Raw genomic sequence first — 230,686 nt, 5'->3', positions numbered from 1 at the left:
TCAGCCTTCCGCCAATTGTGTATGATACATGGTAATAACTTAAGAGTTCAGGCATCACGGATCCGATTGAAATAGCAGTCAATCCGGTAAGAAAATACAGGGCACAGGAGGCAAAGGTAAATTGGCGCATAGCAAGCGCTCCTTTCAAAATAAAGATTAATAAATAGAAATGTCACAGTCTTCTTAAGTCAACCAGAACATTGTAGCAGGAACAATTCGGTAAGAGAAGCTTTTTAACTCATTTTTTTTGCTTTTTTTACACTTTGTTTTCAAAGCTTTTTTTATGTAAAGCTGGGCAAGAAGTTTCTCTATAAACGTATGGAATATTAATGCAGCGAAACATGAATAATAATGTATGAAATGGATCAGATTCGGTGTGTCTGATTCTCCTTAACGATTTTATACGTGAAGTGGCGCACTTGATAACGGATTGATATAATCAAAGAAGGAAAACAAATTTTAGGAGGATTCGAATCATGGGGCAGACGATCGCGTTCCATAAAGCTGATCAACTAAAAGCGAAGCCTGATGCCAGCGGGTTAGGTTTTGGCAAGCATTTTACTGATTACATGTTTGAAATGGACTATTCTTTGGATGAAGGCTGGCATGATCCGAGGATTGTTCCCTACGGACCGATTACTCTTGATCCGGCAGCAACGATTTTTCATTATGGACAGGAAGTCTTTGAAGGCTTAAAAGCTTACCGAACTGAAGACAAGCGTATCCTGCTGTTCCGTCCGGACAAGAACATGGAACGAATGAATCAGTCCTGTGCACGGCTGAACATTCCGGAAATTGATGAGGAATTTGTGATTAAAGCAATTAAGAAACTGGTTGCCATTGAAGAGGCATGGATTCCATCTCAGCCGGGACAATCGCTGTACATTCGTCCGTTCATTATTGGTACGGATTCAGCACTTGGTGTGCATCCTTCAGCGACCTACAAGCTGCTGATCATTCTGTCCCCTGTCGGCTCCTATTTCGGCAATTCAATGAGTCCTGTGAAAATCTATGTTGAAGACGAATATGTCCGCGCTGTTAAGGGCGGTGTCGGCTATGCGAAAACTGCGGGCAACTATGCTGCCAGCCTCAAGGCTCAGACTAAGTCGGAAGAAATGGGCTTTGATCAAGTGCTGTGGCTCGATGGTGTGGAGCACAAATACATCGAAGAAGTCGGCAGCATGAATATCTTCTTCAAATTTGACGACGAAGTATGGACCCCGGCACTGAACGGCAGTATTCTCCCCGGCGTTACGCGTGCTTCGGTGATCGAAATGCTCCAGCATTGGGGCGTAACCGTCAAAGAAAAGAAAATTTCTGTAAATAAGCTGTTCAAGAAAGCGGAAAAACAGAAGCTTAAAGAAGTATTCGGCACGGGAACGGCAGCTGTTATTTCTCCAGTCGGATTTCTGAAATGGGAAGACCATGTGATTAAGGTTGCCAACGGGAAAACAGGCAAGCTGTCTCAGAAATTGTACGACACACTCACAGGCATCCAGACCGGTAAGATCGAAGACAAGCTGGGTTGGACTCAAGAAGTTAAGGTTGATCATGAAGAAGCAACTGAAAAAGTCCAACCGAAAGCGGAAGAAGCACCAGAAGCCGTAAAAACGGAAGATAAGCCAAAAGAAGCAAAAGCAGAAGAAAAACCAAAGGAAAAAAAAGCAGTGGTTACTGATTAACGGTCATGGGAACCCAAGCCTTCGCGTGCATGCAAACGCGCGGGCTTTTTCTCTATTAACGGGAGTGTGAGAGATTTGGCATCAATGGAAAACTTGATTAACAGACGGGTTCGTGCTATTCAGATCAGTGGTATCCGACAATTTTTTAATAAAGTGAAGGACTACCCCGGAGCGGTATCACTGACAATTGGTCAGCCGGATTTTGCCACACCGGAACATGTGAAGGAAGCAGGAAAGACTGCAATTGATCAGAACAAGACAACGTATACGGCGAATGCGGGTCTGTTTGAGCTAAGACAAGCTATTTCCGGGTATGTTGCGGAAAAATATGATCTGCATTATGACCCTGCTTCTGAGATCATCACAACGGTTGGCGCGAGCGAGGCCATTGACCTTGCGTTTCGCACTTTATTGGAACCAGGTGACGAGGTCATTCTTCCGGGACCGGCATATCCGGGCTATGCAGCACCGATCACACTTGCCGGCGGCATTCCAGTTTACATTGACACGCGAGAGACGGATTTTAAAATGACTGCGCAACAAATTGCCGAACATCTGACTGAGCGAACGAAGGCAGTTATTCTTCCATATCCGTCTAATCCGACCGGATGTGTGCTCAGCGAGGCGGAGGTCGCGGCTATCGCCGAGGTGTTAAAAGATAAATCCGTTTTTGTCGTGTCGGATGAGATTTATAGTGAACTGACCTATGGACAAAGGCATACTTCAATTGCAACGTTCCCAGGCATGAAAGAAAAGACATTGGTGATTAACGGTCTGTCAAAATCACATGCAATGACGGGGTGGCGTATGGGCTATATTTTGGCTGATAATCCGATTGCCAATGAACTGATCAAAGTCCATCAATACGGCATTTCCTGCATTACAAGCATTACTCAGTATGCGGCGATTGAGGCGTTGACGGTCGGCAAGGATGACGCCGAGCCGATGCGGCAAGCGTATAAGGAACGGCTGGACTATGTGATTGGCCGACTTGAGGCTATGGGATTTGACGTTGTGCGTCCCGCAGGTGCTTTTTACGTATTTCCTTCAATTAAAAAGTTCGGCTTGTCCTCAGAGGACTTTGCCCTGCAGCTGCTTGATAAAGAACGGCTGGCAGCTGTTCCCGGCAGCGCATTTTCTTCATATGGTGAGGGCTACCTGCGACTCTCTTACGCCTATTCAATGGACGTTTTGAAGGATGGCTTGGATCGCTTGGAACGTTTTGTTGCGCGGTTTTAAATAAAAGGACACCAAAAAAGAGAATCGGAGCTTGCTCCGATTCTCTTTTTTAATCAATGGAAAGATTATGTCCGGTTTTTGGTGACTTCGGTCCGTGAATTTTGAGAATGCCGTTGGTGTAGGAAGCCTGTGTTTGTGCTCGGTTGATGGCATACGGCAAAGTCACCACGCGTTCAGCATGATCGAAGCGGCGCTCATGACTGTACGCGCCGGTTTCCTGATGCTGCGATTCCATTTCCACATCATTTTCCACAGCAATTTTCACCTTATCGCCAAGCAGCTCGATATGAATGTTGTCACGATCTGCACCGGGCAGTTCAGCTTCAACGATCCATTCATCTTTTGTATCATAGAGCCTGACCGGAAACCCGGTAAATGAATGATTGCTGAAAAAATCGTCGATTGATTTCAACACATCGCCGAACGGATTACTTTGAAAAAACGCATCGAGATCATTCATCAGATTTCTTCTTTTTGGCTGCTGCGGTTCTCTAGGGTCTTTGTTATCCACTATGATCCCTCCTCCTGAATGCTTATCTAACATCAGCATATGAATTAGGATGCTTTTTGTTTCATGGTTTTAAAGGCACCAGATCGAATGCTCAGCGTGCGATTTGGAAATAATGGGTGAGCAGAGGGGGAGAAAACGATGGCAAAAAAAGATAAGGTTTTGCTGGTCATTGATATGATTAATCCGCTTCAATTCAGCAAGGCAGGATTGCTGCTAAACGGTATGAAGCATATGATTGACCCTCTGGTGGAACTGATCACGCGGGCACGCCATGAAGGCATCCCGATCATTTACGTCAATGATAATTCGGGCAGATGGGAATCTGATCGTGATTATCTGATTCGTGAGGCATTAAAGGGAACGGGAGCGTCAGTTGTTCGACGCATCCTTCCTGATCCTTCCGACTATTTCATTATTAAACCCAAGCATTCCGGATTTTTTGCTACACCACTCCATGCACTGCTGCATGATCTGGGTGCGGAGACGCTGATCCTTACCGGTGTGGCAGGCAATATCTGTGTGCTTTTTACGGCGAACGATGCATACATGCGTGATTATAAGCTGATCGTTCCACAGGATTGCTGCGCATCGAATGTTCAAGAGGACAATGAGTATGCGCTGCGCATGATGAATCAGGTGCTTGGCGCGGATACACGCGCACAAACGGATATTGAGCTGTGATGATCCGATTCCTATTTCTCCTTTAATTTTGTGATAAGATAAAACTAGTTTATTAAGGACGAAAAGGTGGTTTCATCGATGATCGACGCGGCTCATCAAGCGCTGAAAAAATATTTTGGCTACGACCAATTTCGGAAGGGCCAAGATCAAATCATTTCTCGGTTAATGGATGGTCGGGATACGGTCGGCATTATGCCGACGGGCGGCGGAAAATCGCTTTGCTACCAAATCCCCGCACTGCTTTTCTCTGGAGTGACACTGGTGATCTCGCCGCTGATTTCCTTGATGAAAGACCAAGTTGACGCGCTTGGCAACGCCGGGATTCACGCAACCTACATAAATAGTTCGCTAAGCTTTGCAGAAGGAAAGTCGAGGCTTGCAGCTGCAGCGAACGGAGACTATAAATTAGTTTACATTGCACCGGAGCGCTTAGAGGTTCCGGATTTTGTCCGTGCTCTGGAACGTATGCATGTTTCGCTCGTGGCCATTGATGAAGCGCATTGCATTTCACAGTGGGGTCATGATTTTCGTCCCAGTTATCGGTCTATACCCGTAATGATTACTCGATTTGAGCAAAGACCTACGGTTGTCGCCCTTACAGCGACGGCAACACCGAACGTCACATCGGATATTTGTCAGTTGCTCGGTATTGAGCCGAACGGGGTCATTGCGACCGGCTTTGCTCGTGATAATTTGAATTTTCAGGTGATCCGCGGTCAGAATGCGGATACCTTTTTGCTTGACTATTTGAAGAAGAATCAAGATCAGCCGGGAATTGTTTATGCGGCGACGCGCAAGGAAGTGGATCGGCTTTATGCGCGACTCGAGCAGAAGGGGCTTGCTGTCGGACGCTATCATGCCGGTCTTTCCGAACAGGAGCGTGCTTCAAGTCAGGAGCGGTTCCTTTATGATGACTTGACGGTGCTTGTCGCAACCAATGCGTTTGGAATGGGTATTAATAAATCAAATGTACGGTTTGTCATTCACTACAATATGCCGCGAAACATTGAAGCCTATTATCAGGAAGCCGGGCGTGCGGGGCGCGATGGAGAAAAAAGTGACTGCATTCTTTTGTTTGCGCCGCAAGATATCCGGTTGCAGAAGTTTTTTATCGATCAATCTGAGATGGACGATACGCTGAAGCAAGCAGAGTACCACAAACTAGATCAGATGATTGGCTATTGTCATACCGAGACCTGTCTGCAGGGCTATATTTTGCGCTATTTCGGCGAGCAGAATCCTGAGCCGTGCGCCCATTGCGGCAACTGTCTCGATACACGTGAAAAATCAGATGTAACGGTTGATGCACAGAAGGTACTCTCGTGTGTCAAGCGTCTGCGTGAACGCTATGGGAAAATGATGGTTGCCAAGGTGCTTGCCGGCGCATCAGATCAAAAACTGCTCTCTTTTCGGCTTGACCGGTTGCCCACATACGGCATTATGAAGGACCGAACGCAAAAGCAGATCAGTGAATTTATCGACTTCCTGACAGCCGAGCAATACCTTGTGCAGCAGGGCGGCGCTTTTCCCGTTCTCGCTTTAAGTGAGCGGTCGCTGCCGGTGCTCAAGGGAGAGGAAAAGGTCCTCAAAAAAGGACGTGTTCGCGCAGAACGATTGGCTGTAGACGATGCACTCTTCGAATCGTTGAAGCAGGTCCGTAAAACGCTTGCTCAGAAAGAGTTTGTTCCTCCATACATCATTTTTTCAGATCAGTCCCTGCGTGAGATGAGTGCGCGACTGCCGGCGACTGACCATGACTTCCTGATGATCAAGGGGGTCGGTCAGCAAAAATTAGAAAAATACGGACAAGCCTTCATGGAAGCAATTGCCGAGTATCAGACCGAACATTCTGAGGAGAAGGACCCGGTATGAGAAAATGCAATGCGCTTCCTAGGTTGAAAATAGTATCGGATACAGGTACAATGAGTCCTGTTGTTAACAAATCTCCTCACAAGATCACGAGGGGGTAGAGGCGCGGCAGTTAAGATAAGCGCATCTGAGGCGAAGAGAAGCCGGACGGTGCGCGTAAGGAACTGTTGCCGAAGTACATTCGGTTTCTCTTGCCGAGTGTGCTGGGTCCGTTTTCGAAAGGGGCGGGACTGTCACATGTTTTTTAGGCATGTGGTGTGCTATCGGTGGAAGATGTGCGAGGAGTAAATGGATCAATAAGCCTGTATTTTAAACAGATCTTATTCTTTTTTACTATAAAAGTTTCCCGTCCGCCGAAGGCATGATCTTGCCTTGGCGGGCGTTTTTAGTAACCATGAATTATATTCTTCACATATCTCCCCGAAATACAGAGAGGGAGAGAGAAAAAGTGCAGCAGAAGAGAAATAATCAATTAAGGCGCGGGTTAAAATCACGTCATTTGACGATGATCGCGCTTGGGGGAGCAATCGGAACAGGGCTTTTCCTCGCCAGTGGAAACGCAATCTATACGGCCGGTCCGGGCGGTGCGCTGCTCGCGTATGGATTAACAGGCATCATGGTTTATTTCCTGATGACCAGTCTTGGTGAACTGGCGACCTATATGCCGACAAGCGGATCGTTCAGCACCTACGCGACGCGCTTTGTCGATCCGTCGTTCGGTTTCGCACTTGGCTGGAATTATTGGTACAATTGGGCGATTACCATTGCGAGCGAATTGTCCGCCGCAACACTGATCATGAAATTCTGGTTTCCCAACAGTTCGTCGATGCTTTGGAGCGGTCTATTTCTGCTTGTTATCTTCTTACTTAATGCTTTAACGGTTAAGGGCTACGGTGAGTCGGAATATTGGTTTGCATTTATTAAAGTCGCAACAGTCATCCTTTTTATTGTTGTCGGGTTGCTGATGATTTTCCGTGTTCTTGGCGGCGGTGTGCCCGGATTTCATAACTTTGCCGTTGGTGACGCGCCGTTTCATGGTGGATTTCTGGCGACATTCGGTGTATTCCTCGCAGCCGGATACTCTTTTCAAGGAACGGAGCTGCTTGGTGTGAGTGCCGGTGAAAGCGAGCATCCGGAAAAAAGTGTTCCGAAAGCAATGAACACGATTTTCTGGCGGATACTCCTATTTTATATTCTAGCAATCTTCGTTATTGCCATGATCATTCCTTATACGAGTCATAATTTGTCTGCGACTGATCAGGTTATGGTCAGTCCCTTCACGCTTGTGTTTCAGAGAGCGGGGCTTGCGATTGCCGCGTCGGTGATGAATGCCGTTATTTTAACGGCGGTGCTGTCGGCAGGAAATTCCGGACTGTATGCATCGACGCGTATGCTCTATGCACTCGCTCGAAAAGGAAAAGCACCGAAATTCCTTGGCTATGTGACAACGCACGGTATTCCCATCTGGTCGCTTGTCGTTACAGCCGCGTTCGGTCTGCTTGCTTTCTTTGCCTCCGGATTCGGTGACGGTATTGTTTATAACTGGCTACTTAGCGCATCGGGCATGTGTGGTTTTATTGCATGGCTCGGCATTGCGATCAGTCACTATCGTTTCCGTCGTGCTTATGTTGCACAAGGAGGAAAAGTGAGTGACCTTCCTTATCGGGCAAAGTGGTTCCCGTTTGGTCCGTTGTTCGCTTTTGCGGTATGCATGGTGGTCGTGATCGGACAAAGCATCGGCGCATTTTCCGGCGGACGGATTGATTGGGGCGGAATTGTTGCCGCCTACATCGGTATTCCGATTTTTCTTGCTGTTTGGCTGATTGCCAAATGGAGGATGAAGTCAAAATTGATTCCGCTTGATCAATGCGATCTGTCGCGTCATTCGGATGATACCGATGAAATTTATGAAAAGTGATATTTAAAGTGATCGGCCATCATGCAAATACTGGGAAAAGCATTTGTTCGTGTTAAAATAGAGACAAGTCTAGCAAATGATTCAGAGAAGAGGAAAAAACATGCATGTACTACTGCAAATACATGGCCTCGTTTGGGGGCTTGTCGTGATTCTTTTTATCCTAAGCTATCTTCTCACGGAGCAAAAAGTGTGGAGTATGATCCTGAGGACGGCTTACCTGGTTATGATTATAACCGGGGTAGTCATGCTCTTCTTAATCCATTTCCCACTGGTGCCGACGATTAAAGGCGTGCTTTCCTTCGCCTTAATCGGACTCATGGAAGTGGCGATGGGTAAACGTAAGAAAAAAGAATCATCCTGGATCTTTCTTGTTTTGATTGCCGTGCTTCTGATCCTGATTTTGCTGATGGGTTATCATGTGATTTGAAAAAAGAACTTTTCCCGATGAATGCTGGGAAAAGTTCTTTTCATTTATTGGTTAATTTTGCACAGGGGTTTCATTGAGAATTCCGGAAGCTTTGATCCGTATGACGGCTTCCTTCAGGCGCTCCTCGGATTCGAGCAGTCCGGCTCGGACGAATTGATCGCCATGGGTACCAAATCCGGCACCCGGTGCCACCGCAACATGAGCACGTTCAAGCAGAGCGTCGGCAAAGGTTTCGGAGGTATAACCGCTTGGAACCTTGAACCAGCAGAAGAACGAGCCTTGCGGTGCGATAACATCCCAGCCGATCGCGCGTATGCCGGAGACGAGTACGTTGCGACGATGCTCGTACAGCGCGCATAATTCTTGAACGGATTGCTGCGGCCCGAGCAGAGCAGCTGCGGCTGCATCTTGAATGGCGCTCGGCACGTCCGAATGATCAATGTCATGGAACTGACTGAGAGCTCGAATAATTGAGGCATTGCCGACCGCGAACCCGATGCGGAATCCGGCCATATTATAGGTTTTCGACAACGTGTACACTTCAATGCCTTGTTCCTTTGCACCAGGAGTTTGCAGAAAGCTGAGCGGGCGCTTACCGTCAAAGCCGAATGCTGCATACGCGAAATCATGAACAACCGGAATATGATGCGCTTGTGAAAAAGCAACGGTATCCGCAAAAAATTCTTTTGTAGCCATTGCTCCGGTAGGATTGTTCGGATAGTTCAGCATCAGAAGCCTTGACTTTTGCAGAATGCTTTCAGGAATCGTTTGGTAGTTTGGTAAAAATCCGTCTTCAGCATGAACCGGTATGCCATAGGTTTCAGCGCCGGCCAAGTGTGGGCAAACAAAATAGAGCGGATAGCCGGGATCGGTTGTCAACATGACGTCGCCCGGATTCAGCATCGCTTGCGGAAGTGCCGAAATAGCGACGGTTGCGCCGTCAAACACGGTTACTTCCGTCTCCGGATCAACGGAAACACCGTATTCACGCATATAAAATTCACTGATGGCCTCTTTGAGTGTTGCTGTACCGCCCGCAGGAGGATATCCTTGATTTTCATGAAGCTGAGCAGCTTTATTCATTGCCTGAATAATTGGTTTGGGGGTCGGTTGATCAGGACTTCCGGTATGAAGATGAATGACATCAATGCCTTGCTTGACCACCGAATTGATCCGATGATCAATGCTTGTAAAGTAATTGGCGGGAAGTGCTTGAACCTGCCGGGATGGGATGAATTCAGCCATAAATAACCCTCTTTTCCTTACATTCTTTCTATACACTATGACCTATTAAGTAAAATCGTTCGCTGCGAATTGAGCAAACCATGATGCGGTCTATCAATCTTTCAGGCACGCAACGTATCCTATCATAACCTTTTTTTCTCTTCTTATCTACCTGCCGGAACCGTTCCGAACATGCTGAATAAACTAGTGTGAAATGCCTATGCATCTGCAGAATGAATAGGCCTGCAAATGACGGGAGCGGGAAGGGTGGAACTATGTTTGTCTATACAGTGAGAGCTGGTGACTCATTATTTGGAATCAGCCAAAAATTTGATATTCCTGTGAATACATTAAGAGCAGTAAACGGACTGACGGCGACGAATATCGTCACCGGTCAGTCGCTGCTCGTGACAAGTGATGTTTATACAGTACAGCCGGGCGACAGTCTTTGGACGATTTCACGCATGGCGTATGTTCCGTTAAGCGCGGTGCGTCAAGCGAATCCAGGAATTAATCCTGATCGCTTAAGCCCCGGTCAGAAAATTAATCTTCCGGCGATTGAACGCCGTGTGGCGACCCATTTCAGCTACACGCAGCTTCGGACACCGGCAATTGATCAAGCGGTAATTGCGGATAATGCACCATATCTAACCTATATTGGTTTGTTCGAAACCCATTTTAATTGGAACAGCGATTTGAGTCCGCTCAATGACAATGCAGCCGTACTTGCGTCTTGGCGCGGACGGGTGACACCGGTCATTACCGTTACCAATTTGACCGAGACAGGATTTAATTCAGCTCTTGTTCAACGCGTTCTGAACACACCGGATGTTCAGCAGCGCTTGATTGACAACATGATTAATTATGCCACGTCTGATGGGTACGGCGGCATCAATGTGGATTTTGAAGGTGTTCTTCCGGCTGACCGGAACGCTTTTGTTATGTTTCTCCAAGCGCTGCAGCAGCGTACGCAGGCGGCCGGGCTGAATCTCAGTATTGCGGTTCCGGCCAAAACTGATGATACGGTGCCGTGGGTGCGCGGCTATGACTATGCGGCAATCGGAGCCATTGTCGATCAATTTTTCATCATGGCTTATGACTGGCATTATGCAGGCAGCGAGCCGGGACCGACCGCACCGATTCAAGATGTCATCGCTACGGTCAATTATGCGGCCAGTGTGATGGATCGCAATAAGATCATCATGGGTACGCCGTTTTATGGCTATGACTGGCCGATTCCTTTTTCCAGCCAAAATCCGGGCAGAGCCATTACGTATCAAGCAGCGGTGAATCTTGCCATGAGTGAGCAAGTGCCGATCAACTATTCGACAGCAGATCAGGCAGCATACTTCTACTATACAGATGACAGCGGTCAAAATCGCGTTGTCTGGTTTGAAGATGTACGCAGCTTATTTGAAAAAGCGCAGATTGTTTATAATTCTCGAATCGGCGGTATTGGCACCTGGCAGCTCAATTTTGCGATGCCGCAGTATCCATGGGTATTCACCCACTTTTTCCAGATTCGCAAGGTTTAATTGGCTTGCATATCACGTGAAAACGCACGTCTTTCATGCTATGGTTAATCCTAGGTAAACACATAGGAAAGCGAGTGGGATGAATGGCAGTGAAGACGATTGGATTTGTTGGAACCGGAGTCATGGGCAAGGGTATGATTCGCAATCTGATGAAGGCAGGGTTTGCGCTTCAGGTCTATAATCGAACGAAAAGTAAAGCAGATGATCTTGTTTCGGAGGGAGCTGTTTGGAAATCGAGCCCTGCGGAAGCGGCCAAAGGAGCTGACGCAATCATTACGATAGTCGGTTATCCAAAGGATGTCGCTTCCGTTTATTTTGATAACGGGATCATTGATCATGCTGAAAAAGGTGCCTATTTAATTGACATGACAACCTCGTCGCCTCAGCTTGCGGAAAAAATTTATAAGGCAGCCGCGGAAAAAGGTCTGCACGCACTTGACGCCCCGGTTTCCGGCGGCGATGTCGGTGCAAAGAACGGTACGTTGTCGATTATGATCGGCGGAGATTCGGAAGATGCTGAGACACTGGCACCGGTTTTTCAAGCCATGGGTCAAAAAATTGTCTACCAGGGAAAAGCAGGCTCGGGTCAGCATACGAAAATGGCGAATCAGATTGCAATCGCCTCAAACATGATCGGCGTTGCGGAAGCATTAGCCTATGCAAAGCATGCCGGACTTGATACCGATACGGTGATGGAGAGCATCGAAACAGGCGCAGCCGGCAGCTGGTCACTGACCAATCTCGGCCGACGAATGCTGAAAGGCGATTTTGAACCGGGCTTCTATATCAAGCACTTGATCAAGGACGAGCGAATCGCGCTCGAATCCGCCGAAGCGATGGGCATGGATGCACCGGGACTTGCATTGTCCAAGAAGATCTACGATGAGCTCGCCGAACAAGGCGAAGAAAACAGCGGAACACAAGCAATCTACAAAAAATATTGGAATCAATAAATAGTGATAAGGAAAGACTGCGGCTGATGTCGCAGCCTTTTTTGCAAGATAAGAAAGTATAGAGCGACCGAGCAAGGTCGTGCCTTATAGCGGGTGAGAATCCCGTCGGAAAAGAGTTAGCCACTCATCCGTAGCGAGTCTTGGAGAACTAAGGGCAACGTTAGTTTTAAGCGTAGACAGCGAGTCAGTGGGCCGTAAGCCATGTGGTTGAAGGGAATGAGCCTCGAAAACTTATGAAAACGGGAACGCCGATGGCGTTATACTTCCAGAAGGCAACACTCCAATCATCGATAGGGTAAGAGGATTGGGGGTTCCCCGGGGTCTGAGACCATGGCACGCTGAGCATTGATAAGGGACGGCAACTCGGGAGATCCCAGCGGATCTTTCGAATGAAAGTATAGTGAACCAAGCAATCAAATGTGAGGACGCTAAATGTCTACTGGGAAGTCGGAGGAAACACATAGTACTAATGACGCTGGGTAATGCCAGTCGAGGAAAGGTGTTTCTCTTGTTCATGAATCTTATCGGGGACACATCGGCACACACGGAGGTGCAGTAAAGATGAACACAAAACAGGTAAGAATAGCAGAATTAGCGAAGGCGAATCCGGGGATGGCGTTCACGTCACTGGCGCACTTAATGGATGAAGAGGAATTGAGACAGTGTCATCGGGAGTTACAAGGCAACAAAGCAACAGGCATTGACCAAGTAACAAAAGTTGCCTATCAAGAAAACGTGGCGGATAACCTCTCCCACCTAGTCATGCGACTGAAGCAGAAAAGCTATCGGCCGCTTCCGGTGCGTCGCGTGTACATTGATAAGCCGGGTTCAACGAAGAAAAGACCGTTGGGCATTCCGGCTTATGAAGATAAAATTGTACAGCGAGGACTTGCGAAAATCCTTAATGCCATCTATGAACAGGATTTTCTTGACTGTTCCTTTGGCTTTCGTCCAAATAGAAGTTGTCATGATGCGCTCAAAGTGCTCAATGTCTCCATCGAAAAACGGTATACAAACTACATCGTTGATGTAGACATCAAAGGTTTCTTTGATCATGTTGATCACCAATGGATGATGCGTTTCTTAAATCATCGCATTAATGATCCAAGTCTACTCAGACTCATTGCGCGTTTTCTGAAGGCTGGATACATGGAGAAGGGGACGTGGTACGCAAGCGAACAAGGGACGCCGCAAGGTGGACTGATCTCGCCGATTCTAGCCAACATCTATCTTCACTATGTGATTGATCTATGGTTTATGAAAGTGGTGAAGAAGCAGTGTCAGGGACAGGCCTACTTGGTGCGCTACGCTGATGACTTTGTCTGTTGCTTTCAGTACAAACAGGAAGCGGAGCAATTCTATAGTGAACTCAAGCAGCGAATCGGTAAATTTAATTTGACGCTAGCAGAGGAAAAAGCGAGGATCATTCCTTTTGGACGTTTTGCTTGGGAAAATGCCAGACGAATTGAAAACAGGAAGCCAAAGACCTTTGACTTCCTGGGGTTCACCCACTACTGTGGGTGGAGTAAAAGTGGACACTTTCGAGTAAAACGAAAAAGCAGTCGAAAGAAAGTCTGCGCCAAGCTCAAAGCCCACGGGCAGTGGCTTAAAGCTCATCGAACGAAAGAGATAGACTCCATCATGGATCGGATCAAGCGCTCGCTGATCGGCTATTACAACTACTATTGTGTCACCGACAACATTCCAAGTGTGAATGCGTTTCGATTACAGGTGATTCGGCTGTTGTATAAATGGTTAAACAGAAGAAGCCAAAAACGATCTTATACATGGGAAAAGTTCAATCAATTTCTAAAACGATGCCCATTGCCTCAACCACGAATCAAGGTCAATATCTATCAACTTCGCCCAGAACTTAGCTATATTCTGTGAACCATGAACAAGAAGAGCCGTGTGCGTAAATAGCGCACGCACGGTTCTGTGAGGGGGACAGAGGATGTGAATCACTGCCCTACTCGACAGATTTTACCCCATTTTTAAACGAATAAACCAGTGCCTTGACCGAGAATCAAAGCGGAGGTGCGGCGCGCCTGCGGGATCAGGTGCCAGCGAGACCTCGCAGATTTCTGCTTGTCTGAGGAAGCTCGCGGTGCGCCCGCGATCGTGCTCTGTTGATGCGAGCAACCGAAGCGATGAGGTAAGCGTCCAATCTGATAAATAGGAGGAAAAATTACCCTTATTTAGAAAATGAACGAAAAAATAGCTTAAATAGGCGGAAAAATTCCGCTTATCGAATTGAAAAACATGAAAATGGAGGGTTTTGCTTTGCATAAGCGGAAAAATTACCCTTATTCACCGGCGAAACAAGCTCCATGGTGCATATAACCGGAAAATCTCCGCTTATTTTACTCGTTACCTAATGAAGGATCAGGATAATGAAACAGAAGTGAGATGAATGGGAGCATTTTTTATACTAGTAGCTGTGATAAAAACTCAACTATAAAAAACGGAAATGTTCGATGAAAATTTCACACCACTAATTAATAGAAACCTCTCTGAGCCGCAAATGAGACGAGTCATTGGACAGATGCTAGAATAAGAAAAGAATCGTTGTTGAGAGGACTGAACTCATGAAAAGTTTTATAGTAATTGGCGCTGTATTAGCCTTCCTGTCTGTAGCATTTGGCGCATTCGGGGCTCATATATTGAAAACGCGGCTCACCGAACAAGATTTGGCGGTATTTCAAACGGGTGTTCATTATCAGATGTACCATGCGCTGGGACTGATTGTGATCGGCATCCTCGCACTGACCGTATTCAGCGGGCAGAGCACGTTGCTTTCTTGGTCCGGATGGTTGATGGCAGTCGGTGTTCTGCTTTTTTCCGGCAGCTTGTATGCGCTGACGTTGAGCGGTGTTCGCATGCTTGGAGCCATTACACCGATCGGCGGCGTTGCCTTTCTCGCAAGCTGGCTGCTTGTTGTTATGGCCGCATTGCGCGCGTAATGGCACACAGTATTATTTAATTCGAACGATACTGGAGGCTTTTGCAATGGATTGGAGAGAAAATAGGGTTGAGTCTGCTCTAAACGGGACAAATCCAATGGTTCTAGCAAAAATGAAGAGCGGCTTTGCAGTTATCGGAGATACACAATTTTTACCCGGCTATTGTGTCTTACTGCCCAAAAAAGAAGTATTGAGCCTCAATGATCTGACAATTGATGAGCGGTCGCAGTTTCTCACAGACATGAGTTTAGTAGGAGACGCGATTATGAACGTGTGCCATCCTCTAAGAATCAATTATGATATCTTGGGGAATACAGACGCGTTCTTACATGCACATATTTTTCCAAGATATGAATGGGAAAAAGATGAGAGAAGAAAAATGCCTGTTTGGCTGTATGACTCATCAAATTGGTACGACGAAGAAAAGCATTTTAATGAGCATAAGCACGGCAAATTAAAAGAAGAACTGGCAAATTATTTGAAACATATATACGAAAAATAGCAGATTCGTAGTTGGCAGCTACGGAATCACTTGGACACAAAATGGAGCATCTCCTTGGGCGGAGGTGCTCCGTTTTTGTTAGAAAATTATCTTCCGGTCGGAGATTGCGGACCATAAGGATATTCATAGCTGAGCGGCCCGGTAAACTCGAAATAGTTGACGAAAACCATGGGAATTAGGTAACGGACGCGTGTTTCCTCATCTTCAATGATCACATGATCGCGCCCAGCGGCCTCGACCGTACCGGTAAATGATTTGGCATTCCATTGGCTGTTGCCTTCAAAGGTACAGTAAACCGTCGCTGTTTTGCCGAGATTCAGCCTTAAAATGTTTTCGATGTAGGATTGCTCAACGAACGGCAACGGCAGAACTTGCGGTACTGCAGGCGCAACTGGCTGACCGGTTTGCGGTACGGGTATTGTGTATGCAGGATACGGATAAGGAACCGTTTGCGCAGCAGGCGGGACTCCGGGAGCCTGTGTCAGCTGCCCTTGGAATGGAAAGGTACCGCTCGGTTGCTGTTGCGGTGCCACTTGCTGTCTTGAAGTGTCCCAGCCCGGCTGCGCGCCGGGATCAGGACTGAATGATGCACCATAAGGCCAGCTGTCTGGCGGAAATTGAACACCCATAAGTAAAGTCACTCCTTAGCAATAAAATGATCAATAAACACTTGGGCAGACGGATTCGCTTGGGGCAAAGAAGCAATGTGCTTTAAATCGTCCGGTGTTCCATTGATTGTACCATTGGGCGGGACAAGCGCCCGAAGGCTGGAAAAACCAAAGCGAATTGGATGCGGGATGAAAACGTTCACCATTAAGCGTGCGCTGGGCAAGGCGTTTGTCCACGCTACGCGCCGCTTGATAAAAGTAGCCCTTTTGTGTCGCTTCAAATCCACCGGGACTTTGGAAAACCATCTGTTGGATCGTCCTCAATCCCTCAAAGTCAAGGCAGTTTCCGAGCACGCGATTCACGCCGACGTTGCCGACCATCAGCATGCCGAGCTGACCGTCGCCTTCAGCCTCCGCACGCATCAGCCGGGCGAGCAGTGAAACATCATTAGCAGTGTGTTGAACCACGGCCATAGCCGTAAATACCTCCTTTGTGAAAGGAAAATACAACTTATTTTCAATAGGTATGAGCTCTCGGATATTCGTACCTTAAAGCCTATGCCAGGCAGCGCAAATAATGACAATGGATACCGGAAAATCGAATCGTAAATAAAAAAAGACCTGTTTTCAGGTCTTTCGATAAAGTGAAACAATTATAATGAAAACTTTTGATTAAAAAGTTCTTGTGATAGTTGCGTGCCAACGAAAAACGGCCCGAAGTCGCCAAATCGGGCGCTCGCTTCATCAAAGCGCATTTCGTAGACAATCTTTTTGAATTGCAGGGGATCATCTGAAAAAAGTGTGACGCCCCATTCCCAATCATCGAATCCAACGGAACCAGTGATAATCTGGTGAATTTTTCCTGCATATTTGCGGCCGATCTGGCCATGGCTTTTCATCATTTCCCGTCGTTCTTCCATCGGAAGCATGTACCAATTGTCGCCGTGCTCGCGCTTTTTATCCATCGGGTAGAAGCAGAAGTAATCGGTTTTCGGTAAAATTGGTTTTAAACGCTGCTGTACACGCGGATTGGCGTAGGGATCACCGCCGGATTTGCCTAGATAGTTGCTCAATTCAACAACAGAAACAAAGGAATAGGCAGGGTTTGCAACCTCGCCCAGCTTGGATTTATCGAATTCAGTTTCCAAATCGCTAAGCTCGTCCATGGTCGGACGAAGCGAAATCATGACGAAGTCCGCTTTCTGTCCGAGTACCGAATACATGGCGAAGCTGCCGCCGCGTGCATCTTCATTCAGTTCCGCTTGGGTCAGAAACTGATTGAATTCCATCAAAGTCTGCTGCCGTTCCCACTCGGATTTCGTTTTCCATTCCTGCCAGTCAATGGTTCGAAAATCATGAAGGCAGTACCATCCATCCAGCGTTTGGGCTGCTTCAGACATAGTGAACACCTCTTTTTTATTCTAAAAAAATAATAGATCAGCTCATGTGTCGCATGAGAAAAACCTATGGCAAGTTGCCATCATGGCTTGACTGGTTTTTCTTTCGCTTAACTTAATATAGCATAGATAAAGTAAGCAAGGAGTGCATGAAAATAACTTTCCCAATGTAGGATAAGCCTAATTGGTTTATACTTATTATAGATCAAATTTAATGAGGGGGCGGATTGACAAATGGCGGATTTATTTGAACGATTGAAGCCTGAGATAAAGAAGGGCAAACCATCCATAATTTTTCCTGAAAGTGAAGATGAACGGATTGTCGAAGCGGTACAAACCCTAGCGGAAGAAGAATTGATCGTGCCGATTCTCATTGGAAAAGTCGAGGATGCTTCCAATGCCTTAAAAGAGCTTGCTGATGAGAAAAAGGTTGTGTTCATGCATCCTGAGACGGACGAGAATTTACAGGCGATGATTGAAGCGTTGGTTGCGCGCAGAAAAGGAAAAACCGATGCTGCAAAGGCAGCGGATTGGTTAAAAGATCCATGCTATTACGGTACAATGCTTGTTTATATGGGCAAAGCGGACGGGTTGGTCAGCGGTGCGGCCCATTCAACAGCGGAAACCGTGCGCCCTGCATTGCAGATTATCAAGTCCCAGCCGGGAAAGAAACGCATTTCGGGATCTTTTATTCTCGTTAAAGGGGATAAAGAATTTGTTTTCGCTGATTGCGGTATTAATATCTCGCCGGACAGTGAAACCTTGGCGGAGATTGCGGTTGAATCTGCGGAGACAGCAAAAATGTTCGGCATTGATCCGAAAATAGCCATGCTTAGTTTCTCGACAAAGGGATCAGCGAAGGATCCGTCGATCGATAAAGTAACAGAGGCAGTAAAACTTGTTAAGGAACGGGAGCCGGAATTACTTGTGGACGGAGAACTGCAATTTGACGCTGCTTATGTGCCGGAAGTTGCTGCGAAAAAGGCACCGGGGTCACCAATTGCCGGCAAGGCAAACGTATTTGTTTTCCCAAATATTGATGCGGGGAACATCGGGTACAAAATGGTGCAGCGGCTCGGAGGCTATGTAGCAATCGGACCGATCCTGCAAGGCCTGAACAAGCCGGTGAACGATTTGTCGCGCGGCTGCTCTGCCGATGATGTCTACAAGCTGGCGCTGATTACGGCAAAACAAGCGTTAAGTGCTGCTCAGCCACAGAACGCGTAATAATCCAATCTGATTTTAATCTAATAAGGAGCACGGCCGATGCTTATTGCGGTTCGTGCTCTTTTTATACCTTGTCAGAAATTTATTTTCAAAAGGACTATCAATAAATCCTAAATCTGGAAGCTGGACATTTTTCCAAAAAGAACATTTGTAAAATAAAAATCGGAAGACATACATATTCTCCCGATTTTTGTGTACCTGTTTACTTAATAATAAATCTGTTTAGCATCTGAGGGCAAATCGTGCACGTGTTTCAAATAGGCGGAGACACGTTGGTCATCAGCAGTTGCATAGATATAACCGAAATGGTCGGCAACTTGCTTTGCCAAAATGCGAAACAGATTGCCCATTTGAAACAGCGACTGCCAAATGTGCTCGGGCTCAGCGTCCGGATAGGTGAGCAGATAGCTTTGCCATACTGATTTTTCAACATAGCGGGACAAGTACTTACCGCATTTTCCGGCACTCACTGTAAAATTAGTGCGTACACCTGCGTGCCAACCGAGCATTTTGAGCAACATCTCGCGGACATAGTGTTCGAGCATGGTCTTGGCATACGGTATTTCCCCGCGCCATAATCCTTTAGCCACATAAGGCGACACCCACCAGAATTCGTTACAGCAATCGACGAACTGTTTTGCGCTCGGTGGAATCATTCGATAATCCCGATCATCTGATGAAGGAACAGATGCAAATTGTCTATCTTTATCAAGCAGGATGATGCTCAGGCTGTCTCCATTTACCCATTCCTTTGCTCTTTCCAAGGTCATCAGCGTTAAATCAATCCGATTTCCGTCATCAAACAACATTAAATAGGCGAATTTATCCTTAGCAATATCGCCGAGTCCATTTCCAATATCCATCAGGTCAGGCATTTGCATGATGATTCGCTTGCCGAATTGATCAACCCAATGATGGTTTGCCGTAAATGAAGGAACATCGCGGACCACATAGACTATATCGTAATCTTGAAAACAATCGCGCGGTGCATCAGGATTGGTTCGTGATCCGTTCATAATCACAGCGCGAATTCGTTCATCTGCCTTTGCCTTATCTAAAATCAATGCCTTCATTTCTTGCTCATTTCTCATTTTTATTATCCTCCATTAATTTTTAATCCTGTAAAAGCAGGAATGGTGGAGGAGGTCGCGCACAAGTCTAAAACCGATTCAATCATATTTTCATAAGTCATTCCCCATTTTCTAAGTGATCGTTACCATTATTCCTAGGTTCGTTACTAGTTTTTATGACTTTGTTACAAGTTCGATGATTGGTTACAACTTTTCCTTGATTCGTTACAAGATTTCATAACTTCGTTACAACTCTTGGCTGTTCGCTCTTCGTCTTTCGTTTAAGAGTGGCAAGTGCGACTCCACCGAGAATTAAGATGCTGCCAATGGCGAAATTGATTGACAGTTTTTCGCCGAGAATGAGCCAGCCAAGCAGAGTGCCGACAATCGGCTGGAAGAACAGAAAGAGTGAACCGGCACCGGCATCAATCATGGTCAGTCCTTTATTCCAAAGAAAAAATGCCCCGGCTGTCGACACAATGCCAAGATAGAGTATGCCTGCGATGACCGGTCCATTGGCAAAATGAATGGTACCCATTGACCAATCTCGGATCATAAATGGTGTCGTGAAAATCAGTGCAAAGAAAATCGAGTAGGTCGTAATCACAAGCGATGATAGTTCTTCAGCCGCCTTCTTGACGTATACGGAAAGCAGCGCCCAGGTGATCGCGGCGATGACTAAAGTGATGCAGCCCCAAAAGTAATTACCGAGCTTGTCGGGTAATCCGATGGTCAGGATGACGCCGCTGGTCGCGACGACAAGCGACATGATTTTCCGAATGGAAAAGGCTTCTTTCAATACAAAACGTGCGAACACGACGACAAAGGCTGGTGTCGCTGAGGTGATCATTGCACCGGTGTGAGCATCGGAAAGCTTCGTGCCGATAAATTGGCAGGCGATTGAGATAAAATAGCCGATAAAGCCGATCCAAATCAGCATCCACCATTGCCCTTTGCTCAGACGGAGTCGTTTGCCGGTTTTCTTTTGCTGAATCCACAGAAGGATAAACAAAAGCATTGATCCAAGCAGGTAGCGCAGCCATACAAGTGCAAGCGGAGTGACGAACTGTAAAACATATTTACTCACTACATACATGCAGCCCCAAATTGCTGCCGCAAGCGCCAGATAAATAGCACCGATCATTGATGATTTCATGGTTTATAGCCCTTCTTTTATGGGATTTTTTTGTAAGTGAAGTATCCCGAGGAAGGGGTAAGAGGCAGATCATTCGCCGGTACCCTTGCTCAGGAGCGAAGGGCAGGTTGATCATTTTCAAAAAGATCAAGATAATAGCGCATGACGGAATCCTCCTTGACAGACTTTTAAGACTATTATAAACGAACTGTGTGAAAATCTATAGATTGATTAATCATATAAAAGTATAAATTGATTAGGACTACATGTTGGTCATGTACGAATAGATTAAAAGCCATCGCGTCAAATTTCTGCGCGATGGCCATCATACAGATGTTATTCAAATAAATGCTGAGCGAAATATTCGTTTTTCTTAATACCGGCTGGAATAGCGAAAAGGCCGGTTGCGACATGATCGGTGTATTCGTTGAGTGCGTCGCTTTTCCCGAGTACACGGAGCATCGGGATAAAGCTGTCTTGCGGTTTGTTTTGAAAAGCGATAAACAGCAAGCCCGCATCAAGATTTCCTGTTGTCGGCTGGATACCGTTTGTATAAGAATAAGCGCGTCGAAAAATCTGTTTGCCGGTTCCATGTGCCAGCCGAACATGTGAATTTACCGGCTGCTTGCTCATAATCACCGGTTCTTTCTCATGAGTTCGTCCGAAGGCTGCGCCGGAATCTTTTTTTCGACCAAAAACATTTTCCTGATCGCTGTATGAGTCACGATCCCAAGTCTCGATAATCATCTTGATCTTACGATAGCCGAGATAGGTACCGCCACGCATCCATTTTGGTTCATCATTGCCGGCCCAGATGACTTTTTCCTGATCGACGGCATCGGTTACATTAGCCGTGCCGTCTTTAAAGCCAAATAGGTTACGCGGCGTTTTTCCCTTTGCTCCATTCAGAAAACCGGATTCCATCCAGCGGATATTCGCTGTTCCAAGTGCTTCCTTGATCAGATTGCGCAGAGCATGAAAAGCGACTTGCTGGATGTCGGCACATACCTGGACGCAAATGTCGCCATTTGAGATGGATGGATCGAGCGTTTCGTGAGCGATTTTCGGCATCTCTGTCAGCTGCTTCGGCATTTGATTCGCCAATCCGAAGCGGTCCTTTCCACCTTTGATAAAAAAGGAGTGACCGAGACCAAAGGTGATGGTCAGATTGGCGGCGCCAAGATCACGCGCCTCATTCGTATCGTTCGGCGGCAGTTCCTTGTTGCTGCTGTTGATTTCCCTCTTGCCCTGCGTCAGCGTTGCGGCAAGCTGTGTCCAGGAGATAAAGAGTGCCATGATCTTCGCTACGTCATGAATCGACGGATCAATGTCGAATGCCGCAAGATAACCGTAGCTTTGATGTACGGTTGTAACACCAGCTTGATGTGCTCCGAAAAAGGGAACTTTGGATTGATTCGCAGGCTCCGCTGCTGTTTTGCCACCAAGCAGTTCAAGTGCCGTGCCCAATCCGCTTGCACCAAGGGCAATTCCGCCGCCGGCAAGTGCCGTCATTTTTAACATTTCCCGCCTGGAGTATCCCTTTTTTTGCTGCGGGGTACCAAGTTCATCGTTATCCATTCGGGATCGACCTCTTTCTTAATTAGAAAATTTTCGCCGTTTGAGCCATCAGCTTCGAGAGTTTGCTGAGCTCGTTGCTGATTTCTCGGATTTGTTCTTTGCTGAGCTTTGTGTAATCTTCGTATTCCGTATCGGACTTTTTGTATTTCAGCATTTGCTTATCAAATGCCTGGAATTGTTTATCGATTTGGTTTGCCAGGTCCTTATGTCCCTGATTCAGGGCAGGAATGGCCGCTTGATAAACGGCTTCGGAGCCGTCAACGTTTGCTTGCAGGTCGACTAAATCGGTGTGAGAATAACGTTCTTCTTCACCGGTAATTTTGCTTGTTGCGGCTTCTTCAAGCAGTTCCATAGCCCCGGCAACCATTGCTTTAGGGGTTAATTTAAATGTCTTTGACTTTTTCTGCAGATCAAGAACATCGGCCATTAATTTATCGGCATATTTGCCCTGACCCTTGAGGCTGTTCTTTTCCCACAATGCGCGTTCGATTTCGTGGAAGCCGGTCCATTTAGAGAGATCATCAACATCATTAACGCATGCGTCAATTGCGGGATCCAAATCGCCGAAGCTTTCAGCAATCGGTTCGGCACGTTCATAGTAAATACGTGGTTCAGCGTAAAGCTTCTTTGCTTTTTCAATATCGCCGTCTTTAACAGCTTTCACAAAAGGCTTAGTTGTTTTCACAAGCATGTCGATTTGTTCATCGGCATATTTGAGATAATCATCCACGGCTTGATCCATCTGTTTCGATGGTTTTGATTTGGTTTCCTTGGCAGTAAGCAGATCATTTAATTGCTCAGTCAGCGCGCTGCTGTTCTCCTTTATCTGTGCAACATCAGGATCAGCAAGATTGGATTGTGCGTAAATCGGCTGTTGATAGCGTTCGATTTTCGCGTATTGAAGCGGGAATCGGTCACGTACGTTATTTTCATAGGAAAGCCATTGTGTATTAATTTGCTTGCCATATTTTTTAATTTCATCTGTATCGTTCTTTTTCAAAGCGGTCTGGAGCTTGCTGTTCAGTTGTTTCATTTTGTTCGTGCCCTGCTTGACCGGGTCACTTGTTGTCTGCGATGTTTTCGTACTGCCTGACTGTTGCGAACTGCTGCATGCAGTGATGACCGGAAGAAGCAAGATTGCCATTAATAGTAGAAAGACAATTTTCTTTTGATGTTTCATAATGATTATTAAGCCTCCTTGGCATGTGTTTGTGTTTTATGTGATAACGCTGTCTGCTGTTCTTTAAGTATGATGAAGATGAAGAGCAGTAAGCATATAGCCTGCGGAACTGTGCTGTACCATGATGGGAAAATACTCAGGCTGTTGATTGACGGCAGGGCCTCTGAAACCGTTGAGGGGAGGACGCCTGCCATTTGAAGACTGTGAATACCTGATCCCATAAATTTGAAGCATAAGTAAAAGATGACAAAACTTGAAATCATGAAAAACGGACGGAGCGGCAGCAGAACGCCAAGCTTCAGCATGAGAAAGCCGATGACAACGAGTACGCCGAAACCGACGGCAATACCTGTTGCCAATTGCGTGTACGGCATGCGTCCGGCCATTCCGATTAAGAAGATGACCGTCTCCATTCCTTCGCGAAGTACGGCGATAAATGCAAGCACGGCGAAGGAAATCATTTTTCGCTTACTGATCGCCTGACTTGTTTTGGATTTGATAAACGCGTTCCAGCGTTTAATGTCCGCATTCCGGTGCAGCCAATAGCCTACATAAAGCAGCATCAGACTTGCGACCACTCCGGACCAACCGTTGATCAATGAATTGTTGTTTCCAAAGGCAGCGACTGAGAGCAGAAAGGAAACGAGCGCGCCGACCGCAAGACATACGATCACAGCGAGGCTTGTTCCGCTCCAGATCCACACCTTTGCCGGCTTTGAATTTGCTTTGCGCGCAAAGGTCAGCAGTGCACCGATTACCAGCAGTGCCTCAAGACCTTCGCGAATCGGAATCAGAGCAGCATCCCACATTCCATAGTTTGCTGATGCGAGCGGCTTCAAACTTGTGATCATTTCATCGACCAGCGGCAGCGCTTTTGTTCGTGTTTTTGAATCAGCGAGGTACGCATCCATCATAACTAAATCTTTCTCAGATTCGGTATAGATGCTTTGCGATTGGCTGACAACATCGCCTTCAACGGACAGCCAATCCTGTTGAAGCTGCTTGACCTGAGATGCGGCGGTGACCCAATCCTTCTGACTCATCGACTGTTTCGCGTTGCCAAGCTCGGTTATGTAAGAAGACAGAGAGTGATGTCCCGACTTGGCGGCTCCGCCGTACAAACCGCTTTGATAGTCTTGGAGTGTCTGTCGAAGTGCGCCGACACTTTTTATCGCTTCTGTTCGATCACCATTGAGCAGATCCAACGACGCAGAGCTTATATCCTGGCTTAATTGGATCGAGGCGTCAAGAGAACTCTTCGAAACGGCAGTTTTATTGTTCTGCCACCATTTTTTAAAGGATGAAAAATCTGCTTCTGCCGATTTATTGTTCTGCAATGCAGTGATTGCATGATTTAGATCCTTGAGCGCTGGAGAAACATCAATTGCCTTTTCTGCATGTGCTGGTAGCGGATACATCGACAGCATCGCGATCAAGCAAATCAGTGTAAATGCTCCGATGCACCGACCGAATTTCATAGTGAAGCACCTCCAAGACGGTAATGATAATCATTTTCAATTAAACAAGTATAGTTTAGTAGCCCAGAGACATACTGTCAATATAAATTTAAATAAAATGATCAATATTGTGACAAATAGTATAGATTAATAATATGCATGTTAATTGGCTGGCTATTCATGTGGGAAATCAGAATCAGAAGGTGTCAATTGATGATGCAGGATCGGTTAGGCAAATCGAGGCATATTCACACAAATGTTGCGTGCTTGCATCGACTATTGATTTCATAAGAAAAAACCGGGCAAAAAACGCCCGGTCCATACTTCCGCAGGATGCGGTGGCTTTCCCGTTGCATACAGGACATATGCATATTTAGCGAAAGCTCCTTCATCACTTTTCTGTTTCATTATCCTGATCCTTCATTAGGTAACGAGTAAAATAAGCGGACATTTTCCGCTTATTTGCACCATGGAGCTTGTTTCGCCGGTGAATAAGGGTAATTTTTCCGCTTATGCAAAGCAAAACCCTCCATTTTCATGTTTTTCAATTCGATAAGGGTAATTTTTCCGCCTATTTAAGCTATTTTTTCGTTCATTTTCTAAATAAGGGTAATTTCTCCTTCTATTTATCAGATTGGACGCTTACCTCATCGCCCAACTGATAAGAGCAGATTGGGAATCAGCAGCTTATGAGGCTTATCGTCGTACCAGCGGTGTTTTCTTTTCTAGTAAGAAAAAACCGGGCAAAAAGCACCCGGTCCTTACTTTCACAGGACATATGCATATTTAGCGAAAGCTTCTTAAACCTATCCGGATTTTGAATCTGCTGCGAATGCTCGCTTACCGCGGGCGTCCCACATCCTTCGTGTTTGGTTCCCAATCCTTTGTTTTGCAAAAATCATAAGCTTTTCTTTACTCATGTAAAAAAAACGCCGCAGCTATGCGGCGATTCCTTCATTTCTTAATAAATCCTTCTTCAACTAAATATTCTACTGCTTCTTTATAGGTACGGAACGTTCCATCGAGCTGGTCGCCTGCATAGACGTTCCAAAGCTCGTTGTCATAAATGATTTCAAGCTCTTGGCGTCCGCTTGGCGTCACCCATCGTTCGTGATCATTGCCGTCTGCTGTTTCTTTTTCATAAACACCTTCAGGAGAAAGGGCAAAGATTGCTTTTTTCAGCAGTGTGCGAAGCTCCTCTTCGGAGAAGTCGCGAATGTTGACCATGCCTTTCGGATCAGCCTCGTAGCCTTCAATGCCCTTTGCATATACATAGCCGTTGCCATTCGGATGCAAATGGTACACGATGGTTTTTTTATCTGCAGCACTTCCCGGATATTGAAAATTCACACGTCCCAGTGAGACAGATTTGCACTCTAGTTCAGGAAACGATTCGAAAATCGATAATTTTTGATTGTAATCAAGTAGCAAAGATTTCTTCAACTCCATTTATTCAAATTTGTCGGTTCATTATAGCATACACAGGTCTTTAAAGATAATGGCGTAAATACGGTTTAACAAATCTTTGATGATCTAATTGAACTAGTGTGCTATATTACTAGTACAATGAGAATCGAGGGGATGCAAGATGAACGCGCGCAAGGAAGAACGAAAAAAAGTGAAAAAATACTTTCGTCACTTGGCGATTACGCTTCTGTTTCAGGCGGGAACGCTGTGGGGTGTTGTTGGTATTTATCTAATTGCTTTGATTGTACAAACGATGTTTCTTCATCCTCATTTAACGGAACAGCAGCTTGAAGCGCAGGTAGTAACACCTTTGAGTGAGAGCGGATGGCCGATGATTGTGGCAGTTTTGATTGCCTTTATCCCATTATTGATTTATCGGAGCAAGAAATTCTTTACTTATGATCTGAGAACGACGAAGCGAAAGATGACGGTGAAGGTATTTGTTCTTGGGCTGTTCGCAGTGCTTGGGGTGAATACCATGATTACACCGGTGATGTATCCTGTGGAGTGGATGCTCAATCTTTTCGGATACACGGCTGAACCGTCAAGAGAGATCTTGGAAGGTTCCAGGACAACAAGTATGTTCATATATACATGCTTGATCGGGCCGATCTTTGAAGAATTTATCTATAGAGGCGCGGTGATGCGCAGCTTGGAGCGGTTCGGTTCTGTTTTTGCGATTACGATTTCTGCGCTGTTATTCGGTATGATGCACGGGAATATCATCCAGATTCCTATGGCCTTCTCGGTAGGAATCGTCCTTGGCTACTTAGCCAAAACCTATGGTATCTGGTTGACCGTACTGATTCACATTGCTAATAATCTGTTCAGTGAATTGTACAGCGCACTTCCTTCAGCCGTGTGGTCAACTGTTTTTGACTTAATTATGTCTGCTGTTTTAATGAGCACAATCGGTATCTTCCTTTATAAAAATAAGCATCACTTAAAAAAATGGTTAAGCGACATACGTCAAAAGCAACCGGAAAAACGGTTGTGGCTATACTTTTTTACGTCTATTCCAGTGATCCTGCTGCTTCTTACTAATTTTGTGGTGACTATTCTCGGCATTGAAAAACTGTAAATATACACCATCGGAGCTTGATAATACTATTGATCTAGTGTACTATTAAACTAACACAGCGATATAAAAACGGGGGAAAGAGCTATGGCAATTTGGTTTACATTATTTAAAAAGGAATTACGGCTGGGCTGGATGGCATTCATGATTTTTCTAATTCTGCAGCTCTTATTAATGGGACTGGGTATTTTTCTGAATATGCGTTTCGGTGATCATTCGAACGCAGCTCCAATGATTATCGGCATGATGCTGACCATTTGTCTGCTTTTCTATGTTCCGGTCTATCTGCTCTTTAATGCGATACAAGAGCGCAAGACATTTCATCTCTGGATGCAGAATCCGCTGCCCGCATGGTCGATGCTGCTGGCAAAGTTGGCGGGGGCATTGGTCTATTTTATTGTGACCACGGCAGTGGTTGGCGGCTATACATGGGCGAGCATCGCGCTTGCTCAAAGCAAAAATTTGCCGCCGCAGCTTTCTTTATTCCGCGTGGCTGTTCTGGCCGCATTGGTTCTGCTTTGGTGCGGAATCGGAGGCGGTGTGACTTTCCTGTTCCTTTGGACGGCTCGGCGCACGATGCGTTCACGGATTGGGAAGTGGTCATGGCTCGTACTGATTGTTGGGATTGGCATCTATAGTTACGTCGATAACAAACTGACACAATCAGGAATTTTCGATTTTCTCACCAACTGGGGTCATATACCAGACGCTTCTTTAATTCGCTTCGTTTTTCCTCAAAAGGCTGGATTGGACGGCGGAACATCGGGCCTTTTCAGTGACTTTTCACTAGGTTCAGATACCCTTTATTTAGGAAGCATCGTCTTCGATCTGCTGATTACGCTGATTGTTTTTCTCATTACGTCATGGCTTACGGATCACGAGTTGGAAGCATCATAAGTGAACAGGAATATAGAGATCAACTTTAAGGAGGCAAGCGAGCATGGCACAATCATTCAATACATCAGTTCCCATCTACCTGCAATTATGCGAGCGGATTAAAAATAAGATCATCCGTGGAGAAATCGGAATGGGCGAGCGCTTGCCGTCCGTGCGCGATACGGCTATTGATTCTAGTGTGAATCCAAATACGGTGCAGCGAACTTATAGAGAATTAGAAGAAAGCGGAATCGTAGAGAAAAAAAGAGGCCAGGGGACTTTTGTGACCGAGGATCCGGCCATTCTTCAAAAAATGCGTGAGGAATTAAAGATCAGTCATATTAATCTTTTTGTTTCTGAAATGCGTGAAATGGGTTATTCAGACAAGGAAATGCTAGCTGGATTGAAGGATTATTTAGTTACAAAGGAGGAAAAAGAATGATTCAGTTAGAAGGAGTAGTGAAGCGCTATTTAACGAAAAAAGCACTGGACGGCATCAGTCTTCAAATTGAACCCGGACATATTGTCGGTCTGATCGGATCAAATGGGAGCGGTAAGTCGACAACATTGAAACTGATCGCGGGGCTTCTTCAGCCGACGCACGGTACAGTTCTGGTTGACGGTGAAGTCTCAAACCGCAGAATCTGCCGGAAGGTCGCGTATTTGTCCGAGCTTGACGCGTATTACTCTTTTTTTACAGTAGCTCAAACCGTCGACTTCTATGCTCGGACCTTCAGCGATTTTAACCGTGAGAAGGCTGAAGAAATGCTCGATTTTATGAAGCTTGACCGCAATCAAAAGGTCAAGCATCTTTCGAAAGGAAATCGCGGCCGGTTAAAAATTGTTGTGACGCTTGCCCGTGAAGTTCCGTTCATTCTTATGGACGAACCGCTTTCCGGACTGGATCCGATGGTGCGAAGCTCAATCATTAAAGGTTTGATTTCATTTATTGATTTGGAAAAGCAGACCGTAATTTTAACGACACATGAATTGCAGGAAATTGAACCGCTGCTTGACACTGTTGTTCTAATCAAGAACGGAGTGATCCTTGAGCAGAAAAGCGTCGAAGACATTCGTTGTAATGAAAATTTGAGCCTAGTGGATTGGATGGTGGAAAAGTATGAGCAGTAATGCCGAAGTAAACAAACCGGCTGTGCGGCTGGAGCATGTCAGCAAGCGGATCGGCCGGAAGACGATTATTGATGATTTGAGTTTTGATATTTACAGCGGCGAGGTATTTGGATTTCTCGGACCCAATGGAGCAGGGAAAACAACAACCATTCGAATGATTGTTGGCCTGATGCGGATGACCCGAGGCAATATTTACATACAGGGACACAGTATCAAAGGCGATTTTAAAAAAGCAATCCGTCAGGTCGGCGCGATTGTGGAAAATCCGGAGATGTACAAGTTCCTTACGGGTTATCAAAATCTGGTGCATTATGCACGCATGATTCCCGGTATCAGCAAGGATCGGATTATGGAAGTTGTGAAACTGGTCGAACTGCAGGATCGAATTCACGAAAAGGTAAAACGCTATTCACTTGGAATGCGCCAGCGGCTCGGTGTTGCCCAGGCACTGCTGCACCACCCGTCGGTATTAATTTTAGATGAACCGACAAACGGGCTTGATCCTCAAGGAATCCATGATTTGCGCAACTATATGCATAAGCTTTCGCGTGAGGAAAATGTGGCGGTTATCGTATCGAGTCACTTGCTCGCGGAAATGCAGCTGATGTGTGATCGAATCGGTATTCTGCAAAAGGGCAAGCTGATCGGCGTTGAGACAGTCAGTGAATTTATCGAAAAAGGTGCCGCTAAAGTACGGATACAAGTCGATGACAGCAGGCTTGCTGCACAAATTTTAAAGGATAAACTTGCAATCGATGCGGAAGCTCCCGATGAAACAACCATTGAGGTTCCGGTTGACCATGAAAAAATCCCGGTGGTCATTGACACCTTAGTCATCTCGAAAATCAAGATTTACAGTGTTAGAACCGTCGCCAAATCACTGGAAGACAGATTCCTGGAAGTAACAGGGGGGAAGAGCGTTGAGTAACTTTTTTGGATTGCTTCAAAATGAAAATATGAAAATTTACCGCAGAAGTTCTGCAAAAGTCATGATCATCATTATGTTGGGACTGATCCTTGCTGCAGGTTTGATTATCAAATTTTCCGGCGATCAGCCTAAAGATGATCCGCACTGGAAACAAACATTGGTTCAAGAAAATAAAGAACTGAACAAGCAAATGGCATCCGTTAAGGGAAACAAACAGGCGACGGATTACTTCAAGAAGTCGATCGCTATTAATGAATACCGTGTTAATCATAACCTGAAACCGGAGCAAGGCGAAACATTGTGGAAGTTCGTTGAAGATGCCGCAGGGAACCTGATCCTTGTCATTAGCATTTTTACCATTATCGTGGTGTCGACCTCCATTGCCAGTGAATTTGATACCGGAACGATTAAACTGCTTCTAATCCGTCCCATTTACCGTACTCAAATTCTGCTTTCCAAATATATTTCCGCACTGCTATTCACGGTGGTTTGCCTGATCACACTCTTTATTGCCTCATGGCTGCTTGGAGGTATCCTGTTCGGATTTGGCGGGGCGAGCGAAGCTCATCTGGTTTATGACAACGGAACAGTCTACCAGTCCAGTTGGACACTCGCTATTTGGAAGGACTACCTGCTCAATTGCGTATCCCTGTTCATGATGGTCACCTTTGCCGGACTGATTGCTGCCGCATTCAGAAACGGAGGCCTTGCGATCGGTTTGTCGATTTTCACATTGATGGCTTCATCCATTGTTGTTACTTTACTACAAAAATTTGACTGGGTGAAATATGTCTTGTTTGCCAATACGGATTTAACGCAATATACAACCGGAACACCGCTACGTGAGGAAATGACTCTTGGCTTTTCACTTGCAGTCCTAGCTGTATATTATGTGATCTTTGTGCTTATCGGGTGGGCTTTCTACACGCGGCGCGATATTAAAGCATAATTGTAATAAATCACAGGAGGGGGACCGGGCGCTTTTTGCCCGGTTTTTCTTATGGGAAAATTTTCATGAGTGGTGAAATTCTCTCATGCTCCCCCTTTCGTTAATAAAATATTCATAATGAGAATGTAAGCTTTAAGTATGCTAAAGAAAAGGCTTGCGAAAGATTCAAGGAGGAGAACGAATCATGAAGAATATCTTTTCTTTTAAAGTCTATGCTGCCGCATTTCGCGTTAAGCAAATGATTCGGTTTTACAAACACTGTGAAAAGTTAGGTCAAGATGTATACATTTATGGAAAAAACCAAGTCAAGCAAATACACAAGATGTCGGATTGGCTAACAGTTTTGATCGAGAATTTGTCTCTTGGCGAAGAATGTCTGGTTGTTGTGGAAGGCAGCAGAGTCAGTCAATTGAGAAACTCATTTTCAATGGCCTGAACCGTTCGTAAAAAGTAAAAAATAAGCAGCCGGCTCTGATTGGAGCATCGGCTGCTTATTTTTAGATTCAACTGTGAATAACAACTTTTGTATTGTATGGGATATGCTCATAAATCCATTTTGCGTCGGGGACAGTCAGATGAATGCATCCGTGCGAATCTTTCTCGCCCAATCTCTGTGCATCCGCTGTCAGTATACGCTTGTTTTCATCCATCGGCACACTGTGGAACAAGAATTCACCATGGTTTTTCCATGAGACCCAATACTTCGCGCCTTCTTTGTACTTTGGTGAATAGAACCATTTGCCGCGCTCAGCCTGAATGTAGTAAGTGCCCGTCGGAGTCGTCATATCCGGTTCGGTGTCTTTTCCCGTTGAAGCAATCATCGTGTACAAGGTTTGCGAACCTTTCTTTATATACACTCTTTGATTTTTTATCGAAACATCAATCCAAACGGGTTCATTTTGTGTCAGAACGGGATAACTTCCGCCTGAGGGCTTGTCCCAATTGACTGGGATCGCTTCTTGCTTGGATGTTTGGCCATTTTCTTGCTCTGAACGGCCGACATTAACTTTATCTGTATGACCCGAAGCACTGTTTGCCTGAAAAGAGGGCATATAGGAAGTTAACGTCAAGGACAGAAACAGAGCAGCAATGATGCCACATCCCTTAATCAACACGTTCATCGTTACCCTCTTTCTTCTTCAATCATGTTGTTCTGCCAGTAATATTTTTCGAAGGGTGTTGCCCTAGGTGGGGCAATTCATTCAATTTGCACCAAGGATTTTTTCGTTTCTGCGAATCATGCGATCATAGTATTGCCCAAAATAGCGAATTTCTTCATCTGAAAGTGAAGCAGATGAGCGAATCGGCGCAATCGATTGCAAGGTTCGGAGGCAGGCACCTGCAATCTCCGGTGTGGTGCATGACTTCCCTGTTATTTCTTCAAGGGAGGCCATCACGTCCGGATCGATGTCCGGATAAGCAAAACGTGTTGTTGCCTTTTTCAATCCATGCAGGTAAAAGTCGCGAATGATGCGTGCACGAGCAGATCCGCTGCCGGAGACGCAGAGATAGATTTGCACAGCGACGCCTTGTTTGACACGACGCTGCGAAATGCCTGCAAATTTTTTGCCGCGAACGCTGAGATCATATCTTCCGGGGCAATAGGATCGGGTGATCTCACCGCTTTCGAAAGAAATGCCGAGTGGCGACAACATTTTTCGGATGAAATCAACCATCGCTTGAAATGCGTCATCTATAGAAAGTGAGTGTTCCTTTTCAGAAAAGATCAGAGAAAGATTAAGGACTCCTTCATCAAGAACGACAGCGAGACCGCCGGAATTACGCACGATATAGGTAAATCCATAATCGCGCAGAACTGTCAATCCGTCCTGGATGTGCGGGAGTTTCGTGTCCTGAATGCCAAGCATCACCGTTTGATGATGTACCCACAGTCTGGCGGTACACGGTGACTCGCCTGAACCCACTGCTTCGCAGATTGCATCATCAATAGCGAATGACTGCCTGCCGTCGAATCCGCTGCCAAGCGTTGATTGATCAATCACACGCCAAAGTGGCTGGTCAAGTAGCGACACAAGGAAAACCTCCTTCGAAACTGCAATATCTACGTCTATTATAGCAGGCATTGAGGAAACTGCTGATTAAGAAATGCTGTGCGAGTTGCATGTGCATTGACTTTAATCAGGTTTCCGGATAAGGTTCATGAAAACTTTAATTAACGATGATAAAAATAGTGTTTCCATGTATCTGGTGGCACCTTTCTTGTTTCAATTGACAAGGTATAATTAAAAAATAGCGGACGGTGAAAAGGATGGATGAAATGGATCTTGTAACACGTACGGCAAATTATATACAAGAAAAATTGTCTGGTGAGGGCAGCGGTCATGACTGGTGGCATATACATCGCGTTTACGAGACGAGTATACAAATTATGGAAAGTGAAGCTGTGAAGAACATTAGAGCGGATGTCGTCGCACTTGCTGCTTTACTTCATGATATTGCGGATTGGAAGTTCAATGGCGGTGATGATGGGGCGGGACCGCTCGCAGCAGCAGAGTGGCTTCATTCACAAAATGCTGACGCCTCCGTCATTGAAGCAGTATGCACCATCATTCGTGAGCTTTCATTCAAGGGTGCCGGTGTGCGGACGCCGATGTCGAGCATGGAGGGTAAAATTGTACAAGATGCTGATCGGCTTGATGCGATTGGAGCAGTCGGCATCGCTCGTGCCTTTGCCTATGGCGGTTATAAAAAGAGAGAAATGTTCAATCCGACTATTCTGCCGGTCTTGCACCAAACGGCGGAACACTATAAGGCGCAGCAGTCGACAACGGTTAATCACTTTTATGAAAAACTGCTGCTCCTGCGGGATCGTATGAACACAGAAACCGGGAAAAAACTTGCAGAGCAGCGCCATCTTTTTATGATCCAATTTCTGAATCGTTTTTTTGAAGAGTCTCATGAAACAAATGCAAAGCACGCGCAAATACTTCACACAATGCTTGATAATGGAGGAAGAGCAGATGAATGAGGAGCAGATTCGGATTTTCGATGAACAGGGAACACCGATTGGAATAAAATCGCGTGATGAAGCCCATAGAAAAGGTTATTGGCATGAGACCTTTCATTGCTGGTTTGTGGAAAAAAGTGACTCGGGCAGCATGATTTACTTGCAGCAGCGTTGCCATGAGAAAAAGGATTTTCCCGACTTATACGACATCACAGCAGCCGGGCATATCAAGGCGGATGAAACAGTTTCGGATGCCATTCGCGAGATTCATGAAGAACTCGGTGTGCCGGTTCAAATGGAAGCACTGATGCCGCTCGGCGTGATTCGAGATGAAATTGTGCGAGGTGATTTTATTGATCGCGAACGGTGTCATGTCTTTCTATGTGCCAATTACTATAAAATGAGTGCATTCAAGCTTCAAAAGGAAGAGGTTGCCGGAATGTATAAAGCCGCTTATCCGGATTTTGCAGCATTTGTCCAAGGCACAATACAAGAATTGAATCTAGCAGGTTTTGACGAGTCGAATGGAGCACGCATTTGGCGGGAACAAATCATAGATCGGGAGCAGTGCGTGCCTCACAGTTCAAACTATTACAATAGCTTGATAAATAAGCTGAGTCAGCTTCCGCTTTTTCAGTGAAACGAGTCCGAAACTCGCAAAAAAGATACTTTATCTTCTTGTCAATCCGGCAAAGCAAATCTATAATCAAGAAGTTGCAAACTTGGCAGAGTTCGAAACCCTCCTCTGCCGTACCAAAAAAACTACGGGAGTGATCAAAATGAATCAACAGCAATTGAAAGTGAACATTCCTTTCAAACTCGTTTTCTTATCAATGGTCTTTATGACCTGCCTCATTGCCGCAAATTTAGTTGCGTCAAAGCTTTTCTCCATCGGCGGTTACTCCATGACGTCGGGCATCATCATTTATCCACTCACTTTTCTTGTACTGGACAGTATTACCGAATGCTGGGGCAAACCGGTCGCCCAGAAGATCGTATGGATCGGTTTGCTCGCAAATGTTCTGTTTACCCTGCTTCTTCAGGCAGCGATTCATTTACCTGCGGCGCCTTTTTGGAAGGGGCAGGAGGCTTTTGCCGGAACACTCGGCGCGATGCCGCGTATCGTTGCCGCCTCTCTTTGCGGGTACAGCCTATCCCAAACACTTGATATCGCTTTATTCGTCGGACTAAAGAAACGGACGAAGGGAAAGATGCTCTGGCTGCGCAGTCTGGCAAGTACAGCAATCAGCCAGCTTGCTGATTCGACAGTATTCATGTTTGTCGGATTTGCAGGCATTCTGCCGGTAAGTGCCATCTTGACAACAATTGGCACTGAATATGTACTTAAATTTTCCTATGCGGTCATCGGAGTGCCGGTGATCTATTTGATCGTGCACTGGATTCGCATGCAGAAGAACGTTCGAGTGAACACAATACTAAATCAGGACTAAGAGGTGTTTGTGATGAGCGATCGAAAAAATGAAGGATTAACCCTGCTTGGGAATAAAGGGACTACCTACACGTTTGATTATGATCCGAACCTGCTGGAGACGTTTCAAAATCAGCACCCGGAGCGTGACTATTTTGTTAAATTTAACTTTCCGGAGTTTACGAGTCTTTGCCCAATCACCCATCAACCGGATTTCGCAACACTGCATATCAGTTATGTCCCTGCGGAACGCATGGTTGAGAGCAAATCGCTTAAACTCTATTTATTCAGCTTTCGTAATCATGGCGATTTTCACGAGGATTGTGTCAATAACATAGCAGATGATCTGATTCAGCTTATGGATCCGAAGTACTTAGAGGTCTGGGGAAAATTTCTGCCTCGCGGTGGCATCAGCATTGATCCGTACGTTAATTACGGTAAAAAAGGCACACGCTGGGAGCAGGTCGCTTTTGACAGACTGAGCAAGCATGATCTGTATCCGGAACACATTGATAATCGCTAAGGACAGCTTAATATGAAGGAGCAATCAGTTGTGAAAAAAGCAGTTATTGTACTCAGTGGCGGGCTCGACAGCACAACCTGTATGAGCATTGCCAAAAGCGAGGGCTATGTTCTCTGCCCGATCACATTCCGCTATGGTCAGCGCCATCAGCGCGAAGTTGAGCAGGCGAAGAAAATTGCTGCGTTCTACGAGGTTGGGGAACATCGTATTGTCGATCTCGACTTTTTCAAACAGCTTGGCGGTAGTGCTTTGACCGATGTCTCGATTGATGTTCCTGAAGAAGGAACGGAGAAGGGGATACCGGTGACCTATGTCCCTGCACGAAATATGATTTTCTTATCACTTGCGACGGCTTATGCCGAGGTCATCGGTGCGGAAACAATTTTCACCGGTGTCTCCTCGGTTGACTACAGCGGATATCCGGATTGCCGGCCTGAATTTATTCAAAGTATGAATCAGACGATTAATCTGGCGACAAAAACAGGTGTCAGTGCGCATCATTTGACGATCAAAACACCATTGATGCACCTGACAAAAGCAGAAACCGTCCGTTTAGGAATGGATCTCGGTGCACCGTACCAACTGACGACCTCCTGCTACAATGGCGGGGAGGAAGCATGCGGGACATGTGACAGCTGCCGGTTGCGGATCAAAGGTTTTAAAGAAGCAGGATTGATTGATCCGATTCCTTATCAAATTGCAATTGACTGGACGAAATAACATAGAAATGGTGGGGAGCAGAAGCAGATTCTGCTCTTTTTTTACAAGGTAAAGTTTAGCGCTTTGTCCTGTTCGCACGATGATAGGGTCATAAGAAGCTGCTTTCCAATCCGGACTTATCGGTTTGGGCGATCAGGTTAAGCGTCAAATCCGATAAATAGACGGAAAAATTACCCTTATTTAGAAAACGAACGGAAAAAGACCTTAAATAGATGGAGAAATTCCTCTTATCGAATCGAAAAACGTGAAAATGGAGGGTTTTGCTTTGCATAAGCGGAAAAATTACCCTTATTTTCCGGCGGAACACGCACGATGATGCAAATAACCGGAATATCTCCGCTTATTTCCTCGTTACTTAATTAAGGAACAGAATGCTTAATGAAACAGAGGTGATGATGCAGGAACTTTCGCTACATACATAGGTCCTGTATGCAACGCGAAAGCCACCGCATCCTGCGGAAGTAAGAACTAGGCGCTTTTTTCCCTGTTTTCCTTATAGATAATCGCGACCATGCCGCAATGATTTGCCCGGTCACAAAATTCGATTCTTAAATGTGCTGCCGGTCACAACTATTTATTCGTAAATGAATTAAAATGTAAGGCAAACATTTGTCCGCACAATGCGGTTGGATGCGACAGCTGCATGGATGTAATCATTGACATAATGATGGAATTATTGAAAATGTGTTGTATCTTTAGTGCAGAAAATTGAGTATAGAGGGGGGCTCGCGCGTATGATTCGGCGACTCACAGAGAAAGACAGAGAGCTAGTTATAACATTCGCTGGTAATCGGCCGGCAGAAAACTTATTTATACTTGGAGATATTGAAGCCTTCGGTATGGAAGGCGATGCAATCACTTTGTGGGGCGATTTTAATGAACAGGGGGAACTGATTAGCATTTTGCTGCGTTATCTAGGTAATTTTATCCCCTATGCGCGTGATCCTGAACTTTTGGATGGCCGAGAGTGGGCAAAAGTGATCGTGGAGAGCGGCCAATTGAAGAACTTTTCCGGACTGCAGAATTTAGTTGAAAAAATCATGCCGCATATTGACGTGCCGATTTTAAAAAAACAGTTATGCCATTATGCGAAACGGGATACCCGGCTTCCAATTGATAAGACGCTCATACGCAAAGATGTGAAGATGCTTTTCCCTGAAGAAGCTGAGAAAGTCGTTGCGCTTCGAAATTCAATATTTACAAACTATTCCGAGACGCCATCAACATTGCAGAAGAATATGGACAAGGGTATTTCACGAACTTATTATATTGAAAGAAATAATGAGCCGGTCAGCAGTGTTTCAACAGTGGCCGAGACAGCGGGTGCGGCGATGATCGTTGGCGTCTGCACGAAAAAGGAGTATGAACATCAAGGCTTTGCAACAAGCTGTCTGATTAAAACGATCAGCGCACTTACTGCAGAACATAAACAGCCCTGCCTGTTTTACGATAATCCGGCGGCAGGACGAATTTATGAAAGGCTTGGTTTTATACCAATTGAAAAATGGATGATGATCAAGTATTGATCTATGTGCACTGTTAAAGCTGTTCGGCAAACTGCCGACAGCCTTTTTAATTTCAGTCAAAATTAAATGATTCACTAATAAAAATATGTTCATAGTGTTGTAATTGATAATGAATATCGTTATCATAAAAAAAGTACATGAGCATTTGTTAAGTGAAAGGATTATTTACATAGAAGAAGCAGTAAACAGCAACATTGATCCGCTAAGGAAGAACATGCCCGCTGTTAAAAATCACCATGCCTACGAATGAATACGAAGCAAACAAAAGCTGACGCTATTCAGGTCCGGCAATAAACACGCAGATTAATTTAAATTAACGCCAGTGGAGGGAGCGAGACTTGATGGGGCTGCTGAGAACGGAAAAATTGGATATTGCTTACGGGGAGAAGAAGATTGTTGATCAGATGAATCTTGACATTCCATTTGGCAAAATCACGGCGCTGGTTGGTGCGAACGGTTCGGGAAAATCAACAATTCTTCGCACAATGGCACGATTAATGCGTCCGTCAGGCGGCAGCGTTTTCTTAGATGGAAAAAATATTCACAAACAGCCGACCAAGCAAGTTGCCAAACAACTGGCAATCCTGCCGCAACATCCGCTGACGCCTGAGGGTGTAACGGTTAGCGAATTAGTAGCTTACGGACGCTACCCCCATCAGCAGGGAATGCGACGAATCGATGATACGGATCGTCAGGTGATCGACTGGGCGGTTGAGGCCACAGGACTTTCTGAACTCGCGGACCAGGAGGTCGATAACCTGTCAGGCGGTCAAAGGCAGCGCGCATGGATCGCCATGGCTCTGGCACAGGAAACCAGCTGGCTTTTCCTGGATGAGCCGACGACTTTTCTCGATATGACCTATCAGCTTGATGTTTTAAAACTGATTTCAAAGCTTAATCGTGAGGAAGGCCGGTCGGTAGTCATGGTCGTTCACGATTTAAATCATGCGGCGCGCTTTGCAGATTACATGATTGCCATTAAATCCGGAACTGTCGTCTGTGAAGGTGAGCCGCGAACAATAATAACCGAGTCTATGCTTGAACATGTCTTTGGCGTCAAAGCAGACATTATTATTGATCAGAGAACCAATCTGCCACTTTGCATTCCCTATGATACTGTTCATAATCATTCAAATAAAGGAGTTTATCAATGATCGATTTATATGATGTAACCATTATCGGTGGGGGACCGGCCGGTCTTTATACCGCCTTCTACAGCGGCATGCGGTCACTCAAGACAAAACTTATTGAAGCTAGGAATGACTTGGGCGGCGTGGTCACACATTTTTATCCTGAAAAGACGATCTATGATCTCGGCGGCATTCCCGGAATTAAAGGAGAAGCATTGGTGAGTCAGCTGCAAACACAGGCCGAAACATTCCAACCGAGAATCGTCAAAAATCAGACCATTGCACGAATGGAGAAACAAACGGACGGAACGTTTAAGCTGACCAGTACAAACGGCGATCTTCATTATACACGCAGGATCATTCTGGCAGTCGGAAGCGGGACATTTGAAGTGAATAAACTTCAATTAGAGGAAGCTGCTGATTACGAAGAAACCAGTCTGTTTTATGCAGTACGTCATCCACAGCAATTTACCGGGGAAAATGTTGTCATCTCAGGCGGAGGCAACGGGGCACTTGACTGGGCGGCAGAGCTCGCACCGATATGTAAACAGGTCACTGTTGTGTACCGAGGCGAAAAGTTCACACATGCACTTGAGCACAATATTGAACGAATGAATCAATACGCGGTTCAAGTGAACTTTGCCTGTGAAGTAACAGGACTTTCCGGTGAAAACGGCCAATTACGAAGAATAACAGTGCGTGATGCGGCAGATCAAACGCAACAAATCGAAGCAGATGCGTTGATTGTGAACCACGGTTTTCAATTCGGTCTTGGAGAGCTTGAACAATGGGGCATGGCTATTGAAAATAACGGAATTCTGGTTGATCAGCGAATGGAAACCTCGATTAAAGGCATTTTTGCGATCGGCAATGCCGCTTTATATCCGCAGAAGCTATACTTAATAGCAGCCGGATTTGTGGAAGGTCCGACAGCAGTCAACAGTGTGAAGCATGACCTGGATCCTGACGCGCCTTCGCAGGCGATGGTCAGCACCCACCATCATTTTTTCACTGAAAAGGCATAAATCAATCACATGGTTAGTTCAGATCATCGGGAGACCGGTGATTTTTTTAATTGGTACTTGTGGACTGTTTTTCTCGGAAACTGCTTGTTCAAGAATCTGTTGAAAATGATAATAAAAAAATAATTTTCATGAAAATTAATTTGACACGAAAGCGTTTTTATTTTACACTGAACTCGCTCAATTAATCACCTGAACAGCCATTTGGGCACATTTATTGATTCATGAACTTCTATTTAAAACAAAGATGATATGAGCGGATCTTTTTTTATCACTCATTAATGAAAACGGTTAATAGGGGGCCTCTTAAATGGGTAAGAAGGATTACAGCCAATTAGCGATGGATATTGTCGCTAATGTCGGGGGCAAGGAGAACGTTAAGTCCTTGATCCATTGTGCGACACGGCTGCGTTTTAGGCTTAACGATCAAAGCAAGGCCAATAAGGAAATCCTTGAAGATCTGCCCAATGTACTCACAGCAGTCAGTGCCGGCGGCCAGTATCAGGTTGTTATTGGCGACGAAGTAGTGCCTGTCTATGAAGCGATCATGGAAAAATACGGTTTTAGTGCGGTGGACAGTAAATCTTCCGCGGATCAATCCGACGACGAAGAGCCTGCTCAATCGGAAAACTGGTTTGAGCGTTTTGTTGCTGTTATTTCCGGTATTTTTACACCATTTATTTCCGTTCTCGCAGGTGTCGGCGTATTGAAGGGTGTCGCGATTCTCATTGCGACATTTCATTGGCTTCCGGCAAACTCACCGATTTTTCTTATCATCAACACATTAGCAAGCGGCGTGTTCACCTTGCTGCCGATTTTTATTGCGATCACTGCTGCAGATAAGTTCAACACAAATAGATATATTGCCGTTGCTCTTGCGGCCGCGATGATTTATCCGCTTACGGACAGTCAAATTCCTAAGGTGGCTCATCTATGGGACTACGCGGTTAACTTTAAGACTTATGGCGGAGCAGTTATTCCGACGATTCTTGCCATTTGGCTGGAAAGTCATGTTGAGCGCTGGTTTAAAAAACATTTGCCTGCAGTGATGCAGCTCGTCTTCGTTCCTTTTCTCACGTTGATTGTTGCCGGCCTGCTGACATTCTTAGTGATCGGCCCGCTCGGGACAGCTCTTGGAACGGGTTTAGCATACGGCTATAAATTTCTATATGAATTAAGCCCGCTGATTGCAGGAGGCATTTTAGGCGCAACCTTCCAAATCTTTGTTATTTTCGGCTTGCACTGGGGCATTTTGCCGATATCGATGATCAATGTTCAAACGTATGGTTACGATACGCTGCTTGCAGTTATGCTGGTTGCCGTCGCCGGACAGTTCGGTGCGGTTGCCGGATCGATCTTTAAGGCGAAAAAAATGAAGAACAGAGAAATTGCCATTTCGGCCGCAATCAGCGGATTTTTCGGAATTACTGAACCGGCCATCTACGGCATTAACTTAAAATATAAAAAAGGCTTTATTTTCGGGCTTGTCGGCGGTGCGCTTGGCGGTGCCGTAGTCAGTGCGGCCGGTGTGAAATGTTTTAGCTATACACCGATTATGAACATTTTTGAGATGCCGCTTTTCATTGGTAAAAATTCGAGTATTGTTTGGGCAAGCATCGGCTTTGTTGTTGCTCTGCTCAGTTCATTTCTGCTTGTCCTCATCTTTGGATTTAACGAGAACAACACGGAGAAATTATTTGCGAAGGTGACTTCCGGAAAGAAGAGTCTTACTGAGAAAAAAACGGCTAAACTCGGATTGGACGATCAGGATGAGGCGGCTGCTGCCGTTGAATCAGCAGGTCCAGAGATCGATACATCAAAATTAACCTTAGTTGATACGGTCTTCAGTCCAATTGTGGGTCAACCGGTACCGATTGCGAAGGTCAATGATCCGGTTTTCAGTTCCGGAGCGATGGGTGCGGGAATCGGAGTGATTCCGGCAAACGGCACATGCGTATCTCCGGTCGACGGTGAAGTGACCGTGGCGTTTCCAACAGGGCACGCTTACGGAATTAAAGCCGAATCTGGTGCAGAGCTTCTGATCCACATTGGCATTAATACGGTTGAACTCAAAGGTGAACATTTTGCTCCAAAGGTTGAAGCTGGGGCAAAGGTAAAAAAAGGCGATGTTCTGGTAGTCTTTGATCCGGACAAAATTAAAGAAGCCGGTTATGATACGACGACCATGATCTTGGTTACCAATACAAATGAGTATGAAGCTGTTGTCCCTGAAACGAGAAAACCAGCGTCTTCAGAAGAAGCGCTGATTCGGATCTATAAATAAGTAATAAAAGCAAACAAAACCCGTGAGCCAAATCGGTTCACGGGTTTTGTATTCCATTTATTTTCAAGCCGGATCCGGTGCTTGTCCGGATTTTAAAGCCTCATCTTTAGCCGTTTTTCCTGCCCAATAAGAGGCAAGCATGGGCCCGGCAATATTTTGCCAAACACTGAACAGAGTGCCGGGCACGGCTGCAGCCGGAGAGAAGAAGAGCAGAGCAAGCGAAAGACCGAGTGCGGAATTTTGAGTAGAAACCTCAAAGGTAATCGCCTGGTTTTTGACCTGGTTGACGCCGAACAGTTTGCCGACAAGAAAGCCGAGCGCTGTGCCAAGCACATTAATGAGTATAACAACCGGGATCAGGACGAGCATTTCCGGTGCAAACAGACGCGCACTGTTTGCCGCTACAACACCACCAATGATCAGAAGAATGGCTGATGTTGAGACAAGCGGAAGAGCGGCAGTTGCTTTTGCAATTCTTTCTCCCAGAAAGGCATTTACGGCAAGGCCGAGAACGACCGGCAGAACAACAACTTCAAGCACGTTAATAAACAATGAGAGAACAGGGATGCTCACCCAATGTCCTGCTAGTAAGAGCAGAAGAACAGGGAGCAGTACCGGAGCGATGAATGTTGTCATTGTACCGATTGAAACACCAAGTGCGACATCTCCTTTGGATAGGTAGCACATGACATTCGCAGCCGTTCCGCTTGGACAGCAGCCGACGAGAATAACTCCGGCTGCGACCGCATCGGGCAGCTGAAAAAGGGCGCAAACAGCAAATGAGCAGACAGGCATGATCAGATAGTGAGCGATGATGCCAAGAGTTACTTCTTTCGGCGCCTTGAACACGCCTGAGAAATCGGATCGTTTAAGTGTCATACCCATCCCGAACATGACAACACCAAGCAAGTAAGGAACATAAGGAACGACCCATGCGGCAAGACTTGGGTGAAAATAGGCAATGGTGGCAGCGGCGAGAACAAACCATATAAATTGAGCGCTTAAAAAGGCGCCGATTCTAGAGATTGTCTTCAATGAAAATACATCCCTTCTGTTTTCGTCTGTTTTTGGTCACTCAGAAACTTACGTACCAAGAATTGCTTTTTTCCGTCAAAATCGTCCCCAGACACTCCTTTCCCTTTGCTAAAAAAGTCCCCGTTTGCTGTGAACGGGGACTTTTTCCGAACCCCTTATTGCGATGAAAACCCAGTCATACGTAATTTAGTCAACGAATGCCTTGATTCTTAGGGAATCAAACAATTTTGGCTTGTATCTGATTGGGCGGATCCGGTAAAACTTTTAAAGAATAAATTTGGTGCTAGGAATATAGCATTTGCGAAAGACAAAGTCAACGCAATTTAGCATATTCTGAACAAACTGTCTTTATCCTTGCTAGGCCATCAAAATTATAGGGCGTTTCACTACACCGATTATTGTGTTGTGACAGCATCAACCTTTGGTGCTGTCTTCTCAGCCTTTTGTTTTCCGGCCCAATAAGAAGCGAGCAGAGAACCGGACATGTTGTGCCAGATACTGAACAGTGTTGCAGGTATTGCGGCGGCAGGCGAGAAGAACGCCATGGCAAGAGCGACACCAAGTGCTGAATTCTGCATACCGACTTCAAATGTAATTGCCCGGCTCTTCGGGTGATTCATGCCGAGCAGGCGGCTGAAGAAGAAGCCTAATGCGTAGCCAAGCAGATTATGAAGCATGACAACAGGTATAATGATTAATGTACCGGCGGTCAGCAAATCGCCGTTTTTATTTGAAGCTGCAACCACACCGCCTGCGATCAGAATAATAGCAACCGTTGATACGAGCGGTAACGCTTCTGTTACCTTGTGTACCTTTTTGCCAAAGAAGGTATTGACAAGAACGCCGAGAACGATCGGCACGATGACGATTTCAACGACGCTTATGAAAAGCGAGGTGGTCGGGATTTTAACCCAATGTCCTGCAAGCAGCCAAAGAATAAAAGGCAGCATGACCGGCGCGATTAATGTGGACACTGCACCAATTGAGACACCAAGCGCGACATCACCCTTTGCAAGGAAACACATAACGTTGGACGCCGTTCCGCTTGGACAGCAGCCGACAAGGATTACGCCGACAGCGACCGCGGGCGGCAGTTGAAATGCAAAGCAAAGTGCAAAGGCAATGAGCGGCATGATTAAGTAGTGTGCACAGACACCGATGATGACATCCTTTGGACGCTTAAATACAGCGGCAAAATCGGATTTCTTCAGAGTCATGCCCATCCCGAACATGATGATGCCGAGTAGGTAATTGACATATGGGAGCACCCATGTGATGACGCCTGGCTGAAAATAGCTGACAGCTGCGGCAGCTAATACGAATAGTGAAAAATATTTACCTAAAAATTGTCCTGTAGCGACAATAGCCTTCATTATTAAAACATCCTCTCTGTTTTCGTGCATCCTTTATATTTTTTAGCTGATAATCCTCTGTTTTTTTTTAAGATTATCGCTTCTGTTTATTTGACCGGTTGTTTTTCTTTTTCTGTTGTACCGGCTTCAGACCAAGCTTCAGGCAGTCGCATCACGCCGCCGGTATGCGCAGAGGTGACGAGTGCAGCGTAACGTGCAAGATAACCGGAACGGACCTTAGGAACAAACGGCTTTAATGTTTGGCGACGCTCTGCCAGTTCTTCATCGGTCACATCAAGATGTACCGTGCGGTTGGTCAGATCGATCGTAATGGTGTCGCCGTCCTTGACAAGAGCAATTGGCCCGCCGGATGCAGCTTCCGGAGATACATGCCCGACGGAAATACCGCGCGTTGCACCGGAAAAACGTCCGTCGGTTAGTAAAGCGACATCTTTTCCAAGACCGCGTCCGACAATTGATGAGGTCGGTGCCAGCATCTCAGGCATGCCCGGACCGCCTTTTGGTCCTTCATAACGGATGACGACAACATGACCTTTGCGCACGGTGTGGTTGTCAATCGCTTCGACGGCCTCATCGTGGGAATTAAAGCAGATTGCTTTTCCTGTGAACGTTTTTACAGAAGGGTCAACACCGCCGACTTTGATCACGGCGCCTTTTGGCGCGACATTGCCAAAGAGAACGGACAGGCCGCCGTTTTTGCTGTAGGCATCTTCCAGCGGATGAATGACCTTAGGATTCTTGATTTTTGCCTCAGCCACATTTTCTCTGAGCGTTTGACCGGATACTGTGATGCGGTCGGGATGGATAACATGGCCCATATCAACCAGTGTCTTGATGATAGCCGAGATGCCTCCGGCTTCATGCACATCCTGCATTGAGAACGCTGAGCTCGGGGCAATTTTCGCCAAGTACGGAACCTTTTTTGCAACCTCGTTGATTCGATTGAGGTCATAATCGATACCTGATTCAGAGGCTACGGCAAGCATGTGGAGGACGGTATTTGTCGATCCGCCCATAGCCATATCAAGGGCAAAAGCATCGTCGATTGCTTCCGGGGTAATGATGTCACGCGGACGAATGTCTTTTTTTATGAGCTCCATGAGCTTGGACGCGGATTGACGAATTAAGTCGCGCCTTTCCTCAGAAACGGCGAGAGCGGTTCCGTTGCCGGGAAGCGCGACGCCGACCATTTCCATCAGGCAGTTCATGGAATTGGCCGTAAACATGCCGGCGCACGATCCGCAGGTCGGACAGGCAGAGGCTTCGATATCTAAGAATTGATCCTTTGTTATCTGTCCCTCTTTAAATGCGCCAACGCTTTCGAAGACCGAGGATAAAGTCAGTGCCTTGCCTTGAGCAGACAGTCCCGCCTTCATGGGCCCGCCGGAACAGAAAATTGATGGTACATTGGTGCGAACAGCCGCCAGCATCATGCCTGGTGTGATTTTGTCACAGTTAGGGATGTAGAACACACCGTCAAACCAGTGAGCGTTGATCATTGTTTCTGCCGCATCTGCAATTAGTTCGCGACTGGGGAGCGAGTAGCGCATGCCGATATGGCCCATGGCGATGCCGTCATCGACACCGATGGTATTAAATTCAAATGGAATTCCGCCTGCTTCTCGAATGGCTTCTTTTGCTACATCGGCAAGTTCGCGAAGATGGACATGCCCCGGAACGATATCCACATAGGAATTGCATACCGCAATAAAGGGTTTGTGCATATCCTCTTCATTCCTTACGACGCCTGTAGCCCTGAGCAGGCTTCTTGCAGGAGCACGATCCACGCCTTTCTTGATTTCATCGCTTCTCAATCTCTCTCATCCTTTCTGTTTTTGAAAATTGCCGAATAAAAAACTCCCATTCAAGATGAATGGGAGTTCTGTCCGACTCCCACCTACGCCAAGGAGGACCCGGACAATCGATTGAATTTTTTCAACGATTGCCAAGGCCCTAGGTAATAATCAAGACTCGTAGGTAGGATAGAAATGACATAGTGATCAACCTCTTAAATATTAAGAAATTTTGTACAACAAAATATAACACTAGCGAAATGATCCGTCAACATCATTTTTGTTGAAACTGCTTTTCATATGCAAGGGGAATTCGGACAATAATTGTTGAAAGGATGAACGGGATAGGTGCTGATGGAGGAACGAAACTGATCAAAATAGATGCAATTTTTTTGCAGGTAAGGCACATCTTAGACGAATTAATTTTTCACTTTCGTTGTTTCAAATTCTATTTACTTTTATACTGGAAAGATATAAGCAGTACTGATGAGCATATAATCTGTTCGGGCAAAATGGTGGACGGTGGGAGGCTGTTTCTTGAAACTAATCGTTAATCTAATAAAATTATTTGCTGGCCTTTTTTTATTCGCACTTGGGGCGGTATGTACCATTAACGCTAATTTAGGTCTGCAGCCATGGGACGTGCTCCATCAAGGACTTTCAAGAACCTTTCCCATAACAATCGGCTTGGCCAATATTTTCGTAGCCTTTATTATTGTCATCTTGAACAGAATACTCGGAGAAAAAATCGGTTTCGGTACATTGGCGAACATGCTGTTCATCGGATTATTTATGGATATGCTGATGCTCGGCCACCTCGTTCCAACTGCCTCTCATTTTGTCGAGCAGCTGTTGATGGTTCTTATCGGTTTGGCCATTATCAGCTTAGGAACCTATTTGTACATAAGCGCAGGGTTTGGTGCTGGGCCAAGAGATGGTCTTATGGTTGTTGTGGCTCGCAAAACACATCAATCCGTGCGTTTGATTCGAACGGTGAATGAAGGGGTGGCGCTGATTATCGGCTGGCTGCTTGGCGGTTCTGTTGGTATCGGTACAGTGGTCATGGTGTCACTGATCGGTATTTTTGTACAGGCGACCTTCAAGCTCTTCCGATTTGACGTGAAAAATGTTCATCATATCTATTTGGATCGCCACATGTTCACCAGAATTTTCAGCAAAAAAGAACCGATGAATGGAGGAACAAATCAACATGGTCTTTGATACACACAATCATACCCGTTTTTCATTTGACGCGGAAATGGATATTGAGGAAGCGCTCAAGAAAGCTTCCCGCTATGCTATGAATTTGGTAGTTACAGAACACTATGATTTAAATGAACGCCAGGATGATGGCACTCCGGTTGATTTTGAGATTAAGCAATATTTCGATACCTACTCCGCTTACAGAGGCGAGCATCTTCTACTGGGCATTGAGCTTGGTTTGGACAATCGTCCCGACTATGTCGCACGCAATCGTGCAATTATCGAAGCTCATCCGTTTGATATGGTTATCGGGTCCGTGCATAATCTGCAGGACTTTGACCTTTATACGGACCGCGCGAAGAATTTTCTAAGCAAACAGGACTTCTTTACGCAGTATCTGATCTATGCCGAGCACACGATCCATCGCAATCCATATATCGATACATTTGCTCATATTGATTACCCGTGCCGCTACCTGAATTATTCCGACAATGTGCTTCGTTATGAAGATTTCCCGCTTTTAATCGATAATTTTCTCAGCACGCTGATTGAAAACGATATTTGTCTTGAAATCAATCTTCGTCTGATTGATCAGAGCGGTTTTCGTGAGGGGCTCGAAAGCATCGTCCGCCGCTATCGAGAATTAGGTGGCCAGTATGTAACCATTGGCGGCGACAACCATTCTCCGGACACCATTGGCATCAAGTACCCGCTTGGCGCAGCGATGGCAAAAGAATATAGTCTGACCCCTGTTTATTTTAAAAACAGGAAACGAATGGTCGATGAACCGATGAGCTGATTATGAAGTGCTTCGGTGAATACTCTGTTTTCATTTTCTGTCCAATCAAGTTATAATGATCGCAGTACATCGTGATTGACTGGGACGAGGATCCTGTCTGCACGAGCTGCAAATAGGACGTGATGGTGTTGACCCGCTCATTTCAGAAATTGAATGAAGAAAAGGTGTTTAAGGATCCCGTACATCGCTATATTCATGTTCGTGATCGATTGATTTGGGATCTGATCGGAACACCGGAATTTCAACGCTTAAGGCGAATTCGACAGCTCGGTACGACATTTCTGACGTTTCACGGAGCAGAACACAGTCGTTTCGGTCATTCACTGGGCGTTTATGAAATTGCGAGACGTGTCATCGATATTTTTAAATACAGGAATCATTGGGATGATTCGGAGACGATGATCGCTCTTTGCGCGGCGCTTCTTCATGATGTGGGCCATGGGCCTTTTTCCCATTCCTTTGAGAAAGTGTTTGGAACGAACCATGAAGAATACACGCAAAAAATAATCCTGGGCGATACGGAAATACATCGTTTGCTAGAAGAGCAGGGCGAAGGCTTTGCTGAAAAAGTTGCCGATGTGATTGGCAAAACGTATCCCAATCGACTCGTTGTCAGTTTGATTTCCAGTCAGATTGATGCTGACCGTATGGACTATCTGCTTCGTGATGCCTATTTCACCGGTGTGAGCTACGGCCATTTTGACATGGAACGTATTTGGCGCGTGATGCGCACGCAGGATGACCAAATTGTTTTTAAATTTTCGGGGATGCATGCAGTAGAAGATTATATCATGAGTCGTTACCAGATGTATTGGCAGGTCTATTTCCATCCGGTGACGCGCAGCGCAGAAGTTATTCTCACACAAATTCTCCACCGAGCAAAAGTGCTGTATCATGAGGGATTTCGTTTTAAATATGCGCCGTATCCGTTGATAAAGATCTTTAAAGGGGAAATGACGCTCAAAGACTATCTGAAACTGGATGAGTCTGTGATCCTTTACTTTTTTCAGGCTTGGCAGGAGGAGAAAGATCCGATTCTCAGCGATTTGTGCTTCCGTTTCATGAATCGCCGATTGTTTAAATATGTAGAGTTTACACCTTCATTGATCGAATCTAAGGATCAGCTTGCAGGAGCTTTTCGAGACGCAGGAATTGATCCAGACTACTATTTGGAGATTGATTCATCGTCGAATTCACCTTATGATCTCTATCGGCCGGGTGAAGAAGGGGAGCGTCAGCCGATTCAATTGCTCATGCCGGACGGAACACTTCATGAACTGTCTCAAGAATCCGATGTTGTCGGATCAATTACCGGCAAGCGGCGTACCGACGTCAAATTGTATTATCCGAAGGATCGAGTGTTTGATTTGCCGGAGCACTCGCCATATAGAGAACGGATACAAGAAATTTTAGGCATCTAAGAAGCTGCATACAAGGTCATGTGTTAAAAAAAGAGATCATGTTACATGGGGGAAAATGAAACATGTTGGAAGACCACGCAAAAATTGCTGCATTAATTAATCAAACAGGTGGAATCTCCGGACGTAAAAAACTTCAAAAAGCGGTCTATATCTTTCAAAGGCTTGGCTATCCTTTTCAGCAGATTTTTCACTTTCACTTCAGCGGACCTTATTCAGAAGAATTGTCGATTCAGCTTGAGGAATTATGTGATTTCGGATTTTTAATCGAAGATCGAGAGGATCGTAACGAAGAGGAAGAGACGTGCTTTTATCGGCTCTCAGAAGCCGGTGAAGGGTTTTTGACTCATTATAAAAATGTTCTGCCGACTGTGCGCAGGCTCACGGAGCAAGTCATGAACCAAAATACTTGGTTCCTTGAAGCGGTTGCCATTCTGCTTTACTTCGATTATCTGCCTCGAATTGAGGCTATCGAAAAAGCAAAGGCATTGAATAATGAATCAGTGGGGGAAAATTTGGAGCATGTGCTTGCCTTCATTGATGAACTTCACATGCTCCAATCTATTGAAATGCCCGTTTCACAATAAAACGGCGACAACTTTTGCTTGGCATGAAAATACAGAGAAAAAAGAAACTCGATTAAATACAGGCGGATGGCAAAAAGCCATCCGCCTGTTTAGGTTAATTCAGTTCGTCGAGTTGATTCAGTAGCTGCTTGAGTGCTTTAAGATCCTCTACATTCAGTGTAATACCTTTGCCCATTTTCTCTCCGTCCGGAGCCCAATCGCGCAAGTCGTATTTTGGTGCGCGTCCGTTCCAACTGATCATGTTCAGCTGTTTCGACCAACCGCTTGATGATTCGGTCAATTGTCCGATCTTCTTAACGATTTCAAACTGGATGCTGCTCATTTCCATATCCCCCAACGCGTAATGGTTCAATCAGGCAGACAGAGTGCTGCTGTTATAAAAGAATAAAATGCTCATGAAACCAAGACCCGCCGCTTAAAAGTTCATTGCTGTCGGCGATAATATGCGGCTCGCCCTCTTCGTCTTGCGTGATCAAATGGCCTTCGTTGTCTTGCTCAGCCATGTAAAAATTATTTACCTTAAAAAGCAGCCGTGTTTCAAAAAAATCAATGGGTACTTCAACCGTTTCTCCATACACACTTTTGATGCATCTCACCAAGATCATGCTTTACGAATCCTCCAGAAAACAAACATAGCTATGCCCGATAAGCTGGCAAACATACTGCGGCAAAACGCCTGAGTATGAGAAGGCTTCTCCGCATTCCGGGACACTCCTTCATTTAGAATAAGGGTTGTATCCGTATTTGGCAATGACTGAGATATCTGATCGTAAATGAGTTCGTGTGAGTTATCGGCATGAACGTGAAGGATTCAAGTATGCGTCTTTCATGCGCTTAGCCCAGCTCATGGGTGCCGACGAATCGTTCGCACATTCAGAACGAACGCGTGCTGCATAACTCAGCTGTTCATTGTTCCAGCGGGCTTCTGCATCGTGAAGTGCTTTTGCATAAACGGGCAATAAGCTGTGTTCATTGATGAACGTTCGCAATGCGTCAAACACGGCGTCCATTCTGCTGGCAAATTGACCGGAAACGTGGATGTGTGCTGCTTCATCCGATAACGCTTCCGCATCTTTTTGATCGGCTATAGTAAATGCGTCATAGTCAAGATGCGCACACCAAAGCAAATAAAGATGCATTAAATAAAGATCGTTTGGATTAATGCCTGTTCGATAAAGAGGGTTGAGATCAGCAATCCGTAACTCGACACGGCTGGCGTTTGGGCGGTTCGTAAGATCTTCAAAGCCATCTCCTTTAATCCGGACGAGTTGATAGAGTTCGCGAGGACTTTCAATCAGCCCTTGTTCAACAGCAGACCGGAGTGATTGAATGTATGCCTCCGGACTTGAATAATCAGGGTACACAGGATCAATATTTTTGTAGCCGTGTGCGCTTAGTCTCACCGATCGGTAACAGACAGACCCAATTTGTTCTGGGCTCGCCGCAAGCAGATGGACGAGAAAATAGCGATGACGGAGCGCTGCGGCGACAAGATTAAGATAGAAACGGCTGCGAGCGTCCGGACCTGCAAATAGATGTTCCGGAAAAGAAAAATTAAAATGAATACCGCAATAGAGTTGTTTCTTGCGTCCGTATTTCTTTGAAAGATAGATCCGATAGTCTGTTTTATCCTTGCCTTCCGATCCGAAATCAGCGATCGGAATCTGCTCTTCGGGTGGAAGCTGGGAAGGGGGAGCGCTCAGCGGCCAAAGCAGCTCATCACCAATACCTGCATAGACCGTTTTGGTCAATCGTTCTTCAAGGGCGAGCATTTCCTCAATGGACGATGCAACCGGCGTGACTAATTCAATTTGACTCTCTGAAAAATCAGTTGTGATCTCAGAATTGGTCAGCTTGCTGCCGAACACATGCGGATGCGGGGTCAGCGCAAGTGAGCCGCTTTTATCAATTCTCAAGTTCTCGCGCTCCAAGCCGAATTGTCCGCAGGCAGATAATTGAGCAATAGCGAATGGCCTTTTCATGCGCATAGTATTCCCTCTCATTCTTTAGTAAGCCTTTATGGTGTTATACTACTTTCGAGTCTATAGGATGCGGCATCATGATTCAATAATTTCGATTGGTGCGCCGCTACCTTTCTCAACACCCAGTTTATAATATATCTTAAATAATGCTTCAGCAGTGAAAAAGGTGTCCGGTCATGGTGCATTTCGCTCAGTGAGCGCTGAGGACACCAATATGATAAAATAACCTCAGTGAGATTAATCACGTTTAGAAAGGGTGAACCATTTGGATATTTTTCATCAAGATGGTAAAAAATCAGGCTTTAATATAATTAAAGGCGATTCAACGAAGGGACACGGCGGTTTTGGTGCCGGATTAATTAACTTGGATAATATGTCTCCCGTTATCGTTGATGTCGAAGCAGGTACGGCCCAAGTTGATATTGGAGCGCTTCATGCCCGCAGTGATATTGAGCGGAGAATCCGTTTTTCAGCAAATAAAGAAGATCTTCAAGGCGGCGGGAAAAAGTACTGGCTCGTCTGGGTGAACACGGAAGTGACAAAAGACGGACCACGCTATTCAGGCGCCGCAGCTGCCGAAATGATCATTCACCGCGAAATTAAGCGCGGATATAAAGTACTCGCCGATCATGTGAATAAAATGGATAAAGCGCTCAAAGGCAAAGTTGTCCTTGATGAGATGGATGCTCAATCGAAAAAAGTACTCCGTGACTTTTTAATCAGTGTCGCGCCGAAGCAATGGGAACAGGCAAATCCTGAACTGAAAGCTCAGCTTAATGCCGAATAACGGCTGTCAAGATTAAAAATGCTGAATCAGCAGAATCCCAACGATCATCAACACGAGACCGGCGGCACGAGGTCCGTTCAACCGGTGCACAGCGACGCCGAACCAGCCGAAGTGGTCGACGATCATGGCGAGAATCATTTGTCCGCAAAGTACCGACACCACAGTTAATGCGGAGCCGAGTACCGGAAGCAGCAGAATATTGGATGTGACAAAGACGACGCCGAGCATGCCGCCCGTCCATATCCATTTCGGTGCACGCGGGATCATTTTCAGATCTACTTTTATCCTGTGATCGACGAGCAGCGTGAGCAATGCCAGAATACATGTCCCAATCGTGAATGAAATAAGCGAGGCAATAAATGGCGATTGAACGGCATAGCGGACCTGTGTATTTACTGATGTCTGAACAGGGGATGCCATTCCCGCAACTACTCCCCATAGGAGAAATAAGATACCAAGCAAATAGTTTCTTTGCTTCATGCTGTCTCCATTATCTTGCAGGCGACTCATCGTACTTGAATTGTTTTGTTGTTTCATGATGCTGTCTCCTTAGAATTTCTTGATTAAAAACACGCCGACGAACATACAGGCAATACCGATCAGGCGCGGAATATTCAATTCGTGCACAGGCACGTTGAACCAGCCGAATTGATCAATGGCGATCGCCATAATCATTTGCCCCACCAATGTAGCGACTACAGTCAAGGCTGCGCCAAGCCGTGGAAGCAGCAGGATATTTGTTGTCAAATAGAAGACGCCCAGTATGCCGCCCCCAATCCAGATCCACCACGGGTGAGTGAGGAAAGACTTCGCAGCGAAGGTCAGACGATGATCGATAGCAAGTGATAGGATCACTAAAGTCAGTGTCCCGGTGAAAAAAGAAATAAACGAAGCGAGAAATGGCGAACCGGCTTCTTTGCCAAGCCGAGAATTAATTGACGTCTGGACGGGTATAATGCCACCGGCAATTAAACCGCCAATTAAAAATAAAATGATCATTGTTGTGACCTCTCATCTTTTGCTTAATGGTCTAAGTATAAGAGAAGATCTTCGCAATTGAGAAATAAAATGAATTATGATTGGAAAAAAATTTTCAAATTCAAACAGAAACAGACCTTCTCGCGATTGAACGAAAAGGTCTGTTGGTTTATCGGAACCGTTTACTTGCCAGTGAACTGAAATAATTTCAAAGCTCGCATGACCGTGTTTATTTCCACCAATGAAACAAGCGGTCTAGAAAGCTGCGCTGCTTCTTCTGTTTTTGTTCAGGTTTTGATTTCGCCTGACCGCAATAGGCAGTGGGCTCGGTTCCTTTTATAAAATAGGTTGGCCGCCCGGTACAGCCCTTGCCGGCACGCAGCCCGCTTTTCGGATCAATGCTGACACTTACAACGCCTTTGGGCGGTCTGAACGAGTTCTTCGGCTTTCCCTCAAGCGCCGTCTCCATAAAGTGGCTCCAAATCGTTTTCGCATAGCCTGTGTCCGGGTATGTACTGATTGTTTCGCCTTGATCATAGCCGACCCACACGGTGGAGACCAGATCCGGTGTAAATCCTGCCATCCAGCTGTCCGTAGATGTCGAACCGGTTTTCGCGGCCATTTTATGGGTCAGCCATCCGGATACTTGGCTCCCGGTTACATGTGTGTACCCATTTAAACGACGATCAAAAATGCCGGTCATCATCTGGGACAGAACGAATGTGGTTTGCCGATTGAGTACCTGCTTTTTTGATGGCTCAGATTCATACAGGGTTCGTCCTTTGGCATCGGTCACCTTTGTAATGAACGAAGGCTTCACACGTGCGCCTTGATTTGCGAGCGTTGCATAGCCGCGGGCGAGTTCCAGGACACTGACCGGTTTTGAACCGAGCGCAAGTGACGGGATCGGTGCGAGTGCACTTGTAATGCCTGCCTCGCGAGCAGCCGCAACCATTTTTTGCATGCCAATGGCTAAATGGGTCTTAACGGCGAAGACATTGTCGGAAAGGGCAAGTGCTTGTTCCATCGTAATCGGCTTGTTGGCGTAATAACCGCCGAAATTATTCGGTGCGTAGCTCGCATGTCCGTTGTCAAAGGTGAACGCTGTCGGCGCGCTTTTTAAACGAGTTGCAGGCGTAAAGCCGTTGCGTAAAGCCGCGTAATACAGAAAAGGCTTGAATGCCGATCCGGGTGCGCGTTTTGCATTCGTTGCCCGGTTATAAGGACTGTTTTGATAGTTGCGCCCACCGACCATTGCCACAACTCCTCCGGTTTTAGGGTCCAATGCGACGAGAGCCGTTTGAAGTTTGGATTTGTCCGGAATGGTGTGATTGACCCAGAACTCGGCTGTTGCTTGTGTTTCGTTATCCAATGTTGTGTAGACCTTGAGGCCTCCGGATGCCAGCTCTTTTCGACTGATGTGAAGCTGCTCGGTCAGCTCATGCCGTACTGCATCCTGAAAATAGGGTGCTTTCTCCACGGTCTTCGCTTTTTTCTTCTGCGCAAGCTGCAGTGGCGATCGGAAGGCAATTTCCGCTCTCTTTTTTGTCAAGTATCCGGCCTTTACCATTGCATTTAAGACGACCTTTTGCCGACTTTTCGCCTGATTATAATTCTGAAACGGTGAATAAAGACTGGGACCATTCGGAATACCCGCAAGCATACTCGATTCGGCAAGGGACAGATCCTTTGCGCTTTTATTAAAATAGATCTGCGAGGCGGCTTCAATTCCGTAAGCACCGTGCCCATAATAGATCGTGTTTAAGTAGCCCTCCAAAATGTCTTTTTTCGATTCATTCATTTCCAGACGAACCGTGTAGAACATTTCGGAGAATTTACGCAGCCATGTTTTATCATTGGTTAAAAAAACATTTTTCGCATACTGCATCGTGATTGTACTTGCCCCTTGTGCTTTGCTGAAACTGCGCATGTCAATGAAAATGGATTGAGCGATTCGCCGGATATCGAATCCATGATGGCGGAAAAAACGCCGGTCCTCAATAGCGAGTGTCGCTAGTTTAATCGATGGGGCCATCTTGTCATTGTCGATCCATTCCTTATTGGTCGTATCCCATTTTCCAATATATTGGCCGCTATGGTCATAGAAAACAGCGGGACGGGCAACGGGAATGTCCATGGGCCCGGCAATCTTGGCAGATATGAGCAGCCCGACGAAACCAATCAGCAGGAGCAAGGGACAAAGTGCTGCGATTAAGAACGTCCATCGCGTAATCACATGCTTTCTTTTTCGGATCCTCATGTCAAAGTGCATCGATCAGTACCTCCTCAATCCGAAAAAGCAGGCAGCCTTGAGGTGCCGTGCGTGCTTTCAATTTTTAGTACTCATTATGGAAAAAGCGGCTGTATTCTAAACATTGAGTGGCATAAAGTGCAAATTAGAGTATAAATACAAGAAAAAAATAGAATCCTGGGAAAAATAGCGGGTTAACCTTGCTCACAGATAGTCAATCTTTTATAGTAGTATAAGTATGGAGACGAGCACGGATGAAGGAAGGCGGCCGCATGAAGACGCGCAATGCTGAAATCGTTTTTACAAGCCGGATGAGTGATCCGGGCGAATCGAACCGTCAGCAGAAAACGACCACAGTGGTTCGGGGAAAGGTTGGGGAAAGCGGATCCAGCCTTTATCTTGTCTTCAGTGCCAAGATCGCGGACGTTGGCCAGGCCGACTATACCATTCGAGTCAGCGGCAGCGAAGCGTTGATCTTGCGCAAAGGTGCTTTGCCGATGAGGCAGCCGCTCATGGTCGGGCAAACCATAGCAGGTACATACGACACGGAATATGGCCGCATGGAAACAAAGGCTGCCGCCGAAACCATTGATTCCATCACTGACTCTTCGGGTGATTCGGGATCAGTACGGATTGTCTATGCATTGAGCATTCAAGGACAATCGGTTGGGAGAATGACGCTCGACTATCATTATAGGGCCAGCTTATAAACGCGAGGGCAATTTCTTTTTTTGCCCTGTGCAACTATAGAAAACAATGCAAGTGATGCATCAGACGCAATTTTGGAGGTTATAGAGAATGACGATCGTGGAACAAGTCAAGAATCAGTTAAAGGAAGAAATTATAGAAGCAGTGGTCAAGGCGGGGCTTGCTGCACAAGAGCAGGTACCGGATGTTGTGCTTGAGGCACCGAAAGACAAAGCTCATGGGGACTTCGCAACGAATATGGCGATGCAGCTAGCGCGGATTGCGAAAAAGGCGCCGAGAAAGATTGCCGAAGAATTAATTGCAAGTTTTGATAAGAAAAAGGGACATATCCGCAAAATTGAAATTGCAGGACCGGGTTTCATCAACTTCTTCCTTGATAATCAATACTTGACGGATTTAATTCCAACAATTATTGAAGAAGGCGATGCGTACGGTGCATCGAATACCGGTGCAGGAAAGAAGATTCTTGTCGAATTTGTTTCTGCCAATCCGACCGGAAGTCTTCATCTGGGACATGGGCGAGGTGCGGCAGTCGGCGATGCGTTATGCAAGCTGCTGAACAAGGCCGGATATCAAGCGGTACCGGAATATTACATCAACGACGGCGGCAACCAAATCACAAATTTGGCGGTCTCACTTGAAGCGCGGTATCTCCAGCAATTGGGGCAGAGTGCAGAAATCCCGGAAAACGGTTATCACGGTAAAGACATTATTGACTTGGCGAAACGGCTCGTCGAAGAATACGGCGATTCATTATCAGCAAAACCGGAGGAAGAGCGCATGCGTTTCTTCCGCAACTTCGGCGTCGAACATCTTATGGGCGGAATCAAAAAGGATCTTGCAGATTTCCGTGTCCATTTTGATAAATGGTTTTCTGAACGTTCTTTGTATGAGGATAATAAAGTTGAAGCTGTGCTCGATTATTTGAAAAATAAGGGCGAAACTTATGAAAAGGACGGCGCTTTGTGGCTGAAAACCACTGAATACGGTGATGACAAGGATCGCGTACTCGTCAAATCGGACGGCAGCTATACTTACTTTACACCGGACATTGCCTACCATAAAGATAAGCTTGATCGCGGCTTTGAACAGCTGATTGATGTACTCGGTGCAGATCACCATGGTTATGTGCCGCGTCTGAAGGCAGCCATTCAATCGCTTGGCTACAACCCGGATCAATTAACCGTCCAGATCATTCAGCTTGTGAATTTATTTAAGGACGGAGAAAAGGTCAAAATGAGCAAGCGTACAGGCAAAGCAGTGACGATGCGCGAACTGATGGAGGATGTCGGTGTCGATGCCGCACGCTACTTCTTTGCTATGCGCAGCTCGGACAGCCATCTTGATTTCGATCTTGATTTGGCTATTTCTCATTCAAATGAAAATCCGGTTTACTATGTGCAGTACGCCTATGCACGCATCACGAGTATGCTGAAACGTGCGGAAGACTTTGAGCATGACAATGTCGCAGAACTTGACTTGAATCTGCTCTCAGGTGAAAAAGAAATTGATCTGTTGAAGAAACTTGGCGATTTCCCTGCGGTTGTTGCGGACAGTGCGCAAAAATTGTCAATCCAGCATATTCCTGCCTACTTATTTGAACTTGCTTCATATCTGCACAGCTTCTACAATGCAGAGAAGGTGCTCGATGAAAATAATGTGCCGCTCAGCAAGGCTAGAGTTGCTTTAATGAAAGCCGTTCGCACGACATTGAAGAACGGAATGGAATTGATCGGTGTACATGCTCCGGAAAAAATGTAATGACGAAATAGAGAAAACAGCCTCCCGTTTTAATCGGGGGGCTGTTTTTTCTCACATAAATTAAGAAAGTATAGAGCGACCGAGCAAGGTCGTGCCTTATAGCGGGTGGGAAGCCCGTCGGAAAAAGAGCTAGCCACTCATCCGTAGCGAGTCTTGGAGAACGAAAGGCAACTTTGGTTTTTAAGCGTAGACAGCGAGCCAGTGGGCCGTAAGCCAAGTGGTTGAAGGGATTGAGCCTCGAAAACTTATGAAATGGGAATGCCGATGGCGTTATACTTCCAGAAGGCAACACGCCAGACATCGTTAAGGCAAGAGGTCTGGGGGTTCCCCGGGGTCAGAGACCATGGCACGCTGAGCATCAATAAGGTACGGCAACTCGGGAGATCCCAGCGGGTCTTTCGAAAGAAAGTATAGCGAACCAAGCAATCAAATGTAAGGACGTTAAATGTCTGCTGGGAAGTCGGAGGAAGCACATAGTACCCATGATATCGGGTAATGCCGGTTGAGGGAAGGTGTTTTCCCTTGTTTATGAATCTTATCTGGGACACATCGGCACACACAGAGGTGACAGTAGAGATGACTACAAAACAGGTAAGAATAGCAGAGCTAGCGAAGGAAAATCCGAAGATGGCCTTCACCTCTCTGGCTCATTTATTGAGCGTAGAGGAATTGAGGGTCTGTCACCGGGAACTGCAGGGAAACAAAGCAGCGGGCATCGATCAGATGACGAAGGCAAGCTATCAAGAACATCTTGATGAACACCTTGCCGATCTGGATAAGCGCCTGAAGCAGAAAAGCTATCGGCCGCTCCCTGTCCGGCGGACATATATTGATAAACCGGGAACAAAGAAGAAACGCCCACTGGGCATCCCTGCCTATGAGGATAAAATTGTTCAGCGGGGTCTGGCGAAGATCCTTAATGCCATCTATGAGCAAGACTTTCTTAACTGTTCCTTCGGTTTCCGCCCAAATAGGAACTGCCATGATGCACTTAAAGTCCTGAATGTCTTCATTGAAAAGAAGTACACGAACTACATTGTTGATGTGGACATCAGGGGCTTTTTCGATCATGTCGACCATCAATGGATGATGCGTTTTCTCAAGCTACGGATCAAGGATCCAAGCTTTCTGAGGCTCATTGCCCGTTTTCTAAAAGCGGGTTACATGGAGAAGGAAACTTGGCACGCAAGCGAACAAGGGACGCCGCAAGGCGGACTGATCTCGCCGATCCTAGCTAACGTCTATCTGCACTATGTGATTGACCTATGGTTTACGAAAGCGGTGAAGAAACAGTGCCAGGGACAGGCTTATCTGGTGCGCTATGCCGATGACTTTGTCTGTTGTTTTCAGTATAAACAGGAAGCCCAACGATTCTATTGCGATCTGAAGCGGCGCCTAGAAAAATTTAACTTGGCGCTTGCGGAGGAGAAAGCGAGGATCATCCCTTTCGGACGATTCGCTCAGGAAAATGCCAAGAGAAATGGAAACAGGAAGCCAAAGACTTTTGACTTCCTGGGATTCACCCACTATTGTGGGCAAAGTAAAAGCGGACATTTTCGAGTCAAGAGGAAAAGCAGCCGAAAGAAAGTGGGTGCCAAACTCAAAGCCTATTCGCAGTGGCTGAAAGGCCATCGGACCCAAGAGATTGACTTCATCATGGATCGGCTCAAGAGGTCATTGACCGGCTATTACAACTACTATTGTATCACCGATAACAGTCTAAGCGTGAGCGCTTTTCGATTGCAGGTGATTCGGTTGTTGTATAAATGGTTAAACAGAAGGAGCCAGAAACGATCGTTCACATGGGAAAAATTTAATCAATTTCTCAAACGCTTCCCTCTGCCGCAACCGCGAATCAAGGTCAATATTTATCAACTTCGGTCGGAGCTGAGCTACATTCTGTGAACCATGAACAAGAAGAGCCGTGTGCGTAAATAGCGCACGCACGGTTCCGTGAGGGGACAGAAGATGTGAATCGCTGTCCTACTCGACTGATTCTGACCCGTATTCAAACTAATCACCAGTGTCTTGGACGAGAATCAAAGCGGAGGTGCGAGACGCCAGCGGTCGCGCTCAGTTGATGCGAGAAACCGAAGCGATGATTCCCCAATGTAGTTCACAAAAAGAAGCTGAGCCAGCCGCTGCAATATGAGGAAAGTTTAGCGAGCGGGGATCGTTTTCTTATTTGTTCGTAGGTAACGGCAATCGATTTATCTTCTATTTCTTTTTCAACATTATGGAGTACATGATGGACGAGACTGGGATCATCTGTAAATCCGGAAAGTTCACCATTCCAAAAAAGACTTCTCCGATCGAAATTGGCAGTACCCAAATAGCAGCGATTACGATCAATGACAAAGAGCTTTGAATGGTAAAAGCCTTGATAAAAATGGTAAAGTTTAGCGCCTCTTTGAACAAGTGGTTCAAGATATAGAAATGAAGCTGGTTGAACAAGCGGGTGATCTTTTTTCTGTGGCAATAAAATCGTCACTGCTACGCCATTTTTCATCCGATCAAGGAGCACATTGAGCAGTCTTTTGCTTGGCACAAAATAAGGAGATGCGATAAGAATGGATGTATGAGCACTCCCTAGCTCTTTTGCAAAGCAATCTTCTAGCTGTTTGCCGTCCGTTCCAATTAAAGTCAAGGGACTGGGTCCTTTAGTGACGTTTGGAAAATAAGCATCATTGTTTTGAAGATCTTTCTTTGATGCTTGTGTCCAGTCTTCAATAAACAAGCGCTGAAGGACAGAAACGCTTTCGCCTTCTATTTTCAGGTGATTATCATGCCATGGTCCCATTTTCGGATTACGTCCGATATAATCGCGACTGACATTAAAACCGCCAAAATAGCCGATCTTTCCGTCAATGATCATCAATTTTCGGTGATTGCGGCGATTCAAGAAGTAAAAAGTAAAAGGGAACACTGGCTTTTCTGAGAAGGCAAGCTGCACACCTGCATGAGCCAGCTCAGCTCTTTTTTTTCGTAGCGCGAAGCTGCTCAGTGCGTCGACAAGTAACCGCACTTCGACGCCTTCTTCAGCCTTCTTCTTTAAAAGCTCAAGCCATTCGTTGCCCACTTCATCGGCGATAAATATAAAAAAGGAGAGATGAATGTGGTGCTTGGCACTTTCAATACTTTGCTTCATTTCTCTAAAGAGTTCGTGACCATTTGTGAAATAACGGAATTGGTTGAAGCCTGCAATCGGCTTACGTTCGGAAATCAATGGCCTTTTTACTTTTAATCCTATGCGTATATCAACCAAAATAGCGGCAGAAATGAGAACAACAAGTACAAGAATGATGATGAGCATTGCCGATAAAAAATACATGCAGGATCCCCCGATCAAATGAGACGCGAATTGGCGTCGGTCTTAACTTATAATATATCCCAAATTTGCCGATGTATCGGATGGATTCTCTATTTAGGAGGATTTGTTGCAAACAGATGATAAAATGGAGAATACACAATGAATTTTATGCCAAGACTTGATTTTAATCGGGGAACAGACTATTGTATTTATTGTATAACTTTATAATGAGTCTCAGTGTGCGTTTTGCTAAAGCGCCTCACCAAATAGATTTTTTTGGACAGAGATTTGCGGAATCTTTTTAAGCATGCGGATGTTGTGTTATCGACGAGTATTGATACAAGGAAAGGATGTTTCCATTGACAGAACACGTGGTTGAAAAAGCAAAGGTTGATCAGTTCTATAATATATTGGCACAAGGCAAAGAACCGAAAACCTTCTATGAACTGACCGACTTGGTTTATAAAAAAGGCGAAATTGAGGCGGATGGCGGCGAGTCACTCGCACGTCTCTACACAACTCTGATTCTCGACGGTCGTTTTCTGAGTGTTGGTCACAATCTATGGGCACTTCGCAATTGGTATCCATTGGAACAGCGTGAAGATGATATTGCGAAAACGCTTGGCGACAGCCATCATGAAAAGCATAAGGTAGCAGAAGACGGCTTTGACGATTATGATGATGAAGATGACGAGGATGATTTGGATGTGGACGACACAGACGATGATTCCGATGATGACGACGATTATGAAGACGACGATGTAAAGCGCATTAAGAAGAACGCAATTATTGACGAAGACGATGAATAATTGACTGCTTTTTAACACCGCCGGATGCAGGTCATTTTTTCCTGCAACGTACCCTTGATTCGACCGATTAAGTTTGTTAGAATTGCAAAGGGCGACAAATAGAATCGAATTTTAAAGCAAAAGCGAGCCCTCCGAAAGGGGAGCGTACCGCTTTTGCTTTTTTACAAAAAAAGGCAAGAAAAACCGGTCGAAAATGGTCGAATGTGATCGTAATGAAGACCCCTTGCCGTAATGACTCATCGCTTTACGAGCCACTGAACTTTACCAAGCTTTTTATTGATAAGGGGGAAATCATCAAGGATGACGAAATACATTTTTGTGACCGGAGGCGTTGTTTCGTCTCTCGGAAAAGGAATTACAGCAGCCTCGCTTGGGCGCCTTTTGAAAAATCGCGGACTGAGTGTGACCATTCAGAAATTTGATCCATATATTAACGTGGATCCCGGCACAATGAGCCCGTATCAGCATGGTGAAGTGTTTGTTACTGATGACGGAGCTGAAACAGATCTGGACCTTGGACACTATGAACGGTTCATTGATATCAATTTAAATAAAAACAGCAACGTCACGACAGGAAAGATTTACTCGACGGTTTTAAAAAGAGAGCGGCGAGGCGATTATTTGGGCGGAACGGTTCAAGTCATTCCGCATATTACAAATGAAATTAAAGATCGCGTTTTCCGTGCGGGCAAAACGACAGGAGCCGATGTGGTTATTACTGAAATCGGCGGTACGGTCGGTGACATTGAAAGTTTGCCGTTCCTTGAGGCGATCCGGCAAATCAAGAGCAACGTCGGTGTGGATAATGTTCTCTATATTCACTGCACCCTGATCCCTTATCTAAAGGCAGCCGGCGAGATGAAAACAAAGCCGACACAGCATAGCGTGAAAGAGCTGCGCAGTCTCGGTATTCAGCCGAATGTGATCGTCGTTCGAACTGAACTGCCGATCTCAGAAGAGATGAAGGCGAAGCTCGCACTGTTCTGCGATATTGACAAAGATGCGGTCATTGAAGCAAGGGATGCAGAAACACTTTATCAGGTGCCTTTGCAGTTGCAGGATCAGCACTTGGACGATATCGTCTGCGAGAAATTGCAATTGCCGAACGGCGAAGCGGATATGAGTCAGTGGCATGATCTTGTGGACAAGGTCCTTCATCCGAAAAAACATGTGAAAATCGGATTGGTCGGCAAATATGTAGAGCTTCAGGATGCATATATTTCGGTCGTCGAGGCGCTTAAACACGGCGGCTACAGCTTCGGTACTGAAGTGAAGGTTCAATACATTAATTCCGAAGATTTGCTGCCGGACAATGTAGAGGAACAATTGAAGGATTGCCAAGGCATTATCGTGCCTGGCGGATTCGGTGATCGCGGCATTGAAGGAAAAATTTTGGCGATTCAATACGCACGTGAACACAAGGTTCCGTTCTTCGGAATCTGCCTCGGCATGCAGCTGGCAACCATTGAATTTGCCCGTCATGTTCTGAAATTAAGCGGTGCTGATTCTGCAGAATTCAATCAGGATGCCGAGGAGGCAATCATTGATCTTCTGCCGGAACAAAAGGATATCGAGGATATGGGCGGCACGCTGCGTCTAGGTCTTTATCCATGCAAAATTGTCAAGGATACAAAGGTTTATACGGCTTACAATAAAGAAATCATTTATCAGCGTCATCGCCATCGTTATGAGTTTAATAACCAATACCGTGAACAAATGGCGGAACAAGGCATGGTATTCTCCGGACTCAGCCCGGATAACCATCTTGTTGAAATGATCGAACTGAAGGATCATCCGTGGTTTGTCGCGTGTCAATTCCATCCGGAATTCAAATCGCGTCCGACCCGTCCGGAACCGCTGTTCCATGACTTTATCAAGGCTTCTTTGGAAAATGAAAAATAACATAAGATAAAATGAAAAATTGGCTGCCCCGTAAAAAACGGGGCAGCTTTTTTACATAAATGCAGTTGCAATCCGCTTCAATGTGGTCGAAACGGATCAAGACTAATTAAAAGAAGGAAAAAGCAGTTTCATAAAGAAATGATATATAAAACCGTTAATGAAATGAATGAACGAAGGAGGGCATTGTAATGAGTAAACAAGACGCAGTATACGCTTCAAAAAATGTAAATGAAATTATGGTTGTTGATGATCAGCCAGGCATTCGAATGCTCCTGCGAGAAGTATTTAAGCAAACGGACTACCAAATTGTGACTGCGGCGAATGGCGAACAGGCACTGGAACTACTGAAAAAAGAGGATTTGCAGCTGGTTTTGCTGGACATGAAAATTCCGAGGATGAATGGCCTGGAAATTTTGCACAAAATAAAGGATCTAAAACCGGAAGTGAAAGTAATCATTATGACTGCTTATGGCGAAAATACGATGGTTCAGGAGGCATTGAGGAGCGGTGCAGTCGCCCATTTTACCAAACCGTTTGATCTCCATGAACTTATCGCTACGGTTGAAAAAGAATGTCCAAATCGCAATTAGGGAGTCTGAAGCAGGCAAGCCCTCAAGACAGTCGTACACACAGACATAAATGATTGGTTATGCTATAATGCTAACAGAATCGTTTATTTCGAACGGCATCCTCATCATTGTTCACTTTATTTTTTATTAAATAAAGATCATTTCTTTCACTCTGTACATATAATGATTTTGTCCGTTTGTTTTCACGCATAAGTTTCCAATAGGCACTTTTTAAAATGATGTAAAAGGAAAAGGAAGTATTCTGACCATGGATAAATTACTTATTGAAGGCGGCACACGTTTAAATGGAACCGTTCAAATAAGCGGTGCAAAAAATAGTGCTGTCGCATTAATTCCGGCCACCATTCTTGCTGATTCACCGGTCACTATTGACCAGCTTCCCGATATTTCTGATGTGCGCACGCTATGCAAGCTCTTGCGTGAGATTGGCGGAACGGTATCCTTTGAAGACCATACGTTTACTGTCGATCCGAGGAAGATGGTGGACATGCCGTTGCCGAACGGCTCGGTAAAACGATTACGTGCTTCTTACTATTTGATGGGAGCCATGCTCGGCAGATTTCACAAAGCGGTGATCGGTCTTCCCGGCGGATGCAATTTGGGTCCGCGTCCTATTGATCAGCATATTAAAGGATTTGAAGCGCTCGGAGCGAAGGTAACAAACGAACGCGGTGCTATTTATTTGCGTGCAGAATCCTTACATGGTGCGCGTATCTACCTTGATGTTGTCAGTGTCGGTGCGACGATCAATATTATGCTGGCCGCAGTCAAGGCTGAAGGGCAGACGATCATTGAGAATGCGGCAAAAGAACCGGAAATTATTGATGTAGCAACGCTTCTGACCAGCATGGGTGCAAAAATCAAAGGGGCAGGCACAGATGTGATTCGTGTTGAAGGCGTGCAGGAACTGCATGGATGTAGGCATATGATCATTCCGGATCGCATTGAAGCAGGGACATTCATGATTATCGGTGCTGCAGGGGCCGATCATTTGTTGATCGATAATGTTATCCCTCAGCATGTTGAATCACTCACGGCGAAACTGAGAGAAATGGGCGTTGAGGTTCAAGTTGGAGAGGATCAAATTCTGATTTCGAGGAGCGAGAGTCGCCTGAAGAATGCAGATGTCAAAACGCTGGTCTATCCCGGCTTTCCTACGGATCTGCAACAGCCCCTGACCAGCTTGCTGACCCAGGCGGCAGGAACCAGCATTATTACGGATACAATCTATGGTGCGCGGTTCAAACACATCGACGAATTACGGCGAATGGGTGCCAATGTTAAGGTGGAAGGGCGCTCGGCCATTTTGAGCGGTCCGTCGGATCTCGAGGGTGCTAAGGTACGCGCTACCGACTTGAGAGCAGGCGCATCTCTGGTCATTGCCGGACTAATGGCTAAAGGAATTACGGAGATTGTCGGCGTGGAGCATATTGATCGGGGCTACGATCACATTGTGGAGAAATTGCGCAGCATTGGTGCAAATATTTGGCGGGAGCCTCTGCTCGAAGCCGAGGCGAGAGAAAGTCTTAAGGAACAAGAATAACCGTGAACAAAAGGATCCGCACGGGAAGCTTTATACGTTTGCCTTGCGGGTTTCTTTTTTACATAAATAGGAACCAGTAGATGCTCAGCGGTACAATTGTAAGTTTAGGCCTATCTCATTTTAAAAAAACTCGGATTTGTCACTTTTTTTCGTTAGCCTCTAATGAAATGCACGACTAATGGTTGATAAAAAGGGTATAATATGTTAATAATGAGATAGAATATTTTTATAATAATTTATAACGGTAATAAAAAAATATTGTTTCCAGTTTTTTTGAAAAATTACACTATTTTAAGGAAACTGTGCTATTGTTCGCGAAGGATTGAAATCGCTCAACTGGCTGTGTCAAGCTGTTTCATACTAAATTCCTCCCCCCCTCTAGATGCACAGTTCTGTGCAATTTTCGGATTAATTCTTTTTTAAGAAAGATCATTTATGATTAACGCAAGATAGAGCTCTGCGTTTGATATAGCGAGGATAAATTTTAAAAAAGCGTGGTGTGAGAATGCCGATTACATTAGCAGAATTAGAAAATATGAAACTCAAAGAATTATATGAGCATGCGAAAGAGTTTAAAGTATCTTATTATAGTAAATTGAATAAGAGAGAATTGATTTTCTCGATTTTAAAAAAACAGGCAGAAAAAGACGGTTTGTCTCTCATGGAGGGTGTTCTTGAAATTATTCCCACTGAGGGTTTCGGCTTTTTGCGTCCGATTAATTACTCGCCAAGCTCTGAGGATATTTACATTTCAGCTTCGCAAATCAGACGTTTTGATTTGCGTAATGGAGATAAAGTCACAGGCAAGGTACGTCCTCCAAAAGAAAATGAACGCTATTTCGGATTGTTGAGGGTTGAAGCAGTTAATGGAGAAAATCCGGATACCGCGAAGGAACGTGTGCACTTCCCAGCATTGACACCGCTCTATCCGAATCGGCATATGGTGCTTGAGACAACAGAGGAAGACTTTTCAACGCGCATCATCGATATGATTTCCCCGGTCGGCTTTGGGCAACGAGGAATGATTGTCGCACCGCCGAAAGCCGGCAAGACAACATTGCTCAAATCAATTGCGAACAGTATTACTGTCAATTACCCGGAAGTCGAACTCATTGTTCTGCTCGTTGATGAACGTCCGGAAGAAGTAACGGATATTGAACGTTCTGTAAAAGGCGATGTGGTCAGCTCAACCTTTGACGAAGTGCCGGAAAACCATGTGAAGGTATCAGAGCTTGTTCTTGAACGGGCAATGCGGTTGGTGGAACATAAACGAGATGTGGTTATCTTGATGGACAGTCTGACCCGTCTCGCCCGTGCGTATAACCTAGTTATTCCGCCAAGCGGCCGAACACTTTCCGGTGGTATTGATCCGGCTGCTTTCCACAAACCAAAGAAATTTTTCGGTGCTGCGCGGAACATTGAAGAAGGCGGGAGCCTGACCATTCTGGCTACTGCGTTAGTCGACACAGGATCGCGTATGGATGATGTTATTTATGAGGAATTTAAAGGGACGGGCAACATGGAGCTGCATCTTGATCGGCGTCTTGCCGAACGAAGAATTTTCCCGGCTATTGATATTCGTCGTTCCAGTACACGTAAAGAAGAGCTGCTTGTTGATCGCGATCATTTGGATAAACTTTGGACGATGCGCAAAACAATGGATGAATCCTCCGATTTTGTGGAACATTTTTACAAGAGAATCCGTGAAACGAAATCAAATCAGGAATTCTTCGATATTTTCGATAAAGAGAAAAAAGGCAGTCTGCAGTCTAAATAAGGACATTTGTTTAGACTGGATCCTCTGAATTGTTGTTGAAACCCCATTTGGAGCATCACTCTCTTGCAAGAATTCGGCTTGCAAACACTGCATACGCCTGTTATAATACTCGTTGTGCATTATGCTATTGAACGCAATAAGACTCTGGTTTGAAAGAATAATCAGGGCGCAAAGGAGATGAATGAGATGAAAGCAGGCATCCATCCTGACTATCACAAGGTTGTATTTATGGACGCAAGTACTGGTTTTAAATTTTTGAGCGGTTCAACGAAGAAATCGAATCAAACGGTTAAATGGGAAGACGGAAACGAATACCCATTGATTACTGTCGAAATCAGTTCCGATTCGCATCCATTCTACACTGGCCGTCAGAAATTCGCTGACAAAGGCGGACGTGTCGATCGGTTTAAACAGAAATATAATCTTAAATAAGATTCGTTTGAAGTCCAGAGAGAAAACGGCATGTTCCGATGCGATGCAAATGGTGCGGAATTGGCCGTTTTTGTTTTTTTGGACAAGTTAATCATACATGATCAGCGGCAGGCAGGGTTATTCTGCCTGCTTTTTTCATTAATGAACAATAGGAATTATGAAAGGACGAACAAGGCATGGCTCAACTTTTCTTTAAATACGGTGCAATGAACAGTGGAAAATCAATTGAAATTATCAAGGTTGCCCATAACTATGAGGAACAAGGCAAATCCGTCTTGTTGTTTACTTCCGGAGTTGATAATCGTGATGAGGTGGGATCAATCTCAAGCCGAATCGGCTTTAAAAGACGTGCAATCCCCATTTTTAATACCACGAATGTTTTTACTGAAGTGAGCGACTATCAGTCGCGTCCTCACTGTGTACTTATTGACGAGGTCCAGTTTTTGTCTAAGGAGCATGTGCTTCAGCTTGCAAAAATTGTTGATCAATTACATATCCCGGTGATGGGCTTCGGACTCAAAAACGATTTCCGTAATGAATTGTTTGAAGGCAGCAAATACATGTTGCTTTACGCGGATAAAATAGAAGAGATGAAAACGATTTGCTGGTTCTGTGAACGAAAGGCGACCATGAATCTTCGTATTGACGGAGAAGGGAAGCCTGTTTATACAGGAGATCAGATCCAGATCGGCGGTAATGAAAGCTACTATCCGGTTTGCCGCCATTGCTACAGCCATCCTCCGATCATATGATCCGAACCCTTTGCCGATTCCAATGATCTGACGTTTATCAGGCGCAGTCCTTTTTGGTTTGTTTAAAGGGAATGTTAATGGATCCGTACAGTCGACTTGTGATCCATCACTGAAACTCAGGTATTATGATAATATAATAAGGGAAAGAAAAACGGACGGATATGAGCGACGCATAAATGGCGGGGTGGATGAAATGTTTGAACGGTTACAGTCCATGGAAGACCGATATGAAAAGTTAAATCAGCTGCTGGCTGATCCGAATGTAATCGGTGATCCAGCTAAATTACGCAAGTATTCTAAGGAGCAGTCGGATTTACAAGACATTGTTACGGTCTATCATAAATATAAAGCTACGATTGCGGAGCTGGCGGATGCTAAATCGATGCTTGAAGAGCAATTGGATGAGAGCATGAAAGGCATGGTTCACGATGAGATCAGCCGTCTTGAACAGGATCAGGAACATCTTCAGGAAGAGTTAAAACAGAAGCTCATTCCCAAGGATCCCAATGATGACCGAAATGTTATTCTTGAAATACGTGCTGCTGCTGGAGGCGATGAGGCTGCACTTTTTGCCGGTGACTTGTTCCGAATGTACTCACGTTATGCCGAACAGCAAGGCTGGAAAACCGAGGTCATTGATGCTAGTCCAAATGAAATTGGCGGGTATAAAGAAATTGTATGTATGATCTCGGGAAAAGGAGCTTTTTCGAAACTGAAGTATGAGAATGGAGCGCAGCGCGTGCAGCGCGTTCCGGAAACTGAATCGGGTGGACGAATTCATACGTCGACGGCGACAGTAGCCGTTTTACCGGAAGCTCAAGAGGTCGAAGTTGAATTGAATGATAAGGATATTCGCGTTGATCGATTTGCTTCAAGCGGGCCGGGCGGGCAAAGTGTCAACACAACGATGTCGGCAATCCGTCTGACACATATACCAACCGGTATTGTTGTCTCTTGTCAGGAGGAACGGTCTCAGATTAAAAATAAAGAAAAAGCAATGAAAGTGCTGCGCGCACGTGTTTATGACAAGTATCAAAAAGAAGCACAGGCGGAATACGATTCAACAAGAAGGTCTGCTGTCGGAACCGGGGATCGTTCGGAACGGATTCGTACCTACAATTTTTCACAGAATCGTGTGACGGATCACCGCATCGGTTTGACGATCCATCAGCTGGACCAAGTGTTAAACGGCAAACTCGATGATATCATTCATGCGCTGATCTTGAATGATCAGGAAAAGAAAATGGAACAGGCGGATGCCGGGTGACTGAAAAAAGATACGAACTGCTGAAGTGGGCATCCTCTTATTTGAATGCACACCACCGAGATGAAAATATAGGAGAAATACTGCTCTGCGCACGCCTTGGTCTTTCAAGAACGGACCTTATTGCGGATGCAAGGGAAAATGTCGCTAACGAGGATGCAGCGTGGATCCGAAGCAGGGTCGAAGATCATGTGCTGCATGGGACCCCCGTCCAATACATGATTGGATCAGCGCCTTTCTATGGCCGAACATTTAAAGTCACACCGGATGTGCTGATTCCACGCCAGGAGACTGAGGAACTGATTTGGCGTGTCGGCCAATGGGCGAATCGCTATGCAGCAGATTTGAGACAGCCGTCCGTTTGTGATATCGGTACCGGAAGCGGTGCAATTGCGATTACGCTGGCACTTGAGCATCCGGATTGGCATGTTTCTGCCGTTGATATTTCAGAGAAGGCTTTGAATGTTGCAAGAGAAAATGCGGCTGCGCTAGGCGCACATGTAGAGTTCAGACACGGAAATCTGCTTAGTCCGTTGCAGGGGGAATCATTCGATTTTCTGGTTTCTAATCCGCCGTATATTACTCAGCAGGAAATGAGTGAACTGGATGACACTGTAGGGGACTATGAACCGCATTTAGCGTTGTTCGGCGGGGAAGACGGCTTAGATTTTTACCGGCAAATTATTGATGCACTGCCCTCGGTTTTCGGACATGCCCATACTTTTATCACGGCCTTTGAAATTGGTGCCACTCAAGGTCAGGCTGTCGCTGATCTGATTCGTCATAAATTTTCTGATCAAATTGAGGCACTGTCAGTAGAAAAGGATATTGCCGGATGTGAACGCAATGTCATGGCAGCCCTGAAAAATTTGTCGCATGAATAAATTGAGTACCTGTGTTTAAATTCCCATTTCCGTGTCCACACTGTTTGGTGAGGAGGCGGGAAACGTGAAAAAATCATTTGGCTTCATGCTCTTATTAACTATTAATCTAGTACTTGTATTCTTTTTCTGGCAATACAGCACAACGAAAGCAGATCAAAAAGGGCCGATTCCGCAAAATGCGATTCGACTGCGTATTCTTGCAAATAGCGACTCTCCGGCAGATCAGGCAGTAAAGCGCCAGGTTCGCGATGCAGTAAATAAAAACATTACGCAGTGGGTTCAGGATCTAAAAACATCGAATCAAGCAAAACAAGTCATTCGTGCACATATGCCGGAGCTGAGGGCTACGGTTGAACGGACGCTGAAACAAGCACATGCGGACAGCACTTATAAAATAAAATTAGGCCAGGCTGATTTTCCTACGAAAATGTATGGCAACTTTGTCTATCCGGCAGGGAAATATGATGCCCTAGTTGTAACCTTGGGTGATGGCAAGGGGGCTAACTGGTGGTGTGTGCTCTTCCCGCCGCTCTGCTTCTTAGATTTTTCAAACAGTGAAGCGGTCGCAAATCCTAAAGCTGCTGCTCAGGAAAAAGCAAGTACGCAAAGTACTTCGGAACCTGCAAAAGAATCAAAAGCGCAGCTGGCGAAGCAGCCTGAACAGAGCAAAGATTCGGTTACCGCATCTCCAGAAATGCAGTCAAAGCAAAGTGAAGATCCGGCAGCCGAAACTCCTGAAAAACAAGCGGATCAAGTTGAAGTACACTCGTTTGTTGTTGATTTTTTCGCCAAGGTTTGGCATTCAATTGCTGGGTAAAAGCATTAGCATTGCACACGGCCTGTTCGAATGGTATGGTGTATACGGAAACAACGTAAGGTCGGAGATACTCCGGCCTTATTTGACGCAGAAAAGAAAGTAGTTTGATAGAGCATAGCTAATGGAAAAAGGGGAAACGAATATGATAGAAACGCAAGTGTGGCGAGTAGATCCCAATGCTCCTGATCTTGAACATACACCTCAGATCAAAGCGGCAGCGGAAAAACTTGTCCAAGGTGAAATCGTTGCCTTTCCGACTGAGACCGTTTATGGGCTTGGCGGGAATGCAAAATTACGGGATTCCGTACACAAAATCTATGAAGCAAAAGGGAGACCGAGTGATAATCCGCTAATTGTGCATGTAGCTAATCTGGAACAGGTGCGCGCTATATGTACCGAAATTCATCCAATTGCCAAAAAATTAATTGATACGTTTTGGCCGGGGCCGCTGACGCTGGTATTGCCATCGCGGGGAGAGGTTTCTAATGCGGTTACGGCAGGTTTATCAACAGTCGCAGTACGTATGCCAAGCCATCCGGTCGCACGTGCATTGATTCTTGCCTCCGACTTGCCGATTGCTGCGCCGTCGGCCAATAGTTCCGGAAGACCGAGTCCGACTCGAGCAGATCATGTGTTTCACGACTTAGATGGGAAAATTGCAGGTATCCTGGACGGAGGAGAGACAGGTGTTGGAGTTGAATCTACGGTTGTCGACTGTACAACAACCCCGGTTACAATTCTTCGCCCAGGCGGTATATCAAAAGAACAATTAATAGAAGTAGTTGGCGCGGTGGCAGATGATCCCGGTCTGACTCGGTCAGACCAGACACCTAAGGCACCCGGCATGAAATATAAACACTATGCTCCGGAAGCAGTTATGTATTTGGTACCGGCAGGCAAGGACAGAATTCATGAACTCATTGCTGCAGAAAAAAACAGCGGCCGTACGATCGGTGTACTGACAACCGAGGAGAATAGGGACAGCTACTCTGAGGCAGAGACTGTTCTTGTTTGCGGCAAACGGAGCGAGCCGGAAACAGTGGCGCATCATTTGTTTGACGTACTGCGCAGCTTTGACCAAAAAAATGTTGATGTCATCTATAGTGAAACATTTTCAGAAGCCGGAATCGGCAAAGCAATTATGAATCGGCTGTCTAAGGCAGCAGGTGGCAGGGTCATCGATTGATCGGTTCAAAATGAGAAAACTGTTATGGTTATAAATATGAAAAAGAGCAGGATATTGAGTCTTGCTCTTTTTTGTTGTTGACTTTAATTTTGGCAACTTGCTTTAACTTTTTACGGTTTCACTTTTACGTTTTATACTCCGCAGTCCATGTTTGGCTGTACATTCTCTTATCGTTTTTTCCTAAATCAAGGGGATTCGAGATTCTATTTTTTTAGGGACATGCATAGAGTGTTCGTATGGACAAGAGGGGGGAACGGACATGGCTGCGAATCTGATCAATCAGGGATTGGCGTTGTGCGTAATGTCTGTTGCATTAGGCATGGATGCTTTTTCTGTTTGTGTAGGCATGGGCATGACGGTATTCCGATTAAGAAAGGCAGCTTGGGCCGGCATTTGGATTGGTCTTTTTCATATGCTCATGCCGCTCATAGGCATGACACTGGGCCGATTACTTTCTGCTCGATTTGGAGCAATCACAGAAATGGCAGGCGGCTTGCTTTTGCTGTTGATTGGTCTTCAAATGATCCTTTCTTTGGCAAGAAGAAATGAAACACAATCAGGATTCGCCTATACATCAGATGCCAGCCTGCTTCTGTTTGCGCTGAGCGTCAGCATCGACAGTTTTTCGGTAGGGTTGAGCATGGGATTATTCGGAGCTGAGGTACTTGCGGCAGTTATTATGTTCGGTTTAACGAGCATGGCTATGGCATGGACTGGCTTTTATATTGGGCGAAAAACCGGAAAATATTTTGGACGATATGGCGAAGCACTCGGAGGCATTATCCTATTTGTTCTCGGACTGAAACTTCTTTTGCATTTCCATATTTAATACCAGCAACTTTCCCTTGAATTCGTCAATTTATTTCCCAGGCAATCACATCAACACTGAACGATGTCGAACATTGCGTATCATTTACTGATCAACAGTGCAACCTGCTATAATAACGAGTGTTAATGGATGATAAATAGTTCCTTGTAGAGGAAGGTTTAAAAGATGAAAGTAATCGACGAGTCAATTAGTGAAGCGGTGACTCAGGCACTTGCCGATTTGGAAGCGGCGATGCCTTTTAGTGAACGGACACTGTTGGTTATCGGATGCAGTACAAGCGAGGTTGCAGGAAAACATATTGGTACAGCGGGATCTTTGGAAGTGGCAGCTTCACTATTTCTTGCTGTTCAAAAATGTCATAATCGAACAGGGGCTCGTTTCGCTTTTCAATGCTGTGAGCATCTCAATCGCGCACTGGTCATTGATCAAGAGGTTGCGCGGCAGCGCTTTTATGACGAAGTGACTGTTCGGCCGATTCGCCATGCCGGAGGATCAATGGCTACCTATGCATTTGAGCACATGACGAATCCTGTGATGGTCGAATTCATTCGTGCGGATGGAGGCCTTGATATCGGTGATACACTGATCGGTATGCATCTGAAGCACGTTGCTGTTCCTGTGCGCAGTCAGCGAAACGAAATAGGACATGCCCATCTTGTTATGGCACGGACACGCCCCAAGTTAATCGGCGGTGAACGTGCTGTCTATCCGGAAAAAATTCGGTGAGTCGGCTCAATATGAATGAACGGTAACTAATGAGGACGGTTGTTTACCGCCTTTTTTCTTTGTTTCCGTCATACGGCTGAAGTCTTAATAGCATTTTTTTACTGATCTTTAATAACAATCATGCTTTTCCAAAATTTTGTAAATTATGGGTGAACTAGTCTCAGGATACTGCTGAAAATATCAGTTGTGATCAGGAAAAGACCCAAACAGAAAGCATGCGGAAATCATAACCAAAATGGCCGTGGATCTGATTTTATTCACTGTTAAAGGATAAAATGTGATAAACTTTACTTGAATTAGACTCGAGAGGAGTGGCACACCTTCATGAAGGGTATTAAAGCGAACGATCCTGAACTGTATCAAGCAATTGAGAAAGAATTAGGTAGACAGAGGAACAAAATTGAACTGATTGCATCGGAAAATTTTGTCAGTACATCGGTGCTTGAAGCGGCGGGCTCAGTTCTAACCAATAAATATGCGGAAGGCTATCCGGGACATCGCTACTATGGCGGCTGTGAGTATGTCGATATCGTCGAAGATCTTGCTCGAAGTCGGGCACTTAAGCTGTTCGGCGGCGATCATGTGAATGTGCAGCCTCATTCAGGTGCTCAAGCGAACATGGCTGTATATGAAACCATATTAAAACCTGGCGATACAGTGTTGGGCATGAGATTGGCACATGGCGGGCATCTGACACATGGCAGCCCGGTCAACTTCAGCGGGCAGCTCTATAACTTTGTGGATTATGGTGTGACAAAGGAAACACAAACGATTGATTATGACGAAGTCGCTCGTCAGGCAAAAGAACATAAACCGAAACTTATTGTGGCCGGAGCAAGTGCTTATCCGCGCATCATCGACTTTAAAAAGTTCCGCGAGATTGCTGACAGTATTGGAGCGTATCTCATGGTTGATATGGCACATATTGCGGGACTTGTTGCCGCCGGACTTCATCCGAGCCCAGTACCTTATGCGGATTTCGTTACGACAACCACACATAAGACGTTGCGCGGCCCGCGCGGCGGCATGATTATTTGTAAGCAAGAGTTTGCGAAAAAACTCGATAAAGCGATCTTCCCGGGAATTCAAGGCGGCCCGCTGATGCATATTATTGCTGCAAAGGCAGTTGCCTTAGGTGAAGCACTTAAACCTGAATTTAAAATTTACGCAGCCCAGATCATTGCGAACAGCAAGGCGTTTGCAGCGACTCTTCAGGAACAGGGTATCGATCTTGTTTCAGGAGGAACGGACAATCATCTTGTACTTGCCGATGTGCGCAACCTTGGCATTACAGGAAAGAAAGCGGAAGCTGTTCTTGACGCTGTTGGAATCACAACGAATAAGAATGCGATTCCGTTTGATCCGGAAAAGCCGTTTGTGACGAGCGGGGTACGTATGGGCACGCCGGCGGTAACAACACGAGGATTTAAAGAAGAGGATATGAAAGAAGTCGCTTTAATCATTGCGCTGGCACTCAAGAATCCAGACGATGAACAGACTTTGGAAGAAGCAGCACAGCGTGTGCACGCACTGACTGAGAAACATCCGTTGTATCCTCAAGGAACCGGCGCTTTTGCCTGATTGCTAAAACGGACTGCTTTGGGAGAATTTATTTCTCCCTTTTAATATGATTAAAATTTCCGGTTATCCGCTGAAGATGATCGAGGACGGAGGAATAAAATGGGTAAATTGGTAGTACTTAATCATCCATTAATTCAACATAAATTGACGATGATACGAGATCATAAAACAGGCACTAAGGCTTTCCGCGAATTGGTGGACGAGGTTGCTACTTTGATGGCCTTTGAAATTACTCGCGATCTTGCTTTGGAAGAAGTGGATGTACAGACGCCGGTCGCAAAAGCAAAAGCGTATAAAATTGCCGGGAAGAAACTAGGTATCATTCCAATTCTTCGTGCGGGCTTGGGCATGGTTAATGGAGTTCTGAATTTAATTCCTGCCGCTAAAGTGGGTCATGTTGGGCTCTATCGCGATCCCGAAACGCTGAAACCTGTTGAATATTATGTTAAACTGCCTGCCGATATTTCGGAGCGCGATTTAATTATTGTAGATCCAATGCTGGCAACCGGCGGTTCAGCAGCGGCGGCGATTACTTCACTAAAGGAGCGCGGCGGAGTCAACATTAAGCTGATGTGCTTGATCGGAGCTCCGGAGGGTGTTAAAGAAGTGCAAAAAGAACATCCTGATGTAGACATTTATCTCGCAGCTCTTGATGAAAAATTGAATGAGCATGGCTACATTGTCCCAGGTCTGGGGGATGCCGGGGATCGGTTGTTTGGTACAAAATAATGGTCAAATCGTGTGCCATCCATGAAAAACATTTTCTTTTCCTGACATAATATGTGAGGAATATTTTCATTGTTGGTGATTTGTCACATTTTTATTGTGCTGACTAAGGAAAAAGTGATTAGAATTCTAGATATAAAGAATATATATCAAAAAAGCAATAATAATTTAATATGCCAACCGCAATGATTAAAGTCACAATTGTTTCGCTAATTATTGCATAAAGATAGCGCTTTCGTTAAAATATTAAAGAAAAGTCATTTTAATGAACAGTTTCTAAAGATGATTATATAAGGAATTTCTTCGACAATAGGCAAAAGAGCCTGTGAACGATTTATGTCTGACTACAGTTTTGGCCGACCATTTTCGAAAACTTTATAATGTATTTTTCTCTCGGTTAAGCCATGTCTGAACAGAACAGCTGAATCATCACTGCTGAGGAGGCCTTATGAAGCAGAATAAAAAACCGAATTCGTTGCAGATTGCTGCAACGGTAAGTGCGATGGGATTTGAGGTTTTCGCTTTTATCATCATTGGAGCGCTGGGCGGGGACTATCTTGATGGACGATATGGAACGGGACATCTGTGGCTGCCCATTTGTGCAGTTGCCGGTTTCTTTCTGGGACTGTTCAGCTGCTTCTATACCTTGAAATCCTTAATGAAGGAATGACAAGCGATGAAACCGGTCATGGAATGGTTTTCACGTGTTTTAATGATTGTTGCGATTATCTATACAAGTGTATTTGGGTTAATCTGGTTTTTGATACCGGCGAGAGCGCTGGCCAGCGGCTTTCTCCTCGGCGGATTAATCAGTTTATATAATGTTTTTCATTTGTCGTTTCGCTTAAGGATAGCCGGACTTCGGGTTCAATCAGGTGCCCGCCATTTAGCGGGATTACATATGACCGTACGCATAGCAACCATTGTTTTTGGTGTGCTGATGGTTTATCGTTTTCCAACCCGTATTGATTATCGATCTTTTGTGCTGTCGCTGTTGTTTGGCTATCTAATGCTTGTGACGGTGATGAGTTATTATTATTTGAAAGGCAATGGCACGACTTCTTCGGATGAAGGGGGGGAGACTCATGGATCTGACTCCGAAAGTGAAATTTCTCGGAATGACATTTGATGTCACGTTGATGATTGGATCAGTGGTTTCCGCACTAATCGTCATGCTGATTGTATTCTTGTTAAGTCGTCGGCTTACCGTACGTCCGAATGGACGACAAAATGTGATGGAGTACATCATTGATTTTATCAGCGGCATTACGGGTATGATGCTTGAAAAGAAAGAATCAGCCAAATATTTAAGCTTTGCACTGACCACCTTTCTTTTCATTTTAATTGCCAATTTGCTTGGCGTTATCGTCATTGTATCTGGAACAGCCAGCGGGCCAATTCCGTCACTAGGTATTACGGCTAGCGGCTTGGAAATGGCGAAGAACTCGGTCAGCTGGTTCAAATCACCGACGTCTGACATCAATGTTACGGTAGCAATGGCTGCTGCAATCTTTCTCTATTCGCATTTCGCAGGTATTGCCAAAAGTCCGCTTGGCTATCTGCAGCACTATGTAAAACCGTTTTGGTGGATGCTTCCGATTCACATTATTGACGAAGTATCGAAACCGGCAACACACGCATTACGACTTTGGGCGAATATTTTCGCTGGTGAAGTGCTCATTATCATTCTTCGCGAAGGCGCCTTTTATTTCACCGGAGTGCCGCTCTTTGTTTGGATGGCTTTCTCCATTTTCGTCGGATGCATCCAGGCGTATATTTTTACAGTGCTGGCAATGGTGTATATCGCTCAAAAGGTGGGAGAGGAATAATGCCTGTTTCTAAATGGGACGCTCTTCCGCAAGCGATGGTAAAAAACATAGACAAATTAGGAGGAATCTTGTTATGAGTTTAGCAGTTCTAGCTGGTGGTATCATGATCGCATTCGGTGCGCTTGCAGCAGGTATTGGCAACGGTGTACTTTTCAGCCGCTATTTGGAAGGAATTGCCCGTCAGCCGGAAGCTCAAGGTACTTTATTCGGACAATCAATGATCGCTCTTGGTCTTGTTGAAGCATTACCTGTCATTTCAATCGCTTTTGGTATTTTGGTGCTTTTCGGTATCATCGGATGATCCAGCCGAATTTTTCGGCAATGAATCATTGAGAAAATCTTTAGATCGAAAGGAGTGGCAAGAGCTGTGCTGTCATTTTCTTTAGGAAGTATCATTTTCCAATTAGTCGTCATGATCTTGTTGATGATCTTCGTCGCAGTTGTCGGCGTACGACCGGTTGTAGCGATTATGGAAAAGCGAAAAAAATACATTAACAGTCAAATTGACGACGCTGAAAAGAAAAGTCAGGATGCTGAATCCTATTTGGCTGAACAGAAATCGGAAATCGAACGGATTCGCAATGAAGCCCATGGCATTCTTGAACAAGCAAAGAGTCAGGCAAGTGCTGAAGCGAAAGCAATTATTGAAGCAGCGAAAAACCGTTCGGATCTGATGATTAAAGACGCGAATGAAGAAATTGGCCTTGAGAAAGAGAAGGCAATTGCCGCAATCCGCGATGAAGTCGCCGACCTGTCGGTTCTGCTCGCATCTAAGGTGCTTGAAAAGGAAATTAATCCTAAGGATTATTCAAATGAGATTGACCAGTTGATTAAACAAGTGGGGAATCAGCGATGAGCGAAATCGTAGCGAACCGTTATGCTAAGGCGCTTTTCGAGGTTGCAGAGGAGCGAGACTCCATCGATGCGATTGAGTCTCAACTGCATAGTGTGGCCGAGGGTCTTTATGAACATGAAGATCTGCGTCGAGTTCTGATGCATCCTCAAGTAAGCAGTGACAATAAAAAAGAACTTGTAAACAAGCTGTTTGAAAAACAGGCAGGTGTTGAAGTCCTTAATCTGCTGAAATTGCTCATCGACCGCAAGCGTGAAGCCATAATCGATGAAGTGCTTGAAGCCTACACGCACATGGCGAACAAAAAACGCGGTATACTCGACGTAACGATCACAACCGCTGCTGCTTTGGACGAGCAAGAAAAGAAAGATCTTGCTGAACGTCTGGGCAAGGCGCTTGACAAGAAGTTGAGCATCCACGCTAATGTTGACAAGGCAATTATTGGAGGTATCCTGCTTCGTATCGGCGATCGCCTTTTCGACGGATCAATCGCAGGTAAGCTTGCAGGCTTCAAACAGGAGATTAAAGTAGGGAGACAGGGGTGAAAATATCGTGAGCATTAAAGCGGAAGAAATCAGCTCATTGATTAAACAGCAGATTGAAAATTATCAATCCACTGTTGAAGTGAGCGAAGTCGGTACTGTCATCACTGTCGGCGACGGAATCGCCCGCGTCCACGGTCTTGACAGTGTTATGTCGGGCGAGCTTGTCGAATTTTCCAACGGCGTCCTCGGCATGGCCCAAAACCTTGAAGAGGACAACGTCGGTATCGTCATTCTCGGCCCTTTTACAGATATTCATGAAGGTGACCCGGTAAAACGAACTGGACGCATCATGCAAGTGCCTGTAGGCGAAGCACTGCTTGGTCGTGTAGTCAATCCGCTGGGACAGCCGATTGATGGAAAGGGACCGATTGTAACAGATAAATCGCGTCCGGTTGAAAAGAAAGCACCAGGCGTTATGGATCGAAAATCAGTGTTCGAACCGATGCAAACCGGCATTAAAGCAATTGATGCAATGATTCCGATTGGCCGCGGCCAGCGTGAATTGATTATCGGCGATCGCCAGACCGGTAAAACATCAATTGCGATCGACACGATTATTAGCCAAAAAGATCAAGACGTTATCAGTATTTACGTTGCAATCGGTCAAAAAGAGTCAACGGTTGCGGGTGTTGTAAACACGTTAAAAGAATACGGTTGTATGGATAAGACGATTGTCGTCTCTGCCGGAGCATCCGAGCCGGCTCCGTTACTTTATTTGGCTCCATATGCCGGAGTTACAATGGGCGAAGAGTTCATGTACAACGGTAAACATGTGTTGATTATTTACGATGATTTGTCCAAACAGGCAGCGGCATACCGTGAACTTTCCTTGCTGCTTCGCCGTCCGCCGGGTCGTGAAGCATTCCCGGGCGACGTTTTCTACCTGCACTCGAGACTGCTGGAACGTGCGGCAAAATTGAGTGACGAATTAGGTGGCGGTTCAATTACCGCGTTGCCGATTATTGAAACGCAGGCCGGGGATATTTCAGCCTACATTCCAACCAACGTTATTTCGATTACTGACGGACAAATTTTCCTTGAATCGAATCTTTTCTATTCAGGTATTCGTCCTGCAGTTGATGCCGGTACTTCCGTATCCCGTGTTGGTGGTGCTGCACAGATCAAAGCAATGAAGAAAGTTGCCGGTACCTTGAAGCTTGATTTGGCTTCGTATCGTGAACTTGAAGCATTTTCGCAATTTGGATCTGATCTTGACAAGGCTACGAAAGCGAAGCTGGATCGTGGTGCTCGTACGGTTGAAATTCTTAAACAGGATCTTCACAAACCGTACCCAGTCGAAAAACAAGTTGCAATTCTGTATGCTTTGACGAAAGGCTATGTTGATGATATCGCGATTGCTGACGTTAAACGTTTTGAAAAAGAACTGCTTGCCTATCTTGAACAAAACGGCAACGGCATTCTTGATAAAATTCGTGAAACAAAGCAGCTTCCGGATGATCAGGCATTTGCTGATGCGATTACCGCATTCAAAAAGACTTTTGTTCCTTCTAAGGCCGAATAAGCCCATAGGAATATCGCATATACACTATTTTGAAAGACGCACATTCTTCTGAAGATTGGCCTGATCCGATTGGTTATGGATGCTACATAATTAAGATCAGACGGGCTTTCAAGGGTGGTGAACGAACATGCCTTCAATGCGTGATATAAAAGAAAAAATCGCTTCTACAAAACAGATGCGAAAAATTACCAAAGCAATGCAAATGGTTGCGGCAGCAAAATTGAATCGCGCGCAGGCAACAGCACAGGACTATTCGGCATATGCGGATAAACTGCGCGAAGTTGTGGCAAGTATCGCGAGCACCTTGCCGAAAGGCGGAAACAGCAAGCATCCGATGCTTGCCAGCAGGCCGGTAAAGAAAACCGCGTATCTGGTCATTACTGAAAACCGAGGACTTGCAGGCGCTTATGACAGTACCGTATTAAAATATACGCAAAATTTAATTCGGGAAAAACATGAGTCCAAAGATGAATATTTAATCCTTGTGACTGGCAAAGTGGGATTGAATTTCTTTGAAAAGCGCGGCTATCCTGTCGCTCTTAGCAAAACAGATGTTCCGGATACAATTGCTTTCGATGATGTATTGGATTTCGCTAAGCAGGCAATCAGCTTATACGACACCAAAAAAATTGATGAACTGCACTTGATTTATAATCACTTTGTCAATGCAATCTCGCAAACCTTGGTGGATAAACAGCTGTTGCCGTTGACGGATCTTGAAAGCAAACCGAAGGAAAAGGTCCGTTATGTCTATGAACCAGATGAAGATGAAGTGCTTGAGAGCTTGTTGCCTCTTTATGCAGAAGGTCAAATCTATGGTGCTTTGCTTGACGCAAAGGCAGCAGAACAGGCAGCCCGCATGACTGCGATGAGAAGCGCTTCGGATAACGCAAGCGATATTATCGATCATTTGTCTCTTTCTTATAACCGTGCGCGTCAGGCCGCCATTACTCAGGAAATTACTGAAATTGTCGGCGGCGCAGCCGCTCTCGAATAACCGATTGTTAGAAAATGCTGATAGGAGGTAGTTTCATGAACAAAGGGTATGTAACTCAGGTCATGGGCGCCGTTGTTGATGTTAAGTTTGAACGCGGCCATCTTCCTGAAATATACAACGCTCTGACCGTAAATTATAAAGCTCAGTCCTCCAATGAAGCGGACATTCATCTGACTCTTGAGGTCGCGCTACACCTCGGCGACGACTCCGTGCGCACGATCGCTATGGACTCAACCGACGGACTTGTCCGGGGCTTGGAAGTAGAAGATACCGGTGCACCAATTTCGGTGCCTGTTGGTGAAGCAACACTTGGACGTGTATTCAACGTACTTGGAGAAGCTATTGATGGCAAACCGGTTGCTCCTGAAGTTGAAAAACACGCGATCCACAGAGATCCACCGAAATTCGCGGAGCTATCAACGAAAACGGAGGTTCTTGAAACAGGTATCAAGGTTATTGATCTTCTGACTCCTTATATTAAGGGTGGAAAGATCGGCCTGTTCGGCGGCGCCGGCGTAGGTAAGACCGTCCTGATTCAGGAACTGATCCACAACATCGCTGAGGAACATGGTGGTGTGTCTGTGTTTGCGGGTGTAGGCGAACGAACACGTGAAGGCAACGACCTTTACTATGAAATGACGGACTCAGGAGTTATCAAGAAGACCGCCATGGTGTTCGGCCAGATGAACGAGCCGCCGGGTGCGCGTATGCGCGTGGCACTTTCCGGACTGACAATGGCTGAATATTTCCGTGATGTGGACGGACAGGACGTTCTGCTCTTTATTGATAATATTTTCCGCTTTACACAAGCGGGCTCTGAAGTGTCCGCGTTGCTCGGCCGTCTGCCGTCAGCCGTTGGTTATCAGCCGACACTGGCAACAGAAATGGGTCGTCTACAGGAGCGAATCACGTCTACGAAAAAGGGATCTGTTACATCGATCCAGGCTGTTTATGTGCCTGCCGACGATTATACTGACCCGGCTCCGGCGACAACATTCTCTCACTTGGACGCGACGACTAACCTTGAGCGTTCATTGACTCAGATCGGTATTTACCCTGCTGTTGATCCGCTTGCTTCGACTTCACGTGCTCTCTCTCCTGATATTATTGGTGAAGAACACTACGAAGTTGCAGAAAGAGTTCAGATGACGCTTCAAAAATATCGTGAATTACAGGATATCATTGCCATCCTTGGTATGGATGAACTTTCTGATGAAGATAAACTGACGGTTAGCCGTGCTCGCCGTATCCAGTTCTTCTTAGGCCAGAATTTCCACGTTGCCGAACAATTTACAGGCGTTCCGGGATCCTATGTTTCTGTTGAAGAAACGATTAAAGGATTCAAGGGTATTCTTGACGGTAAGTATGACGATGTTCCTGAAGAAGCATTCCGTAACACAGGAACGATTGACGATGTACTGGAGAGAGCAAAGCAACTGGTTTAATGAGCGGCGCATGAACCGCTTAGACCTAATGAAGGGGGCTGGCTGATGAGTACGGTGCATACGGATATTGTCACACCTGCAGGCAAAGTATATGAGGGAGACGTCCATATGGTATGTGTACGCTCCAAGAGCGGAGAATTGGGCATTCTGCCGCATCACTTGCCGATTGTTGCTCCACTAGACATTGCACTTGTCCGATTGAAACATGAAGACGAAAAAATTGTTGACTATGTGGCTGTTCATGGCGGTTTCATTCAAGTGGGCCGAACAAGCATTACGATTTTATCGGAGGCTGCTGAGAAGAAAGCCGATATTGATGTTGAACGCGCTAAGAGAGCGAAAGCGGAGGCTGAAAAGCAGCTGAGCACGCTTCATGAAACTTCTGAAGGCTATGCAGAGGCAATGCTGAAGCTGAAGCGTTCAGAACTTCGATTAAACACAGCGGCTATAGCTGATGCAGTTCCAGAAGCGTAATAGTAAGTAAACTATTTATCGACCGTTCCAAATAGGAACGGTCTTTTTTCACAAGATAAGAAAATATAAGATTTTGCCCCGCTGGTACGACGATAAGGTTATACGTCGCTGATGCCCAATCCGCATTTATCGGATGGGCGATCAGGTAAGCGCCCAATTCTGATAAATAGGCGGAAAAATTACCCTTATTACCGGCGAAACAAGTGCCATGATGCATATAACCGGAAAAGTTCCGCTTATTTTACTCGTTACTTAATGAAGATCAGAATGAGGCGAGATGTAAGAACTTTCGTATGTTAGGACCGGACGTTTTTTGCCCGGTTTTTTTTATTTCTAAAAATCGTCATGTTCAAAAAATGTTCAGATTATTTCAGTATACTTTTTAAATGCGTAAATAAGTAAAAGGCAGGATGTTCTGCTTATGTTATTATTCACGGAAAAAAATTATGAAAAAAAGTGGTTATTTTTCATAATCCGCGATAAAATGATCACAGGCAACTAATTGTTATAGTTACATTAAAAATACATTACTGTTTTATTACAAACAAGGAGATGGATACATTACTTCTTAATGCTCTACGAATTATTTCTTGTTAGGCAAAAAGGGCTTAAGATAAAAGAGCGGTACATAAAAACTATGGAACGGCTCGACCGTTCGTAAACGCGATCAGAAAACAAACAGGCGGTGGCATTTATTGATCATTAATTCGGGTTTTCAGGCAATGATCAACATTTTCGTTCATATTTCCTTTTTAGCGCTTACTTGGTGGGCGCTGCAAAGCGTAAAATTAGAAGCTGCGTTTCGTCATCCAAAGAGCATACAAGCGAGAGCTTTTTATGTCATTCTGGCTATAGCTATCAGCTATCCGGTAGCGAAGTTTTTTCTCGATTATGTGGTTTGGTCTCTGATGCTGCCACAGATTTACGAATGATCTTCAATAGCGCAAATGAGGTCTGTTTTTGACGAAAAGTTCCACGTATTTCTCCCTCTTGGTTTAGGCAATACTGAAAACAAGAGAGGGGCGGACGGAAATGAAACGGAGTTTATATCTTATTTGCATTTTTTTTGCAGCATTCCAATTGTTTACAGGACTAAATCAAAACCAAGCTTCTGCAGAGCATGTGACTGATCAATTTGATGAACTTAATCAAATCGGACTTTTTGCCCATACGCTTAAAGATAACCAGGCACATGTATCGAGCTGGTCGGTGTATGCACGTGAGATCCAATCATCGGGTGTTACGCGTAAGAATTTTGATAGGACAGCGAATCAGGTCAAAAAGAAGTTCAGCGACTATGAGTGGCGATCCTTGGAGCCAAATGAAGGTGCAATCGGCTGGGAGGGTACAAAAAAGATACACTCTGGGAACGTGCAAATGAGCATAAATTATATGGCTTATCCGCGTGGGAAACATTTCCAGACCGTCACACTATATCGTGTAAACGGCGAATCCTTTAAGCAGATTCAATGGTCCCAAAACAAAAAGTATATTCGTGCGGAAATGAAAAGAATTTTCAACGGAGAAGAGCACATATACACTTGTGTAAAAGCTTATCACAGTGCTAAAATGAAACTTGCCTTAATTGACGAAGGAATGCGATATCTGAAGCTTTTTTCGGCGACTCCTGTTGAACGACTCCAAGAAAAAACCTTTGTATCAATTTCCGCATATACTAAGACATGGAACAATGCCATTTATACAGCGAACAAAAAGATGAATATTCAGGCAGCCTTGAGAAATGATGGGGACCGGACCATTATTGTCCTTGGCTCACCGATCATTACGGTGGAATACTAACGGGTGTGAAGCCTCGTATGCCTCCGTTGTGGTTTAACTTAGCAAAAAACGCGGCACGGAAGAATGTTCCGGATCGAGCGAAGAGATAAATGGACGCGGAGGGGAAAAGTTTGGAAAAAATTATCGTTCATGGAGGGAAACGGCTTTCGGGCTCTGTGAAGATTGAAGGTGCAAAGAACGCTGTTCTTCCTGTTATTGCCGCATCAATGCTTGCCTCTGAAGGTACGAGCAAAATATATAATGTACCGGAATTGGCAGATGTATACACGATTAACGAAGTCTTGCGTTATTTAAATACATCGGTGAATTATGAAAATAAAACCATCATGGTTAATGCGGTGGCCGATTTGTTTACGGAGGCGCCATTTGAATACGTTAGGAAAATGCGTGCGTCCTTTTTAGTCATGGGCCCGCTCTTGGCTCGTGTCGGGCATGCGAAGATTGCGCTTCCCGGCGGCTGTGCGATTGGATCCCGTCCTATCGATCAGCATCTTAAGGGTTTCGAAGCAATGGGTGCAAAAGTCACGATCGGCAATGGATCCATTGAAGCAAGTGTCGATGGAAAATTGAAGGGGACAGTCATTTATTTAGATTTTCCGAGCGTTGGCGCAACGGAAAATATAATCATGGCTGCTTCGCTTGCTGAAGGCGAGACCGTACTTGAAAATGCGGCTTGTGAACCGGAGATCGTAAACTTGGCGCAATATCTCAATGCGATGGGTGCAAAGATCAGTGGTGCCGGAACCGGCAGAATCACAATTGAAGGTGTTGAAAAGTTGCACGGTGCGGAACACTCCATCCTTCCCGATCGGATTGAAGCAGGAACCTATATGATTGCTGCAGCCATTACGGGAGGTAATGTGCTGATTGAAGATGCGGATATTGAAGATCTTCGCCCCTTAATTGCCAAAATGCGTGATATGGGTGTCATCATTGAAGAAGAAGCAGACGGAGTTCGTGTCATCGGAACCGATCACATGCAAGCGGTCGATGTTAAGACAATGCCGCATCCCGGCTTCCCAACAGATCTTCAGGCACAAATGATGGCACTATTGCTTAAAGCCAAGGGTACCTCTGTCATTACGGAGACAGTATTTGAAAATCGTTTCATGCATGTTGAAGAATTTCGCAGAATGAACGCGATGATCAAAATTGACGGACGTTCAGCAATTATCAGCGGACCATGTGACTTGCAAGGCGCAGAAGTGGCTGCTACAGATCTTCGAGCGGGGGCTGCACTTGTTATTGCCGGACTCGTGGCTAAGGGGTATACGAAAATCAACCGTCTGCATCATATTGATCGCGGTTATGTAGATCTTGCAGGCAAATTGCGGGCGCTCGGTGCTGATATTGAACGCGTGAGCAGCAACGAGGAGGAACAACCTGTTGCCGCTGCTGATGATCTGCGCGGTGCTTTGAGCATCAATCCTAAGTTCGCCTAATTTAATAATAAGACTTTACCTATAACTCGGTCCGTTGACCGAGTTATTTTAATTTGTAATTAAATGTATCATTTTAAATCTTCTGATAAATAAAGTGATACAAAAGTCTTTAAAAAAATTATATGCCCATTGGCCAAATCTATGCAAAAAAACAGCCTGTTCTATTTAAAAGATGAGAAACATAAACTTTATTATCTCATTCTCTTGGAGGCAATTGTCCAATGAAGAAAGCCGCCGTGCTCCTCCTTATCTTTGCACTTGTTATTATCATCATCCCCGCAGCAGTTGTTATTCCGTTCACACAGAAGGCTGTGGGCGAACTACAGCATCAAAGCACCAAACGTACCAAAATCGCGGCGCAGCAAAATGTGATTCAGGTCTCCGTTGACCGATCCAATACAAAACAGACGGATCAAGTAGCTTTGAATGACTACTTGATTGGTGTTGTCGGATCGGAAATGCCGGCCAAATTTCGTATTGAAGCCCTAAAAGCTCAAGCGATCGCAGCGCGAACGTATATTATGGCACGGATTATTGACAATCCGGATGTTCACGTTACAGATACGGTACAAAATCAAGTGTACCATAGCAGTCAGGAATTGAAGCAAATTTGGGGCAAGGACTACGAATGGAAACTGAAAAAAGTAAAAAAAGCAGTTGAACAGACACAGAATCAAGTGATCACATATAATGGAAAGCTGATCTCCCCGGTGTTCTTCTCCACGAGCAACGGACAAACAGAAAATGCTGATCATTATTGGAAAAATGATGTTCCCTACCTTCGATCAGTTGCCAGCCCATGGGATAAACTGTCGCCAAAGTACAGAAATGAAAAAATACTGACCACCCGATCCGTTGAGCAGGCGCTTGGCATCACCCTAGGCAGCAATCAAGGCCCTCTAGGAAAGGTCATCAGCAAGACAGATACCGACCATGTTGCACGCATTGAAATAGCAGGCAAAACGTTTACCGGGAGACAGGTTCGGGAAAGCCTAAACCTAAGCTCCACTGATTTTCAACTAACCCAAAATGGCGATCAAATTAAAGCGGTCACCATTGGCAGCGGGCATGACGTCGGCATGAGTCAATATGGAGCCGAAGGAATGGCTCGAGAAGGAAAGACAGCCAAACAAATTCTTACCTATTTCTACCAAGGCACACAGATCAGCAAGATGACGGTAAAATCGAAAGCGCAGCAACAGATCGCAAAAAAGTAACTTAATTTTTCAGGCGCTTGAAATCAAGTGCCTTTTTCTTTTCCAATAAATATAAAGCTCACAAATGCTTTGTCCGTCACTTCCTGCCTTTAGAGCACATAACAAAAAGATTTGCTTGACCAGAAGTTCACCTAGTATAGATTTTCAACAGGGTTATTCTTAGAAAATAGCAATTTATTGATGCATTTTTTTGTTAATTTCATAATTTTTCAATGAAATGGACATAAAATCGTATTTTACATGTATAGATCGGCCGCATTCTGATCAGAATGTTGCTGAGGTGATACAATTTGACAGATAACAAGGATCAGAAGAAGTCGCAGGAAAAAGAGCTGTCCGGTCTGCGAAAACTAGCAAAACGGCGCTGGTTCTATCCCGCTTTATATTTATGCGCCGCGTCGCTTATCCTTACCGGGGTGCTGCTTTTTCAAATGAATGGTGCCAATAAGGCGAGCGAAGATGAGAACCGCACAGTATTTAATCAAGATCAACCGACGCCTCATGCACAGAATGCCGGTGATGAAGTTTTTGAATGGCCAGCGAAGGCCGACGATACAACAGTTGTCCAGCCTTTCTATGACGTTAAAGGAACCGAACAAGAACAGCAAGCCGCTCTCGTAAACTATAACAATTCGTATGTCCAAAATACAGGCATCAACATTGGCGCGAATAATGAAAAATCGTTTACAGTAACTGCGGCGATGGGCGGAAAAGTCACGGAGGCAGCGAAGGATGACACACTTGGCTACAAAGTCACATTGAAGCACAAAGACGGTGTTGAAACGATGTACCAAAGTCTTGGATCAGTAGATGTTGCTGTTGGTCAGGAAGTTGCACAGGGTGAGAAAATCGGTACTGCAGGAACGGAAGCATTGAACAAAGCAATGGGCGTTCACCTGCATTTCGAAATTCGTAAGAATGGAATTCCGGTCAGCCCGGAAAACTATATGAACAAAAGCGCTTCCGATGTGAAGGCTGTGTCAGTCGGTGCACAAATGACGACCACCAATCCTTCCGCATCTGAGAAAGTGAAAGATGAAGGAAGCACGGAAACGCCGAAACAAGAGAGTGAAAAGTCAAAGGATCAAAGCAAATCGAACACAAAATTACAAAGCGATTCAAGCAAAGGGTCATCAATTGACAAAAGCTCACTAAACTCACAAAACTGAAGAAAATACGAAAACGGCTCCTGATTGGGGTCGTTTTTTTATGCAAAATAAACAGAAGATAAGTTAAATGATTGATAAAATAAGAGAATCTACAAGCGCCGCATATACAGAATTAACAAAGCTGGAGTAAAATAAAAAGAATATCATTCGGATAAGGAGGCGTAGCATTGATGTTTGATTACCACTTCTCACCATTTTCTCAGCCACGAAATTCAGTATTTGCAAAACGAGGGATGGTGGCGACTGCGCAGCCTTTGGCTGCACAGGCAGGACTCGATATTCTGAAAAAAGGCGGGAACGCAATTGATGCAGCTATTGCCACTGCCGCCTGCCTGACTGTTGTTGAGCCAACATCAAACGGAATCGGCAGCGATGCCTTTGCGATTATTTGGACAAAGGGAAAGCTTCACGGATTGAATGCCAGCGGAACTGCTCCGGACAGTATTTCGATTGAAGCGATTCATGCTCGTGGGTTTGATGCGATACCGGCACATGGCCTGGAGCCGGTCATGGTCCCAGGAGCTCCTGCCGCTTGGGCGGAGTGTTCCAGACGTTTTGGACGCCTTTCTTTGAAAGAAACATTGCAGCCTGCGATTGACTACGCAGAACAGGGGTTCCCTATTTCTCCAATTGTTGCAAAAAATTGGCGGATTGCCTTTGATAAATATAAGAAGACATTCCAAAATACGATGTTTGCGCCGTGGTTTGACACCTTTGCTCCTGACGGACAAGTGCCGGAAGCAGGCGATGTCTGGCGATCCGCGGATCATGCGCGAAGCTTAAGGGCGATTGCCGATTCTAATGCGGAAGACTTTTATAAAGGAGATCTGGCAGATCAAATCGACAGCTTTTCACGCGCACATGAAGGGTTTATCCGCAAAAGCGATCTTGCACGATACCGGCCGCAGTGGGTAGAGCCGATTTCGGTTAACTATCATGGGTATGATATATGGGAACTTCCTCCTAACGGTCAGGGATTGGTCGCATTGCTTGGCCTGAATATTTTAAAACAGTTTGATTTAAAAAATGAGGACTTAATTAGTAAATATCATAAACAAATTGAAGCGCTCAAGCTTGCCTTTTCCGACGGCAAAGCGTATATCACAGATCCGCGCGAAATGAGTGATGAAGCAATGCAGCTGCTTTCTGAACCATACAGCGCACTGCGAGCAAAACAAATTGGACAGATGGCAATGACCCCTGAACCGGGCAAATTGCCTAAAGGCGGAACCGTGTATCTTGCGGCAGCGGATGAAGAAGGAAACATGGTTTCTTTTATTCAAAGCAACTTTATGGGATTTGGTTCAGGCATTGTCATTCCGGGTACAGGAATTTCGCTGCAGAATCGCGGGTATACATTCTCTCTGAATCCTAAAGATGCGAACAGTCTCGCTCCCGGAAAGAAAACATACCACACCATTATTCCAGGTTTCCTGACTCAGAATGGAACGCCTGTCGGTCCGTTTGGCGTGATGGGCGGGTATATGCAGCCGCAAGGCCATCTGCAGGTGATCAGCCGATTGATCGATGAGCATCTGCATCCGCAAGCTGCGCTTGATGCGCCCAGATGGCAGTGGATTGAAAATAAGACTGTGCTTGTCGAACCGGAATTTCCAAATGCTCTGGCACAGGCATTGGCACGTCGCGGACATGATATTAGCGTAGCACTGGACACAGGTTCCTTCGGCCGCGGGCAAATCATTTGGCGCGATCCAAATACCGGGATATTAGCCGGAGGCACAGAATCACGAGCAGATGGAATGGTTGCAGCATGGTAATGGGGCAAAGTAGAGGATACATAATGAATGAAGTTAGGAGTTTTTTTTAATGAACCAGGAAGGCGAAAACAGATCGATTCAGAAATCCTCTTTAGCAATTCATTGGGATTTATTTGTAGCATTTTTCCGCTCCGGAATTGTCAGTTTCGGAGGCGGACCATCGGGTATCCCACTCATTGAAGCAGAGGTAGTTAAAAGATATCATTGGATGAGCTTAGAGGAATTCGGCGATATGGTTGCTTTGGCAAATGCACTTCCCGGGCCGATAAACACGAAGCTCGCCGGATATGTCGGTTGGCGCGTTAAGGGACTTTCGGGGCTGCTCGTCGCGCTTGCGGCAGTGGTTCTGCCTACGGTGATCCTAATGATTGCATTACTGGGTGTACTTGCGAGATTTCAAGACCAGCGATGGGTACGTGGCATGACACAAGCAGTATTGCCCGTGGTCGGAGTACTCATGGCACAGCTTACTTGGAGCTTTATGAAAAATGCCAAAAAAGGTCTGGGATGGATTATCAGCTTAATATTGGTCGGGCTGAGCTTCGTTTTGATGGAAGTCCTGCATGTTCATCCGGCAATCTTGATCGCATTGACACTGCTGCTTGTCCTGCTTAAGCCTTCAAAAAAAGCGGGTGAACGCAAATGATTTTATGGAAGATGTTTCTTGCATTCTTTATTCCGGGAATTCTGGGTTACGGCGGCGGACCGGCTTCCATTCCGCTTGTTGAAAACGAAGTTGTCGGTCATTACCATTGGATGACGGTAACTGAGTTCAGTAATATCCTAGCCTTTGGAAACGCGCTGCCCGGCCCGATTGCTACAAAAATGGCCGGCTATATAGGCTATGATGTTGCCGGAATAGTCGGTGCGCTTGTTGCCATGTTCGCAACCGTTGCTCCGTCATTGATTCTGCTTATTGCGCTTCTTAAGCTGCTTGAGCGATTCAAGGATTCTCCAAAGGTAAAGTGGCTGACCCTATTGATTCGTCCGATTATCGTGGTCATGCTCGGTATGATGGCCTACAATTTCTTCGCAACCTCTTTTCAGTCGTCAGGCTGGCTGCCGATGGTTCTGATCGCTGCGGCAAGCTTCGTGCTCATGCAGCGGTTCCGAATTCATCCTGCTTTTGTGATTGCCGGTGCGCTCATCATTGGCGCAGCCTTTATGGGGTAAAAAACTAATAGTGAGGAATTTCATTAGCTAACAAGATTAAACCAATGTGTTTGATCTTTTTAGGGGAAAATGAGAGCGGTTCTCATATTTTTTCATACTTCCTGAGGCTTAGTTCTACTCTATACTTAAGTCCGTATGCGATCACGGTTTTTTCGAGTATGCTGTGATAAAAGGAGGCAGTTAGCTAATGTCCGTTCTTGTTATCTATGCTCATCCGGATCCGAAAAGCTTTAATCACGCGATTTATGAGCAGGTTGTTCGCGGGCTGAAGGACAAAGGGCAATCTTATGATGTTATTGATCTGTACAATGAAGGCTTTGATCCGGTGCTCGTACATAATCAGGATAAAAAGCGATCGGAAATGAAGGATGATCCGGAATTAGCAACGTATCGCCGTTTGATCAAAGAAGCTGATCACCTGATTTTTATCTATCCAATCTGGTGGTTTGGTATGCCGGCCATACTGAAAGGGTTTATTGATCGCGTGTTTGCGTCAGGCTTTGCTTACACATACAAAAAGAACATTCCGACCGGATTGTTGAAGGGAAAATCGGCAACGGTGTTCTATACACTTGATTCTCCTGGGTTTTATGAACGATTGGTTCGTCATCATTTAGAATGGCAAGCGATTAAAGGCCCGATTCTCCATTTTTGTGGAATTCGTCCGGTGCGCCGATTTGTCTTTTTCGGTGTGCGAACGAGCAGTGAGCAGAAAAGAAAGAAATGGCTGGAAAAGATTTATCAGGTCAGTCGAGAATAATCAATTGACTGATCCCCCTCGATAAGAAAAACCAGGCAAAAGGCGCTCGATTCTTGAACCATGCTGAATTTTGACTACGCTCGGGTTGCTCGTTTGCCGCGGGCGATCTCCTCGAACATACTTGTGTCGCGGAGACTCCTATGGCTCGCGATCAACAGAGACGCTCCGCAGGCGTCTCACACCTGCACGGTTCATTCACAATCATATTACTTTCTTTACTTGTCAAAAAAAGAGGCTTCCCAGCACACGCGGGAAACCTCTTTTTAATGATGAAAAATGATTAAGCTAATTCTTTGTTCTTCGTCTCTTTACCGAGGAAGAGCACGGCCAAAATGGCAACAATAATGGAGATGCAGAAGATCGTGAAGATACCGCCAATGGATACCTTTTGCACAAGCAGATAGCCGACCAGAAGTGGTCCGAAAATGCCGCCGATTCGTCCAAAGGCTGCCGCCATACCTGTTCCGGTACCTCGGATGACGGTCGGATATTGTTCAGGAGAATAGGCATACAGCGCGCCCCATGCACCGAGGTTAAAGAACGAAAGCAGGATGCCGGAAGTCAGAATGACAGGCAATGTCGTCGCGTAGCCAAAGAAGTAAGCGAATACCGCAGTGCCTAGCAAATACACGATCAGCACCCACTTGCGGCCCCATTTTTCAATCAGCCATGCAGCAGTGAAATAGCCCGGAAGCTGGGCGAGTGTCATGATCAGTACGTAGCCGAAGCTTTTGACCATGCTGAATCCTTTTAGTGCGACTACGCCAGGAAGCCAGAGAAACATGCCGTAATATGAGAAAACAACGCAAAACCAAAGAATCCAAAGCATTACGGTTTGGCGGACATATTTTTTCGACCAGACCTCAACGATGTTATGCAGTACAGAAGGTTTTTCATGCAGATTTTTCGCTACATAGTTTGCTGAATCGTGAATATTCCAGCGAAGATAAATGGCGTAGAATGCCGGAAGAGCTCCGATCAATAACGCGATACGCCAGCCGAAATGCGGAATAATGAAGTATGCAATCAGTGCAGCGATAATCCAGCCGCCAGCCCAAAAGCTCTCAAGCAAGACGACAATGCGGCCGCGTTTTTCCTTAGCAACACTTTCGGAAACAAGGGTTGAAGCGACAGGCAACTCGCCGCCAAGGCCCATGCCGATGAAGAAACGAAGAACAAGAAAAATGGTGATTCCTGTAGCCAGTGCCGAGAGGCCGGCACCGACTGAGAACAAAAGCAAGGTTAAGATTAGAACATTCTTTCTTCCGATCCGGTCAGCCATTAATCCGAAAATAAGTGCGCCGACTGCCATACCGATTGAACTGATACTGCCGATCCAGCCCATTTGAACCGAATCTAATTTCCAATCCGCTGCCAAAGCTGCAATGATAAATGACAGCATACCGACGTCCATCGCATCAAATAACCAGGCGAGACCGGCGACGCCGAGCAACTTCTTTTCCGAGGGGTGATTCGTGAGTGACATAATATCCTCCTAATTAATGAGTGCGGCTCTTATAGTTGTAAAACAGAGCTTGTTCATCTTTTATTATTCAAATCTGTCCCCATTATAATGACTAAGTTTACAGGTGTAAAGACACTTGTTGGAAACAGTTGCCTTATCGGAACCGGAAATCATTGGAATAGATAAGCTTTTTCATCAAGCAAAAGTATAAGGCGTACGTGCTGAGTTTAAAGATAGCTATCTTGTTCCCTGGTTGCAGAACAAGAAAAAAATCTTCCAAACATTAGATGCACGCTAAAATAACAGAAGAGTAAAGCAATGCATTTAAAATAAATTGGCTCTAGAAACTAGGGATACTAAAAGCCGCACTGGCACCGGCCGGAATGAGATAGAAAATAACCGCTGAAATCCTGCCTGCCTTGTCAAAGACAAATATCCGTCGAATGCTTTCCAATTTTATACAGGTTAGAAATCTTGATGTTGTAAGAAACATATGAAAGTTGACGAGAACAATCATTGTAAACCACACAGGCAGCACTCTGAAAAAATTAAAAAGGATCAGAGGAGAAAAGATGAACAGGCTGTCGAACAAAATATCCCAAACACTTCCTAACGCGGATTCCACTTTTAAGCCTTGTGCAACTGCTCCGTCATATAGTATCTCCTATGCTATCTTTTAATAATCAGGGGTGTCAGCCACCATCCAAGACCTAAAATGACAACGATTCCTGACAGCAGCACAAAGGGTTCCATATACATACCGACCATATAGACAATGGTCACAATCCCTGTCACGTATAATGCACCTAATAAAAGCCAAGTCGGGAAGCCATGAATAATTGCTAATCCAACAGTGATTAAACCAATCCTCCGACTAAGAAAGACATGAAATTACGATTCATCAAATTAAGAGGAAATTGAGCAGATCCCCAAATGCTCACAATGACGCCCAACGCAACAAGCACATAACCCAAAATGGTTAATCCTGACATACTGTTTCTCCCTTCTTTAATCAAATTTTCCTGAAACGTTTTATCGCCTTTGATCAACTATCTAGTGATAGATTAAAGATGTCCGAGAGTTTTAAAATTTTCTCAATGTCGGGATAACTTTTCCCTGTTTCCCATTTTGAAATGACTTGTCGAGAAATATCCAATTTTTCTGCCAACTCATCTTGTGACATGTTTAATCGTTCACGTGTTTCCTTAATCCTGTTTCCTAAATCCATAATGATGCTCCTTTCCATAGTAGGTAGTTTGTAGTCTAGTCTCGGATGCTGATCAAAGATATATATAGATGCTTGACTGCAACGATCAGTTGCACCCTAGTTTTGTCCTGTTATTTCTGTAGATGATGCCCGATTTTTCACTGTTGATCCTGCTTGGTACACGATGTCCTGCAGGAATAGACTGTTCTATCTAAATGATCATTCAACGAACATACGTGCTATAATTTATTTATAAAAAGTACGAGATCATTCATAAAAGGAGTAAATGGAGGAATAATACATGAATCTGAAAGAAGTGCAGGATTGGGAGAAAAAGTTCTATGAAGGGCGGGGTTGGAAGGACCTGCCCCCATACATACGCGTGGGTTTTCTTATTGAAGAAATAGGTGAAGTATCTCAAGCCGTCCGTGCTTATGAGATTGGGCGCGACCATCCGAATGAGCGTTCAATGACGAAAGAAGAAATCAGGCAGAATCTTTCGGAAGAACTTGGTGATGTGCTCTCTAATGTGGCCATTCTTGCTGATTTGTATCATCTGAATTTGGAAGACATTGTAATGGCGCATCGCAGCAAGCTCACCAAGCGGTATCAAGAACAAGGGTGAACTAAATAGGGATTGAGATCCCGACCTTCTGGAACTATTGTAGACTTACTTTCTTGTCCGAAGACGCAAAGAGAGGTACCGAGGCTTGTCCCAAGCCATGGCTTTTTGTGCGAGCCAGTGACACCGGAGTCAGTCGTTTCTCACACTCGTGCAGCTTTTTTGGATGATTTTTTATCAAAGCGAATACTGACTCAACTCGGCAATGAATAGCCGAGTTTTCAGAAGATGAGAAAGTTTAGCATTTTGGCCTGTTGATACGATACGACAACAAGGTCATAAGATTCAGTTGGACGATCAGGTAAGCGCCCAATCTGCGAAAATAACCGGAAAAATTCCGCTTAATTCTAAAATGAATGAAAAAATCACTTAAATAGACGGAGAAATTCCCCCTATCGAATCGAAAAGACGTGAAAATGGAGGCATTTTCTTTGAATAAGCGGAAAAGTTACCCTTATTTACCCGTGAAACAAGCGCTATGATCCATATAACCGGAAAAATTCCGCTTATTTTACGTTACTTAATAAAGGACCAAAGTGATTTATGAAATAGAAATGTCTGTTCAAGGTTGATGATTCAAAACTGCATTTGGAGCGAAAGCCATCACGTCCTGTGAAAGTATGTCCTGTATGCAAAGTGAAAGTCATCAATCCTGTGGCAAGCAGGATACTAGGCCGTCCATGGATTACGACGGCAACTCCGCCCTCGCTGGAGGATTGGCGAAGCCGAGTTTTCTTAAGTTGTCTCCTATAATAAAAACAACGTTCATTAATCATTGCAAATTTCGGGTATTGGTCTACTGTGTGGTGTTAAACGGATAATCATGCTTTTTAATAAACTGATTCATAATGGAAAATCAAGTGAGGAAAGAGGGAAACGGCTGAATCAAGGACAGAGATTCACAATGTATAGGAAAATACGGAAAAAGTTTCCTTTATGGGAAAATTGGTTTGGTTCATCTCAAAATCGAAGGGTGCGTCCATTGTTTATGGCGATCCGACCGATCGAGGCGACAAGCAGGTGGTATCTTTTTCCGGCGTTCGCATTATCGGTGGAGGCGGCTATGCGTCGGTGAAGCCACTGGGAATCTATGAAATCGACAAACAAAAAACGACGTTCAAGCCGGTTTATGATCTTAATTTTCTCGTGCTTATTCTCTCCATACTTACATTCGGACTGAAACTGATCAACAAAAATTCAAAAGAGCGCTAACAAAAAGAGGCTTGAAAGTGCAGCTTTCAAGCCTCTTTCGAACATAATCAATAACCAACTTCAACTGAAGCGTTAACAATATACATTAAATCGTTCTTATCGTTTTGTTCTTTTAAGAAGATGCCGCTCGGAGCCGCCATTCCTCCGTCCATGACCTCGATGTGAACCGTTCCATACGGAATTTCTGCTTTTATTTTTTTGAAATCTAAGCTTTCCTTATCTTTTGGAACAGCCAGTCGAATGGTAACCTTCATGTTGTTCAAATCGTTTTCCGGAAGAAATCGGGTGATACCAGGCATTGAATTTCTATGGATCGCATCGCGTACAGCCCGAACTGCGGCTGTTGTGACATCTTGCCCGTGCACGTCAGTACCGAATCCTGTTTCAATGAATAAAAGGTGATCCATAATTTTACCCCCATAACCAAATTTTCAATCCTATTATAACAAAGTTAAAAAAGAGGTCGCAGTTAAAGTGCTTGAAAATAAAAATGTCTATGTAAGAAAATCCGACAAAAAGTCCATTTTTTTTCGTATAAGAATTAAAATGAATGTGAAATATTATTTGTTGATATCTGTTCAGTTTTGGAATAAAGCAAGGATTAATGGAGAAATGGCATGAATCATGAAATTTTTATCATTAAAAGTCTGGTAAAGGCGAACGATAATTGCAGCAAGCAACAAAATTTACGCTTTTTCCCCATTTTTTATTCCCTTTTTGGCACATATAAGCTATAGTAAAGTCTGTGAGTTAAATTCAAAAGATTTAGCGGGGGGTTTTTAAGTGTTTAAAAAGAGAATAGCAGTGCTCGTAGCCTTTGTTGTTGTTCTGGCTTCCGTTCTTGCGGGATGCGGCAACAGCAAATCAAGCGGAGGCAGCGCAACGAAGAAGGCGGCTTTCAAAGCAGGTATGGTTACGGACACAGGCGGCGTTGATGACAAGTCTTTCAATCAGTCTGCTTGGGAAGGCTTGAAAAGCTTTGCAAAGGACAACGGTCTTAAAGAAGGATCAGGTGTTAAATATCTGCAGTCAACACAGGCATCGGATTATTCACCGAACCTGAACACAATGATCCATCAGAACTATAATATCGTTTATGGTATCGGCTTCTTGATGCAAAGTGATATCCAGAAAATTGCACAGCAAAATCCGAAAGCGCACCTTGGCATTATTGATGCCGTTGCTGTTGATAAGAACAATAAACCTCTGAAAAATGTAGCAAACATCACTTTCAAAGAACAACAAGGCTCGTTCTTGGTTGGTGTCGTAGCAGGTTTGACAACGAAAACGAATAAAGTCGGTTTTGTCGGCGGCGTTAACTCTGCGTTGCTTAAGAAATTCGAAAACGGCTTCAAAGCCGGTGTGAAGACGGTAAATCCGAAAGCAGAAATTTACGCTCAGTATGCAGGAGCATTTGATGCACCTGATAAGGGACGTGCAATCGCTCAAACGATGTATACAAAAGGCGCTGACATTATTTATGCATCCGCAGGCAATACAGGTAACGGTGTATTTACGGAAGCGAAGAACCGCACGAAGAATGGCAAGAAGGTATGGGTTATCGGTGTTGACAAAGATCAGCATGATCAAGGTATGCCGGAAAATGTAACTCTGACTTCCATGGTTAAACGCGTTGACCAAGCAATTTATAATGTAACGAAACAAACAAAGGCAGGTAAATTCCCTGGCGGTAAAGTACTTGAATTCGGCCTTAAAGAAAACGGCGTCGGTATCGCACCAACGACGGATAATGTTTCGAAGAAAGCACTTAGTGCTGTTAATGATTATAAAAAGAAAATCATTGATGGATCCCTCACGGTTCCGACAACAGACAAGGAATATAAGGAATACCTTGCAAACTTGAAGTAATTATTTGATCTATTGCTGATGGATGAGGCGGTACCTGCCTCATCCATCAATTATAATTAAGGAAAATATGATTTGGACATATAAAAGCCTGTTTTAGAACAAGCTTTTTTTATATAATAAGTGAGTAAAAAAATTTTAAAAGACGAGCGGAAGTTAGCATAAGCGGTCGAAGCTTGTTGAAGTTCAGCCAGTATCAAAGACTTGGCTTCACCAAGTTTTTCTTTATACAAAGAGGATTGTATAAAAGAAAAAAGATTAGCGGTGACTAGTATAAGAAAAACTAAGGTTCAGCCGGCGTCAGGGACTTGGCTTCACCAAGTTTTTCTTTACATATTCAGAGATGGGGGACTTAAGGCATGTCCTATGCAATTGAAATGAGGAATATCAGGAAAGAATTTCCCGGTATTGTGGCCAATGACGATATCACCCTTCAGGTACAAGAAGGAGAAATTCATGCGCTGTTTGGAGAAAACGGAGCCGGCAAGTCGACGCTGATGAATGTTCTGTTCGGGTTATATCAGCCTGACCAAGGGGAAATTTATGTTCATGGGAAAAAGGAGTTCATTAACGATCCCAATGATGCAGCTCGGCTCGGCATAGGCATGGTTCATCAGCACTTTATGCTAATTGACAAGTTTACTGTTGCTGAAAATATTATCCTGGGCAGAGAACCTAAGAAGCATGGGGCTCTCGATATGGCAAAGGCTGTAAAGATCGTCAAGGAACTTTCTGAAAGATACGGATTGGATGTTGACCCAAATAAGAAAGTTGAAGACATTACGGTCGGCATGCAGCAACGTGTTGAAATTTTGAAGACCCTGTACAGAGGGTCGGACATACTAATTTTTGACGAACCGACTGCTGTGTTGACGCCACTTGAAATTAAAGAACTGATCGAAATTATGAAGCGGCTAGTGGGTGAGGGCAAGTCCATCATCTTAATCACACACAAACTAAAGGAAATATTTGAATCCTGTGATCGATGCACGGTTATTCGCCGAGGAAAGAATATTGATACGGTAGCCATTTCTGACACCAATCCGAGCGATTTGGCCAGCATGATGGTTGGACGAAAGGTCAATATTCAGGTGAATAATGCTCCTTATGATCCGAAAGAAAAAGTTCTGGAAATTGAACATCTCAATGTACTTGATTCGCGCAAGGTTGATGTAATCAAGGATCTGAATCTGACTGTTCACGGAGGAGAAATTCTTGGCATTGCAGGTGTGGACGGTAATGGACAGACTGAGTTGATTGAGGCGATTGCGGGCCTGAGAAAGGTTAAAGACGGCAGCATTAAAATCAACAATGACGATGTGACCAATCAAAAAACGAGAAAAATTATCGAAGCTGGCTTGGGTTATATTCCTGAGGATCGACAGAAGCACGGACTTGTGTTGGACTTCTCGGTTGGTGAGAATATGGTGCTGCAAACGTACTATAAGAAACCATATGCTCAAGCAGGTATTTTGCATAATAAAGTGATCACGAAAAAAGCGAAACAATTAATTCAAGAATTTGATGTTCGGACTCCGAGCGAGAAGACACTTGCCCGTTCATTGTCCGGAGGCAATCAGCAAAAGGTGATCGTCGCTAGAGAGGTAGACCGGAGTCCGCAATTACTAATTGCGGCTCAGCCTACCCGTGGCTTGGATATCGGTGCTATTGAATTCATTCACGGCAAGCTGATAGAAGAAAAGAAAAAAGGCAAAGCCGTTTTGCTTGTATCCTTTGAATTAGACGAAATTCTGCGCCTTAGTGATCGAATCGCGGTTATTTATGAAGGACACATTATTGATATTGTTAATCCGAAAGAAACAGATGAGAATGAGCTCGGCTTGCTAATGGCCGGGAGAAAGAAAGGAGGAAGCGAGGCGTGAGCAACTTATTGAAGAAGGTCAATTGGATGACACTCCTTATTCCTGTCGTGTCTGTTATTCTCGGGCTGCTTTGCGGAGCTGTGATCATGTTGATCATTGGCTATAATCCCGTGCTTGCTTACCAATCAATCATTGAATCTATTTTCCTCCAGCCTTATTACGGGGGAGAAACTATTCGGGCAATGATCCCTCTCGTGCTTGCCGGAATTGCCGTTGCCTTTGCCTTTCGCACTGGTCTCTTCAACATTGGCGTTGAAGGACAGCTGCTCGTCGGCTGGTTTGCTTCAGTTGCCTGTGCTATTTGCTTCGGCCATCTTCCGAAAGTTATTTTGCTTCCAATGTCGATCATCGCCGGCGGTGCCGCGGGGGCATTGTGGGGCTTTATTCCCGGAATTCTTAAAGCACGATTTAAAGTACATGAAGTTATTTCAACAATTATGATGAATTATATTGCATTATATACGACGGCGTATTTAATTAAAAATTTCTTATATACAGAAGGTGAACGCACACCGACGATTCCGGCTGCGGCTTCCCTTGCCTCGACGTTTCTTGCTAATCTGACTCAAGGATCACGGCTGCATTGGGGGTTTGTCGTTGCCATCATCGCTGTGTTTGCGATGTGGTTCATTTTGTGGAAAACAACAAAGGGGTATGAGCTGCGTGCCGTCGGCTTCAGTCCGGATGCTTCGAAATACGCGGGAATGAATGTTAGTCGAAACATTATGCTGTCGCTAACTATATCAGGCATTTTCGCTGGACTGGGCGGTGCTATGGAAGGCCTTGGCACGTATCAATATATGACCATTAATTCTGCGTTTACAGGTATTGGGTTTAATGGTATCGCCGTAGCACTGCTTGGTCTGAATACACCGGTTGGTGTCGTACTTTCCGGAGCGCTGTTCGCCGGACTTCAAACCGGCGGCTTGACGATGCAGTCGGATGCCGGAGTTCCTGTTGAACTGATCCAGATTATCATCGCTTTGATTATTTTCTTTGTCGGCTCCGGTTATGTGATCAAGTGGGCGTTCGGCCGTCTATCGAGAAAGGGGCATAAATAATAATGAGTTTTTTTGAAGTATTGACGATTATTATTCCTTCGACACTGCTTACGGCTGCCCCGCTGATTTTTACGTCATTGGGCGGCGTTTTCTCTGAACGTTCCGGAGTTGTCAATATCGGATTGGAAGGCTTGATGGCAGTCGGGGCCTTCACAGCTGCTATCTCTACTTTAGGTTTGGAGCATGCAGGATTGGGAGATGCTTCGCCGTGGATTGCGATCATCATTGCAGCCATTGCAGGAGGAATTTTTTCGTTGATCCATGCAGTTGTTTCCATTTCATTCCGTGCGGATCAGACGGTCAGCGGTGTGGCACTTAACTTTCTGGCTGCCGGACTTACAATTTTTCTTGTGAAAATGATCTATGACGGAAAGGGACAAACACCATATATTACACACAATATTGATAAAATCAGCATTCCCGGCTTGGCCAAGATTCCATTTATCGGACCGGTCTTTTTTCAGCAAGTGACCTACACGTCTTATTTGGCGATCCTTGTTTCGGTTTTGGTTTGGTTTATCATCTTTAAGACACCATTCGGCTTGCGTCTGCGATCTGTCGGCGAACATCCGGCAGCGGCGGACACCCTAGGTATTAATGTAAGCAAAATGCGTTATATAGGTGTTGCACTGAGCGGTGTGTTCGGTGGTATCGGTGGTGCCGTATATCTTGTGACGATCACGTCCAACTACAATGTGACAACGATTGCCGGACAAGGGTTCTTAGCGCTGGCTGCTCTTGTTTTTGGTAAATGGCATCCGATTGGGGCCATGGGTGCGTCCATGTTCTTCGGGTTTGCACAAGCACTCAGCATAACCGGTCAGCAGATCCCATATTTGGATCACTTGCCTTCGGTGGTCATGCTGACGGCACCATATGTTCTGACATTGATTGTACTTACCGGATTCGTGGGTCGCGCCGAAGCACCGAAGGCGGACGGCGTTCCATATATAAAAGGGCAGAGATAATCTGCTGGTCATCAAAGCAAAAAGAGAGACAGTCTCATCGGTCGTTTTTCGACCATGCGGCTGCCTCTTTAATATCTTTTACAGGTAAAGAACGTTTAGCACTTTGCCTTGCTGCTGGTACGACGATAAGGTCATAAGAAGCAGATTCACAATTCGCACTTAATGGTGAGCGATCAGGTTAAGTCCCCATCTGATAAATAGACGGAAAAACTCCGCTTATTTTACCCTTTACTTAAGAAGGACCGGAAGGATTAATGAACCAGAAGTGAGATGAATGGGGATTAGCGGGTGACCGGCTATAGATATGTACACCGGATGCATGCAAACAATGATGACCGATTACGACCGGTGCACAGTCGAGAATCACGCAGTCAAAATTGGCATAAAAATGGTCATCGACATGAATGTTATACCCATAATTGCAATGAAAGGTTGGTTCAATATAAATTCTGTCGCCCGTCGTTCCAAAAAGTTCCTTAAGAAGCACAATTCGCCGTTCACGTTCTGTAACGAGCGATGAATTAAATGTACAGACACGTTCTCGGGCACACACGCAGTCTGCAACCAATTCCGGATCGCAGGAATCGTATAGCGTCCCCGTGATTTTTTTTCTGTTTTCTGTTTTCTGATGCATAGGAGGTTCCTCCTTGCTTTTTTTGTTTCGATTATCACAAATAATGCTGCTCTATGAATAATTGTACAGAAAGATTCGAAAACGCACGACACGGGAAATAATTTTTCGTTATAATAAAGACTAAGACCAATAAAACGTGCAGCAAAAAGTTCCTTATGTCACTGCATCGTTGAAAATCAGAAGAACAATTTGGAGGTTTGATCATGACGACAATTTGCCTGGTCAGGCATGGAGAAACCGACTGGAATGCAATGGGAAAGCTGCAAGGACGCGAAGACATACCGCTTAATGAACGAGGGAGAAAGCAGGCTGAAATGGTTGGGAAATTTCTGCAGTCAGCCAAGTTTTCGGCTGTTGTGACGAGTCCATTGCTCCGTGCGAAGCAAACTGCCGAGATTATAAATAACTTTACGGGGAAATTGCCTCTTATTGAAAATGCAGATTTCATTGAAAAAGCGTATGGAAAGGCATCCGGTATGACGATCCTTGAACGTGACGAACACTTTCCGGATGGTGTCATTCCCGGAATGGAATCTATAGAGATGGTCAGAAAACGTGTCATTCGCGGGCTATCCACGGTTAAACAGAGCTTTCCTGATCAGCCTGTGCTGCTTGTCGCACATGGCGGTCTGATCAATGTTATTCTGGCTCTGCTGTCCGGCGGAGAAATCGGGACTGGAAAAACAAAGCTGTTTAACACGTGTATTAGTCATATCGCTACTGCCGGCAATTCATGGAAAATCATTGATTATAACCGCATCGAACATCTGAGCAAGTTCGGCAAGGTGACCAGCATTTGACTTTTACTGCACAAAAAAGAGAGCGAGTACATCGCTCTCAAGGGTTGCTGAATGAAGTTAAAGCGGGTGATGGGAATCGAACCCACGACGAGAGCTTGGGAAGCTCTAATTTTACCATTAAACTACACCCGCAAAAGCGCTTTAAAGACCATAACTAATCTTATAAGAATGGATTCTTTTTGTCAATGTTCATGATTCACTTGCATCGAGCGATTTTCTTGAGATAATGGCACTAAGGTCCACTTGAAAATAATACAGTCATCATCCAATTTTGATATTAAAAAAGATAAATCAAGACAAACAACAAGGAGTGGCAAAAGTGAAGGCAATTTTAACAGTAATCGGCAAGGATAACGTAGGTATTATTGCCGGCGTCAGCGGTAAGCTTGCTGAACTTCATGTGAATATTCTCGATGTTTCACAAACCATTATGAACGGCTATTTTACCATGATGATGATTCTTGATTTAACTGAGGCGGAGAGCAGCTTCGGCGATATGAAAAAGTCACTTGCTGATAAAGGAACAGAGCTTGGCGTTCAGATCAAAATTCAGCGTGAAGAAATTTTTACATCAATGCACAGTCTATAAGCTGGAGGATATCGAAAAATAATGGAAACGAAACAAATACTTGAAACCATTCGGATGATTGAAGAAGAAAAATTGGATATCCGGACGATCACGATGGGCATTTCGCTTTTGGACTGCATTGATGGCGATGGAGCGAAAGCCAGAGCAAAAATCTACGACAAGATTACACGACAGGCGGAAAAACTGGTAGAAACAGGAGAAGCAATCTCCGATGAGTTTGGCATCCCGATTATTCACAAGCGTATTTCTGTTACACCTATTTCACTTGTGGCAGGGGCCACGCAGGATGAGAATTATACGGCTTTTGCTCAAACTTTGGACAAGGCGGCAAAGACGACAGGCGTTAATTTTGTCGGTGGATTCAGTGCGCTTGTTCAGAAGGGTTACACGTCGGGCGATCGCAAATTAATTCGATCTATTCCTGAGGCACTTGCAACCACCGATTTTGTCTGCTCGTCAGTTAATGTCGGATCAACGCGCTCCGGTATCAATATGGATGCGGTGAAACAAATGGGCGGCATCGTCAAGGAAACGGCTGAACGTACAAAGGATCAGCAAGGTCTGGGCTGCGCAAAGCTGGTTATCTTTGCGAATGCCGTCGAAGATAATCCATTCATGGCAGGAGCTTTTCATGGAGTCGGCGAAGAGGACTGTGTTCTTAATGTCGGTGTGAGCGGCCCTGGTGTTGTGAAACGGGCACTTGAGAAGGTGAAAGGTCAGCCATTTGATGTCGTATCTGAAACGATTAAAAAAATTGCGTTCAAGATTACACGGATGGGCCAGTTGGTCGGGCATGAGGCGTCGACTCGACTCGGTGTACCCTTCGGTATTGTCGATTTGTCTTTGGCCCCGACACCGGCAGTCGGTGATTCAGTTGCTCATATTCTTGAAGAAATGGGACTGGAGTCGGTTGGTACGCATGGAACTACAGCTGCATTGGCGTTGTTGAATGATGCAGTAAAAAAAGGCGGCGTTATGGCGTGCAGTCACGTCGGCGGTTTGAGCGGCGCATTCATTCCTGTCTCTGAAGATGCCGGAATGATACACGCTGTTGAACGAGGTGCTCTCAATTTAGAGAAACTTGAAGCCATGACGGCTGTTTGTTCTGTTGGGCTTGATATGATTGCAATTCCCGGAGATACACCGGCAGAAACGATTTCTGCGATGATCGCCGATGAAGCAGCGATTGGTGTCATTAACAATAAAACGACGGCGGTCCGTGTGATTCCAGCTCTCGGTAAATCGGTTGGCGATACGGTCGAATTTGGCGGTTTGCTCGGATATGCTCCTGTTATGGATGTTAACCGCAATTCTTCAGCTGATTTTATCGCACGAGGCGGCAGAATTCCGGCTCCGATCCATTCCTTTAAAAATTAAAGCTTCGCTGAAGTTTGTGTTCATAAACGCCAGCAAAATAAGAAAAGAACGGAACCCTTTTTACTTAGGGTTCCGTTCTTTTTTAGTGATTAGCGGTTGTTATGATTTTGATCTTTATTCTGATCAAAGTTTTCAGCATAATTTTTCGAATCCGCATGGTCACCGGTACGTTGTGCACGTTCTCTTTCTTCTACAGAATGTTCATCAAGCGGTTCGGCAAATTCTTCATTAAATTGCTTTGCAGCTTTTTTACCTTTTTCATCTTTAAAACTCACGATGCTCACAGCTTTCTTTTTGGTTTTTGACGTTTCCGTCAAGAAGTAGTGTGAACGTATTTTAAATAATTATGCCTTTCATCATTTAAGTCAGTTCCAGCAGGCACGAAGCGAATAAAAGGATATAAAGACAGTGAATACCATATCCTAAAGCAATTACAGATAAAGGAGAGGGTAACATGAAAAGCGGCCGTTTAGATGGAGTAAATTTGCAAAAAGAAATTGTCAGCAAGGATACTTATGAAAAGAAGTTAGCCAAGTACCAATTGAAGTTGTTGTCGATGCAGCATCTGCTGCTCGAACATAATTTAGGTGTGATTTTTGTCTTCGAAGGCTGGGACGCAGCAGGGAAAGGCGGTGCGATTAAACGAGCGGTGGCGAATCTTGATCCGCGAGGGGTTCGTGTCTGGCCAATTGCGGCACCCGCGCCTCATGAGAAACGGTACCATTACATGCAGCGCTTCTGGAGAAAGATTCCTCAATATGGTCAGATCGCGATTTTTGATCGATCCTGGTACGGTCGTGTTCTCGTCGAGCGCGTTGAACAGTTGGCAGAACCTAAAGAATGGAAACGTGCTTTTCAAGAAATTAACGAATTTGAAAAAGAATTGACGAATGATCGCTACATGATCGATAAATTCTGGCTGCACATTGATAAAGCGGAACAATACAAACGTTTTAAAAAACGTGAATCTGATCCGCTAAAAAAGTGGAAAATCACGGATGAGGATTGGCGAAATCGTGAAAAATGGGAGCACTATGTGACTGCAGCCGAAGAAATGTTTGATAAAACTGATACAGCCGCGGCGCATTGGCATATTATCCCTGCCAATAGCAAATGGTATGCCCGCATTGCCATTCTAAAGCAAATGACTCGATCAATTGAGAATCACTTGAAAGCAAATGGTTTTGATCTCTCAGAACTTCCTGATGTTTCAAAAATAATCAAAGATCAAACAAAATAGTTTCCAGTCACGGTACGGCATGCTTTTGCAGTTTGTCTTTTTTAAGTTATACTTTTGAGTAGAGGGTGTTGTTTGCAAGAAAAAATTGTTTTTGCACGGCACGACGGACAGGCGGGGGAGGGAACGTTTTGAGTATTTTGCAAAAGCATGCAATCATTGACATCGGATCGAATTCCATTCGACTTGTAATTATTGGCGTTGATCAGGATTATTTTTCTAAAGAACTGCTGAATTTTAAAACCGTCGCACGATTAAGCAACTACATAGATGAAAATGATCAATTAAGCAATAAAGGCGTGTCCATCCTTTTGGACGTGCTAAAAAGATTTCAGTTTATCATTGAACATGAACAAGGGGTCAGCGTTGTTGACGCTTTTGCCACGGCTGCTATGCGTAAAGCGAGAAATCGTGAAGAAGTGCTGAAGTGTGTTTACGATGAAACCGGGCTCAATGTTCGACTTCTTTCAGGGATGAAGGAAGCCTATTACGGCTATTTCGCAGTCGTTAATTCAACTTATGTAGAGAACGGGATCACGATTGATATTGGTGGAGGCAGTACGGAGGTTACCATGTTCAGGAGACGCCGGCTGATCCATTCTCACTCCTTTTCATTTGGTGCTGTCACTCTGTACCAGACCTTCTACAAAGACAATGATCCATATGCAGGAGACCGACTAGAGGCTTATATAAAGAAAGAATTCGCATCGCTTGAGTGGTTGTGCGGCAATGAGCTTCCTATTATTGGTATAGGGGGAACCGCCAGAAATTTAGCGCGTATTGACCAGATCCAGGAACATTACCCATTGGTGGGGCTCCATCAATATACAATTCCGCGTGAGCGTCTAAATCAGTTGAAAGAGAAATTGGCTTCGATGACACTTGAGGAACGTGAGAGTATGGACGGACTCTCAAAAGACCGGTCGGATATTATTTTGCCTGCATCGGCGGTTATTAATCTGCTTGTGAAACTGAATCGCGGAGACAGGTTTATGTTGAGCGGAGAGGGGTTGCGCGAAGGCGTATTCTATGAATGGGTGCTCAAACAAAGGAATGAAGAGCGTATCCCGTATGTTTTGAATGAAAGCCTGCGGCAGCTGCGGCGCAATTTTAATTTGGACAGCCGTCATACTGCGTATGTGAAGAAATTAGCGTTTCAAATCTTGGATGGCATATTGGATTTATTCAAAGGAGACGATTCAGAGGAACGCATTGCCTGGTTGCTTTCGCATAGCGCGGATCTTGCTTATTTAGGGGAATTTATAAATAATGAATCCAGCAGTGCACAAACCTTTTATTTACTGACTAATATGAACATTAATGGGATCAGCCACCGCGACCGCCTGGCTGTAGCGCTGATCGCTTCGTTTAAGAATCGGTCGAATCTCAGCGACTTTGCCAAGTCGTTCCAGCAAATGGCAACCAAAGAAGACATGAAACTGTATGAGACACTCGGCGCTGTGTTGCGTCTCGCACATGATTTCGATCGTACAAAATTGCATGTCGTCAATCGATTAACGCTCAAACAGACGAAGAAAAAGCAGCTTCAGTTGACTGCCTATTATCATGATGATGCCTATTTTGAAGAACAAGCTGCACAAAGACATAAAAAACATCTTGAGCGGGCATTAAAGACGTCAGTGATGATTCAATTCAAAAATGCGGATGAATAGGGCTTGTCAAGCTTTTCAATAAGGTGGAAAATGGTAGACAAAAGAAGACAATGAGAAGGGGTTTTTTATGGCTATTTTAGTATTGGGCGGCGCCGGATACATTGGTTCGCACGCGGTTTATCAACTCATCGATGCCGGCGAGGATGTGGTTGTTGTCGACAACTTGCAGACCGGTCATAAGGATGCACTTCATCCGAACGCAAAATTTTATCAAGGAGATATTCGCGACAAGACGTTCTTGGATTCTGTATTTAAGAAAGAAAATATTAAAGGCGTCATTCATTTTGCCGCCAATTCTTTAGTCGGCGAATCGGTTGAGAAGCCGCTGAAGTATTTCAATAATAATGTCTACGGGATGCAAATTCTTTTGGAAGTTATGAACGATAATAACGTGAAACACATCGTATTTTCTTCAACTGCGGCAACATACGGCGAACCGGAAGTTGTTCCGATTACCGAAGACATGCCGACGCAGCCGACCAATCCATACGGCGAAACCAAGCTTACAATGGAAAAGATGATGAAATGGTGTGATCGTGCGTATGGCATGCGATTTGTTGCCCTTCGTTACTTCAATGTTGCCGGCGCAAGTAAAGGCGGATCAATTGGGGAGGATCACCATCCGGAAACACACTTAATTCCGATTGTTCTCCAGGTTGCTGCCGGTGAGCGTGACCATATCTCCATTTTCGGCGATGATTATGCAACCAAAGATGGGACCTGCGTCCGTGATTATGTGCACATTGAGGATCTGATCGCCGCACATCGCCTGGCACTTCGCTATCTGTTTGACGGCGGCAAGAGTGATGTATTCAACCTTGGCTCAAGTGAAGGATTTTCGGTTAAGGAAATTATTGAGGCGGCAAGAAAAGTTACCGGAGAGGCTATTCCTGCTGAACTGGCTCCAAGACGTGCGGGAGATCCGAGCACGCTGATCGCTTCCCCTGAAAAGGCAAAGCGTGTGCTTGGTTGGAACCCGAAACACACGAACATTCCTGAAATACTTGCCGATGCCTGGGCTTGGCACAGCAGCCACCCAAAAGGTTACGCGACAACCGTTGAATCGGCTAAGTAATTAAGAATAGCAGCTTGTTTGTGGAACTATATGGAACTTAACGACAAAGTTTTGACACATTCGCGATTTCGCGGTACAATCGTATCACTAACCAATTGAATACTTCTTATCCAGAGCGGCGGAGGGACTGGCCCGATGAAACCCGGCAACCAAATGAAAATTTAGGTGCCAATTCCTGCAGAATCCATTTGGATTTTGAGAGATAAGAGAAGATATGAACGGATCAGGCTTCTCTCTTCTCGAGGGAAGCCTTTATTAGTTCCGAGCTCTTCATAAATTAGGAAAACTGGATGATTGGAAAAGCCTTCGGTTAGAAATCAGAGTATTCTTATATACAAACAGGAGGAAGCAAACATTGAAAAAGATTACTGCAGTTATCTCAGCGTTTTTAGCATTTTCTTTAATTTTTGTTTTGGCCGCTTGCGGCAATAGTTCTTCAAAGGAATTGAGTGAAAAGGAAATTACGGTCGGTGTGACCGGCGGTCCTCACCAACAAGTAATGGAACAAGTCGTTAAGTTGGCGAAAAAAGACGGATTGACAATTAAATTGAAAGTATTCAACGATTACAATCAGCCGAATATTGCACTGAACGATAAAGATCTGGATGCGAACAGCTACCAGACGCTCCCATTCCTCAAGGATCAGATTAAAAATAAAAACTATAAAATTACTGATGTGTTCAAAACCGTGGCCTTTCCAATGGGGATCTACTCGAAAAAAATTAAAAGTCTTAAAGATTTGAAAGACGGCGACAAGATTGCAGTACCGAATGACCCGGCTAACGAGCTCCGCGCTTTGCAATTATTTGAGAAGGCCGGCGTTATTAAACTGAAGAAGGGTGCTGGGATTACATCAACGAAACGCGACGTGGTCAGCAATCCCAAACATCTGAAGATTATCGAATTGGATGCCGCACAGCTTCCGGCACAACTTGGTGAAGTTACTGCATCCGCAATTAATACCAACTTTGCGATGGGCGCAGGTCTTACAGTGTTGAAGGATTCTATTTTCCATGAACCGCTTGAAAACAACCCGTACCCTAACTATTTTGTTGTCCGTACCGATAATAAGAATGATAAAGTAGTCAAGCAGCTGAAGAAATACTATCAATCGAAGGAAGTCAAAGCATACATTAAGAAACAGTTTGGCGGTTCCGTAGTTCCTGCTTGGTAAGGAGGAAGCATCTTGATTAAATTACAGCATGTGTCAAAAACGTTTCGTGTTGGAAAGAACAAGATTGAGGCCTTGAAGGACGTTTCCCTTGAGGTAAACAAAGGTGAAATTTTTGGTGTTATCGGTTTCAGCGGTGCCGGAAAGAGTACACTGATCCGTTGTGTAAACCTGCTTGAGCGGCCAACAAACGGGCAGGTGTTTGTCGATGATCAGGATGTTTTGGAGCTGAATAAAAAAGGCTTGCGGCAATTAAGACGTAAAATCGGTATGATTTTTCAAGGTTACAATTTGCTTGAGACAGCGAATGTCTATGACAATGTTGCAACGCCGCTAAAATTGGAAGGCGTGCCGAAAGAAGAAATTAAGAAGCGCACCGAAAAGTACTTAGAGATTGTCGGATTGTCAGATCGGCAGAGTGCTTTTCCGAGCCAATTATCCGGAGGCCAAAAACAGCGTGTGGCCATTGCCCGCGCGCTCGCTCATGAACCGGAAGTGCTGCTCAGCGATGAGGCAACGAGTGCACTGGATCCGAATACAACCGAGGCAATTCTTGAATTATTGCTCAAGGTCAATAAGGAACTGGGCATTACTATTTTCCTGATCACTCATGAGCTGAACGTTATTCAGCGTATTTGTGATCGTGTGGCCGTTATGGAAGACGGCAGAATTGTGGAACAAGGTTCGGTTGTCGATGTGTTTACGCAACCGCAGCAGCCGATGACCAAGCAATTCATCAGCACGGAATCCAAGTTTCAGATTCCGGACTCGGTGAAGAACGATTTACTTAAATCGGGCCGATTGGTCAAACTGACCTTCTTAGGAGAATCATCGAAGGATCCGGTACTAGCGACACTTGCTAAGCAGTATGATGTCTTGCCAAGTATTATTGCCGGCGGCATTGATCAATTGAAGAATCAGTCGGTCGGCAAGCTGCTCGTCCATTTGAAAGGCGATAAGGCAAAAATTGAGACGGCGATCGGCTTTCTTCGGGATCAGGATGTTCTTGTGGAAGAGGTGAAGGACTAATGGCAGACTTTATCAATGAATGGGGCAGCGCAATTTGGGAAGGGTTCATCCAGACCACACAGATGACGCTGATTTCACTCGCCTTTTCAATTCTGATCGGGCTGCCGCTTGGCGTGCTGCTTGTTCTGACACGGAAAGGCGGACAATGGGACAATGTTGCGGTTTTCACGATCGTGAACTCATTAATTAACGTCATTCGATCGATTCCGTTCATTATCCTGCTCTTCTTCCTGCTTCCGTTTACGAAGACATTGGTTGGTACGACGATTGGTGTGAAAGGTGTTATTGTTCCGCTCGTCGTTGCATGTGCACCGTACATTGCTCGACTTTTGGAAACAGCAATGCTTGAGGTCAGCAAAGGCATCATTGAAGCGTATCAGTCCATGGGTATTTCCACCCCGAAAATTATCTGGCATGTCATTATTCGTGAAGCACGTTCATCGATCATTCTCGGTCTAACGATTGCGGTGATCGGATTGATCGGCGAAACAGCGATGGCCGGATTTGTCGGTGCCGGAGGACTTGGTGACTTGGCGTACCAGTTCGGCTATGTGCGATTCCAACCGGATGTAATGTACGCGGTTATTATTATCTTGATTGTCATTGTTCAGATTATCCAATCACTGGGTAATGTCATTGCGAGAAAATTGAAGAAAAATTAATAAAGCGGTCGGCACAAACGATTTTTGTTCATCCCGTTTGACTGCCGCTTTTTCTTTATCTATAATGTTAAATATAATTAACATTATGTATAGATGATTAAACATTGGATGTGCTGAACGCCATGCATTTAGTAAATCGAGTCAAGGAATTGAGAGCGCGATATAACTGGACACAATCGGAACTGGGCGAGAGAGTCGGTGTGACGAGGCAAACGATTGCCTCCATTGAAAAAGGGGATTACGTCCCTTCGCTCCTTCTCGGTCTGCAGCTCTGTGATGTATTTAGGTTGCGCATGGAGGATGTTTTTGAACTGGAGAAAGGAGCGGATAAAGAATGAAACGTTTGTGGTTTTCTCTAATGATGTCGATCTGCACCATTATCGCATTCGGACTGGCAATGATTCCATTAATTCAACTGACAAACGGACTGGCGGATTTGATTCGTAATGATGCAAGCGGTTTTTCAGTAGAAATAAAAGTGGTTTGGTTTCTTCCGGTGGTTCTATTAGCGATCATCGAAGCAATCGATTGTTTATGGAATAAACGAAAAAACAAATCATCATTTTGGATCTATCCGCTCGTTAATCCATCAGATGATGAACGTGAGCGAGCCATCACAGCTAAAGCTTCACATGACGCTTTTTTCACGATTTGGGCGGTGGCACCAATTTGTGCGGGCTTGATGTGCTTCTATCCATTGTTCACAGATGTTTTTTCGATTTATCCGATGGTTGTCGTGCTTATCATTCCCTTTGTTCAGGTAACTGTGTACTATCTGAAAATCAGAAGAATATATATGTGATCCATTATTGATAGGGAGGTTGTGATCTTTTGAATCGTGAAAAAATTGACTGGCTCATTACAACGGTACTTCAGTGGACACTGAATCTTGTTCTTCTTGCACTTGCTGCTGTTTTATGTGTCGCATTGATCAAGGAAACGTATCAATTTTTTACCTATCTTTTTTTAAGTGAGAACGCCTCCTACTATCATCTATTAGAAGGTATTCTCGTATTTTTCCTATACTTTGAATTTATCGCGTTAATCATCAAATATTTTCAAGCACATTATCATTTTCCGCTGCGCTATTTCATCTATATTGGTGTAACGGCAATTGTCCGATTAATCATCGTTAGTCACGACCATCCGCATTCCGTTCTGCTGTATGCAATTGCCATTCTGGTGCTGGTCGGCGCGCTGTATATTGCCAATACGAAAATGCTCAGACGGGAGTGAAAATGACGTCTCTATACGGATCACTTCAAAAATAATGCATTATTCAATGGCCATATCAATGCATGTCTGCTGGCTATTGAAATTCTCAGATACTTAAGGTATGGTTTTGTTGAGAGACTATAAACGGAATATCTGTGAATAGCCAATATACGTAACGATAAGGAGTAGACAAAATGGGAAAAGTGCTTGTTTTCGGGCATAAAAGTCCTGATACCGATGCGATTTGCTCGGCAATCGCATTCGCTGATCTGAAGAATAAACTTGGTGAAGATGTAGAAGCAGTTCGTCTGGGTGATTTGAATGGTGAGACGGAGTATGTGCTGAAGCATTTTCAAATTGAAGCACCGCGTCTGGTAAAGACCGTTGCCAATGAAGTACCGGCCGTTTATCTGGTTGACCATAATGAGCGGGCACAAAGTGCTGACGACATCGAAAAAGTTGACGTTCTCTCTGTTGTCGATCATCACAGAATCGCTAATTTCGAAACGAAAACGCCGCTTTATTATCGGGCAGAACCAGTAGGCTGCACAGCGACGATCATCAACAAGTTGTACAAGGAAGCCGGAGTACCTGTATCCAAAACGATTGCCGGAATCATGTTGTCGTCAATCATTTCTGATACACTGTTGTTCAAATCGCCGACCTGCACAGAAGAAGATGTGAAAGCGGCAAAGGAGCTTGAAACGATTTCCGGTGTTGATACTCAGGCCTATGGATTGGACATGCTTAAAGCAGGAACCAACATTGCTGACAAATCAGCTGAAGAGTTGATTTCCATTGATGTGAAGCCGTTTGAAATGGGCAAATATGCTGTGAAAATCGCTCAGGTCAACGTTGTGGATACAAATGATGCACTTTCTCGTCAGGCGGAGCTCGAAGCTGCAATCAACAAGGAAATTGATACGAATAATCTTGATTTGTTCGTACTTGCAGTGACCAATATTCTGACCAGTGATTCCGAAGCACTGATCCTTGGAAAAGCAGCAACGGCAGCTGAGGCAGCCTTCAAGGTAACCTTGGACAATAATGTAGCTACACTTAAAGGTGTTGTTTCACGCAAGAAACAAATTGTACCTGTACTCACCGAAGAACTGACAAAATAATTTGATTCAAATTAATTGGCAAAGAGCTGTCCTCTTTGCTTATTTACAAGATAAGAAAGTATAGGATTTTGCCCCATATTTAAACGAATAAGCCAGTGTCTTGGACGAGAATCAAAGCGGAGGTGCGAATGCGCCTGCGGGTGCGGCCCTGTTGATCGCGTGCCGGCGAGAGAGAACCCGTAGATTTCTGCTTGTCTGAGGCTCGCGGTGCGCCCGCGGTCGTGCTCTGTTGGTGCGAGTAACCGAAGCGATGATTCAACACTGTAAAGACACAAACCAATGCTAAAAAAGGAGCTTTCGCAAGTGTAAAGGAGCTTTCGCTAAATACGCATACGTCCTGTATGCAACGCGAAAGCCATCACATCCTGTGAAAGTACGTCCTGCATGCAACGCGAAAGCCATCACATCCTGTGAAAGTAAGGACCGGGCGCTTTTTGCCCGGTTTTTCTTACAAGAAAAGAAAGTATGTCGTTCTGCCTTGCTGGTATAATGATCAGCGTTATAAGATTCGGGTGTGCGATCAGGCAAGCGCCCAATCTGAGAAATAGACGGAAAAATTCCGCTTAAATTGAAAATGAATGGTAAAATCGCTTAAATAGACGGAGAAATTACCCTTATTGAATCGAAAAACGTAAAAATAGAGGTTTTTTCTCTGAATAAGCGGAAAAATTACCCTTATTTACAGGCAAAACAAGCACCATGGTGTATATAACCGGAAAATCTCCGCTTATTTTACTTGTTACTTAATGAAGGACCGGGCGCTTTTGCCCGGTTTTTCTTAGCAGGGGAAGCAGCGTGAGCGCCGCTTCCCCCGTATTTGTGCTTGGAGGCGATTGATGCTCAATACGTTTTTCATGCATGGGTGAGATGAATCACGTATAATTGAGAGAAATAGTTCACACAAAGGGGTTTACGATTCATGCATAATGCAGTCATCAGTACTTTGTTGAATCATCGTTCCATTCGCAAGTTCAAAACACAGCCATTGTCGGAAGAACAAATAAAGTTGCTTGTTTCATGCGCACAGGCGGCATCTACGTCAAGTTTTACACAATCCTTTTCCATTATTGGCGTTGAGGATCCGGAAATCAAGAAACAGCTGCGCGCCATCTCCGGAGATCAGCCGTATGTTGAAGAAAATGGTTATTTCTTTGTCTTTGTTGCAGACCAGTATCGTAACAAAAAGATTGGTGATCAGAACGGAGCGGATACTTCGGTATTGGACACAACGCAAAGACTCACAGTTGCGCTTGGTGACGCTGCTTTTGCCGCTCAGAATATGGCTGTAGCCGCCGAATCCATGGGACTTGGAATCTGCTATATCGGAAGTATTCAGCGCGACATCGAGAAGACTGCGGAACTTTTGCATCTTCCGGACTATACGTTTCCGGTATTCGGCCTTGCGGTAGGCTATCCCGATCAGAATCCGGAAAAGCGGCCGCGGCTTCCGTTTGAAAACATCTTCCATAGAAATGTATATGAAGAGAAGGGAAACGAAGACGCATTAAACCAGTATGATCAAAAAGTCGCTGATTACTACCACACGCGGACAGGCGGCCGCCGTGACGAAACATGGACAGAACAAATCACGCATGGTTTGTCAGTGCCGCCACGTCTCGCTCTGAAGCCGTTTTTGGATAAGCATCATTTGGGCAGGCGCTGAGTGATGAGCGGTCAATCGTGGATGGCGATTGTCTTAAGAATCGTCGCAATGACAGGTGTTCAGTTTATCTCTTTGATCGGAGCACTTTTCATCGGCGGTTTTATTCTCGGATTTCTTGAGAGACAGGCAAATGGACGGGTGATCCATGCGTTCGGCATAAAGGGCATCTATTATACTGCCTGGTTGGGCACGCCGATTCATGAACTGAGTCATGCCGTTATGTGCTTGATCTTTCGTCATCGTGTGACTGAAGTCAAATTGTTGCAGGCGGTGGATACCGATGGAACGATGGGCTACGTGCGTCATGCATATAATCCAAACAGCCTTTACCAAAGGATTGGTAATCTTTTTATTGGTGTAGCACCGCTGATCGGCGGCAGCTTGATCATCGCGCTTTGCGCGAAATGGATGACTTATGATTCATCGCTCGCCTTCTTTGATTGGTCTCAGGCTCCGCAACAGTTCTCGTTCTTTGATTTGCCTTCATGGACAGCGCTGGGAAAAGCAATTCTTCAAATCTTTCAGAGCCTGTTTGCTGTGTCTAATTACAGTCATCCTGCTTTCTGGCTGTTTGTTTTAATCGCACTATGTATCTCATCGCGTATGTCGCTGAGCAACGAAGACATCCGTGGTGCCGGGAGCGGGGCAGGCGCTCTTTTTGGACTTCTGCTTGTGGCAAATGCGCTCAGCGTACTGCTTGATCCGGCACTGCATATGCAGATTACCTGTTGGATCGGACGTTTTAATTTTTTACTTATGGTCATGTTAAGCTTGTCCGTATTTTTCTCATTGCTTGTCTTATTAATCAGTCATTTGCTGTTTCTTACGGTTGGACGCAGGTGATTTCTAGAAAATAAAAAGCTGTTTTTAGTAAAGGGGGCTGTACAGTGATCTATAACGGATACATCGGTACCTATACAAAAGGAAAAAGCGAGGGCATTTATTCATTTGCTCTTGATACGACGCGCAAGAAACTTGTTGACTTGCATGCAGTCGCGAACCTCGGCAATCCAACCTATCTTGCGATTAGCAGCAATAACAATCATCTTTACTCCGTAGTGAAAAGAGGATCGGAGGGTGGAATTGCTGCTTTTACCATTGACACTTCGGGGGCACTTGAACCCCTCGGTCAAAGCCTGAAGACGGGCGCTTCTCCTTGTTATGTGAGTGTCGATCGGGAAGACAGGCGTATTTTGGATGGTAATTATCACGAGGGTACGGCGTGTGTATATGCACCTGATCCAAATCGAGGTGTTCGGTTAAAGGCGGAGATGAAGCACGAAGGATCAGGAGCAGATCCTGTTCGTCAGGAGGCGCCGCATATTCATTTTGCGAAATTTACCCCTGATAATCGTTTTGCGGTTACAGTAGATTTGGGGATTGACGCGCTGACAACCTACCATCTGACTGAGGATAGATGGATCAAGCAGAGTGAACTGAACTTTACGCCGGGCACCGGACCGCGTCATTTGGTGTTTCACCCGAATGCACCTTATGCTTATGTGATGACGGAGCTGAGTTCCGAAGTGATTGCGCTGCATTTTGACGAGAAGAACGGTAACTTTTCCATCATGCAGACAGTAAGCGCACTGCCTGCTGATTTTAAGGGACACAGTCAAGGTGCAGCAATTAAGATCAGTGCTGATGGGCGTTTTGTTTATGTGTCAAATCGCGGGCACAACAGTATTGCAGTATTCCAAATTGATGAGGAAAGCGGAAGAATTGCACTGATCGAGCATGCGGATACGATCGGAGACTGGCCGCGGGATTTTGAAATCGATCCAAGCGGACAATTTCTTGTTGTCGCGAACCAGAATTCCGAGGATCTCGTCTTGTTTGAGCGGGATATGGTATCTGGCCATCTGAGCTTACTCGATGCAAAACTCTCGGTTCCGTATCCGGTATGTATTAAATTTATGCATGTGTAAGACTTATTGAAGCGTGTCCAATTCTTCGTTAACTTTTTGTTCTATTTTTTCAAGACAGGCATCGATGGTGTTCGCAAAAACGCGTTGCCCATTAACCATTGCGAACGGTTTTAAACTGCACATGCCGCATACGTTCAGGCAATCGTAGTTCATCACTGCGACTTCCGGGTGGCGGGCTATTTTTTCTAAGTGCTGAACGGTCAGCGATCCATAGTCGCATACTTCAACAGTGACAAGGCCTAAGCCTAAACCTTCGTTCATGATCAAACCTCCTTGCGCAAGCATTACTTCTATTTTAGCGATGTTTGGTATCCGAAATCAAGGAACGTGCCATAACGCAGAAATTCCGAAGTGAACGAAATCACTTCGGAATTTTCATTAATGTACAGCTTCGGTGTCGAGTGTCTTATTATAAACGTCGGAGACAAAATCCCAGTTAATGACATTGAAGAAATTCTTAACATATTCTGGACGCCTATTCTGGTACTTCAGATAATAGGCATGCTCCCAGACATCAAGGCCAAGCAAGGGAGTTGCACCGTCCATGAGCGGACTGTCCTGATTCGGTGTATTGGTTACCTTCAAAACATTTTGCTTCGTGACCATCAACCAGGCCCAACCGGAACCGAATTGGCCGGTGGCTGCATTAGTGAAGGCTTCTTTGAATTTTTCAAAGCCGCCGAGCTGTTTATCAATTGCCTCAGCTAGCGCGCCGGTCGGTTTATTCGATCCTCCGGGAATAAGGACCTTCCAGAAAAAGCAATGGTTGTAGTGACCACCGCCATTGTTTCGGACTGCGGTTCGAATATCCTCCGGAACCTTATCCAAGTGAGCGATCAGGTCGGTCAGCGAGTTGTCTTTTAATTCCGGGTGCTTATCAAGGGCAGCGTTCAGGTTCGTGACGTAGGTCTGATGATGTTTGTCGTGGTGAATCATCATCGTTTCTTTGTCAATGTAAGGTTCCAGAGCGTCAGGAGCAAATTCGAGTGCGGGCAGTTCAAAATGACTCATAAACATCCTCCTTTTTACCAAATCGTTTGCCAACCCCAATTCTATTGAATCAATAATCGGCATTCTAAGCAATTAATGTGCCTCGAAACCTGCACTTCTATGTATCGATGACTATATGGATAAAAAAATGCGGATCCAATTGGACCTGCAACAAATTTCCGATCATTAAACACGTATGCCCGCACGCTTCATCAGTCGCTCGATTGCGATCTCAGCTTCACTTAAAACAAACGTTTGATCAATGGTTTTCATCTGTCGATTTTCCATAACAACGCGACCGTCAATGATCGTGGTTTCAACATCCGAGCTCTTGGCTGAATAGACAATTCGTGAAATCGGATCGGTGCCGAACATCGGGTTGCAATGGAAGTTATTGAGATTCAGTATGGCTAAATCGGCTTTTTTTCCGACTTCGAGGCTGCCGATCTCATGTTCCATGCCGACTGCTTTAGCCCCTTCAATCGTTGCCATGCGAAAAATGTGTTTGGCATTCATTGCCGTCGGTCCGTTTGCCGGTTTGTGAATGAGTGCAGCGAGCCGCATTTCCTGGAACATATCCAGATTGTTGTTGCACGGCGCGCCGTCTGCACCAAGACCGAGATTAATGCCTAGATCGGCCATTTGCGGCACTTGAGCAATCCCTGAAGCAAGCTTGAGATTGGAACCCGGGCAATGGCTGACATGAATGCCTCGTTTATGAATGATTTCTTTTTCTTTTTCGCTGAGCCAAATGCAATGGGCGAGGATCAGGCGTTTGCCGGCAAGCCCAATATGGTCAAGATAGACGATGTTGCGCATGCCGGTATCGTGCTCAACAATAGCAATTTCACCGCGATTTTCCGATGCATGTGTGTGAACAAAAACATTATAATGATCGGCGAGATCACGTACTTGGGTGAGCAGTGATTCAGTACATGAGATGACAAAACGCGGCGCGAATGCGTAACGGATTCGTCCGTTGTCATGACCGTTCCATTTTTCAAGCAGATCGACACTTTCGCGAATGGAATCATCCGTTTTCTCCTGGAGGCCAAGTGGCACGTCGCTGCCTTTATCCATCATGACTTTTCCGGACAGCGCACGTATCCCGCTTTCAGCAATTGCCTGAAATGCTTCGCCCGTATGATGTACGGTTTCCATATCGACAATGGTTGTCGATCCTCCAGAGATCAGTTCACCGATGCCGAGCAGTGCAGACAGATAAATTGATTCCTTATCATGCGCGGCTTCGAGCGGCCAAATACGTTCCCGAAGCCAGTCCATGAGTTCCAAATCATCTGCTTTTCCACGAAATAAGGTCTGGCAAAGGTGAATATGGGTTTGAATGAATCCGGGAATAATTGTTCTGCCGGTTCCGTCTATGACGCGATCATTCGGTTTGGGCTTTACAATTGTACCCACGGACTGGATGCGATCGGCTTCAATGACAAGGTCTCCATGAGTGATCGTTTCCTTTTGATCCATAGTGACAATTTCGGCATTTTTAATAATTGTTCGTTTCATTTCAGCCATCTCCAATTTGAAGTGTAGAAAACATTAGAAAACTTGCCGATTGGCAAGCCTTGGCGTAGACAGAGGCTTAGTTGCGACGGCCATGGACGGCCCAGTGTCCGGCTTGCCACAGGACGTGGCGTTATGCCGGACCACTTATACTATCTACCTCATCTTTTATATATAATTATTTTCTGATAGTAAAAAAAAGGCTACGAAAAATATGCGAACATATTCTTCGTAGCCGGGAATTTACGGTTCCCAGGTAGAAACCCTTAAACCGTATTATTAAGGATATACGAAAACAGAAAGGATGAAGTTTACGTAGTTAATAATAAGCGAATATGGAGAGATCGTCAATTATAATGTCAGCAAATCTAACAATCGGTATTCTTTAATACAGTAAATCTGACAAGTGATGAAGGAATTAGAATAATTAAAAAAGAACGATGGTTTTTCCAAGGATGTGCCTGACATTATTGCTGTACTGCAATAAAGAAATAAAACTGGATATTCATGAACAATAGAATATTCAGATACATGACATAGGAATTTATAAAGTACACAGCGCTCAATTTATATTATGATAGAAATAGATGTTTTTCATGTAAGGTTTTATTCCGTCACATGTGCTAAATTGTACTCAGCCTAACAAGGAGGGTTTAACTTGTCTGTATTGCATAAATTTCTTGATGAGAATATGGTTCAGGATTCATTTGAAGATACTGCTCTTTTGGAGAAGTACTGGTCTTCAGATTGGGGAAACCCGAATGCGGTTGGAAAGGTAAGAAAGGTATTTGTTCACCGTCCGGGAAATGAGGTCCATGAATTAAATAAAGCGAAGTTCGAACCGGAAGCCGGAGCGAGGATTCTTCGCGACACAAGTGGAAACATTGTCAGTTACAGCTTAAGCAAGGAGCCGTTGGATCTGGTGAAAATGCAGGAGCAGCACGATCGGATGACTAATATTTTGAAGCGGGAGGGTGTTGAGATTATTCCGCTTATTGAGGACGATCAACTGCTAACCAATAATCTATTTGCACGTGATGTCGGCATGGTGATTCCCGGCGGTCTGATTTTGGCGCGTTTCGCGTTGAAATTCAGATACGGAGAAACGCGTCGTACACTCCAGACAGCTGCTGAAATCGGTATGCCGGTGTTGGCATCTATTCAAGGCAAAGGCTTTGTGGAAGGCGGCAGCTTTATGGTATTCGACCGAAAAACGGCGATGGTCGGGCGCTCTATCCGCGTGAATCAGGCAGGTATCGATCAGCTGCGTGCCATTCTTTCTTGGCAGGGCATGGATCTTGTGGTTGTCGATCTGCCGTCCAGCATGATCCATCTTGACGAAGTATTCAATATGGTTGATGTCGATAAGGCACTTGTTGATCCGACGAATCTGCCGCATTGGTTCCTGCAGGATTTGCAACAACGCGGTGTCAAACTGATTTATACAGATCCGCTCGATCCGCCAATGACAACGAATTGTTTGTGCCTTGAGCCGGGAAAAGTTCTGTTTACGTCTCTTGGTGTCCGTACCATTGAGGCACTTGAAAAAGCCGGCGTTGAAGTCATTGCAATTCCTGTTGATGAATTGAATAAAATGGGCGGAGGTATCCACTGTTCCTCACTCGTGCTTCAGCGTGATCCGGTGGAATAATTCAGTAGAGAAGGTGGATTCTAAATGTATGAGGTCATTAAAAATTTGCCGGAAGAAGAGCAGATTGAAAAAATAGCGAGAGACCTTGTCAGCGTGAAAAGTGTCAACGGCACAGATGGAGAGTTTGCAATGGCAAAGGAACTGGAAACGATTCTCCGATCCTTTCCCTATTTCAAACAGCATCCAGAGAATGTCTGGACACAGGCATTGGAAGATGACAAGCTGGGCAGAAAGAATGTCTTTGCATTCCTTGAAGCCCCAATTGAAAAGAAACAGACCATCATTTATCATGGTCATATGGATACGGTCGGCATTGACGACTTTGGCTCCCTTGAAGCGCATGCGCTGGATCCTGATTACCTTCAGCACTATTTTTCCAAATATGAAAAAGACAGTGATGTGCAAAAAGATGCTGTCTCCGGAGACTGGCTTTTCGGCAGGGGTATGCTGGATATGAAAAGCGGCGACGCCGTCCATCTGAGTAATCTTCTCTATTATTCAGAACATCCGGATCAATTGAAGGGCAATCTTCTGGTGATGTTCAACCCGGTCGAAGAGAATGACCATGAGGGTGTTATGGAAGCAACGCGAGAGCTGATCCGCCTGCAGAAGGAACGGGGGCTTGAGTTTTTGCTGGCCATTAATGGTGACTTCAACAGTCCGCTCTATAAAGGTGATTCGCGGCGCTATATCTATACAGGTTCGGCAGGCAAGCTGCTTGGGTGCTTCTATATCCGCGGAAGAGAAACTCATGTCGGTGAGACACTTTCGGGCATTGATCCGACACTGATCGCGAGCAAGGTCAACAATGCGTTGAACAATAATATGGATTGCGCCGAGCAGATTTCTGATGAGGTCATTCTTCCTCCGTCTTGTCTTTTTTTAAGAGACAGAAAAGCATTCTATAATGTGCAAACGGCAGGAACAACGCATCTGTATTTTAACTATTTTCTCTATGAACGCACGCCGAAAGAAGTGCTTGCTCAATTGAAAATAGTCGCGAAAGAGGCTTGTGACGATCTTGCGTCATTTCTTCAGAAACAATATACTATATTCTCGAAGAACTGCGGGCTTGAAGGACAAGCACCGGAATGGTCGACTGATGTACTGAGCTATGAAGAATTCGTCGAAGAGCTCGCTCAGAAGGGGGTTCCGGTTGATGAAATCACGGATCAAGTCGTTCAGGCGAATCCGGACGAAGATTTTCGGCAGGTCAGTTTCAAGGTGATTGAGGCACTTGAAAATCGTTCCGGAGACAAACGTCCTAAGGTGATTATCTTTTTTGCTCCGCCGTACTGCCCGCATAATTATCTGCGCGATGAGGTTGCGGCAGAGAAACGTTGCGATGAAATCCTTGATCAGGTTCTGCACCAAGCTGAGAACGAGACCGGCGAGCAATTTGCCAAGAAACGCTTTTTCCCTTATCTCGCCGACAGCAGCTACCTTGCGATGAGTGAGACGGCGGAAGAAACGGCAGCGATCATTGGAAACTTCCCTGCATGGGGCAAAACCTACAGTGTACCGCTCGACCAGATTCGCGAGCTGAACATCCCCGTTCTTGACATGGGCGTCTATGGTAAACGGGCGCATACATGGATGGAACGTGTCTACAAGCCCTATTCATATGGTGTGCTTCCGAAGCTGATCCGTTCAATGACCGAACAAGTTTTTGCAGATTAAAGAAAACGTTTTTAATTCCTTAACAAGGGAATCAACAATAAAAAAAGAGGCGAATGATTAATGATGAAAAAAATGGGTTTAGTTATGATGGCTCTGCTGCTGATTGTACTCTCAGCGTGCAGCAGTTCAGGAAGCAGTGATTCAAGCAAAAAGAAAACAATTGTCATGGGCACGAGCGCCGATTATCCGCCGTTTGAATCGGTAGATACGGCAAATGGAAACAAGATTGTCGGCTTTGATCTTGATTTGGCAAAGTATATTGCTGATCAACTTGGCTACAAGTTGGAAATCAAAAATCAAGATTTCAATGGTTTGATTGCTGCGTTGAATAGTAAAAAAGTCGATTTTGTTATGGCGGGTATGGTGAATACACCGGAACGAAGAAAAAATGTTGAATTCTCTCAAACCTATTTTAATGATTACCAAGTTATCCTCTCCAAAAAAGGTGCTAAAATCAATAGTGTAGAAGACCTTAAAGGCAAGAAGGTCGGTGTCCAGCTTGGTACGACTCAAGAGACACTCGCTGTTAAATTAAATAAAACAATCCCTATGAATATTCAGAGATGGGACAAGCTGAATGAAATGGTTGAAGCAATGCGTGCAGGTAAACTTGATGCAATCATTACGGTAAGTTCAGTTGCTTATGGTTATACAAGCAAAGACAAAAATATGCATCAATTTAAGGCAATTGTGGACGGAAAACCTGAATCGGATCCAATCAGTGCAGCATTTCCAAAGAAAAGTAAGCTAGCTGCTGAATTTGATAAAGCGATTACTAAGGCTAAGAAAAATGGAAAACTTGATGAACTTGTTAATAAGTGGATAAAAAATCAGTAATCGAATTGTTTTATCCAAGGGGTGGAAAAGGACAGAATGAATGAATTAATCAGTGGCTTTAAACAAGTAGTTCCTTCAATCCCGTATATCGTCAGCGGTATCTGGGTTTCATTAGGAATTGCCGCTGGTGCAGCCATTCTTGGCTTTATCGGTGGTATCCTGCTTTCCTTGTGTAAGATTGGTCGAATCAAATTGTTGCGTGGACTAGCAAATATGTATACTTCTGTTTTTCGAGGAACTCCGCTAATCCTTCAGTTGGCCATTGCATATTTTGGCATTCCACAAATTTTTAATATGGGCGATGTTAATCCTCTGACATGTGCAATTTTGACTTTTGGTCTGAATTCGGCAGCTTATATGTCTGAAATCATTCGCGGAGGAATAAATGCTGTCGACAAAGGTCAGCTGGAGGCGGCGAAAGCATTAGGTGTATCCTATTGGCCAACAATGAAGGATATTATATTGCCTCAAGCAATTAAAAATATTTTGCCGGCAATCATGAACGAATTTATCACGTTGACAAAGGATACAGCCTTAGTATCGACAATAACTGTAACCGAACTAATGCGTCGTTCACAAATTGTTGCAGCTAACATTTACAACTATTTTCCGCCAATGCTTATTTCACTAGTCATGTATTATATTATCGTAATGATCTTGACCTATCTTGGTCGTCGACTTGAAAGGAGGATGCGCCGCAGTGATTGATGCAGAACATATTTATAAAAATTTTGGCGATATACATGTGTTGAAGGATGTTACCTTGCAAGTTAACAAAGGTGAAGTAGTCGTCATCATTGGACCATCCGGCTCCGGAAAATCAACCTTTCTGCGCTGTATCAATCTTCTTGAGCATCCGACCTCGGGTAAGGTCATGGTTGATGAGGACAATTTGACTACGATGAAACCTAAGCAGGTGATCAAAGTACGGGAAAAAGTTGGTATGGTTTTTCAGCACTTTTATCTTTTTCCACATAAAACCGTACTTGAGAACTTGATTTACGCACCGATGAAAGTTAAAGGACTCTCAAAAGATGATGCGGTCAAGAGAGCAGAAGAGCTACTTAATAAAGTTGGGCTGCTTGAGAAAAAGAACCAGTATCCGAACAAACTTTCAGGCGGGCAAAAGCAACGGGTTGCCATTGCGCGCTCGCTTGCAATGGAACCAGACTATATGCTGTTTGATGAACCGACCTCGGCACTTGATCCGGAAATGGTCAAAGAAGTGCTCGATGTTATTCAGTCACTCGCTGAATCCGGAATGACGATGATTATCGTTACGCATGAGATGGGGTTTGCCAAACAGGTGGCCAACAAAGTCGTCTTCATGGATGATGGCAGGATTCTGGAATCCAACACGCCTGAAGCCTTTTTCAGCCATCCAAGCACAGAGCGTGCTCAGGATTTTTTGGAAAAGATTCTTTAATGGATGGTATTCCAGTTCTGTTCAATTAAACGGATTAAGTGCATGGTTTTCTGATCACGCAGCTTGTGCGTTGCAATCACAAGAGAGGTTTGAATTTCAATCGGTTTCTTGTTTAAAGGTATTTCATACAACTGGCGTGAAGCCAGTTCTTTTTTAACAAGATTGCGACTGATTAACCCAACGCCGATGTCATTCATAACAGCACTCTTGACCGCTTCCAGGCTGCTGGATTCAATGATTTTAGTCGGATGGATGCCGTTTTCCTGCATATAGCTGTTCATTTGTTCTTCAAACGGGCCGGCAATTTCATATTTGATGAACGGATAGCGTTCAAGGAGTTCGCGGTCGGCATACTGTTCAGCCAATGTTTGCGATGCGATCAGAATTAAATCTTCCTTCTCTGAGATTTTGACATTTGTGATGCCTGCTTTCATATAAGATCCTGAGATGACGCCGATATCGAAGCTGTTGCTGTTAATGCCTGCGATCACTTTGTCACTCGTGCATGACACGAGTTTGATTCCGATTTCGGGATAAGCATCAAGAAACTGCCGGATAATCGGTGGAAAGTAATGCGTGCAGAAGGTTTCCGATGCTGCAATGGTGAGCTTGTTTGCTGTCTGATTTTCTTCGTGCAAAGCAGCATCCATTTGATCCAGGATGGGGAAGAGCTGGTCCGTATAGTGTTTTACGATTTCTCCATGAGCAGTAAGAAAGGTTTGCTTGCCGATTCGGAAGAAGAGTGAATGACCGATTTCTTTCTCAAGCGCGCGGACTTGTGCCGTGACGGTCGGCTGGGAGAAATTCAGTTGTTTGGCGGCTTGTGTGAAATTCAGCAGCTCTGCTGCCACCTGAAAAGTTTTTAATTGTCTGAGTTCCATCGTTCATTCCTCCAGTGAGTGATCGAACAAGCACGAATTTTGACGCAGTAAAAGTAAATAAACGATTGTTTAAACTCATTATATAATATTGTGTGACATAGCGGCCTTTTGATGAGGATCTTCTAAATTTTTATTAAAAAGAGGTATAAGTAAAATGCCGGAAAAAAGCATGTATGAAAAATCATTAGATCTGTTTCCGCCGATTGCGTTGCGTGCAACGCAGCTTGGCGTTGTCAAAGGCGAAGGTGCCTACGTGTGGGATGAGAACGGGAAGAAGTATTTGGACTTTGCCAGCGGTGTTGCGGTTGTTAATTGCGGCCACAACCATCCCTATGTTGTACAGAAGGCTAAGGAGCAGATGGATCAACTGATTCATGGCGGTCATAATGTTGTTTATTATCCTTCTTATATTAAACTGGCTGAGAAAATTCTCGGTCATGTTGGCTCAGATTATAAAATCTATTTTTCGAACAGCGGGGCAGAGGCTAATGAGGCGGCGATTAAGCTTGCTAAGCAAGTCACCCACCGTCCCGGCATTATTACGTTTAAGCACAGCTTCCACGGACGGACACTTGCGACAACGACGCTGACAGCTTCAAATGCGAAATATCGTCGCAACTATGAAGGGCTGCTGCCGAGTGTTTATTATGCGGACTATCCCTATGCAACACGATCCGGTCTGACTGAAGAACAGGAAGTGGCGCGCTGCCTGAACTCACTTAAAGAAATATTCCATGATTTGATTGAACCGGAACAGGTGGCCTGCATGATTATGGAACCGATTCAAGGTGAGGGCGGCTACATTGTTCCGCCGAAGTCGTTCCTGCAAGCGATTCGCAAAATTTGCGATGAACATGGTATCTTGCTTGTGTTCGATGAGGTTCAGACCGGATTCGGGCGCACGGGTAAAATTTTTGCCTATGAAAACTTTGACGTGAAGCCGGATATTATGTCACTGGCAAAAGCGATTGCCAACGGTTTCCCGCTTAGCGCCTTGGTAGCAAAACGCGAGCTCATGGATCAATGGCCGGCTGGGACGCATGGCGGGACCTTCGGCGGCAACCCGGTCGCGTGCGCGGCCGGTGTCGCAGTCTTTGAATTGCTTGAAGGAGGACTTGTCGATAATGCAGTTGAAGTCGGCTCCTACTTTAAAGGGAAACTGCTTGAATTTGCGAAACAGCATGACGAAGTGCTTGAGGTCAGAGGACTCGGCCTGATGATCGGCATTGAGTTTGTTGATCATGACGGAAAACCTAATGGCGACCTCGTTGCTGCGATTCGGGCCAATGCGTTGAAAAAAGGCTTAATTCTGCTTAACTGCGGCGTCGATCATAATGTGATTCGCTTTATTCCACCGCTGATTGTGACCAAGGAACAAATTGACGATGCCTTCGCGATTTTCAGTGAAAGTTTCGAAGCGGCGCTTGCAGAGGCTGCCCAGAAAAATTAAAGAATAATGGATTAAACATAAAAAAGCGGAATCCCCATTTGTTGGGATTCCGCTTTTATTACTTTCGTGTAAAGAACTGGATGATAAACAGGATGGCTGCGGCGACAAGGAGCAGGTAAATGATTGCTCCACCGACTTTAAGCAGCAGGAGTACGAGCCAGATGAGAAACAGAATGACGATCAGCGACCATATAAGGCTGAGCATGTTTATTCCTCCCTTTTAGATTAGTATGAGCAAAAGAATTGTGATTCATCACATGAAAATCGAAAAGACACTGATCATGAGAATGCCGATTACGGAAAGCATGCAGCCCATGACGGTATAGGTTTTTAACGTGTCCTTGATGTTCAGATCAAAGTACTCCTTGAACAGCCAGAATCCGGGGTCGTTGACGTGTCCGCCGAATACACTGCCGGCACCGGTGGCAAGAACAATGAGGGTGGGACTGACTCCGGTTGCTCCGACCAATGGGGCAGCAACCCCGGCGGCAGTAAGAGCAGCAACTGTGCTGGAACCGATGCAGACACGAATCAGCACGGTAACCACCCATGCCAGAACGAGCGGCGACAGAGGAGAACCCTTGAAGAGATGGGCGACATAATCACCGACGCCGCCTGTAATCATGACTTCTTTAAGCGCGCCACCGGCTCCGATAATCAGGAGCAGCATTGAAATTTGTCGGATCGCTTTTGTAATTGTCTTTTCCACATCTTCCATAGTGCGCTTTTGCCGGATGCCCATGGCATAGAGTGCAAACAGGACGCTGATCATCATCGCACCAGGCGGGGATCCGATTAGTTGAATGATTTGATCAAGAAGCTTTGGAAATGAGATCAAATCGGTGACCAGTGTTGCTGAAATCATCAACAGGACAGGAAGGAGACAGGTGAAGATACTGAGTGATAAAGACGGTACTTGATCATCATCAAAATGTCTTTTCTTATCAAGCAGTTCCTCGTTTCCGGAATGTGTGTAAACTTTAGGCATCAAACGGAAAAGCAGCCGATTCAATAAGGTGCCCCCGACAATGACGGCCGGGATGGCGATGCACAGGCCAACAAGGAGCACATAGGCCGTATTGGCATGATAGCTTTGAACAAGAGCGGTTGGTGCCGGATGCGGAGGCAAAAATCCATGAGTTGCCATCAAAGCGGCAATCATTGGCATGCCCACATAGAGCAGTGGTACGCCTAGAGCAAGTCCGATTTCAAAAACGATTGGAAGCAGAAGAACTAGGCCAACCTCGAAGAATAAGGCAATACCAATGATGAATGAAGCAAAGATTACTGCTAACTGAATACGCTTTTTACCGAACTTTTTCGCAAGCGAGATCGCGATTCGGTGCGCACCGCCTGCATCGGCAACAAGTTTGCCAAGGATGGCGCCGAGCCCGAAGATTAAAATGAGATCGCCGAGCTGCTCGCCAATGCCTTTTTCGATAACAGAAATAATCTTTGTAAGTGGCAAGCCTAATCCAAGTGCAACAAGAAAGGAAACAATGAGCAGTGAGATAAACGTATTGAGATTAAACTTCATAATGAGTATGAGTAATACAATTACGCCTAAGGCGACTATAAGTAATGGCAGAAAAATCACTTCTTTTTAAATTTTTTTGGTCATTTTTTCAGTCATTCATGTGAATGAGCTTTTGATGAACCTGATGTAAAAGCCGAAGTTATTTTAATGACGCGGTGATTGTAAATGGATTGAGAAATTAATTTTCATAGCAAAACGAATTTATCCTGATCACGAGAGTTCCAATCCCTGCTCCTTATGTTCTCTATACCCGCATTTCAGCAAGACAAAACATGTCCGTAAAAAAACTGAAAGGATGCGCTGCGCAGCAAGAAACGATAGAATGAATGAAGAGATTGCGCGGAGGTGATATCAGTTGAACATAAAAACGATTATGCTTGACTTAGACGGGACGACTCTGACACCGGATAATCAAGTGACTCCTGAATTGAACGGTTACCTTAAGAAACTCAGTGCGCACGGCAAGAATGTATTCGTCGTCACGGGACGTTCGGAGGTTGATGCGCTTAATGTACTGCCCGATGATTTTCCGGCAGCCGGAATGGTTGCTGCAAATGGAATGACTGTATTCGCGGGAACGGCAAAAATTTTTCAAAGCGTCCTGCCAAAAGCACTTGTCGAGCACATGCTTCATTACTCGGAACAGCATAAGATGTACTATCAGCTGCATCCGGTCAGCGGAAGAAGAACGATTCTAAGCCGAGATAGGCACTATATAATCAATGAAATTAATGATAAAAGGCCGGAGTCGGTATCGGTTAACGAGTGGCTGTCGCGAAGGCAAGCGGTGCTTGAGGACATGGTTTGGAAGGAGACGCTGACTGACGACGAATTGGCACAGATCGTCAAGATGTATTTTTTCAGCGAAGATGTAGCGAAAATGGATGCGTGGAAGAATGATTTGCGCCAACTGCAGGAAAAATTCGCGTTTGACTATTTTTCTTCGTCACATAACAATGTTGAATTAGTAGGAAAGAATATTTCAAAAGCGAGCGGAATTCGAATCTTACTGGATCATTATCATCTGTCTCCCGACAATGCGCTTGCGGTTGGTGATGGAGAAAATGATTTGCCAATGTTTCAACTAGCAGGCCACTCTGCCGCTATGAAGAATGCCCCGGAGCATGTAAAGGAACAGGCAGAATGGGTGACTGACGCCTCATATGCTGAAAATGGGCTCTATAAATTTCTGTATCATACGTTTCATTAGGAAGGTTAGGAATGACGATCACCGTGTCGTCATTTTTTTGTTCCAAATTTTAAGATTTTGTCTCGCGGGTATGACTATATGGTCATAAGAGGTTGATTGCCAACCCGCACATATCGGTTGAGCGATCAGGTTAAGCACCCAATTTGATAAATAGACGGAAAAATTCCGCTTCATTAGAAAATGAATGAAAAAATTGCTTAAATAGACGGATAAATGCCCCTTATCAAATTAAAAGACGTGAAAATGGAGGGTTTTGCTTTGCATAACCGGAAAAATTACCCTTATGTACCCGCAAAACATCCTCCATGATGCATATAACTGGAAAATCTCCGCTTATTTTATAAGAGGCAATGCGAAGACAACCGCATCCTGAGACCGTAATGACTGAGTGCTTTTGCCCGGTTTTTCTAGTTGAGTACATGTTTGGATTTATTCATCATTTTTGCAGTTGCTTTCTAGCGGTCTTCCGATATAATAAATAGGTTGTTTATTTTTTCTCCGAGATCTATAAATATGCGTGTATTATCCCTCGTTCGCAAAATTGTCACAGATCTATTTTTCCGCTCTGGTATCCTAAAAAATGCAATCCATACGCTAGACTCCTACATATTGTGTTGTGTATCCTATTGATCCTACTACATATTGTATTATAATGTTGTTTATCGGAACTATGGGGGCGGACATGATGATTAAAGAACCGGTATATAAAGAAAAATCATTAGATGACAAGATTCGTGACTTAATCAATATGGATGAATATGTCGCCAATGAAAACGCGAATAAAGATGAAAAAGTATTTAATACGCAGCGCGATTTGCTCGCGGGCGTGGCGGCCAGAGATTTTGCACTCCGCCATATTTTGCCAAAGGAATTTGCCGATGCGCATAATCAGGGAATTATCCACTTCCATGATTTGGATTACTCGCCGTTTTTCTCTATGTATAACTGCATGCTGATTGATTTTAAAGGCATGCTTGAGAAAGGGTTCTCGATCGGCAATGCTGACGTGGAACAGCCGAGATCGATCAAGACGGCGACCGCGCTGGTTGCTCAGATTGTCGCCAATGTATCCTCGAATATTTATGGCGGCACATCGTTTAATCGTGCGGATGAAGTATTGGAACCTTATGCGAGAACGAGCTTCAGCAAATACTTGGAAACCGCAAAGACTTGGATTTCGGATCCTGCAGAACAAGAACATTACGCTTACGCGATGACTGAGAAAGAAATTTACGACTCGATGCAGTCGCTTGAATATGAAATTAACACCCTTTTTTCAAGCAATGGTCAGACACCTTTCTTTACTCTAAACTTCGGTCTTGGCCGTTCATGGTTTGCCCGCGAGATTCAGAAAGCGATTTTGAAGGTGAGAATTATCGGGCTTGGCCGCGATCATAAAACAGCGGTGTTTCCAAAACTCGTGTTCACGATTAAACGCGGGTTAAATTTAAACGAAGACGATCCAAACTATGATATTAAAAAAATGGCTTTGGAATGCGCCACGAAACGGATGTATCCGGATATTTTGAACTATGACCGAATTGTTGAAGTGACCGGGGACTTCAAGGCGCCGATGGGCTGCCGTTCATTCCTGCCTTCTTATCAGGAGAACGGACAATACATTACAGACGGTCGTAACAATATGGGTGTTGTCACGCTGAATATTCCAAGGATCGCAATCGAGTCAAATGGCGACAAAACTGCTTTTTGGAGTTTATTTGAAGAACGGCTGGATCTGGTATGCCGCGCATTGCTCTTCCGAATTCATACACTGGATAAAGTGGAAGCGAAAAACGCACCGATTCTCTATCAGTACGGTGCAACCGGAAAACGTCTGCACGCCGATGAACCGGTACAGGACATTTTCAAGAATGGTCGGGCGACTGTGTCCATGGGCTACATCGGACTTTACGAAGCGGCGACGGTGTTCTATGGTCCGAATTGGGAACATAATCCGGAAGCAAAAACCTTTACACTCGATATTGTGAAACGGTTTAAGTCGCTGTCGGACGAATGGCGCAAGAAGACAGGCTATGCGTTCAGTGTCTATGCGACACCTTCAGAAAGCTTGACCGACCGCTTCTGCAGACTGGACAAGCAGCATTTCGGGAGCATCAAGGACATAACAGATAAAGATTACTATACGAATAGTTTTCACTACGACGTGCGCAAGAAAATCAACCCATTTGAAAAAATTGATTTTGAAAAGGATTATGAACCCTACACGGGAGGCGGCTTTATTCATTACTGCGAGTTCCCATCCTTGGTAAACAACCCCGAAGGACTGGAAACAGTATGGGATTACGCCTATGACCGAATCGGGTATTTCGGTACAAACACGCCAATTGATAAATGCTATGAATGCGGCTATGAAGGCGAGTTCGAATCAACGGCAGCCGGGTTCAAATGCCCAAGCTGCGGCAATCATAATCCGGAAACAACGTCCTGCATCCGCCGGCTGTGCGGTTACTTGGGTTCCGTGATTCAGCGCAAGCCGATCAAAGGACGTCTGAAGGAAATCAACAGCCGCGAGAAGCAGCAGAGTTGAAGAGAAAAGAGGACAAGTCACACCGATTATGAATTACGCCGATTATAAACGCTTTGATTTTTTGAATGGAACGGGGGTCAGGCATTCCTTGTTTGTCAGCGGCTGCCATTTTCACTGCAAGGGCTGCTGGAATGCAATCGCTTGGAATCCTGATTTCGGCAAACGATATACGGATGAAGTAGAGAACAAGATCATTGATGATTTAAATCGTTCGGACGGTAAAGTTCAGGGATTGTCGCTGCTCGGCGGCGAGCCGTTTGATCACCCGAACACCCTGACAAAACTCGTCGAGCGTGTGAAAAACGAGTGTCCGGATAAAGATATTTGGTGCTGGACCGGATTTCTCTATGAAGATTTGCTTGAGGATTCGGAACGGCGGGAAATGCTCGACCAAATCGATGTGCTTGTGGATGGACCGTTTGATATGACAAAACGGAACTTGAAGCTGAAATTCCGCGGGTCATCGAATCAGCGCGTCATCAACGTCAATGAATCAATGAAAAAGGGACAAGTAATCTTAAATGTTCAATAAAATGATTAAAAAGCCAGAAACTGCGCAATACGCGAGGTTCTCTGGCTTTTTCTGTCTAGTCTTTTTCTGCTTCATCCATGGCGAGATTTGCGAGTTGATCGGCGCGTTCGTTGTATTCGACACCGTGATGCCCCTTGACCTTATTGAAGGTAATCTTTTCTTGCGCCTGCGCGAGATCATTCAGTCGCATCCACAACTCTTTATTTTTAACGGCTTTTCCGCCTGCTGTCTTCCAGCCTTTTTTAATCCACCCTGAAATCCAGCTGTTCATGCCATTCACTACATAAGCGCTGTCTATGTAGAATGCGACCGGGATTTGCCGTGATTTGAGCGATTCAAGCGCGCGGATTGCCGCCGTCAGTTCCATCACGTTATTGGTTGTGTTATGCATGCCTCCGCGAAGCTCTTTGACATGATCACCGTATTTTAAAATGGCTCCCCAGCCGCCGACATTATGGTCACTCTGGTTTCCCCGGCATCCGCCGTCGCAATAAATAATGATTTCATCCAAATTGATTCACCTGTTTCCGCTAAATTCGTATCACTTCATGATTCTATGCTACCTTGTGCGAATCCTGTGTAAGCCGTTCTAAGTATAATTGGAAAACTTGGCTTTGCAAAGTCTCCGCGCAGGCAAAGTCTTAGTTGCACCTATACTAAATTCCGCTCATTTTTTTATACTTATTTGTGCAAAAATATTGTAGACTGTTCGAACTGGCTGGTTCATGAATCATTTCCAAGGATTTGATTAAGAAAAACGCTCTGAAATACGCTAAAATGAGAGTATTAGAGAAAAAGAGACTGCGGCAGGAGAACAGATATCAGGTCAGGGAATGGGGCGTGTTTGATTGTGAAGATTGGAATACTGGGTGCAGGGGCTATCGGCTGCTACTATGGCGGAGTTTTAGCGAAGGAAAAATTGGACGTGACCTTTATTGCCAAAGGACGGACACTTGAGCGGCTGCATGATCACGAACTGATTGTGAAAAGTATTGCCGGCGATTTTTCGCTACCGGTAAAAGTTAGAGACGCAGAAAATCTGGAAGAGGATTTTTCTTTCGATTATATTTTGTTAGCGATTAAATCTACTGCTTTAGAAGCTGTGATTCCTGAATTGAGTGCACTCATGGGACCGAAAACGAAGGTTATCTGTCTGCTTAACGGAATCGGCAATGAAGAACGACTCGCTGAAATTTTTGGTGCTGATCATGTGATTGGCGGCTCCGCGTTTATTTCAATCATTCGCGAAGCACCGGGCGTGGTAAACCATGTCGGCGACGGCACACTCGTGATCGGCGAATGGCAGGAAAACAGTTTGGTAAACGAAACGCTTCATGAACTCAAAGAAGCTTTGCTGCATTCAGGGGCTGAGGTGCGGATCACGAATCATATTCGACAGATTAAATGGGAAAAATTACTTTGGAATATCACCTATAATCCGTTAACTGCTTTAACGCGAACACGCGTTGGAGAAGCGCTGGCAGACTCGGATCTTCATGGGTTGTTAGAACGAATCAGCGAAGAGTTTCTTGAAGTTGCGGCGAAATCAGGAATTCAAATCAGCGAGCAGTACATAACAGGTCTTTTGTTTCCTGACGAGAAGATCCAGAATCATAAAACATCGATGCTCCAGGATCTTGAGAATGGCCGTGAAATGGAATTGGATGCTATTCTCGGTTTCGTTATTGAGACCGCTGACCGATGCGGTGCACAAGTACCAACGATTAAGACTATTTACCATTTGCTTCGATTTACGGAGCGAAGAAGTCAATAATGCTTATGAGCGCCGATTTTCCTAGAGGGGATTATGAATGCGTTATGTGAAACGAATGGTTGCGATACTAATGATTCTGATTATGATCGTCTGTGCTGTCTTTATGGTGGTTCTCTTACAGAATCGAGGCGATCAAGAAGGATCTTCTGAACGAATGCAAAAGGAACAGACGGGTAATCCGGCAGTGCTAAAAGAGACTTTGCCTAAACATGAAAAGAAACCTGCTGTGACAGAGAAAAAGCTGAGCGCACCATATGTCAGTCAAAAGCCTGAACTTCCCAATGGCTGTGAAGTGACAAGCCTGACGATGCTGCTGCAATCTGCCGATGTAAAAATCAATAAAATGCAGCTCGCGGAACAAATGAAAAAGGTTCCTTTTCAGTCAGGAGCACTGAAAGGCAATCCGAATGAAGGATTTGTAGGCAATATGTACCACGGCAGTCGAGCAAATCCGGGATTTGCCGTCTATCATGGACCGGTTGCCGACTTGGCGCGCCGCTATTTAGGCGAGCGTGTGATTGATATGACCGGCAAGCCGTGGTCAGCGATTGAAAAACAAATGGCTTCGGGCAAGCCGGTATGGACGATAACGAGTATTAATTTTCAGCCCATTCCGGAGAGTGCATGGCAGAACTGGCCGACAAAGCAAGGAACACTTCGCATCACTTTTAAGGAACATTCCGTTTTGCTGACCGGATTTGACAAAAATTATGTCTATTTTAATGATCCGCTTGCTGGCAAACCAGGAACCAAGTCAAGTAAACAAGCTTTTATAAAAGCCTGGCACCAATTCGGAAATCAAGCCATTTCTTATACAACTCATTAAGACACACGAAAAGCCCAGTTCGGGCTTTTTTGCAAGTTAAGAAAGTATAAAATTTTGCCCCGTATTTAAACGAATAACTCAGTGGCTTGGCCGAAAATCAAAGCGGAGGTGTGAAACGCCTGCGGGATCAGGTGCCAGCGAGACCCGCAGATTTCTACTTGTCTGAGGAGGCTCGCGGTGTGCCCGCGGTCGCGCTCAGTTGATGCGAGTAACCGAAGCGATGATTCAACACTGTAAAGACACAAACCAATCACACATGGCTGGAGATTAAGGACCGGGCGCTTTTTGCCCGGTTTTTCTTTTTAATGAAAACAAAAAAGTCGGATCAACGATTTGCCTATGAAATTTGGAGTATAAAAAAATGAATTACTCTTTTCTGAAAAAGAAATTTTAATCCATTCGGGACCGTTGTTGGTCACGTAATACGATTTTCAGAATTTCGATATGAAAGAGCGGGAACAGGAGGGGGAAAACCGTCTGTTTCGGTGATTTTGATTCATCAATTTGAATAAAACAAGAAACAAGCGAACTGAATCTTATTAATCATAAATTACTTTTTATCAAAGAACGTAATTAAAATACTGTGCCAAATAACCTACTTAAATCGGCTAAATTGTTAATTATTCGTTACAAAACGAGTGAAATCAACACTTTACACTAAACTAATTCCATAACTTACCGATATATCTAGTAAAAATATAATCTATCATTTAGATCATACTCGGGGGTAACTTATAATGAGCCCAAATCGTAATTTTACTATTGTCGGAGCTTTCGCGGCTGCAGCAGCGGTAGCAACGGTTACAGGAGTTCCTGTTCATGCATCTGCAGATGCTTTCGAAACCTATCAAGCGAAAGCCAAAACGAATTTGAATGTACGTAGTACACCTGGCACTGAACAACAGCAAATCGGCATGCTTAAGAAGGATCAGACGTTTGAAGTCATTGGAATAGACAAAGAAAGTGAAAAGGGGAATTGGCTGAAGATCAAATATGAAGGACGAACAGCATATGTTGACGGCTACTATACAGAGAAAGTCTCGGAAAGCTCGACTGGCACGCCAAGTCTGTCTGTGCAGTCGGTTGCCAGTTATCAGGGGACAGCATCTGCAAACTTGAATGTACGCCTTTTACCATCCACGCAGGGAACAGTGCTCACAACATTGAAAAAAGGTGCCACTGTTACAGTTACCGGAAAAACGAGTGACGGTTGGTTACAGATCCAGTATAAAGACGGATCTGCTTATGTTTCCGCAGATTACATAAAGACGGGTACTGCTTCTGAAACGAGTTCATCGGCAAGCGAACAAACTCTTTATACCGGGACTACAACGGCAAATTTGAATGTTCGATCGAGCGCGTCGACCTCAGGCAAGCTTCTTTCGACGTTGAAGAAAGGGAACAGCGTAGAAGTAGTGGGGACGAGCGGCGATTGGCTGAAGATCAAATACAGCGGAGGAACGGCGTATGTGTCGGGCGATTATGTGCAAAAGCCTGATAGTGCATCGGACGGCTCCGGTAGTGAAACGGTGCTTTACACTGGAACAACGAAAGCAAATTTGAATGTCCGATCGAGCGCGTCGACCTCAGGCAAACTGCTGACAACGTTGAAGAAAGGAAGCAGTGTGGAAGTAGTGGGTACAAGCGGCGACTGGCTGAAGATCAAATACAGCGGAGGAACGGCGTATGTATCCGGCGATTATGTACAAAAGCCTGACAGTGCATCGGATGGATCCGGTAGTGAAACGGTGCTTTACACTGGAACGACGACAGCAAATTTGAATGTCCGATCGAGCGCGTCGACCTCAGGCAAGCTGCTGACAACGTTGAAGAAAGGAAGCAGCGTGGAAGTAGTGGGTACAAGCGGCGACTGGTTGAAGATTAAATACAGCGGAGGAACGGCGTATGTGTCGGGCGATTATGTGCAAAAGCCTGATAGTGCATCGGACGGATCTGGTAGTGAAACGGTGCTTTACACTGGAACAACGAAAGCAAATTTGAATGTTCGATCGAGCGCGTCGACCTCAGGCAAGCTTCTTTCGACGTTGAAGAAAGGGAACAGCGTAGAAGTAGTGGGGACGAGCGGCGATTGGCTGAAGATCAAATACAGCGGAGGAACGGCGTATGTGTCGGGCGATTATGTCACGAAGGCGGGCAGTACATCGGATTCCGACAGCTCCAATGAAACGGTTTTGTACACCGGAACGACGAAAGCAAATTTGAATGTTCGATCAAGTGCGTCGACCTCAGGCAAGCTGCTGACAACGTTGAAGAAGGGGAGCAGCGTGGAAGTTGTAGGCACAAGCGGCGACTGGCTGAAGATCAAATACAGCGGGGGAACGGCGTATGTGTCGGGCGATTATGTCACGAAGGCGGGCAGTACATCGGATTCCGACAGCTCCAATGAAACGGTTTTGTACACGGGAACAACGAAAGCAAATTTGAATGTTCGATCAAGTGCATCGACCTCAGGCAAACTGCTGACAACGTTGAAGAAAGGGAGCAGCGTGGAAGTAGTGGGTACAAGCGGCGACTGGCTGAAGATCAAATACAGCGGAGGAACGGCGTATGTGTCGGGCGATTATGTGCAAAAGCCTGATAGTGCATCGGACGGCTCCGGTAGTGAAACGGTGCTTTACACTGGAACAACGAAAGCAAATTTGAATGTCCGATCGAGCGCGTCGACCTCAGGCAAACTGCTGACAACGTTGAAGAAAGGAAGCAGTGTGGAAGTAGTGGGAACAAGTGGAGACTGGCTGAAGGTCAACTATGCCGGAGGAACGGCATATGTATCCGGCGATTATGTACAAAAGCCTGATAGTGCCTCGGATAACTCCGGCAACTCGGATTCGTCAGGTACACAAACAACAGAAACCAGTGGGTTAATCACTACTGGAGTAAATTTCCGTCAAGGACCGGGAACACCATATAAGAGCTATGAAGTATTAAAGGCAGGAACACTTGTTGAAATACTTGCTGATGCTCCTGACGGATGGGTTAAGGTCAGTTATAACGGTCAAGACGGTTATGTATACGGGGACTATGTAAAAAAAGAAACAACAACAACCATTCAAGACGGTAATGCTGCATATATCACAACAAATTATTCAATTTCATTCGGTCAGGCACTGGCGGAAGAACAGAATGTAAACAGCAGTTCTTCTCTGGCTCAATACTTAAACCCGAAGAATTTTTCAAAGGGAAGTATAGAATATTACCAATTCTTACAGCTTTCCTCATTGGCCAATATTTCGCTTAGTGATATGAACACGATGCTGAAGGGCAAGGGGATTTTGGCCGGACAAGGTGCGGCTTTTATAAATGCGGCAAATGAGAGCAAAGTAAACGAGGTATATCTTGTTTCCCACGCGCTGCTTGAGACAGGAAACGGTAGTTCGACACTTGCTAATGGCGTCAACTATAATGGTACGACGGTCTATAATATGTTCGGCATCGGCGCTTACGACGGAAGTGCGGTGAACAGTGGAGCAAAGTATGCTTACGAACAAGGCTGGACAACGCCTGAAAAGGCAATCAAAGGCGGGGCTGCTTGGATCGCAAAATATTACGTTTATAATGCTACCTACCGCCAGGATACATTGTACAAAATGCGCTGGAATCCGGAAGCACTTGTTATGGGCAGTGCTGCTCATCAATATGCGACCGACGTCGCCTGGGCTGTGAAACAGACGCCAATGATCGATACATTGTACAGTGTGGTTTCTAAATATAACTTGATTTTTGATATTCCGGAATATGCGAACTAATCGATTGAAAAATAAAAAGGGCCGGAGAGATTTCTCTCCGGCTCTTTTTATACACTTAAGAAGATAATAGATAGTTATTAGAAGATCAGATAAAGCGCAAAAACCGCTGCGAGAATAAAACGATAAACGGCAAACGGTACAAGGGTAAAGCGGCGCAATAATTTAAGGAAAAAGACAATGGCGAGCATGGCTACAATAAATGCCGTAACAAAACCGACTACAAAGAGCGGAATGTCGCTGACATGCAGAAAATCGAGACTTTTGTAGAAGTCGTAGCCGCTTGCGCCGATCATCATCGGAACAGCAAGAATAAATGAAAATTCAGCCGCGGTTTTCCGTTCAACGCCTGCAATAAGTCCTCCGGCGATAGTTGATCCGGAACGGGAAAATCCGGACCAGAGCGACAAGCATTGGAACAGGCCGATGACAAAGGCCTGTCCATAGGACAATTCCTTTGTGCCTGCTCCTCCGCGATTTGCGGCGATTCGTTCAGCAATGATCATCAGGATGCCGCCGACAACAAGTGCAATTAATACACTTTGAGGCGAGAAAAGAACATTTTTAATAAAATCGCGCAAAAGCACGCCGAGGATGATGGCCGGAATGCCTGCGACAATGATGTGTAAAAGATTCAGATGTTCAGGGCCGTTTTTCGGTTCGTTCCGATAAAAACCGAAGAGACTCCACAGTCTTTTCCAGTAGAGGACAACCACAGCCATAATTGACCCAAGCTGAATAATGACTTCAAATGTTTTTGCGGTATCCCCATTAAAGTGAAGCAAGTCAGCCACGAGGATTAAGTGTCCTGTTGACGAAACCGGAGCAAATTCAGTCAATCCCTCAACGGCACCAAGAATAACCGCGATTAATAAATGAATCAAGAAGTTCACCAACCTTAAATAAGGAGTATTTTCGTTATTGAACAAGCTTTTTCATTATAGCATATTCACATTTCGCCACCCTAGATTCATCATTGGGGGCCGAAGAATAAACTATAAAAATTTTTTACTTCTATAGAGGAATGCTGCTGAATATATTGTTTGAGTAATCAGCTGCATTTTTATTTAATTAAAATTAAAATAAGGGTTGACTTATTAGTTGAGCAATGTATAATAAGTATCACACAAGTTAGAAATAACTAAAAATTGCTTATTGAAAATCGGTGAAGAAGAGAGTAACAGTAGAGCAATGCTTAAGCGAGCCGGGTTGGTGAGAGCCGGTGCAAGTAATACTGCGAACCGCACTTCGGAGATGACGGTCTGAATCACAGGTAGGATTGTCCGGGAACTCCCGTTACAGAGTCTCAAGCAGATTCCCTTTTTTGAACATTTTAATTTGGGAATAATCAGAGTGGTACCGCGGGCATAGTGATCAACGCTCGTCTCTTTTCAAATGAAAAGAGGCGGGCGTTTTTAATTTTCCGCAGAAAACATCTTTTGGGGATCAGTACTACTCTTTTGATTTAACTATCTGAAGTGTTAATGAGACACCGAACGAAAATATAACAAATTATTGGAGGCTTTCAGGTGAAGGCAGGTATTGTTGGGGCGAACGGGTACAGCGGCGTTGAATTGATCCGTTTGCTTCTGAATCATCCGCAAATCAAATTGGAGATGCTGGTTGCGCATACAACCGCGGGCACGGATATCCAGAGCATCTATCCTCATCTTGACGGTATTATTGAAAGAACATTGGAGGATTTTGATGCGGATGAGTTGGCGGCCAGGGTTGATGCTGTTTTCTTTGCAACGCCCGCCGGCATCAGCAAAGATCTGCTTCCCGAATGCTTGAAACGCGGTCTGATCTGTATCGATCTTTCCGGCGATTATCGCTTGAAAAATCCGCAGGACTATGCGGAATGGTATCATTTGGATCCTGCTGATCAGACATTGCTGAATGACGCAGTGTATGGACTGGCGGAGATTAACCGAAGGCAGATCGAGGGCGCAACCTTCATTTCAAATCCCGGATGCTATCCAACTGCTGCGTTGCTTGGCCTTGCACCGGTGCTGAAAAATGATGTGATCGATTTGACATCCATTATTATTGACGGAAAATCAGGAGTTTCCGGATCGGGAAAGAAAGCGGCGCTTGGCAATTTGTTTTGCGAAGTCAATGAGAACGTGAGGGCTTACAAGCTGGGTCAGCACCAGCACACACCGGAAATTGAACAGATGATCGCGCAGGAGAGCGGAGAACAGACCGCAATAACTTTTACCACTCATCTGATTCCGATGACACGCGGATTGATGTGCACGACGTATGCGAACTTGAAACAAGGCTTCTCAACACGAGAGCTGCTGGAACACTACGAAAATTATTACGAAAAATCGCCTTTTGTTCGGATCAGGCCCATTGGAACTTGGCCGGCTACAAAAGAAGTACTCGGCTCAAATTATTGCGACATTGGATTACATGTCGATGGCAGGACGAGGCGACTCACCATTGTTTCCGTCATCGACAATGTCGTCAAGGGCGCAGCCGGTCAGGCGGTCCAGAATTTGAATATTATCAAGGGCTGGGATGAACAGACAGGACTAGGGTTCACTCCGATCTATCCGTGAGAGGGCGAGATTAGTGGAAAAAACATATAATCAAACAGCAATTATTCCTATAGAAAACGGCAGTGTCGGGTCGCCCAAGGGCTTTCTTGCTGGAGGACAGAATATCGGACTCCGAATCGGCAGGCCGGATATGGGTTGGATTTATTCAGAGACTCCGGCCTCCGCGGCAGGGGTTTATACGACGAACGTGTTTCAAGCAGCACCACTGCAAGTGACACAGGATAGTATTGCTGAAGAAAAGAAACTTCAGGCGATTTTAGTGAATACGGTGAGTGCGAACTCATGCACAGGCCAAGAAGGCACTGACAATGCTTATACAACAAGAAAGTGGATGGCGGAGCACCTAAGCATCGCCGATCACCTCGTAGGTGTTGCTTCAACAGGTGTTATCGGCATGCAGCTTCCGATGGAAAAGATGGAAAAAGGCATTGCGGCCATTGAACTCGATGATGTGAAGGCACCTTTTGAAGAAGCGATTCTCACGACGGATACGAAGCCGAAGCATCTGGCTGTTCAAGTCGAAATTGATGGCAAAACAGTAACCATCGGCGGCGCGTGCAAGGGTTCAGGCATGATACACCCGAACATGGCGACAATGCTCGGATTTGTCACAACAGATGCCGCTGTTGCTCCTGATTCTCTCAGTCTTGCGCTGAAATCAGTGATTAATAAATCATTCAATTGCATTACCGTCGACGGTGATACAAGTACCAACGATATGGTCCTGCTTCTGGCAAATGGGCAAGCTGAAAATCAGTTGTTGAGTGAGCAGCATCCGGAATGGCAAACCTTCTTGAATGGACTGGAAATTGTCTGTCAAGGTCTTGCAAAGTTCATTGCCGGCGATGGCGAGGGAGCGACAAAGCTGATCGAAGTTCAAGTGAGCGGAGCTAAAGATGATCATTCCGCTGAAGTGATCAGTAAATCAATTGTCGGTTCGAGCCTTGTAAAGACAGCGGTATTCGGAAGTGATGCGAATTGGGGCAGAGTTGTTTGTGCCATGGGATACAGCGGAGAACGCTTCGATCCAAGTAAAGTGTCAATGGCGCTTGGCGACATAACTCTCTTTAAGAATGGTGTTCCGATTGACTTTGATGAGGAAAAAGCAAAGAACTATTTAGATGGTAACACCATTGTGATTAAAACAATCCTTGGCGAGGGGAACGGTCACGCGGTTGCCTGGGGCTGTGATTTAACTTATGACTACGTGAAAATAAACGCTTCTTATCGTTCGTGAGAAAAAGATGATGTCAGGAGGACAACAATGAACCGTTATCTGGTGATTAAATGTGGAGGAAGCGTCTTTGATAAACTGACTCCGGCCTTTTTTAACAGCATACAGGCGATTCAGGCAGAAGGCGAGTGGCTGCCGGTCATCGTACATGGCGGCGGTCCGGCAATTTCACAGATGCTGGAGAAAATGGCTATTCCGACTGTTTTTCACCACGGGCTTCGTGTGACAACTCAGGAAGTGCTTGACGTAGCGGAGATGGTGCTCAGCGGGACGATGAATAAACAAATTGTTTCCAAGATCAGCGCGTCCGGCGGTAAGGCATTTGGACTAAGCGGCATTGATGGCGGATTGTTTCATGCAAAGCCGCTTGCACTTTCCAAACTCGGCTATGTCGGTGAAATTACGGCTGTTGATCCGTCCGTGATTACCAATTTGTGCGGTCAAGGTTATATTCCTGTCATCTCTCCTATATCCATGGACGATAAGGGACAGCATTACAATATCAACGCTGATCAAGCGGCTGCGGCCATTGCTGCGACACTTAATGGAAAATTGTGCTTCATCAGTGATGTTCCTGGGATTCTTGTTGAAAAGGATGGAGAACTGACACGGCTGAAGCAGGTCTCCGATCTGGAAATTGAACGGTTGATTGAACTGAAGAAAATCAGCGGCGGCATGATTCCAAAAGCGAAGGCAGCAGTGGACAGTTTAAAGAAAAACGTTCAGGAAGTTGTCATTGTGAACGGTATGATGCCGGAATGTCTGGTTGATTATACTAAGGGCATTGAAGTCGGGACAAAAATTTTCCTTGAGGAGGAAGTACTCCATGCTTAACACAAAATCAGAAGAAACAATCGCGCCGGTTATGGCTGCATACGGACGCTTTCCAATAACTATTGAAAAAGGCAAGGGCAGTTATGTTTGGGACAGTGAAGGAACAAAATACTTGGATTTTACAGCCGGTATCGCAGTACTAGCACTTGGTCATGTACCGGATTCAGTAGAAGCAGCTTTGAAAAAGCAACTCGATACCCTTTGGCATTGTTCCAATTTGTATCATATTGGACCACAAGAGAAGCTTGCGAAAATGCTGACGGATCTCACATGCTGTGATCAAGTTTTCTTTGGGAACAGCGGGGCAGAAGCGAACGAAGGAGCCATTAAATTGGCGCGCCGGTACGCGAACTTAGTCCTGCATAAACCGGAGGGGCATATTGTTACCTTTGATCATTCCTTCCACGGCAGGACACTCGCAACAATGGCAGCAACGGCACAGGAAAAAATACACAACGGTTTTGGCTCTCTTGTTCCCGGATTTAAATACCTTCCTTATAATGATGCAGCAGATATCGAGGCTATCGCAGCTGATGAAGAATGTATTGCTGTCATGCTGGAAATGGTTCAAGGCGAAGGCGGAGTGATTCCCGCAGATAAAGTTTGGGTGCAGAAGCTCGCATCTGTGTGCAAGGAAAAAGGTATCCCAATGATTGTCGATGAAGTACAGTCGGGCATGGGCAGAACCGGTACGCTTTTTGCTTATGAGCAATATGGCATTGAACCGGACATTCTGACAGTAGCCAAAGCACTTGGTTCTGGGATCCCAATCGGCGCTTTCCTAGCAAAAAAACATATTTCCCAATTGCTGACACCGGGAACTCATGGATCGACATTCGGAGGCAATCCGTTCTCGACCGCAGCAGGGGTAGCTACCATTGAAGCATTTGAAAAACAAAATGTGATTGCGCAATGTGTGAAGAATGCAGATTATTTAAATCAAAAATTGAACGACCTTAAAGAAAAATACGCAAATCAATTAATCGATGTTCGAGGCCTGGGATTGTTAATCGGTGTTGAGACCACGGCACCCGCTATTGACATTGTCAACCAATTGAGAGAAAAACACCAAGTGCTGATCTTGACAGCCGGCAAGCATGTGCTGCGCATTTTGCCTCCGCTCGTCACGAATGAAACAGAAATTGATACATTTATTGCAGCACTTGACGATGTATTAAAGGAAAAATAATTAGGAGGCTGCTGATGATGAAAAAAGGATACTTGCTTCTGGAGTCGGGCCAATTATTCTCAGGCGTGCGCGTTGGCGCTCCTTCCTCAGTGATGGGCGAACTTGTCTTCAACACCAGCATGACCGGATACCAGGAAATCATGACCGATCCGTCTTATGCAGGTCAAATCATGACCTTTTGCTATCCTCTGATTGGGAATTACGGGGTCAATGCGAAAGATAATGAAAACGCCAAGATTCAAATGCAAGGCGTGCTTTTCAGTAATCTTTGCGAACTGCCAAGTCATTATCAATCAATTAAAACGGTAGATCAATGGTTAAAGCAGTCAGATGTGCCGGGTCTTGCCAACATAGACACGCGTGCTGTTGTCAAGGCAGTGCGCAAGAGCGGTACGATGAAGGCGATCATCAGCGATTCTCCTGATTTTTCACTGATCGATTGGAGTCAACCTCTGGATCAGGATATGGTTGCCAAGGTTTCTGCTAAGACAATGACCACCTATGAGGGAAAAGGGCCACATGTTGTTCTGATTGATTATGGATATAAGAAGTCAATGCTGAAGGCACTGCTCGATGAAGGCTGCAAGGTAACGGTTGTTCCTTATAACACCAACTCAGACGCTGTTGCTGCGTTGCATCCCGATGGTGTCATGCTCAGCAACGGCCCTGGGGACCCGATCCAGCTGCAGCCGCTGTTCGGCGAAATTAAAAAAATAGCATCTGCCTATCCGACTTTGGGCATCTGCCTTGGTCATCAGCTGATTGCACTTGCTTACGGAGCGAAAACTGGCAAATTGCTTTTCGGTCATCGCGGTGCCAACCATCCGGTCAAAGAATTAACCACCGGAAAAGTGTGGATGACCTCGCAAAATCATAGTTATGTGGTTGAAAAAGACAGCATCGATACGGAACAATTTTCGATCAGCTATCTTAATGTAAACGATCAATCAGTAGAAGGATTAAGCCATAATGACCTTCCGATTGAAACGGTTCAATTTCATCCGGAAGCCCATCCGGGTCCGGACGATACACATCCGATTTTCTTGAACTTTATGAATATGATTAAACAGAACAAAGGTGAAGTGACTCATGCCGTTACGTACTGACATTAAAAAAGTGCTTGTCATAGGTTCCGGCCCGATCGTGATTGGTCAGGCGGCTGAATTCGATTATGCCGGTACGCAGGCCTGCCTTGCTCTCAAAGAAGAGGGCATTGAGGTTGTCCTCATTAACAATAATCCGGCGACGATCATGACCGACGACCAGATTGCCGACCGAACCTATATCGAGCCTTTAACCATTGAAACAATAGAAAAAATTCTTATAAAAGAACGCCCTGACGGGATCATTGGCACACTGGGCGGACAAACCGGTCTAAACCTTGCTGTTGCTCTTTATGAGCAAGGAGTTCTGGAAAAATATGGTGTTGAGCTTCTTGGTACATCCGTTGATTCAATTCAGCATGGAGAGGATCGGGAGTTATTCAAGGATCTGATGCTTGAAATCAAGGAACCGATTCCCGATTCCAAAATTATTCGCTCTTATGAAGATGGTTTAGCCTTTATAAAGGAAGTCGGATATCCGGTCATCATTCGGCCGGCCTATACCCTCGGCGGATCCGGCGGAGGCTTTGCCTACAACGAAAAAGAATTAAATTTGGTCCTCCATCGAGGGTTAAAGCTCAGTCCGATTCACGAAGTCCTGATCGAGAAAAGCATCAAGGGTTGGAAAGAAATTGAGTATGAGGTCATGCGTGACGCAAACGATACATGCATTATCGTTTGCAACATGGAAAACATGGATCCCGTGGGTGTGCATACCGGAGACAGTATTGTAGTAGCACCTTCGCAGACCTTGTCTGATGTGCAGTACCAAATGCTCCGCAACGCATCGTTAAAAATCATTCGTGCTTTGAAGATTGTCGGAGGGTGCAACATTCAGTTCGCACTCAACCCGGCATCAGATGAATATGCCATTATTGAAGTTAATCCGCGTGTGAGCCGTTCATCAGCGCTTGCGTCCAAAGCGACCGGTTATCCGATCGCCCGTGTCGCCGCCAAATGTGCGATCGGTTTCTGTCTTGATGAAATTTTAAATCCGATTACGGGTACGACCTATGCATCCTTTGAACCGGCAATTGATTATATAGTCGTTAAAATTCCACGTTTTCCATTCGATAAATTTACGGAAGCTGACCGGAGTCTTGGAACACAGATGAAAGCGACCGGAGAAGTCATGGCTATTGACCGCACCTTTGAAGGCGCGCTGAATAAGGGCGTTCGTTCCATGGAAATGGGCTTTACCGGACTTGAAAGCAAGATGCTCGCTGCACAGCCGGACGATGTTCTGGAAGATCATTTGAAAAATACGACCGATTTGCGTCTGTTCGCAATCAGTGAACTGTTTCGAAGAGGGCGTACGGTTGCGGACGTTCATCAGGCAACCGAAATTGATTATTGGTTTCTCAACGCAATCTTTGGAATTGTTGCCTTTGAGAAAATGATCAAAGGAAAAAGCTTAGCGGAGTTATCCGATGCACAAATCGAACATGCGAAATGGATGAATATTGGTAATCAGCGGCTGGCTCAACTGCTCAATAGCTCTCTGAACGACATCGATGCTCGCGTTCGTGCCGCCGGTCTCGCTCCTTCCTATCATCTTGTTGATACGTGTGCGGGGGAATTCGAAGCCCAAACGCCTTATTATTATTCGACTTGGTTTGGTGCTGATGAGGCACCTGCAAGTGATAAGCCGAAAATTCTAATCATCGGTTCGGGTCCGATTCGTATCGGACAGGGGATTGAGTTCGATTATTGTTCCGTTCAGGCGACAATGGCAGTGAAGAAGAACGGTTTTGAAGCCATTGTGATTAACAACAACCCTGAAACCGTCAGCACCGATTATTCCATCGCCGATCGGTTATACTTCGAGCCGTTGGCAATTGAAGATATTTTGCATGTTGCGGAGAAGGAAAAGGTTCAAGGCGCGCTCGTTCAATTCGGCGGACAGACGGCAGTGAATGTAGCAAAGGCACTGGAACAAGCAGGAATCAAGGTGCTCGGCACGTCCACCGAGAGCATTGATCGAGTTGAAGATCGTGAACAATTTTATGAGCTTCTGCACTCGCTTGGTATTCCACATATTCAAGGCCGTACCGTTCATTGTCTTGAAGATTTGCCGGTCGCAGGAGAGAAACTCGGTTATCCGATTCTTGTTCGTCCGTCCTACGTCATTGGCGGTCAATCGATGTTCTTATTCCATCATCCTGAAGAACTTGATGCCTATATAAACAGTGAACGAAATCTGAATGATCAATCTTTTCCTTTACTAGTTGACCGCTACATGCCGGGTATTGAATGCGAGGTGGATGCGATCAGCGACGGAGATGTGACCGCAATTCCGGGCATCTTTCAGCACATTGAACGTGCAGGCGTTCATTCAGGTGACAGCATTGCTGTATTTCCATCGTTCAGTCTTGATCAAGCAGCAAAGGATGAGATTGAAGAGGATACGCGCAAAATATGCCGCGCCTTGAATGTGAAGGGTTTGATCAACATTCAGTTTGTGATTGCCTCCGGAAAGGTGTTTGTTCTCGAGGTGAACCCGCGTGCTTCGCGAACAGTTCCAATCATCAGCAAAGTAACGGGAATGTCAATGGTTGAAAAGGCGGTAGGCGTTCAGCTCGGAAAAAGCCTGCCGGAACAAAATCTCAATGACGGCTACTGTCCTCGCCCGGGCTTTTATGCAGTAAAAGCGCCTGTATTTTCCTTCACGAAGCTGAAGGGTGTTGACCCTGTGCTCGGTCCGGAAATGAAATCGACAGGCGAGCAGCTCGGCTTGGGACAGTCTGTATCCGAGGCCTTTATGAAAGGTGTTTATCTGAATAAATCAAATCCGTTTTCAGCGATGTCGAAGAAGAAAGCAGTATTTTGCTCGATCACTTCAAATCAGAGAGACGAGAGCTTGAAACTCATCAAGAAGCTTGTAAAATTGGGATTCGACATTTTGGCAACACCGGGCACGGCGGATGAGTACACAAAAGCGGGTATTCCAGCGACAAGGGTGAACGAAGAAGAGGCTGACGTGGCTGCTCAAATGGCGAGTGGAAAAATTGCTGCCGTGTTCAACATTCCGACGGCGGGGCGCAACAGGAAGTCCTTTGGTTTCAAGATCAGAGAACTCGCGCTGCGCTATCAAGTGCCTGTGTATACATGTGTTGATACGCTTGAAGCGACGCTCTCATCAGCTAAGGGAGAACCTTCACCGGACGTGCACACATTGAATGAATATCGAGATTTAAGCTATATGACGAATAAAGGGAAGTGACTCATTTGACAAGTGAAACGGCATCAACATTACAAGGCAGAGATTTTCTAACCATTGCCGAATTTACGGAAGACGAGCTGAAAACGTTCTTACAGACGGCTGTTGCTCTGAAGGCAATGCAAAAGCAAGGCGTTACACACCATTTCTTAGAAGGACAGACGCTTGCAATGATTTTCGAGAAAGCATCGACTCGGACGCGCGTCGCATTCGAAGTAGGTATGTACCACCTCGGCGGTTCTGCGCTATACTTGAGCAGCAAGGATATCCAAATCGGTCGAGGCGAAACGATCGCTGATACGGCGAAAGTGCTGTCACGATTTGTCGATGGTATTATGATTCGTACGTTTGGCCACGAAGTGGTTGAGGAATTGGCGGCGAACGCTGATGTTCCGGTTATTAACGGCCTCACGGATACGCATCATCCGACACAGGTCATTGCCGATTTGTTGACCATTTTCGAGCACAAAGGCAAGCTTGGCGGCTTAAAAGCATGCTTCATCGGCGATGGCTATAACAATATGGCGCATTCACTGATGGAAGGCGCCGCGGCAGTCAGCATGGACATGACGGTCGCCAGTCCTGAAGGCTACGAGCCTGATGCGGCGATTCTCGAAGCCGCGAAAGCAAGAGGAGCGAAGAATGGTTGCACCATTGCATTCACCAATTCGCCTCAAGAGGCGGCTGAAGGCTGCGATGTCGTGATCACCGATACATGGCTGAGCATGGGCGATGAAGATGAAAAGGAAAAGCGACTGCATGATTTTCAAGGGTTCCAAGTTGACGATGCACTTGTCGCTTTAGCAAAACCGGATCATATCTTCATGCATTGTCTGCCTGCTCACCGCGGTGAAGAGGTCACGGAAAGCGTGATTGACGGTGCCCATTCCGTTGTGTTTGATGAAGCGGAAAACCGTCTGCACGCACATAAAGCAATTCTGAAATGCTTGATGGAAAAGAACGCATAAAAAACATACTCATTCTCAGGAGGGTTCACTAATGGCAAAAGAAAAAATCGTTTTAGCATATTCCGGCGGTCTTGATACTTCGGTCTGCATTAAGTATCTGCAAGACAAGTACAATTACGATGTTATCGCACTCAGCATTGATGTCGGCGAAGAAGGCAAAGACCTAGATAAAGTGAAGCAAAAGGCACTGGATGTCGGCGCAATCAAATCGTATGTCGTTGACGCAAAAGAATTGCTTGCTGAAGGATACCTTGCTCCGGCTCTCCAAGCAAACGCATTGTACGAGGGCGTTTACCCGCTTTCTTCAGGACTTTCACGTCCACTTATCGGCAAGTTGCTCGTTGACGTAGCACATAAAGAAGGCGCGACGGCAGTTGCCCATGGCTGCACCGGAAAAGGAAACGATCAAGTCCGCTTTGAAGTAGCCATTCAAGCGCTTGATCCTTCACTTAAAGTCGTCGCTCCGGTTCGTGAATGGGGCATGACGCGTGACGAGGAAATCAAATACGCAGCTAAGCATGGTATTCCGATTCCGGTAGATCTCGACAACCCATTCTCGATTGACGCGAATATTTGGGGACGCGCGTGCGAAGCCGGCGTTTTGGAAAACCCATGGAACGAAGCACCTGAAGAAGCGTTCGCTTGGACGAATCCGATCGAAAAAACTCCGGATGTACCGGAATATGTAGAAATCGAATTTGAAAAAGGTCTTCCGGTTGCTTTAAACGGAGTTAAAAAACCATTTATTGAAATTATTAAAGAACTGAACGCGCTTGGCGGACTTCACGGAGTCGGACGAATTGATCATATTGAAAACCGTCTTGTAGGCATCAAGTCGCGGGAAGTTTATGAAAATCCGGCTGCACTCATTCTGATCAATGCCCATCAGGGGCTTGAAACCATTACACTGACCAAGGAAGTTTCTAAGTTCAAGCCGTTGATCGACAAAGAAATTTCTCAAGTGATCTATGACGGTCTCTGGTACTCACCGATCCGGGAAGCACTGATGGCTTTTGTTAAGCAGACTCAGGAAGTCGTTACCGGGAAAGTTCGCGTGAAATTATTCAAGGGGAATCATGTTGTCGTCGGACGTGCATCGGAAAACAGCTTGTACAATGAAAAGTTAGCGACCTATACAACGGGCGACGCTTTTGATCACAACGCAGCCGTAGGTTTCATCAAGCTGTGGGGACTCCCGACCAAAGTGAATGCAGAAGTGCATAAGGAGGCAGATCATGGCGAAGCTGTGGGGCGGCCGGTTTACGAAGTCAACCAATAAACTGGTTGATGAATACACCGCGTCTATTTCTTACGATCAAGAACTAGCGAAAGAAGATATCGAGGGCAGTTTAGCACATGTCCAAATGCTCGGTGAATGCGGCGTTGTCACAGAAGAAGAGGCAAAGACCATTCAACAGGGGCTTCGAACCATTCTGAAAAAGATAGAGAACGGTGAAGCACATTTTTCGACAGACATGGAAGATATTCACATGAACATCGAGAAGATGCTCATTGATGAAATCGGCGCGGTCGGAGGCAAGCTCCATACCGGACGCAGCCGGAACGACCAGGTCGCAACGGATATGCATCTGTACATGCGGAAGAAGACTCAGGTTCTGATCGACTTGCTCGAAGATGTGCAATTTGCCCTTCTTGAGCAAGCTAAGATCAATGTGGACACGATCCTTCCCGGATATACACATCTTCAGCGTGCGCAGCCGATCTCCTTTGCCCACCACTTGCTCGCCTATTTTTGGATGTTTGAGCGGGATAAAGGGCGGTTGCGGGACAGTGTAAAGCGCATTAACATTTTACCGCTTGGCGCCGGTGCGTTGGCGGGAACAACCTTTCCGATCAATCGCCGTCGCGTTGCCGAACTGCTTGATTTCGATGATGTTTACCCGAACAGCATGGATGCCGTCAGCGACCGTGACTTTGTCGTCGAAGCACTTGCAGACTGCTCGCTGATCATGGTTCATCTCTCACGCTTGTCTGAAGAAATGGTGCTTTGGAGCAGCCAGGAATTCCAGTTTATTGAATTGGACGATGCATTTTGCACAGGTTCCAGCATCATGCCGCAGAAGAAAAATCCGGATGTATCCGAACTGCTGCGCGGTAAAACCGGACGCGTGTTTGGACATTTGGTCGGCTTGCTGACCGTGCTCAAGGGTCTTCCGCTTGCCTACAACAAAGACATGCAGGAAGATAAAGAAGGCATTTTCGACACCGTAAAAACGTTGGAAGGGGCGCTGAAATTACTTGCCCCAATCCTTGAAACGATGACGGTCAAGAAAGACCGGATGCGTCACGCTGTTGAAAAAGACTATTCAAATGCTACCGATATTGCAGATTACTTGGCAAAAAAAGGATTGCCGTTCCGTGATGCACATGCAGTCACCGGAAAAATGGTCCTTTATGCCATTGAAAATAAAAAGTATTTGCTTGATCTTAATCTGGAAGAGTACAAGCAATTCAGTCCTCTTTTTGAAGAGGATATCTTTACGGCTTTGCTCCCTGAAAATGTGATGCGTGCCCGGGAAAGTGAAGGCGGCACCGCGCCGCACCAAATTGAGAAACAATTGAAACTTGCGGAAACAAGACTGCATCAGAATGGATCATTCTGATCGGCTGTTTCATATAATCCTTGAGAATACCATAAAAGGTATTCTTACGCATAAGGTTTATTACCCCCTAAATTAGCTTATTATTTTAACTTGAAGCACCGGATACGTGTCATGCGTATCCGAATTTTTTTTAAATAGAATAGAGAGGAGTGCTCACCATGTATTCTGTTTATGTAGACGGCCAATATGGGACCACAGGTTTGAAAATCAGAGACTATTTGTCAAAGCATGACCATATTCGGCTTCTGAACATCGCGTATGAGGAAAGACGCGATATGGAGTTGCGGAAGAAGTGCATGAATGAAGCAGATATCGTTTTCTTGTGCCTTCCTGATCAAGCTGCCGAGGAAGCAGTAAAAATGGTCGAAAATGATAAGACCAAGGTCATTGATGCGAGTACAGCACACAGAATTGATGAAGAATGGACTTATGGAATTCCTGAACTGTTCCCACATCAGCGGGCTAAAATAAGAAATTCCAAACGTGTCAGTGTTCCCGGCTGTCATGCGACCGCAGCGTTGCTGGCCCTTGCTCCTTTAGTCGGTAAGGGAATCGTGCCTGCTAATTATCCTGTATCTATTTATTCAGTTACAGGGTACAGCGGGGGCGGCAAAAAGGTCATTGCAGATTATGAAAATAAGAAACGTGCCCCATTCTTTGCTGTTCCAAGACCTTATGCTCTGCAATTAGATCATAAGCATTTACCTGAATTGACGAAATATGCGGGACTCAAGGAGAAGCCGATTTTACTTCCGGTTATCTGTGACTATTACAAAGGATTGGCGGTCAGTATTCCGCTATATACAAATAAGCTGTCCGAGTACAAATCGCCTGAGGAGATCCGCCGCTTTTTAGTAAATTATTATTCCGAAGAACCATTTGTGAACATTATGTCTAATGAGACGGAAGGTCTTTTTGAAGATGGCAGCTTTGATATTACCGGGTGCAACGATACTAATAGAGCAGATCTATTCGTTTTGGGAAATGAAGACCGGATCGTGCTGATGACCCGATTAGATAATCTGGGCAAGGGGGCATCCGGTGCGGCGATTCAATGCATGAATATCATGCTTGGAGTCCCTGAACAGACGGGCCTTAATTAAGATTTTCTAATCAGTAATTTTAACTTAATGATTACAGCACTGAACGTCCTTATGAGCAAAGCTTCAGGTAAACGGATCTTTTTTCTGCTATGATAACGTCAGACACTTTAAAAGAGAATTTTTTGAGATGAGAAAGGCTGATTTAAAAGTGAAAGCTGCACAAACAGATTTAATGACGCGTCAAAGCAAAGGCGGCTATGTTCGTTTTGTACTCGTACTGGGAGCGCTCGGCGCGTTCGGTCCGCTTTCAATGGATATGTATCTTCCGTCATTGCCGTCTCTGACTCGGGATTTGCAAACGACAACATCTCTGGCACAATTAAGCATCACTGCATGCCTGATCGGACTCGCGGCGGGACAGCTTATTCTTGGGCCGCTCAGTGATAAATTCGGACGAAAGATTCCTCTGCTTTCCGGTTTGATTTTATTTACCCTGACCTCTTTTCTTTGCGCGATCACAACATCGATTGGCTTGCTTGTCATTCTGCGACTGATCCAGGGGATTGCTGGGGCAGCGGGTATGGTGATTTCACGAGCGATTGCTCGTGATTTGTATTCGGGATCAAAGTTGACAAAATTTTTCTCGATGCTGATGGCAGTCAACGGTATTTTTCCTATCTTGGCACCGATATTAGGCGGCTTTGTGCTTCGGTTTACGTCCTGGCACGGTGTTTTCGTTGTCCTTTGCGTGATTGGTTTTTTATTGTTTTTAAGTGCATTATTCTATATTCCCGAAACGCTCCCTGTTGAAAAACGTATTTCAGGCGGGCTTGGTACAACCATGTCGGCAATGGGACATATTTTCCGAGACAGCCGGTTCGTCGGTTACGCGCTTGTCCTTGGTCTCGTGATGGGTGCCATGTTCTGTTACATTTCGGCATCCTCTTTCGTGCTGCAAGATATGTTTGACGTATCGCCCCAGGGATTCAGTCTATTTTTTGCCACGAACGGTTTAGGTATTGTCTTGATGTCGCAGCTTGCCGGACTTCTTGCCGGACGTGTAGACGCACGGAAAATCATGCGAACCGGAATAGTTATAGCAGCGATTGGCAGTATTGCGCTTTTTGCCAGCTTGATGCTCGAACCGCCGCGCCTTGTCGCAATCATGATCCCGCTTTTTCTTGTTGTTTCAATGGTTGGTCTCGTCAATTCAACAGCCTTTTCACTGGCGATGCAAAGCCAGGCGAAGGCGGCCGGAAGCGCCTCAGCGATTCTGGGACTCGGCATGAATACAATTGGAGCACTTTTTTCGCCGCTCGTCGGATTAGGAGGCAGCCATACCTATTTCCCAATGGCGCTGATGATCCTATTCTGTGATGTTGGCGCACTTGTCGTCTATGTTCTTTTTATCAGGAAGAAAGCGCTGAAAATTGTTAAATGAAAGAAGATTGATGAAATGAAATCATTTTTAATGGACTTATACCAAATCCGTCCGAGCCAGCTATACTTAGATCAGGATAAAATTGATCGTCTCAAAGGCGTATTTGATCCGCTCAATGTACGCTTCAATGCGCCGCTTCCGATTAAGAAAAACGGGGGAGAAGCGTTTCTGACCGACGGCCATACGCGTGCGTTTCTCTATAGTGAGGAAAAAATATCGGTGATCCCTGTCTATTGGGATACAGATGATCTTGATATGGATCTCTACCAGACTTGTCTGAACTGGTGCCGACATGAGCGCGTAATGTTTATTGATGATTTGAAAGAGCGCATACTTCCACATGATCAATTTTTGCAAAAGTGGATGGATCGCTGCGAAGAAGCAATAAAAAAAGACAAATAAGGTACAAAAAAAGAACGGATGGCTTAGATGAGCCATCCGTTCTTTTTCACGAAATTATTAAGCGTTTAAGGTGAATTCAGCATCGACACTAATCTTAATTTTGTTGCCGACAACGAGATTGCCGTTTGCAAGCGATTGGCTCCAAACCAGACCGTAATCGCGGCGGTCAATGGCGAAATTGAGACTTGCAGCGTTGCGCTTCAGGCCGTATGGATCATCGATCGGCGCACCAATTTCTGCTTCAAAGGTTACCGGTTTCGTCGTTTCTTTAATGGTGAGGTTGCCTTCGATGGTATAATCTCCACCATCTGCTGATGTTATTTTAGTTGATTCGAATTTAATTTCAGGATATTTTTCAGCATCGAAGAAGTCAGCGCTCTTCAAGTGAGCGTCACGATCTTTAATACGTGTTTCAATGCTTGCGACATCAATTGAAACGGCAACTGCCGTAATCTTTCCGCTTTCATCAGTTGTTACAGTACCTGAAGTTGTTTTGAAACTGCCCTTCACATTAGAAAGTCCCATGTGTTTTACAGAGAAACCTGTTTCTGTGTGTGCTGAATCGATTGTCCATTTTGCCATTTTCATCCACTCCCAATAAATTTTTCATGTATTTTTGAAATCAGCGTGGCAGAGCCATTGCCGATTTATTACCGCTTTTTCTTATTCCTTTTCTAAACTATTGATGTAACAAAAATAGTTACATCTAGATGTCAAAAAATCAAGCTTTATCAAAAAGCTGATGTAGGATGCCGTCGATTGTCTCACTGGATAGTTTGCGCTCTAATGCATCCTGAGCAGCGCCAAACGCTTCGTCCAGTGCGCGCCGAATACCTTTGCCAACCGGACAATGGGGATTCGGATTGCCGTGGACTGCAAAGAGATTGTCTTTAGGCTCAACCGCATGGAATACGTCGAGCAGCGAAATGTCGGCAGGATCACGTGTTAATGAGGCGCCAGCCTTGCCGGCAGTAGTCTGAATCAGTTCAGCTTTTTTCAGCATACCGAGCAGCCTTCGGATGACGACCGGATTGGTGTTCACACTTGATGCGATATAGTCCGACGTTAAATCATCATGAGGCTTGGAGGCGATTAAAGCAAGAATATGAACAGCAACTGCAACTCGAGTATTAATCATTTCCCTCACCTCTTGTAACCATTATAATTACAACTATACATCCTGTCAACCAAATAATTAAAAAAGAACACTATTTTTTGTGACTTAGCTAACTTACTAAGCATTAGAAGAGTACTGCGCAACATCGTATCAATTGAAAAAACACTTATAATATGAGAAAAGCTGAACCGAAGAGAAGGAGTTAGACCGAACGCTTGAAAATCTAGATCGAATCCATGGAAAGTTAGGCCAAATTCATAAAAAGTTAGACTGAAAAGCGGAGGTTTGGCCGAACCAATAAAAAATTAGACCGAACGCTCGAAAAGTTAGGCAGAATCCATGGAAAAATGGACCGAATCTAGTGAGAGTTAGACCGAATCTCCCCGTATTGCGCGGTCTGTCCTTACTGTGCAATATTAGAATAAACCCCCTATCTGCGCTTCAGATAGGGGGTTTAGGTGAGATTATTTGTTCAGAGTATCGGTATGTCCGTCGGGGTAGCCGACGATGACTTTGTCTGTCATACCGAGGAAAAGGCCGTGTTCGACGACTCCGGTGAGATGATCCAGTTCATTCGCCAATTGTTCGGGATTGGAAATGGACTGCAAGTGAAGGTCAAGAATGTAATGATGCGCATCGGTCACGTAAGGTTGTCCGTCCGCGGCGCATCGAAGTTCGGGGCGGTACCCTTTTTCAGACAGATAGGCATTGACATGCTTCCATCCGAAGGGAACGACTTCAACCGGTAGAGGAAAGGCGCCGAGCTGTTCAACCTTTTTCGTATTGTCGACGATCCAAATGCGGCGCGTGGATGCTTTGGCGACCAGCTTTTCATAGAGCAAAGCGCCGCCTCCGCCTTTGATCCCGTTTAATTCTGAATCTACTTCATCGGCTCCGTCGACCGTTACATCGATTTTTGCGACGTCATTCAACGCACGCATCGGAATTTTCCATTCGCTGGCAAGGTCAATGGTTTTTTGAGATGTCGCGACCCCGGTCATCGTAAATCCATTTGCTACTTTTTCAGCCAGTGCTTCAAGAAAGTAATAAACAGTTGATCCAGTACCAAGGCCGATGGTCATTCCCTCTTTAATTTCATCAACAGCGCCTCTGCCTGCTGATTGTTTTCCGTTCATACTCATCCCTCGTTTTCTATTCGATTAAGGCTCTGATTAGTTGTCCATTGAATGGTAACGTTCTCATTGTATTATAGCGAAAGTGCCGAGCAGTGCCAATGGTTCCGTGAGAACTTGCACCTTGCCCGACACTTCATTTCCGTATTATTTTGCGACCTTCTGAAAACTTTTCCGCAGGTCGAGAGCAGCCTCGGGATGATCGGTAATAATGGCGTCAAGACCCATTTCAAAAGCAAGCTGCATATTTTTCGGCTGATTGACTGTCCACGCGCGCACCTTGAGTCCGTGCTCTTGGAGCTGTGCTGCTGTCTCAGAAAAAGCAGTCGGCTGCCAGAGATGCTGAGCGGTCGCGCCGACCTGTTGGGTGTAGCGCCACGGTTCGACCAAACGCTCCCATAAAAGAAGTGCGATGTCTGCAGTTGGATTAATTTTCTTCAATCGGATCAACGATTCATGATTGAAGGATGAGTAGACAACGGGAAGATGCGGCCGATAATGATCGACGAGCTGCGCTACCCGCGCTTCGATACCGGGATAAACGTTGCGGTCGGTTTTAAACTCTATATTCAGAACGCCGGGATAATCGGCTAGAAGTTCAAGCACTTGAATAAGCGTAGGTACACGTGTTCCTTTGAATTTTGGCGAAAACCAAGATCCTGCGTCAAATTGCTTTAATTCTTCTAGAGTGTATGATTTAATCTGGCCCTTGCCATTAGTCGTTCGATCAATCTTTTCATCGTGCATAACCACGACCTGCTGATCCTTTGTCAAATGAACATCAAGCTCAATGCCATCGCTTCCGACACGCATCGCTTCTTCAAACGAATCAAGCGTATTCTCAGGACAATTGCATTTACTGCCGCGATGGGCATATACTGCTGTTTTCATAGATATCCTCCCTCATCCATAAAAAGAAAAACGGATTAGCTCCTCACATCTAATCATCGAAGGCATACATCTAAACCTGACTGTCGATAACTTAGCCTTTACCTAAAGTTTACCATGCACCGAGATTCCATTCATTCGTTACTTTATGATTCACCTGCTAAAGTAATGATGGAGATTATGCGGCGTATAAACCCAATAGCTCTCCATGATGAAACGACATAGCCGCCTTAAGGTTGAACGGCTGAATAAAGACGAACGCTTCTAAGAACATTCTCCAAAATATTCATACCTGCATTTTCTCCGAGGCTCATAATTGACTCGGGATGAAACTGGACAGCCGTGATCGGCAGGCTTCGATGCTCCACAGCCATAATGACATGATCGTCAGATTCTGCTGTAGCATTGAGCTCTGGCGGCAGCTGGTCGACATAAAGCGAGTGGTAGCGTCCTGCTTTAAAATTCCGAGGAACATTGTGAAATAAAGGACTGTCCTTGTGATGAATCACTGATGATTTGCCGTGCGTGGGTATTGGCAGGATTCCGAGTGATCCGCCAAAGTAATTGACAATACCCTGAAGGCCGAGACAGATGCCGAATAGTGGGAGCTGATGCTCCAAACAAAGGTCAATCGTTTCCTGCATGTTGAACCGTTCCGGACGACCCGGCCCGGGAGAAAGGACGACAAGATCAATGGGCTCGGACCCCGCTCGGATCATTTGCCGGGCTGCCGGACTTCGGCGAACGGTCACGATTGCGCCAAGCGATTGAAAATAGCCGGAAAGGGTATGCACAAAGGAATCTTCATGATCAACAAAAAGAACATGGAGAGGGTGCTGGTCCTCTTTTCCCGCGACTTGCTTAACAACGGACTCCTCTTTGGACGAGGATGGACGAAGTGCCTCAATTAATGCACCGGCTTTAGTCAATGTCTCTCTTTCTTCACTTTCCGGATCGGAATCATAGAGCAGCGTTGCACCGACTCGTATCTGGGCTTCCCCGTGCTGCAGCCGCAGGCAGCGCAGCGTAAGGCCTGTGTTCATGTCACCATTGAAACCGATCCAGCCGACCGCGCCGCCATACCAGCCGCGCGCGGTTTTTTCATGCTGTTCAATCCAGCGCATTGCCTCAAGCTTTGGTGCTCCTGTGATGGTGACCGCCCACATATGGCTGATAAAAGCATCGATGGCATCACAATCTTCCTTCAGCTGTCCTTTAATATGATCTACCGTATGAAAGAGATGGGAATACGTTTCGATCTGCCGTCTCCCGACCACTTCAACAGAACCGGGGATACAAATCCTCGATTTATCATTCCGATCGACATCGGTACACATCGTGAGTTCCGATTCTTCTTTTTTAGAACCAAGCAAGGTCTTGATTTGTTCGGCGTCTTCGATGACAGAGCCTTTTCTGCGGATCGTCCCAGAGATCGGGCATGTCTCCACTGTCGCGCCATCGACACGTACGTACATTTCCGGAGAGCAACCAATCAGAAACTCTTCATTATTTAAATGGATGAGGAAACCATAGGGGCTTGGATTAATGCGCTGCAGTCGCTGAAAAACATGTGAAGGCCGACTTGAACAGTGCTGAGTCAGAACACGGCTTGGCACGACTTCAAACAGGTCGCCTTTTTTAAATGCTGCTTTTGCTTTGCGTACAAGTGCGGCATAATCCCCTTTTTGATCAGCGACACCGGATGAAGCACTCGATTTTTTGTCGAACCGGGCAACTGCACCGAAATGCGGTTTGTTTTCGGTAGAAAGCTTTCCGTAAGCAAATTCATAGGTTAATTGATACGCGTTGTTTTTCTCCCGATCAACAACAATCAGCTCATCGGGAAGGTAAAGCTGCAGATCATTTTGTTCCGAATTTCGATCTTTATTCAGAGTGTAGTGCTCAAACTGGAGGACAAGATCGAAACCAAAAGCACCATAAAGGCCGAGAAAATCATCATCAATGTGAAAAAGTGTTTCAATTTCTCGAAGCAATGTGAACAGTGAAGAACGCTTTGTTCGATTCTCTTCTTGAATCAATGCTTCATCGGTCACACGGATGTTGCCGATCAGAGCAGATGAATGACGGGACGTTATTTCTAAATCAGGATGGGTTAAGCGATCAGTCAGAAAGGCAATCAGTACCTTCCCGCGTTCATTGAGTGCTTTAATTTGAAAGGAATGGTTCTTTGATGTCAGTTCAAGCGGCGGGTTCACAAACCCGATATCCCAGCGCGAATAACGGCCCGGAAAACGGTAGGTACTGGAGAACAGTGCGCCTTTGTGTTCATCAAGGCGTTCTGCAAGATTTAAAATAGCCGGTTCACCAGAGATCGGTACCTGGCTGCGGGTAATGATCATACCCTTGTCAGTGGTGTAAAGAGTGGATGCTTGTGATTTGTCAATTTGTGATAAGATACTCATCTTATCAACCTCCTGTATAAATAGATTTATACAGAAGAGCAACTCTGAATCAGAAAGAGACGTCGAATAAAAGCGGCCGTCTGCAAGTCACTAAAAAATGTACGATTCTGTTCTCAACTCTGCTCTTCTTTACTCTGCTTAACTGTGCTAAACTAAACTTCTTATATCATACATGGGAACTCGTTTCTATTCAACTGAGAACCGGTTGACGGTCTCATTATAATAAGATGTGACGAAGAACACAGAGAGGAAGAAAAAAGTGGCAGAACTTGTGCGGCGCTTTGCTGCCACACGATCTTGGCAGCGGTCGATCGGTATGATGCTCGTGCTCTGCGGTGCGACATTATGGGGTGTTTCTGGAAATGTTGCCCAGTATTTATTTGAAGCTCAGCACATCAATGCCGGGTGGCTGACTTCTGTTCGTATGCTGACGGCAGGCATACTGCTGCTCATCTTGACGCAATTTGGAAAAGAACGTCATCTGACCTGGTCTGTTTGGAAAAATGGAAAAACAGTGTCAGGTATGCTTATTTTTGGATTAATCGGGATGATTGGTGCTCAATATACGTATTTTGAAGCGATTGCCGCAGGTAATGCGGCTACGGCAACGCTGCTGCAGTATCTTAGTCCGGTCCTGATCATGCTCTACTTAATGATCCGTTGGCGCAAAAAACCGTCCGGAGTAGAATTAGCGGCAATTTTAATGGCATTGCTTGGTGTTTTTTTAATAGCGACAAAAGGGCATCCGGATCAGTTGTCGATTGCTCCGCTTGCCGTTTTTTGGGGACTGATGTCGGCACTGGGCGGTGCCATCTATGCGACACAGCCTGGAAAACTACTGAAACAATTCGGTCCCGGAGTTGTTGTCGGCTGGGGGATGGTCATTGGTGGAATCGCAATGAGCGTACTGTATCCACCTTGGCATTTCAACGGAAATCTTTCCGTTCAATTAATAATGGACATTGCTTTTGTCATTCTTTTTGGCACACTGCTTGCATTTTACTTGTATTTGGCCAGCCTGAAGTATTTAAAACCAATAGAAACCAGTCTGCTTGGCTGCGCCGAACCGCTGTCTGCAGCCATTGTCAGTGTTGCCTGGATGCATGTTCCATTCACAGTGTTTGATTGGATGGGAGCGGCATGCATTATTGGTACAGTCGTCATGCTGTCACTGACACGAAAAAAGCTGCGGTAAACATGGAAATAAAGGGAAATGATGTCGCTTGCTGATTATTACCTGGGAAATGATGACGAATGATGCGCTTTTATTCTTAAACTGTTGATTTTTGTTTCATAAAATAATAAAGAGTAAAGATAAGATATTAATGGCGCTGCCTTTATTAAAAAATAATTCAACTTATAATAGATAAGAACTTCCAGTTTCTGCACCTGTTCAGTAGATGTCTAAGACGTATCATTACCAAATTTTTCTGTGTTGCTTCATTCAAAAATGAGGCATACAATCAATCTGCACAAATCGAAGGAGTATAACGCAATAGATCTTGTGGAAGATTGCCAAAAATCTATTCTCATTCACTTCAAAGAGTTAAGTAATACTGCATGAAGAAGGGGCACATTTATGTTAACGAAATTAAAACGGCTGCTGATCGGCAGGCCGCTTAAGTCAAATGAATCGCACAATCAAAAATTAAATAAATTCAAAGCCTTGGCTGTTCTGTCCTCTGATGCACTTTCTTCGGTTGCTTATGGACCTGAGCAGATCCTAATAGTTTTGATGGCAGCAGGAAGCAGTGCACTCTGGTTTTCCTTACCGATTTCTCTTGGCGTTCTCATTCTTTTAATTGCACTCGTTTTGTCGTATCGACAGATTATTTTTGCCTATCCGCAAGGCGGCGGAGCCTATATGGTTGCAAAAGAAAACCTTGGCACTAACTTTGGTCTTACTGCAGGAGGAGCACTGCTCGTTGACTATATTTTGACGGTAGCAGTTAGTGTTTCAGCAGGTACGGATGCGATTACTTCAGCATTTCCATCGCTCCATGAGCATGCCGTTTTGGTTGCTGTCATTATCGTCATTTTGATCACGATTCTGAATTTGCGAGGATTAACGGATTCGGCAACACTATTGTCTTATCCGGTTTATTTCTTTGTACTCATGATGCTGCTGGTCATTGGCGGCGGACTTTTTGCTGCATTGACCGGACATACTGTTCCCATGCATCAACATGCGGCATTGGGTACGCCGGTGATGGGAGTCAGCCTGTTTCTTTTGCTGCGTGCCTTCTCGTCAGGATGCTCTGCACTGACTGGTGTCGAGGCAATTTCTAATGCTATTCCGAGCTTTAAGGATCCCGCACCCAAGAATGCTGCTCGGACGCTTCTCATGATGGGCGGCGTGCTTGCGGTACTTCTGGCCGGAATCGTTTATCTTTCCTATTGGTACGGCGTTCATCCGGAAAGTGATCAGACGGTGCTTTCTCAGCTGGCGGGCAATTTGTTCGGACGCAATCTTTTTTATTACATTATTCAAGTGTCCACGGCATTAATCTTGATTCTCGCCGCGAATACCGGCTACTCAGCATTTCCGCTGCTCGCATTTAATTTAGCGAGGGATAAATATATGCCGAGACCGTTTAAGGTCAAGGGAGATCGATTGGGTTTCTCCAACGGTATTTTAACTTTAGGTGCTCTTTCGATTGTGCTCATTATTATTTTTGAAGGAAGAACGGAAAATCTGATTCCACTCTATGCAGTTGGTGTGTTCATTCCGTTTTCACTCTCACAGACGGGTATGATTGTCCACTGGCTAAAGAAACGGCCAAAGGGCTGGCAGGGCAAACTGATGATCAACTTGCTCGGAGCATTAATTTGTTATCTGATTCTTGCTATATTCTTTTTGACGAAATTTCCGCAAATCTGGCCCGTACTGATTTTTGTGCCGATTGTGGTTACTGTTTTTCATAAAATCCATGAACATTATATGCTTGTTGCCGAACAGCTGCGGGTTGATTTTTCCGAGCCCGTGCCAATCGTTCATGCGTCCGACAATATCATTGTTGTGCCGGTTGCCGGAATTACAAAAGTCGTAGAGCAATCATTGACGTACGCTAAATCACTATCCGGTAATGTCATTGCCGTATTTGTCGGCGACAGCCCGGCAGCGATCAATAAAATGAATCAGGAATGGAATGAATGGAATCCGGGGGTTAGGCTAATTGCGCTTCATTCACCATATCGAAGTATTGTCAGTCCGCTTGATAAATTTATCACCACTGTAAAATATAAAGCAGATAAGCAGGGAGCTACAGTAACCGTGGTATTCCCGCAGTTTTATACAAAAAAATGGTGGCAGAGCCTGCTGCATAATCAATCTGGTGTTCTGATCAAAGCGAGTCTGATCCGTCACAAAGATGTTGTTATTGCAACGGTTCCCTATCATTTTAAAAAATAAATCATTGATTTCCTTGGCGCGGCAGCAAACCGCGTCAATTTTTTAATTAAATGTGTTCATCAATCAGCGTGATAGAATATTGCTATACTAAGCTTTTAAAGAGGAGGAAGAAAATGAGGTCAAGCCTAGCATTAAGCGGAAGAAACCTAGTTTTTATCATGATTTGCAGCGCCGGAGGCTTGATGCTTACTTTGGCAGGACTTTCAATCGGATGGATGATTGGAACCTTGATCATGGCAGGCGCGCTTTCACTGTTGAATCCAAGGTGGATCAGGCGGCTTTGTACTGAAAAAGGGATGGAGAGTTATTGGTTGAAGGCCGGCCAGCTCCTGCTTGGTGTGCAGATCGGAATGCAAGTCAATGGATCAATCCTGGATGCATTGCGCCATGGATGGCTGCCGATTATCATCATGATCTTAACCTCCATTGCTTTATCTCTTGCAAGCGGATTTACTTTATTTCATTTCAGTAAGACGGATCTCAGTACAAGTCTCTATGGAACAACACCCGGAGGATTGTCTTCGATGGTGGGCATTGCGGCAGACAGCGGGGCGAACATGGCAGTTGTCAGCATTATCCAGACAATGAGGGTGATCCTAGTTGAAAGCACAGTGCCAGTCCTTGTATCCATTTGGAATGCACCGGTTCAAGCAAAGCCGGCGGCTGCTGAAGTTGTGAAAACGCTGAATCCGGCAACCGCTGCAGGACTCTTTCTGCTCATCATAATCGCTGTAATAAGTGCTTGGTTGGGGAAAAAAATAAAAATGCCCGCCCCTTGGCTGCTCGGAAGCATGATCGGTGCCGGTGCAGCGCAGATCGTGTTTGGCGTGGCAACAGCGAATGCTTTGCCCGTGTGGCAGCCGCATCTTCTTGTGATCGTGGCTCAAATCACGATTGGTGCATGTGTCGGCGCACGGCTGAAGCGAAGTATGTTTTTGGACGTTGCTCGGATTGCTTTTGTGGGACTTATGGGCTCAATCGGACTGACGGCAGCCATGTTCCTCTGCGCTTTGCTCGTGTCGGGTCTAACCGGAATTGACCCGGTTACATCGATTCTGGCCTTTGCACCGGGCGGCATTGACGTAATGGCGGTAACATCGGAGGCACTCCATGCCAATTCTACTTTTGTGGTTGCAGTGCAGGTATTGAGAGTGCTTGCCATCTGTACACTTCTTCCGCCGTTTTTCAATTTGTTGAACCGTCACCGCGCACAAACAGAGCTGTCATCAAAAGCCTCATCAGAATGAAGCTGCTTTTTCCATATGAGACACCAATAGGGCTGCCTTCAGTTGCGCCTATGGTGTAAAACTCCGAATCGAACTACCTTACTTAATTTCGAGTCGCTTGGATCGAATAGGTTCCTCAGGACACCATCAGCTGTTTTTAAATCCTTAAGCAAATTTTAAGAATCCCCCCTTAAACTGAAGTCCATAACAAAACATCTGAAGTAGTGAAGGGGTTTGGATAATGAAGAAGATCTGGATTTTAATTCTTGTTGTAGTACTTGCTATTGGAGGGGGAGGAGCATTCTGGTATTTCACGAGGGACAAGTCCTCGGATAATCAAACCATGATTCCGACAACCACGGTTCAGAAAGGCACGATCTCCACCGATGTCAGCGGATCCGGATCATTAGAACCGACTGTTGATAAGGACGTGACGATTGACGCGGATGACGCCTCGAAAACGGTTTACAGCGTTTCTGTCGCAAAAAATGATAAAGTGGAAAAAGGTGACAAACTGCTTACCTTTACAGACGGTACAACGCTTGTAGCTCCTAAATCAGGTACTGTAACAAGCTTTACAGTTTATGCAGGTGATCGCGTAAATGCCGGACAGACGGTCGCTCATTTAAAGAGCTATGATGATCTGAGCACGGTACTTTCTATTGACGAACTGGATATTCCGAAAATTAAAACCGGACAATCCGTCTCCGTTGTCGTTGCTGCTTATCCGAAAAAAACGTTCAGCGGGAAAGTGACGTCAATCGCTAAGGAAGGCAGTGATACAAATGGAACCTCTTCTTTTGATGTAACGGTGCATTTATCCAAATCAACCGGACTTAAACCAGGCATGACAACGACAGCAAATATTGTTCTTGAAAAGAAAACAAATGTTCTATATTTACCATCGGGTGCTGTACATCAAAGTGGTGACGGCTATTATGTATATTTGTCTTCCTCAAATTCAAATAGCAGCGGTGAGGAAGCATCGGGCCGCTTCAGCAATGTGGAAACAACAAGGGGCAAGCAGCAAACGGTGACGGTCGGTATTCATAATGATCAATATATCGAAATTAAATCCGGTCTTCAGGAAGGACAGACCGTCCAATTAAATGCGATCACCAAATCATCCGGTACCTCTTCATCATCGTCAAGCAGTCAAACTCAAATGACACCTTCCATGAATGGTGGCGGCTTCGGAGGCGGACAAGGCAGCTTTGGCGGCGGTACTGGCGGGACTCGTAGTGGAAACGGTGGTGGAACGCGGCCATGAGTGAAGTCATGATCTCGATGAGCAAGATTGAGAAGACCTATAAATTAGGCGACAATATCGTTCATGCTCTGGATCATATCGATCTTACTATTGAGGAAGGTGCTTTTGTTTCCATTGTCGGGCCTTCCGGATCGGGTAAATCCACACTCATGAATATGATGGGCTGTCTCGACAAACCAGATGCAGGCGAATACACTCTGGGCGGCAGTCACATTGATAGCCTTAAGGATCGCGATTTAGCAGAAATCAGGAATCGAAAAATCGGCTTTATTTTTCAGAACTTCAATCTTCTTGGAAAATTGACTGCGGTTGAAAATGTGGAAATGCCGCTGCTCTATCGCGGCGTTAAGGCAAAAATTAGGCGAGCCCGTGCCTTGGAATGCTTGAAACTGGTCGGGCTTGAAGAACGCGCAACGCATCTTCCCAACCAGCTTTCAGGAGGTCAGCAGCAACGTGTAGCCATTGCTCGCGCACTCGCCGGGCAGCCGCAAATTTTACTTGCCGACGAACCGACGGGGGCACTGGACAGCAAGACCAGTGAAGACATTATGAAGCTGTTGACCACTCTGAATAATAGCGGACGCACGATTGTGTTGATCACCCATGATTTGAATGTGGCAAGAAAGGCAAAACGAACAGTCAGCATTCGTGACGGCAGGCTTCAGGAAGGTGAACATATCTGATGAATCTTTTTACTTCGATAAAAATGGCTGTGCGCAATATCCAGGGAAATAAAATGCGCTCATTTTTGACCATGCTCGGTATTATTATCGGCGTCTCCTCGGTTATCGCTCTACTAGCCATAGGACAAGGTTCCAGCAAGTCGGTTGCCGACAGTGTCAATAGTCTTGGAACCAATCTTATAACAGTGAACATTACAAATACGGATACTCATTTCACAATGGATAATTTGAAAGAGGTCAAGCAGGCGACCGGCGTGAAATCGGTGGCACCGGTACTAAGCGGGAGAAGTACGCTGCGCAACGGCAGCACAACCTCCCAGGTCAGTGTGACCGGGACAACCTCCAGCTATTTATCGATCAGACAACTCACTGTCAAACAGGGACGATTTGTTTCCTCATTGGATAATAAATTCCGCCAGAAAGTCGTTGTTCTAGGTAGCGATCTGGCAACGACCCTTTTTGAAAATGAATCACCGATCGATAAAAAAGTATTGATTGACGGTGAAAGCTATCTGGTCGTCGGTGTCCTGAACAGCAAGGGCGGATCAATGGGATCGAGCAGTGATGATGCGGCTTTTCTCCCATTTTCGACTGCGCAGCGGCTGATCGGTACGACTTATATTACGCAGTTTTATGCACAAGCTGAGAGTCAGGACTCTGTAAATTGGGCAATGGCGGGCATTTCTCGCGTGTTGAGCCAAACCTACAGCGATTCAGATGATTACAGTGTTGTTAATCAGCAAGATGTAATGGAAGCGATGAGCTCGGTCACCAGCACGATGACGATGCTACTTGCCGGAATTGCAGGCATCTCATTGCTTGTCGGCGGCATCGGCATCATGAATATCATGCTCGTATCGGTTACGGAACGCACGCGGGAGATCGGCATACGCAAAGCGATCGGAGCGAAAAGAAAAGATATTATGCTTCAGTTCCTGATTGAAGCAGCCGTCCTCAGTATGCTCGGCGGACTTTGCGGAGTCGGTATCGGCGTTCTGGCTGCGAAGATTTATGCGCTGGCTGTAGGAGGGACCATTGTCTATTCACTGCCGATTATGGCAGCAGCGTTCCTGTTCTCGGCGGTCGTCGGCATTGTGTTTGGCGTATTTCCGGCCTATAAAGCGTCAAAACTTAATCCGATTGAGGCCCTTCGTATGGAGTGAGCCATTTTCAATAAAGGTTTGTTATGTTGTACAATAAGTGCAGGAATGAGAAATGTGAGGTGTTGACGATGAGGCTGCTGGTTGTTGAGGATAATCACTATCTACTTCAAGAAATTGTCCGCTTGCTCGCAGATGAGTATACGGTCGACTCGGCGGAGGACGGCGACGATGCACTGTATTTAGCGGAGCAGAATATATATGATGCGATTGTTCTTGATGTGATGCTTCCTGGGATGAATGGTTTTGAGGTCACAGAGCGGATTCGAAAAAAAGGAGTAGCAACGCCGATTATTTTTCTTACGGCGCGCGACGCCGTCGATGACCGTGTGAAGGGGCTGAACTTGGGCGGCGATGATTATATGGTCAAGCCGTTTCAGAACCAGGAACTAAAGGCACGAGTGGCTGCAGTCTTGCGTCGCAGTTCGCCGATGGCACTTGACCATATCCTTCACTATAAGGGCATTGAGATTGACAACAAACGCAAACAAATTAAAGTCGATGGAGAAATTCTTTCGTTTACGACAAAACAATATGATTTACTTGAATATCTGGTGCAGAATGAAGACCAAATACTCACCCGGGAGCAGATTTTTGACCGGATTTGGGGCTTTGATTCGGATACAACGGTAGGTATTGTCGAGGTCTATATCCATCAACTACGAAAAAAATTGAAGAAATACGGCTATGACTCCGATATCCAAACTGTCCGCGGTATCGGTTATATGATGACGGATAAGTGATTGCCTATGACACTTTTTCGCAGGACGCTTATCAAATTAACGATTTTGAATTCAATACTGCTGATTTTGCTACTCAGTATCTTAAGTGGGACCATTTATTTCTATGAACAGGGCGTGACCTTTCGAGACAGTAATAAGATGCTGAGAGATGCATTTTCAGGAAAAGTAAAGCTGTTTCTTCGAGGCCCCATGCAAGGGCAAGGAGCAATGGTGCAGCGTCTGCGCGACAATCCTCGATTAAGATGGGTGATCGCGAGCAGCACCAATAAGCAAATTGTATCAAGTATGGACGCCTATCCGGGCACTGAAGAGGCAAAAATTTTTTTTAAACCTTTCTTAAAGACGACTTCTGGAACCATTGTTGAAAAGAAGGCACACGGAAATTATTATCACTTGTTGGTCAAAACCGGGAAAGTCGATGGTCAATCACTTAAGATTATCTTCAGCGTTGACGTGACACCGGAGAAAAATTTGTTAAACACGCTAAGTATGATCATTGTTTATGGGCTTATTGGCGGAGCAATTGTCTCTGTTGTTGTCGGCTATTTCCTTGCGAGGTACGCGCTTCGACCGGTTGAAAAGGCATGGGATCGGCAAAATCGCTTTGTAGCCGATGCGTCACATGAGTTGCGTACACCGCTTTCGATTATCCAACTGAAAATCGAAGGTCTGCTTCGGCAGCCGCGGCAAAAGGTTCAGGAGGTCGGCGAGGATATTGCGGTCATGCTTGACGAGACGCGCAGGCTGTCCAAACTTGTCGGAAATCTGCTGACCTTGGCGCGTTCGGACGCGAATAGGCTTGAAGTAAGTTTGGCTCCGCTTGACTTGAGCGCGGTACTGAGAAAGGTAACCGAACCCTTCTCGGAAATGGCAGAGTTCGAAGAGAAATTCTTCATACTTGACGGGGCGGACGATCCCATTTACATTAATGGTGATGAACAACGTGTGCATCAGCTGCTTGTCATCCTTTTGGATAACGCGATGAAATTTACGCCAAAGGGTGGAAAGATTACAGTTGCATGCGCGCGGGAGAACAAGTCTGCCCGGCTGACCGTATCCGACAGCGGATGCGGAATATCAGAACAAGATGCCAAACACATTTTCGATCGGTTCTATCAAGTGGACAGCGCGCGTACCGGTCAAAAAGGTACCGGTCTCGGTCTATCGATTGCCGAATGGATCGTGGCAAAGCATCGCGGGAAGATTGATGTAGAAAGCGAGCTCGGTAAGGGGACGACATTCAATGTGCGGCTTCCCTTGGTGAAAAATGAGCCGGAGCAGCAAGAGGGAGAAAAAGCAGATGACAGTAAATCTTGATACGGCGACCTTTGCCGGAGGATGCTTTTGGTGCATGGTTAAGCCGTTCGATACATTGCCGGGAATTGAAAAAGTCGTTTCCGGCTATACAGGCGGTACGGTTGAAAATCCGTCCTATGAGCAGGTGAAAACCGGAACAACCGGCCATATGGAAGCCATTCAGATACTTTTTGATCCTGAATTGTTTCCGTACGAAAAGCTTCTCGAATTATATTGGACTCAGGTCGATCCGACCGATGACGGCGGGCAGTTTTTTGATCGCGGCGACAACTATCGGACCGCGATTTTCTATCACAATGAGGCGCAAAAGAAGGCGGCAGAGCAATCCAAAGCAGATTTAGCCGTGAGCGGACGTTTTATCAAACCGATCGTGACTCGAATTCTTCCTGCGGCACCGTTTTATCCAGCGGAAGAGGAGCACCAGAAGTTCTACCAAAAGCACCCGGACCGTTACAAGGCTGAACGTGTGGAATCCGGCCGCGATGCGTTTATTCATGAAACATGGGAAAAACGTTAATTACGAACAATTATATAAAATGAAAGAAACCTTCCATGTCTTAATGACAGGAAGGTTTTTTACTGCAATTGCATTTAATTTAATTAATGTGAAGCGCATTTTCTTTCTCAAGCAGTTGTTTCACCAATTTTTTAATTATAGTGGCTGATTTAACACGTAAAGACAGGTCATCCGATATATGAATGGCATAGGCGCCATTGCCTATTGCTGCTTTAAGCTGATCAATCGTCGTGCAGTCATCGCGTAATGTGTTGATCACCGTTCCGTATTGCATGAATTGGTGAGTGTCGCTGCCCCCGGTTACGGGCAGACCAAGTGAACGCGCGAACGGATAAACTTTATTTTGGTTCTCTTCGATGCCCAGCGTATACAGATCTTTTCCATTCAGATCCAGAGCGTCGAGCCGCTTGAGCTGCTGCGGTGCATGCTGAGTCAGAGGGGTCGCCGGGCGAAACGGATGCCCACCGATTTTCAGTACGTTATACTGTTCAGCTAGATCCATCAGCTCACTGAATGGCAGGAACTTGTCCTTGCTTAAATGATGCTTCAGCGTTTGAAACATGGAACGAAGGTTTTCGCGGCGGCTGATTAAGAGGATATGGCCGACTTCGCGAACATCCACTTCCATCCCCGGGAAAATCTTCAGACCGTCCGCGTCATAATAATCTTGAACGTAATCATAGTTTTCGTCCAGGTAGTTGTAGACCGTCTCAAGACTGGATGTATTGAAGTGCTCGGTTAGTGCGATGGCGTCAAGCCCGGCAAGCTTTGCCTCATGAATCATTTCTTTAAAATAGTCCGGGGAAAAATCGGACTTCTTTGCAACTTTAACATGGGTATGAAAATCAATATTCACGTACTCGGCCTCCTAAAATTGAACATAATGACTTGAAATGAAGATCGACATTAAATACAGAACAGAAATTAGCAAAAAGAAATAATCGTTTTTACCGATCCTCAATTTTGCCAGCTTAAGTTTTTTCACTGCTGGATTTCTAAATGCATATTGACCGCCCTTGGTTTCCAGTGCTTCAACGGTTGTCCGCGCACGCTTGGCCATGCTGAGCAGCAGTGGATAGAAGGACTTGACCGCCAGTTTAATAAAATAGATCACTGTTCGAAAGTAGAAAAGTCCATGTTTTTCGGGACTTTTTCCACGCAGGCGATAGGACATGAAAATGTGATTATATTCTTCAAACAAGGTCGGCAGCATTCGGTAGCCGTAGGAGATACTGAACGATACCTGACCCGGTACGCCGATGCGAAGCAGGCCCTCACCTAATCGCTCAGGACTCATCGAACAGAATGCGGTGATACTGGCGAGTGAAATGACTGATAGTTTCATGGTCAACGTGAGGAGTGGGACAATAATCCCCAAGTTGCCTCCGAAAAAAAACGATGCAATAAGCAGGTAGCCGCTTTCGCCAAGTAATCCCATGATTAAGATGAAAATAATGAGCCGACTGACTTTAGTCATAATCGTTGTGCCAATCACAAAGACCAGCATGCCGGCGAGTATCATTTTGCTATAGATGAACCACGGAGCGATCCCAAAAAAGGTGTACCAAAGGAACAAGGTCCGCGGATCCAGCTTTGCGATCAGCGTTCGGTCATTGCCATAGGCTGTATTCAGCAACTCAATCTTAATCTGTTCGAAGCTTAATTTATCTGCGAAGCTTTTTGCAGCGGCCATTCTTCTGGCACCTCCTTAAATCGATTGATAAAGGAATCAACCGAATAGTCAACCGGATCGACGTTCAATGCGAGACTGAGCGTAACGATTTGCGGGGGGACAAGTCCGGCTTTATCCATCAGCGCCGGGTTTGAAAAGAGTTCCTCTTTGCCGCCGTCAAAAATGATCTGCCCATGATGGAGCACAATAACGCGCGTCGCCCATTCGCTGACAAGCTGCATGTCATGGGTGGCGATCATGACAAGATCGATCTGTTCCTTTAATTTCAAGATGAATTGTGTCAGGTGCTTTCGTGTTGCCATATCAAGGCTGGCAGTCGGTTCATCAAGCAGAATGACCGACGGATTCATGGCGGCACCGATTGCAAGTGATGCCCGGCGCTGTTGTCCGCCACTCATCAGACGGCTGTCTTTGTCCTGCAGGTCGACTAAATCGAACTGCTCCAAAATCTCATCAATTTTGTTTTCATAGTCCTTGATTTTTCTCGCCTTTGGGAAAAAGGCAACGTCTTTTTTTACTGAATCGTCAATGAACATCTGCTCAGGATTCTGATAGATATAGGCGACGTGATCCGCCATTTTTTCCGGTGTGCATGAAGCGACGGATTGCGAGCGGACGGTGAGCGTACCGCTTTCCGGTTTTTTGACGCCGGTGATCAGCCGGAGCAAGGTTGACTTGCCCGCACCGTTGTTGCCGACAATGGCGACCTGTTCGCCTTTGAATAGTGAAAGATTAATATTCTTTAAAACCTGCGCTTGTTTCTTATTCATCGATTTATAAGAAAAGCCGACCTGATCAAATCGGATGACCGGCTCTTCCTGAGCCTGTACGGGCTCAGGCTTTGTGACAGATGGCGTGCTTCGCGGAATCATTTCTTTGAAAAAAGCAACCGCTTCGTTTAAGGTGATCGGCACGTGATCGGCACCGAGCCGGCTGGCAGCCTGGGCTGCCTGAGGCGGGTAAATGTTCAATTCTGTTAATAGATCGACTTCAGACAGCGCTTGACGCATCGGCCGTTTCCAAATGACTGATCCCTTATTCAGCAGAAGAACCGTATCGCAGTATTCAGCGATAAATTCGGTATGGTGTTCAATCGATATGATTGTTTTTCCATACTGTTTATTCAACTTTTTCAAAACCTCATAGATCTCTTTGGCATGATAAGGGTCCAGTTGCGCCGTTGGCTCATCGATGACAATGATGTCTGGATTCATTGCCAGACAGCCGGCGAGTGCGAGCAAATGCTTTTGTCCGCCGCTCAGTTGCCAAACAAATTCATCCGCCAAATGGGCGAGCCCGACGAGTTCCAGTGCCCGGCGACCACGCTGCAAGTAATCCTCCATGCCGAAATTAAGCGGAGCGAACGAGGCATCTTCCAAAACACGCGCCTGAACAAGCTGATTTTCAAAGTCCTGGAATACATAGCCGACATGGCAGGATAGATCGGCGACGCTGCTGTTGAGTATATTCAATCCGTTTACAGTTACGGAGCCCTCAAAATCTCCGGTGTAAAAATGGGGAATCAACCCGTTAAAGAGCTTGCACAGGGTTGATTTTCCACTTCCGTTGCTGCCGATTACCGCAAGAAACTCGCCTTTTTCAACGGATAAGTTCATTTTTTTTAAAACCGGATGTTCGGCGCCTGGGTATTGAAAGGTCACGTTCTCCACATGAATGAGTTCATTCATTGGCCATACTGCGCTTCGCTTTGTTTTTTCCTGTAACAAGTACAATGATGGTGATCAGGGCAACGACAGCGGCTGCGGCCAGACTGATCCAAATTGCCGTGTCTCCAAATTCTGCTTCCCATTCAAAGATATCAATCCCGGCTTCAGACAGGAACTCGCATCCCATCGCGACAGCCGAAAGCAGGACACCGATGATGATGAAACGTGGTTTAAGGATGCCGCTGATCGGATATTTGGTCTTGTTATCGCGCGGCTTCATGCCGAGCAGCGGTTCGATTTTTCCATACAAACGCGGAACGAGGTAGAGCGTTGGCAGGAGGGCAAATAGGATCCCCGAGAACAGCACGTCATTCAGGAATGAGAAGCCCTCGATTGCAACTACACTTTGAGGAAGACCGGAAACGGCTTCAAAGTCATCGACGCCGATCCAGACCTTGGTAATATCTGAAATCATATTGAGAAATTGGTGAATAATCACACCGGTCATTGCGGCAATGCCGACTTGAACCCGGCTCTTGGGATTGTTAACGATGATTCCGGCAACATACATCGCCAAGGTGAAGATGACCAGTTTCTCTATTTCTCCGAAACCGCTGAACTGACCGAGCATCACTTCGCCGAAAATAACTTCACCGACAGATGCGCCGATTGCGGCATAGAAAGGATGGAACAGGATGCACAGCGTCAAAGGAATAAATGCGAAGTACTCAATTGAGAAATTAACAGGTCCGATATTTACTTCCGGTACAAGTTCGGTAATCATGTTGGATAATCCGTATAAAGACATCGACAAGATAAAAACCATCATTTTCTGGGGCTGGGTCAGCGTGTAGCGTTCTTTGATTTGCGTCATTGGTGTCCCTCCTGAATTTTAACTTCTCTTGTAGTATAGAAAATCACTGTTAATGAACCGTGGGAATCATGTGAATCTAGTGTAAATAAATTATTATTTTCTATAATAATGTAATTTTATTTTCATAGAACTGCGAAATCAGCGACGCTAATGCTATGATGAAAGCAAAAAAAGGTGATCTCATGAGTCGCAGTCCCATTAATATCAGCCTGCTTTCGCCGACACATCTGAAAATTGCCCAATGGCTGCAGCACAATGAATCAGCAGTTATGCTGTTGACTGAAAAAGAAATCGCTAAAGAATCAGGAGTGAGCATTGCCTCTGTTTCCCGTTTTTGGATGATGATTGGGTTTAAAAATTTGAAAGATTACAAGCGGAAATTAAGAGAAGATCTTGAAATTACGCCGGCAAAAAAAATGATGAACACCATTGACGATCTTGAACACACCAAATTACAGATTCATCATTTGAATAAGAGTGTCCAGCTCCTGCAGGTGACGTTGAATCATTTCAACAAGGCTTATTTCGAGCGTGCGGTTACTTTGATTCAGGAAGCGAAGAAGCTCTATATTTATGCTCCGGGACCATCGATCGGCCTTGCGGAATTGCTGAATTACCGGTTGGCTCGGTTTGGCGTAACGGTTGTTATCCTGCGCAAATGGGGGAGCGAGCTGCTCGAGGATTTGGTCCATATTGACAAAAACTGCGTCGTGTTGATTTTTGCTTTTTCACGAATATTAAAGGAAGGAGACGTGCTGCTGGATTATGGAGCATCAGCAGGCTATCGGACGATTGTCATTACCGATCAGCCGGTGCTTCGGACGCATCATGCCTTCGATGCTCTTTTGTTTGCGAGTCGAGGAGAAAAGGATGAATTTCATTCCATGATTGCAGCGACTTACCTAGTTGAGAATCTGATCTTGTCGCTCAGTGAGAAACAGCAAGACAAAAATATGCAGAGATTGGATCAATTGAGCGCTTTGAGAAAAAAGTATAAGGATGACTTGCCAAGATGAGTATGTAAAAAGTATTTGACACCCCTGAGGTATTCCACATATAATGATGTCAAAAGTATTTTACATAACGAGGTGTCTTGACATGTCGGATTTCATTAAAAGCTCACTGCTTGAATGGAGTGTATACGCTTTACTCGGACTTATCCTGTTTTTCGTGATTGATTGGCTGACCGGAGATGGGCTTGTTTTTTCAGGACGCACTCAGGATGAACGAAAGCAGATGATTAAAAGGAAATCAATTGTCAGCAGCTGGCTTGCGCTCTTAATGCTTTTTGCTGCTGATTTCGTGCGGGATTATTTTCACCTAGGAACTGTTTCTGGACTGTCCCTAAAATATCCGGCGGGGTTTTATTTAGTTGCGGCGCTTGCAAGCTATTTTATTTTTTACGCGTTTAACAGCTGGAAAATGAGAGCCTGAGGTTGGGAGCACGAAATTGTGAAAAATCAGATTCGCGAGCTGCGGGTTACATTAAAACTCTCGCAGGATGAACTCGCAAAAAAATGCAATGTATCAAGGCAGACAATTAACGCGATCGAAAACAATAAATACGATCCGACATTGAAGCTTGCGTTTCGCCTTGCGCATGTGCTGAATAAACGAGTGGACGAACTTTTTCTAAATGAATAAGGTCTTGAAAAAATAGGCGCACTAGTGTACACTAATCAACAACTGAATGAGACATTTTGATTCTTATCAAGAGAAGCCGAGGGACTGGCCCGATGACGCTTCAGCAACCGTCGCTGATTTACGAATGGCGACAAGGTGCTAATTCCAGCAGGCTGCGTGCGGCCTGAGGGATAAGAAGATACCGGCAAACCAAGCCTTCTTCTTATTGCGAAGAAGGCTTTTTATTTTACCTATTTTTGAATTGTATAAGCGACTCACGATCTATCTGGTGAACTTAAATGTATTTGTTTTGAAGGGAGAATGGCGACATGGCATCGTATAAGACAGAAACAAAATTAACACAAATCGGGAATGGTTTTGATGAATTGGGTGCAGTCAACGCGCCAATTTATCTATCTACCGCTTATAAACATGAAGGAATCGGCATCTCAAAAGGCTATGACTATACGCGCACGGGCAATCCGACACGATCTATTTTGGAGAAGGCAATTGCCGATATAGAAGGCGGTCAGGAGGGCTTTGCCTGCAGCTCAGGAATGAGCGCGATTCAGCTCGCTTTTTCATTATTCAGCTCGGGGGATCATATTATTGCTTCAAGAGATCTCTATGGCGGTACCTTCCGCTTTTTTGAGATTCTGAGTAAGCAGTACCATCTCTCATTCTCTTATTGGGACGGCGAAAATCTGGGTGAATTAGCTGATCTTGTCTGTCCGGAGACAAAAGCAATTTTCATTGAAACACCAACCAATCCGTTGATGCACGAGGTTGATCTATCGGCAATCGCAAAGATTACGAAAAAAAATGAATTGCTGCTTATCGTTGACAATACATTTTACACACCGATTCTGCAACGCCCGATTGAACAGGGAGCCGACATTGTCGTGCACAGTGCAACAAAATATTTGGCCGGACATAATGATGTGCTTGCAGGTCTTGTGATCTCAAATCGAACAAAAGTTACTGAGAAACTGCGACTCTATCATAATTCATGTGGCGTGGTTCTTGATCCGTTTGATTCGTGGCTTCTGATACGTGGCTTGAAAACGCTCGCCCTGCGTATGCGCCAGCATCAGGAGAACGCACGCAAGATTGTTGCCTATCTCGAGAAGCAGCCGCTTGTGACCAAGGTGCTTTATCCAGGCAAAGGCGGAATGGTCAGCTTTGAATTAACCGCGCCGGATTATGTCGAACCTTTTCTCAAATCGCTGCACTTGATCACCTTTGCCGAAAGTCTCGGTGGTGTTGAAAGTCTGATTACCTATCCGGCAACGCAGACTCATGCAGATATTCCCGAAGCTCTGCGTCTTGAATACGGCCTGTCTAATTCATTGCTTCGTCTTTCGACCGGTATTGAGCACCCGGACGATTTGATTAGCGATTTGAATCAAGCATTTCAGACGTTAAAAGAAGAGGTGACCGCACATGAGTGAATCGATTCATTTTTCTACCAAACTAATAAAAGAAACGGTTGCTGTCGATCCACAAACAGGGGCGGCAAATGTGCCTGTTTATTTATCATCAACCTTTCATCAAAAGGACTTTGATCATTATGGTAAGTATGACTATACACGGTCCGGAAATCCAACGCGTGAAGCACTTGAAGATGCGATTGCTGCCTTGGAAGGCGGCGTTCGCGGGTTTGCATTCGCGTCTGGAATGGCTGCGATTTCTACGGCATTTTTACTCCTTTCTGCGGGTGATCACGCCATTGTTCCGAAGAATGTGTATGGAGGTACCTTTCGGATTCTGACCCAGGTCCTCGGTCGTTTCGGAATTGATCATACGTTTGTCGACACAACAAACCTTGATGAGGTAGAGCAGGCAATCCGTCCAAATACAAAGGTGATCTACGTGGAAACACCGTCCAATCCGACGCTGGCCGTGACGGATATTCGAGCTGTTGTCAAACTAGCTAAAGCGCATCGATGTTTGACCTTCGTTGATAACACCTTCATGACTCCTGTATTCCAGCGACCGCTCGAACTTGGGGCGGATCTTGTCCTGCACAGTGCGACGAAGTTTATTTCCGGACACAGCGATGTCGTTGCCGGTCTTGCCGTTGCGCGCACGGAAGAGCTTGCAGATAAAGTCTATTTTCTCCAAAATGCGCTTGGTGCCGTTCTTGGTGTTCAGGATTCCTGGCTGCTCCTCAGGGGTCTGAAAACCCTTGACGTCCGTATTCGCAAATCAGCGGATTCGGCGCAGCGTGTCGCCGAATTTTTCACGACGCAATCGGAAGTCCGCAACGTATTTTATCCAGGTCTGTCTGATCACCCCGGATCCAAACTCCACGCTGAGCAGGCAGCTTCAGGCGGCGCGGTTCTGTCGTTTGAGTTGGAAGACGAGGCAGCCGCGCGCACCTTTGTCAATCATGTAAAGCTGCCCGTATTCGCAGTCAGTCTCGGTGCGGTGGAATCGATTCTCTCGTATCCGCCGAAAATGTCGCATGCAGAGTTGAATGAGGAAGAGCGTGAAAAGGCAGGCATCGGAAGCGGACTTTTGCGCTTATCAGTAGGCCTTGAGGATGCTGAAGATCTTATTCGCGATTTCAGTAATGCACTTGATTTTGTGCGAAATCATGAGAAGGTGACCGTAAGGAGCGTAGATTAATGAAGCAATCGATTCGTGATGAATTAAAAAAACGAATATTGATCGGTGACGGCGCGATGGGCACGCTGCTTTACTCGTATGGAATTGACCGATGTTTTGAGGAACTCAATGTCTCTCAGGCTGAAGAAGTGAAGCATGTTCATGAAGCGTATATTAATGCAGGCGCCGATGTGATCCAGACGAATACCTATGGAGCAAATCAAATCAAGCTCGATCGATATGGACTGAAGCATGAGGTCACTGTTTTTAATCGCGCGGCGGTGAAGCTGGCTAAGGAAGCGGCAAAACCGGAAACCTATGTACTTGGCACAATCGGCGGTATTCGCGGGTTCCAAAAGCAATCACTGGCTATTGAAGACATTCGCGCAGGATTCAGTGAACAAGCATATGCATTGCTTGATGAAGGTGTCGACGGACTATTACTTGAGACTTATTACGACTTTGATGAACTTCGGGAAATGCTGAAGATTGCACGCAAGATGACCGATCAGCCGATCATTACGCATGTGTCGATGCAGGAGCCGGGCGTATTGTTAAATGGAATGGCACTTTCAGAAGCGTTAAGGGAACTGGAAGCACTCGGCGCAGACGTTGTAGGCACGAACTGCAGGCTTGGTCCATTCCATATGATTGAAGCGCTGCGCGGCATTCCGCTGCCGAAAAAAGCATTTCTTTCTGCATATCCGAACAGCAGTCTTCCTGATTACCGCGAAGGCAAGCTGCATTATGAAAATGAGCCTGAGTATTTCAGAAAATATGCGGCCGATTTTCGTAATGAAGGCGTTCGGCTGCTCGGCGGCTGCTGCGGCACGACACCGGTGCAGATCCAAGCCTTCAAACAAGGCATTGCAGAGCTTGAACCCCTAGAGTCGAAAAGGGTTGCAGAACGGCCTGAAGTTATTAAAGTGAGCGGCCATGATGCGGTTCCCGATTCGCCGCTTTATAAAAAGGTCATGAGCGGACGATCCATATTTGTTGAATTTGATACCCCGCGTCACTTGAATACCGATCACTTTTTTAAAGGAGTCAAAGCACTTGAGGAGGCGGGAGCAGACGCGATTACAATGGCCGACAACTCGCTTGCCTCGCCGCGAATCAGCAATGCTGCAGTCGGCAAGCTGATTAAAGAACGGTTCAGTGTTTCTCCGCTTGTACACCTTACCTGCCGAGATCGGAATCTGATCGGGTTGCAGTCGCATTTGCTCGGCTTGCACGTGCTCGGTTTGCATGATCTTTTGGTGGTCACCGGTGATCCGACGAAAATCGGAGACTTCCCCGGTGCAACCTCGGTATACGATGTGTCGTCAATGGAACTGATTAAGCTGGTCAAACAGTTCAATCGCGGTATTTCATACTCTGGAAAAAGTCTGAAGCAACCGACTCATTTCCGGGTGGCAGCAGCCTTCAATCCAAATGTGCGTAATTTGGATCGCGCCGTACAGCGTTTGGAACGCAAAGTGGAATGCGGTGCCGATTACTTTATCTCGCAGCCTGTTTTCGATAAGGAGCGAATCATCGAAATCAGTGAAGCAACGCGAAATCTCGCTGCACCGATCTATATTGGCATTATGCCGCTGACCTCAAGTCGCAATGCTGAATTTCTTCATAATGAAGTGCCGGGAATCCGACTGCCCGACGATGTTCGTGCTCGAATGGCTGCTGCTCAAGGAAAAGAAGAGGCACGCCGCGTAAGTCTGGACATTTGCCGTGAATTGATCGATACTGCGATGGAACATTTCAGAGGCATTTATTTGATCACGCCGATGACCCATTACTCAATGACCGTTGAATTGGTTCGATATATTAAGGAAAAAGAACAGAAACGCGCAGTACAAGGCAAAGGCGCAAGTGCAATTCTTTAAGATTCAATACTGAAATTCTTAAACAAATGATGAGAAGAAGACATGATCTGAGCAATCACCATGTTTTCTTTTTTTTTGTTTGCCTGAAAAAAAGAAAAAATCATTCATCTGTGTGAAGATCTTTAAAATAAGCATGTACAGATGAAAAAAATGCTATCATAGGAACAGACGAGTGTTAGAGAACATGTTGAAGAGAGGGTTATTGATGATTGAACATATTGTACTTTTCAAATTCAGTGACGAAACAACCGAAGCGCAAAAAGAAGAAGGCGCACGCAGACTGCGCGAATTAAAGGATAAACTGCCGGGTATTCTTGATATCCAATCCGGACAGAATTACTCGACACGCGGCAAAGGCTATTCAATGGCGCTGACCACGCGTTTCCGTTCCAAGAAAGACCATGAGTTCTATACACCGTCACCTGAGCATCAGGCTTGTGTTTCATACCTGAAAGAAGTCGGACTTGTGGATTCTCTTGCGATTGATTTCGAAATTGCGGAATAAGTGAACTTTTGTTTCGAATGTGAGCCTGAAAGGAGTAGACAAGACTTGTTTCGGGCTCGATTTTTGCGGTTCATGAGGCAGATTTGTCAGTTGATCCGGCAGTAGTTAAGCAGGCACATTTTCTAATATGACGTTCAAATAGAATGGATTGCAGCGAATAGAATTAGGATAGATCTTTTGGGAGCGGGCCAACTTCGTTCTCGCATCCCGGAAAGGAATTCATGATGAATATGAAAAAAATGAGTATGATTGTTTTTGCGGCGATACTCGCAATTTCAGTTTTTATGCCGGCGAAGGCATCTGCAGATGCTGTGACCGGTGACGTCGTGGTGACCCTAGGTGCAAATTTAACGGCGGCACAGAAACAGTCGATTTTGAATGAGATGGGCGTGGATCCTGATTCTGCTCAGATCATTACGGTCAATAACAGTGAAGAACATAAATATCTTGATAACTATTTATCTTCGGCACAAATCGGCACACGTGCACTCAGCTCGTCGAAGATTACGATTGGGAAATCAGGCTCGGGTTTGACCGCGAGCACGCATAATATTACTTATGTATCTAAAGATATGTACATCAATGCACTCGCGACAGCCGGCGTGAAGGATGCCGATGTTTATGTGACGGCGCCGTTTCCTGTGTCAGGAACTGCTGCACTGACCGGTCTGATCAAGGCATATGAAGCCAAGACCGGTGAAGTGATTCCTGAAGCGAAAAAACAGGTTGCTAATGAGGAAGTCGTTACAACGGCCGAACTTGCAAATCAAGACGGAGTCGGCAAACAAAAGGCTGCAGATCTCGTCACAGCCATAAAGGATAACCTTGCTAAGAACAAACCGCAATCAAGAGCAGATGTCGAACAAGCGGTACGCGACTCGGCTAACCAAGTAAATGTGAAGCTGAGCGACGCGGATATCCAGAAGCTTGTGGATCTTTTCGATAAAATGCGCACCTTGCATATTGACTGGGGTCAGGTTGGAAGTCAGATGCAGCAGCTCAAGGATAAAGTCAATCAGCTTGCGAATTCCGGCGAGACCAAAGGATTTTTAGCAAAGGTGTTTCAAGCGATTGGCGACTTTTTCTCCTCCATTTTTAATGCGATCGCATCGTTGTTTCAATGATTAATCGTGCAAAATAAGTGGCCTTTACATCGGCCGCTTATTTTTTCTTTTTAAATTGTATGATCGTAATAATGATAAATCCGACGAATAGAACAACGCCGACTAAAATAAAATGGAACAAGCCTAAACCAAGAAAGTGGTGAATCTGATTGCCCATAAAGTAGCCGAGCATGAGAAAAAGAGATGACCAAATTAGAGCTCCGAGCACGGATGCGGGAAGGTACGACGCAAAACGCGCACGACTGAGTCCGGCTAAATAAGGATTAATCTGGCGGATGCCGGGAATAAAATAACCGGCAATAATAGCGAGAACAGTGTGACGCTGGAACCGATCCTGAGCAACTTTCCACCGTTTCGGAGTCAGACCGATATATTTCCCGTACCTCATCATAAACGGTTCGCCAATGTAATAACCGATGAGGTAGGCACTGACCATTCCCGAGGAGGCACCCAGAACCGCCATGAGAATGCAGAGTGTGAGGCTGAGCTGGTAATCAGTAGCGGAAATCTGAGAAAGGGTTACGCCGACAAAGAGCAGGAATGATTCTTCTGCAGCGGGAATGCCGATCAATCCGCAAAACAGAAAAAGAAAAACAAAAAAATATCCGTATGTATAAAATAATGTCTGAATGTGTTCCATAATGTGTCCCCGCTTAATGATCTGAAGTCACTGATGACACGTTTCATCAACAGCATGGTCAACACCTGCAATTATTATAGCAACTTTTAACAATCTCAATGGTTTCAAATTAGAGGTTTGGGAAATAAATGAAACTGATTACTAGCTGAATGGACAGGCGACCTGTTATCATAAAGTATCGAAGACGTTTCCCATTGAATGTCGGCAGACAGCCAATAACAGGAAACAAATTAAAGATACATAATCATCCGCAGACATCCGGCGAATAGAACTATGAGAGGTGAGACAATGTCAGACACTAAGCGTCCCTCAAAAGGGACCAATGATCCAAAGAAAGGTCGAATTGTCATTTTCAGTTCGATCGTTGTCATTGTTTTGATTGCGGCAATTGCAGTCATGATCTTCAGTAATCTGAGTCACAAAGAGGCGAAACCGAAAAAACAGCCGACGCACCGCACGGAACAGACGACGCGCATTGACTATCAAGGTCAGCCCTTTATCGGCAGCAGTAATGCCCCTGTGAAAGTGACGGTATTTTCGGACTATCGTTGTCCTTACTGCAAGCAATTTGAGGAAACGGTGGTTCCTAAGCTTGAAAAAGAGTATATAAAAACTGGAAAAATCAGCTTGTACTTTATCAATTATACGGTACTTGGTTCCGGATCCGTTTTGGCCGCAAATGCTTCTGAGGAAGTGTATCATCAAAATCCGAAAGCGTTCTGGGCGTTCCATAAAGCGGTTTTTGACGCGCAAAAGAGTGAGAAGGAACAATGGGTAACAAAGAAACTGCTCACCGACATTGCCAAGAAGACGGTTCCATCCATAGATTTAAAGGCATTCCAAAATGCCTTGGATACTAAATCACGCCAAGATGATGTGGACAAAGATGAAGCGATTGCCGAATCACTAGGTGTCCCGGGGACCCCGGCCATTTTTGTCGGCGACAAGATGCTTGAAGACGGACTGAATTATGATCTTTTGAAGCAGTCAATAGACAGCGCGCTGGAAAGCAGTAAATAACCATACAGAGCCCTGAGAGACGATCACGCGTTTCTCAGGGTTTTTAATTTTCTTACTGAAAAGTCGATGGAAGATATGCAGGCAGACATTAAAATTGTAACGAACCTAGGGAAATCATAACGTATTTCGACTCACCTGCTGAATAACGGCCTCACCTGCTAGATAATCGATTCACCTGTTTAACTTTTCCCGTTCTATGATGAGCAGTTTGTATTCACTATGCACTCCCACAATGATTAGTTCTCGTGGTCAGATGGTTCCTATCTTTTGATGCTTCATCCCGGCAAAACGTCGTACTTTGAACAAGCTGAGACGTGCAAATGGCCAGTCCTGTCATCTAAATGTAAAGTATGTTCCTCAGGCCCAGTTCATAGTAGTAAAGAAGAGGTCAAAGATGGGGGGAGACATCAATGTATTATAGCGGGACTGCACTTGCAAAAAGCGTTGCCGTGGCGACAACCTTTACATCCACATTCATTATCCTGCCGCCTTTTGCAGCTGCACACCTGAACAATGACACCGTTCTCACGAAAGGGATGCACAGTGATGAAGTGAAGACCATACAGTCGATCTTAAAAGCGACAGGTGAATATCCTCTGACTAAAACGAACGGGTATTTTGGATCTAATACGGAAAAAGCAGTGGAGCAATTCCAAAAAAATAATGATCTCAATGTCGATGGCGTGGTTGGGACTCAGACGAAAGCAGCACTTATTGAGTATATTAATAAGAATATGGATCTATTATCGAGAGGCTCGAAAGGTAATGAAGTCGCCTATCTTCAACAGATGCTGAAAGCTGTCGGATTCAATGATCTGCCTGTTGACGGCTATTTTGGCGAGAAGACAGAAAATGCTGTGCGCACACTGCAAAAGGTGAAGGAAATTAATATTGATGGTATTGTTGGACCGGAAACCTGGGGAAGCATTGAGAAGCTGCTTCGCAACCCGCAGCCGTTGCCAAAACCGGTTAAAGCAGCACCTGTGAAAACGGAAAACGTGCAACAGCCTGAGAAAATCCAAAGCAAATCGGCACAGGCACCTAAGGCGAAGCAGACACGCGTGATCCGAAAGTCGGAGACGGTTGCTGCGGTTAAGGAGTTCTATGCGAACAGTACCGCTTATACGGCACGCTGTAACGGCTGCTCCGGAACGACAGCGACAGGAATCAATTTGCTGCAAAATCCGAACGCCAAGGTGATCGCTGTCGATCCGTCCGTTATTCCGCTTGGAACAAAGCTCTATGTGGAAGGCTACGGATACGCCGTTGCCGGAGATACCGGGGGAGCAATTAAAGGCAGAAAAATTGATGTATTCTTCAATGATAATTCATCGGCTCTCCAATGGGGGCGCCGCACGGTTAAAGTTAAAATTCTTGAATAATGATCGGATACAATTGAAAGAAGGCGTTGCCGTTACTGGTAACGTCTTTTTTCAGGTTCGTACAAACCTATTGAGTGAATTTTTGCGCCGAAGAGGAAATCCAAGCCGCCTACTGCCCCTTTTAAAATGTATCCTAAGAGCCATATATCCAGTCTGGTATCTTTTTAGGTTTCTGCGTGTCCCTGGATAGCTGATCCGCTAATTAAAGGGTTGATATCATCAAAGAAAAAAATACTGGAATATAATACCAAATTATCTTGAGCGAGCTTTAGTTGTGTGCTACGATTCGGTGGTAGAGCAATATGTCTTTTTTACGTGCAAACATATGATTTTGTTTGATGAAAGAAGGATTAACCATGAATGCAGTACATAATGTCATGGAAGCGGCAGTAGAGGATCTTTTGGATCAACAGTGGGAGAATTTATCAATTTCATGCCACTGCGAGACATGTAAACTTGATGTATACGCATTGAGCCTGAATCGGCTCAAGCCTCATTATGTCAGAGATCAGTCAGGAAGAATGTATGCGAAAGCAAGTTTGATGACCACTCAGGCACGGGCAACAATTTTAACGGCAATCACGGAAAGTGCCAAAGTAGTGTCCGCTTATCCGCATCATTAACGGTCGCATCCGCAAATCATTGTCATAGGATTGGGCTTCTTAAACGCTATGTCTTGAACTCATAGTTATGGATTGGCTCGATCCCCATGTGCTTATCCCAACTAAATAAATAGTTCGTTGAATGATAAAAAGCAAAACCCCCGCTGCGTATGAAGAGCAGCGGGGGTTTCGTATCTGAGGATCAAGATCTCGATTTGAAGAAATCGCGATTGATCTGAATGTATTTCTGTTCCTTTTCCGGTACTTCATCTTCCGGGAAAATTGCTTCGACTGGGCAAACCGCTTCGCAAGCGCCGCAGTCAATGCAGACATCGGGATCGATATACATTTGTAACTGGTCTTCTACGATACAATCTACAGGACATGTTTCGATACACTCACCTGCTTTTTCATTTTCGCAGGCTGACGTAATGACGAATGCCATGAAGAGGAGCTCCTTTCAAAATGGAAATCTTTAACCATAATAACTAACACTATTATGAACAATTTTTGAACAAAAAACAATCGTTTTCATAGATGATGCAGTATAAAATGATAGGATTCTTTACTCGGTTCTATTAAAAAAGAACAGTGGAGCGAGTATCAATCCTGACAGAAAACCGATCAAATGCCCCATCACATCAATATCTGCACCGATGAATGAACTGATCAAGCTGATGAGAACGATGACGAAGACGACCGTCTGATCCTGTCTTGAAATGCTCTCTCTCTTGAAAATAACAAGAAAAATGTAGATGCCCAAAAGTCCGAACAGCGCACCGCTTGCCCCATAATGGCTGAAGCCCACGGGTTCAAGGAACAGCGCGGCGATATTCGCAATGATCCCTGTCGCCAAAAAGGCGGTTGCGTATCGCCATTTTCCCAACATCACTTCGAGCGCGGGTCCAAAAATAAAAAGAGAGAACGCGTTGAATAAGATGTGTGAAAAATGAATATGAAGGAAAATGGGTGTTACAAGCTGCCACCACGCACCTTGATTCAAAATCGCATCATTGGATCCAGCGGAAAACACAAACATACGCAGTGCAAATTCCGGTGCAACATGCCATGTTCCGGTGATTAAAAACAGAAGATAAATGAAAAGATCGACAGCCAGAATGATCGTGGTGATTGGGTAAAGCTTTATAAAGAGCTTGAATGGTTCGTTTCTGATAAACAAAGCAGTATAAAACCCCCTTGAGGAATGATCTTGTACTAAGTATAGGGTAAAATAGAAATCAGTGGTAGCGAAAAAGTGGTTCGCCGAATAGGCGGATCATGACGAACAGGTATCGTTCATCCATTTTAACCGCCATTGAGAGCTTTTACACATAGACAATCGAGAAATAAATACTTGTCAACTCAATTGATCGAGCGATGTGCATGTAACCTTTTTCATCTATTTTTTAATAGAGGTTCATTAACCGAAATTTACAGATACTGCAAAAATAAGGCGGGAGCATTCCATGATTAAAGGGATCGGCATTGATTTGATCGAACTGGATCGAGTAGCCAAACAGATTCATCAGGACGCGTTTATCGATCGTGTCCTGACTGAGAAGGAACGTAAACAATTCGACATACTCAGCGACAAGCGCAAACTGGAATTTCTGGCGGGTCGCTTTTCTGCGAAAGAGGCTTATGCGAAAGCATGCGGCACAGGAATCGGAAAATCTGTTTCCTTTCAGGACCTGACCATCATCAACGATTCCCTTGGCAGACCGCTGCTTGAGGATCGAACCGCTTCCGGCGACACCGTCCACGTATCAATTACACATACAGATCACACCGCCGCAGCTTTTGTTATTATTGAAAGCTTGTCATGCTAGTCTGCATATTAAAGAACCTTGTCTCATATAGTTTATTACGCTAGGAGGGACTATTGTGCACGTTGTTTCGCGAGAAGAAATGCAGAACATTGATCAGTACACCATAACACATATCGGGCTGGGAGGACCGGTGCTTATGGAGAATGCGGGTCGCGCCGTATATGCGGCGATCGAGCCGGAACTGACACCAGGAAAACAAGTCATGGTCATTATTGGAAAAGGAAATAATGGGGGCGATGGATTTGTCGTAGCTCGTCTGCTTATGGACAGTGAAGTATGCGTCAGCACATGGCTCGTAGCAGATCCGCTGAAAATTACAGGAGACGCTGCGTACCACATGAACGCTTATTTAACTTGCGGGGGAACAATCTTTCAAGTAAAAGATGATCCCAAACGCTTTGCGAGACAGTTGGAACGTTCGGAACTGATTGTTGATGCTTTGCTGGGGACAGGCGTTCATGGAGCACCGTATCCTGAATATGGTGAGGTGATCAAGCAAATCAACCATTCAAGTGCAGAGGTTGTTTCAATTGATCTGCCAAGCGGCGTCCCTGCTAACGGTGAGTCATATACACACCCAGCCGTCGCCGCCGACCGGACCCTAACCTTGGAATGTCCCAAGCTGGCTCAGTTTGTCTTGCCTGCCGCCAGATCCTTTGGAGCCGTTCAGGTACTTCCGATTGGTATCCCGAGTATCGCATATCGTGAATCGGGCATTCGCCGTGACCTGCGGATGCGATCGGACGTTGTTCGAACACTTCCGCGGCGTGATCCTTTTTCACATAAAGGGTCGCATGGCAAAGGGCTGCTGATTGCAGGCAGCACCGATATGTCGGGCGCAGCCTTTTTCTCAGCCAAGTCGGCGCTTCGTTCCGGTATTGGATTGCTGAAAGTTAGTGTTCCGAATGCGATTAAACCTGTAATTGCCGGGCATCTGCCGGAGACAATGTTTATGCCAAGAGATGGGATCAGCCTTGATGGCGTGACCGGAGTCGCGATTGGGCCGGGACTTGGAAGGGATTCTCATGAGGAGGCTCTTGTTTGCCGCGTTGTTGAAGAAAGCAGCGCGATGCCCTGCGTCATCGATGCGGATGGGCTCATTCATTTGAAGCACCATCTGGATCTGCTCACTCGGCGCAGCGTTCCTGCTGTGCTATCGCCCCATCCGGGTGAAATGGCGGCTCTGACAGGCAATACCGTTAAGGAAATCGAAAGCGACCGATTTAATTGTTCCAAGGCTTTTGCGGAAAAGTATCATGTTTATCTGGTACTCAAAGGCAAGTATACGATCATTACAGCTCCGGACGGACGGCAGGTCGTTAACCCGACCGGAAATGCCGCCATGGCTAAGGGCGGTTCAGGCGACATTCTGACCGGCATCCTGCTTGCATTTTTGCTGCAGCACGAACAAATGATGGATGCGATATGTAACGCAGTCTATGTGCACGGCGCGACTGCAGACTATCTGGTTGAGCACGGTCATTCTCTGCTCGACGTACTGGCTACTGATGTTATTGAAGCGATTCCTCCTGTTCTGCATCACTTTTACAGCGAAACAGCGCACCTTTAAGCAGTTCCTCCTTTGTCACCGAATAGAGGCAAAGGGGTTGGAGATACATGAAAAAGTGGTCGGCATTATGGCTTGGCGCGATCCTGGTTTTGGCGTTATTAACCGGATGCGGCACCAAATCGGAAAAAGATGTCATTAATGATCTGAACAAGCGCTATGAGAATATCAACAGCTACTCAACCGATGCAGTCATGACGTTCCAGCATAATGGGAAGAAACAAACGTACCAAGTTAATGTCATGTATAGGAAACCAAACTATTACAAAGTTGCGCTCAGTGATGGGAAAAAAGAGAACAAGCAAATGATCTTACGCAATAAAGAAGGCGTCTTTGTCCTGACTCCGGAATTAAATAAGAGCTACCGGTTTGAAAGCGACTGGCCGAATAATCGAAGCCAAGCGTATCTGTACCACTCGCTGGCAAAGGATATTTTGAATGATCCGAATCCGGGATTCACGGCAAAAGATAATCAGTACGTTTTTAAAACCAAAACCAATTACAATACCACGCAGCTGGCCAATCAAACGATCTCTTTGAAAAAGGATCTGACTCCAAAAAATGTTCAGATCAAGGATAAGGATGAGAATGTCGTGGTAACGGTCAAATTCAAATCCTTTAAAGTGAATCCGTCACTGAATAACAAAACATTTGATGTAAAAACGAACATGACGGCGGCCCGTATTACGAAAACACAAACGACAACGGCGGAAAATGCCTCGTTCAAGCTTTTGTATCCGACGGCCATGCTTTCAGGAACCAAGCTTGCGACCGTGAAACCGCAAACCACTCAAGTCGGCGATCGTTATGTTTTAAAATATGAGGGCAAGAAACCGTTCACGCTCATTGAATCAAAAAGTCGGACCTCGGTAAGTTCCGTACCGACGATTGCAACCGGGAGCCCTGAAAATCTTGGATTTGCCATTGGTTCCAGCGGAGATAAATCATTATACTGGTCTTATGGGGGAACGGATTACTTCCTCGCTTCAGATAAATTGACACAAGATGAAATGATGACCATTGCTCAGTCTGTCAACGGACTTGCAACGAAATAACAAATAACTGCCGGCGCTCCGCTCCTCGTGATCGGGCGCTTTTTTGCTTGCATAACAGCACTTCGTCTGGCTGAGAAAACCAAATCGAGGTGCGTGTTTTATTATAAAAGCTTTAGGGCAAACGGATTACAAAATCATCTTTCGTTTTTTTGCGAGAAGTGCTTAAATAGGAATAGAAAACCTTGTCGAAACAAGGCGATGAGGAAGGCTTATTTACTTGCTTCACTTGTTTGTGATGAGCGAATGGCGAGCGGAAAACCTTCCTGTAAATTTTATTCAATGGATTGGGTGGTTGAGCCAGCGATGACAGCTACATCTTTTTATAGAGAAACATGGGCGGATATTGATCTGGACGCGGTAGCGAACAACGTCCGAAATATGAAGACACGTATTCCGGAGGATGTTGCTTTGCTTGCAGTCGTTAAAGCAAACGGATATGGACATGGCGCGTTGCAGGTCGCACGAACCGCGCTGGATAACGGCGCATCCTGGCTTGCAGTTGCTCTGTTCGATGAGGCACTTGCCCTTCGTAAGCAAGGTATTGAAGCGCCAATCCTAGTGTTGTCGCCTATTCCGCCCCAGCATGTCAACCATGCGGCCAAGTATCATATCGCTCTGACTGTGTCTGACGGAGAATGGGTTAAACGCGCCCGGGAAAACTATACTGCTGAACAGTCCGTGTCCCTGCATATTTCCTGTGACACCGGCATGGGCAGAATCGGTATCCGCAACAAGGACGAAGCATCCACACTTGTCAGCGAAATCAGGCGGGATCCCCGTTTTGTCATTGAGGGAATGTTTACGCACTTCGCTACAGCCGATCAGGATGACGAAGCTTACTTTAATGAACAGTACGGACGTTTTGAAATGATGGTAGACTGGATTCAGGAGCTTGGTGCACGCCCTGCAGTGATTCATTGCGGGAACAGCGCGACAACCTTGAAGTATCCTGCAGAAAGACGTCACTTGTTTAACATGGTTCGCTATGGCATCGCGATGTACGGCCTGTCTCCTTCCCCTGAAATGGTCAAACAGCTGCCCTTTGTATTGAAACGAGCCATGTCGCTGCACAGCCGATTGACCTACGTAAAACAAGTGGAAAAAGGGTCGTTTATCGGATACGGTGCAACGTACCAAGCCTCTGATGATGAATGGATCGGCACTGTGCCGATAGGCTACGCAGACGGCTGGCTCCGGGGATTTCACGATACCGATGTTCTGATCGACGGTCAAAGATGTCCGATTGTCGGACGGATTTGCATGGATCAATTCATGTGCCGGCTTCCGCGCGCATACCCTGAAGGAACAGAGGTAACCTTAATCGGGAAAAATGGCGCTGAGGAAATCACGGCAGACGAGAGGGCTCAGCAGCTGCAAACAATAAATTATGAAGTAACCTGCACGATTCACCCCCGCATTCCACGGGTTTATTGGAAAAACGGAAAGAAAATAGCGACAAGCAATCCGATTCTAACTGCCGCAGATGAAACATGATCAATAAATCAGCAAAAAAATGAAAAAAATAACACAATTAAGCATAGAAGTACTCGATTTTTGGCGAAAATAGCTTTGCAAAATAATTTTGAAATGGTAACATGAATTTTAGATCAAAAAAAGATATATTCTGACGAAAGTGGTGGGGGTGCAGGCATGTCGGAATCAAAGATAAAGGAAATCATGCTGAGTTTGCCGCAACATTTATTGAACGAAATTGATGGAATGGCGAGTCGGGACAAGATGAATCGCAGTGAATTTCTCCATCGCGCCATCAGACTGTATCTGCGTGAGCGTAACAGGGGCTATGTCCGTGAAATTATGCGTCAGGGCTACATGGAAATGGCTAAAATCAACCTTAACATTGCTTCTGAAGCATTCCTCGCTGAGGAGGAGGCAGAGATCACTATGGAACGCTCCGTCAGCGGGGTGTAACTGGTGATTGTTAAGCGCGGCGACGTCTACTTTGCAGATCTTTCACCAGTCGTTGGATCAGAACAAGGCGGTGTACGCCCGGTCCTGATCATACAGAACGACATTGGCAATCGCTTTAGCCCAACGGTTGTAGTAGCGGCCATCACCGCACAAATTCAAAAAGCCAAATTGCCGACTCATGTGGAGATCGATGCGAAAAAATACGGCTTTGATCGTGACTCGGTCATCCTGCTCGAGCAGATCAGAACCATTGACAAGCAGCGACTGACGGATAAAATCACGCATTTGGATGAAGAAATGATGAGTCGAGTAAACAAAGCGATTCAAATCAGTCTCAGTTTGATTGATTTTTGAATCGCATACATACACATAAATGAACGAAGAGCGCCTTTCCCATCAGAAAGTCGCTTTTTTTGTGGGAATCAATTCAGTCCAGCCTATTTGCTCAATATGGGAATTTTTGTTGAATTTTGCTGTTCATATTTTTTGCCATAATCGTCAATTCATGAAATAATTAGGTACCGAGTTTGCATTTTTGATTGTTTGTTATTTCGACAGAAAAGGTGATTGAAACCGTTCTATTTAGTTGAGTTAGAATATTCATTCATTAATTAATTAGCTTTTTAGTCTATGGGTGTTCGGAAGGAGTGGGCTACAGTGGGTACAATGGAAGAAGAGCCGCAGCTTGCTGCATATCGAGATTTACTCGCACATTACGTTGCTCAAAGTTCAGAACCGAATATGGAGGAATGTGAGCAGCTGAGCGAATACTTGCATGAACATGGGGTTTCTCCTGATGATCTTGTCGAACTGCATCTTGATGCATTGAAACAAATCGTTATAAATCCCGATCGCGTGATACTCCGATCCATTGACTTTTTAATAAAGATGATGTCGGGATACGGCCGCGATTATAGGGAACATCAAGCGCTTAAAAACCGCCAGAAACTGTTAGACACCGAGATTGATGTTGCTGCTGAGGTACAGAAGGCACTTCTTGAAGGGAAAGTTCCAAGCTGTTCTTTTGCGGACATCGGCGCGGTTAGTGTACCGGCGAAAAAGATGAGCGGAGACTACTATCGCATTGTGAACGATGGAAAACGATTGGCAGTCACGATTGCCGATATCGTTGGAAAAGGTATCCCGGCAGCTATGTGTATGTCAATGATCAAGTACGCAATGGACAGCCTTCCTGAAAATAAATCGGGGGCTCCATCGGCAATTCTTTCAAGTTTGAATCGTGTCGTTGAGCGCAATGTTGATCCAAGTATGTTCATCACCATGTTTTACAGTGTCTATGATCCTGAGACTCATATTTTTTCAAATTCTTCAGCAGGTCATGAACCAGGTTTTTATTATTCGGCACGCGAGAACCGATTTGTCGATCTGGAAGCTAGAGGACTATCGCTTGGACTCACTCCTGAATCCAAGTATAGGGAGTGGGCTCGGAAAATTTGGCCTGGCGATATGATTTTCCTTCTGACCGACGGAGTAACCGAAATTCGGAAGGATCACGATTTTATTGAACGCAAACAGACCGTGGAAATCATCCGCAAATCGATGCATTTGCCCGCCTCACGCTTGGTACGGCATGTTATGTATGAATTAAAGAAGATGCAGAAATGTTCATTTACTGATGATTTTACATTTATTGCGATGAAGTTTTAGGTTTTGCCTATTCTGATATTGGGTATGGATCATTTAAAGATGCTTTGCATGCAGGAGGATGAACATGAATATATCAATTGAGCGGGAAGCAAAAGGAGAGAAACTTTATCTTGTCGCTGTGGAAGGAGAAATCGATGTATTCACAGCACCGGAATTAAAGAAAGGCTTGCTTCCTTTAACAGAAGTTGAAGACGGTGAATTGATTTTAGATCTCAATGAGACAAAATATATGGACAGTACAGCACTTGGCGTTATTGTTGCTGCACTCAAATCGGCAGTCAAACACAATTGCCGATTTTCTGTAATTGGTATGACGCCGCGAATTAAAAGACTGTTTGAAATCACCGGATTAATGGATCTTCTTACGAGAGCACAGATAAGCGGGGGGAGCGCAAATGACTGAAACGAGTAATGTGATTCGGCTTAGCATTCCGGCAAAACCTGAATTTGTCGGAATTGCGCGGCTTGCATGTTCTGGAGCGGCAAGCAGAATGGGCTATTCGTTCGACGCGATTGAAGATATCAAGGTTGCGGTGTCCGAAGCCTGCACGAATGCGGTCAGTCATGGATACAAACAAAATGGGATTGGTCAGATCCAAGTTATTATGGAATGCGGTAAAGAGGCGCTGACACTTACTGTTCTGCATAACGGAGAGAGCTTTGATGCGAGCGAAGCACTGCAGAAACTGAGGCCGATCGATCCTTCCGCCGATCTTGACGATGTCAATGAGGGAGGACTGGGTCTCTTTTTGATCAATGCGCTTATGGATCAGGTAACGATCAGTACGGAATGCGGTGTAGCTGTCCGAATGGTCAAGTATGTAACCAGAGACGGGGTGGAGCGCATTGCCAACAAAGTCTCAACAACAGAATGAGATTCAGAAATGGATCGCTGATTTTCAAAAAAATCCTGAGGATGAACAGCTTCAGACGAAAATAATTCGCCGTTATGAGAAATTGGTCGGTGCACTTGCCAGCAAATTTGCTAAGAACAGCGATGTGCGCGAGGATCTTTATCAGGTCGGCATGATTGGGTTAATCGCAGCTATTAAGCGATTTGATCCTGCAGTTGGCGGCAGCTTTGAATCTTTTGCTGTTCCAACAATCGTCGGAGAAATAAAGCGCTATATTAGAGACAAGACGTGGAGCGTCCATGTGCCAAGACGTGTCAAAGAACTCAGTCCGAAAATCCGACGTGCGACCGAAGCACTGACAAACTCCCTCCAGCGTTCTCCGAGGATTGATGAAATTGCTGAAGCCATTGGTGAAAGCGAGGAAAGTATTCTTGAAACCTTAGAAATGGCTCGAGGATACAACACCTTATCCGTGGATTCAAAGATCGATGGAGATCCGGAAGGTACAGCGATGACACTGCTTGATATTGTCGGTAAGCAGGAGAACGGCTATGAGCTGGTACACAAGAAGCTCATTCTAACCGAAGCGTTCCAGGTCCTTTCGGAGAGGGAGAAAAAGATCTTGATTTGCACCTATTACGACAATCTCAGTCAAAAAGAAACGGGTGCACGCTTAGGAATTTCGCAAATGCATGTCTCTCGTCTGCAAAGAAGTGCCCTTCGCAAGTTAAGGGATAATCTTCCTCGGAAAGACGAAGTGGGACTTTCAATTAACAAGTGATCGTTTATTCAGGCAGCTCGTTATAGGGACGAGCTGTTTTTGTTTTACCTATTCTGTTTACTCAGACGAACAAATCTGTTTTCTGATATGATAGATGGGAAGGGGACGATTATAATGGACGAAGTTGTTTTACATATAGCAAAAAAGCTGAATATTTCTGCGCCACAGGTAGCACGCACCATTGAACTCCTGGAGGATGACAATACCATACCTTTTATCGCACGCTATCGGAAAGAAATGACCGGTGGGCTGGATGAAGTTCAAATTGAAAAAATACAAGATTCCTATACATACAGCAAGCAATTAGATAAACGCAAGATCGAAGTCATTAACCGGATTGAAGAGCAAGGCAAATTGACTGATGCGCTCAAACAGAAGGTTAATCGGGCATTGACTTTGCAGGAAATAGAAGATCTTTATCTTCCTTATCGACAGAAACGGCGTACACGTGCGTCTATTGCAAAGGAAAAAGGACTGGAGCCATTAGCTGATTGGCTGATGCGCTTGCCTTCTGATCCTGTGGAGCCCTTTGCCGAACAGTTTGTTTCCGAGCAGCTTCAAGTTGCTTCAGCTGAGGAAGCATTACAAGGAGCACTGGATATTATTGCCGAACGCCTTGCGGAACGTGCCGAATTGCGTGCGCTGGCACGCAAGCGAACGGCTGAACAGGGAATGATTCATGTCCAGGTGAAGCACCGGGAACTTGATGAGAAGAATGTGTATGCCAATTACTATGCCTACGAAGAGCGGATAAAAACACTTGTTCCTCACCGGATTTTAGCGATTAATCGCGGGGAAAAAGAAGAGATACTCAAGGTATCTGTAGAAGCACCTGAAGGATCGATCCTCCCTGCGATCAAACGTGCATTGAATCCCGGGAAGCAAACGACGGCAGAGGAGCTGCTGGATACATGTGCCGAAGATGCCTACAAGCGATTAATTGCACCGTCCGTTGAGCGAGAGCTGAGACAGGCATTGACAGAAAAGGCTGAGCAGCAGGCGATTCATATCTTCGCAGAAAATCTTCGCGGCCTGCTTCTTCAGCCGCCGCTGAAGGAGCGGACAGTACTCGGCGTCGATCCTGCCTATCGCACTGGCTGCAAGCTTGCTGTTGTCGATCCGACCGGCAAAGTACTGGACATTTCGCTTATTTATCCAACACCGCCTAAGTCGGATATCAAAGGGGCCAGGAAAAAGGTTCTGGAACTGGTTGAGCGCTATCATATCGACATGGTTGCGATTGGCAACGGCACGGCATCACGTGAGACTGAAGCATTCATTGCCGAGACACTGAAACAAGTGTCCGATCATAAACTTTTTTATATGATTGTTAATGAAGCAGGCGCAAGCGTTTATTCTGCTTCTGCACTTGCACGCGAAGAATTTCCGGATCTGCATGTTGAAGAACGCAGTGCCGTGTCCATTGCGCGAAGACTTCAAGACCCGCTTGCGGAACTTGTAAAGGTCGATCCAAAATCTGTTGGGGTCGGTGAATACCAGCATGACGTGTCACAGCGAGAATTAGCAAAATCGCTCCAATTTGTCGTAGAGACGGTTGTGAATCAGGTAGGCGTTAACATTAACACAGCTTCGCCTCAGCTGCTTCAATATGTTGCTGGACTGTCGAAAACGGTAGCAAGTAACGTAGTTGCAGAACGGGAGAAGCTCGGCAAATTTGAAAGCCGGCTTCAACTGAAAAAGGTTCCGAGGCTTGGCGCACGTGCTTTCGAACAATCGGCAGGATTTTTGCGGATCAGCGGAGGAAAAAATCCGTTGGATAATACGCCGATTCATCCGGAAAGCTATAATGTTGCAGGAGATTTGCTCAAAAAAGCAGACTGCGATGCCGACAAAATCGGAACTGAGGATCTGATTGACAAATTGCGGGCATTGGATGTGACACGAACTGCCAATGAACTCTCTGTTGGCGAACCGACCTTGCGCGATATGATCGAGGCACTGATTCGGCCAGGTCGCGATCCACGCGATGACCTGAAAAAACCACTGTTGAAGACCGATGTTCTAAAGATGGACGATTTGAAGCCGGGTATGCAGCTGGAAGGAACGGTTCGTAATGTTGTGGATTTCGGTGCATTTGTTGATATTGGAGTGAAACAGGACGGTCTGGTTCACCTGTCAAAGCTTGCCTCACGCTTTGTTCGCCATCCGCTTGACGTTGTTCGTGTTGGTGAAATAGTCACCGTTTGGGTGGAACAAGTGGACGCAGAAAAGGGACGTATCTCATTAACAATGGTAGCTCCCAACAAATAAATGCAGAATTGATGACCCGTGGAGGTGAGGTCATGACTGATGAAGAACTTCAAAAGCTTGTAGAACAGGTATCGATGGAGAGCTTTCATCGTCCTTTTCGTCATCAGGCGATTTTTAACTCAAGGCTTCGAACAACCGGTGGACGTTATTTGCTGAACTCGCACCGGCTCGAATTCAATGCCCGTCAGCTCAACTATTTTGGATTAGAAGCCTTTTTGAAAATCATTAAACATGAATTGTGTCATTACCATCTCCATCTGCTTGGTATGGGTTATCGTCATAGGGATGCCGATTTCCGCACGTTGCTGGCAAGGGTGGGCGGTTCAAGGTTTTGCGAGGCAATTCCTAACACGCGCAATGGTTCGGGCGTTCGTTATCATTATCAATGTTCCGCATGTGAAACAAACTTTTATCGTAAGAGAAAATTAGATACTGCACGCTATGTTTGCGGTGCATGCGGCGGTACACTTCAATTGCTCAGCAAGACACGTATCAATCAATTTTAAATAAGATTAAAAATAGGGTTGACGTGGGATGTTAATCTGTGTTAAATTATTTAAGTCGTCAAAAGGACAAGCGATTGTGTCGCTCAAAACCTTGTTGACAAGTGAATGAACACAGTGTAGAATAGCATATGCATTTGTTTTTTTGAACCACTTATTCCACAGTAGCTCAGTGGTAGAGCAATCGGCTGTTAACCGATCGGTCGTAGGTTCGAATCCTACCTGTGGAGCCATGGAGAAGTACCCAAGTCGGCTGAAGGGGCTCCCCTGCTAAGGGAGTAGACGGTGTAAATCGTGCGAGGGTTCGAATCCCTCCTTCTCCGCCATTTTATGGCCCGTTCGTCAAGTGGTTAAGACACCACCCTTTCACGGTGGGTTCATGGGTTCGAATCCCGTACGGGTCACCATTTATAATAAGAATTATTTGAGGATCCGTGGTGTAGGGGTTAACATGCCTGCCTGTCACGCAGGAGATCGGCGGTTCAAATCCGCTCGGATCCGCCATTTATTAATTAGTTGATAAAAGAAAACGATATGTGTTCCTATACATAATTGTTTTTGGCCCATAGCCAAGCGGTAAGGCAACGGTTTTTGGTGCCGTCATGCGCTGGTTCGAATCCAGCTGGGCCAGCCACATGAGCCACTAGCTCAGGGGTAGAGCATCTGACTTTTAATCAGAGGGTCGAAGGTTCAAATCCTTCGTGGCTCATTTTATGCGGGTGTGGCGGAATTGGCAGACGCGCTAGATTTAGGATCTAGTGTTTTCCAACGTGGGGGTTCGAGTCCCTTCACCCGCACCAATTAATTGAATATGCGGTCGTGGCGGAATGGCAGACGCGCTAGCTTGAGGGGCTAGTGGAGGCAACTTCGTGGAGGTTCGAGTCCTCTCGACCGCACCATATTATTTTGCGCCCTTAGCTCAATTGGATAGAGCGTCTGACTACGGATCAGAAGGTTGGGGATTCGACTTCTCTAGGGCGCACCATTGTCGGGAAGTGGCTCAGCTTGGTAGAGCATCTGGTTTGGGACCAGAGGGTCGCAGGTTCAAATCCTGTCTTCCCGACCATATATGCGGGTGTAGTTTAGTGGTAAAACAAGAGCCTTCCAAGCTCTGGTCGTGGGTTCGATTCCCATCACCCGCTCCATTATTGTAATGGGCCTGTAGCTCAGCTGGTTAGAGCGCACGCCTGATAAGCGTGAGGTCGGTGGTTCAAGTCCACTCAGGCCCACCATTATTATTTAATGTATATGAATGTTCCTTGAAAACTGAACAAAAGCCAAGCGTGATATAAGGGTTTTAAACCCCATAATCAATTCAATTTTGCTATGGATCTTATGAGCTTCCACAGGATGTGGTGACTTCTGCGTTGTGCACAGGACGTGCACGACCTTAGCAGAAGTTCCACTCTTTGGAAGTACGACAATAAAGTAAGTAAGTATGCAACACACTTTTTGGAGAGTTTGATCCTGGCTCAGGACGAACGCTGGCGGCGTGCCTAATACATGCAAGTCGAGCGCACGGAAGGGAGCTTGCTCCCGGAAGTGAGCGGCGGATGGGTGAGTAACACGTGGGTAACCTGCCTGTCAGACTGGGATAACTGTGGGAAACCGCAGCTAATACCGGATGATCCCCTGCACCGCATGGTGCAGGGCTGAAAGATGGTTTCGGCCATCACTGACAGATGGGCCCGCGGTGCATTAGTTAGTTGGCGGGGTAACGGCCCACCAAGACAGCGATGCATAGCCGACCTGAGAGGGTGATCGGCCACATTGGGACTGAGACACGGCCCAAACTCCTACGGGAGGCAGCAGTAGGGAATCTTCCACAATGGACGAAAGTCTGATGGAGCAACGCCGCGTGAGCGAAGAAGGTTTTCGGATCGTAAAGCTCTGTTGCCGGAGAAGAACGTGCGGGAGAGGAAATGCTCTTGCAGTGACGGTATCCGGCCAGAAAGCCACGGCTAACTACGTGCCAGCAGCCGCGGTAATACGTAGGTGGCAAGCGTTGTCCGGAATTATTGGGCGTAAAGCGCGCGCAGGCGGCTTCTTAAGTCTGATGTGAAATCTTGCGGCTCAACCGCAAACGGTCATTGGAAACTGGGAAGCTTGAGTACAGAAGAGGAGAGTAGAATTCCACGTGTAGCGGTGAAATGCGTAGATATGTGGAGGAATACCAGTGGCGAAGGCGGCTCTCTGGTCTGTAACTGACGCTGAGGCGCGAAAGCGTGGGGAGCAAACAGGATTAGATACCCTGGTAGTCCACGCCGTAAACGATGAATGCTAGGTGTTAGGGGGTCCAACCCTTAGTGCTGAAGTTAACACATTAAGCATTCCGCCTGGGGAGTACGACCGCAAGGTTGAAACTCAAAGGAATTGACGGGGGCCCGCACAAGCAGTGGAGCATGTGGTTTAATTCGAAGCAACGCGAAGAACCTTACCAGGTCTTGACATCCTCTGACAAGTCTAGAGATAGGCCGTTCCCCTTCGGGGGACAGAGTGACAGGTGGTGCATGGTTGTCGTCAGCTCGTGTCGTGAGATGTTGGGTTAAGTCCCGCAACGAGCGCAACCCTTGATCTTAGTTGCCAGCATTCAGTTGGGCACTCTAAGGTGACTGCCGGTGACAAACCGGAGGAAGGTGGGGATGACGTCAAATCATCATGCCCCTTATGATCTGGGCTACACACGTGCTACAATGGGTGGTACAAAGGGCAGCGAAACCGCGAGGTCGAGCTAATCCCATAAAGCCACCCCCAGTTCGGATTGCAGGCTGCAACTCGCCTGCATGAAGCCGGAATTGCTAGTAATCGCGGATCAGCATGCCGCGGTGAATCCGTTCCCGGGCCTTGTACACACCGCCCGTCACACCACGAGAGTTTGTAACACCCGAAGTCGGTGCGAGAACCTTTATGGACTCAGCCGCCGAAGGTGGGACAAATGATTGGGGTGAAGTCGTAACAAGGTAGCCGTATCGGAAGGTGCGGCTGGATCACCTCCTTTCTAAGGAAACGATCAATAGCGAAGCGCTTGGACTTTTGTTTGGTTTTGAAGGAATCATTCCTTCACCGGCGTGCCGAAAGGCAGCCTTGAACCTTGAAAACTGGATAACGAAAGCAACGAAAGAAAGTCAAGAAACATCCAAGAAGATTATTGAATTGATCTTACGATCAAGAAACTAATCATGAATGTGGCGGATGAGGAGCAATATTTTCATCGTCAGTGGTTAAGTTTTAAAGAGCGCACGGTGGATGCCTTGGCACTGGGAGCCGATGAAGGACGGAACGAACGCCGATACGCTTCGGGGAGCTGTAAGTAAGCTTTGATCCGAAGATTTCCGAATGGGGGAACCCCCTATCTTGAACAGATAGGATGCTCTGCTGAATCCATAGGCAGAGTAAGGCAGACCCGGGGAACTGAAACATCTCAGTACCCGGAGGAAGAGAAAGCAAATGCGATTTCCTGAGTAGTGGCGAGCGAAAGGGAAACAGCCCAAACCAAAGAGCTTGCTCTTTGGGGTTGTAGGACACTCCACATGGAGTCAGAAATGCACGTTTCAGGCGAACGACCTGGAAGGGTCGGCCAAAGAAGGCAAACGCCCTGTAGCCGACGGAACGTGCACTCCGGAGTGGATCCTGAGTACGGCGGGACACGAGAAACCCCGTCGGAATCCGGGAGGACCGTCTCCCAAGGCTAAATACTCCCCAGTGACCGATAGTGAACCAGTACCGTGAGGGAAAGGTGAAAAGCACCCCGGAAGGGGAGTGAAAGAGATCCTGAAACCGTGTGCTTACAAGTAGTTGGAGCCCCCTTCGGGGGGTGACAGCGTACCTTTTGTAGAATGGACCGGCGAGTGACGATTCTAAGCAAGGTTAAGCTGAAGAGGCGGAGCCGCAGCGAAAGCGAGTCTGAATAGGGCGAATGAGTTTAGGGTTGTCGACCCGAAACCGTGTGATCTACCCATGTCCAGGGTGAAGTTCAGGTAACACTGAATGGAGGCCCGAACCCACGCATGTTGAAAAATGCGGGGATGAGGTGTGGGTAGGGGTGAAATGCCAATCGAACACGGAGATAGCTGGTTCTCCCCGAAATAGCTTTAGGGCTAGCCTCGGATGAGTGAGACTTGGAGGTAGAGCACTGATTGAATAAGGGGTCCCCACAGGATTACCGAGTTCAGTCAAACTCCGAATGCCAAGCCCTTACGTCCGGGAGTCAGACGGCGAGTGATAAGATCCGTCGTCGAAAGGGAAACAGCCCAGACCGCCGACTAAGGTCCCTAAGTTTGTGCTAAGTGGGAAAGGATGTGACGTTGCCCAGACAACCAGGATGTTGGCTCAGAAGCAGCCACCATTTAAAGAGTGCGTAATAGCTCACTGGTCGAGTGGCGTCGCGCCGAAAATGTAACGGGGCTAAGCACAGCACCGAAGTCGCGGATGACCGTAAGGTCATGGTAGGGGAGCGTTCCAAGGGCATTGAAGATGTGCCGTGAGGCATGTTGGAGCGTTTGGAAGTGAGAATGCCGGTATGAGTAACGAAAAGAGAAGTGAGAATCTTCTCCGTCGAAAGCCTAAGGGTTCCTGAGGAAGGTTCGTCCGCTCAGGGTTAGTCGGGGCCTAAGCCGAGGCCGAAAGGCGTAGGCGATGGACAACAGGTTGATATTCCTGTACCAGCGTTTCACGTTTGAGTGATGGGGGGACGCAGGAAGGTAAGGCGAGCGCACGGATGGAAGTGTGCGTTCAAGCCGCGAGGCCGGCAGCGAGGCAAATCCCGCTGCTATCCGCCAAACGGTGATGAGGAGGGAACTTAAGTACCGAAGCGCCTGATCCTACACTGCCAAGAAAAGCCTCTAGCGAGTGAAACGGTGCCCGTACCCAAACCGACACAGGTGGGCAAGAAGAGAATTCTAAGACGCTCGGGAGAACTCTCGTTAAGGAACTCGGCAAAATCACCCCGTAACTTCGGGAGAAGGGGTGCTCGTCGGACCTACGGGTCCGATGAGCCGCAGTGAAAAGATCCAAGCGACTGTTTACCAAAAACACAGGTTTCTGCTAAACCGTAAGGTGATGTATAGGGGCTGACACCTGCCCGGTGCTGGAAGGTTAAAAGGAGAGGTTATCCTTCGGGAGAAGCTTTGAATTGAAGCCCCAGTAAACGGCGGCCGTAACTATAACGGTCCTAAGGTAGCGAAATTCCTTGTCGGGTAAGTTCCGACCCGCACGAAAGGTGTAACGATTTGGATACTGTCTCAACGAGAGACCCGGTGAAATTATAGTACCTGTGAAGATGCAGGTTACCCGCGACAGGACGGAAAGACCCCATGGAGCTTTACTGCAGCTTGATATTGGATGTGGGTATCGTTTGTACAGGATAGGCAGGAGCCTTGGAAACCGGACCGCTAGGTTCGGTGGAGGCATCGGTGGGATACTGCCCTGACGATATCGACATTCTAACCCTGAACCGTGATCCGGTTCGGAGACAGTGTCAGGCGGGCAGTTTGACTGGGGCGGTCGCCTCCTAAAAGGTAACGGAGGCGCCCAAAGGTTCCCTCAGAATGGTTGGAAATCATTCGCAGAGTGTAAAGGCACAAGGGAGCTTGACTGCGAGACCTACAAGTCGAGCAGGGACGAAAGTCGGGCTTAGTGATCCGGTGGCACCGCATGGAAGGGCCATCGCTCAACGGATAAAAGCTACCCTGGGGATAACAGGCTTATCTCCCCCAAGAGTTCACATCGACGGGGAGGTTTGGCACCTCGATGTCGGCTCATCGCATCCTGGGGCTGAAGTAGGTCCCAAGGGTTGGGCTGTTCGCCCATTAAAGCGGTACGCGAGCTGGGTTCAGAACGTCGTGAGACAGTTCGGTCCCTATCCGTCGCGGGCGTAGGAAATTTGAGAAGAGCTGTCCTTAGTACGAGAGGACCGGGATGGACACACCGCTGGTGTACCAGTTGTTCCGCCAGGAGCATACGCTGGGTAGCTATGTGTGGACGGGATAAGTGCTGAAAGCATCTAAGCATGAAGCCCCCTTCAAGATGAGATTTCCCATGATTTTAAATCAGTAAGACCCCTTAGAGATGATGAGGTTGATAGGTCTGAAGTGGAAGCACCGTGAGGTGTGCAGCGGACAGATACTAATCGGTCGAGGGCTTAACCCAGAAGAACTTGGATTCACTTGTTTTGTTTCGATTGCTTTCGTTACCGGTTTTGAAGGCTCATGCGAGCCGGAAGTCTGGCGGTCATAGCGAAGAGGTCACACCCGTTCCCATCCCGAACACGGTCGTTAAGCTCTTCTGTGCCGATGGTAATTGGGGGCTGTCCCCCTGTGAGAGTAGGTCACTGCCAGGCAATGGAAAAACACGCATTTCTCAATTTTGAGAGGTGCGTGTTTTTGCTTTTACATGTATGTACAAGGTTTAAGAGCTTGCCCCACTGGTACGACGATAAGGTGATACGTTGCTTATTCCCAATCCGCACTTATCGGTTGGGCGATCAGTTAAGTGCCTAATCTGATAAATAGAGGGAAAAACTCCGCTTAATTAGAAAATGAACGAAAAAATAGCTTAAATAGACGGAGAAATTCCGCTTATTAAATCGAAAAACGTGAAAATGGACGTTTTTTCTTTGCATAACCGGAAAAATTACCCTTATTTACCGGCGAAACAAGCCCCATGGTGCATATAACCGGAAAATCTCCGCTTATTATACCCGTTAACTAATGAAGGACCAGAATGCTTAATGAAACAGAGGTAGGATGAAGGAGCTTTCATATGTAAGGGAACCTTCGCAAGTGTAAAGGAGCTTTCGTTAAATACGCATACGTCCTGTATGCAACGCAAAAGCCATCACATCCTGTGATCCTGTGAGAGTACATCCTGTATGCACCGCATTCTGCGGAAGTATGCACCGAGGGCTTTTTGTCCGGTTTTTCTAAGATTCTGTTGTTAAATTTAAATAGTGATTTTTAAGGAAATCTTCCTTCGTCCAGGTTCCCTATTTTTATTCAACGAACACACCTCGTTTAATGCTCAAAATGTAAAAGACAGCACCGATAACCAGGCAATCTTCACTAAGTGAGAGTCTCGTATTGTGGCGTTAAAGCGATAGTGAACGGATTGCTCGCACGGAGAATAGTGCGCTCTAAGCATACCTATAGTGTCCATTAGTGAGTTTTGCCTTGAGTTTGATCAATAGCTCTACTTTTAAATTGTGCATTAAATTGCTGCTGCCCCGGACGGACTTTTGCAAGGGCGTTCATGACATCAATCCACGCTTCTTGATAATTAGGTCCGAGAGAATTAAAGATTGTCTTCATCTGCTCTCTTTGCACATGACTAAGTTTGCTTTCAAGCTGCTTGCCTTGTTCCGTCAGATAGAGCAGTTTGTAGCGTTTATCATAATCCGCCTGAACCATCGTAATCAGATTTTTTTCCGATAACACTCTGAGCGGTGCATTAAGCGCTTGCTTTGAAACCTCGAGGATCGAAAGAAGATCGTTCACGGTTATCCCTGGGACCTGAGCAATAAAATAAAGAATGCGATGGTGCACACGCTGTATACCATATTTTTCAATTATTTGGTCCGGTTTCTCAGTAAAAGTTCGATATCCGAAATAGAATAGCATAAGAACCTTATTCAGCTGCTGTTCTTCCTCATTCACGTTTTTCTAACTCCTTTCGTTCTGACCTAGTAGTATAGCATAAAATAAGGACCAATGTCTCACTCAATTTTTAAATAGGACAACATGGTTGACTTATTGGGCGCCCCAGACTATACTTCCTATAAAGGTCAACAATATTGACCTAATAATCTTTCATCAAAGATTATTTTTATAATTAAAAGTGAGGCGATCGGAAGAAATGAGTACAACGTACACGATTGGACGTTATTTAGTCGACAGACTAGTGCATCGTAGCTACCATATTAATTTTAATTTTCTACCGTAAGTTTAGGGTACAGCGAGTGTAGCTTGGTACGGGCATCGGCTGTGGTAAATTGCCATTTGATCGCAATCGACTGACGATTACGATCGTCGCACCAAGCATTTAGCTCCCGATCCAGTTCTTTAATGGTCGGTATTCTGCGGTTTAAGCATTGCTTTGAAAAGAGATTCAAGCCAATTTCAGCCATATTCAACCAACTGCCGTGTTTCGGAGTATAGTGAATGTCCAGCTTATCCAGAATTCGTTTGGCTTCTGCCGGCGGATACTTCTTATACAACGAACCGATGCGATGTGTGTTCAGATTATCCATCACTAAGACGATTTTCTCTGCTTGCGGATACAAATCGTCGACTAAGTGATGGACTACTTCGGCAAAGTCCACTGCCGTCCGGGTTGGTCTGACATCGACATATTGCTTGCCGGTCAAGGGTGCAATGATCCCGAAGATTGAACAATAACCCCTACGTTCATATTCATAGTCGACTTTGCGAGGACTTTTGCTTCGGATCGGTAGGGGTTGAACTTTATCGCCATGCATCATGTAAGGTTTTTCGTCTAGACAGATTAACGGCTTTTGTGGATCGTGCGGGCGCGAATAGACATCCAGCACATCTTCCATATGAGCTACGAATTCGGCGTCTTGTTTTTTGGGAATTGCCCAGTAGTCATCGCGGTGAGGCTTAAGTTCATTTTTTTTAACATGCGACCGATCGCGTCTTTTTTCACGGGGACATCCAAGATGACTTTGCATTCCTGTTCCAATAGTCGTAATGACCAGTGCGAATAGCCTTCGGGCGCAGGCCCACAAGCGAGTTTGATAATTTTTGCTTTGGCTTCACCATCAATTTTTTGGTGTGAGTGATTTGAGCCCTCCCCACGTTTAAAGGTTAGGGCTTCATCAAGGCTGTCGTTCACAAAAAGCCGGACCACATGAGCCACGGTCGAGGGGGCAACACGGTTGTACTTCGCAATTTCTTTACGTTGGAGCGTTTCTCCATGATTGATGTCGGCATCCAGTAAAATCTGGCTGCGTTTCTTAATGGTTTGATTGGTCGTCTTGTCTTTCAAGATTTTCTCTAGCCGAGTTACTTCGTCGTCAGTTAAAGCAACAACGTATTTTATGGGACGCATCATTTCACCTTTTTAAATAGATTCTATCAAAAAAGGAAAAGTATTACAATTAATTTCAAAATCCTGGCTACGATGCACTAGGTAATCCGCATATTTCCCTTCAAATAAGGCAATAAAAAGGATCGCATTATTATAAAAGATAACTATAATAAAGCAATAGCAGAAGATAAAGAAAATTTAAAATAAAATATTGTTCTTTTAAACGATGGGCTAAATAATGTTGACAATCAAATTCAATAAATAAAAAATGTAAAAAAATGGGTTTTGAAAATATTCTTAAGAAAAGAAGATATCAGTTTATGATATAGATTGGCTGAATGTCCTGAATAGAGTTAGTGAGAAAGCAGAATTAACAGCACAAATAAGCTTTCAATATCAAGTGTTTTGATATTGAAAGCTCTCCTTGTAGAACTTAATTCGTTACTATATTGATGGTGCAACCAACTTTATTGAAATTTACCATCAACTTCAAGATTATCAATCATTGATACTCGTTTAGCATGTCGACCGCCTTCAAATTCCGCATCCAGCCACTCTTTAACAATCATTTTTGCTAATTCTGTGCCGACAACACGAGAACCGAACGCAAGAATGTTTGTATTATTATGTTCCTTTGAGAGCTTAGCTGAATAAGGTTCACTACACACTACTGCTCGAATGCCTTTGACTTTATTAGCTGCAATTGAAATTCCTACGCCTGTGCCGCAAATTAAAATTCCTCTATCATAATCCCCAGATACCACAGCTTCCGCAACTTTCTTTGCATATTTAGGGTAATCTGTTCGAACATTTGTATTTGTTCCAAAATCTGTAATTTCATGTCCTAATTCTTTAACGTAAGAAATAATGTCCGGCTTTAAATCTAAACCCACATGATCACAACCAATAGCCAGTTTCATTTTAATTCCTCCTTTTTCTAAATACATTTACTTGCTAAATGATTTATATTCTGTGATTAAATTCGCATACGATCTGTCTTTACCGAAAAGTGCTGAAGTTCCAAGCACAAAGCCTTTAACACCCTGTCTACTCAATATTTTTATTCTTTCTGAAGAAATAGCGCCGTCAACAACAATTTCAAAATTAAAATCATTTTTCAAATCTACTAATTCACTAATTTTTTTATCCACATACTTCAAATATTTTTGTCCTGAAAAACCAGGATTAACAGTCATAATAAGTATATAGTCTACTAAAGGTAACAACTCAGAAATTGTATTAATTGAAGTACCAGGGTTTATTGCAATCCCTGATTTTTTTCCTTTATTCCTAATTTTATCTAAAGTTCTAGCAGGGTGTAAATCTGCTTCAGGGTGAAAATAAATAATATTCGCTCCCATGTCAGCAAATAAATCTACATACTTACATGGATTTGAAATCATTAGATGCACATCAACTAATTTTCTTGTCGACCGCCTAATCATTTCAAAATCTTGCAATCCCATCCCAAAATTTGGTACAAATTCACCGTCCATGATGTCTATATGAAAAATATCAGTTCCTGCCAAATCAAGTTCGTGAACTTCTTTTTCTAAACTCGCATAATTTGCGCACATCATCGAAGGACAAATTAAAATGTTTGACATGACGATCACCCCAATCTTGATAAAAGAAAAATTCATAACAATAGTAAATCCTTACTACAGAACACTACCTATTTTCTGGCCCGCAGATACATCACCACTATTAGCGACCATTTTTCTGCTTTCTAGATTAGTGAATATAACCATTACATCCGTAACTTTCTCTTTTAATTTTAAATAATCAAAATCAACATCTGCAATTTTTGTTTTAAATGTCACTTTATCCCCTTTTTCTACAGCTAAATGAAATCCAGTTCCTTTTAGCTCAACAGTATCTATCCCAATATGAAGTAACACTTCTAAATTCCCTTTAGTTTTAATTGAAATTGCATGCTTTGTTGGAAAAATAGAGGTTATCTCTCCTTTTATCGGCGATACAATCATATGATCACTTGGCTCAACGGCAAATCCATCTCCCATTGTTTTACTGGAAAATAATTCATCAGAAACCTTATCAATTGGTTTTAGCTTTCCAGTTACTGGGGAATATACATCGATTACTTTTTTAAATAGAGGCATTTTAACCACCCTTCTTAGTACTAGATGTAAGTATCTCCACATATTCGCCTATTTTTTTATCATACTTGTCAGATATTAAAGTAACATTTCTTAAGTCGAACGCTTTTACATTGGAAAACTTGTGAAACTTTGTACTATCACAAAGTAGATAAGTTTTATTTGAATTTTTTTTAATTAACCTTTTTTTCATAGCCTCAGCAACATTTGGTGTTGTGACACCCTTTTCTTCATCAATACCGTTTACTCCTAAAAAAGCTTTATCAAAATATAAACTTTGAAGGTTTTCATCAGCCAATGGACCACTTAATGAAGAAATAATTGGATTATAATGCCCTCCAATAAGAATAATTTCAGCCGCAATCTCCCCAGAAACACTGAAAATATTTGTATTTGTCGTATAGACAGTTATTTTTTTGTTGAGAATCCGCCCTAATAATAATGAACAGCTTGAACCAGAATCTAAGTAAATTGTGTCACCTTCATAAATTTCTTTTTCCGCAAGTTCAGCAATATCCTCTTTCTCAGAATGGTTCAAAGCAAGTTTTTTTGATATAGGAAGTTCTCCGGTATTTAATAGCAGCTTAACGGCTCCTCCAAATAAATACTCTATTCTACCCATTTTTTCCAATTCTTTGAGATCTCTTCTTAATGTAGAAATAGATACCTCTGAAATTAATGTTTGTAATTCATCAATTTTAATCAAATCTTTTTCTGTTAATATCTCTAATATTTTTTCTTGGCGTTCATATGGAATCATGAGTTCTCACCTTCAATTTAATGTATGAATTTAGCATAATATGTTCTATCAATTAATGATAGCAATATGCGAGTCACCCCATTAAATTGTGAAGGAAACTAACAAATTGTAATTAGATTAAGCAAATTTTTCGTCGCTATGCGTAAAGAAGTAGCCTAGAATTGCTGAAACGATCAATGAAATAAGCAAACCAATCATTGCTTGAATGAAATTTGAAGCATTTTTTTCAACAAACGCAGGGAAAGTGGTAACGCTTCCAAACACAAACGAATTTGTTACTACCTTCATTAAACCTAGATAGGCTCCACCAACTGCTCCACCAATGATTTGGGCTAAAAATAATTTTTTGTTTTTTACTAGTAGTCCGAACAATGTTGGTTCGATAATTGCTGATAAAGCAATAGTCACTAGACCAGTCATAGCAAAGCTGCGTAATTTTCGATTTCTAGCTTTAAAATAGACCCCAATTGTTGTTCCGATAACAGCAAAGTTACACGCAAAAGTAAAAGGGACAATGTAATCAAATCCATAAGTTGAAACATTGTTTATCATAATCGGATTAACTGCCCAGTGAATACCTAAACTTACAAGGACGCTCCACCCGCCTCCGATAGCAATACCGGTCAAAACACCGCTTCGTTCAATTAACCAGTTAACGATATTCGCAACAAATTCACCACTATAAACACCCATTGGTCCAATCACAATAACTGTAAGCGGAATCATTATTGCTAATGAAACAAGAGGAACGACAACTAATTTAAGATTTTCTGTAATATGCTTGTCGAGAAATTTATAGAGATAAGAGAACGCCCAAATAGATAAAATAACCGGCACAACAGTTGAATTGTAATTCATCAATACCACTGGAATCCCAAGAAAATTGGTTGTAGCTCCATTACCTGTATTCCCCATCAGAGAAATAAAATCCGGATGTAACAAAGCAGCACCAATCAACGCTGAGATATAAGGACTAGCTCCAAATCTTCTTGCAGATGTAAATGCTAAAAGAACAGGCAGGAAATAGAAAACACTCATTGATGCAACAAATAAAATAGTATAAGTTCCACTTTTTTCGCTTATAAGGCCCAGTTGAACAAATAAGATCAACAAACCTCTTAAGATACCTGAACCAGCTAAAGCTGGAAGAAGCGGTGCAAATATGGCTGAAATAGCTGAAAAAATATTACCGATTATACTACCTGTACTTTCTGAGCCACTGTCAATTTGGTTATTTGCGTCACCTTTCACTAAGCTTTCAAATTCATCATAAAGTTTTGGTACTTCTGTTCCGACTAGGATTTGATATTGTCCAGCTTTATTAACAACATTAATTACACCATTAATGTCTTTTACAGCTTCATCATCAACTTTCGAGTGATCTTTCAAGTTTAACCGTAATCGTGTAGCGCAGTGAGTCATATTCAAAACATTTTCTACACCACCAACTTTTTCAAGAATTTCTTTTGCTGCTAATTTAAAATCCATTATAACCACTTCCTTTTTTTAGATTAAAATCATTTTTTATTAGCTTTAAACAATTGCATCATTAACTGATTTGCTTTAATTGCGTCATTATTGTCAATGATGGATTGAATATAATCTGATCCTAAATCATCGAGTAAATCATTCATAAAAGTAATCATTTCGATGTTCTGTTTGCATTCTTTTGTTGCATTCTCAATAACAGGAAACGTATCAAAGTAAATAACGCCATCATAATTATGCTTTTTAAGATAATAAAGGAATTCAAGCGTTTTAAAAGGTGTCGCAGTCCCTATCATTAGTCCATCATCATTTAACCCATAACCGTCGTTCAAATGAATTCCGAATAATTTATTACGACTACCAAATATATCTACAGCAAAAGCAGGATTCTCATGTTTCATAAGCATGTGACAATAATCTAGTGTTACCCCAACGTTTTTTCTGTCAATATCATTAAGCATCATTCCAGTTAAACCCATGCTGTCCACATAAGCATATGCTCTAGGCTGGAAGGGTTTGTACTCGAGACTTATTTTTAAGTCTGGTGCATAATCTGCAATCTGAGTAAGCGCATCTTTCAATTGATTCCACACTTTTGCGTAATCAATTTGAAAACTATAATCAAATCCATCATGTGCCATCCAAATTGTAACTATTTTCCCTCCTGCCTCACGGCAATAATCAACAGCATTTTTACATAAAGTTAATGCGCTTTCTGAAATTTTCTTGTCAAAGTTTCCAAGTTCACCATTTATAAAATCTTTTTTAAATCTTAAGGCTACTCCATTTAACTTCAAATCACTTCCTTTTAACAGCGTTGTCATTTCAGCTGCAGAATAATTTTGGACATGTTCAGGATAATTTAAATCAACATATCCTAATCCAAGATTCTTAAATTCACCAAACACTTTTGCTAAATCATTGTCATTCACAGGTAAAAACGAATTAATCCTAGTTGCTAATTTCATAAACAATTCCTCCTTCATTCAACTACAAACAGAGTTTATCACAAAGTGTATCCGGTTACAATCATTTATTTTCATTACTTTTTATTATATATCATTTATTTTCATTAATTATCGTTCCTTAAATTTTTGAACCACTTTGAAATGAAATTATTTGTCTAACACTTATGAATAAAAATCCAAGTGAGGATGGTGACTGCCCATCATTTGACGTAACACTTGGCCGAAAAATGCCAGTTTTAGTTATCATCCGGACAAAATCTGATATTATAATCCTTTGTTTTTTTTGGGGGGACATCTCGCGTGTATGTGCTAAATTGTTAACCTCAGAGGGCATAAAAAAGTCTCCCCTTGTCTGATAATTTTGGTTCGCGAACCAAAATTTATCGTAACATGACATGAAGAGAGGCTTTTTGTGATACATCGCTTAAAGCTCTTCAAAACCCTTGGCATAGCCTAAGGTTTTCAAAATACAAAAAAGCTCTAGTTATGGTAGCCAGAGTTTAATAAATAGGGCTTGCTGAACATATAAAAAACATTGATTTACTGACTGGTTTTGTCGAATTATTAGTACAAGAAAAGCTAGTGCATCGTAGCTAAGATTTCAAAATTTATTGTGATGATTTCCCTTTTTTGGTAGAATCTATTTAAAAAGGTGAAATAATGCGTCCCATAAAATACATTGTTGCTTTAACTGATGACGAAGTGACTCGGCTAGAGAACATCTTGAAAGACAAGACGACCAATCAAACCATTAAGAAACGCAGCCAGATTTTACTGGATGCCGACATCAATCACGGAGAAATGCTCCAACGTAAAGAAATTGCGAAGTATAACCGTGTTGCCCCCTCGACCGTGGCCCATGTGGTCCGGCTTTTTGTGAACAACAGCCTTGATGAAGCCCTAACCTTTAAACGCGGTGAGGGCTCAAATCACTCACACCAAAAAATCGATGGTGAAGCCGAAGCAAAAATAATCAAACTCGCTTGCGGGCCTGCGCCCGAAGGCTATTCGCACTGGTCATTACGACTGTTGGAACAGGAATGCAAAGTCATCTTGGATAACCCCGTGAAAAAAGACGCGATCGGCCGGATGTTAAAAAAAACGAACTTAAGCCTCACCGCGATGACTACTGGGCAATCCCCAAAAAACAAGACGCCGAATTCGTAGCTCATATGGAAGATGTGCTGGACGTCTATTCATGCCCGTACGATCCCCAGAAGCCGTTAATCTGTCTGGACGAAAAGCCCTACATGATGCATGCTGATAAAGTTCAGCCCTTACCGATCCGAAACAAAAGTCCTCGCAAAGTTGACTATGAATATGAACGTAAAGGGTACTGTTCGATCTTTGGACTGATCGAGCCGTTGACCGGTAAACAATATGTCGATGTCAGACCAACTCGAACAGCAGTGGACTTTGCCGAAGTGGTGCATCACTTAGTCGATGATTTGTATCCGAAAGCCGAGAAAATAATCTTGGTCATGGACAATCTGAACACGCACCGCATCGGTTCGTTGTATAAGAAGTATCCACCAGCCGAAGCAAAACGAATTCTGGATAAGCTGGACATTCACTATACCCCGAAACATGGCAGTTGGTTGAATATGGCTGAAATTGGCTTGAATCTCTTTTCAAAGCAATGCTTAAACCGCAGAATACCGACTATTGAAGAACTGGATCGAGAATTAAATGCTTGGTGCGACGATCGTAATCGTCAGTTGATTGCGATCAAATGGCAATTTACCACAGCCGATGCCCGTACCAAGCTACACTCGCTGTACCCTAAACTTACGGTAGAAAATTAAAATTAATATGGTAGCTACGATGCACTAGGTGAGCTCGGCATTCGACACATTTTTGGTGTGCCCGGGGATTACAATCTTTCATTTCTTGATACAATCATTGAGCATCCGGCACTTGACTGGGTAGGAAACTGCAACGAATTGAACGCAGCTTATGCTGCAGATGGATATGCGCGCATACACGGAATTTCCGCACTGGTAACTACGTTCGGCGTTGGTGAATTAAGTGCTGTGAACGGAATTGCAGGTTCACGAGCTGAACAGGTGCCAGTGGTTAAGATTACAGGATCTCCTGCATCAAAGATTGCAGAAGAAGGTCGTCTTGTTCACCATACATTAGGTGATGGTGAATTTAATCATTTTTCGAAAATGTATAAGGAAGTCACTGCCGCCCAGACAACACTAACAGCAAAGAATGCAACAGAAGAAATTGACCGGGTACTAAGAGTTTGCTGGTACGAAAAGGCACCGGTTTATATTAATCTTCCGGTAGATATACATGCACTTCCGGCGGAGCAGCCAAAAGAACCTTTGCTTAAAGAAGAACCCGCAGCATCCGCCCATACGATTAGCGAAATGCTCGAAACACTTGTTCCTGTAATTGAGAAGGCAAAGTCACCAGTCATTTTGGCCGACTATCAAGTTTCCCGGTTTCATGCTCAAGAAGCATTGAAAAAATTTGTGGAAGCGACTGGTTTCCCTATAGCAACACTGAGCATGGGAAAAGGTGTCTTTAATGAAGAACATCCTCAATTTATTGGCGTCTATAGTGGAAAAACAAGTCCCGATTATTTACGAAATCGGATTGATCACGCAGACTGTATTCTAAGTATTGGGGTTAAGTTCACCGATTCGATTACCGGTGGTTTCTCACAAGGCTTCAATGAGAATGTTGTCATCCACATATCACCCAAGAATGTAAACTATTTGAATAGAACTTTTTCAAAAATACCTATGGATGAATCGCTCAATCAATTGGCAGGAATTCTAAAAAAACATGATTTTCCGGATCTGAATATTATTCCAGTTACAAAGCAGCAGAGAGTAGAGCCTTTCTATGTAGAAGAGAATCAGGCGCTGACACAGAAACGTTTCTGGGAAATGATTCGACTTTTCATCCAGAAAGATGATGTGGTTGTTGCTGATCAAGGCACTTCATTTTTTGGTGCTCAGACGGTCCCTCTTAAAGAAAATGTTACCTATATTGGACAGCCGCTATGGGGATCAATCGGCTATACATTGCCAGCGACACTCGGCACACAGCTGGCTGATCTATCACGACGTAATCTTTTGCTGATTGGTGACGGTGCATTTCAATTAACTTTTCAGGAAATTTCGACCATGTTACGCGAAAATCTTCATCCGATCATTTTCGTGATCAATAATGACGGCTATACTGTTGAACGCTCAATCCACGGACCTGAAGCTCCATACAATGATATTAAAATGTGGCGCTATGCAGATATCCCTGCTGCTCTCGGTGGAAACAAGAATTTTAAAAGCTACAAAACGAATACAGAATGCGAACTTGCTGATGCCCTTAAGGACATTGCTGAATCACCGGATATTTTGCGATTTGTCGAGGTCGTTACTCAGAAAATGGATATGCCAGAATTATTGACCACCCTCGGTAAAGTTTTTGCTGCTCAGAATGACTGAATTTAATAGTGTCCAATAAAGATGGTAATAAGAAGAGGGCGTTTCAAAAGTCTATTGACTGCGAAACGCCCTTTAAAATTACGTATGTTTCGGGATTAAACTATTCGATTTGAAAAAATCCACAAATGACCGTGAAATTTGACTAACTATAGTCTGCTCTATTGTTAGGATTATTCCTTACAGACATCGTTGTAGGAGTAAAATAATTGTAGGCAGAAAAATAGCCTTGATTTCCAGCTAATGGAAATATCCGTTAACTGGAAATCAAGGACACCAAGCGGTAGCGCGGTAGGGCCGAGAAGCGATCGCTATGGAAAAGAGGGTGACCCCTTGGTAGAATCAAAGTTGAGCACAACGATTCGGAAGGAGCACCCTCATGAAACAGAATAGCACAGTGTACATGAATTTAAAACAATTGGAACAACTGGTCTGGCGACAGGTACAGGAAACCTTTGCTCAAGTGATGAAAAAGCTCTTGGAGGATATGGACCAACAGATTGCCGACGAACGAGATAAAAAACAGTATCGATGGGTGAGTAAACGCCCGCTTCAAATCACCAGCCTTTTCGGTGAACTCACGGTCGAACGCACGTACTATCGCGACCGAACCCAGAACGAATATGTCTATCTCCTGGATCGGTATTTGGACTTTGAAAATGCCGGTCATCTCAGCCCGATGGTTGAGGAAGCAGCGATTGAACTGGCGATTCAGGGCCCATCCTATCGCAAGGCAGCCCGGGCTCTGGAGACGTTTCTTGGCTATTCGGCCATCAGTCATGAAGCGATTCGGCGGCATCTGCTTGAGACGACACCGATCCCGAACCCACGGGAAACGATCCATCATCAAGTTCTTTTTATCGAGGTCGACGGTTTGTTTGTCAAGCATCAGGAAAAAGGCGTGCGAGGCAAGGAGGAACGCGTGGCCAAGATCCATCAAGGATGGGAAGAAAACGGGAAGCGGATCCAACTGAAAGAGAAGCGCCATTTCATCCACCGAGGGAAGCAGCCATTTTGGGAAGCGCTCGAGGATTTCTTGACAGAGACCTATGATTACGACCCCATCGTGCACAAGCTAGTCATTAACGGAGACGGAGCCAGCTGGATAACGGCTTGTCGCGACTATTTCCGAGATCGCGCCTTCTTTTGTATCGACCGCTTCCACGTGATTCGGGACATTCGCCGTCTGTTTTTCGGGCATCCTCGGTACAAAAACGTTCGAAAAGCCTTGCGCGCCTGGGATGGCACAGCGGTGGTGACTGAACTCAATAGTGCGGTTGGCACTCTTGAAAGCGAAACACAGGAAGAACGGCTGGAGGCACTCATCCAGCAACTTGAGAACTATCCGGAAGCATTAGGCGATTATCGAAAATGGCTGGAAACATTCGCGATCAACACGGAGGGGATGCGGACAATGGGTAGTGCGGAAGCGACGATGAGCCAATTGGCCAAACGCATGAAGAACGGCCGCAGTTGGGTCGAGAAAGGGAAACAGGCGATGATGAACGGCCTGGTTGCCCAGATGGATCACATGGGTCTCCAAACGCTGTTTGGTCGCATGGACCGTTGGAATGAGGTCAAGCAGGACGAGGCAAAACCTCCGAAACACTACGTGGAGAAAGTCACGCATACCGTGGGTGAATGGGCGCAAGGCAACTTACAGTATCTGCAAGGTAAATCAGGCATTCCGATACATCGGGCACTGAAGGCGCTGAAAGGTTTTTAAAAGACAACAAAGATTCAACAAGGACAACCCCTAAAACAGTGAATACGCTTACTTACCTAGTCATAAAAATTTCTGCCTACAATTGCTTGACTCAACCGACATCGTTGTGAAGAAAGAAATTGTTGTTTAATTATGGTACACTTAAAATATATTTGGTGAAGGATGCCAGTCATTTTAAAATTAATATTATGGCATAAAGCTATTGAAAAGGTGAACGTTATGCATCAATGGATCACACATTCTCCTGAAGAGACCATGAGTTTTTCCGAGCGTCTGGCGACTTTCCTAAGACCTGGTGATGTCTTGACCTTGTCAGGAGATCTCGGCGCGGGTAAGACTGTTTTTACCAAAGGTCTTGCCAAGGGCCTCGGTATCCAAGAGATGGTGAACAGCCCGACATTTACTATTGTTAAAGAATATCAGAGTGGGCGCTTGCCCCTTTTTCATATGGATGTGTACCGGATAAGCGATGAGGAGGATATCGGTCTGGAGGATTATTTTGATCAGGATGGGGTGACCGTGATTGAGTGGGCGGAGAACATCCCTTCGTGGCTTCCCGATGATCTTTTATCTGTTACAATTGAGCGTGTGAACGAACAGGAGCGAAGGATCACATGCAAAGCAAGCGGCAGCAGATCTGAGCATATAAATGAGGAGATATCAAACGATGAACGTGCTAGCGATTGATTCATCCAATTTAGTGATGGGTGTCGCCGTGACAACGGAACAGAAAGTGCTTGGCGAGTTGACGACGAACAGCCGTAAAAATCATTCGGAGCGTCTGATGCCTGCCATCGCGCAGATGATTAAGGCAGCCGGACTTGAGCCGGCAGACATCGATCGTATCGTTGTGGCTGAAGGCCCGGGTTCCTACACAGGACTTCGTATAGGCGCAACCATTGCAAAAATGCTGGCTTGGACACTGAAAAAAGAACTGGTCGGCGTTTCAAGCCTTGAAGTGGTTGCTCAAAATGGACGTGGTTTTGAGGGCTATATCGCACCGTTCTTTGATGCGCGGCGCGGTCAAGTGTTTGCCGGGTTGTATGAAGAGAAAAACGGCGAAATTGTTTCAGTTGTTCCCGATCAGCTTGTAATGATTAATGATTGGATATCTGAATTACGAAAATTGGGCAAACCGATACTTTTTCTCAGCAATGATTTAGACAAATGGGGTGAATTAGTATCCGCTGAAGCCTACGCGGAACTTGGAGATATCACTCAGAATGTGCCTAAGGCGGCAGAACTTGCCCGAATTGGCGCAAAAAAAGAGCCGGTATCCGATATACATCATTTTCTGCCGGCATATCTTCGCTTAGCTGAGGCTGAAGCGAAGTGGCTGGCGAAACAGGAGCGATAAGCATGCCGGATCTAGAATCAGTAAACATCCGACCGATGACCGCGGAGGATATTGATCAGGTTATGGTCGTGGAGTACAGTGCTTTCGATGTGCCGTGGTCAAGACAGGCATTCGAAAATGAGATCAGCAGCAATCATTTTGCTGCTTATTTCGTTGCCGAGCTTGCCGGGAAGATCATTGGTTATTGTGGAGTCTGGGTCATCGTTGACGAAGCGCATATAACTAATTTAGCGGTACTTGAAGGTTATCGTGGATTCAAGGTGGGCGAATCGCTGCTGCGCCAGGTTATTCTCTATGCGGTATCCCAGCAGGCACGTTCCATGAGTCTTGAGGTACGTGTCAGCAATGAGATTGCACAGAATTTGTATCGTAAGGTCGGATTTAAAAACGGCGGTATCCGTAAAAACTATTATTCAAACAATGGGGAAGATGCGCTAGTCATGTGGGTGAGACTATGAAAATAGATATGAATCAAAAGACATTAATTTTGGGAATTGAAACGAGCTGCGATGAAACGGCGGCTGCCGTTGTCGAGAACGGTACGATCATCCGCTCAAGCGCGGTTGCCTCACAAATTGATATCCACCGACGTTTCGGCGGTGTTGTTCCTGAGGTGGCATCCCGTCATCACGTGGATCAGATCACGGTTATTTGTGAGGAAGCGATAGATAAGTCCGGAGTATCCTGGAGCGACCTGGATGCGATTGCGGTGACCCAGGGGCCGGGATTAATCGGTGCACTGCTCGTAGGTGTGAACGGTGCAAAGGCACTGGCATATGCGCATGGTCTGCCTCTTGTCCCGGTTCATCATATAACCGGGCATATTTACGCCAATCGTTTTGTTCGTGAACTCGAATTTCCGCTGATTGCACTGGTTGTTTCAGGCGGACACACCGAGCTCGTTCACATGAAGGAACACGGCTCGTATGAAGTCATTGGTACAACACGAGACGATGCCGCAGGCGAAGCGTTTGACAAGGTTGCGCGAACGCTCGGGCTGCCCTATCCCGGCGGACCGGAAATTGACCGTTTGGCTAAGGCAGGCAAGCCGGTCATTGATTTTCCGAGGGCATGGCTGGAGGAAGGTTCGCTGGATTTCAGCTTCAGCGGATTGAAATCTGCGGTCATCAATTATGTCCACAACGAGCAGCAGCGTGGTCATGACTTGAATTCCGCCAACATTGCGGCCAGCTTTCAAGCCAGTGTCAGTGATGTACTCGTTAAGAAAACACTGATCGCAGCGGAACGGGTTCATGCGAAACAAATTCTTGTTGCAGGCGGTGTTTCTGCGAACAGTGCAGTTAGAACTGAAATGGAACAGGCCGCACGTACTCGGGGAATTCCTCTGATTATTCCACCGCTGAAGCTGTGTACAGACAATGCAGCAATGATTGCAGCATCCGGAACAATCGGGTTTCTGAAAGGGACGCGCGCCGACCTGTCACTGAATGGGAAAGCAAACCTGGCGATTGAAGACTTTTAACTAAACAGTAACCCAAAAGCGGAGATGAACTAAACTCCTGAAATTGGGCAATGAAGATCCAACATTGAGGGTTCACATCAAGAGCAGAGAGAGATTCCTGCTCTTTTTTTATTTTATTATTTCGTGCAGGTTGAGCAGATCACAAAAATTTGAAATACGAATGCCTGTTGATTGTTCGTGGATAAATCCAAAAAAATAGCTTATGCACAGGTGGATAAGTTGTTTTGAAAATAGCAATCAGGGAGTTATACACAATGGTTGTGCATAACTCCCTGATTTAACTGAATAAATTGGGGATAACCACATATGTTTGTGGATATGTCCTCTTCTTAGTGTGGATAACATCATTATCAATCTAATTCGTCTAATTCGAGCTGAGCGGATTCCCAGTCTTCCATCATCTTAGCGACTTTCGCTTCATCCTGTTCGATTTGCGTCTGAGTTTCTCTTGACTTTTTTGAGTCGCTGAAGACTTCCGGATCGAGCAGTGCTTGTTGATTGTGCTCAATTTGTTCTTCCAGCTTGCTAATATCAGTCTCTGCTTGTTCGATAAAACGTGCAAGCTGACGTTTTTTCTTTTTCAATTCCTTTTCTTTTAAAAATTGTTCCTTTCCGTCCCCGATCACAGGCTCATTTTTTTGTGCGGCTGTCGTCTGTGCCTCCAGCTCTGCAATCTGTTCCTGTTCCAATTTCTTGTCGACATAATAATCATAATCGCCGAGATACTCGGTAATTCCTTCGCGCGACAGTTCGAAAATGCGATCGGCAATGTTATTGATAAAATAACGGTCGTGAGAAACGAACAGAATCGTTCCCGGATAGTCAATTAGGGCTCCTTCGAGGACCTCTTTGCTGTCCAAGTCAAGATGGTTGGTTGGTTCATCGAGGATCAGCAGATTGTCATGGCGCATCATCAGCTTGGCCAGCATGAGACGTGCCTTCTCACCACCGCTTAATTGGGAAACCATCTTTGACACATCATCACCGGAAAACAGGAAGCCGCCGAGCACGGTCCGAATATCGCCTTCAGGCTTTAACGGATAATCGTCCCATAATTCATTAAGTACGGTTTTCGTTGGATTGAGGCTCTTTTGTTCCTGATCATAATAACCGATGCTGACATGGCTGCCGAGACGCACCTCACCTGAACGGAGCGTTGTGCCGCCGTCAATCGCTTTAAGCAGCGTTGATTTGCCGATCCCATTCGGGCCGACTAATGCAACGCGATCTCCTCGGCTGATCTGAAAGCTGAGATCAGATATCATGGGTTTCTGATCGTCGTAGCCGACATCAAGATGAGAAACCGCGAGCACATCACGACCGCTTTGCTGTTCAATATCGAAGGTAAAGGTAGCCGATTTGGCGTCGCCCATTGGACGATCCATAAGATCCATTTTTTCTAATTGTTTGCGTCGGCTTTGCGCTCGTTTTGTCGTCGAAGCACGTACAATATTTTTCTGAACAAAATCCTTCAGTTTTGCTACCTCTTTTTGCTGCTTATCATAGGCTTTCAGTTCACTTTCAAATTCTGCCGCGCGCACTTCCAGATAACGCGAATAGTTCCCTGTGTATTTGCGCACTTTATGTCTGGTAATTTCATAGACCTTTGTCGCAATTTTATCGAGAAAATATCGGTCGTGAGAGACGACAAGCACACTGCCGTTGTAGCGCTGCAAGTAACCTTCCAGCCATGATAGCGTTTCAATGTCCAAGTGGTTGGTTGGTTCGTCAAGAATCAGCAGATCCGGCTTGATGAGCAGGAGCTTGCCGAGCGCAAGCTGAGTCTTTTGCCCACCGGATAAATTGCTTACTGGCGTCTCATCGGGAAAGCCACCGAAATTCAAGCCGTTCAGCACGCTGCGTGTTTCTGCCTGGTAAGTGAAACCGCCTTTTTCGCGGAAGTCTGCTTGCATTGCATCGTAAGTCTTCAGCAGCTGATCGTAATCTTTAGGATTAGCAAAGCTGCCGGGATCCGCCATCTGTTCTTCCATCTTACGCATTCTCTTCTCAAGTGCGATAAGGGGCCCGAACACAGACAGCAATTCATCATAGATTCCGCGCGTCGAGTCGAGTGTGGCATTCTGCGGCAGGTAGCCCATTGTACGGTCTTTTGGCATGATGATCTCACCGCTGTCCGCACTCATTTCTCCGGCAATAATTTTAAGCAGCGTTGATTTGCCAGCGCCGTTACGGCCAACCAGCGCAACGCGTTCTCCAAGCTGTACTTCTATGGAGATATTAGATAAAACAAGATCAGTTACAAAGGATTTACTGATCTCATTGGTTTGTAAGAGCAACACAGATTTTCACCTCAGAAAGATTAGGAATAGCGGTCGATTTTCCGGAAGCAGGATGTTTGCTTCGGAATCTGTACACATAATAAGATAGATATGTTCATTGTAGCCTACTCGTAAATTATTCGGCAACTGCGGAGGCATGCAATGTTGGATTAAGACAAATTCGATCATGATTGTGAAATAAATAACAAAAATAATGATGATTATAGTATAGTTGAACTAGAGACACAGATAAATGATGGCAACACGATCTGTTTTGTAAAATTGGGGGGGGAAGACCCGGTCATGGCGAACCAAAATGTACCTCAGGC

217 protein-coding genes, 13 tRNA genes, 3 rRNA genes, 1 pseudogene, 4 riboswitches and 1 other annotated feature (2 of these 239 running past the window's edge) are annotated in these 230,686 nt (G+C 45.2%); of the genes and pseudogenes, 172 read left to right on the top strand and 62 right to left on the bottom strand.

What is annotated here, in order from left to right; genetic code table 11:
• On the bottom strand, positions 1 to 130 hold the 5' portion of the coding sequence (locus AC6F33_RS16315; protein ID WP_500777448.1) for an MFS transporter. The gene continues 1,118 nt to the left of window position 1, outside the view; only the first 130 of its 1,248 coding nucleotides appear in the window; its start codon is at positions 128 to 130; its stop codon lies off the left edge, out of view.
• Positions 131 to 476: 346 nt separating this feature from the next.
• Here AC6F33_RS16315 and AC6F33_RS16310 point away from each other — a divergent pair, with 346 nt between their 5' ends.
• Both AC6F33_RS16310 and AC6F33_RS16305 read left to right on the top strand, forming a co-directional pair.
• Positions 477 to 1,682 (top strand): branched-chain amino acid aminotransferase, encoded by a 1,206-nt coding sequence (locus AC6F33_RS16310; RefSeq protein ID WP_255747741.1) that lies wholly within the window; start codon positions 477 to 479, stop codon positions 1,680 to 1,682.
• 84 nt (positions 1,683 to 1,766) lie between these two features.
• On the top strand, positions 1,767 to 2,921 hold the full coding sequence (locus AC6F33_RS16305; protein ID WP_255747931.1) for an aminotransferase A: 1,155 nt from the start codon (positions 1,767 to 1,769) through the stop codon (positions 2,919 to 2,921).
• Positions 2,922 to 2,970: 49 nt separating this feature from the next.
• On the opposite strand, the gene AC6F33_RS16300 is transcribed toward AC6F33_RS16305, so the two are convergent.
• On the bottom strand, positions 2,971 to 3,432 hold the full coding sequence (locus tag AC6F33_RS16300; protein WP_500777447.1) for an Hsp20/alpha crystallin family protein: 462 nt from the start codon (positions 3,430 to 3,432) through the stop codon (positions 2,971 to 2,973).
• Between the two features lie 138 nt (positions 3,433 to 3,570).
• On the opposite strand from AC6F33_RS16300, the gene AC6F33_RS16295 reads away from it, so the two are divergent.
• The 4 genes from AC6F33_RS16295 to AC6F33_RS16280 all read left to right on the top strand — a co-directional run bounded on the left by AC6F33_RS16295 (position 3,571) and on the right by AC6F33_RS16280 (position 8,327).
• Complete coding sequence (locus tag AC6F33_RS16295) at positions 3,571 to 4,113, top strand: cysteine hydrolase family protein (protein ID WP_500777446.1); 543 nt, start codon at positions 3,571 to 3,573, stop codon at positions 4,111 to 4,113.
• A gap of 78 nt (positions 4,114 to 4,191) precedes the next feature.
• Entirely contained in the window at positions 4,192 to 5,985 is a 1,794-nt protein-coding gene (recQ, locus tag AC6F33_RS16290; RefSeq protein WP_500777445.1) for a DNA helicase RecQ, read from the top strand.
• A gap of 87 nt (positions 5,986 to 6,072) precedes the next feature.
• Positions 6,073 to 6,253: riboswitch (Lysine riboswitch) on the top strand.
• 234 nt (positions 6,254 to 6,487) lie between these two features.
• Entirely contained in the window at positions 6,488 to 7,900 is a 1,413-nt protein-coding gene (locus AC6F33_RS16285; protein WP_500778175.1) for an amino acid permease, read from the top strand.
• A 100-nt stretch (positions 7,901 to 8,000) separates the two neighbouring features.
• Positions 8,001 to 8,327 (top strand): DUF1516 family protein, encoded by a 327-nt coding sequence (locus AC6F33_RS16280; RefSeq protein WP_255747736.1) that lies wholly within the window; start codon positions 8,001 to 8,003, stop codon positions 8,325 to 8,327.
• Positions 8,328 to 8,378: 51 nt separating this feature from the next.
• Here AC6F33_RS16280 and AC6F33_RS16275 read toward each other — a convergent pair whose 3' ends face one another.
• On the bottom strand, positions 8,379 to 9,572 hold the full coding sequence (locus AC6F33_RS16275) for an aminotransferase class I/II-fold pyridoxal phosphate-dependent enzyme (protein ID WP_500777444.1): 1,194 nt from the start codon (positions 9,570 to 9,572) through the stop codon (positions 8,379 to 8,381).
• 254 nt (positions 9,573 to 9,826) lie between these two features.
• Here AC6F33_RS16275 and AC6F33_RS16270 point away from each other — a divergent pair, with 254 nt between their 5' ends.
• The 5 genes from AC6F33_RS16270 to AC6F33_RS16250 all read left to right on the top strand — a co-directional run bounded on the left by AC6F33_RS16270 (position 9,827) and on the right by AC6F33_RS16250 (position 15,504).
• Positions 9,827 to 11,086 (top strand): glycosyl hydrolase family 18 protein, encoded by a 1,260-nt coding sequence (locus tag AC6F33_RS16270; RefSeq protein ID WP_500777443.1) that lies wholly within the window; start codon positions 9,827 to 9,829, stop codon positions 11,084 to 11,086.
• 83 nt (positions 11,087 to 11,169) lie between these two features.
• Complete coding sequence (locus tag AC6F33_RS16265; protein ID WP_500777442.1) at positions 11,170 to 12,039, top strand: NAD(P)-dependent oxidoreductase; 870 nt, start codon at positions 11,170 to 11,172, stop codon at positions 12,037 to 12,039.
• Positions 12,040 to 12,600: 561 nt separating this feature from the next.
• The gene (gene ltrA / locus AC6F33_RS16260; RefSeq protein ID WP_255749773.1) at positions 12,601 to 13,929 is read left to right on the top strand and encodes a group II intron reverse transcriptase/maturase; all 1,329 of its coding nucleotides are present in this window, start codon (positions 12,601 to 12,603) and stop codon (positions 13,927 to 13,929) included.
• Positions 13,930 to 14,627: 698 nt separating this feature from the next.
• A complete protein-coding gene (locus tag AC6F33_RS16255; protein WP_255747732.1) occupies positions 14,628 to 15,002 on the top strand; it encodes a DUF423 domain-containing protein in 375 nt (124 codons plus the stop codon).
• Between the two features lie 46 nt (positions 15,003 to 15,048).
• A complete protein-coding gene (locus AC6F33_RS16250; RefSeq protein ID WP_255747731.1) occupies positions 15,049 to 15,504 on the top strand; it encodes an HIT family protein in 456 nt (151 codons plus the stop codon).
• An 86-nt stretch (positions 15,505 to 15,590) separates the two neighbouring features.
• On the opposite strand, the gene gerQ is transcribed toward AC6F33_RS16250, so the two are convergent.
• The 3 genes from gerQ to hemQ all read right to left on the bottom strand — a co-directional run bounded on the left by gerQ (position 15,591) and on the right by hemQ (position 17,512).
• Positions 15,591 to 16,133 carry a spore coat protein GerQ gene (gene gerQ / locus AC6F33_RS16245; protein WP_500777441.1) on the bottom strand — a complete coding sequence of 181 codons (543 nt, stop codon included), beginning with the start codon at positions 16,131 to 16,133 and terminating at the stop codon, positions 15,591 to 15,593.
• Positions 16,134 to 16,163: 30 nt separating this feature from the next.
• Entirely contained in the window at positions 16,164 to 16,586 is a 423-nt protein-coding gene (locus AC6F33_RS16240; RefSeq protein WP_255747729.1) for a cell wall hydrolase, read from the bottom strand.
• Positions 16,587 to 16,765: 179 nt separating this feature from the next.
• Positions 16,766 to 17,512, bottom strand: a complete 747-nt coding sequence (hemQ, locus tag AC6F33_RS16235) for a hydrogen peroxide-dependent heme synthase (RefSeq protein WP_255747728.1) — start codon at positions 17,510 to 17,512, stop codon at positions 16,766 to 16,768.
• A 231-nt stretch (positions 17,513 to 17,743) separates the two neighbouring features.
• Between hemQ and pta the strand changes: the two genes are divergently transcribed.
• Positions 17,744 to 18,736, top strand: coding sequence for a phosphate acetyltransferase (gene pta, locus AC6F33_RS16230; protein ID WP_255747727.1), 993 nt, complete (start codon positions 17,744 to 17,746; stop codon positions 18,734 to 18,736).
• Between the two features lie 206 nt (positions 18,737 to 18,942).
• Here the strand turns inward: pta and AC6F33_RS16225 are convergent, their stop codons facing one another.
• The 6 genes from AC6F33_RS16225 to AC6F33_RS16200 form a co-directional block, all read right to left on the bottom strand.
• Positions 18,943 to 19,827 carry an aminoglycoside 6-adenylyltransferase gene (locus tag AC6F33_RS16225; RefSeq protein ID WP_255747726.1) on the bottom strand — a complete coding sequence of 295 codons (885 nt, stop codon included), beginning with the start codon at positions 19,825 to 19,827 and terminating at the stop codon, positions 18,943 to 18,945.
• Between the two features lie 214 nt (positions 19,828 to 20,041).
• Complete coding sequence (locus AC6F33_RS16220; protein WP_255747725.1) at positions 20,042 to 20,962, bottom strand: DMT family transporter; 921 nt, start codon at positions 20,960 to 20,962, stop codon at positions 20,042 to 20,044.
• 315 nt (positions 20,963 to 21,277) lie between these two features.
• Positions 21,278 to 22,519: an iron uptake transporter deferrochelatase/peroxidase subunit gene (gene efeB, locus AC6F33_RS16215; RefSeq protein ID WP_480948223.1), complete on the bottom strand. Its 1,242-nt coding sequence runs from the start codon at positions 22,517 to 22,519 to the stop codon at positions 21,278 to 21,280.
• A gap of 22 nt (positions 22,520 to 22,541) precedes the next feature.
• On the bottom strand, positions 22,542 to 23,699 hold the full coding sequence (gene efeO / locus AC6F33_RS16210) for an iron uptake system protein EfeO (protein WP_500777440.1): 1,158 nt from the start codon (positions 23,697 to 23,699) through the stop codon (positions 22,542 to 22,544).
• A gap of 8 nt (positions 23,700 to 23,707) precedes the next feature.
• Positions 23,708 to 25,177 carry an FTR1 family iron permease gene (locus tag AC6F33_RS16205; RefSeq protein WP_500777439.1) on the bottom strand — a complete coding sequence of 490 codons (1,470 nt, stop codon included), beginning with the start codon at positions 25,175 to 25,177 and terminating at the stop codon, positions 23,708 to 23,710.
• Positions 25,178 to 26,110: 933 nt separating this feature from the next.
• Positions 26,111 to 26,605: a hypothetical protein gene (locus AC6F33_RS16200; protein ID WP_500777438.1), complete on the bottom strand. Its 495-nt coding sequence runs from the start codon at positions 26,603 to 26,605 to the stop codon at positions 26,111 to 26,113.
• A gap of 139 nt (positions 26,606 to 26,744) precedes the next feature.
• Here AC6F33_RS16200 and AC6F33_RS16195 point away from each other — a divergent pair, with 139 nt between their 5' ends.
• The 7 genes from AC6F33_RS16195 to AC6F33_RS16165 all read left to right on the top strand — a co-directional run bounded on the left by AC6F33_RS16195 (position 26,745) and on the right by AC6F33_RS16165 (position 32,021).
• Positions 26,745 to 27,704: a CPBP family intramembrane glutamic endopeptidase gene (locus tag AC6F33_RS16195; RefSeq protein ID WP_255747720.1), complete on the top strand. Its 960-nt coding sequence runs from the start codon at positions 26,745 to 26,747 to the stop codon at positions 27,702 to 27,704.
• An 84-nt stretch (positions 27,705 to 27,788) separates the two neighbouring features.
• On the top strand, positions 27,789 to 28,598 hold the full coding sequence (locus tag AC6F33_RS16190; RefSeq protein ID WP_255747718.1) for a hypothetical protein: 810 nt from the start codon (positions 27,789 to 27,791) through the stop codon (positions 28,596 to 28,598).
• 43 nt (positions 28,599 to 28,641) lie between these two features.
• Positions 28,642 to 29,019, top strand: a complete 378-nt coding sequence (locus AC6F33_RS16185; protein ID WP_255747717.1) for a GntR family transcriptional regulator — start codon at positions 28,642 to 28,644, stop codon at positions 29,017 to 29,019.
• On the top strand, positions 29,016 to 29,708 hold the full coding sequence (locus tag AC6F33_RS16180; RefSeq protein ID WP_255747716.1) for an ABC transporter ATP-binding protein: 693 nt from the start codon (positions 29,016 to 29,018) through the stop codon (positions 29,706 to 29,708). Before AC6F33_RS16185 ends, AC6F33_RS16180 begins: the two co-directional genes overlap by 4 nt.
• Complete coding sequence (locus AC6F33_RS16175) at positions 29,698 to 30,636, top strand: ABC transporter ATP-binding protein (protein WP_255747715.1); 939 nt, start codon at positions 29,698 to 29,700, stop codon at positions 30,634 to 30,636. Before AC6F33_RS16180 ends, AC6F33_RS16175 begins: the two co-directional genes overlap by 11 nt.
• Positions 30,629 to 31,585, top strand: a complete 957-nt coding sequence (locus AC6F33_RS16170) for an ABC transporter permease (RefSeq protein WP_500777437.1) — start codon at positions 30,629 to 30,631, stop codon at positions 31,583 to 31,585. The genes AC6F33_RS16175 and AC6F33_RS16170 overlap by 8 nt, the downstream gene beginning before the upstream one ends.
• A 184-nt stretch (positions 31,586 to 31,769) precedes the next feature.
• Entirely contained in the window at positions 31,770 to 32,021 is a 252-nt protein-coding gene (locus AC6F33_RS16165) for a hypothetical protein (RefSeq protein WP_255748742.1), read from the top strand.
• 67 nt (positions 32,022 to 32,088) lie between these two features.
• Here AC6F33_RS16165 and AC6F33_RS16160 read toward each other — a convergent pair whose 3' ends face one another.
• The gene (locus AC6F33_RS16160) at positions 32,089 to 32,667 is read right to left on the bottom strand and encodes a L,D-transpeptidase (RefSeq protein ID WP_370646103.1); all 579 of its coding nucleotides are present in this window, start codon (positions 32,665 to 32,667) and stop codon (positions 32,089 to 32,091) included.
• Between the two features lie 120 nt (positions 32,668 to 32,787).
• Positions 32,788 to 33,618 carry a lipoate--protein ligase family protein gene (locus AC6F33_RS16155; RefSeq protein ID WP_500777436.1) on the bottom strand — a complete coding sequence of 277 codons (831 nt, stop codon included), beginning with the start codon at positions 33,616 to 33,618 and terminating at the stop codon, positions 32,788 to 32,790.
• 245 nt (positions 33,619 to 33,863) lie between these two features.
• Here AC6F33_RS16155 and AC6F33_RS16150 point away from each other — a divergent pair, with 245 nt between their 5' ends.
• From AC6F33_RS16150 to AC6F33_RS16110, 9 genes are all read left to right on the top strand, one after another.
• Positions 33,864 to 34,574 carry an HD domain-containing protein gene (locus AC6F33_RS16150; protein ID WP_500777435.1) on the top strand — a complete coding sequence of 237 codons (711 nt, stop codon included), beginning with the start codon at positions 33,864 to 33,866 and terminating at the stop codon, positions 34,572 to 34,574.
• On the top strand, positions 34,567 to 35,193 hold the full coding sequence (locus AC6F33_RS16145) for an NUDIX hydrolase (RefSeq protein ID WP_255748746.1): 627 nt from the start codon (positions 34,567 to 34,569) through the stop codon (positions 35,191 to 35,193). Before AC6F33_RS16150 ends, AC6F33_RS16145 begins: the two co-directional genes overlap by 8 nt.
• A gap of 139 nt (positions 35,194 to 35,332) precedes the next feature.
• Complete coding sequence (locus AC6F33_RS16140; protein ID WP_255748747.1) at positions 35,333 to 36,004, top strand: queuosine precursor transporter; 672 nt, start codon at positions 35,333 to 35,335, stop codon at positions 36,002 to 36,004.
• 12 nt (positions 36,005 to 36,016) lie between these two features.
• Positions 36,017 to 36,505 carry a preQ(1) synthase gene (queF, locus tag AC6F33_RS16135; RefSeq protein ID WP_255748748.1) on the top strand — a complete coding sequence of 163 codons (489 nt, stop codon included), beginning with the start codon at positions 36,017 to 36,019 and terminating at the stop codon, positions 36,503 to 36,505.
• A 30-nt stretch (positions 36,506 to 36,535) separates the two neighbouring features.
• Complete coding sequence (queC, locus tag AC6F33_RS16130; RefSeq protein WP_255748750.1) at positions 36,536 to 37,225, top strand: 7-cyano-7-deazaguanine synthase QueC; 690 nt, start codon at positions 36,536 to 36,538, stop codon at positions 37,223 to 37,225.
• A 734-nt stretch (positions 37,226 to 37,959) separates the two neighbouring features.
• Entirely contained in the window at positions 37,960 to 38,751 is a 792-nt protein-coding gene (locus tag AC6F33_RS16125) for a GNAT family N-acetyltransferase (RefSeq protein ID WP_500777434.1), read from the top strand.
• A gap of 341 nt (positions 38,752 to 39,092) precedes the next feature.
• Positions 39,093 to 39,905, top strand: coding sequence for an ABC transporter ATP-binding protein (locus AC6F33_RS16120; RefSeq protein ID WP_255748753.1), 813 nt, complete (start codon positions 39,093 to 39,095; stop codon positions 39,903 to 39,905).
• Positions 39,902 to 40,906 (top strand): NAD(P)/FAD-dependent oxidoreductase, encoded by a 1,005-nt coding sequence (locus AC6F33_RS16115; RefSeq protein ID WP_500777433.1) that lies wholly within the window; start codon positions 39,902 to 39,904, stop codon positions 40,904 to 40,906. Before AC6F33_RS16120 ends, AC6F33_RS16115 begins: the two co-directional genes overlap by 4 nt.
• Positions 40,907 to 41,213: 307 nt before the next feature.
• Positions 41,214 to 43,187: a beta-glucoside-specific PTS transporter subunit IIABC gene (locus tag AC6F33_RS16110; protein WP_500777432.1), complete on the top strand. Its 1,974-nt coding sequence runs from the start codon at positions 41,214 to 41,216 to the stop codon at positions 43,185 to 43,187.
• Positions 43,188 to 43,250: 63 nt separating this feature from the next.
• Here AC6F33_RS16110 and AC6F33_RS16105 read toward each other — a convergent pair whose 3' ends face one another.
• From AC6F33_RS16105 to ilvD, 3 genes are all read right to left on the bottom strand, one after another.
• Entirely contained in the window at positions 43,251 to 44,222 is a 972-nt protein-coding gene (locus tag AC6F33_RS16105; protein ID WP_500777431.1) for a bile acid:sodium symporter family protein, read from the bottom strand.
• 395 nt (positions 44,223 to 44,617) lie between these two features.
• Complete coding sequence (locus AC6F33_RS16100) at positions 44,618 to 45,595, bottom strand: bile acid:sodium symporter family protein (protein WP_500777430.1); 978 nt, start codon at positions 45,593 to 45,595, stop codon at positions 44,618 to 44,620.
• A gap of 86 nt (positions 45,596 to 45,681) precedes the next feature.
• A complete protein-coding gene (gene ilvD, locus AC6F33_RS16095; protein ID WP_255748758.1) occupies positions 45,682 to 47,409 on the bottom strand; it encodes a dihydroxy-acid dehydratase in 1,728 nt (575 codons plus the stop codon).
• Positions 47,410 to 47,925: 516 nt separating this feature from the next.
• Between ilvD and AC6F33_RS16090 the strand changes: the two genes are divergently transcribed.
• The 4 genes from AC6F33_RS16090 to AC6F33_RS16075 all read left to right on the top strand — a co-directional run bounded on the left by AC6F33_RS16090 (position 47,926) and on the right by AC6F33_RS16075 (position 51,395).
• A complete protein-coding gene (locus AC6F33_RS16090) occupies positions 47,926 to 48,609 on the top strand; it encodes a YczE/YyaS/YitT family protein (RefSeq protein WP_255748759.1) in 684 nt (227 codons plus the stop codon).
• The gene (locus AC6F33_RS16085; protein WP_255748760.1) at positions 48,599 to 49,390 is read left to right on the top strand and encodes a PHP domain-containing protein; all 792 of its coding nucleotides are present in this window, start codon (positions 48,599 to 48,601) and stop codon (positions 49,388 to 49,390) included. The genes AC6F33_RS16090 and AC6F33_RS16085 overlap by 11 nt, the downstream gene beginning before the upstream one ends.
• A 122-nt stretch (positions 49,391 to 49,512) precedes the next feature.
• A complete protein-coding gene (locus AC6F33_RS16080) occupies positions 49,513 to 50,811 on the top strand; it encodes an HD domain-containing protein (RefSeq protein ID WP_255748831.1) in 1,299 nt (432 codons plus the stop codon).
• A 62-nt stretch (positions 50,812 to 50,873) separates the two neighbouring features.
• On the top strand, positions 50,874 to 51,395 hold the full coding sequence (locus tag AC6F33_RS16075) for a YwgA family protein (protein WP_255748761.1): 522 nt from the start codon (positions 50,874 to 50,876) through the stop codon (positions 51,393 to 51,395).
• A gap of 94 nt (positions 51,396 to 51,489) precedes the next feature.
• Here the strand turns inward: AC6F33_RS16075 and AC6F33_RS16070 are convergent, their stop codons facing one another.
• From AC6F33_RS16070 to AC6F33_RS16060, 3 genes are all read right to left on the bottom strand, one after another.
• Positions 51,490 to 51,717: a YdbC family protein gene (locus tag AC6F33_RS16070; RefSeq protein WP_255748762.1), complete on the bottom strand. Its 228-nt coding sequence runs from the start codon at positions 51,715 to 51,717 to the stop codon at positions 51,490 to 51,492.
• A 52-nt stretch (positions 51,718 to 51,769) separates the two neighbouring features.
• A complete protein-coding gene (locus AC6F33_RS16065; protein ID WP_500777429.1) occupies positions 51,770 to 52,000 on the bottom strand; it encodes a hypothetical protein in 231 nt (76 codons plus the stop codon).
• Positions 52,001 to 52,183: 183 nt separating this feature from the next.
• A complete protein-coding gene (locus tag AC6F33_RS16060; RefSeq protein WP_255748764.1) occupies positions 52,184 to 53,383 on the bottom strand; it encodes a glutathione synthase in 1,200 nt (399 codons plus the stop codon).
• A gap of 250 nt (positions 53,384 to 53,633) precedes the next feature.
• Between AC6F33_RS16060 and AC6F33_RS16055 the strand changes: the two genes are divergently transcribed.
• Positions 53,634 to 54,164: a YwhD family protein gene (locus AC6F33_RS16055; RefSeq protein WP_255748765.1), complete on the top strand. Its 531-nt coding sequence runs from the start codon at positions 53,634 to 53,636 to the stop codon at positions 54,162 to 54,164.
• Between the two features lie 12 nt (positions 54,165 to 54,176).
• Here AC6F33_RS16055 and AC6F33_RS16050 read toward each other — a convergent pair whose 3' ends face one another.
• The 3 genes from AC6F33_RS16050 to AC6F33_RS16040 all read right to left on the bottom strand — a co-directional run bounded on the left by AC6F33_RS16050 (position 54,177) and on the right by AC6F33_RS16040 (position 57,414).
• Positions 54,177 to 54,644 carry a DMT family transporter gene (locus tag AC6F33_RS16050; RefSeq protein WP_255748832.1) on the bottom strand — a complete coding sequence of 156 codons (468 nt, stop codon included), beginning with the start codon at positions 54,642 to 54,644 and terminating at the stop codon, positions 54,177 to 54,179.
• A gap of 69 nt (positions 54,645 to 54,713) precedes the next feature.
• On the bottom strand, positions 54,714 to 55,163 hold the full coding sequence (locus AC6F33_RS16045; protein ID WP_255748766.1) for a DMT family transporter: 450 nt from the start codon (positions 55,161 to 55,163) through the stop codon (positions 54,714 to 54,716).
• A 208-nt stretch (positions 55,164 to 55,371) separates the two neighbouring features.
• Positions 55,372 to 57,414, bottom strand: coding sequence for a transglycosylase domain-containing protein (locus AC6F33_RS16040; protein ID WP_500777428.1), 2,043 nt, complete (start codon positions 57,412 to 57,414; stop codon positions 55,372 to 55,374).
• 233 nt (positions 57,415 to 57,647) lie between these two features.
• Between AC6F33_RS16040 and AC6F33_RS16035 the strand changes: the two genes are divergently transcribed.
• From AC6F33_RS16035 to ltrA (AC6F33_RS16025), 3 genes are all read left to right on the top strand, one after another.
• On the top strand, positions 57,648 to 58,103 hold the full coding sequence (locus tag AC6F33_RS16035) for a YwiB family protein (RefSeq protein WP_255748768.1): 456 nt from the start codon (positions 57,648 to 57,650) through the stop codon (positions 58,101 to 58,103).
• A gap of 88 nt (positions 58,104 to 58,191) precedes the next feature.
• A complete protein-coding gene (argS, locus tag AC6F33_RS16030; protein ID WP_255748769.1) occupies positions 58,192 to 59,862 on the top strand; it encodes an arginine--tRNA ligase in 1,671 nt (556 codons plus the stop codon).
• Positions 59,863 to 60,390: 528 nt separating this feature from the next.
• Complete coding sequence (gene ltrA, locus AC6F33_RS16025; RefSeq protein ID WP_480947509.1) at positions 60,391 to 61,767, top strand: group II intron reverse transcriptase/maturase; 1,377 nt, start codon at positions 60,391 to 60,393, stop codon at positions 61,765 to 61,767.
• Positions 61,768 to 61,978: 211 nt separating this feature from the next.
• On the opposite strand, the gene AC6F33_RS16020 is transcribed toward ltrA (AC6F33_RS16025), so the two are convergent.
• Positions 61,979 to 63,193, bottom strand: coding sequence for a phospholipase D-like domain-containing protein (locus AC6F33_RS16020; protein WP_255748770.1), 1,215 nt, complete (start codon positions 63,191 to 63,193; stop codon positions 61,979 to 61,981).
• 338 nt (positions 63,194 to 63,531) lie between these two features.
• On the opposite strand from AC6F33_RS16020, the gene rpoE reads away from it, so the two are divergent.
• From rpoE to AC6F33_RS15850, 34 genes are all read left to right on the top strand, one after another.
• Positions 63,532 to 63,981, top strand: coding sequence for a DNA-directed RNA polymerase subunit delta (gene rpoE, locus AC6F33_RS16015; protein WP_500777427.1), 450 nt, complete (start codon positions 63,532 to 63,534; stop codon positions 63,979 to 63,981).
• Positions 63,982 to 64,281: 300 nt separating this feature from the next.
• Positions 64,282 to 65,883: a CTP synthase gene (gene pyrG, locus AC6F33_RS16010; protein ID WP_255748772.1), complete on the top strand. Its 1,602-nt coding sequence runs from the start codon at positions 64,282 to 64,284 to the stop codon at positions 65,881 to 65,883.
• A 188-nt stretch (positions 65,884 to 66,071) separates the two neighbouring features.
• Positions 66,072 to 66,473 carry a response regulator gene (locus AC6F33_RS16005; RefSeq protein ID WP_480948864.1) on the top strand — a complete coding sequence of 134 codons (402 nt, stop codon included), beginning with the start codon at positions 66,072 to 66,074 and terminating at the stop codon, positions 66,471 to 66,473.
• 247 nt (positions 66,474 to 66,720) lie between these two features.
• A complete protein-coding gene (gene murA / locus AC6F33_RS16000; RefSeq protein WP_255748774.1) occupies positions 66,721 to 68,016 on the top strand; it encodes a UDP-N-acetylglucosamine 1-carboxyvinyltransferase in 1,296 nt (431 codons plus the stop codon).
• Between the two features lie 505 nt (positions 68,017 to 68,521).
• Positions 68,522 to 69,793: a transcription termination factor Rho gene (rho, locus tag AC6F33_RS15995; protein ID WP_255748775.1), complete on the top strand. Its 1,272-nt coding sequence runs from the start codon at positions 68,522 to 68,524 to the stop codon at positions 69,791 to 69,793.
• Positions 69,794 to 69,979: 186 nt separating this feature from the next.
• Positions 69,980 to 70,225 carry a type B 50S ribosomal protein L31 gene (locus AC6F33_RS15990; protein ID WP_255748776.1) on the top strand — a complete coding sequence of 82 codons (246 nt, stop codon included), beginning with the start codon at positions 69,980 to 69,982 and terminating at the stop codon, positions 70,223 to 70,225.
• A 176-nt stretch (positions 70,226 to 70,401) separates the two neighbouring features.
• Positions 70,402 to 70,977, top strand: a complete 576-nt coding sequence (locus AC6F33_RS15985; RefSeq protein ID WP_255748777.1) for a thymidine kinase — start codon at positions 70,402 to 70,404, stop codon at positions 70,975 to 70,977.
• Positions 70,978 to 71,170: 193 nt separating this feature from the next.
• The gene (prfA, locus tag AC6F33_RS15980; protein WP_255748778.1) at positions 71,171 to 72,244 is read left to right on the top strand and encodes a peptide chain release factor 1; all 1,074 of its coding nucleotides are present in this window, start codon (positions 71,171 to 71,173) and stop codon (positions 72,242 to 72,244) included.
• Positions 72,241 to 73,125 carry a peptide chain release factor N(5)-glutamine methyltransferase gene (gene prmC / locus AC6F33_RS15975; protein ID WP_255748779.1) on the top strand — a complete coding sequence of 295 codons (885 nt, stop codon included), beginning with the start codon at positions 72,241 to 72,243 and terminating at the stop codon, positions 73,123 to 73,125. The genes prfA and prmC overlap by 4 nt, the downstream gene beginning before the upstream one ends.
• A gap of 64 nt (positions 73,126 to 73,189) precedes the next feature.
• On the top strand, positions 73,190 to 73,942 hold the full coding sequence (spoIIR, locus tag AC6F33_RS15970) for a stage II sporulation protein R (RefSeq protein ID WP_255748780.1): 753 nt from the start codon (positions 73,190 to 73,192) through the stop codon (positions 73,940 to 73,942).
• 142 nt (positions 73,943 to 74,084) lie between these two features.
• Positions 74,085 to 75,128, top strand: coding sequence for an L-threonylcarbamoyladenylate synthase (locus AC6F33_RS15965; protein ID WP_500777426.1), 1,044 nt, complete (start codon positions 74,085 to 74,087; stop codon positions 75,126 to 75,128).
• Positions 75,129 to 75,387: 259 nt separating this feature from the next.
• Positions 75,388 to 75,957 (top strand): manganese efflux pump MntP, encoded by a 570-nt coding sequence (locus AC6F33_RS15960; RefSeq protein ID WP_255748783.1) that lies wholly within the window; start codon positions 75,388 to 75,390, stop codon positions 75,955 to 75,957.
• A gap of 165 nt (positions 75,958 to 76,122) precedes the next feature.
• Entirely contained in the window at positions 76,123 to 76,683 is a 561-nt protein-coding gene (locus AC6F33_RS15955) for a TIGR01440 family protein (RefSeq protein WP_500777425.1), read from the top strand.
• A gap of 324 nt (positions 76,684 to 77,007) precedes the next feature.
• Positions 77,008 to 78,264, top strand: coding sequence for a serine hydroxymethyltransferase (gene glyA, locus AC6F33_RS15950; RefSeq protein ID WP_255748785.1), 1,257 nt, complete (start codon positions 77,008 to 77,010; stop codon positions 78,262 to 78,264).
• Positions 78,265 to 78,363: 99 nt separating this feature from the next.
• Positions 78,364 to 78,993, top strand: a complete 630-nt coding sequence (upp, locus tag AC6F33_RS15945) for a uracil phosphoribosyltransferase (RefSeq protein ID WP_255748786.1) — start codon at positions 78,364 to 78,366, stop codon at positions 78,991 to 78,993.
• A gap of 445 nt (positions 78,994 to 79,438) precedes the next feature.
• Entirely contained in the window at positions 79,439 to 79,660 is a 222-nt protein-coding gene (locus tag AC6F33_RS15940) for an AtpZ/AtpI family protein (RefSeq protein ID WP_255748787.1), read from the top strand.
• A 6-nt stretch (positions 79,661 to 79,666) separates the two neighbouring features.
• Positions 79,667 to 80,119 carry an ATP synthase subunit I gene (locus AC6F33_RS15935; RefSeq protein ID WP_255748788.1) on the top strand — a complete coding sequence of 151 codons (453 nt, stop codon included), beginning with the start codon at positions 79,667 to 79,669 and terminating at the stop codon, positions 80,117 to 80,119.
• Complete coding sequence (gene atpB, locus AC6F33_RS15930; protein WP_500777424.1) at positions 80,076 to 80,819, top strand: F0F1 ATP synthase subunit A; 744 nt, start codon at positions 80,076 to 80,078, stop codon at positions 80,817 to 80,819. The genes AC6F33_RS15935 and atpB overlap by 44 nt, the downstream gene beginning before the upstream one ends.
• Before the next feature lie 73 nt (positions 80,820 to 80,892).
• Positions 80,893 to 81,120, top strand: coding sequence for a F0F1 ATP synthase subunit C (gene atpE / locus AC6F33_RS15925; protein WP_255748790.1), 228 nt, complete (start codon positions 80,893 to 80,895; stop codon positions 81,118 to 81,120).
• A gap of 66 nt (positions 81,121 to 81,186) precedes the next feature.
• A complete protein-coding gene (gene atpF, locus AC6F33_RS15920; RefSeq protein ID WP_255748791.1) occupies positions 81,187 to 81,675 on the top strand; it encodes a F0F1 ATP synthase subunit B in 489 nt (162 codons plus the stop codon).
• Positions 81,672 to 82,217, top strand: a complete 546-nt coding sequence (locus tag AC6F33_RS15915; RefSeq protein WP_255748792.1) for a F0F1 ATP synthase subunit delta — start codon at positions 81,672 to 81,674, stop codon at positions 82,215 to 82,217. The genes atpF and AC6F33_RS15915 overlap by 4 nt, the downstream gene beginning before the upstream one ends.
• A 7-nt stretch (positions 82,218 to 82,224) precedes the next feature.
• Positions 82,225 to 83,739: a F0F1 ATP synthase subunit alpha gene (atpA, locus tag AC6F33_RS15910; RefSeq protein ID WP_500777423.1), complete on the top strand. Its 1,515-nt coding sequence runs from the start codon at positions 82,225 to 82,227 to the stop codon at positions 83,737 to 83,739.
• Positions 83,740 to 83,866: 127 nt separating this feature from the next.
• On the top strand, positions 83,867 to 84,736 hold the full coding sequence (atpG, locus tag AC6F33_RS15905; protein WP_480948861.1) for an ATP synthase F1 subunit gamma: 870 nt from the start codon (positions 83,867 to 83,869) through the stop codon (positions 84,734 to 84,736).
• A 35-nt stretch (positions 84,737 to 84,771) separates the two neighbouring features.
• A complete protein-coding gene (atpD, locus tag AC6F33_RS15900) occupies positions 84,772 to 86,181 on the top strand; it encodes a F0F1 ATP synthase subunit beta (RefSeq protein WP_255748795.1) in 1,410 nt (469 codons plus the stop codon).
• 45 nt (positions 86,182 to 86,226) lie between these two features.
• Entirely contained in the window at positions 86,227 to 86,655 is a 429-nt protein-coding gene (locus tag AC6F33_RS15895; protein WP_500777422.1) for a F0F1 ATP synthase subunit epsilon, read from the top strand.
• Positions 86,656 to 87,350: 695 nt separating this feature from the next.
• On the top strand, positions 87,351 to 87,587 hold the full coding sequence (locus AC6F33_RS15890; protein WP_255748797.1) for a DUF1146 family protein: 237 nt from the start codon (positions 87,351 to 87,353) through the stop codon (positions 87,585 to 87,587).
• Between the two features lie 100 nt (positions 87,588 to 87,687).
• Positions 87,688 to 88,455, top strand: coding sequence for a YwmB family TATA-box binding protein (locus tag AC6F33_RS15885; protein ID WP_255748798.1), 768 nt, complete (start codon positions 87,688 to 87,690; stop codon positions 88,453 to 88,455).
• A gap of 110 nt (positions 88,456 to 88,565) precedes the next feature.
• Complete coding sequence (gene murA / locus AC6F33_RS15880) at positions 88,566 to 89,897, top strand: UDP-N-acetylglucosamine 1-carboxyvinyltransferase (RefSeq protein WP_255748799.1); 1,332 nt, start codon at positions 88,566 to 88,568, stop codon at positions 89,895 to 89,897.
• A gap of 221 nt (positions 89,898 to 90,118) precedes the next feature.
• Positions 90,119 to 91,114 (top strand): stage II sporulation protein D, encoded by a 996-nt coding sequence (spoIID, locus tag AC6F33_RS15875; RefSeq protein ID WP_255748800.1) that lies wholly within the window; start codon positions 90,119 to 90,121, stop codon positions 91,112 to 91,114.
• 290 nt (positions 91,115 to 91,404) lie between these two features.
• Positions 91,405 to 92,283 carry a M23 family metallopeptidase gene (locus AC6F33_RS15870; protein WP_255748801.1) on the top strand — a complete coding sequence of 293 codons (879 nt, stop codon included), beginning with the start codon at positions 91,405 to 91,407 and terminating at the stop codon, positions 92,281 to 92,283.
• 170 nt (positions 92,284 to 92,453) lie between these two features.
• Complete coding sequence (locus AC6F33_RS15865; protein ID WP_255748802.1) at positions 92,454 to 94,061, top strand: gamma-glutamyltransferase family protein; 1,608 nt, start codon at positions 92,454 to 92,456, stop codon at positions 94,059 to 94,061.
• Positions 94,062 to 94,110: 49 nt separating this feature from the next.
• Positions 94,111 to 94,707 (top strand): chromate transporter, encoded by a 597-nt coding sequence (locus AC6F33_RS15860; RefSeq protein WP_255748803.1) that lies wholly within the window; start codon positions 94,111 to 94,113, stop codon positions 94,705 to 94,707.
• On the top strand, positions 94,704 to 95,234 hold the full coding sequence (locus tag AC6F33_RS15855) for a chromate transporter (RefSeq protein WP_255748804.1): 531 nt from the start codon (positions 94,704 to 94,706) through the stop codon (positions 95,232 to 95,234). The genes AC6F33_RS15860 and AC6F33_RS15855 overlap by 4 nt, the downstream gene beginning before the upstream one ends.
• 187 nt (positions 95,235 to 95,421) lie before the next feature.
• Entirely contained in the window at positions 95,422 to 95,994 is a 573-nt protein-coding gene (locus AC6F33_RS15850; protein ID WP_255748805.1) for an NAD(P)H-dependent oxidoreductase, read from the top strand.
• Between the two features lie 280 nt (positions 95,995 to 96,274).
• Here AC6F33_RS15850 and AC6F33_RS15845 read toward each other — a convergent pair whose 3' ends face one another.
• The 5 genes from AC6F33_RS15845 to AC6F33_RS15825 all read right to left on the bottom strand — a co-directional run bounded on the left by AC6F33_RS15845 (position 96,275) and on the right by AC6F33_RS15825 (position 98,687).
• Positions 96,275 to 97,480, bottom strand: a complete 1,206-nt coding sequence (locus tag AC6F33_RS15845; protein WP_255748806.1) for an MFS transporter — start codon at positions 97,478 to 97,480, stop codon at positions 96,275 to 96,277.
• Between the two features lie 319 nt (positions 97,481 to 97,799).
• Positions 97,800 to 98,120, bottom strand: coding sequence for a CDP-alcohol phosphatidyltransferase family protein (locus tag AC6F33_RS15840; protein ID WP_370646106.1), 321 nt, complete (start codon positions 98,118 to 98,120; stop codon positions 97,800 to 97,802).
• Between the two features lie 8 nt (positions 98,121 to 98,128).
• Positions 98,129 to 98,254 carry a hypothetical protein gene (locus AC6F33_RS15835; RefSeq protein WP_255748807.1) on the bottom strand — a complete coding sequence of 42 codons (126 nt, stop codon included), beginning with the start codon at positions 98,252 to 98,254 and terminating at the stop codon, positions 98,129 to 98,131.
• A 62-nt stretch (positions 98,255 to 98,316) separates the two neighbouring features.
• Positions 98,317 to 98,451, bottom strand: a complete 135-nt coding sequence (locus AC6F33_RS15830; RefSeq protein WP_255748808.1) for a hypothetical protein — start codon at positions 98,449 to 98,451, stop codon at positions 98,317 to 98,319.
• Between the two features lie 53 nt (positions 98,452 to 98,504).
• Complete coding sequence (locus tag AC6F33_RS15825; RefSeq protein ID WP_255748809.1) at positions 98,505 to 98,687, bottom strand: helix-turn-helix transcriptional regulator; 183 nt, start codon at positions 98,685 to 98,687, stop codon at positions 98,505 to 98,507.
• Between the two features lie 280 nt (positions 98,688 to 98,967).
• Here AC6F33_RS15825 and AC6F33_RS15820 point away from each other — a divergent pair, with 280 nt between their 5' ends.
• Positions 98,968 to 99,291 carry a MazG nucleotide pyrophosphohydrolase domain-containing protein gene (locus AC6F33_RS15820; RefSeq protein WP_500777421.1) on the top strand — a complete coding sequence of 108 codons (324 nt, stop codon included), beginning with the start codon at positions 98,968 to 98,970 and terminating at the stop codon, positions 99,289 to 99,291.
• 933 nt (positions 99,292 to 100,224) lie between these two features.
• Entirely contained in the window at positions 100,225 to 100,500 is a 276-nt protein-coding gene (locus tag AC6F33_RS15815) for a hypothetical protein (protein ID WP_255748811.1), read from the top strand.
• Positions 100,501 to 100,547: 47 nt separating this feature from the next.
• Here AC6F33_RS15815 and AC6F33_RS15810 read toward each other — a convergent pair whose 3' ends face one another.
• Positions 100,548 to 100,907, bottom strand: a complete 360-nt coding sequence (locus AC6F33_RS15810) for a Lin0512 family protein (protein WP_255748812.1) — start codon at positions 100,905 to 100,907, stop codon at positions 100,548 to 100,550.
• 376 nt (positions 100,908 to 101,283) lie between these two features.
• Here AC6F33_RS15810 and AC6F33_RS15805 point away from each other — a divergent pair, with 376 nt between their 5' ends.
• The 4 genes from AC6F33_RS15805 (at position 101,284) to AC6F33_RS15790 (ending at position 106,278) form a co-directional block, all read left to right on the top strand.
• Entirely contained in the window at positions 101,284 to 102,369 is a 1,086-nt protein-coding gene (locus tag AC6F33_RS15805; RefSeq protein ID WP_255748813.1) for a BMP family lipoprotein, read from the top strand.
• A gap of 356 nt (positions 102,370 to 102,725) precedes the next feature.
• Complete coding sequence (locus AC6F33_RS15800; protein ID WP_480948850.1) at positions 102,726 to 104,249, top strand: ABC transporter ATP-binding protein; 1,524 nt, start codon at positions 102,726 to 102,728, stop codon at positions 104,247 to 104,249.
• Entirely contained in the window at positions 104,246 to 105,310 is a 1,065-nt protein-coding gene (locus AC6F33_RS15795) for an ABC transporter permease (RefSeq protein WP_480948849.1), read from the top strand. Before AC6F33_RS15800 ends, AC6F33_RS15795 begins: the two co-directional genes overlap by 4 nt.
• Positions 105,311 to 105,312: 2 nt before the next feature.
• Positions 105,313 to 106,278, top strand: coding sequence for an ABC transporter permease (locus tag AC6F33_RS15790; protein ID WP_500777420.1), 966 nt, complete (start codon positions 105,313 to 105,315; stop codon positions 106,276 to 106,278).
• 232 nt (positions 106,279 to 106,510) lie between these two features.
• Here the strand turns inward: AC6F33_RS15790 and AC6F33_RS15785 are convergent, their stop codons facing one another.
• Complete coding sequence (locus AC6F33_RS15785; RefSeq protein ID WP_500777419.1) at positions 106,511 to 106,912, bottom strand: maltose acetyltransferase domain-containing protein; 402 nt, start codon at positions 106,910 to 106,912, stop codon at positions 106,511 to 106,513.
• Positions 106,913 to 107,115: 203 nt separating this feature from the next.
• On the opposite strand from AC6F33_RS15785, the gene AC6F33_RS15780 reads away from it, so the two are divergent.
• Entirely contained in the window at positions 107,116 to 107,712 is a 597-nt protein-coding gene (locus tag AC6F33_RS15780) for a histidine phosphatase family protein (protein WP_255748818.1), read from the top strand.
• Between the two features lie 61 nt (positions 107,713 to 107,773).
• On the opposite strand, the gene AC6F33_RS15775 is transcribed toward AC6F33_RS15780, so the two are convergent.
• Positions 107,774 to 107,844, bottom strand: a tRNA-Gly gene (locus tag AC6F33_RS15775).
• Positions 107,845 to 108,031: 187 nt separating this feature from the next.
• On the opposite strand from AC6F33_RS15775, the gene AC6F33_RS15770 reads away from it, so the two are divergent.
• Together AC6F33_RS15770 and AC6F33_RS15765 are read left to right on the top strand one after the other, a co-directional pair.
• Positions 108,032 to 108,301 (top strand): ACT domain-containing protein, encoded by a 270-nt coding sequence (locus AC6F33_RS15770; RefSeq protein ID WP_480948855.1) that lies wholly within the window; start codon positions 108,032 to 108,034, stop codon positions 108,299 to 108,301.
• 21 nt (positions 108,302 to 108,322) lie between these two features.
• A complete protein-coding gene (locus AC6F33_RS15765; protein ID WP_480948847.1) occupies positions 108,323 to 109,678 on the top strand; it encodes a PFL family protein in 1,356 nt (451 codons plus the stop codon).
• A gap of 89 nt (positions 109,679 to 109,767) precedes the next feature.
• Here the strand turns inward: AC6F33_RS15765 and AC6F33_RS15760 are convergent, their stop codons facing one another.
• Positions 109,768 to 109,953, bottom strand: a complete 186-nt coding sequence (locus AC6F33_RS15760; protein WP_255748821.1) for a hypothetical protein — start codon at positions 109,951 to 109,953, stop codon at positions 109,768 to 109,770.
• Between the two features lie 179 nt (positions 109,954 to 110,132).
• Between AC6F33_RS15760 and AC6F33_RS15755 the strand changes: the two genes are divergently transcribed.
• From AC6F33_RS15755 to AC6F33_RS15695, 13 genes are all read left to right on the top strand, one after another.
• Positions 110,133 to 110,918: a polyphosphate kinase 2 family protein gene (locus AC6F33_RS15755; protein ID WP_255748822.1), complete on the top strand. Its 786-nt coding sequence runs from the start codon at positions 110,133 to 110,135 to the stop codon at positions 110,916 to 110,918.
• 128 nt (positions 110,919 to 111,046) lie between these two features.
• Complete coding sequence (locus AC6F33_RS15750; RefSeq protein ID WP_255748823.1) at positions 111,047 to 112,588, top strand: Ppx/GppA phosphatase family protein; 1,542 nt, start codon at positions 111,047 to 111,049, stop codon at positions 112,586 to 112,588.
• A 67-nt stretch (positions 112,589 to 112,655) separates the two neighbouring features.
• A complete protein-coding gene (gene galE, locus AC6F33_RS15745; RefSeq protein ID WP_255748824.1) occupies positions 112,656 to 113,663 on the top strand; it encodes a UDP-glucose 4-epimerase GalE in 1,008 nt (335 codons plus the stop codon).
• A gap of 103 nt (positions 113,664 to 113,766) precedes the next feature.
• Positions 113,767 to 113,872: riboswitch (SAM riboswitch) on the top strand.
• 146 nt (positions 113,873 to 114,018) lie between these two features.
• Entirely contained in the window at positions 114,019 to 114,837 is an 819-nt protein-coding gene (locus AC6F33_RS15740; RefSeq protein ID WP_255748825.1) for a MetQ/NlpA family ABC transporter substrate-binding protein, read from the top strand.
• 12 nt (positions 114,838 to 114,849) lie between these two features.
• Positions 114,850 to 115,863, top strand: a complete 1,014-nt coding sequence (locus AC6F33_RS15735) for a methionine ABC transporter ATP-binding protein (RefSeq protein WP_255748826.1) — start codon at positions 114,850 to 114,852, stop codon at positions 115,861 to 115,863.
• Entirely contained in the window at positions 115,863 to 116,525 is a 663-nt protein-coding gene (locus tag AC6F33_RS15730) for a methionine ABC transporter permease (protein WP_255748827.1), read from the top strand. The genes AC6F33_RS15735 and AC6F33_RS15730 overlap by 1 nt, the downstream gene beginning before the upstream one ends.
• 122 nt (positions 116,526 to 116,647) lie before the next feature.
• Complete coding sequence (locus AC6F33_RS15725; protein WP_255748834.1) at positions 116,648 to 116,863, top strand: helix-turn-helix transcriptional regulator; 216 nt, start codon at positions 116,648 to 116,650, stop codon at positions 116,861 to 116,863.
• Complete coding sequence (locus AC6F33_RS15720; RefSeq protein ID WP_255748828.1) at positions 116,860 to 117,327, top strand: hypothetical protein; 468 nt, start codon at positions 116,860 to 116,862, stop codon at positions 117,325 to 117,327. Before AC6F33_RS15725 ends, AC6F33_RS15720 begins: the two co-directional genes overlap by 4 nt.
• A 29-nt stretch (positions 117,328 to 117,356) precedes the next feature.
• A complete protein-coding gene (psiE, locus tag AC6F33_RS15715) occupies positions 117,357 to 117,761 on the top strand; it encodes a phosphate-starvation-inducible protein PsiE (protein WP_255748829.1) in 405 nt (134 codons plus the stop codon).
• Positions 117,762 to 117,934: 173 nt separating this feature from the next.
• Positions 117,935 to 118,864: a manganese-dependent inorganic pyrophosphatase gene (locus tag AC6F33_RS15710; RefSeq protein ID WP_500777418.1), complete on the top strand. Its 930-nt coding sequence runs from the start codon at positions 117,935 to 117,937 to the stop codon at positions 118,862 to 118,864.
• Between the two features lie 919 nt (positions 118,865 to 119,783).
• Positions 119,784 to 120,527: an oxygen-insensitive NADPH nitroreductase gene (gene nfsA / locus AC6F33_RS15705; protein ID WP_255749619.1), complete on the top strand. Its 744-nt coding sequence runs from the start codon at positions 119,784 to 119,786 to the stop codon at positions 120,525 to 120,527.
• A 3-nt stretch (positions 120,528 to 120,530) separates the two neighbouring features.
• Complete coding sequence (locus AC6F33_RS15700; RefSeq protein WP_480948845.1) at positions 120,531 to 121,370, top strand: hypothetical protein; 840 nt, start codon at positions 120,531 to 120,533, stop codon at positions 121,368 to 121,370.
• Between the two features lie 44 nt (positions 121,371 to 121,414).
• Entirely contained in the window at positions 121,415 to 122,455 is a 1,041-nt protein-coding gene (locus AC6F33_RS15695; protein ID WP_500777417.1) for a lactonase family protein, read from the top strand.
• A gap of 3 nt (positions 122,456 to 122,458) precedes the next feature.
• On the opposite strand, the gene AC6F33_RS15690 is transcribed toward AC6F33_RS15695, so the two are convergent.
• The 3 genes from AC6F33_RS15690 to AC6F33_RS15680 form a co-directional block, all read right to left on the bottom strand.
• The gene (locus tag AC6F33_RS15690; protein ID WP_255749616.1) at positions 122,459 to 122,716 is read right to left on the bottom strand and encodes a YuzB family protein; all 258 of its coding nucleotides are present in this window, start codon (positions 122,714 to 122,716) and stop codon (positions 122,459 to 122,461) included.
• Between the two features lie 117 nt (positions 122,717 to 122,833).
• Positions 122,834 to 123,466 (bottom strand): superoxide dismutase, encoded by a 633-nt coding sequence (locus AC6F33_RS15685; protein ID WP_255749615.1) that lies wholly within the window; start codon positions 123,464 to 123,466, stop codon positions 122,834 to 122,836.
• Positions 123,467 to 123,631: 165 nt separating this feature from the next.
• Positions 123,632 to 124,969, bottom strand: a complete 1,338-nt coding sequence (locus AC6F33_RS15680; protein WP_255749614.1) for a 5'-deoxyadenosine deaminase — start codon at positions 124,967 to 124,969, stop codon at positions 123,632 to 123,634.
• Between the two features lie 209 nt (positions 124,970 to 125,178).
• A riboswitch (purine riboswitch) is annotated at positions 125,179 to 125,279 on the bottom strand.
• A 345-nt stretch (positions 125,280 to 125,624) separates the two neighbouring features.
• On the opposite strand from AC6F33_RS15680, the gene AC6F33_RS15675 reads away from it, so the two are divergent.
• Genes AC6F33_RS15675 through AC6F33_RS15655 form a run of 5 tightly spaced genes read left to right on the top strand, consistent with a single transcriptional unit; the run spans position 125,625 to position 130,560 of the window.
• Positions 125,625 to 126,617: a dimethylarginine dimethylaminohydrolase family protein gene (locus tag AC6F33_RS15675; protein ID WP_255749613.1), complete on the top strand. Its 993-nt coding sequence runs from the start codon at positions 125,625 to 125,627 to the stop codon at positions 126,615 to 126,617.
• A 24-nt stretch (positions 126,618 to 126,641) separates the two neighbouring features.
• Positions 126,642 to 128,297 (top strand): M20/M25/M40 family metallo-hydrolase, encoded by a 1,656-nt coding sequence (locus tag AC6F33_RS15670; RefSeq protein ID WP_255749612.1) that lies wholly within the window; start codon positions 126,642 to 126,644, stop codon positions 128,295 to 128,297.
• A 60-nt stretch (positions 128,298 to 128,357) separates the two neighbouring features.
• Positions 128,358 to 129,134, top strand: coding sequence for an ABC transporter substrate-binding protein (locus AC6F33_RS15665; RefSeq protein WP_255749611.1), 777 nt, complete (start codon positions 128,358 to 128,360; stop codon positions 129,132 to 129,134).
• Between the two features lie 36 nt (positions 129,135 to 129,170).
• Positions 129,171 to 129,842, top strand: a complete 672-nt coding sequence (locus AC6F33_RS15660; RefSeq protein ID WP_255749610.1) for an amino acid ABC transporter permease — start codon at positions 129,171 to 129,173, stop codon at positions 129,840 to 129,842.
• On the top strand, positions 129,835 to 130,560 hold the full coding sequence (locus AC6F33_RS15655; protein WP_255749609.1) for an amino acid ABC transporter ATP-binding protein: 726 nt from the start codon (positions 129,835 to 129,837) through the stop codon (positions 130,558 to 130,560). The genes AC6F33_RS15660 and AC6F33_RS15655 overlap by 8 nt, the downstream gene beginning before the upstream one ends.
• Here AC6F33_RS15655 and AC6F33_RS15650 read toward each other — a convergent pair.
• On the bottom strand, positions 130,557 to 131,441 hold the full coding sequence (locus AC6F33_RS15650) for a LysR family transcriptional regulator (protein ID WP_255749608.1): 885 nt from the start codon (positions 131,439 to 131,441) through the stop codon (positions 130,557 to 130,559). The two genes, AC6F33_RS15655 and AC6F33_RS15650, sit on opposite strands and share 4 nt — an antisense overlap.
• 154 nt (positions 131,442 to 131,595) lie before the next feature.
• On the opposite strand from AC6F33_RS15650, the gene AC6F33_RS15645 reads away from it, so the two are divergent.
• Positions 131,596 to 132,891 (top strand): aspartate aminotransferase family protein, encoded by a 1,296-nt coding sequence (locus AC6F33_RS15645; RefSeq protein WP_480948843.1) that lies wholly within the window; start codon positions 131,596 to 131,598, stop codon positions 132,889 to 132,891.
• 58 nt (positions 132,892 to 132,949) lie between these two features.
• Here AC6F33_RS15645 and AC6F33_RS15640 read toward each other — a convergent pair whose 3' ends face one another.
• Both AC6F33_RS15640 and AC6F33_RS15635 read right to left on the bottom strand, forming a co-directional pair.
• Positions 132,950 to 133,096 (bottom strand): DUF5670 family protein, encoded by a 147-nt coding sequence (locus AC6F33_RS15640; protein WP_255749606.1) that lies wholly within the window; start codon positions 133,094 to 133,096, stop codon positions 132,950 to 132,952.
• A gap of 48 nt (positions 133,097 to 133,144) precedes the next feature.
• On the bottom strand, positions 133,145 to 134,479 hold the full coding sequence (locus AC6F33_RS15635; protein WP_255749620.1) for a gluconate:H+ symporter: 1,335 nt from the start codon (positions 134,477 to 134,479) through the stop codon (positions 133,145 to 133,147).
• Positions 134,480 to 134,783: 304 nt separating this feature from the next.
• Between AC6F33_RS15635 and AC6F33_RS15630 the strand changes: the two genes are divergently transcribed.
• The 3 genes from AC6F33_RS15630 to nrdG all read left to right on the top strand — a co-directional run bounded on the left by AC6F33_RS15630 (position 134,784) and on the right by nrdG (position 138,718).
• Entirely contained in the window at positions 134,784 to 135,638 is an 855-nt protein-coding gene (locus AC6F33_RS15630; RefSeq protein WP_480948842.1) for a Cof-type HAD-IIB family hydrolase, read from the top strand.
• 682 nt (positions 135,639 to 136,320) lie between these two features.
• Positions 136,321 to 138,186: an anaerobic ribonucleoside-triphosphate reductase gene (gene nrdD, locus AC6F33_RS15625; protein WP_480952924.1), complete on the top strand. Its 1,866-nt coding sequence runs from the start codon at positions 136,321 to 136,323 to the stop codon at positions 138,184 to 138,186.
• A 28-nt stretch (positions 138,187 to 138,214) separates the two neighbouring features.
• Positions 138,215 to 138,718, top strand: a complete 504-nt coding sequence (gene nrdG, locus AC6F33_RS15620) for an anaerobic ribonucleoside-triphosphate reductase activating protein (protein ID WP_500777416.1) — start codon at positions 138,215 to 138,217, stop codon at positions 138,716 to 138,718.
• Positions 138,719 to 138,773: 55 nt separating this feature from the next.
• Here nrdG and rnhA read toward each other — a convergent pair whose 3' ends face one another.
• Positions 138,774 to 139,229 (bottom strand): ribonuclease HI, encoded by a 456-nt coding sequence (gene rnhA, locus AC6F33_RS15615; protein ID WP_255749598.1) that lies wholly within the window; start codon positions 139,227 to 139,229, stop codon positions 138,774 to 138,776.
• 339 nt (positions 139,230 to 139,568) lie between these two features.
• Between rnhA and AC6F33_RS15610 the strand changes: the two genes are divergently transcribed.
• The 3 genes from AC6F33_RS15610 (at position 139,569) to AC6F33_RS15600 (ending at position 145,085) form a co-directional block, all read left to right on the top strand.
• Positions 139,569 to 140,492, top strand: coding sequence for a ketopantoate reductase family protein (locus AC6F33_RS15610; protein ID WP_480948841.1), 924 nt, complete (start codon positions 139,569 to 139,571; stop codon positions 140,490 to 140,492).
• A gap of 37 nt (positions 140,493 to 140,529) precedes the next feature.
• Entirely contained in the window at positions 140,530 to 141,318 is a 789-nt protein-coding gene (locus AC6F33_RS15605; RefSeq protein ID WP_500777415.1) for a C39 family peptidase, read from the top strand.
• Positions 141,319 to 142,055: 737 nt separating this feature from the next.
• Positions 142,056 to 145,085 carry an SH3 domain-containing protein gene (locus AC6F33_RS15600; protein ID WP_500777414.1) on the top strand — a complete coding sequence of 1,010 codons (3,030 nt, stop codon included), beginning with the start codon at positions 142,056 to 142,058 and terminating at the stop codon, positions 145,083 to 145,085.
• A gap of 77 nt (positions 145,086 to 145,162) precedes the next feature.
• Here AC6F33_RS15600 and bacA read toward each other — a convergent pair whose 3' ends face one another.
• Complete coding sequence (gene bacA, locus AC6F33_RS15595; RefSeq protein ID WP_255749000.1) at positions 145,163 to 145,966, bottom strand: undecaprenyl-diphosphate phosphatase; 804 nt, start codon at positions 145,964 to 145,966, stop codon at positions 145,163 to 145,165.
• A gap of 272 nt (positions 145,967 to 146,238) precedes the next feature.
• Positions 146,239 to 146,474 (top strand) — a binding site (T-box leader).
• Between the two features lie 137 nt (positions 146,475 to 146,611).
• On the opposite strand from bacA, the gene argC (AC6F33_RS15590) reads away from it, so the two are divergent.
• The 12 genes from argC (AC6F33_RS15590) (at position 146,612) to AC6F33_RS15535 (ending at position 161,707) form a co-directional block, all read left to right on the top strand.
• Entirely contained in the window at positions 146,612 to 147,649 is a 1,038-nt protein-coding gene (argC, locus tag AC6F33_RS15590; RefSeq protein WP_255749001.1) for an N-acetyl-gamma-glutamyl-phosphate reductase, read from the top strand.
• A gap of 13 nt (positions 147,650 to 147,662) precedes the next feature.
• Positions 147,663 to 148,886: a bifunctional ornithine acetyltransferase/N-acetylglutamate synthase gene (gene argJ, locus AC6F33_RS15585; RefSeq protein WP_255749002.1), complete on the top strand. Its 1,224-nt coding sequence runs from the start codon at positions 147,663 to 147,665 to the stop codon at positions 148,884 to 148,886.
• A 27-nt stretch (positions 148,887 to 148,913) separates the two neighbouring features.
• Positions 148,914 to 149,717, top strand: a complete 804-nt coding sequence (gene argB, locus AC6F33_RS15580) for an acetylglutamate kinase (RefSeq protein WP_255749003.1) — start codon at positions 148,914 to 148,916, stop codon at positions 149,715 to 149,717.
• Entirely contained in the window at positions 149,710 to 150,906 is a 1,197-nt protein-coding gene (locus AC6F33_RS15575; protein WP_255749004.1) for an aspartate aminotransferase family protein, read from the top strand. Before argB ends, AC6F33_RS15575 begins: the two co-directional genes overlap by 8 nt.
• Before the next feature lie 17 nt (positions 150,907 to 150,923).
• Complete coding sequence (locus AC6F33_RS15570) at positions 150,924 to 152,012, top strand: carbamoyl phosphate synthase small subunit (RefSeq protein ID WP_255749058.1); 1,089 nt, start codon at positions 150,924 to 150,926, stop codon at positions 152,010 to 152,012.
• A complete protein-coding gene (gene carB / locus AC6F33_RS15565; RefSeq protein WP_500777413.1) occupies positions 151,996 to 155,232 on the top strand; it encodes a carbamoyl-phosphate synthase (glutamine-hydrolyzing) large subunit in 3,237 nt (1,078 codons plus the stop codon). The genes AC6F33_RS15570 and carB overlap by 17 nt, the downstream gene beginning before the upstream one ends.
• Before the next feature lie 5 nt (positions 155,233 to 155,237).
• Positions 155,238 to 156,197, top strand: a complete 960-nt coding sequence (argF, locus tag AC6F33_RS15560) for an ornithine carbamoyltransferase (protein ID WP_255749007.1) — start codon at positions 155,238 to 155,240, stop codon at positions 156,195 to 156,197.
• Positions 156,198 to 156,228: 31 nt separating this feature from the next.
• Complete coding sequence (locus AC6F33_RS15555; protein WP_255749008.1) at positions 156,229 to 157,476, top strand: argininosuccinate synthase; 1,248 nt, start codon at positions 156,229 to 156,231, stop codon at positions 157,474 to 157,476.
• Entirely contained in the window at positions 157,433 to 158,821 is a 1,389-nt protein-coding gene (gene argH, locus AC6F33_RS15550) for an argininosuccinate lyase (protein WP_255749009.1), read from the top strand. Before AC6F33_RS15555 ends, argH begins: the two co-directional genes overlap by 44 nt.
• Before the next feature lie 158 nt (positions 158,822 to 158,979).
• A complete protein-coding gene (argC, locus tag AC6F33_RS15545; protein WP_255749010.1) occupies positions 158,980 to 159,924 on the top strand; it encodes an N-acetyl-gamma-glutamyl-phosphate reductase in 945 nt (314 codons plus the stop codon).
• Between the two features lie 127 nt (positions 159,925 to 160,051).
• The gene (locus tag AC6F33_RS15540) at positions 160,052 to 161,305 is read left to right on the top strand and encodes a multidrug effflux MFS transporter (RefSeq protein ID WP_255749011.1); all 1,254 of its coding nucleotides are present in this window, start codon (positions 160,052 to 160,054) and stop codon (positions 161,303 to 161,305) included.
• A 15-nt stretch (positions 161,306 to 161,320) separates the two neighbouring features.
• Positions 161,321 to 161,707: a hypothetical protein gene (locus tag AC6F33_RS15535; RefSeq protein WP_255749013.1), complete on the top strand. Its 387-nt coding sequence runs from the start codon at positions 161,321 to 161,323 to the stop codon at positions 161,705 to 161,707.
• Positions 161,708 to 161,764: 57 nt separating this feature from the next.
• On the opposite strand, the gene AC6F33_RS15530 is transcribed toward AC6F33_RS15535, so the two are convergent.
• The 5 genes from AC6F33_RS15530 to AC6F33_RS15510 all read right to left on the bottom strand — a co-directional run bounded on the left by AC6F33_RS15530 (position 161,765) and on the right by AC6F33_RS15510 (position 167,268).
• Positions 161,765 to 162,289: a YceI family protein gene (locus tag AC6F33_RS15530; protein ID WP_480948836.1), complete on the bottom strand. Its 525-nt coding sequence runs from the start codon at positions 162,287 to 162,289 to the stop codon at positions 161,765 to 161,767.
• Between the two features lie 139 nt (positions 162,290 to 162,428).
• Positions 162,429 to 162,845 (bottom strand): Rrf2 family transcriptional regulator, encoded by a 417-nt coding sequence (locus AC6F33_RS15525; RefSeq protein ID WP_255749015.1) that lies wholly within the window; start codon positions 162,843 to 162,845, stop codon positions 162,429 to 162,431.
• Between the two features lie 443 nt (positions 162,846 to 163,288).
• Complete coding sequence (gene rpiA / locus AC6F33_RS15520; RefSeq protein ID WP_255749016.1) at positions 163,289 to 163,960, bottom strand: ribose-5-phosphate isomerase RpiA; 672 nt, start codon at positions 163,958 to 163,960, stop codon at positions 163,289 to 163,291.
• A 144-nt stretch (positions 163,961 to 164,104) separates the two neighbouring features.
• A complete protein-coding gene (locus AC6F33_RS15515) occupies positions 164,105 to 164,848 on the bottom strand; it encodes a glycerophosphodiester phosphodiesterase (RefSeq protein ID WP_255749017.1) in 744 nt (247 codons plus the stop codon).
• 227 nt (positions 164,849 to 165,075) lie between these two features.
• Positions 165,076 to 167,268 carry an anthranilate synthase component I gene (locus AC6F33_RS15510; RefSeq protein ID WP_500777412.1) on the bottom strand — a complete coding sequence of 731 codons (2,193 nt, stop codon included), beginning with the start codon at positions 167,266 to 167,268 and terminating at the stop codon, positions 165,076 to 165,078.
• Between the two features lie 316 nt (positions 167,269 to 167,584).
• Between AC6F33_RS15510 and AC6F33_RS15505 the strand changes: the two genes are divergently transcribed.
• The 9 genes from AC6F33_RS15505 to msrA all read left to right on the top strand — a co-directional run bounded on the left by AC6F33_RS15505 (position 167,585) and on the right by msrA (position 177,596).
• On the top strand, positions 167,585 to 168,463 hold the full coding sequence (locus AC6F33_RS15505; RefSeq protein WP_480948852.1) for an EamA family transporter: 879 nt from the start codon (positions 167,585 to 167,587) through the stop codon (positions 168,461 to 168,463).
• A 384-nt stretch (positions 168,464 to 168,847) separates the two neighbouring features.
• Positions 168,848 to 170,680 (top strand): potassium transporter KimA, encoded by a 1,833-nt coding sequence (gene kimA / locus AC6F33_RS15500; RefSeq protein ID WP_480948834.1) that lies wholly within the window; start codon positions 168,848 to 168,850, stop codon positions 170,678 to 170,680.
• Positions 170,681 to 170,793: 113 nt separating this feature from the next.
• The gene (locus AC6F33_RS15495; protein WP_500777411.1) at positions 170,794 to 171,927 is read left to right on the top strand and encodes an AbrB family transcriptional regulator; all 1,134 of its coding nucleotides are present in this window, start codon (positions 170,794 to 170,796) and stop codon (positions 171,925 to 171,927) included.
• Between the two features lie 220 nt (positions 171,928 to 172,147).
• Complete coding sequence (locus tag AC6F33_RS15490) at positions 172,148 to 173,176, top strand: efflux RND transporter periplasmic adaptor subunit (RefSeq protein ID WP_500777410.1); 1,029 nt, start codon at positions 172,148 to 172,150, stop codon at positions 173,174 to 173,176.
• Entirely contained in the window at positions 173,173 to 173,859 is a 687-nt protein-coding gene (locus AC6F33_RS15485) for an ABC transporter ATP-binding protein (RefSeq protein ID WP_500777409.1), read from the top strand. The genes AC6F33_RS15490 and AC6F33_RS15485 overlap by 4 nt, the downstream gene beginning before the upstream one ends.
• A complete protein-coding gene (locus AC6F33_RS15480; RefSeq protein WP_500777408.1) occupies positions 173,859 to 175,022 on the top strand; it encodes an ABC transporter permease in 1,164 nt (387 codons plus the stop codon). Before AC6F33_RS15485 ends, AC6F33_RS15480 begins: the two co-directional genes overlap by 1 nt.
• A gap of 68 nt (positions 175,023 to 175,090) precedes the next feature.
• Positions 175,091 to 175,762 carry a response regulator transcription factor gene (locus AC6F33_RS15475; RefSeq protein WP_500777407.1) on the top strand — a complete coding sequence of 224 codons (672 nt, stop codon included), beginning with the start codon at positions 175,091 to 175,093 and terminating at the stop codon, positions 175,760 to 175,762.
• Between the two features lie 6 nt (positions 175,763 to 175,768).
• Positions 175,769 to 177,079, top strand: coding sequence for a sensor histidine kinase (locus AC6F33_RS15470; protein ID WP_500777406.1), 1,311 nt, complete (start codon positions 175,769 to 175,771; stop codon positions 177,077 to 177,079).
• Positions 177,063 to 177,596 (top strand): peptide-methionine (S)-S-oxide reductase MsrA, encoded by a 534-nt coding sequence (gene msrA / locus AC6F33_RS15465; RefSeq protein ID WP_255749026.1) that lies wholly within the window; start codon positions 177,063 to 177,065, stop codon positions 177,594 to 177,596. Before AC6F33_RS15470 ends, msrA begins: the two co-directional genes overlap by 17 nt.
• Positions 177,597 to 177,675: 79 nt before the next feature.
• Here the strand turns inward: msrA and AC6F33_RS15460 are convergent, their stop codons facing one another.
• Genes AC6F33_RS15460 through AC6F33_RS15445 form a run of 4 tightly spaced genes read right to left on the bottom strand, consistent with a single transcriptional unit; the run spans position 177,676 to position 181,830 of the window.
• Positions 177,676 to 178,452 carry a PHP domain-containing protein gene (locus AC6F33_RS15460; protein ID WP_255749027.1) on the bottom strand — a complete coding sequence of 259 codons (777 nt, stop codon included), beginning with the start codon at positions 178,450 to 178,452 and terminating at the stop codon, positions 177,676 to 177,678.
• A gap of 12 nt (positions 178,453 to 178,464) precedes the next feature.
• Entirely contained in the window at positions 178,465 to 179,289 is an 825-nt protein-coding gene (locus AC6F33_RS15455; RefSeq protein ID WP_255749029.1) for an energy-coupling factor transporter transmembrane component T family protein, read from the bottom strand.
• Positions 179,256 to 180,977, bottom strand: a complete 1,722-nt coding sequence (locus AC6F33_RS15450) for an ABC transporter ATP-binding protein (RefSeq protein WP_255749031.1) — start codon at positions 180,975 to 180,977, stop codon at positions 179,256 to 179,258. Before AC6F33_RS15450 ends, AC6F33_RS15455 begins: the two co-directional genes overlap by 34 nt.
• The gene (locus AC6F33_RS15445) at positions 180,970 to 181,830 is read right to left on the bottom strand and encodes a DUF8171 family membrane protein (protein ID WP_480948826.1); all 861 of its coding nucleotides are present in this window, start codon (positions 181,828 to 181,830) and stop codon (positions 180,970 to 180,972) included. Before AC6F33_RS15445 ends, AC6F33_RS15450 begins: the two co-directional genes overlap by 8 nt.
• Positions 181,831 to 182,012: 182 nt before the next feature.
• Between AC6F33_RS15445 and AC6F33_RS15440 the strand changes: the two genes are divergently transcribed.
• The 8 genes from AC6F33_RS15440 to AC6F33_RS15405 all read left to right on the top strand — a co-directional run bounded on the left by AC6F33_RS15440 (position 182,013) and on the right by AC6F33_RS15405 (position 189,575).
• Positions 182,013 to 182,846 (top strand): MurR/RpiR family transcriptional regulator, encoded by an 834-nt coding sequence (locus AC6F33_RS15440; RefSeq protein WP_500777405.1) that lies wholly within the window; start codon positions 182,013 to 182,015, stop codon positions 182,844 to 182,846.
• A gap of 82 nt (positions 182,847 to 182,928) precedes the next feature.
• Entirely contained in the window at positions 182,929 to 183,264 is a 336-nt protein-coding gene (locus AC6F33_RS15435) for a hypothetical protein (RefSeq protein WP_500777404.1), read from the top strand.
• Positions 183,265 to 183,279: 15 nt separating this feature from the next.
• Positions 183,280 to 183,474, top strand: coding sequence for a helix-turn-helix transcriptional regulator (locus AC6F33_RS15430; protein ID WP_500778174.1), 195 nt, complete (start codon positions 183,280 to 183,282; stop codon positions 183,472 to 183,474).
• A 60-nt stretch (positions 183,475 to 183,534) separates the two neighbouring features.
• Positions 183,535 to 183,651, top strand: a riboswitch (SAM riboswitch).
• A gap of 131 nt (positions 183,652 to 183,782) precedes the next feature.
• Entirely contained in the window at positions 183,783 to 184,904 is a 1,122-nt protein-coding gene (locus AC6F33_RS15425; RefSeq protein ID WP_480948823.1) for a PLP-dependent transferase, read from the top strand.
• A complete protein-coding gene (gene metC / locus AC6F33_RS15420; protein ID WP_480948822.1) occupies positions 184,897 to 186,084 on the top strand; it encodes a cystathionine beta-lyase in 1,188 nt (395 codons plus the stop codon). Before AC6F33_RS15425 ends, metC begins: the two co-directional genes overlap by 8 nt.
• Positions 186,084 to 187,946: a bifunctional homocysteine S-methyltransferase/methylenetetrahydrofolate reductase gene (locus AC6F33_RS15415; protein ID WP_500777403.1), complete on the top strand. Its 1,863-nt coding sequence runs from the start codon at positions 186,084 to 186,086 to the stop codon at positions 187,944 to 187,946. The genes metC and AC6F33_RS15415 overlap by 1 nt, the downstream gene beginning before the upstream one ends.
• Before the next feature lie 205 nt (positions 187,947 to 188,151).
• Positions 188,152 to 188,451, top strand: a complete 300-nt coding sequence (locus AC6F33_RS15410; protein WP_255749037.1) for a Dabb family protein — start codon at positions 188,152 to 188,154, stop codon at positions 188,449 to 188,451.
• 230 nt (positions 188,452 to 188,681) lie between these two features.
• A complete protein-coding gene (locus AC6F33_RS15405) occupies positions 188,682 to 189,575 on the top strand; it encodes a DUF1002 domain-containing protein (RefSeq protein ID WP_255749061.1) in 894 nt (297 codons plus the stop codon).
• A 37-nt stretch (positions 189,576 to 189,612) separates the two neighbouring features.
• Here AC6F33_RS15405 and AC6F33_RS15400 read toward each other — a convergent pair whose 3' ends face one another.
• Positions 189,613 to 190,215, bottom strand: coding sequence for a DedA family protein (locus tag AC6F33_RS15400; protein WP_255749038.1), 603 nt, complete (start codon positions 190,213 to 190,215; stop codon positions 189,613 to 189,615).
• A gap of 288 nt (positions 190,216 to 190,503) precedes the next feature.
• Here AC6F33_RS15400 and AC6F33_RS15395 point away from each other — a divergent pair, with 288 nt between their 5' ends.
• The 3 genes from AC6F33_RS15395 to AC6F33_RS15385 all read left to right on the top strand — a co-directional run bounded on the left by AC6F33_RS15395 (position 190,504) and on the right by AC6F33_RS15385 (position 193,240).
• Entirely contained in the window at positions 190,504 to 191,235 is a 732-nt protein-coding gene (locus tag AC6F33_RS15395) for a DsbA family protein (RefSeq protein ID WP_255749040.1), read from the top strand.
• Positions 191,236 to 191,645: 410 nt separating this feature from the next.
• Positions 191,646 to 192,617, top strand: a complete 972-nt coding sequence (locus AC6F33_RS15390; protein ID WP_304654900.1) for a peptidoglycan-binding protein — start codon at positions 191,646 to 191,648, stop codon at positions 192,615 to 192,617.
• A gap of 356 nt (positions 192,618 to 192,973) precedes the next feature.
• The gene (locus AC6F33_RS15385; RefSeq protein WP_255749042.1) at positions 192,974 to 193,240 is read left to right on the top strand and encodes a late competence development ComFB family protein; all 267 of its coding nucleotides are present in this window, start codon (positions 192,974 to 192,976) and stop codon (positions 193,238 to 193,240) included.
• A 181-nt stretch (positions 193,241 to 193,421) separates the two neighbouring features.
• On the opposite strand, the gene AC6F33_RS15380 is transcribed toward AC6F33_RS15385, so the two are convergent.
• The gene (locus AC6F33_RS15380) at positions 193,422 to 193,664 is read right to left on the bottom strand and encodes a ferredoxin family protein (RefSeq protein WP_480948820.1); all 243 of its coding nucleotides are present in this window, start codon (positions 193,662 to 193,664) and stop codon (positions 193,422 to 193,424) included.
• A gap of 120 nt (positions 193,665 to 193,784) precedes the next feature.
• Positions 193,785 to 194,399 (bottom strand): rhomboid family intramembrane serine protease, encoded by a 615-nt coding sequence (locus AC6F33_RS15375; protein ID WP_255749045.1) that lies wholly within the window; start codon positions 194,397 to 194,399, stop codon positions 193,785 to 193,787.
• Positions 194,400 to 194,685: 286 nt separating this feature from the next.
• Here AC6F33_RS15375 and acpS point away from each other — a divergent pair, with 286 nt between their 5' ends.
• The 27 genes from acpS (at position 194,686) to rrf (ending at position 212,013) form a co-directional block, all read left to right on the top strand.
• On the top strand, positions 194,686 to 195,048 hold the full coding sequence (gene acpS, locus AC6F33_RS15370) for a holo-ACP synthase (RefSeq protein ID WP_500777402.1): 363 nt from the start codon (positions 194,686 to 194,688) through the stop codon (positions 195,046 to 195,048).
• A 55-nt stretch (positions 195,049 to 195,103) separates the two neighbouring features.
• Entirely contained in the window at positions 195,104 to 196,618 is a 1,515-nt protein-coding gene (locus AC6F33_RS15365; protein WP_500777401.1) for an NAD(P)H-hydrate dehydratase, read from the top strand.
• Between the two features lie 47 nt (positions 196,619 to 196,665).
• On the top strand, positions 196,666 to 197,670 hold the full coding sequence (locus tag AC6F33_RS15360) for a LolA family protein (protein ID WP_500777400.1): 1,005 nt from the start codon (positions 196,666 to 196,668) through the stop codon (positions 197,668 to 197,670).
• 303 nt (positions 197,671 to 197,973) lie between these two features.
• Positions 197,974 to 199,164 (top strand): alanine racemase, encoded by a 1,191-nt coding sequence (alr, locus tag AC6F33_RS15355; RefSeq protein WP_480948817.1) that lies wholly within the window; start codon positions 197,974 to 197,976, stop codon positions 199,162 to 199,164.
• A gap of 156 nt (positions 199,165 to 199,320) precedes the next feature.
• On the top strand, positions 199,321 to 199,599 hold the full coding sequence (locus AC6F33_RS15350) for a CopG family ribbon-helix-helix protein (RefSeq protein WP_023509569.1): 279 nt from the start codon (positions 199,321 to 199,323) through the stop codon (positions 199,597 to 199,599).
• Between the two features lie 3 nt (positions 199,600 to 199,602).
• Positions 199,603 to 199,953, top strand: coding sequence for a type II toxin-antitoxin system PemK/MazF family toxin (locus AC6F33_RS15345; protein WP_255749051.1), 351 nt, complete (start codon positions 199,603 to 199,605; stop codon positions 199,951 to 199,953).
• A 312-nt stretch (positions 199,954 to 200,265) separates the two neighbouring features.
• Complete coding sequence (locus AC6F33_RS15340; RefSeq protein ID WP_500778173.1) at positions 200,266 to 201,267, top strand: PP2C family protein-serine/threonine phosphatase; 1,002 nt, start codon at positions 200,266 to 200,268, stop codon at positions 201,265 to 201,267.
• A gap of 64 nt (positions 201,268 to 201,331) precedes the next feature.
• Positions 201,332 to 201,670: an STAS domain-containing protein gene (locus AC6F33_RS15335; protein ID WP_255749052.1), complete on the top strand. Its 339-nt coding sequence runs from the start codon at positions 201,332 to 201,334 to the stop codon at positions 201,668 to 201,670.
• Entirely contained in the window at positions 201,663 to 202,142 is a 480-nt protein-coding gene (gene rsbW, locus AC6F33_RS15330) for an anti-sigma B factor RsbW (protein ID WP_500777399.1), read from the top strand. Before AC6F33_RS15335 ends, rsbW begins: the two co-directional genes overlap by 8 nt.
• Complete coding sequence (gene sigB / locus AC6F33_RS15325) at positions 202,114 to 202,902, top strand: RNA polymerase sigma factor SigB (RefSeq protein ID WP_255749054.1); 789 nt, start codon at positions 202,114 to 202,116, stop codon at positions 202,900 to 202,902. The genes rsbW and sigB overlap by 29 nt, the downstream gene beginning before the upstream one ends.
• A 114-nt stretch (positions 202,903 to 203,016) precedes the next feature.
• Positions 203,017 to 205,173 (top strand): Tex family protein, encoded by a 2,157-nt coding sequence (locus AC6F33_RS15320; protein ID WP_500777398.1) that lies wholly within the window; start codon positions 203,017 to 203,019, stop codon positions 205,171 to 205,173.
• Positions 205,174 to 205,205: 32 nt separating this feature from the next.
• The gene (locus AC6F33_RS15315; protein WP_255749056.1) at positions 205,206 to 205,679 is read left to right on the top strand and encodes a SprT family protein; all 474 of its coding nucleotides are present in this window, start codon (positions 205,206 to 205,208) and stop codon (positions 205,677 to 205,679) included.
• A 155-nt stretch (positions 205,680 to 205,834) separates the two neighbouring features.
• Positions 205,835 to 205,909, top strand: a tRNA-Asn gene (locus AC6F33_RS15310).
• A 1-nt stretch (position 205,910) separates the two neighbouring features.
• A tRNA-Ser gene (locus tag AC6F33_RS15305) sits at positions 205,911 to 206,002 on the top strand.
• Positions 206,003 to 206,008: 6 nt separating this feature from the next.
• Positions 206,009 to 206,083 (top strand) — tRNA-Glu (locus AC6F33_RS15300).
• Between the two features lie 21 nt (positions 206,084 to 206,104).
• Positions 206,105 to 206,180, top strand: a tRNA-Asp gene (locus AC6F33_RS15295).
• A gap of 55 nt (positions 206,181 to 206,235) precedes the next feature.
• Positions 206,236 to 206,310 (top strand) — tRNA-Gln (locus tag AC6F33_RS15290).
• Between the two features lie 3 nt (positions 206,311 to 206,313).
• Positions 206,314 to 206,385: transfer RNA gene (locus AC6F33_RS15285), tRNA-Lys, on the top strand.
• 6 nt (positions 206,386 to 206,391) lie between these two features.
• Positions 206,392 to 206,476, top strand: a tRNA-Leu gene (locus AC6F33_RS15280).
• 13 nt (positions 206,477 to 206,489) lie between these two features.
• A tRNA-Leu gene (locus AC6F33_RS15275) sits at positions 206,490 to 206,575 on the top strand.
• A 9-nt stretch (positions 206,576 to 206,584) separates the two neighbouring features.
• Positions 206,585 to 206,661: transfer RNA gene (locus AC6F33_RS15270), tRNA-Arg, on the top strand.
• A 4-nt stretch (positions 206,662 to 206,665) separates the two neighbouring features.
• Positions 206,666 to 206,742 (top strand) — tRNA-Pro (locus AC6F33_RS15265).
• A 5-nt stretch (positions 206,743 to 206,747) separates the two neighbouring features.
• Positions 206,748 to 206,821: transfer RNA gene (locus AC6F33_RS15260), tRNA-Gly, on the top strand.
• Positions 206,822 to 206,831: 10 nt separating this feature from the next.
• Positions 206,832 to 206,908, top strand: a tRNA-Ile gene (locus AC6F33_RS15255).
• A gap of 217 nt (positions 206,909 to 207,125) precedes the next feature.
• Positions 207,126 to 208,674: ribosomal RNA gene (locus AC6F33_RS15250) — 16S ribosomal RNA — on the top strand.
• Positions 208,675 to 208,895: 221 nt separating this feature from the next.
• Positions 208,896 to 211,823, top strand: a 23S ribosomal RNA gene (locus AC6F33_RS15245).
• A gap of 73 nt (positions 211,824 to 211,896) precedes the next feature.
• Positions 211,897 to 212,013, top strand: a 5S ribosomal RNA gene (gene rrf, locus AC6F33_RS15240).
• The 16S, 23S and 5S rRNA genes sit together here with 12 tRNA genes alongside, the layout of an rRNA operon.
• 814 nt (positions 212,014 to 212,827) lie before the next feature.
• Here rrf and AC6F33_RS15235 read toward each other — a convergent pair.
• From AC6F33_RS15235 to AC6F33_RS15200, 8 genes are all read right to left on the bottom strand, one after another.
• Positions 212,828 to 213,289, bottom strand: a complete 462-nt coding sequence (locus AC6F33_RS15235; protein ID WP_255748421.1) for a MarR family winged helix-turn-helix transcriptional regulator — start codon at positions 213,287 to 213,289, stop codon at positions 212,828 to 212,830.
• A 305-nt stretch (positions 213,290 to 213,594) separates the two neighbouring features.
• Complete coding sequence (locus tag AC6F33_RS15230; RefSeq protein WP_500777397.1) at positions 213,595 to 214,359, bottom strand: IS630 family transposase; 765 nt, start codon at positions 214,357 to 214,359, stop codon at positions 213,595 to 213,597.
• 826 nt (positions 214,360 to 215,185) lie between these two features.
• Positions 215,186 to 215,638, bottom strand: a complete 453-nt coding sequence (gene rpiB, locus AC6F33_RS15225; RefSeq protein ID WP_500777396.1) for a ribose 5-phosphate isomerase B — start codon at positions 215,636 to 215,638, stop codon at positions 215,186 to 215,188.
• A gap of 27 nt (positions 215,639 to 215,665) precedes the next feature.
• On the bottom strand, positions 215,666 to 216,325 hold the full coding sequence (rpe, locus tag AC6F33_RS15220; RefSeq protein WP_500777395.1) for a ribulose-phosphate 3-epimerase: 660 nt from the start codon (positions 216,323 to 216,325) through the stop codon (positions 215,666 to 215,668).
• A 54-nt stretch (positions 216,326 to 216,379) separates the two neighbouring features.
• Entirely contained in the window at positions 216,380 to 216,841 is a 462-nt protein-coding gene (locus AC6F33_RS15215; RefSeq protein WP_500777394.1) for a PTS sugar transporter subunit IIA, read from the bottom strand.
• A gap of 1 nt (position 216,842) precedes the next feature.
• Positions 216,843 to 217,598, bottom strand: a complete 756-nt coding sequence (locus AC6F33_RS15210; RefSeq protein ID WP_500777393.1) for a DeoR/GlpR family DNA-binding transcription regulator — start codon at positions 217,596 to 217,598, stop codon at positions 216,843 to 216,845.
• Between the two features lie 117 nt (positions 217,599 to 217,715).
• Positions 217,716 to 219,086 carry a PTS transporter subunit EIIC gene (locus tag AC6F33_RS15205; protein WP_500777392.1) on the bottom strand — a complete coding sequence of 457 codons (1,371 nt, stop codon included), beginning with the start codon at positions 219,084 to 219,086 and terminating at the stop codon, positions 217,716 to 217,718.
• A gap of 29 nt (positions 219,087 to 219,115) precedes the next feature.
• Positions 219,116 to 220,054 (bottom strand): sugar phosphate isomerase/epimerase family protein, encoded by a 939-nt coding sequence (locus tag AC6F33_RS15200; RefSeq protein ID WP_500777391.1) that lies wholly within the window; start codon positions 220,052 to 220,054, stop codon positions 219,116 to 219,118.
• A gap of 660 nt (positions 220,055 to 220,714) precedes the next feature.
• Between AC6F33_RS15200 and AC6F33_RS15195 the strand changes: the two genes are divergently transcribed.
• From AC6F33_RS15195 to tsaD, 8 genes and pseudogenes are all read left to right on the top strand, one after another.
• Positions 220,715 to 221,221 (top strand): transposase, encoded by a 507-nt coding sequence (locus tag AC6F33_RS15195; RefSeq protein WP_500777367.1) that lies wholly within the window; start codon positions 220,715 to 220,717, stop codon positions 221,219 to 221,221.
• The gene (locus AC6F33_RS15190) at positions 221,191 to 221,859 is read left to right on the top strand and encodes an IS630 family transposase (RefSeq protein ID WP_500778170.1); all 669 of its coding nucleotides are present in this window, start codon (positions 221,191 to 221,193) and stop codon (positions 221,857 to 221,859) included. Before AC6F33_RS15195 ends, AC6F33_RS15190 begins: the two co-directional genes overlap by 31 nt.
• A gap of 18 nt (positions 221,860 to 221,877) precedes the next feature.
• A pseudogene (locus AC6F33_RS15185) lies at positions 221,878 to 223,515 on the top strand (alpha-keto acid decarboxylase family protein); the annotation flags it as partial.
• Between the two features lie 376 nt (positions 223,516 to 223,891).
• Entirely contained in the window at positions 223,892 to 225,238 is a 1,347-nt protein-coding gene (locus tag AC6F33_RS15180; RefSeq protein WP_480947438.1) for an ISLre2 family transposase, read from the top strand.
• 219 nt (positions 225,239 to 225,457) lie between these two features.
• The gene (gene tsaE, locus AC6F33_RS15175) at positions 225,458 to 225,925 is read left to right on the top strand and encodes a tRNA (adenosine(37)-N6)-threonylcarbamoyltransferase complex ATPase subunit type 1 TsaE (protein WP_255748417.1); all 468 of its coding nucleotides are present in this window, start codon (positions 225,458 to 225,460) and stop codon (positions 225,923 to 225,925) included.
• The gene (tsaB, locus tag AC6F33_RS15170) at positions 225,906 to 226,595 is read left to right on the top strand and encodes a tRNA (adenosine(37)-N6)-threonylcarbamoyltransferase complex dimerization subunit type 1 TsaB (protein ID WP_255748416.1); all 690 of its coding nucleotides are present in this window, start codon (positions 225,906 to 225,908) and stop codon (positions 226,593 to 226,595) included. The genes tsaE and tsaB overlap by 20 nt, the downstream gene beginning before the upstream one ends.
• 2 nt (positions 226,596 to 226,597) lie before the next feature.
• Positions 226,598 to 227,053, top strand: coding sequence for a ribosomal protein S18-alanine N-acetyltransferase (gene rimI, locus AC6F33_RS15165; protein WP_255748415.1), 456 nt, complete (start codon positions 226,598 to 226,600; stop codon positions 227,051 to 227,053).
• A gap of 8 nt (positions 227,054 to 227,061) precedes the next feature.
• Positions 227,062 to 228,078, top strand: coding sequence for a tRNA (adenosine(37)-N6)-threonylcarbamoyltransferase complex transferase subunit TsaD (gene tsaD, locus AC6F33_RS15160; protein WP_500778172.1), 1,017 nt, complete (start codon positions 227,062 to 227,064; stop codon positions 228,076 to 228,078).
• Positions 228,079 to 228,428: 350 nt separating this feature from the next.
• On the opposite strand, the gene AC6F33_RS15155 is transcribed toward tsaD, so the two are convergent.
• Positions 228,429 to 230,378 (bottom strand): ABC-F family ATP-binding cassette domain-containing protein, encoded by a 1,950-nt coding sequence (locus AC6F33_RS15155; protein ID WP_480948814.1) that lies wholly within the window; start codon positions 230,376 to 230,378, stop codon positions 228,429 to 228,431.
• A gap of 282 nt (positions 230,379 to 230,660) precedes the next feature.
• Between AC6F33_RS15155 and AC6F33_RS15150 the strand changes: the two genes are divergently transcribed.
• Positions 230,661 to 230,686, top strand: partial view of a redox-sensing transcriptional repressor Rex gene (locus AC6F33_RS15150; RefSeq protein WP_480948813.1) — the 5' end (the start) only. It continues 619 nt past the right edge of the window; only the first 26 of its 645 coding nucleotides appear in the window; the start codon lies at positions 230,661 to 230,663; its stop codon lies off the right edge, out of view.

The organism is Sporolactobacillus sp. BBK16-2 (assembly GCF_059878335.1).
The sequence above is the reverse complement of the archived record's forward strand: the minus strand, read 5'-3'. Positions and strand labels throughout refer to the sequence as shown.

What these genes read in the sequence shown, in the direction of transcription:
- argB (WP_255749003.1), top strand. Translation starts at nt 148,914, where the DNA reads ATGAACCGTTATCTGGTGATTAAATGTGGAGGAAGCGTCTTTGATAAA.
- pta (WP_255747727.1), top strand. Translation starts at nt 17,744, where the DNA reads ATGGCGGATTTATTTGAACGATTGAAGCCTGAGATAAAGAAGGGCAAA.
- AC6F33_RS15380 (WP_480948820.1), bottom strand. Translation starts at nt 193,664, where the DNA reads ATGGCATTCGTCATTACGTCAGCCTGCGAAAATGAAAAAGCAGGTGAG.
- AC6F33_RS15700 (WP_480948845.1), top strand. Translation starts at nt 120,531, where the DNA reads ATGAGCGGTCAATCGTGGATGGCGATTGTCTTAAGAATCGTCGCAATG.
- AC6F33_RS15400 (WP_255749038.1), bottom strand. Translation starts at nt 190,215, where the DNA reads ATGGAACACATTCAGACATTATTTTATACATACGGATATTTTTTTGTT.
- AC6F33_RS16115 (WP_500777433.1), top strand. Translation starts at nt 39,902, where the DNA reads ATGATCGATTTATATGATGTAACCATTATCGGTGGGGGACCGGCCGGT.
- AC6F33_RS15665 (WP_255749611.1), top strand. Translation starts at nt 128,358, where the DNA reads ATGATGAAAAAAATGGGTTTAGTTATGATGGCTCTGCTGCTGATTGTA.
- AC6F33_RS16250 (WP_255747731.1), top strand. Translation starts at nt 15,049, where the DNA reads ATGGATTGGAGAGAAAATAGGGTTGAGTCTGCTCTAAACGGGACAAAT.
- AC6F33_RS16035 (WP_255748768.1), top strand. Translation starts at nt 57,648, where the DNA reads ATGAAGGAAGGCGGCCGCATGAAGACGCGCAATGCTGAAATCGTTTTT.
- AC6F33_RS16180 (WP_255747716.1), top strand. Translation starts at nt 29,016, where the DNA reads ATGATTCAGTTAGAAGGAGTAGTGAAGCGCTATTTAACGAAAAAAGCA.
- queF (WP_255748748.1), top strand. Translation starts at nt 36,017, where the DNA reads ATGAGCGATCGAAAAAATGAAGGATTAACCCTGCTTGGGAATAAAGGG.
- AC6F33_RS15480 (WP_500777408.1), top strand. Translation starts at nt 173,859, where the DNA reads ATGAATCTTTTTACTTCGATAAAAATGGCTGTGCGCAATATCCAGGGA.
- AC6F33_RS15425 (WP_480948823.1), top strand. Translation starts at nt 183,783, where the DNA reads ATGGCATCGTATAAGACAGAAACAAAATTAACACAAATCGGGAATGGT.
- AC6F33_RS15940 (WP_255748787.1), top strand. Translation starts at nt 79,439, where the DNA reads ATGAAGCAGAATAAAAAACCGAATTCGTTGCAGATTGCTGCAACGGTA.
- recQ (WP_500777445.1), top strand. Translation starts at nt 4,192, where the DNA reads ATGATCGACGCGGCTCATCAAGCGCTGAAAAAATATTTTGGCTACGAC.
- pyrG (WP_255748772.1), top strand. Translation starts at nt 64,282, where the DNA reads ATGACGAAATACATTTTTGTGACCGGAGGCGTTGTTTCGTCTCTCGGA.
- AC6F33_RS15985 (WP_255748777.1), top strand. Translation starts at nt 70,402, where the DNA reads ATGGCTCAACTTTTCTTTAAATACGGTGCAATGAACAGTGGAAAATCA.
- AC6F33_RS15205 (WP_500777392.1), bottom strand. Translation starts at nt 219,086, where the DNA reads ATGGATTTTAAATTAGCAGCAAAAGAAATTCTTGAAAAAGTTGGTGGT.
- AC6F33_RS15350 (WP_023509569.1), top strand. Translation starts at nt 199,321, where the DNA reads ATGTCGGAATCAAAGATAAAGGAAATCATGCTGAGTTTGCCGCAACAT.
- gerQ (WP_500777441.1), bottom strand. Translation starts at nt 16,133, where the DNA reads ATGGGTGTTCAATTTCCGCCAGACAGCTGGCCTTATGGTGCATCATTC.
- AC6F33_RS16265 (WP_500777442.1), top strand. Translation starts at nt 11,170, where the DNA reads ATGGCAGTGAAGACGATTGGATTTGTTGGAACCGGAGTCATGGGCAAG.
- AC6F33_RS15335 (WP_255749052.1), top strand. Translation starts at nt 201,332, where the DNA reads ATGAATATATCAATTGAGCGGGAAGCAAAAGGAGAGAAACTTTATCTT.
- AC6F33_RS15755 (WP_255748822.1), top strand. Translation starts at nt 110,133, where the DNA reads ATGAAAAGCGGCCGTTTAGATGGAGTAAATTTGCAAAAAGAAATTGTC.
- AC6F33_RS15525 (WP_255749015.1), bottom strand. Translation starts at nt 162,845, where the DNA reads ATGATTAATACTCGAGTTGCAGTTGCTGTTCATATTCTTGCTTTAATC.
- AC6F33_RS15830 (WP_255748808.1), bottom strand. Translation starts at nt 98,451, where the DNA reads ATGTCAGGATTAACCATTTTGGGTTATGTGCTTGTTGCGTTGGGCGTC.
- AC6F33_RS15810 (WP_255748812.1), bottom strand. Translation starts at nt 100,907, where the DNA reads ATGGATCACCTTTTATTCATTGAAACAGGATTCGGTACTGACGTGCAC.
- AC6F33_RS16225 (WP_255747726.1), bottom strand. Translation starts at nt 19,827, where the DNA reads ATGAGAAATGAGCAAGAAATGAAGGCATTGATTTTAGATAAGGCAAAG.
- AC6F33_RS16190 (WP_255747718.1), top strand. Translation starts at nt 27,789, where the DNA reads ATGGCAATTTGGTTTACATTATTTAAAAAGGAATTACGGCTGGGCTGG.
- AC6F33_RS15790 (WP_500777420.1), top strand. Translation starts at nt 105,313, where the DNA reads ATGAGTTTTTTTGAAGTATTGACGATTATTATTCCTTCGACACTGCTT.
- AC6F33_RS15960 (WP_255748783.1), top strand. Translation starts at nt 75,388, where the DNA reads ATGGCTGCGAATCTGATCAATCAGGGATTGGCGTTGTGCGTAATGTCT.
- efeO (WP_500777440.1), bottom strand. Translation starts at nt 23,699, where the DNA reads ATGAAACATCAAAAGAAAATTGTCTTTCTACTATTAATGGCAATCTTG.
- AC6F33_RS15230 (WP_500777397.1), bottom strand. Translation starts at nt 214,359, where the DNA reads ATGCAAAGTCATCTTGGATGTCCCCGTGAAAAAAGACGCGATCGGTCG.
- AC6F33_RS15895 (WP_500777422.1), top strand. Translation starts at nt 86,227, where the DNA reads ATGAGTACGGTGCATACGGATATTGTCACACCTGCAGGCAAAGTATAT.
- AC6F33_RS15180 (WP_480947438.1), top strand. Translation starts at nt 223,892, where the DNA reads ATGAAACAGAATAGCACAGTGTACATGAATTTAAAACAATTGGAACAA.
- alr (WP_480948817.1), top strand. Translation starts at nt 197,974, where the DNA reads ATGACAGCTACATCTTTTTATAGAGAAACATGGGCGGATATTGATCTG.
- argC (WP_255749010.1), top strand. Translation starts at nt 158,980, where the DNA reads ATGTATTCTGTTTATGTAGACGGCCAATATGGGACCACAGGTTTGAAA.
- AC6F33_RS15385 (WP_255749042.1), top strand. Translation starts at nt 192,974, where the DNA reads ATGAATGCAGTACATAATGTCATGGAAGCGGCAGTAGAGGATCTTTTG.
- ltrA (WP_480947509.1), top strand. Translation starts at nt 60,391, where the DNA reads ATGAATCTTATCTGGGACACATCGGCACACACAGAGGTGACAGTAGAG.
- AC6F33_RS16150 (WP_500777435.1), top strand. Translation starts at nt 33,864, where the DNA reads ATGGATCTTGTAACACGTACGGCAAATTATATACAAGAAAAATTGTCT.
- AC6F33_RS15555 (WP_255749008.1), top strand. Translation starts at nt 156,229, where the DNA reads ATGGCAAAAGAAAAAATCGTTTTAGCATATTCCGGCGGTCTTGATACT.
- atpD (WP_255748795.1), top strand. Translation starts at nt 84,772, where the DNA reads ATGAACAAAGGGTATGTAACTCAGGTCATGGGCGCCGTTGTTGATGTT.
- hemQ (WP_255747728.1), bottom strand. Translation starts at nt 17,512, where the DNA reads ATGTCTGAAGCAGCCCAAACGCTGGATGGATGGTACTGCCTTCATGAT.
- AC6F33_RS15215 (WP_500777394.1), bottom strand. Translation starts at nt 216,841, where the DNA reads ATGCCTCTATTTAAAAAAGTAATCGATGTATATTCCCCAGTAACTGGA.
- AC6F33_RS15765 (WP_480948847.1), top strand. Translation starts at nt 108,323, where the DNA reads ATGGAAACGAAACAAATACTTGAAACCATTCGGATGATTGAAGAAGAA.
- AC6F33_RS15935 (WP_255748788.1), top strand. Translation starts at nt 79,667, where the DNA reads ATGAAACCGGTCATGGAATGGTTTTCACGTGTTTTAATGATTGTTGCG.
- AC6F33_RS15685 (WP_255749615.1), bottom strand. Translation starts at nt 123,466, where the DNA reads ATGAGTCATTTTGAACTGCCCGCACTCGAATTTGCTCCTGACGCTCTG.
- AC6F33_RS15445 (WP_480948826.1), bottom strand. Translation starts at nt 181,830, where the DNA reads ATGACGCAAATCAAAGAACGCTACACGCTGACCCAGCCCCAGAAAATG.
- AC6F33_RS16200 (WP_500777438.1), bottom strand. Translation starts at nt 26,605, where the DNA reads ATGGAGTTGAAGAAATCTTTGCTACTTGATTACAATCAAAAATTATCG.
- carB (WP_500777413.1), top strand. Translation starts at nt 151,996, where the DNA reads ATGCCGTTACGTACTGACATTAAAAAAGTGCTTGTCATAGGTTCCGGC.
- AC6F33_RS15670 (WP_255749612.1), top strand. Translation starts at nt 126,642, where the DNA reads ATGTATGAGGTCATTAAAAATTTGCCGGAAGAAGAGCAGATTGAAAAA.
- AC6F33_RS15210 (WP_500777393.1), bottom strand. Translation starts at nt 217,598, where the DNA reads ATGATTCCATATGAACGCCAAGAAAAAATATTAGAGATATTAACAGAA.
- AC6F33_RS15455 (WP_255749029.1), bottom strand. Translation starts at nt 179,289, where the DNA reads ATGGCCGCTGCAAAAAGCTTCGCAGATAAATTAAGCTTCGAACAGATT.
- ltrA (WP_255749773.1), top strand. Translation starts at nt 12,601, where the DNA reads ATGAACACAAAACAGGTAAGAATAGCAGAATTAGCGAAGGCGAATCCG.
- AC6F33_RS15955 (WP_500777425.1), top strand. Translation starts at nt 76,123, where the DNA reads ATGAAAGTAATCGACGAGTCAATTAGTGAAGCGGTGACTCAGGCACTT.
- spoIID (WP_255748800.1), top strand. Translation starts at nt 90,119, where the DNA reads ATGAAGAAAGCCGCCGTGCTCCTCCTTATCTTTGCACTTGTTATTATC.
- AC6F33_RS15340 (WP_500778173.1), top strand. Translation starts at nt 200,266, where the DNA reads ATGGAAGAAGAGCCGCAGCTTGCTGCATATCGAGATTTACTCGCACAT.
- prfA (WP_255748778.1), top strand. Translation starts at nt 71,171, where the DNA reads ATGTTTGAACGGTTACAGTCCATGGAAGACCGATATGAAAAGTTAAAT.
- msrA (WP_255749026.1), top strand. Translation starts at nt 177,063, where the DNA reads ATGACAGTAAATCTTGATACGGCGACCTTTGCCGGAGGATGCTTTTGG.
- AC6F33_RS15495 (WP_500777411.1), top strand. Translation starts at nt 170,794, where the DNA reads ATGAGGTCAAGCCTAGCATTAAGCGGAAGAAACCTAGTTTTTATCATG.
- AC6F33_RS16145 (WP_255748746.1), top strand. Translation starts at nt 34,567, where the DNA reads ATGAATGAGGAGCAGATTCGGATTTTCGATGAACAGGGAACACCGATT.
- AC6F33_RS15820 (WP_500777421.1), top strand. Translation starts at nt 98,968, where the DNA reads ATGAATCTGAAAGAAGTGCAGGATTGGGAGAAAAAGTTCTATGAAGGG.
- AC6F33_RS15575 (WP_255749004.1), top strand. Translation starts at nt 149,710, where the DNA reads ATGCTTAACACAAAATCAGAAGAAACAATCGCGCCGGTTATGGCTGCA.
- rpiA (WP_255749016.1), bottom strand. Translation starts at nt 163,960, where the DNA reads ATGAACGGAAAACAATCAGCAGGCAGAGGCGCTGTTGATGAAATTAAA.
- tsaD (WP_500778172.1), top strand. Translation starts at nt 227,062, where the DNA reads ATGAATCAAAAGACATTAATTTTGGGAATTGAAACGAGCTGCGATGAA.
- nrdD (WP_480952924.1), top strand. Translation starts at nt 136,321, where the DNA reads ATGATGATTAAAGAACCGGTATATAAAGAAAAATCATTAGATGACAAG.
- AC6F33_RS15440 (WP_500777405.1), top strand. Translation starts at nt 182,013, where the DNA reads ATGAGTCGCAGTCCCATTAATATCAGCCTGCTTTCGCCGACACATCTG.
- AC6F33_RS15535 (WP_255749013.1), top strand. Translation starts at nt 161,321, where the DNA reads ATGAAATCATTTTTAATGGACTTATACCAAATCCGTCCGAGCCAGCTA.
- AC6F33_RS15390 (WP_304654900.1), top strand. Translation starts at nt 191,646, where the DNA reads ATGTATTATAGCGGGACTGCACTTGCAAAAAGCGTTGCCGTGGCGACA.
- AC6F33_RS15990 (WP_255748776.1), top strand. Translation starts at nt 69,980, where the DNA reads ATGAAAGCAGGCATCCATCCTGACTATCACAAGGTTGTATTTATGGAC.
- AC6F33_RS16310 (WP_255747741.1), top strand. Translation starts at nt 477, where the DNA reads ATGGGGCAGACGATCGCGTTCCATAAAGCTGATCAACTAAAAGCGAAG.
- AC6F33_RS16275 (WP_500777444.1), bottom strand. Translation starts at nt 9,572, where the DNA reads ATGGCTGAATTCATCCCATCCCGGCAGGTTCAAGCACTTCCCGCCAAT.
- AC6F33_RS15530 (WP_480948836.1), bottom strand. Translation starts at nt 162,289, where the DNA reads ATGGCAAAATGGACAATCGATTCAGCACACACAGAAACAGGTTTCTCT.
- AC6F33_RS16045 (WP_255748766.1), bottom strand. Translation starts at nt 55,163, where the DNA reads ATGATCATTTTATTTTTAATTGGCGGTTTAATTGCCGGTGGCATTATA.
- AC6F33_RS15505 (WP_480948852.1), top strand. Translation starts at nt 167,585, where the DNA reads ATGATGCTCGTGCTCTGCGGTGCGACATTATGGGGTGTTTCTGGAAAT.
- rho (WP_255748775.1), top strand. Translation starts at nt 68,522, where the DNA reads ATGCCGATTACATTAGCAGAATTAGAAAATATGAAACTCAAAGAATTA.
- atpE (WP_255748790.1), top strand. Translation starts at nt 80,893, where the DNA reads ATGAGTTTAGCAGTTCTAGCTGGTGGTATCATGATCGCATTCGGTGCG.
- nfsA (WP_255749619.1), top strand. Translation starts at nt 119,784, where the DNA reads ATGCATAATGCAGTCATCAGTACTTTGTTGAATCATCGTTCCATTCGC.
- AC6F33_RS16060 (WP_255748764.1), bottom strand. Translation starts at nt 53,383, where the DNA reads ATGCGCATGAAAAGGCCATTCGCTATTGCTCAATTATCTGCCTGCGGA.
- AC6F33_RS15510 (WP_500777412.1), bottom strand. Translation starts at nt 167,268, where the DNA reads ATGAGTATCTTATCACAAATTGACAAATCACAAGCATCCACTCTTTAC.
- AC6F33_RS15570 (WP_255749058.1), top strand. Translation starts at nt 150,924, where the DNA reads ATGAAAAAAGGATACTTGCTTCTGGAGTCGGGCCAATTATTCTCAGGC.
- upp (WP_255748786.1), top strand. Translation starts at nt 78,364, where the DNA reads ATGGGTAAATTGGTAGTACTTAATCATCCATTAATTCAACATAAATTG.
- AC6F33_RS15690 (WP_255749616.1), bottom strand. Translation starts at nt 122,716, where the DNA reads ATGAACGAAGGTTTAGGCTTAGGCCTTGTCACTGTTGAAGTATGCGAC.
- AC6F33_RS15730 (WP_255748827.1), top strand. Translation starts at nt 115,863, where the DNA reads ATGGCAGACTTTATCAATGAATGGGGCAGCGCAATTTGGGAAGGGTTC.
- AC6F33_RS16205 (WP_500777439.1), bottom strand. Translation starts at nt 25,177, where the DNA reads ATGAAATTCGGTCGGTGCATCGGAGCATTTACACTGATTTGCTTGATC.
- AC6F33_RS15515 (WP_255749017.1), bottom strand. Translation starts at nt 164,848, where the DNA reads ATGAAAACAGCAGTATATGCCCATCGCGGCAGTAAATGCAATTGTCCT.
- AC6F33_RS15540 (WP_255749011.1), top strand. Translation starts at nt 160,052, where the DNA reads ATGAGAAAGGCTGATTTAAAAGTGAAAGCTGCACAAACAGATTTAATG.
- AC6F33_RS15660 (WP_255749610.1), top strand. Translation starts at nt 129,171, where the DNA reads ATGAATGAATTAATCAGTGGCTTTAAACAAGTAGTTCCTTCAATCCCG.
- AC6F33_RS15605 (WP_500777415.1), top strand. Translation starts at nt 140,530, where the DNA reads ATGCGTTATGTGAAACGAATGGTTGCGATACTAATGATTCTGATTATG.
- AC6F33_RS15885 (WP_255748798.1), top strand. Translation starts at nt 87,688, where the DNA reads ATGAAACGGAGTTTATATCTTATTTGCATTTTTTTTGCAGCATTCCAA.
- AC6F33_RS15965 (WP_500777426.1), top strand. Translation starts at nt 74,085, where the DNA reads ATGATAGAAACGCAAGTGTGGCGAGTAGATCCCAATGCTCCTGATCTT.
- tsaE (WP_255748417.1), top strand. Translation starts at nt 225,458, where the DNA reads ATGCATCAATGGATCACACATTCTCCTGAAGAGACCATGAGTTTTTCC.
- atpB (WP_500777424.1), top strand. Translation starts at nt 80,076, where the DNA reads ATGGATCTGACTCCGAAAGTGAAATTTCTCGGAATGACATTTGATGTC.
- AC6F33_RS15720 (WP_255748828.1), top strand. Translation starts at nt 116,860, where the DNA reads ATGAAACGTTTGTGGTTTTCTCTAATGATGTCGATCTGCACCATTATC.
- AC6F33_RS15360 (WP_500777400.1), top strand. Translation starts at nt 196,666, where the DNA reads ATGAAAAAGTGGTCGGCATTATGGCTTGGCGCGATCCTGGTTTTGGCG.
- AC6F33_RS15315 (WP_255749056.1), top strand. Translation starts at nt 205,206, where the DNA reads ATGACTGATGAAGAACTTCAAAAGCTTGTAGAACAGGTATCGATGGAG.
- metC (WP_480948822.1), top strand. Translation starts at nt 184,897, where the DNA reads ATGAGTGAATCGATTCATTTTTCTACCAAACTAATAAAAGAAACGGTT.
- argH (WP_255749009.1), top strand. Translation starts at nt 157,433, where the DNA reads ATGGCGAAGCTGTGGGGCGGCCGGTTTACGAAGTCAACCAATAAACTG.
- AC6F33_RS15600 (WP_500777414.1), top strand. Translation starts at nt 142,056, where the DNA reads ATGAGCCCAAATCGTAATTTTACTATTGTCGGAGCTTTCGCGGCTGCA.
- AC6F33_RS15405 (WP_255749061.1), top strand. Translation starts at nt 188,682, where the DNA reads ATGAAAAAAATGAGTATGATTGTTTTTGCGGCGATACTCGCAATTTCA.
- AC6F33_RS15780 (WP_255748818.1), top strand. Translation starts at nt 107,116, where the DNA reads ATGACGACAATTTGCCTGGTCAGGCATGGAGAAACCGACTGGAATGCA.
- AC6F33_RS16285 (WP_500778175.1), top strand. Translation starts at nt 6,488, where the DNA reads ATGATCGCGCTTGGGGGAGCAATCGGAACAGGGCTTTTCCTCGCCAGT.
- AC6F33_RS16165 (WP_255748742.1), top strand. Translation starts at nt 31,770, where the DNA reads ATGAAGAATATCTTTTCTTTTAAAGTCTATGCTGCCGCATTTCGCGTT.
- AC6F33_RS15800 (WP_480948850.1), top strand. Translation starts at nt 102,726, where the DNA reads ATGTCCTATGCAATTGAAATGAGGAATATCAGGAAAGAATTTCCCGGT.
- rsbW (WP_500777399.1), top strand. Translation starts at nt 201,663, where the DNA reads ATGACTGAAACGAGTAATGTGATTCGGCTTAGCATTCCGGCAAAACCT.
- AC6F33_RS16005 (WP_480948864.1), top strand. Translation starts at nt 66,072, where the DNA reads ATGAGTAAACAAGACGCAGTATACGCTTCAAAAAATGTAAATGAAATT.
- nrdG (WP_500777416.1), top strand. Translation starts at nt 138,215, where the DNA reads ATGAATTACGCCGATTATAAACGCTTTGATTTTTTGAATGGAACGGGG.
- AC6F33_RS16255 (WP_255747732.1), top strand. Translation starts at nt 14,628, where the DNA reads ATGAAAAGTTTTATAGTAATTGGCGCTGTATTAGCCTTCCTGTCTGTA.
- AC6F33_RS16085 (WP_255748760.1), top strand. Translation starts at nt 48,599, where the DNA reads ATGGTCTTTGATACACACAATCATACCCGTTTTTCATTTGACGCGGAA.
- AC6F33_RS15470 (WP_500777406.1), top strand. Translation starts at nt 175,769, where the DNA reads ATGACACTTTTTCGCAGGACGCTTATCAAATTAACGATTTTGAATTCA.
- AC6F33_RS16050 (WP_255748832.1), bottom strand. Translation starts at nt 54,644, where the DNA reads ATGAAGCAAAGAAACTATTTGCTTGGTATCTTATTTCTCCTATGGGGA.
- murA (WP_255748774.1), top strand. Translation starts at nt 66,721, where the DNA reads ATGGATAAATTACTTATTGAAGGCGGCACACGTTTAAATGGAACCGTT.
- AC6F33_RS15725 (WP_255748834.1), top strand. Translation starts at nt 116,648, where the DNA reads ATGCATTTAGTAAATCGAGTCAAGGAATTGAGAGCGCGATATAACTGG.
- AC6F33_RS15785 (WP_500777419.1), bottom strand. Translation starts at nt 106,912, where the DNA reads ATGCATCAGAAAACAGAAAACAGAAAAAAAATCACGGGGACGCTATAC.
- atpG (WP_480948861.1), top strand. Translation starts at nt 83,867, where the DNA reads ATGCCTTCAATGCGTGATATAAAAGAAAAAATCGCTTCTACAAAACAG.
- rpe (WP_500777395.1), bottom strand. Translation starts at nt 216,325, where the DNA reads ATGTCAAACATTTTAATTTGTCCTTCGATGATGTGCGCAAATTATGCG.
- AC6F33_RS16185 (WP_255747717.1), top strand. Translation starts at nt 28,642, where the DNA reads ATGGCACAATCATTCAATACATCAGTTCCCATCTACCTGCAATTATGC.
- AC6F33_RS16220 (WP_255747725.1), bottom strand. Translation starts at nt 20,962, where the DNA reads ATGAAATCATCAATGATCGGTGCTATTTATCTGGCGCTTGCGGCAGCA.
- AC6F33_RS15845 (WP_255748806.1), bottom strand. Translation starts at nt 97,480, where the DNA reads ATGTCACTCACGAATCACCCCTCGGAAAAGAAGTTGCTCGGCGTCGCC.
- efeB (WP_480948223.1), bottom strand. Translation starts at nt 22,519, where the DNA reads ATGGATAACGATGAACTTGGTACCCCGCAGCAAAAAAAGGGATACTCC.
- galE (WP_255748824.1), top strand. Translation starts at nt 112,656, where the DNA reads ATGGCTATTTTAGTATTGGGCGGCGCCGGATACATTGGTTCGCACGCG.
- AC6F33_RS16305 (WP_255747931.1), top strand. Translation starts at nt 1,767, where the DNA reads ATGGAAAACTTGATTAACAGACGGGTTCGTGCTATTCAGATCAGTGGT.
- AC6F33_RS16120 (WP_255748753.1), top strand. Translation starts at nt 39,093, where the DNA reads ATGGGGCTGCTGAGAACGGAAAAATTGGATATTGCTTACGGGGAGAAG.
- kimA (WP_480948834.1), top strand. Translation starts at nt 168,848, where the DNA reads ATGTTAACGAAATTAAAACGGCTGCTGATCGGCAGGCCGCTTAAGTCA.
- AC6F33_RS16140 (WP_255748747.1), top strand. Translation starts at nt 35,333, where the DNA reads ATGAATCAACAGCAATTGAAAGTGAACATTCCTTTCAAACTCGTTTTC.
- AC6F33_RS15825 (WP_255748809.1), bottom strand. Translation starts at nt 98,687, where the DNA reads ATGGATTTAGGAAACAGGATTAAGGAAACACGTGAACGATTAAACATG.
- AC6F33_RS15490 (WP_500777410.1), top strand. Translation starts at nt 172,148, where the DNA reads ATGAAGAAGATCTGGATTTTAATTCTTGTTGTAGTACTTGCTATTGGA.
- AC6F33_RS15650 (WP_255749608.1), bottom strand. Translation starts at nt 131,441, where the DNA reads ATGGAACTCAGACAATTAAAAACTTTTCAGGTGGCAGCAGAGCTGCTG.
- AC6F33_RS15680 (WP_255749614.1), bottom strand. Translation starts at nt 124,969, where the DNA reads ATGAAACGAACAATTATTAAAAATGCCGAAATTGTCACTATGGATCAA.
- AC6F33_RS16080 (WP_255748831.1), top strand. Translation starts at nt 49,513, where the DNA reads ATGGTGTTGACCCGCTCATTTCAGAAATTGAATGAAGAAAAGGTGTTT.
- AC6F33_RS16195 (WP_255747720.1), top strand. Translation starts at nt 26,745, where the DNA reads ATGAACGCGCGCAAGGAAGAACGAAAAAAAGTGAAAAAATACTTTCGT.
- AC6F33_RS16280 (WP_255747736.1), top strand. Translation starts at nt 8,001, where the DNA reads ATGCATGTACTACTGCAAATACATGGCCTCGTTTGGGGGCTTGTCGTG.
- AC6F33_RS15865 (WP_255748802.1), top strand. Translation starts at nt 92,454, where the DNA reads ATGTTTGATTACCACTTCTCACCATTTTCTCAGCCACGAAATTCAGTA.
- AC6F33_RS15855 (WP_255748804.1), top strand. Translation starts at nt 94,704, where the DNA reads ATGATTTTATGGAAGATGTTTCTTGCATTCTTTATTCCGGGAATTCTG.
- AC6F33_RS15200 (WP_500777391.1), bottom strand. Translation starts at nt 220,054, where the DNA reads ATGAAATTAGCAACTAGGATTAATTCGTTTTTACCTGTGAATGACAAT.
- AC6F33_RS16065 (WP_500777429.1), bottom strand. Translation starts at nt 52,000, where the DNA reads ATGATCTTGGTGAGATGCATCAAAAGTGTGTATGGAGAAACGGTTGAA.
- AC6F33_RS15410 (WP_255749037.1), top strand. Translation starts at nt 188,152, where the DNA reads ATGATTGAACATATTGTACTTTTCAAATTCAGTGACGAAACAACCGAA.
- AC6F33_RS15815 (WP_255748811.1), top strand. Translation starts at nt 100,225, where the DNA reads ATGGGAAAATTGGTTTGGTTCATCTCAAAATCGAAGGGTGCGTCCATT.
- AC6F33_RS16175 (WP_255747715.1), top strand. Translation starts at nt 29,698, where the DNA reads ATGAGCAGTAATGCCGAAGTAAACAAACCGGCTGTGCGGCTGGAGCAT.
- AC6F33_RS16100 (WP_500777430.1), bottom strand. Translation starts at nt 45,595, where the DNA reads ATGAAGGCTATTGTCGCTACAGGACAATTTTTAGGTAAATATTTTTCA.
- AC6F33_RS16125 (WP_500777434.1), top strand. Translation starts at nt 37,960, where the DNA reads ATGATTCGGCGACTCACAGAGAAAGACAGAGAGCTAGTTATAACATTC.
- AC6F33_RS15395 (WP_255749040.1), top strand. Translation starts at nt 190,504, where the DNA reads ATGTCAGACACTAAGCGTCCCTCAAAAGGGACCAATGATCCAAAGAAA.
- AC6F33_RS16295 (WP_500777446.1), top strand. Translation starts at nt 3,571, where the DNA reads ATGGCAAAAAAAGATAAGGTTTTGCTGGTCATTGATATGATTAATCCG.
- argS (WP_255748769.1), top strand. Translation starts at nt 58,192, where the DNA reads ATGACGATCGTGGAACAAGTCAAGAATCAGTTAAAGGAAGAAATTATA.
- AC6F33_RS15235 (WP_255748421.1), bottom strand. Translation starts at nt 213,289, where the DNA reads ATGCTATTCTATTTCGGATATCGAACTTTTACTGAGAAACCGGACCAA.
- AC6F33_RS16240 (WP_255747729.1), bottom strand. Translation starts at nt 16,586, where the DNA reads ATGGCCGTGGTTCAACACACTGCTAATGATGTTTCACTGCTCGCCCGG.
- AC6F33_RS15475 (WP_500777407.1), top strand. Translation starts at nt 175,091, where the DNA reads ATGAGGCTGCTGGTTGTTGAGGATAATCACTATCTACTTCAAGAAATT.
- AC6F33_RS15435 (WP_500777404.1), top strand. Translation starts at nt 182,929, where the DNA reads ATGTCGGATTTCATTAAAAGCTCACTGCTTGAATGGAGTGTATACGCT.
- tsaB (WP_255748416.1), top strand. Translation starts at nt 225,906, where the DNA reads ATGAACGTGCTAGCGATTGATTCATCCAATTTAGTGATGGGTGTCGCC.
- AC6F33_RS16075 (WP_255748761.1), top strand. Translation starts at nt 50,874, where the DNA reads ATGTTGGAAGACCACGCAAAAATTGCTGCATTAATTAATCAAACAGGT.
- AC6F33_RS16020 (WP_255748770.1), bottom strand. Translation starts at nt 63,193, where the DNA reads ATGTATTTTTTATCGGCAATGCTCATCATCATTCTTGTACTTGTTGTT.
- AC6F33_RS15485 (WP_500777409.1), top strand. Translation starts at nt 173,173, where the DNA reads ATGAGTGAAGTCATGATCTCGATGAGCAAGATTGAGAAGACCTATAAA.
- rimI (WP_255748415.1), top strand. Translation starts at nt 226,598, where the DNA reads ATGCCGGATCTAGAATCAGTAAACATCCGACCGATGACCGCGGAGGAT.
- AC6F33_RS15640 (WP_255749606.1), bottom strand. Translation starts at nt 133,096, where the DNA reads ATGCTCAGCCTTATATGGTCGCTGATCGTCATTCTGTTTCTCATCTGG.
- glyA (WP_255748785.1), top strand. Translation starts at nt 77,008, where the DNA reads ATGAAGGGTATTAAAGCGAACGATCCTGAACTGTATCAAGCAATTGAG.
- AC6F33_RS15915 (WP_255748792.1), top strand. Translation starts at nt 81,672, where the DNA reads ATGAGCGAAATCGTAGCGAACCGTTATGCTAAGGCGCTTTTCGAGGTT.
- AC6F33_RS15710 (WP_500777418.1), top strand. Translation starts at nt 117,935, where the DNA reads ATGGGAAAAGTGCTTGTTTTCGGGCATAAAAGTCCTGATACCGATGCG.
- AC6F33_RS15450 (WP_255749031.1), bottom strand. Translation starts at nt 180,977, where the DNA reads ATGAATGAACTCATTCATGTGGAGAACGTGACCTTTCAATACCCAGGC.
- acpS (WP_500777402.1), top strand. Translation starts at nt 194,686, where the DNA reads ATGATTAAAGGGATCGGCATTGATTTGATCGAACTGGATCGAGTAGCC.
- AC6F33_RS15860 (WP_255748803.1), top strand. Translation starts at nt 94,111, where the DNA reads ATGAACCAGGAAGGCGAAAACAGATCGATTCAGAAATCCTCTTTAGCA.
- AC6F33_RS16110 (WP_500777432.1), top strand. Translation starts at nt 41,214, where the DNA reads ATGGGTAAGAAGGATTACAGCCAATTAGCGATGGATATTGTCGCTAAT.
- AC6F33_RS15415 (WP_500777403.1), top strand. Translation starts at nt 186,084, where the DNA reads ATGAAGCAATCGATTCGTGATGAATTAAAAAAACGAATATTGATCGGT.
- AC6F33_RS15320 (WP_500777398.1), top strand. Translation starts at nt 203,017, where the DNA reads ATGGACGAAGTTGTTTTACATATAGCAAAAAAGCTGAATATTTCTGCG.
- AC6F33_RS16040 (WP_500777428.1), bottom strand. Translation starts at nt 57,414, where the DNA reads ATGCACTTTGACATGAGGATCCGAAAAAGAAAGCATGTGATTACGCGA.
- AC6F33_RS16070 (WP_255748762.1), bottom strand. Translation starts at nt 51,717, where the DNA reads ATGAGCAGCATCCAGTTTGAAATCGTTAAGAAGATCGGACAATTGACC.
- rpiB (WP_500777396.1), bottom strand. Translation starts at nt 215,638, where the DNA reads ATGAAACTGGCTATTGGTTGTGATCATGTGGGTTTAGATTTAAAGCCG.
- AC6F33_RS16270 (WP_500777443.1), top strand. Translation starts at nt 9,827, where the DNA reads ATGTTTGTCTATACAGTGAGAGCTGGTGACTCATTATTTGGAATCAGC.
- AC6F33_RS15195 (WP_500777367.1), top strand. Translation starts at nt 220,715, where the DNA reads ATGCGTCCCATAAAATACATTGTTGCTTTAACTGATGACGAAGTGACT.
- AC6F33_RS15645 (WP_480948843.1), top strand. Translation starts at nt 131,596, where the DNA reads ATGCCGGAAAAAAGCATGTATGAAAAATCATTAGATCTGTTTCCGCCG.
- AC6F33_RS15850 (WP_255748805.1), top strand. Translation starts at nt 95,422, where the DNA reads ATGTCCGTTCTTGTTATCTATGCTCATCCGGATCCGAAAAGCTTTAAT.